The organism is Methanobrevibacter smithii ATCC 35061, from assembly GCF_000016525.1.
GTDB lineage: Archaea > Methanobacteriota > Methanobacteria > Methanobacteriales > Methanobacteriaceae > Methanocatella > Methanocatella smithii.
Genome location: NC_009515.1, coordinates 335001 through 515000 on the forward strand (window position 1 = coordinate 335001; position 180000 = coordinate 515000).

The following is a 180000-nucleotide window of genomic DNA, read 5'->3' on the forward strand; positions in this document are numbered from 1 at the left end:
GAAGTACGCTAAAAAAATATAGACGAGTAAATACACTGATTTGATAACAATAATGTAATCAAATTCACCACATCTACAAAACCAACATCACACTCAAAAAACTCAAGTGCTCATTAAATATGTTTAGCTATATGTGGAAAAGCAGTCATCATAGTCATAATTGTCAATACAATGTAACTTAGACCAACACCATATAACACATAGCACATCTAATAGACAAGGAAATTATATCAACAAATTCAATTAAAAATTATTGCAAAAATAAATCAAATAAAAAAATATTAATGTAACATCTTTAATTTATCAAAAAACAATAGTTAAACTAATGATTCATAAAAATAAAAAATTTAATCAAATAGACATAATGAAAATTTTAAAAGTCACAATGAAAAGCAAAAGTAAAAAATCTCTTTTAAAATAAATAAATTGGAAAAAAAGCAAATATAATATATAAATAAGTAAAATCGATTACTATGTAATATATAAACTTACCTATTTATTTATAAATAAATAAAAAAAATTAAACATTTTTCTTACGAATAACTGAAATTATCCTTGTTAAACTTCTATGCATTTTGATTCCATATTGTTCAACTAATTCAAATCCAACTTCCTCAATCATAGGATTTAAATCAACATAATGAGGACTAGCCATACACAAATAGGCATCATCTTTCATATTATCATAAATTGAATGGAAAAACTCATTGAAAATCTCATCACCCTCAATATCTCCAGTTGAAGTAGATATTCCATAAGGAGGGTCTGTAACTACACTATCTACCTTTTCATACATTTTAAGTTCACGTACATCAACATTGAATGTTCTATAATCAGTTATTCCACAGTAATCCAAATTGATTGCACTTCCATTTTTCATTTTCCAGTTAACATCAGATCCTGCAACTTTACATCCAATTAATCCTGCTTCAATAAGTATTCCCCCAGTTCCACAGAAAGGATCCAATACCAAATCTCCGGAATTAACCCTAGACAGATTAACCATACACCTTGCCAATTTTGGACTCATTGAACCTGGATAGAAAAACGGTCTTTTATGAGGTTTTATTTCTTCAAAATGTTTTTTATTGAGTTTAAATTTTTCAATAGCTATATAAACAGTATTTTCATAAGCAATTAATCTGATTAATGAATCAGGTTTTTTCAGTTTTACTTTTATATTGTCACATTTTGATAAAATTAATGATCCTGTCTTTCGCTCAGCAGCCACAGTATCAATTGGAGAGTTGAATCTTTTTACTCTTACAGCAAAGTTTTTAGAAATATATCTGCTCCAGTCAATAGCTAAAATATCCCTTTCCAAATCATCTATAGAGGATTTAAATATTACCTCATCCACTTCATGGGTGTATCCTAATCTTTTTACAAGTGTCTGATAATATTTGTCTGAGTTTTCATCAGAAATATCCTTTAATAAAATCAAACCTTCAGTTATTTTAGAAATATCCAATTCCATATCCTCACATTCAATAACTGCTTTTAGTTCTGCAAGAGGTAATTTGTCATGTTCCTGAGATTGTATACATAGTAATTCCATTAACTTCACCTGATTTTTTAAAAAAAAATTATTTTTTAAATTTGTCGAAATGTCTTCTGATGATAGTTTCTTTAGAGTCTTTTGTTTGGGTACCTATATCATTTTCTTCAAATTTTGAATCCTGAATGTCCTGATCATTATAATAAAGTTCAGCTTCATTTTCCCCATAGTAATCATCATCACTATAAGAATAATCATCAGTACTTTCATTATAATAGTCATTATCATGAAGTCCATTACCCCTATTGTTAACAGCACCTTCAATATTGTCTTCCAAAGAATCTTTCATGTAAGGTTCATATTCATAATTATGCCTTTTTTCCTCTTCAAAGTTCAATTCTTCAGGATAATATTCATAATCCCTAACAGGTTCTTTTCTGTAATAATCCTGAGGCTCATAATATTCATCTTCACCATAATAACCGCCATCCTCATACTGTCTTCTTTTTGAGCGGTAGTCATTAGATGGTTCATAGTATTCATCATCAGAATAATATTCAGGCTGCTGTCTGTTTATAGAAAAATCATCTCTATAATGTCTGCTTCTTAGATTATTCTGATTGGATATTCTTGAAAATATTATATTTTCAACTTCCTTAACATTTGAAATATTGGCTAATTTCATCTGATTGTTGTCATAAGCACTATAAACCGAAACTGTTCCGACATTCAATATTTTTGCTACAATACTTTGAGATGTGCTTACATCCTGAATTGTTCCGTAAGGCATGTAGTTTTTTTTTAGTGTATAAAACTCCTGATTTAATAATAATTCTTGAGTCAGTTAAAATATACTCCATATAATACCAGTTAATAAGTTGCCAGATTATATACAGAATAATAAAAAGTATAATTACAAAAAGTGCAATAGCAGTATACCTTGTTAAAGACAATTTAACATAAGATATTAAATATACTTGCATTTCACCAATAAATGCAATAATCGGTGATGCAACAGATAAAACAACTACTAATAAAATAACTCCAAAAATAGCTTTTTTACATCCTAAAAAGCATATTCGGTTTGGTTTGATAAATAGTTTTTTCATTAGTTATTTTATCATTTCTATTAAACAACATAATAATGTATTAGAATTTAATTTTAAATAAAGTTTTTTAAAAAATAAGATTTAAAAAGTAAGCCTCAGCTCGCCCATCATTCATCACGTATCAGAGCTCATAGGGTTCATCATTGGCTTACAGATTATTTAAGCAAACATTACGCCTGCTTCTTTTATAAATTCATCATCATGTTCCTTGTCAAGAACTTTTTCTACAGCATCCATGAAATCAGTTACTGTGACTCTGTCTCTTTTTTCACGAATAGCAAACATACCTGCTTCAGTACATACTGCCTTCAAATCAGCACCGGAAAGACCGTCAGTTAAGCTGCTTAGCAAATCCAAGTCAGCTTCCTCATCCAAAGCCATGTTTTTAGTATGTATTTTTAGGATTTGTTTTCTTCCGTCATCATTAGGAAGGGGAACTTCTATAAATCTGTCAAAACGGCCAGGCCTTAATAATGCAGGGTCTAAAATATCCGGACGGTTTGTTGCACCGATAATTCCGATATCTCCCCTGGATTCAAAACCGTCAAGTTCAGCAAGAAGTTGCATTAAAGTTCTTTGAACCTCTCTGTCTCCGCTAGTTGAACTTTTAAGCCTTTTGGCTGCAACAGCATCAAGTTCATCAATGAAAATAATAGCCGGTGCTTTTTCTTTAGCTAATTCAAATACTTCACGAACAAGTCTGGCTCCTTCACCTATATATTTTTTAACGAATTCGGAAGCTACAATTTTAATAAATGTAGCATTTGTTTCATTAGCTACCGCTTTTGCAAGTAAAGTTTTACCGGTTCCCGGAGGTCCGTACAATAAAATTCCTTTAGGCGGATCAATACCTATTTTTTCAAATAATTCCGGCTCTTTTAAAGGAAGTTCAACAGTTTCTTTAACTTCAACTATTTGCTCTTCAAGTCCACCGATTTTATCATATGTAATGTCAGGTTTTGTTTCAATTTCCATTCCTGTAACATTTGCATCTTTTTCTGACGGTAAAACTTCTACAATACCAAAAGTCTGTTGGTTCAATGCAACTCTAGAACCTGGCACCAATAATTTTTCATCTAAGAATTTTGAATAATTTACTAAAAAGCTAGGTCCAGTACTGCTTTTAACAGTCATTCTGTAATCATCTAAAACTTCAGTAATAGTAGCTAAAACTAAAGGAGGTGATCTAAATCTTTCTACTTCGGAACGTAAGGATTTAGTTTCTCTTTCTAATCTGATTTTTTCATTTTCAATTAGAACTTTATCTTTTTCCAATTTCCTAACTTTCCACATTAAATTACTTTTAGCTTTGGAGTTTTCTTCTTTTAATGAATCTATTTCTTCTTGCATTGATTCAACTTTCTCAACTAACTGTTCTTTTGAAGAATTCTCCAAATCATTAATATTATCCATAGGACTCATCTCCAATAATATTGATTGAAAATTTTTATAATTTCGACATCTATGTTACTTTAATAACCATTAGTAACATTAACATATTTAAATTTTATTGTTATGCTATTTACTAAATGATAATATTTAAAATTTATGGGAAATTAATTATATACATTAACTAATAAATACTTAATTAAATTGAATTAGGAAAAACTGATTAATATGGAATGCGAAATTTGTGGTAGACAAGTATCTGACAATCCTAAAAAAGCAAAAATTGAAGGATCTGTCATGATTGTTTGTGATGAATGTGCTAAACTTGGAAAAATACAAAAAGCACCTCCAAAACCAAAATTTAGAAAATCAAACAAACCTAAGAAAAATAAAACAACAAAACAAAATTATTCTAAAGATGAACCTAAAGAAGAATTGGTTGAAGATTTTAATGTTAAAATTAGAAAAGCCAGAGAATCTAAAAACCTATCAAGAGAAGAATTAGGTCAAAAAATCTATGAAAAAGTTTCTGTTATAAATAGAATTGAATCAGGCAAGATGATTCCTGATATAAGATTAACTAAAAAATTAGAAAATGCTTTAAACATTACTTTAATTGAAAATGTAGAAGAACTGGATTTAAGCAAATACACAGGTAACCCTTCACAGGGACGTACTCTTGGTAATGTTGTAAAAATTAAAAAAAGGTAGCTATTTATTTGAATAGCTATTTATTTTCTTATTTTCAATATGTTTTACTTTTCCTTTTAGTTTATAATCTATTTTTCCGCCATTTTTAGCTTTATGAGAATAATATCCTTTAAAATCAGGAGCATTATTTAACTTATTTTTTAATTGATTGAACACATCATATTCATCACTAACAACTACAACATGAGCAGGCGGATGAATTTTTTTAATTTGCATAATACTTAAAGTTATATCTTCTTTAACAAAAAAGGCAGTAGCAACTTTAGAACTTGTTCTGAGTTTAGAATTTAGAATCTTTTCAACTAATGAATCAGCAAATTTTGCATCAATTATTTTTGGTTTAGTTGCTAAATTTAAATTTCCATGTCTTTCCATGTCCGCAATTGCATTTAGTAGTTTTGAATTGTTTTCTCCTCTTATTAAGATTAATGCCATAGTATCACTGTTTTAAAAAAAATAATTAATGGTGAAAAATTTCACCGATTTTGGAACGATTTCAATAATCTACTTCTAAATACTACAAGCAATATTAAAATTACCCCAATTGCAGTTTGTATACTGCCTAAAATATTTAGTAAATTTGCATCAACAGGTAAATCCCAAGATGGAGATGATTTGTCTCCATTTAATGCTGTATAATATACTCCAACTGCTTTAGAGTCTTTTTTAACATTAATATCTTTCGGTTCTACATGATCAACTCCAACTAAAAGACCATTGTTAATACCTTTGTTAATTGAAGTTGCAATAGCTGATGCATCATATCCATATTTAGCAACGGATGCATCTACAATTTGTTTAGTCGTTGATGCAAGTCCTGGTTTTTCACTTCCATAAACTGAAACACTAACCGAATCGGAAGTTACCGTAATCGCATTTCCCAACGCTTCATATGCATAAATTGTTGTTAACTCACCATTACAAACTGGACAGACTTCATAATTTTCAGATGATGGATAACCTACCGACCATCCGCAATCATCACATGATTTTGAATAAACTTCATTCATCGGATAACCAGATTCATTTAAATCCTTAGGCGTGAACATGTCTCCAGTAGATAAACCGGATACAAGATTTACTGCACCTCCACCGTATTTTTCACCAGAATCATTAGCTACTTCACCCATAGCTTCAGAAACAATAGTAGTTGCTGGATATCCATCCCTAATCATTTTTCCAATGTTAATTGCAGTTTCTTTACGAACAGTAGCTGCAGTACCATATAATGGGTTTCCTTCAGAATTCCTTAAGTGAATAATAGCTCCTTTTTGTCCAGGCTGTAAAGTAGCTATTCCACCAGAAGTTGAGGAATAAGGAGTTACAGTGATAGAACCATTACCGTCTACAGTAACAACATATGCATCAAAAGAACCTCCAATTGAAATACCCATTTCAGGACCTCCTACAACCAGACGGGCTCCTTTATATTTAGATGCAATTGATGCTGCAGAAGCTGCAGATGCATTGTTTTCAAGAGATGCAACTGCGTCTACAATGGAATCCAATCTTGAGTCTGAACCACCAGTACCCCCAGAAAGAACCGCAAAATGATGTTCCTTAGACATTAAAAATGTTGACTGGAACATATTATCTGCAAAAGACATACTTCCTGCAGCAGCTCCATTCGGGTCTTTACCAGTAGGATCAGTAATAACCATTACGTTACAAGTAGCAGCTACACTATTTATACACATCATAAATATTATAAATAAAATTATTGGTATATTCCACTTTTTCAAACTATCCCTCTATTAACCCTGATTTGTCGTATTCTTTAATTCAACTGACGAGAAATCTTCAATAACGGTTACTGTAACAATACCTGTGTTTTTATCCACCTGAACATCTGCAGCAGAAATAGGTGCAACTGAGGTTCCCGGAACTGTTGACCGTTTTGCAAACTCTTGAGCCGTTTGTATCGCATCCTGCAGTGAAACTTCTTTTTTAGAAGTTTTTAAAATATCTCCATGAATTACACTACCGTCTCTTAAACCAGATTGCATAACATTAGATCTAATAATATCTACAGGTACAACATCATTACCTTTAACTATGATTCCAGAAATAGGGACACCATCAGTAACTTCATCAGAGGATGCATAAGCAACATATGTTATTAAACGACCGCAAAGAATCAAGATGAATGCTAATAATAAAATTATTAATGTATCTCTTCTTATCTTTATAAACATGTTTTTATCCTCTAAATTTTTCCATCAATAAGCAATAGAAAAATAAATTACATTTATTATATTAAAATTTTGTAATATTTAAATTATTTCCTTAAAATATTTTCCAAAAGACCTTCAGCAGGGTCCATTCCCTGTGCACCAATTAATAAAATAATATCATTTGCATCAGCACACTTGTATGTGTCTTTTAAACAGTCACATAAATTATCAAAATAATTATAATCAATATTGTTCTGATTTAAAACTTCAAAGAAAATTTCACGCTCTTCATCTTCAACAAAATTCAAATGGTCAACAACATCATTACTTGAAGACAGAACTAATTTTATATTATCATCCATAGATTCAGCCAATGCTTCAACATTCAATTTGTTGATTTCTACACCTCTTGAACCCCTGATTGAACATACAACATATAATGTTTGGTTTTCAGCAAGTAATTTACGGGTCTCAGCAATTGTAGCTTTTATACCGTCAGGATTATGTGCAAAATCATCTACAATCAATGGATTTTCATGAAGTTTTGAAAACCTTCTGTTTAATGGGCGGTAAGATTTTACACCTTCAACAATATCTTCTATATCCATATTTAAAGATATGCATGCTGCAACTGCTGATAAAATATTTTGAATAAAGTGATGGGAAGTAAAAGGCAAATCTTTGTTTTCCAAAATCCGTTTACCTTCATAAAAAATTCCATTATCATAATAAACATTAGGATTTTTTGAGTCCATATTATTCATAGAACATAAAAAAGGATGTTTTGGGGTTAATTTCATCACCAAATCATCATCATAATTCAATACTGTTACCCCATCTCCAATAGCATTGGGAACCTGATTTATTTCATCAAAAACTTCATCAATGGAATTTACAAGACCTATATGATCCATAGCTATATTAGTTATAACTCCAACACTTGGTTTAACTGCACTGGCCATCAGATATGCATGATGTTTCATTAAGTTTCCAAGCCAGCCCTGAACTTCTGAAACCTCAATAACCAGATAGTCCAGTTTTCCATTATTTTTAACTTCATCAGAAATTAGTTTAGAAACCATAGGGTCAATTAATGTGTTGAATTCTGATTCGCTGTCAGTATTTGTAAGAACATGTACTCCAGTGTTTTTTAAAATATGATAAATTAAATGAGATGTTGTTGATTTTCCATTGGTTCCAGTTATAATAACATTTTTTGAATCTGGAGAAAACTTTTCAACAGTCCATTTAAGAGCATAAGCAGTAGCCAATTCTATCTTATCTACAACAATCAACGGAAAATTCAATTCTTTTGCCTTATCACATGCCCCATCCTGAGGAGTTTGAGTAATTAAACAGGCTAAATTTTTACCTGCTGCAATTTCTACCCCTTTACCATTAATTTTATGTCTTATTACAATGTCACCTTCTACAGCATCATTTAAAAATGTAAATTTCCCTGTAAATCCCTCATCATCAAAAAAACTATCTTTTCCAACAATATTACCTTCAATAAAACTAGCTAAATCCTGTATAATCATATAAAATCACCAAAAAAAGAAAAAGAAAAATTAGAATATGTATAATTGAGCGAGAATTCCAATTACACATAACCATACAGTAACACCCCAATAGCTAAGTACAATCTTACGTTCAGACATACCATAATGATTTAATGTATGATGTAATGGTTCAACAGGCAATTTAATAATATTTGCTCTGTGTAACAAACTAACAACAACAGATGCTATTGGAACACCTAATGCAAGAACTCCAAAATAGGGAATATCAGATATAAGAACTGCAGCAGCATAACCTGTACCTAATACAAATGATCCAGTATCCCCCATAAATATTGATGCAGGATACTTATTGAATACTAAAAATCCTAAACATAATCCTGTTAAAATTATGAATACAGGCATACCCCCCATATTTCCGCATAAATATAAGTAACAGCAGCATGCAAAGGAAGCAATACCTACAATTCCTGCAGCCAAACCATCCATCCCATCAATTAAGTTCACACAATTAATACAACCTAAAATAGCAATTATAACTACTGGAAATGCTAAAATTCCTAAATTAAATCCGCCGATAGTAGTTATAACACCAGTTAAACCTAATAATACACCTAAAAGAATTTGAAAAACGATTTTTTCAAGTTCTCCAGGTTCAGTTTTGATTGGAACTTCTCCAATAATTTCCACTTTACCTTCTTCTACCAACTTATCAATTTCTTTTTTAGCTTTTGGAGTAGCTACCCTAACTTCTTCATTAGGCTCAACATCAAGTCTGCCCAAAGTAATTACTTCATCACAACAGTTTACAACAACTTTCTGAATTTCTTTAACTTTAAGACCAATTAAATCATCCAATAAACCTACAATTCCCCCTGCAAGCATAATATAAGACATGATTAAAATTGGAGTATTATTATAATAAATAGCAATAATCAACAAAATTACAAATAAAAATGCAATACCACCCATTGTTGGAGTGCCGCTTTTATGTCTGTGTTCACTGACAATCGGATTATCTGCTATTCTTGCATTAAGTAAGATTCTTCTAATGCAATATGTACAAATTATTGCACCAAATAATGTTATTAAAAAAAGAATTAACATATCCCCATTATTCATTTTACCACACATAAATTATGTATCATATTAATTTTATTTCTAATGTTATATAAAATTAATTTAATAGTGTTTAAGTTATTATTAAATCAAATCTTCAACATATCTGTCTAATTGCTCTTTTGAATCTGCCCTGATTGTAATTCTTTGATATCCTTCAGGTCCGTGAACCACCCAATCATTGTTTTTAAAGGATTTTAAAGGTTCGTTTAAATCCGGACCTTTGTAACGCCCAATAGGAATTTCTGTAGCATAATAATATTCCAATTTATCCTGAATATCCTTAATGGAAAATTTGCCTGCAGCCATATTTACCAATTCACATAAAGAATTAACACCACAGGTGGCTGTTGTTAAATATCTGGTTCCATTAGGCCTTGTGTTAACTTCAATAGCATACAGTTGCTGTTCATCTTTTGAAAACATGAAATCCATTTCAAAAATACCGTCAGAACCTAAATTCTTAGCTACTTTATATGCAGTCCTCTGAACAAGATTATTATCCAATCCTTCAACTAAACAGGGAGCTGTTTTAATCTTATTTAAAGGATGAATTCCCTCCAAAGTTGTTTCTCCTTTATAAATTGGAGATAAAGGCACATATTCACCATTATACCCCAATACTTCAATAGAAATTTCAGAACCTTCAATAAATTTTTCACATAAAGCATGGTCAAATTCTTCAAAATACTCTTTAACATCATCTAAAGATTCAGCTACTTTAATATCTTTTCCGCCCTGTCCCTGACCTTGCTTTAAAACAACCGGAAACTCCATTTTCAATTTGCTTTCAAAATCATCCTTAGCCAATATCTGATATTGTGGAGTAGGTACTCCTATTTCATTGTAGAACTCTTTGGTTTTAATTTTATCAGAAGTTAATCTAACTGCACGAACATTAGCTGCAATTACAGGAATATCAGTTTCAGCTTCAAGTTCCTCTTTCATTTTAGCTACTTCTATTAATGGAGGATCAATACCAATCAAAGGTACAACAGCATCTACATTCTGACTGATAGCTATCTGTTTTGGACTGTCCATACCTCTAGGCACGATAAAAACCTGATCAGGCAAATCCAGATTTATGGCATCTTCATTAGATTCAGTAATTATGCTTTCAATACCGTTTTCCCTAACATAATAATCTATATCATCATACAATCTTGAACCGATAAATAAAATTTTCATAAAATCTCCTTCAAAATATTTATAAACTTGTAGGCTCCCTTTTGAACTGCTGGTGTTGGCTTATCTGAATAATCCATGGATTCAGGTTCAATACCAACAAATATTATCTTAAAATCATTATCTCGCTCTAAATATTTAACAAAATATGATAAAGACATTGAATGAGTTGAAATTCCAATATTAACAAAATCATCCTTGTCTACAATTTTAAATTCACCAGGTTTACATCCCATTAAACATGCATCAACAAGAATTACATGTGAAGGCTGTTCTTTTCTAATTTTACCTGTGAAATTCTCAGGAACTGTCTTGCCATCAATGATTATTAAATTAGGATTTTCTAAATCTTTTAATTCATTAATTATAAAAGGCCCTACACCATCATCACATTTAAGCTCGTTTCCAATCCCTAATATAATCAATTTTTCATTATTTTCTAAAAATTCTTCCAGCTGTCTTTTAAATGAAATAAAATCACCTAATAATAATTTGCTTCAATAGTTCCAATTCCTTTTCCCATAATATATTTTAATTTAACATTAATTAAATCATTGCATTTTACATTTTTTTCATCTAAAGGAATTAACAGAGGCGGGTTTAACATAGGTGTAGGTCCGCAAACCAGATTATCATTAAGTTTGGTGATAGTTGTAATTTTCAATCCATTAACTAAAGAATCCTTATTGGCCTTAATGGTTATTACCTTTTCAAAATCAGGATTTATATCATTTAGAAAATTAATTTCATCATAAATAACCGGTTTTGATAAAGTTTTGCAGTTAACATCTTCATCATAATGAATGTAATCCCTCTCCAGGTGTGCAAGCTCTATAGTATTAATAATACCCTGAGGAATTATTTTACCATTCTCTTTCAGATAATTTCTTGCATGATTCAATACTGGAACTTCTTCTTCATCAATAAGGGCAGTATCCAGCATTTCACAAACAATCAAATCACATTTTTTAGAAAAATCATATTTTAAAACATCTTCGTTAACAACTTCAATGTTTTTAAAGCTTTTCAAATTTTCTTTAGCACATCTACTTGCTTTAAAATCCTGTTCAATAGCTATTATTTCTTTAAAATAAGAATTTAGAAAAAAAGATAAAATTCCACTTCCGCATCCCAAATCATAAGCCAATTCCTGACTGGTGGATAACTCCTTAATAGCTTCGTAAAATGCTGAAAGTCTTTCCTCATCTTTTAATAAGTCAAAATGATAAGGAGTTGTTTTAAATTTCATAAAAAAAAATAAGAATTAATGGTGATGATCATGTTCATGATCTCTGTCACTGAATTCTTCACCATTAGCAGTAGTTGTGAGTTTTACGTGTTCTACCCCTTTAAGCCTCATTAATTTATCTGTCAACTCACGAATTTCACTGATATCTCCGTTAACAACAACAATTTCCATACAATATTTTTCAGTCATATGAAGGTGCATATTCATGTTAATTTCATTTCTGAAACTATGTTGAATATCTGCAAGATTTTCCATAACTCCAGTGTAATGATGATCATAAATAATAGTGATAATTCCAATTCTTTCTCCTTCCATCTCATTCATCCATTGATGTCTTACAATGTAATCCTGAAGAGCATCACGAATACCCTTTGAACGAGACTGATAACCTCTCTCTTTTAAAACTTCATCAAAATCAGCCAATAATTTTTTTGGTAATGACATGCTTATTCTCATCATACTAAAACATTCCATAATAATGTAATTTAGATATAATATTAAATTTAAAAATATATAAATGTTATGAAAAAATATCAATTTTATATTACTTCATCACTTATTCAACAAGTAAATAATAATCCCCATCTTCTTTTTTAATAGGTTTCAGAAGGTTTTTATTTTCCAGAGATAAAATAATGTGATACATTTTAAAATTAGAAAGTTTTAAATCACCATAAAGCAAATGGCCTTCCAAAGTATACTTGGAAACTAAATTCTTATCATCAACCAACTCTTTAATTAGATTATAAGATTCCTTTTCTTTAATATTTAATTCAATCTTCTCAACATCTTTTTTAGATTTGACAGCATTAATTTCCTTATCAGAAATAGTTAATTTAACACTGCTTCCATTAAACTCAATCAGGTTCTTTTCTGATAAGGTATTTAAAATTTGAACAAGATCATATTCATGAAACCCCAATTCATCTTTTAAAAATTTAATAGAAACACCGTCAGGATATTCAGGATTGAATATTTCCACTTGATTTAAAACAACTTCCTCTTTTTTTGTAATTGTAATCATAAATAATCTATTTATATTATAATAATTATCATTTTTAAAATTTTTGAAATCAAATTATTTCTAAAAAAACAGAAGCAAAAATCCCTTTAAAATTTATATTAATACTTTTTTAATTTCTAATATTAATTAAGTAATACTTTTTTATAAAAAAGTATTTATAACATGAAGCACAATCTAAATATAGGTTTGAAGTAAAAACATATTCAAAATTATTAAACATATATAACTATTCTGTCTTTTAATTACCCTCCTCTTTTTTACTTCGAACTTCACTTTTTTAAAAAAAAACACTATTTTTTGATTTAAAAAACTGTTGAAGATTTAGGAAAGTAACATATAACTTCAAATGCAAAAAAAGAATTTTCCAAAAAAAATAAAAAAGGATATTTATTCTTTATCAAGATCAATACCCATTTTACCTGCAATTCTTGCAAGCAATACAGTAACAACTACAGCAACAATAGTTACAATGACTGCATATATTAATAATCATGTTACTGCTCCTCCAGCAGTGTAAAATTCTTCAATTAATTTTTGTATTGCTTCATTCCAAGCTAAACCTGCAACAAATGCAAATGCTGTAGTAATTAATGTTAACATAGTTTCCATTATCATTTGCTTATTTCACTAGCCATAATCATCACCTATATAAAATCTGAGAACAATACTAAGATGATAATATTTTTTAAATTTAATGTACAAATCATGTATTAAATAATTTTTGATTATACATCTTACACCATTCAGTACCATATATTGATTTTATTTTATTTAAATGTATTTTAAAATAATCAGTTCAATATTAACCAATGACTGATTACATAACATACAATAACAAAATTAATCACTTTTTCCTAAAAATCCAAAACTAAAAAACTTAAATATTCCAACTATAAAATTAACATATATGAAAGCTGCAAACATATTCCATGACTTACGCAATATTTCATCAAAAGACATTATAACAAAAAACGAATTATTAAAGCTCTTAAAAAAATATTGCAAAATAATTTCACCCTATGATTTAATGCTTGCAACAGCTAGAATGAGAGAAGAAGGAAAATATGTTCAGGCCAATTATCGTGAAAAATACTTGGAAGTTTATGTAAAATACTTCATCATGCGTGTAAAAGAAATACTTGACAATAACAATTATCTAGATGAAGCTATTGATAAAGAAAGTTTTGATGAATCATTTAATTTATTAAAATATCAGTTTGAAAAAGAAAGAAACTACAGCATTGAAGAAGATAAGTTTCCTTTAATTTATATTATTACTGCTCTTTATACAACATTTATTTTAGAAGAGCCAATCCATCCAGTCGGAACTGAATTCCCCGGAAGTTTAAAAGTAGAAGAAAAAAATGGGGAGTTTTACTGTCCAGTTAAAGACAAACAAAAAGACAATGAAAATGCTATCTGCAATTTATGTCTAGCTGAACAAACCCCCAGAATTTAATTTTTTCTGTTTTCAGAACCTGCCATTGGAACACCGGTTAAAGCTGATGCTTCCATTGTTAAGGCCCTTAAGTTTTGTTTTTCCAATTTTGTAATATGGGTGTTTCCTGCCTGTTGAACAAGCATACATGCCTCATCAGTCATTGCATTTATATAATTAGCTACTGCTTTACCCATTTCCTTGTAATCAAGTCTGTGTCTTAAGGACAGATCCTGTGTAGCTATTCCTTTACTACAGTTACCTTTATAACACATTTGACAGACCCTGCAGCCTATAGAAATCAATGCAGCTGTTGCAATATATACTGCATCTGCTCCAAGAGCCAATGCTTTAGCTAAATCTGCTCCAGAACGAATTCCTCCAGCAGCTACCAAACTTACATCTTCTCTTAAATTAATTTCCTTTAATGCCTGATCTGCTTCCACAATAGCTGCAAGTGATGGAATACCTGAATGTTCCATAATAACATCAGGTCCCGCTCCAGTTCCTCCCTGCATACCGTCTACAACAATTATATCTGCTCCACCCTTAGCTGCGATTTTTACATCAGAAGCTACTTTACCTGAAGCAAATTTAACAATGATCGGAACTTTCCAGTCAGTAATTTCACGTAATTGAGAAATCTTCATACTTAAATCTTCAGGACCTACAATATCCATGTGTCTTGCAGGTGATAGAGCATCAGACCCTACAGGAATTTTTCTGATTCTGGAAACTTCTGCAGTTACTTTTTCACCAAGCAAGTGACCACCCATTCCGGATTTTGCCCCCTGACCTATTTTGATTTCAACTGCATCTCCCTGTTTAAGATAATCTGCAGAAACACCAAATCTTCCAGATGCATACTGTGCTATAAGTTTATCAGCCAATTCACGTTCTTCAGGAAGCATTCCCCCTTCCCCAGTGTTTGTTACAGTTCCTGCAAGTGAAGAACCAATAGCTAATGCCATTTTTGCTTCTTTACTTAACGCACCAAAAGACATTGCTCCAATCATTACAGGAGTATCTAATTTTAAAGGATTTTCAGCATATCTATCTCCCAATACAACATCTGTTCCGCATGGTTCCCTATATTTATCAATAGGAGGTCTTGATACCTGTGCAGGTATTACTACCAAATCATCAAAGTCAGGAATTTTTCTTAAAGCTCCAGTACTTCTGATTTTATATGATGCAGACTGAGCTTTTCTTACTATTTCCACAACATCAGGGAATCCCCATGCTTCTCTTGCATCCTGCGGAATTGCATTTACTTCAATAGCCCTATTTGGACACATTTCCAAACAAATTCTGCACCCGACACATTTTTCCTGATTTAATGGGTACGGTTCACCCTGAATAATTTCATAAACTCCGTGAGGACAGTTATTATAACATGAGAAACATCTTCCACAGATTTTTTCATCCCTGTCATCACACAAATACCAACAACAACCAGGCCTTCCAAAGTTTTTCTTACATAAAACCGGATTTCTTTCTACTCTATATGGCATACACTTCCCTCCTATTCAATTAATGACCGTAAAATGGTCTTGCACTTTCCGGAACTATTTTTTTAAATTCTTCGTACTCATCTTCCTTTAAATCAAAATCATATTCTTCCAGTAATTCTTTTAATTCAAGTTTATCTTCCCATGTTAATTCGTCAATTTTAGCATTGTATCCCAAGCTTTTAACTTCGCCCTTAACATAAATCACACCACGAATAATGGATTCTGCCACATCTTCTCCTACATCACCTAAGATAACAATACGGCCACCCATCATGAATATTCCAGTCATGAATCCTGAATTTCCACCAATGACAATAGTACCATTTTTCATGATTTCTCCAGTTCTTGAACCTACTGATTTACGAACAACAACTGTTCCGCCATATATTCCCTGTCCTGCTCCGTCACCAGCTGATCCTTCAACAACCACTTCACCGTCAGTTAAATTATCTCCAACAAACCATCCTGCATTACCATTGATTTTAATTTTTGGTCCGTCACACATGGTTCCTGTAAAATAACCTACAGAACCGTCCAGTTCAATGTTTACTTCATCAGTTACTCCTGCAACCAAATAATGCATTGCATTAGGATTTTTAATAAGTATTTTATCATAATCTTTTGCAGATTCTTTAACCTGTGAATTTAGTTCACGTGGAGAAAGTGATGCTGCATCTAATTCTTTTATTTTCACTAAAACCAACTCCTAAATTTCATACACCATTACTTCACCAGGAGAAATTTGTTCAATATTTTGAGTATCAACAACTTCCCTTAAAGATACCTCTTCAGATGCAATTGCAAAAACATCGTCAGTTTCAGCCATTACTCCCGGACGTAAACCTAATTTATCTTTAGCTATTCCAATACCATTTGGAGTTCCTATAATATAAGAAAAAGGACCATCCATATCTTCTACAGACTGTTCCAGTGCTTCTTCTAAAGAATAACCTGTATCTAATTTATCTGCAATATAATGAACCAAACATTCAGTATCATTAAAAGTTTCAAATACATGACCTTTTCTTTCTAAAGGATCCCTAATATTCCAATAATTTGTAATCTGACCATTATGAACAACAGATACATCTTTAACAATGTAAGTTTCAAATGGGTGTGCATGATATCTGTCCACACCACTTTCTGTTGAAAACCTTGTATGACCTATAGCATGAGTTCCTTTAACCTCACGCACATTGTATCTTTTTGCAATGTCCAATACAGAACCTACATCCTTAATCATTTCAAAATCCTGACTTCCGTTAATTACAATAACATCATCAATTGTATCAACAGTTGAGATAAGCGGTTTAAGTTCTGAAAAGTTATTTAACTGAACTTTACATTTGTAAATAAATGAATCTCCAACAGACGGAAGAACTTCATCACTTTGAATTGGAGTTACAAAGTTTATTGTATCTTTCACGGTTTCAAGTAATCTTGGTTGTTCTTTCACTTGAATTTTTAAGATGTACTCATCATCCTTAAGACCTGTTCCGCCATAAATTGAATAACCTGCAGAATCAGGACCTCTATGCTGAAGTTGATGAAGCATATTGGTCATGTCATTACCTGCACAATGCAATTTTTTATCTTTATAAACTATACCAGCTATTCCACACAATTTAAAACCTCCTCTATAAAATATTCGTGAATTCTAGTATCATCAGTTAATTCCGGATGAAATGCAATAGCTATATTATGTCCTTGCTGAATAGCTATTATTTCATCATCCAATTTTGATAAAACTTTAATATCTTCTTTGGTTTTATCATAATCATCAAGGGATGGTGCTCTAATGAAAACTCCCAAATAATCTTCCCCTAAAATGGAAATTGGACTTTCAAATGAATCTACCTGTCTTCCAAATGCATTCCTTTTAACTGAAATATCCATAATTCCCAATAAAGGCTGATCAAAATCAGTTTTTTTACCAAGCAAAACCATTCCTGCGCAAGTTCCAAAAACAGGAATTCTGTTATCTTTAATAACTTTATCTATCCCTCGTTCTTTGATGATTTTTCCTATCACAGTACTTTCACCACCAGAAATGATTACACCATCACAGTTCGCTACTTCATCAGCATATCTTACAGAAATTGCTTCTGCTTCAATACCCATATTTTCAATAGCTTTCTTTGTAATGTCGTAATGTTCACTTACGGCACCTTGTAAATTTAGTATTCCTATTGTAATCATATAATTCACTAATCATTCTAAACATTATTTTAAAAAAATAGCAGTAATTCTAAAAGTTATAGTAAAAATTATTAAGATATAGAATATTTGCTAATATACTATTATCATCTCATATTATATAAATGTAGTGGAAAACTACTTCCGACTAAAAAATTTTCTGAAAAAAAGCAATGATAATGATATGAATTTAAACAATATTCAAAAAAAAGTGGTAAAAAAAGGGAAAAAATGAAGAAAATAACAAAATTAGTTATTAACTTTTAATGCTATTGATTGCGTTTAAAGCACCGGCCCTAACATAACCGCTTTCATCTTCCAAAAGTGCTTCAAGCGGTTCGATAGCGGCATCATCTTTTAAGTTTCCTAAAGCCCATGCAGCTGCACCTCTTACCCTCCAATCTTCATCATCCAAAATTTCGATTAAAGGATCGACAGCTATTTGGCCCATACGACTTAAAGCAGTAGAAGCTTCTCTTCTAACTAATTTATTGTTATCTCTCAAAGTTAAAATTAAAGCACCAATTGATTTAGGATTAGAGATGGCTCCTAAAATTTTTGCTGCATTTAAACGAATATTTTTCTTCCTATGGGACAATGCAGACATTAAAGCATCTACAGATTCTTCTCCCATCATCTCCAATTCACCAGCAGCAGCTTCAACAACAAATTCGTCTTGGTCATTTAAATCTTCAATTAATTCTTCAACAGATTTTGACATAAACATCCCTCACTATATTTAATATAACTGTAAACATATAATAGTTATATCTAACTATATAAATATATTTCGAAAATATACGAACAAAATTAAATAAGTGAAATAATGTACAGAATTGCAATAATACCCGGAGATGGAATTGGAAAGGAAGTAATGGAATCTGGCGAATATTTACTGGACAAACTTGATTTGAATTTCAGTTTTGAATATGGGGAAGCAGGTTTTGAATGTTATAACAAAAATGGAGTTACATTACCTGAAGAAACCATTAAAATAGCTAAAAAATCAGATGCAACATTATTTGGAGCCAGTACAAGTACCCCCGGCCAGCCAAGTCCAATTATAAATCTTAGAAAAGAACTTGATGTTTATGCAAATTTAAGGCCGATAAAATCCTATAGAGGCGTCAGATCAATAAGTGATAATATTGACTTTTTAATAGTTCGTGAAAATACTGAGGGACTTTACAGCCAGATTGAATATGAACAGGACAATAAAGTAATTGCCCAAAGAGTCATTACAAGAAGAGCCAGTGAAAAAATAGCCAAAGTTGCTTTTGAACAATGTATCGCCAAACAAAAACAAAAGGTAACCTGTGTACATAAAAGCAATGTCCTAAAAAAAACCGACGGAGTCTTTAAAGAAAGTTTTTACAAAATAGCTGAAAATTACCCCAATATTGAAAGCAATGATTTTTATGTTGATGCAACAGCAATGTATCTTATTACACAACCGCAAAACTTTGATGTAATTGTAACCAGCAACCTGTTTGGAGATATACTGTCTGATGAAGGTGCCGGTCTTGTAGGGGGACTTGGACTTGCCCCTTCAGGAAATATTGGAGATGATCATGGATTATTTGAACCTGTTCACGGATCTGCACCAGATATTGCAGGTAAAGGTATAGCTAACCCATGCTCCATGATTTTAACAATAGCTATGATGCTGGATTACTTAAAAGAATATGAAATAAGTAATAAAATAAATAAAGCTGTTGAAAATGTTGTAAGTGCAGGCAAAACACTGACTCCTGATTTAGGAGGAAACAGCACTACATCAGAACTTACCAAATCTATCATAGATGAAATACTTGAAGGTGACTACTAAATGCTTAACATAACTACATTTCTTGACGCAAATGCTTGCAGATTAGATAAAAATGTTTTATACAATCCAAAAACCAATGAAAAATACAATTCACATGAAATATTGGCAATGACTTCAGAAATTGCCCGTGACTTAAAAAATTGCGGTATTAAAAAAGGAGATAGAATTTTAATATATTTGAATAACTCCACTAAGTATTTGTTCTCATTATTTGCAATCTGGAGACTTGGAGCAATAGCTATTCCAACAAACAGAGTATTTACTCCCCACGAACTTGAATATATTATTGATGACTCACAGGCTAAATTAATGATTACTGACGAAGACGCAAAGGATATTGTTGATTTGGATAAGTATATTCCAAAAAATATTGAAAATTATAAAAATGGGGAAATTTTACCTGCAGAACCTACAGACTGGGATGACTTATGCCAATTACAGTACACTTCAGGAACAACAGGTCAGCCAAAAGGAGCTATGCTTACTCATGGAAATTATTTCACTGCAATCCATAATGAATGTGATGTACTAACCATGAAACAGGATGATGTTTACATGGGGATATATCCTATGGCTCATGTAGGACTATCCTGGGCAATAGCTGCACTTAGAGCCGGAGCCTACTATATCATGGTGGAACAATTTAATTTAGAGGAATACCTTGAATTATGTCAAAAAGAAAAAGTTACAGTCCTAACAGGTATGCCCCCAGTAATACATTCCCTGACAAGATTGGAAAATGGTGCTGAAGAACAATTAAAAACTGTACGTGAAATAATAAGCGGCGGAGGACCACTGCACAAGAAAATCTGGAAACAATTCCATGAAAAATACGGTATCCCAATAATCAACGCTTACGGATTATCTGAAACAATCGTAATTGGAACCGGAACTGTTATCAGACCTGAAGATTACAGAACAGCAGACAGATTTGAAAGTGTCGGACATCCAGTCTGTTTTTCAGAAGTTAAAATTGTTGATGAACATGACTACACCAAAGAACTTGAAAAATATGAACATGGAGAAATTGCACTAAGAGGCCCTGCAGTAGCTAAAGGTTATTGGAGACGTGAAGTAGCTACAAAAGAATCATTTTTAGATGACGGATGGTTTTTAACAGGAGATATTGGATATCTTGATGAAGATAACCGTTTGTTCATTACAGACCGTAAAAAAGACATGATTGTAATGAGCGGATGGAAAATTTACCCAACAGAAGTAGAAGAAGTGTTAATTAAATATCCTGAAGTAAAAGAAATAGCTATTTTCAGTATCCCCGACTGTCACCGCGGAGAGTTACCTGTAGCTGCAGTAGTTTGGGAAAATAAAGAAGACAGCGAAGGTCTAATTAGCTATGCCCGTGAAAATCTTTCAAGATACAAAGTACCAAGAAAAATATTCAGTTTAAAAGAGCTTCCAAGAGTTAATGGCTGGAAACTGCTTAGAAGAAAATTAAGAGAAGAATATAATCATTTATAGATTATATTTCATTTTTATTTTCAAAATAAGAACTATTTATAAATCATAGTTCCTATACCATTTTTTGTGAAAATTTCAAGTAAAAGAGAATGTTTTTTACGTCCGTCAATGATATGGCAAGATTTAACACCGTCTTCAATTGCTTTGACACATGTTTCAATTTTTGGAATCATTCCTCCGGAAATAACTCCTTCTTCAATTAAGTCCGGCACTTCATCTATTTTTATCCTTTGGATTAATGAATCAGGGTCATTAGGATCTCTTAAAACTCCCGGAACATCAGTTAAAATTATTAACTTTTCAGCATCAACAGAACTAGCTATTTCACCAGCTGCAGTATCTGCATTTAAATTTAAACTTGATCCATCATCGGCGATACCTACCGGAGATATAACCGGAATATAATTGTTTTTCAGAAACATTTCAAGTAAATCTGTATTGATGCAATCAATTTCACCCACAAGACCTAAATCAATTTCCTCTTCTCCGCCAGATTCGCTGGTAACTTTACTGACAGGTTTTTTATGAGCGAAAATTAATCTGCTGTCTTTACCAGATAAACTTATGCCTTTTCCATCATGATAAGAAATCTGAGAAACAATATCTGTACTTATTTTACCAACTAAAACCATTTCAATAATTTCCATAGTTTCTTCATCAGTAACTCTTAATCCTTTAATGAATTTAGGCTCTTTACCTAACTTGTCCATAGATCTGGATATTTCCGGACCGCCACCATGAACAATAAGTGGTTCCATACCCACATATTTTAAAAGAACAGTATCCCTAACTGTAGAAGACATTGCATCTTCATCTATCATAGCATGTCCTCCGTACTTAATCAGAATCTTTTTTTCATGGAATTTTTTAATATAAGGTAAAGCCTCAACTAAAATATTTACGTCCTTCATTTAATCACTACAATAATTATTTTACTTAATACTTTATTAAATCTTTGGAATTATTCATTTCTTAAAAAAAATATATTATAATGTCAACAAATATCTGAATTTTATCCTTCAAAACATGTAAAAATAAAAAAGTTTTCTACTAAGAGAAAAAATTTCATAGCTAAACTGGAGTTCCGCAGATTGGACAGACTGCGTCTCCTGCATCAATCATCTCACCACAAATCGGACAGATTACAGTAAATTCATCATCTTCTCCACACATTATTTATCCCACACCAGTATTGTTTTTCCGAAGCCTGAAATGTAATCTTTGTCAAAAGCTTCCTTTAAATCATTTAATGATTTGATAGTTACAACTTCACTGATTAACTTATCCAATGAATCAAATAAATTAGGATTGTTTTTAAGCAATTCAACTACTTTTAAGAAGTCTTTACGTTCACTTCTACTTATTCCCTGGATTGTTAATCCTTTTTCTAAAATTAACCTTGTATTGATTGGAATAGGATATTCACTTACTCCAAATAAGATTATTGACCCTTGAGGATTAATTGTATTTATTATTTGGTCAATAGCTGCTTGTGATGCATTTGATCCAACACATTCAAAACCATGGTCAATAGCCAAGTCATCTGGAACCTCATGGAATTTGTATGTCTTATCTGCAAATGAAAATAAGTTCAGATTTTCACCATGCTTTCCAATAACTGTCACTTCACTTTCAGGGTAAAACTCTTTCAGCAGCAGTGCTGTAATATATCCGAGGTTTCCGTCTCCCCAAACACCAAAGCAGTTTTTGTGTTTAATGGCTATTTTTTCAAATCTGTCTATTCCATGGCAGATTACTGAAATTAATTCTATAAATGCAGAAATTTTTAAATTAAAATTATCAGGCAGTTTAACTAGTCTGTCAGGATTTAGCTGAATTAAATCACTTGTAAATCCATCAAAACCACTGCCTCTAAATTTTGATGACGGCAGGTAATTAGCTGATATATATTCATCTTCTTTTGTCGGAGTGTTTGGTATCATTACAACTTTATCCCCAACATCAAAGCTCCCTGTATTGTCAAATACCACTTCCCCGACCCCTTCGTGAATCAGAGCCATAGGTAATTTTTCTTCAAGAACATCACTTGCTCTTTTACCCTGGTAATATCTTTGGTCAGCCTGACAAATTGAGAGATAACTTGGTCTTACAATTACATTATCTATGTTAATTTCCTCTATAGCCTCTTCAAAGAATTTTGGAGCAACTAATCTGTAAATAATATTAATCATTTTTATCATTTAGAATTGTATTAGCTAATTTCAAATCATAAGGATATGTAATTTTAATATTTGTTACATCTCCATCAACAAGAGCTACATCTTTACCTTTTAAAACAAATATTTTAGCAGCATCTGTAAGTATCTCTTTTTCACCATCAGTTAAATCATTGATTAAAGAATTTAATTTATTTATCTTAAAGGTTTGTGGAGTTTGACCCTGATAAAAATAATCCCTAATTGGAATGTTTTTAATTATCTTTCCATCTCTACTTTCCACAATTGTGTCTGTAGCAGGAATTACTGTATCACAGGCCCCATATTTTTTTGCAGCTTTAATATTATCCTGAATAATCCTATGGGTTACAAACGGACGGACAGAATCATGAGTTATAATTATTGAATCATCATCAACACTGTAATTTTCATAAATATAGTCAATACTGTTTTTTAAAGTATCGTTTCTGGTTTTTCCGCCTTCAATCACAACTATCTTATCGTTGTTTAGAGTATACTCTTCGATTAAATGTTTTGTGTGATTTATAAAATTTTGTGGAGTTAAAACTATCACTTCATCAATCTCATCCATAATCACAAATTTTTCAATTGTGTGGATTAAAATAGGTCGATCTCCCAGATTTAAAAATTGTTTAGGAGTGTCTGTATCCCCCATTCTTGATCCAATTCCACCTGCCAAAACAGCTACAAAAATCATTTTTAACTACTCTTTTTCAAATATTATTAAATAATGAGATTTGCCTTCAGGAATGTCTTCACCTATTTCCTCATTTAAATAAGTCATTTTAAGACCATGTGCTGAAAATAATTCCTGCAAATCATCAGGAGAACTTCTGATAGCTGTTGGAGGTCCGTTTTTAACATCCTGTTTTTTATAATCCATAATAGCTATTCTTCCACCATCGGTTTTAATTACCCTAGCCAATTCGTCCACTGCTTCATCCAATGTTCTTGTAGCTTTAAAACCATGGAAAACATTAACCATCAAAACAACATCCAATGTTTCATCATCCAAATCAATATGTTCAGCAATATTGGATACTATTGGGATTAGGTTATCTGCATTGTTTTCCTGTTTGTATTTAAGCATATCTTCAATAGAAGGTTCATACATATCCAAAGCATAAACGCAACCGTCAGTAATGTATTCTTCTAATGCTTTAATAGCTACATGACCATCTCCACAGCCGGCATCCATAAAGTTCTCACTGCCTGTGAGATTCAATTCATCTAAAAATTCTTTAGAATCAAGGAACTTTTCACTAGTCATGCCTTGAATTCTGTGGCCATTTGCAGGCATCATCATTTTCTTTTTACTCATAATACCACATCTTATAGTATATGAGTAATAATCTTTAAAAAATAGTATATATTTTTTTCTAAGTAAAAATAAGCTTAAAATTTAAAAAAAAAGTTATGGAAAAGAGGATTATTTTTTCCAGGTTTGTTTAACTCCTCTACCTCTTTTACTACCAGGTTTGGTATAACTTCTTTTTGCTCTTGTTCTTTTATTGGTTCCTTTAACTTTTGCCATAATCATATCCCCATTAAATTTAATTAATAAATTAAAACCAAATAATGTAACTATCAATAGTTAAAATTTGATTCAATATCATTTTAATCGAAAATCAAAAATAGAATTTCTATAACATAAAAATATTTACTTCTTAAAGTATTTATATCTTTTCTTTAAGTAGTATATTCAGCATTGATTTTCACATAATCATAACTTAAATCACAGCCCCAAGCTGTAGCTTCACCATCACCTTTATTAAGATCAACATTTACAATGACCTCTTCTCCGAGCATGATTTTCTCAGCTCTTAAAAGATTATCAGTTCCTTCAAAAGCAAGAATTTCACCATCTTTTACAAGGTCAACTTCATCTTGTTTATTAGCTATAGCTATTGTTACTGTATCTGCACTTACATCTGCTCCGGAATAACCGATTGCTGAGACTATCCTTCCCCAATTTGGATCACCACCAAATACGGCAGATTTAAATAAAGGAGAAGTTACAATTGCCTTAGCTGCCAATCTGGCTTCATCAATATTTTTAGCTCCATAAATATTTGCTTCAATAACCTTAGATGCACCTTCACCATCTTTAACCATTTTTTTAGCCAAATCAATACAAAGATACTCAAGGGCTTCCTGGAAATTCGGATCAATTTCACCGTCATTGACTATATTGACTCCAGACGCCTTATTTGCCATGAGCAAACAGGTATCATTTGTACTCTCATCACCATCAACAACGATCATGTTAAAACTTTTATTTGCAGCTTTTTTAAGAGCTTTATTAATATATTTACTTTCCATTACTCCATCAGTTACAATAAATGACAGCATGGTTCCCATATTTGGAGCAATCATTCCGCTGCCTTTTGTAATTCCTGCAATTTTTACTTTTTCACCATTAGTTAATGTGACTTCCAATGCACACTGTTTTGGAATTTTATCAGTAGTCATAATGGCATTTGCAGCTGCCAATGAATCTTCCGGTTTGTTTCCAAGACTGGAAAATACTTTAGAAGCCACACCAGTTATAACATCAAGAGGCATTTTACGGCCAATAACCCCAGTTGAAGAAATAGCTATTTCTCCTTTAGGAATATTCAGCTCTTTAGAAACCAGTTCAACTAATGATTCACAATCTTCAATTCCCTGATTGCCTGTAAAACAATTAGCATTTCCACTATTAACAAATACTGCTGAAACTTTTCCTTTTTCAACTACCTTTTTAGTATATATTACAGGAGCAGCCACTATTTTATTTGATGTAAATACTGCTGAAGCATCACTATTTTCACTTACAATAACTGCAACACCATATTTTCCTTCTTTAGCACCTGCCACTTTAAGATTATCAATAACTGACAATCCACCATCAAGTTCTTTAAATATCATATTACTTCCTTACAAAAAATAAATTAATAATCATCCGAATAATCCAAGTTTGATTCACCTTTTTCAAGGTAATTTGATTCATCCTTCTCTGAATCGTAAGCAAGATCATCATTTGTATCGGTTAAGTTTGTAGTCATTTCATGAGTAACATTCTCAATGTGAGTTGTGTTGTTAGCCACATCAGCACCATCATCTGAAATAACCATAGATACACCAATGCCAGCACCTACACAAAATGCAATTAATGCTATAATCATAAACACAACAAGTGTTCCATCGTTTTTAGACGTCACTTTAATCCCTTTCTTTTAATTATTTTTTAATAAACTACTATTATTTAAACATTAAGACAATACTGCATAAATAAGTGCCAATACTATTCCAACAAAACCAAACATTCCTAAACCAAATATGGATAAAACATACACAAATATAAACACAAATGCAAATATTCCAATCAATTTGCCTTTTTGATTTTCAATTAAATCTATAATTGTCCTTGAAAATTCAGAAGGAATATTGTAAGCATATAACCCGTTAGCCAATTCAAATACAACCAGTGATAATGGAGATGATGAATTTAAACTATCTACCAATTGAGCCCTTTCACCAGCTTCCCTTCTACTTCTGCCAATTCCTGCTCTGATTTTTGCACCATTATCTAAAGCAAACCATGCAGAATCAAGCCCTGCACGAATAGCCAAATCTTTTGATGGGAATCTGGCTATAAAATCATCTCCCCCTTCACGATAACCTTCTAATTCTCCTTCACACTCGGTTTCAATGAAATTTTTAATTCCTGTCATCAATTCAACAAGCTTATTTCTACCATTTTTACTGATAAAGCCTGTTGAATCTATTAAATCAATGAACAAATAATTTTGAAATTCTTTAGGTTTGGACTGCATTAGTTTAAACGGTTCGTCAAACACAAGTGCATATTCACCACCAAGTTTGGTAAATGCAACACCTGGGAAATTTCCAACATTCTGAGTGTAATTAATTGACCTCTCAATAGAAGCAGCTCCGGTCATACCTACTGCAGAAATAATTGGAACTCCTTCTTCCAGCCCTATTCCGATAATTTCAATAGCCACCCTTATTGCATCATTTTTACTTAACATTCTTGCAACAAGTTCTGTAGAGCTCTTTTCAACTATCAATCCTTTCTCATTTTCAATGATTTTTACAAGTATATTAATTAAATTAGATGGATGAGGGAGCTCGACATAGAAGTAACGGTCACTACCCATAATAATGTTACTTACAAGTGCATATTCTTCAACTTTATTTTCGGCTGCTTTCAGTTCATAAAAATTATAGTTTTCCGGGAGATTTTCTACACCAACATCCCGCTTAAGATTTTCTAAAATACTTTCAGATGTAATTTCGGCTTTTTCAAGTTCAAAAAGAATAGTTTGAGTATAATTAAATAGCTCAACATACTCTGTTTCAACAGAATTTGTTGGAAAAAACTTAGTTCCAACACTAATTGGATTAAGTTTTGTAGATAGCTTAATAAGTTCTTTAGTTAAGCTATTAACCATCCAAACTTCCTCCTTTTTCTAGCTCAATCTCAAAATCTCCAGGTTTCTCCAAAAGCATATCTGGTTTAACAGAAACAAATGGAAATTTCCAAGATCCGAGCCTTCCGGCTATAGTGCTGGCAATGTTTCTTGAATTTTTCTTAATGAATACTTCATCATGAGTACTTACGCGAACCAAAACATTATAAGGAGCATGTTCTGTAACTTCATCAGCCAGCATTATATTTAACTCAAAAGTGCCAGGTCTGGTAAATAAATCATTACGAACAGCTATCAATGGTTTTTTCTCAAGTCTTAACCTGTCAGCAACAGTAACAGAAATATTACCTGCATTTTTAACAGCTAATTTGTAATCCTTTGGATGGACCAATACGAAAATAACATAAGGAGCAGCCACTTCCACATCATCAACCATGTCCACAATCTTGTTAAACATAGGTATTTTTGAAAAGACCTTTTCTAATTTAGAACTGGTGTCATTATCATTATCTATACGGATAATTGCCTGTTTAGCAATGTTTAATGGTGAAATTTCCAAACCTTCTTTTCCGGTATAAACTTCCCATCTTTTGAAGTTTAATTCTTTGATAATCTCATCAGATATGTGCTGCAAAATGTTTTTATCCTTTTTAGGTGATTTAGGTTTCCCAAATGTAACTCTGCCATTTTCTATTACAAAAGGAATCCTCATAGAATTAATATTTTTAAATTCAGCAGCATAGTCTCTGAATTTGTCATTAGATAAAATTTTAGCTTTTTCATTATGGGCTATATTGAGAATAAAATGATCAGCATCATTACCTGCCGGAACTTCCTCTACATTTTCACTTTCCAACAGTTTTTCAAATTTTTCTTTATCATCAATGTCATGACGTAGTGATGCATCAGCAATTATTACAAATTCATCACCACTTTCTTCTAAAGATTTAACCGCAGCTAAAATATTGGACATTTGAGGCTGTGAATTTTCATTTTTTGTACTATATGCAACATTTGAAGCATCAACAACAACTTTCACATTATCACCTAAAATCTATTTAATTAATATTATATTATTTGTAAATTGTATATTTAAATTTAATTAAGAGTTAACTAAATGCTATTTCTCGGATATTCTCCAAATAAAAACCTTTCTCCATCAACTTTATTAAGAAATATCCTAATTGTATCTTCAGTAATTTCATATACATTATATGAATTTTTATCATCTCCTCTAAGTTTATTAGAAGATAATGATCCCGCATTAACAAACAGAGTATTATTCATTTTCCAGATATTTGGAACATGCTTGTGTCCTGCAAGTACCAAATCAACTTCATGGTCAGTTAATGTTTTAAGAACATCTCCTGCATCAGTTAATACATTACGTTCCCTACCTGTTTTTGGAATAGGAATTACATGATGATGAAGAGCCACAATACTAAATAACTCCTCAATAACACATTGGTCTAACTGATGTTCCATCCAAAGATGCTGTGGCCTACCAACATTTCCACTGGATATGTCTGGAGAACTGCTGTCTAATCCTATAACCACAAATTCATCATCTTTTGTAAGTTTCCAGCTACATTCCCCTATTAACTCTTCAAAAGTTTCATAACCCAAATTACGGGCATCATGGTTTCCAGGTACTGCAAATAATGGTGCATCAAACATCTCCAAATATTTGGTAGCTTGGATAAATTCACTATAATAACCATTATTAGTCAAATCACCTGTTAATATTATCATGTCCGGATTTATGGCATTTATTTCAGCTACAGCCTTTATAAAAACATCTTCTTCAAATCCCAATTCACTAATATGTAAATCAGAAATATGTACAATAAGAGGCATATTATTATCCTATTGATTTAATTTTAAGATAGCTTCTGCAAGATCACCATTAGTATCTTCCAAAGCTGCTTTTGCTTCATCTTCAGATACATTTGCTTGATTAGCTACCATTTCAATATCTTCATCAGGAATAACAAGTTCTTCATCAATTGCTACTTCATGTGCTTTACCGGTTACTTGATAAGTTTCCTGACCCATTACATTCATCAAACTTACTTCAGCATTTGGAATGACTAATTCTTTATCTTCTAAACGGATAATGACTTCTTTGACTCCTTTAAGATCTTTCATATCCATTCCCATCTTTTTCATTTGTCTTTCCATTTTTTTCATCTGCTTTGCATTCATACCAGGTATCATAATACTGTCCTCATTAATTTAATATTAGTAATTAGTTATATCTTTCAATATTATTAAAATTAATTATAGAATTCAAAATTATACAAACATAACCTTTATTTATACCAAGTATATAAGATAAACTGTTTAACGAACATTAAATACTGGGGGATAAATTATGAAAGTTCTGTTTGTTAACCCACCGCAAACGGCCTCAAAATATAAATTTATGGGAGTAATAGCACCACCATTAGGTATTGCATATATGGCTGGAGTACTGCAAGAAAACAATATTGATGTTGAAATACTTGATGCATCTGCAGAAGATATGGATTTTAAAGATGTTGAAAAGGAATTACTTAAAAGAAAACCAGATTTAGTGGCATTGACTGCCCTTACTCCAACAATAGGAAGAGCACTTGAAACTGCACAGGTAGTTAAAGAAACCCTTCCCGACGCAATAGTTGTAATGGGGGGATATCATCCTACATTTAATTTCATAGAAACCCTTGAAGATGAAAATGTAGATATCGTAATCAGAGGTGAAGGAGAATACATCATGTTAAATCTGGTGCAGGCTCTGGAAAATCAAAGCAGTCTGCATGATGTTAAAGGAATTGTATTTGAAGACAAAAACTCAAAAGAAATTGTAGTAAATCCTGAAGCTCCATTGATACAAGATCTAGACGAACTTCCTTTTCCGGCACTAAACTTATTGCCAATGAAAAAATACCGTTTATTGGACATGGATACCCATATGACAACTATGATTACAACCAGAGGATGTCCTATGCAGTGTTCATTTTGCTCATCAGCTGCAATGCACGGAAAAAAAATTAGGGAAAGAAGCGTAGAAAACATTGTTGATGAAATAGAATATCTAAAAACAAATTATGATATTGACACAATTGCATTTATGGATGACACCTTCACTTTGAAAAAACGGAAAGTAATGGCTATTTGTGATGAGATATTAAAAAGAAATATTGAAATCATGTGGGGCTGCACATCACGTGTAGACACTCTAGATGAAAAACTTCTGAAAAAAATGAAAGAAGCAGGCTGCATTACAATATTTATAGGAGTGGAATCAGCAGACCAACAACAACTGGACAATATGTGCAAAAACACTACAATTGCAAAAATTGAAAATGCATTTAAAATTGCACATAAGCTAAAAATAAGAACAATAGCTTCAGTAGCTTTAGGTATGCCTGGAGATACCAAAGAAATCATGAACAAAACAGTTAAATTTGTCCATAAACTTAAACCGAATTATGCAATATACAGTTTAGCAACCCCATATCCAGGAACAAGATTCTATAAAGAAGCTTTTGAAAAAAATCTTATAAAAATAAAAGATTGGTCCAAATATACATTAATAACTCCAATTTTAGAAACAATAGACTGTTCTTTAAATGATATGAGAAAAATTCAAGCAAAAGCATTTATGAAATTTTATTTAAGGCCACATTATATAATAAGACAATTTTTACAAGACGGCCCTTACCTTTTAAAAACAATCTTTGGAGTAATAAAAACTGCACTGTCAAAAACTCCTAAAAATACCGATTACAATAAAAGAGAATTAAAAAATATGTAATTTTTAAAAATAAGTTTTTTGGTGAACATTAACTAAACCAAATTACATATTTTTTATCAATACCAGTAATAAAATAGTTTAAAATAATTTTCAATGGAGATTTAAATTTAAGAAATGTGTTTAAATTTTCTAACCTAATGGTTAATTGGGAGGTAATGTTAATTGTATTTATTGTCAATTGGGGGAAAATAATTAAACTATTTTTTACCAGCATTTAAAATAAGAAATAATTATCAAGACTTTGTTAACTACATTAAACACCATAAAATTGAAATTAATGTTTGAATTAGTTAAGGGGATTTTTCAATTTTTCGTCAGAATGTCGTACAATAATTAATTTTTAGTATTGGCACTAATAATTAGCAGAAACTTTAATAACCGCTTAATATAACCAACAGCCCTGAAATAATTATCACTTACGGAACAATGTAATATATAGTTTACATTGTGTAATATATCCTTTACATCTTATGACATATATATTTTACTATTTTGAAAAAATGAAAAAATAAAAAAAGAGAATGGATATTAATAATCTCTATTCCAATACACAATCCCGTAGACTACGCATAACAAAGTGGATAAAATGATTAATACATAAACACCCCAAATCCAAGGGTCTTCAATTCCTAAAACCATCATTGTACCTCACTTCCTTTGTTGCCAATATTTTCAAATGCCTTATCAATAACCTCTTGAGCAGGAGGTTTTGTAAGTAAACTAACAACCAATGTAAATATAGCAGAAACAGGAACAGCTATTAACATTACATCAATATAAGGCCATGGCATGGCCGGCAATAAAGTTGCACAACCAAATATTGCTTTACACAATCCTAAACCTTTAGCTGTTTTTGCAAATACAAAGAGTAACCAGAATAAACTAACAAATGTTCCGGAAACAATACCTGCAATAGCACCTTTAGCAGTGATTCCTTTCCAATACAATGCTCCCAAGAACACAGGTAAAAATGCAGCCGCACAGATTTCAAAGAACAGACTTGTTCCAAGAGCAACAATACTTCCCGGAAGAGAAAATGCCAATACTAAAGCTAAAATAATAGCTATAAGAATACCAAGTCTTGTAACTGTAATTTGGTCTGATTTCTGCTTAGCTTTATTTCTTAAAGTACCATAGATATCTACACCAAATGCAGTTCCCTGAGTATGAAGCTGGGAACTGATTGTAGACATTGCCGCTGCCAATAATGATAGCAGGAAAATATATACAAACCATTCAGGCAATGCCATCGTAATAAATGTTGGAATAACTTTGTCAACATTTCCGCCAACAACATCTACAGCTATTTTTCCCAATTTATCAAAGAAATACACATTGGAAAGTGAACCTACAATATAAGCTGTAGTAGGCATTATTGCAATAAATAATCCTCCAACAAGAACTGATCTGTTTAATTCCCTGTCAGATTTAACAGTCATAAATCTTACAATCAGTTGAGGTTGAGCCAATACACCAATACCTACACCAATAAGAGTAGATGAAACCAAACTCCACCAAAACGGTGAACCCAACTCAGGGAATGTTGTCCAACCTGTTCCCCCTGTAGCTGTAGCACTAGCCGGATATAATCCCACCATATCTGTTAATGCTGTGTTTGCATGAGTTACACCACCAAGCAACCAGTAAACAAATCCAAGTAAAAATACCATTGCACAAACCATAATTACTCCCTGTAGCGCATCAGTATACATTACTCCCTTAATACCTCCAAAGAATACATAGAATGTAATTATAACTGATAAAATAAATAAGGATATTCCGAAATCAATCATTAAAGAAGATTCTAAGAATCTTGCAGCACCAATAAGAACTACTGCTGCATAAAGCGGCATAGCACAAAATATAACTAAACCTGAGAAATAATGAATAAATTTACTATTAAAACGTTTGCCCAAGAACTCGGGAAACGTTAGGGAACCTAAACTGTGTCCCATTCTACGGGTTCTTTTACCTAAAAATACAAAAGCTATGAATACCCCAATGATTATGTTTAAAAATGCCAACCATAGAACACTCATACCATATTCACTAGCAACTCCACCAAAACCGACAATAGCTGCAGTCGAAATAAAAGTTGCTCCATAACTTAAAGCCATGATCGCAGGATGTGTATCCTTCCCACCAATCATGAAATCCTCTGAGGATTCTGTTCCTTTCCATGCATAATAACCTACCAATACTAAAGCAAAAATGTAGATTATAAATACAATCGCTAAAATCATAATGTCCATAATTTAAACTCCGAATATATTAAAAAAAATTAATATATGATTAAATTTTTAATATGAATAGTTATATATAATTTTATATTAAAAAATTAGAACAAAGAAATATAATTAAGTGATACAATGGTATGGAACAAACAAGCCGAATGTATGAGTAAAGAAGAAAAAGAAAAATTACAGCTGGAAAGATTACAACAGACTGTTAAATTAGCTTATAACAATGTTTCATTTTATAAAGAAAAATTTGATGAAGCTGGTATCACCCCAGAAGACATAAAAACATTGAAAGATATTGAAAAAATCCCTTTTACAACAAAAGATGATTTAAGAGCAGCTTATCCATTTGGTTTATTTGCTGTTCCCTACGAAGAAATTGTAGAAATCCATGCATCCTCAGGAACAAGCGGAAAACCAACAGTTACCGGATATACCAAAGAAGATTTGGATATCTGGTCAGAGTGTATTGCACGCGGTCTTGGAATGGTAGGTGTTGAAAAAGAATATATTCTTCAAAATGCATTCGGATACGGGTTATTTACTGGAGGATTCGGTATTCACCATGGAGCCCAAAAATTTGGAGCAATAACCGTGCCGATTTCTGCAGGAAACACCAAAAGACAACTTGAAACTATGAAAGACTTCCAAAGTGATGTTATAACATGTACCCCTTCATATGCAATGTATCTTGGAGAAAGTCTTGAAAACTCCGATATTAACTTAGAAGACATTAATCTGAAAATAGGAATTCATGGAGCTGAAATGTGGACTGAAGAAATGAGGCATAAAATTGAAGATACATTAAACATCAAAGCATACAATATCTATGGTTTAACTGAAATTATGGGTCCTGGAGTAGCTCAGGAATGTGTTGAACAAAACGGCATGCATATTCAGGATGATCATTTCTATCCGGAAATTATTAATCCGAAAACTGGAGAAACTCTACCAGCAGGTCAAAAAGGAGAACTTGTATTAACTACACTTACCAAAACTGGAATACCAATTTTAAGATTCAGAACAAAAGATTTAACCTCTTTAATTATAGAACAATGTGCATGTGGAAGAACCAGTGTAAGAATGAGCAGAATCACCGGCAGAAGCGATGACATGTTAAAAATCAGAGGAGTTATGGTTTTCCCATCACAAATCGAAAAAGCTTTACTTAAAATTAAGGGAGCAAGTCCAAATTACTTAATCAAGGTAACAAGACCTGATACCTTAGATGAAGTTGAAGTTAAAGTGGAAGCTACCAAAGAACTATTCTCTGATGAAATGAAAGAAATGGAAAAAACTGAAGCAATGATTGTAAAATCCATTAAAAGTGAAACTGGATTAAGGGTTAATGTAACATTATGTGAACCTGAATCATTACCGAGAAGTGAAGGAAAATCTGTAAGAGTTATTGATGAAAGAAATTTTGAATGAGGTGAAAAATATGGTAGTAAAACAAATATCTGTATTTATAGAAAACAAAGAAGGAAGAATGAAAAAAGCTATTAATACACTAGCTCAAGAAAACATAAACATACGCGCACTTTCAATAGCTGATACAACCAAATATGGAATCTTAAGATTAATTGTTTCAGACAATGAAAAAGCTATTGAAGCATTGGAAAAAGACGGGTTTATTGTAAGGGAAGATGACGTTATTATTGTTGCAGTTCCAGATGAACCTAACGGATTAAATACCACATTAGCTATATTTGACGAAAAAGGCATCAATTTGGATTACCTTTATGCATTTGTAAGTTCAAAAACAGAAAAAGCTATTGTAGTAATGAGATTGAAACATATGGATGAAGCAATTGCTCTTTTAAAAGATAGTGATGCACACATCCTAGAAAAAAAAGATATAGAAGATTTATAGAAAAGACTTTCTCTTTTCTTAATCTTCTTCAGTCAAAACAATTTCAATACATTCTTCTACAAAATAATAAGAATCATCCACTTCTTTTAAAGTTTCAGCTTTCTCAGTCAACTCGTTTGATTCCAGTAAATGCATGAAATCGTTGAAAAACAAATTCCACTCGTCTTGTTCATCCTCATCACAATAGCTAGTATTTAACCTAATGTCAGCAGGATTATCAGACCAGTCCACACCATCATAAAACTCCTGAGCTTCAATATTGCCATCTTCATCATAATCAATAGCTATTGAAAGTTCGAACTTTTTGGTTCCTGCTTCTTTAGATAATTTGAATTCCGGCATTTTGAAAACCTCCATTAATAATATATTTAAAATTCTTTTAACAATGATGCAATGTCTGCTTTAGAATAACCTAAACGGACAAATAAACTTTTGACAGGTTCTGTTTCAGGAACCACTCCAAGTTCTGACCATCTTTTAAAATCATTGTGTAATATGCTGTTTATTAAAAGTTGAATAGTGATTAAATCATCACTTTTAATAGCTACAAAAGCATCTTCATCTTTAAAAACATTTTCAGGATCAATTAAAGTAACCCTGCCCGTTTTATCCTTTTTTAATATAGCATTATCAATTTTATAAGGCATATATAACACCCTCTTTTTAGTACTTAATTATTAATTAATTTATAATTATTTAAATATTTAACCTTTAATCCAATTATAACCACTTTCAATAGCTTTTAAATTTAATTCATGAAATTTCGGTTTCAAATTATTTTTCATAGCTGCAATAACAGATTCTTTGGAAAGTGGGAATTTGTCGTCTGCAGTTACAGCACCTAATAAAACCATGTTTAAAGCCAATACATTTCCGGCATCCATAGCCAATTTAGTTCCATCAATCGGAAGGACATGTTTAAAATTTTCTTTTAAAACATCAGTAATGTTACCTACACCAGGATAAGGTTTATCTGATGAAGCTGGAACAATAGGATGAGTATTGAATACTATTTTAGTATCATCATTTACTTTATCCAAACCTCTTACCGTTTCTATAGGTTCAAATGAAAGCAACATATCTGCACCATGTTCCGGAATAATTGAACTGTTATAATCACCTATTTTTAACTCAGTAGAAACAGAACCTCCTCTTTGAGACATTCCATGAATTTCACTCATAACTACATTTAATCCTTGGTTCATTGCAGCTTCTCCAATAATTACAGAGGTTTTAATAATTCCTTGACCTCCAACACCGCAAATATAAATATTATAATGATTATTCATATTTATTCACCTCTTCCAGCTTCTAAGGCACCATATTTACAAACTTGGATACATACACCACATCCATCACACATAGACTGATCAATAGCTATTTTTCCACCATCTTTTGAAATAGCAGGACATGCAAGTTCACTTACACATTTATTACATCCATTACAATTGGAATCAATATAATTTACTGGTGGTTTCCTAGTTTTACCTTTAATTAAAGTACATGGAGCTTTAGCTATAATCACACAAACTTCATCACGTTCTAAAGCTTCTTTATATGTTTTAACTACCTGATCCAAGTTTAACGGATTAATTACACGAACATAATTGCAGCCACAGGCTAAAGCCAGTTTACGTATGGAAATTTCCGGTGCATCATCACCCATTCCATCAACAGGAATTCCAGGGTTTGGCTGACCTCCAGTCATAGCTGTAATCCTATTATCCAATACAGTTAAAATAAAATTGTTTTTATTGTGAACTGCATTTATCAAAGGTGATATTCCGCTATGGAAAAATGTTGAGTCACCAATGAAACTTATTACTTTCTGATTTGTAGCTATTGAAAATCCGCAGCCGTCTCCTACACTTGATCCCATAGACAACAAGTAATCCGCAGCATTATATGGTGGATTTATTCCTAAAGTGTAACATCCGATATCTGATGCAAATACAGCATCTTTAAGAGGAATTCCCAATTCCTCCAATGCTTTATTTACTCCATAATACATTGCTCTGTGAGGGCATCCCGCACAAAGTACCGGAGCTCTGGAAGGAATTTCTTCTTGTAAATTAAGTAAATTATCAGAATAATCATCGGTATTTTCTTCAATGAAGTTTAAATATTTATTGAAACCATTAGCTACAATATCTGAATTAAATTCATGATATACTGGGAAGGTTCCATCTAATTTACCATGAACAACAGTATTTAAATTATTTTTACCAATAGCTACCAATGTATCCTTTTCTATAATCGGATCTACCTCTTCTACAATAAAGACTTCATCATAATCCTTTACAAAATCAGCTACCTTATCATAAGGGAAAGGATATGAAAATCCAAGTTTTAAAACATCAATGTCCAGATTATTATATCTGATTACATCATAAGCATAATTATAAGCACTGCTTGAAGCAATGACACCATATTTTTTATTCTGGCTGAAATAGGATTCAACATTGAAATCTGACTCGTTGGTTATTTTATTAATTTCATCCATTTTTTCCACTAATGCAACATGCATATCCTTTGCAAATGCCGGAACCGGAACAAACTGTGCAGGGTTTTTCTTGAAAAATCCTTTTTTCCAATGGCTTTCACCTTCTGAAGAATTATCTACCACCTCACCAAATTCAACAACACCCCTCATATGAGATACACGAGTGGTTGTTCTTACAATAACTGGCAATTTAAATTGTTCAGATAAATCAAAAGCATATTTAACCATGTCTTTAACTTCCTGACAATTAGAAGGTTCTAAAATAGGCACATTTGCTAAACGTCCGTAATTACGGGTATCCTGTTCATTTTGAGATGAAAAAAGTGACGGGTCATCTGCAGATAAAATAACCATACCACCATTTACTCCACTGTAAGCAGTTGTCATAAATGAATCACTGGCTACATTCATACCCACATGTTTCATGAAAGTAAATGAACGCAGTCCAGATGCCGCAGCAGTAGCTGCAACTTCCATAGCTACTTTTTCATTTGTAGAAAACTCAAAATAAATGTTAGCTTCCTTAGCCAATCCGGATAAAACATTTCCAATTTCTGATGAAGGAGTACCTGGATAAGTAGCTGCAACAGAAACACCAGCTTCTATAACTCCCCTTACAGCTGCCTCATTACCTAACAAAAATTGTTTATCACCAGGTTTCCCTGTTACTAATTCTTTTAAGTTCATTATTTATTTCCTCAAATAATTTAAAAATCTAATAAAATATATAATATAATAGGTTTAGATATAATATAAATATTATACTTATTTTATATTTGATTATGAGTAAAGGGGTAAAGTAATGATTAAAGTATATGTATCAAGGTTTGACAGAGAAGTGGACAGTGAACCTCATTTGGAGTGTTATGAAATAGAACAGACACCTCAAATGAAAGTTTTAGATGCCATCAATGCCATTAATGAAAAATATGATGCCGACATCAGCATTAGAAGCTCATGTAGAGCAGGACAGTGCGGTTCCTGCGGAATATTATTTAATGGAAATGGGGCTCTTGCATGCCAAAAAGATATAAAGGACGGTGCAATAATTGAACCTCAAAATTTCCCAGTAATTAAAGATTTGATTGTTGATAAAAGCCAGATAGAACAGGAAGTAAAAGATTTGCAACTCTCTTTAAATCCTCAAAGACATGATGATAATTTAAATGAAAATCTAACTCCGGAAAATATTAAAAATACCAAAAAAGTTAGAAGCTGTATTGAATGCTATTCCTGTTTTGCAACCTGTCCTGTTATAAAATTCATTAAAACAAAATTTGGCGGACCTTACATAATGAGATATCTTTCCAAATTTGAATCAGACCCAAGAGATGAATTTGACAGGCTCGATGAAAGTTTAAAAGAAGGATTATACAAATGTACCAGTTGTGGAAAGTGTAAGGCTGTTTGTCCTAAAGATATAAACACCTTTGGAGATGCAATTGAACGTTTAAGGGAAATTGCATGCAAAGAAGGTAAAGGACCGCTTCCGGAACATGTTGCATTTAAAGAAAATATAGAAAAAACAGGAAGGTCAATCAAAGCTGAAGGGCCAAGTTTTATTGAAGAAGTTAAAAATGACAACGGTTCAAAAATAGCATTATTTACCGGATGTATGGTAGATAATAAATTACACCACATTGGAGAAGCATTAATTGATGTGCTTGAAGCTAATGGAATAACCATAGATATTCCTGAAGGACAGGTATGCTGCGGTTCACCATTAATAAGAACAGGTCAGACAGACATGGTTCAGGAACTTGTTGATAAAAACAATGAAGTTTTCAGGGATTATGATACTGTACTTACCATTTGTGCAGGATGCGGTTCCACCCTTAAAAATGACCATCCAAAATATGGATCCAATCTAAATGTAATGGACATCAGTGAATTTTTAGTGGATAAATTGGATACTGACAAAATGAAGGAACTGAACACAACAGTAACCTGGCATGACCCTTGTCATTTAGGCAGAGGTCAGGGAATTAAAGGCCAACCTCGTGACATTCTTGAACAGATTCCCGGAGTTACCTTTAAAGAAATGAAATATCCGTGCCAATGCTGTGGAGCAGGAGGTGGAATAAAAGCAGGACATCCTGAAATTGCTATGACTCTTGCAAAAGAAAAAGCAAAAATGATTGAAGACACTGGTGCAGAATCAGTGATTACAATCTGTCCGTTCTGCCAATACAACATTCAAGACGGATTGGATGCAATTGACCGTGAAGACATAAAAGCTATGAACATAATTGAGCTATTACAACTAGCTTATCAGAAAGATTAGATAAATAGGGGTTGATTAAAATAGGAGATGCAGCTGTAAGTGAAGAAAAAATAGTTGAAACCAACTTAAATTCACCAGAAGTCAAAGAAAAAACTAAAAGTGAAAAAAAATCAACCTCTTCGAAAAAATCAAAATCCAAAAAACAGTCCAGAGGAATAAAAATAGCTAAAGGTCCTGAAGATGATGGCGAAAAAGAATTAAGCAATTTTAAAAACAACATTTACATTGTTTTTGTAGAATGTGAAACACCTGGAAATATCGGTTTTCTTGCAAGAACTATGGCGAATTTTGGACTGAAGAATTTGGTTCTTATCAATCCACCTACTTTAACCCCTGAAGCATTTTATCAGGCAACACATGGAAAATACATTGTCGATAATGCTAAAATATATCATACTCTTGATGAATTCTATCAGAGCCAAAGGATAGACTTTAAAGTAGCTTCAACTGGTGTAGCCGGAGGAAGTTACAATCTCTCAAGAATCCCTGTAAGGCCTGAAAATCTTGGAAAAAACATCAATACCAACAATAAAACCGCTATTTTATTTGGAAGGGAAGGAAATGGACTTACAAATGAAGAAATTGAAGACTGCGACATTTGTGTTTCAATTCCAACTGATCCCACATACCCTATTTTAAACATATCTCATGCAGCAGCCATTATTTTCTATGAATTATTTAAAAATATGCATGAATATCCTGTTGAAGGCCTGGAAGAAAGTACAGCTATTGAAAAAGAATATGTGCTGAAAGATATGTATGACTTGATTGATGGTTTAGATATCCCTGAACACAAAAAGAAAAACGGACTCAAATCATTTAAAAATATTATTAATAGAGCCTACATTACAGGCAGAGAAGCCCATACATTAAAAGGAATTTTAAGACGTTTAAAAATGAAAATGGGTAAACAATGAGAAAAATTAGTTTTGCAGACATAAACATATTTATAGTAAACTACATCTTCAACTGGAGATTCAGAATAGCTAAATTAACTAAACAATCCAAAATAATAAGGAAAATCATTGACAAGGGATTATTTGAAGATGATGACGTTACAGTTATTCCAAATACAATAAAAATCAATAAAACAATAGAAGCTGAAAAATCTGAGTTTATTCCAACAGATATCTTGAAAGAAGTTATTGAAAAAATTGACGATATTGTAATAATGAACAGCTGCCTTTGTAGAACATCCAACAATTGTAAGGATTATCCTCAGGACATAGGCTGTATTTTCCTTGGGCCAACATCCAGAAAAATTCCGCAAAACCTTTGCCATAAAGCAAGTAAAAAAGAAGCCCAGGACCATGTTGATAAAGCAGATGCTGCAGGATTAAGCCATATAATCGGCAGGAATAAAATTGACTCTATTTGGATGAATGTAAAACCAAAAGAAGGCCTTTTAACCATATGTCACTGCTGTCCATGCTGTTGCTTGTGGAAAGTAATACCTCAATTAGACGACAAAATAAGCGATAAAATGCACAAATTAGATGGTGTGGAAATAGCTATTGATAACTCAAAATGCATAGACTGCATGAAATGTTTAAATGAAATATGCATGTCTGAGGCTATTAGTTTTAAAGACAATGCCATCCAAATCAATCAAAATAAATGCAGAGGCTGCGGACTCTGTGTTAATATTTGTAAACAAAATGCTATTACTTTAAAATACAACGATAAATCAATTGATTCAATAGTCAACAAATTACAAAATTTAGTTGAACTTTAAAAACCGAATATAAACTATTTTTTACAATGAAAGTTCATTAAAAAGACAAAACCAGGTTAAAATATTGTCACTTTCAAAAACTTGTGTGATTTGAATTTTCACTAGTTTTTGAGTCACGAATTTTTTTCGTTCTATTTTTTCTTTATTTTTAATTTAAAAGCAGTAAAATTAATATATTAAGTGGAGCTAATATATTAATATGTCTAGTATCAAAATAAAAGCTCCATATGAATTTATGGAGTCAAAACAATTTAAACTTTTCGATTTTGTTCCTGAGTTTTCTGAATTCCGTCAATTTGATGATCTTTCTCGATTTGGTTGCGAAAATATTGAGAATAATCTTATCAGATTGGAAAAAAGAGGTAAAATACATTTTGAGAATAGAGTTGCAATTTGTCCATCTTGTAAATCACATAATGCTGTTAAAAATGGTACTTATGAACGTAAACTTATTTTTTTAAGAATTGGAGAACAAATTTGCACTATTCAAAAATATAAGTGCATAAAATGCGGTAAAGTCTTTTATACTGATTTATTATCTCTTGTTTATTCTAATTCAAATATTACATTGCCTGTTATTGAATGTATTGAGAATTTATATCAAATTTATGGAGCAGGGCTCCATAAAATACGATTTGATTTAAAACAACAACATAACATTGAAATCTCACATCAAAGCATTGAAAACATCTTATTGAACTCTAATTATCAATTTAACTATGATAATTGGACTTATTCTGGATATTACTTATTTGATAGTCTTTGGGTTAAAATTAATGGTGAATGGAACTATATTTTAGCCTTATTCGACGTTAAATTGAATACTATCGTTTCCGTCAAATTGGTCGAATCAGAAGATTCTAAGACCATTTATCAATTTTTAAACGAATCTCTAAGAAATCAGAAAAAAATATCAATAGGCACAGACTTAAAACACGAATATCGTGAAGCCATCGATAAATTAAAAGTAAAACACCATTTCTGCAAATTTCACGTGAAACAAGCAGTAAACAAAAGATTTAAAGATTACTTTGACAAAAATCCATTATCTGAAGACGAAAAAGACATATTAAATTGTTTAAAACAGGACATTTATAAAATATTGGATGCAAAAGACTTAAATACTGCTAAAGAACTTAGAAACGAATTAATAAACAAAAAATATACAAAAAACAAGTTCACAAACAAAATTCTTTGGAAATTCATCATTCCTTACTTCAAAAAATTAACGACACACCTGGAAAACACGAACATCCCATCAACAAACAATAAAATCGAAAATATCTTCCAAAAAGTATTCCCAAAACACATAAAAAGAACAATGAAAATAGAACAAGGACTTCTAGCCAGATTCATGCTAAAACTAAATTATTGGAATTTAAACAATGAAAAAGAAAAAAATCACACAAGTTTTTGAAAGAGCCAAAATATTTTAAAAAAATTTTTATAATTGTAATTGAAGAAATATAATTACATAATGAAAATTTATGAATATTATTAAAAATGAAATAAAAAAGATTCTTTTTATTATGAACAAAAATTAAATTAATCGCTTATTCATTCAAAGAAAATAAAATAATCTGGAATTAATGTTAAGTTTAAACAATTATTTTGTCAAAAAAGAGTTTTTTGAAGTTAAAGGAGATAAAATGAGTGAAAATAGTAATATGCTATTAGGCGTTAAAGACAAACCTCCTGCAGTAAATTGGATTTTACTTGCTATACAGCATGTATGTGCTATGTTTGGAGCTACTATTTTAGTACCAATTGTTGTAAATACTACTGTTGGATCAGATGTCTTATCAATACCTGTAGCTCTTGTCACCTCTGGTATAGGTACTCTCATTTACATTGCATGTACTAGAGGAAGAAGTCCTGTTTATCTGGGAAGTTCATTTGCATTTATTGCACCAATGGTAGCAGGATATGCAATAGCTGGAAAAGCCAGTGTTTTTACAGCTATAATGTGTGTAGGAATAGTGTATGCAATTATTTCAACTATAATTAGAGTAGTTGGTAAAGAATGGATTAATAAAATATTGCCTCCTGTTGTTGTTGGGCCTATGATTATGATTATTGGTCTGTCACTTGCACCAACGGCAATCGAAGAAATTGGTTTGAATGCTAGTTCAGTTCCAATCACAAGTTTAATAATAGCTTTTGTTGCATTTTTAAGTACTGCAATTTTAGCAGTCAGAGGAAAAGGAATATTAAGAGTAATCCCATTTTTAATTGGAATTATAATAGGTTATATTGTAGCAGCACTTCTCGGAGTAGTTGACTTCTCCGGAGTTGCAAGTGCCCACATTATTGAAATTCCAAAATTCTACATACCATTTGTTGATTATAATCTTAATTTTGGAGCAATACTGACAATTGTACCAATTGCATTAGTAACTATGGTTGAACATGTTGGAGACCACAAAGTTTTAAGTGAAATTATCGGAAGAGACCTGATTCAGGATCCAGGTCTTGACAGAACTCTTTTAGGTGACGGTATAGCTACTTTTATTGCAGCACTTCTTGGTGGACCTGCAAACACAACCTACGGAGAAAATACATCTGTTGTAGGTATGACTAGAGTTGCATCTGTTTATGTAATTGGACTTGCAGCCATTATAGCTATTATCTTTGCATTTTCAGGACATTTAACTGCACTGTTAACTGCAATCCCTTCACCAGTTCTTGGAGGTATTTCAATCCTTCTTTATGGATTTATCTGTGTAAACGGTCTTAAAATCTTAATCCACAACCATGTTGATTTTACAGACACTAAAAATGTAGTTGTTGCAGCTACAATGTTAGTTTTAGGTTTAGGAGGAGCTACACTATCCATCGCATACGGAAATTTATCATTAGCTATTTCCGGCATGTCTTTAGCAGCAATCATTGGAATCATCCTTAACTTATGTATTCCGGAGGAAAAACATGAATGAAATTGTTCTGAACCATCCATTAATAACACATAAATTAGGTATTTTAAGGGATATCCATACAGGAACTAAAGAATTTCGTGAATTAATTACGGAAATTTCCACACTTCTTTGTTACGAAGCAACTAAAGATGCAAAATTGGAAAAAACAATAATAGAAACTCCTCTTGAAAAAATGGAAACCGGCAAACTAAATGAAGACAATTATGCAATTGTGCCAATTTTAAGAGCGGGAATGGGTATGCTTGATGGAATTATAAATGTAATTCCAAATGCAAAGGTAGGCCACATCGGTCTTTACAGAGATGAGGAAACATTCCAGCCTATTGAATACTATTTTAAAATGCCAGAAAATGTTAGTCAAAGAGAAGTACTGATTATTGATCCTATGCTTGCAACAGGAGGAAGTGCATCTGCAACTATTTCAAGACTTAAAGAAGAAGGAGTTAAAAAAATCAAACTTTTATGTGTTGTTGCAGCTCCTGAAGGAATTAATTTAATTGAAAAAGACCACCCTGATGTTCAAATTTACTGTGCAACAGTAGACAGAACTTTAAATGAAAGCGCATACATTCTACCAGGTCTTGGAGATGCTGGTGACAGAGTATACGGTACAAAATAATACTATGAATTATTCATAGTATTCCTTTTCTTTTTTAAAATACAGAATAGAAAGAGTTTAATTTAATCATATGACTCCTTCAAATACCAAAAATATACCATAACCTATGAAAATTAATACTAAATAAATAACAGATCCTTTTTTATAACCTTGTACAGTTCTAAGATCAAATGGAACAACATTATCCAAAATATCTGGAGACGCTATGAATATTTGAGTTAAAAAAGAAAATAAAAAATACAATATTGCCCAAATTAATGGATAAGTACCATAAATCAAACTAATTAAAATAGTCCTTATTGAAAATTCAAGACCTGCCATTGCATTAAGCTGACCCAGCATGAAATAAAATGGAGGGCAATAATCTAATTGTTTGGGTGTGACAATTATCTTATTTTCATAAGCATCGATCCTTAAAAACATCAAAATAAATGGGATAGGCATGGCAATAAGAAAAGCTGTTGCTACAATTATATTACCATAATGCAAACCCATTACAAAGAAAAGTATAGAAAATAATGGAGCAGCTGTTGTAATTAAAACAATAGCTGCTTTATAAGACATTCCTTCATTTCTTCCAGGAACAATGTAGTATCCATCATAGCCCAAACCATATTTTTCATCAATCCATTCTCTTTTATATATAACCATACTAAATAAAAAAGAAAACACACTATTTGCCAATAAAATCATAATAAGTTCATTGAAGCTCCATTTAAACAATACCTTCATTAAACCAAATAATAAACAACCAATCAATAAACTACCAAAAAAATATAAATTGAATATCCTTTGAGTTCATCATTAGGTATTTTGTCCCAACGACGAAATGCAAATCTAAAAATATTTTTCAAAATAACACTCCTCATTCATTTTTATGAATTATCATTAATAATTTCATGTACAAAACTTGGAAAAACGTCCCATTTAGCAACATCCTTAATTTTTTCTATAAACTGCACATCATATAAATTTTTCAAAATTAAGTCTTTAACTCCAAATTGAATAAATTTCTTTTCAAAGGTTACGCAAACACTTTGAAAAATAGGTTTACACACATAATAAACATCCACTTTTTTAATAGCATATCTAATAATATTTTCACCTAATTTAATATCTCCACCAACAAAAGGTAAACACCAAGCCATAACCGAATCAAATACAAAAAAAGCATAATCAACAGATGACGCATCATCATCAAACAAACCATCTGCATAAGCCAATATACATTCACCAATACCTGCTATAGCTATAGCTAAACATGCTAATTCAGGAGAACTCAATATTACACCTGCAAAAAGCAATATCGCACCTATAGAAATTATTTCACTACCTACAAATCCTATTGCTGTGGATATAATAAAATCTTCCCAATCAAAACCAATACTATTAATTTCATTAGTGATATTATTACTTGTTTCTTTAATCTCATTTATTCCTTGTATAACTCCATTAGTAAAATTACCCACAGAATCTAAATATTTACTCTCCAAAGAACTCATATTTAATAAATTATAACCATATTCCTCGCATCTTCAGTTATATTATCATGATAACAAGGCATAGCACAAATCAAACTATCAGAAAGCATAGCATCTCGAACAATACCAGTAGCTTTATCTAAAATTAAAAACATTCCTTTTTGATCGTTTTTAAAAATCAAATATTTATCATTAGCTAAAATATCCCATGAATTGTTATTTAAAAAATCAACAATCATAGATAATGTAACTGTTCCAATTTCAGTATTATTCCATATAAAAGTTCCAACCATCTGTTCAATAATGCTGTAACTAAAAGAACATGCAAACCTGAAATTCCAAATATTAGAATCATTTCCTTGAACTTTCATGCCCATACCATGATCAGATTCACCAGTAATATATACACTTCTATAATTATTACACATAGAGAAAACTACTGGAGAAACTCTATTCCAAGTTACATTATAATAATTAGCAAATTTATCCGCTAACTTATCATGTTCATAAATTACAAGTAAAGCTGATAAAAATGAACCATATGCTGCCTTCATTTCACCTGCAGACAATAATTCACCATAATCTAACCAATATTTTAATTTAGAATTAGATACATTCGAAGTAACAAAAGCAAAACTACGCAGTCCCTCATAACCAATATTCAAATTATTTTCATCAATTAAATTATCATAATAAATTAAACTAATTCTATGAATAGTATTATCTAAAAACTTTAAGTTATATTTTTCTTTTTCATCCCCAAACATTATATTTGGTGCATCATCAACACTAATTAAATAATCAAAACACTGAAGCAGTTATCAAACAAAATAAAATACATCAAAATAATACTTAAAATATCAAATTTATCCAAAACTTAAAAAATAATAACCCACAAAAATATATTATATTAATTTTGTTTGTGTGAAAAAATGGCTATTTTAAGTGATAAAACCATAAAAGAATATCTCGAAGAAGGCAAAATTGTAATTGATCCTTTGAAGGATGAACAGCAAATCCAACCTTCATCAGTAGATATGCGATTGGGTGATGAGTTTAAAGTCTTTAAGGTAATTAGAAAACCTTATATTGACCCGAAAGACGAAGAAGATATTGCAGAATACATGGAATCCAGTACAGTTCCTGAAGGTGAAGCATTTATAATCCACCCAAATGAATTTGCACTAGCTACAACACAGGAATATGTTAAAGTACCTGATGATTTAGTAGCTAGAGTTGAAGGCCGTTCCAGTATGGGAAGACTTGGTGTTACAATGCATGTTACAGCAGGATATGTTGATCCTGGCTTTGAAGGTAGAATAACCTTAGAAATATCCAATATCGGAGCCATGCCTGTTGCACTCTATCCTGGCCAAAGAGTATGCCAGCTAGTATTTGAAACTATGACTACTCCTGCAGAGTTACCTTATGGTCATCCGAAAAGAAATAGCAAATATATGAAGCAGTTAAAACCTGAATCTAGCAGAGTTAAACTAGATTATGAATTAAAAAAATAATGGAAGTTAATACTTATGAATCATGACAAAATGACAAATATCAGTGCAAAAAGAGGATTTTTATGGCCATCCTTTGAAATATATTCCGGAGTTTCCGGATTTACAGATTATGGACCTCTTGGAGCCAGCTTGAAGAATAATATAATGCAGAAATGGAGAAAACAATATGTTTCTGGAGAAGGGTTTTATGAAATAGAAGGCCCTACTGTAATGCCTAAAGAAGTTTTAAAAGCATCAGGACATGTTGACAACTTTACAGATCCAATGACCAAATGTGAAGAATGCGGAGAAGTATTTAGAGCAGACCACATTATTGAAGAAGTTATTGGTGAAGATGTAGAAAGCCTGGAAAATGAAGAGCTTGACCAGATAGTTATTGACAATGCCATCAAATGTCCGGAATGTGGCGGAAAACTTTCCAATATCTGGAATTACAATTTAATGTTTAAAACCATGATTGGAGCCAAAGGTGACAAAGTAGGTTATATGAGACCTGAAACAGCTCAGGGAATTTTTATATTATTCAAACGTCTTGAAAGATTCTTTAGAGGAAAACTTCCGTTTGGAGTTGTTCAACTTGGAAAAGCATATAGAAATGAAATTTCACCTAGGCAGGGAGTTATTCGTTTAAGGGAATTCACACAAGCAGAAGCTGAAATATTTTTAAATCCTAAAGACAAAAGCACCCCTAAATTTAGCCAGATAGCTGATGAAGTTTTACGCTTAAATTCCCAGGATGTTCAAATAAATAACAGCGAACCTTTAGAGATTACTGCCCGTGAAGCACTTGACAAAGGAATTGTAGCTAATGAAATGTTAGTTTATCAGTTATACTTAGCCAGAAAATTTTTAAATGAAATTGGTATTCCTAATGATGTTTTAAGATTCAGACAACACTTACCTGGAGAAATGGCTCATTATGCTCTTGACTGCTGGGATGTTGAAGTTAAAACCGACAAATATGGCTGGGTTGAAATAATCGGAATTGCTGACAGGGGAGATTATGACTTAACATCACACAGCAAATACAGTAATGATGATTTAAATGTATTTATTGAATATGATGAACCTAAAACAGTGAAAAAAACAGTTGTAAAACCTAATTTGTCCAAATTCGGACCAATATTTAAAGGAGATTCCCCTAAGGTAAAACAGGCAATTGAAGAAGCTGATGTAGATGAAATCAAACAGGCAATTGAAAATGATGGAAAATATGTAGTTAGCCTGGATAAGGATTATGAGCTAACTTCCGATTTACTGCTTTTCGAAGATGTTGAAGAAGAAATCTCCGGTGAAAAAATAGTTCCTCATGTTATTGAGCCTTCATTTGGTATTGACCGTATTGTTTATTCTGTTTTATTACATTCATTTAAAGAAACAGACACAAAAGATTACTTTAAATTTGCACCTTCTGTTGCTCCTGTTCAAGTGGGAATTTATCCTCTTGTAAACAAAGAAGGTCCTCGTGAAATAGCTATTGAAATAACCGACAAATTGAGAGAATCAGGATTTAAAGTTGAATATGATGTAAGTGGAACAATTGGTAAAAGATATGCCAGAGCAGATGAAATTGGTATTCCTCTTGCAATAACTGTTGATTTTGACAGCTTAGAAGATAATAAAGTAACTGTAAGAAACAGAGACAGTGAAGCTCAGGAAAGAATAGCTATTGATGAAATAAAAGATTATTTGGAAGAATATTATAAATGAGTAAAAAATACTCATTTATTAATCTTATTTTTAAAGTTTTCAAATAAATTTTCACCCCATTTAATGCATTCCTCTTTTTTAGAAGTTATTATTCTGTTTTGGTCAAAATTTCCGTCTTCCTTAAAAAGGCCAAGAATCATTACTTTATCAGTTACAACCAATAAGAAAGCATTTTCAATATTAAAAGCAGTTAAATCCACATTGTCATTTTCCAGATTTAAGAAATATTCAAAGTTCTCTTTAATGTTTTTGGGAATTATTAATTCAATATGGCTGCCCTCATCAATTAAATCATTTATATATTTATTAAAATCCCCATAGAAAAAGGGAAGAACACATTTTAAACTGGAAGCTTCATTTAACGCATGTTGAATTATATTATATGTTCTATAAACATCCTTTTCATTAGATTCAACTAAAATAGCTCTACCAAGCAGATATAATTGAGCTACTGATTTTTCAGGAATCAAATCTACAATATGAGCATCCAGAATATTAAAAAACTTATTAAATAGATTTATTGTATCCTTTAATTCCAAAATATTAGACACATATAGTTCAGTTGTATTTGAGATATGATACAAATTTCCGCTTCTATAAATAAATCCTCCCAGTTCCAGTCCAAACATGTTACTGGATATTGAGCTGTAACTTAATCCTGTAGTTCTATTAATGTCTTTCATGTTCAATGGCTGTTCATATAAAGTTGCCAAAATTTTCAACCTTACTAAAGAGTTTGTTATATATTTAATTTCTTCAGATATTGTTTCATAGTTTTCCATGCATTCTTGATTTTCATTCACAGGTATCACCAAAAAAGTATTACTGGCAAAGGTATTTTTAATACTAAAAAAATATAAAAACTCTCAAAGTGAGCAGATGTGTAAAATAACACATAAGAAAAATATAAAAATAATAACTCTGAGGCATTAATTTTTTTAAGATAGACAACCATAATACTAATCACAAAACAGACATTTTATAAGAAAGTGATTGAAATGATTGACACACATATGCATGGAGATTCAAGAAGTAGTGAAGATTTTGGCGAAATGTATTTATCTGGAATAGATACTGCAATAACTTGTGCTTTCTACCCGTACAAGCTAAATAATGAAAGCACCCTTTTAAATCATTTAGAGAGAATTCTCAACTATGACACCAAAAGAGCTAAAAAATATGGGCTTGATTTAAAAGTCGCTTTAGGAATTCACCCTGCAAACACAAGTGTAAATCCCGATTTAATATATGAAAACCTCTACAAATGGATTGAAAACAAACAGATAATAGCTATTGGAGAAATAGGTCTTGAAGATTTAACAGATAGTGAAATAGCCATCTTTAAAAAACAGCTAGATATTGGTGAAGAAACTAAAACAAAAGTTATTGTTCACACACCACGTAAAAATAAAAAAGAAGTTTTAAAAGTAATTCAGGACATTGTACCGCAACATATTGACCCGAAACTAGTCGTTATTGACCATATAAATCAAAATGTAGCTGAAGATGTAATTGACAAAGACTACACATTAGGATTAACAGTACAGCCTCAAAAAATGGACAAAGAAGAAGCAATAGCTATATTGGATGAATACGGATTTGACAAATTCCTCTTAAATAGTGACATCAGCAATAAACCCTCAGATCCTTTGTCCGTTCCAAAAACAGTACGTGAGCTTGAAAAATTAGGATACAAAAAAACAGAAATAGAGAAAGTAGCATTTAAAAATGCTGAAAAATTCTTTAAAATATAAGAATTTTCCTACTTTCTAACTAAACTGACTCCTTTTGGAGCTATAATAATTAAATTTTTATCATTGCAGCGGGAAAGTAAAAGTGCTTCTGCACCATAATTACTTCTCATTTGTTTAATTTTTTCACCGGCAAGTTTGAAATTAGCCGGACTTTCTTTTTCTAAAAAAGATAAATCTAAAATAACAGGATTGCTTTCTTCAAGAACTTGGTCTACAACATAATTAATATCATCAATAGTTTTCGGCCTTATCAGCATTATTTCATAGAAAGACTGTTCCGGAGAAATAGACACATCATCATAATAGCTATGGCTACTTAAATCTGAAGCATTATTATTTGACATTCTAAAGTCACTAGAAGGGGTACTTGGTCTTCTATAATTATTTTGCTGTTTATTATGTAAAGATGTATCTTCTTCAAAACCTAAACTTCTTTTTAAAGCATCAGTGAAACCCATTTAAATTACTCTCCTAAATAATCAAATATCGCATCTAATAATTTTGAAGCACCATTGTTATAAACATCCTCTACAGGCAGGTTATATTTGTGTTCAAAGTATTCAGCATCTAAATCCAATTCAGCATTTTTAAGATTAATTGAAATTCCTACAACTTTTGTAGGTTCAACAGCTTCAATAGCTCTAATTTCTTCTTCAATGCCTCTAGGTTCCCTATATGGATGATTTGGTCTGTGTCCAATAATAACTGCATCAGGAGCAGCACCAATTAAAATAGCGGCAGATAAACCTCTTGGATGAGGATTTCCCTTTTCGGTTAAACTGGACTGACCTTCAATGAAAATAATATCCGGTTTTTTAGTTTCTTCAACATATTTAATTGCAGACAACACTGCTGCAGGAACGTCCATAGCTGATAAACTTCCTGCTCTGAAATTAAATTCTGTAGGTTCCTCAAGACCCATTTCATCAGTAGAGATAACTGCTGAAGTTAAGCCTCTTTGAGTAGCTGCAATTCCCAATTTCTTGGAAGTGGTTCTTTTACCGCATTCCTGAGAAGTTCCTCCAACAAAGATTACTGGAGCTTTAGGTTCATATGAGATTTTCGGTAAAACTTCACATGACTTTTCAGGAGCTATTCCAGCTATTTTTTCAACAACATCTAACCTAGGACCTATTTCTTTGATAATTAAATTTTTTGAATCAGCAAATTTTTTTAAAGAAATATTATCTTCAATAGATAATGACCTAAATGAAGTTATAACATTTAAACCAGCATCAATAGCCTGAACAGCATATTTAATAGCAGATCCTTCAGCACCAATAGGCAACATAATAACAAGGGAATTTGCAGAAGTTCCGCTTAAACATTCTTCCAAACTACCAGAAACAGTTTGACCGCAAAACTGAGTTCCCTGTTTATTAACATCATCATCTATAAATCCAACTGCCTCAATACCTTCAAGATTGGAGAATTTTTCACCGCCTCCACCACAACCAACAACGATGAATGGATTCAAATCTTGAAGTTCTTTAACAGAATTTACTGAATACAAAAATATCACTCCTATAACTTATAATTTATAACAACTGTGTAACAAAATAATCTTAATTTTTTATAAAAACTTTATTAAAAAAAAGGTTTTCAAAAAATTATAATCTATTTATTAAATATTAGTTTTCTTATTATTAAAAGATAATGTTTTTATAAATAAAATATGATAATTATTATATAACTATCAAAAAAGATTAGGAGACTACCAACATGAGAAAACCTTATGTTATATTAATTGGAAGTGCCTCTGGAATTGGTAAATCAACAATAGCTGCAGAATTAGCTAAACAATTAAACATAAAACATTTAATAGAAAGTGATTTTATACGTGCTGTAGTTAGGGGAATTATTGGGAAGGAATATGCTCCTGCACTTCACAATTCATCTTATGAAGCATATAAAAGCTTAAGAAACAAGTCAAAATATGATAACTATGATGAGTTGGTATCAGCAGGATTTGACGAACATGCATCTTATGTTATCCCTGCTTTAGAAAAAGTAATTCAAAGGGCAATTACAGATTATGATGACATCATAATTGAAGGAGTGCATTTGGTTCCGGGATTAATTGATATTGAACAATTCTACGAAGATGCGAATATTTATTTCTTCATATTATCATCAGATGAAGAAGCACATAAAGAAAGATTTGTTAAAAGAGCAATTCAAATACACAGAGGTGGAAAACAGCTAGAATTCTTTACAGAAAACAGAATAATCCACAACCACCTGATATCACAGGCTGAAAAATTTAATGCAACAATAGTGAAAACTGAAAATATTAACAATACATTATCCAAACTGCTTAAAACAATAAAACAAACTTGTAAAACCGTGTGCTTAACAAACAGCGTTGATGAATTAGAAGAAGTGGTTGACATCATCATAAAACAAAATAACAGCAGCATAACAAAAATTGTATACAAACTAGGAGGATTTAAAGATTCCCTAGTTAAAACCACCAATATTTCAGATTCCGATGAAGCAACCAAATTTATTAAAAGTATAAATGAAAACAAAGATAAAAAAGAAGATTTAAATAAATTATACGCTCTGTCAAAATACAGAAAATTTACCATCTGTGCACCTGATGATGACAGTTTAAATAATATAATTGAAGAATTAACAAAAAGAGGATTTGTTTATAATGAATGAAACAGAAATTAACGAAATGAGTATTAAATGTCCTGCATGTAACACTGAAAACACAGCCAAATCCATAATGAAAGAAATTGAAATACCGCATTTTGGAAAGGTTTTAGAAACAACTATCATTTGTGAATCCTGCGGATTTAAACACAGCGACATTATAGCACTTGAACAGAATGACCCTGCAAAATATATTTTAAAAATAAATAAAGATAATTTATCCACCAGAATTGTCAGATCACAGTCAGCAACTGTGTCCATTCCAGAAATTGGTGTTAAAGTGGAACCAGGTCCAAAATCAGAAGGATATGTAACTAATGTTGAAGGTGTAATCACCCGATTTGAAGATGCAGTAAAACAGGCACTTCATTTATTTAATGACAATACTTCTCAAAAAAATGCACAGCTAGTTTTAAATGATTTGAAAAGTATAGTAAATGGAGAAAAAACAGCTACTTTAATCATTGAAGATCCATTCGGTCAAAGTAATGTTGTAAGTGATGATGTTGAAATATTAGATATTCCTGAAGAGGAATTAAAATTATTAAAAACAGGTTTCAGTATTATTGAAGATAATTAAAAAGGAAGAATTTATTCTTCTTCCTCTGTTTCTTCATCATCATGTGCTAAAAAGCTGCTTAAATCATCTTCTTCAGCAACATCTTTTAATTTTAAAGTTCTTTGAACATCCATAGCTAATGCATTACAGTCTGCTTTAATAGCTTCTAAATGTAATAAAATTCTTTCTTTTTCTTGATTAATCCTTGTAATGTTGGTGTATGGGTAAGTAGATTCCTTAAGCATTTCATACTCAATAGTAGTATAAGGATAATCGTTTAATTGTTTACATACGTTTTTAAGAACTTCACCTAAGAATTTGTTCATTTCTACTTTTACTCTTTCCCTAATCATTTTGTCGTCATCAAGATTTTCTTTCATTAAACGAACAACTTCTGCTTTAGCGAAAGGTAATTTTTCTTCATCTTCTTCTATAAATTCTTCGGTTGTTTCTTCAATCATTTCTTCATCAGACATAATTTCACATCATAATGTTTAATATTGAGTAAAAATAGTAATTTTTGATAAAAAATTATCAATACATCAATATCTAAAGATATATTTGTTAAAAGTCCTATTTAAAAGTATTGATAATTTAAGAATTATGAATTATCTTTTTAATACTTTTATTAAAAAACATTAAAATAATTGATGCAAAAATCAATAATTCCTATAGTTTAAAATTTTTAAAAAATCCTTTTAAAAAAATAAAAAATAGTAGCCGAATAGCTACTTTAAATTATCTTTTCTTTGAAATTTTAATAGGTAAAAATCCGATTGATATCATTGAAACTAAAAGCAGCAGCACAATCGGCAAACCTGTTTTTGGCAATTCAATACTTGTTAAAGACTGCGAATGTGTCAAATTTTCTAATTTTGAAACCATAGACTTTTGAAGTGAATTTTTAGCCAATACTAAAAGATAAGTATCATTTACAGGATCTTCTATTTTTTCTGTTGTGTTTTCACTTACAAAAACACTTGTTCCGTCCTGATTATTGGATTTGTCATAATCAAAAGTATCAGATGAAACAGCAACTTTATTTTCAAATTTACCCCAGGCGTTTGCAGCAGCATTAATAGTCAGCCTGACTTTTTCACCATTCACTAATGAATCAATAGTTAAAACATTGTTTGTATTATTGAAATTGCCTTTGGTGCTTTCAAATGAAATTACTTTTAAATTAGGGTTTAATAATTCACTTACCTTAATATTTTCAGCACTGTCAGGACCGTTATTTGTAATTTCAATTACATATTCAATTAAATCATTGATGTTAACTTCCTGTTTTGATACTGATTTTTCAATAGACAAATCTGCAGCCGGTTTAACATGAACTGATTTTTTAAAATGGTTGTTAGTTAAATTACTGTCTTTTTCATTGCCTTTGACATTAACAACATTTGTAATGTCTCCTGTTTTTACAATTTTAGATACAATATTCAATTGCAGCTTTTCACCGGCATTTAAATTACCGACATCCCATATGCCATTTACCGGATTATAAAAACCTTTAGACAGATAAGATGAAATATATTCAACAGACTTTGGAAGCAAATCATTAACTATAACTCCAGTAGCCATATTCGGCCCATTATTTGAAACGATTATTGTCCATTTAATCAAATCATTATAATTGGGATTTGAATTGTTGATTAATTTAATAACTGACAAATCAGCTATTTTAACTGCATTAACCGATTCATTATCATGATTATTTGATTCATTCCAATCATATTGTGTGGAATTGACACTGACAAAGTTTAGAATTTTTCCGATTTTATTAACTTTACAATAAATATTTAAAGTTTCATCAGTTTCAGGTGCTAATGAGTCAATCGTCCATATACCCGATTTAACATCATAATTTCCTTTTGTTGAGCTAGACTTTACAAATATCAGCCCGTCATCCAATAAATCATTAACCTGAACATTTGTAGCTATGTCAGGACCGTTATTTGAAACAACAACTGACCATTTAATTATTTCACCAAAATCCGGAGAAGTATTGTTTACATACTTTTTAACAAAAAGATCAGCACTTTGAGCAACCTCAATACTTTTATTTACAATATTATTAGTCAAATTACAATCATATTCATTTCCTGCAATATCAGCAATATTGACAAGTTTTCCTGTTTTATTAACTAAACAGATTATTGTTAATTCTTTTGTTTGATTATTAATCAATTTGCCAACATTCCATCTTCCATTAAATGATTTATCAATACTGATTAATCCTTCAGGCAAAATATCACAAACAACAACGCCTGTTGCAGTATCAGGACCATTATTAGTAACTCTTAAAGTCCATTCAACCAATGAATTAAATTTAGGATTAGTATCATTGACTAATTTTTCAATAGCTAAGTCAGCACATACCTCAACATCAATGGACTGATTATCATAGTTATTGGTTAAATTCCAATCATATTCCTTTCCAGACACAGAAGCGTCATTTGCTATTTTTCCTGTTTTATTAACCAAAGTCACAATATCTATAGAAACGGATTTGCCCCTTTCCAAAGTTCCAATATTCCACAATCCTGATTTTACATCATAATTTCCGGTGCTTGAAAGATAAATCAAATCTTTAGAAAGCAAATCACAAACAACAACACCAGTAGCTTCATCCGGCCCATTATTAGTAACTCTCAAAGTCCATTTAACTAAAGAGTTAAATTTAGGATTGGTATCATTAACCAATATTTCAACAGCCAAATCTGCTGATGGATTAACATTAATGCCTGCTGAATCATTATTGTTTTTTAAATCCCAGTCATATTCATTTCCGGATACACTGGCTTCATTTATAAAAGTTCCGGTCTTATTAACTAAAGTTTTTATATTAATTATTTTGGATTCACCCATGTTAAGAGAATCAATATTTAAAATACCTGTTTTTTTGTTATAGTTTTCATCATCACAGCTTAAAATAATTAAACCATCAGGAATTAAGTCTTTTAATCTGATTCCAGTACCAACATTAGGACCATTATTTGTAATTTTTAATGTCCATATTATTATATCACCATAATTGGCATTAATCAAGTTGGAACTTTTATTTAGTTGAAGATCTGCTTTAGGAAAAACACTAAAATAAGTAACATTTGCAATATATTTGTAGTAAGTGTCCTCGAAATGAGTTGCACTAATCCTATATCTGCCCGGTTTTAAATTTTTTAAGATATTTGAAACCTGCCCTTTAAAATCAGATTTTAAAGTTTTATTAAATGCTACAGACCCGTCTTCATGAGTTACAGTTAATAAAATATCCATATTGTATTCTCTGCTATCCTGATATAATTTTCCATTATCTACAGCTCCCAAAATAGGAGTTTCACCATTTACTTTAATTTTATCTTGTTTTGCATTATTATAAATTGCATTTGAAACAAACAAATCATCATATTTAGCTATATTATTTCCACCAAATAGAGTAGCTGAAACTTCACAATCTTCACCATAATAAATGCTTTTAGCATAAATAGGCAATGCATAAACCCATGCCTGATTTTCTGCCATTGCATTATCTGAAATAATACAGTTCAAACCGGATTTGTCATAGTAAATAGCACTTCCATTTCTCGCCACATTGTTATTGAATATGTTTTTATTAATGGTAGCTGAAGAACTGTTTATATAAATAGCTCCACCTAACCCGTCATCTAATTTTTTAACATCGGGAATTGCCTCATTAGCCATAAATGAAGAATCTTCAATGACTGTTTTATTTCCATTAATATAAATCGCACCACCGTTTACATGGGCTGTGTTTTTATTGAACTCAGTACCACCAATAGCGACTGTTTTAGCTACAATATTTATTGCCCCTCCATTTACTGTTGCGGTATTTTTATTGAATACGGAATTTTGGATTTCAATATTTTTACCTTTTAATTGCACAGCACCTCCATAAGGAGCATTATTCTGCTCAAAGTTACAATTGATTACTTTTAAATCCATGTCCATGTCCATATAACCTGTACTTAATGCTCCCCCATAAAGTTTTGCAGAGTTGTTTATGAATACACAGTCCTCAATAATGCCTGATGCATGATAAGTTAAGGCTCCTCCCTGATCTGCAGAATTATTAATAAATTTACAATTTTGATAGGTTATTCCGGCTCTAACACATCCAGCACCACCATGAGAATTATTTAAATCATGCGCAATAGCTTCATTACCCATAAAATTACAATTTACAACATATGAACAAAGATTATATTCATCACGACCAATCTGAATTGCACCACCATATGATTTATGGTTAGTGGCCGGTTTGACTTTATTAGACACAAAATTACAGCCAATAACCTGAGTATTATTTCCATAAACACCAATAGCTCCGGCAGCTACCTGTGCAAAGTTATTTGTAAAATTACAGTTTTTTATAATTAAATTTTCTCCTTCTTCAGGATATCTGCCACTATCATTAAAAATTGAAAGGACATAAATTGCTCCTCCTGAATGGTTAGCATAATTATTTTCAAAAACTGAATTTTCAACAACTACATTTTTACCAAGAATAATCATTGCACCTCCGTGAACATCCATCCCATTTACAAATTTTAAATTACTTATCTGACAATTTGAACCTGTTTTTTGAATTGAAAAAATACAGGAAATATTTTTTCCGTCTAAAACAGTATCCAAACCACCTGCAATTCTGATATTTTTATTTACATAAATAACAGAATCATTGTTTTGGGCACTATAATACCCATTTAAATGAATTGTTCCACCATCACCTACATTATCAATTGCTTTTTGAATATCACTGAATTTACCCCCATTTAAAGTTATTTCACTACTTCCTACAACGTCATTTTGAGAATTTTCCAAATTATCTTTGCATACACTTACTTCCGGAACTTCCGAAGTTTCATTTAAATCAGCACTAAAAGCTGTACCTGAAGCTGCTAAAAATAAAATCATTAAAAGCACAGAAATAAGAAAATGCTTCTGTTTGTTTTTAAACATTATAAATCTCCTATTTTGAGGACATTTTTAACCACCATCAATTAACCTGAATCAGCTATTAATTAGCAATTAAACTTTTTATTTTAGCATAGAACTTGAAAATAACACTTTTTAAATATAAAATTTGAAAATAAACCGAAAATTAATATTTAACTATTAGTTTAGTTAACTAAAACCAAATATTTTAAAAACAAATACCCAGCCATAATTTACAAATTTATTTCAATCTGATATTACAAATGTTATTTTTCAAAATAACTGCAATATAGAATTTAAAATAAAAGATAACTGTTTTAAATCCTCAAAAATCTTATTAAACTTCAAATTATTTAAATTTTTTCTAATAAAGAAATAAAAATTAATAAAATCAAAAAATAATCCATTTAAACAATAATTCAATATTGTGCCATGAAAAAATTATTATAGCATAAAAATTGAAATAAAAATATGAAAAAACAAATTGCAATTATCATACTGGCTATTTTATTATTAGCCAGTGTAATTCAGGATATATCTGCAGCCACTACTGTTTTTCTAACGTCAGACAACATAATGGGCACAAATGATGATGCAGATATGCTTAATTCCATAAAAACCTATATTGAAGAAATCAGCAATGGAAAAATCAACGTAATTGTAGACAGCCAATCTCCAGGACCTGGAGAAGGAACAAGAGCTATTGAAGCTGATTCAAATGTTAGTGTAGTGTTTGCTGCTGTAGATCCAGGCAATTTCTTAGTTTTAAGCAAATATTCAACAGCCACCACAGACAAACAGATAATCTTTGTAAATACTGGAGATTATGATTTAGATACTGCTGAATCCTTAAGAAGAGCATGGGACGATAACTACTCAAAAACAATTTTTGCAGGAATCAATAACCCCGGAACATTTCTTAATGATGGTGGAATTAGCTATATCCAGCCATTGAAAGAATATCATGATGCAGGTTCTGACGGCATTATAAATCAAAATAATGATGATGTAAACAAATATATTGCCCAAGAAATTGTTAATAATATAAATAACTACAACAACACCAAACATTATGACAATAATTTAGTAATAACTCATAAATTAGCTCCTTCAAATATGGCTCATGGCAGTCAAAGCCTTTTAGAAAGCAACGACAATGAAATGAATGGAACTTACAACTCTTATTCAGCTCCACAACTGTTATACTTAACCAGCTCTTATTTAAATGGAAACGGATTAGAAAATCCCGGAGATTATAAAGCTCCAGATTCTCCATTGAAATACTCCATTTTAACTAAAGATTCCTATTCAATTTATGATTATATAAAAATGGGTGGAATTGTTAAAAATTATATGGATGAAAACGGACAGGCTCCAAATTACATAAATTACGAGGGTGCATATATTAGTTATTACGATTTACAGTACAATTTTGCTAAAATAACTGCAAATCATACTGACGGATCACATATGGATTTTGATAGAGAATATCATTTTGATAAAGTTAATGACAGTATTTTATTAACTATATTGCCAATTGTATTGATTATTTTAGTTATTATGTTTATTTATATGATTTTTAAAAGACTATTGCACAGATAAGGTTAAATTAACCTTTTTTATTTTTTTATTTTAAAATCAATAATGTTGTAAGCATCAATTATTGTTATTGCAATTGTTGTCACACCAACTGTTTTATATACTATAATAAATATATATTAAAACTGTAAATTTTCAAAAATAAAATTTATAAAAATGATTTTTATGAAATGTGACGTAAACTTGTTTAAAAACGACGATATTAAATTTATTACATTTATTTCCATAATACACAGACAATATATGATATATTTAAATAATTATCTTAAAAAAGAAGGAATAACCGCATCACATGCACCTATACTTAGCTATTTATTATACAAAGACATATCCTATCAAGAAGAAATTGGAAATCATTTTAAAATAGATAAAGGAAGTATAGCTAGATCAATACAAAAACTACAAGAAAAACAATTTATTAACAAGGAAATAGATGAAAATAACAGAAGAAAATACCAATTGTCTTTAACTGAAAAAGGCAGAACAGTTGCTTTAAAAATCATGGATTTAAATAATGAATGGGAAAACCAAATATATTCAACCTGTAATACTGATGAAAAGCAGATAGTTGAACTAATGAGGAAAATAACCATATCATCAATAAACATTCAAAAAAACACACAAAAGGAGGAAAAAAATGGCTGATATGACCAAAGGAAAACATGCAAATATTGAATTAATAACTGGAGACCCTAAAAAAGCTATTAATAAATTAGCTTGGCCTATGATGCTATCAATGCTTCTTATAATGCTTTATAATTTAGCAGATAGTGTATGGGTATCAGGACTTGGAGCAGATGCTCTAGCAGCACTAGGTTTTATAACACCACTATTTATGATTATTATCGGACTTGGAAACGGAATAGGTGCCGGTGCAAACTCATTAATCGCAAGAGCATTTGGGGCTAAAAAAGACGAATTAGCAAATAATGCTGCACTGCACTCTGTTGTATTAACTGTAATCATAGGAATTGTAATACCAATCATATTACTTCCGTTAATACCTGAAATAGTTGTAATTATGGGTGGAGCCAGCGTTACAGAATTATGTATGGATTACAGTAAAGTTACATTTGGATTATTGATTGTATTTTTATTCTCATCAGTACTTTCATCAATATTAAGGTCAGAAGGAGATGTAAACAGAGCTACAATCGCAATAGCTATTACTGCAGTATTAAATATAATCATAGATCCGATTTTTATATATTATTTAAATATGGGGATAGCTGGGGCTGCATGGGCAACCGTAATCTCTGCAGGAATTTCATGTATTGTAATGGCTTACTGGATATGGGTTAAAAAAGACACCTACATGAATTTAAGCTTTGATCAATTCAAAAAAAGCAAAGGAATCGTAATTGAAATTATGAAAGTAGCTATACCTTCCACTGCAGAGCAATTAATTATGTCCGGACTTACAATGGCAATAAATGCAATGCTTGTTATAGTTTCAACAACAACTGCAGTAGCAGTATATACTGCAAGTATGAGAATTGTATCAATGGCAATGATTCCATTAATGGGAATAGCTACTGCACTTTTAACAGTAGCAGGAGCGGCATACGGTGCCCGTAACTATGAAAAATTAAAAACCAGTTTCACATACAGTATCAAATTTGGATTAGTTATTTCATTGATTTTAGGAGCTCTAACATTTATCTTTGCACCACAAATCGCATTGCTGTTCTCATATTCTGCAGCAACAGCATATCTTACACCTCAAATTGCATTTGCACTTAGAATATTCTGTTTCTTCTTAATATTCGTACCGTTCGGTATTGCAGGATCATTTGTATTCCAAGGAGTTGGAAAAGGAACATCTTCATTACTAATAACTATCATAAGGTCATTATTTGCTGAAGTAGTCCTTGCATACTTGTTTGGAATAGTGTTAGGTTACGGAGAAATGGGTATTTTTGCAGGAGTAATTATTGGAAGCTTTATCGGTTCCATGTTTGGTTACAGCTGGGCAAGATTATTCATTAAAAAACTTAAAATTAAATTTGGTCATGCCGACTAAATTTAATTCTTTTTCTTATTTTTTATTTTAATAAAAATAAAATATAGCTATTTTTAAAGCAAAAACCCACAAACTTATATGAAAACTAAAAATCAATTTTTCTTTTTACAGCAAATAATAATTTAAAATTTAAATAATATCATCCAAATAAATAATAGTTAAGGTGAATATATGAAGATAGTTGTAGCAATTGGAGGATCAATTTTATTAAAAGAATATGACTGTAAAAAATTCCAGGAATATAGTGAAATATTAAAATCATTAGCTAGCGAACATGAAATATTCGTTGTTGTAGGTGGAGGAAAACCTGCTAGAGAATATATTGGAGTTGTTCGTGAACTTGGAGCTGGTGAAGCTCAGTGCGATGATATTGGAATTGAAGTTACAAGAATTAATGCTAAATTGTTATTATCTGCACTTGGAGATGCTGCTTATCAGAAAGTACCTCATAACTTCCAGGAAGCTTTGGAATATTCAGCTACCGGAAAAATAATTGTAATGGGTGGAACAGAACCTGCACACAGTACAGATGCAGTTTCCGCTATTTTAGCAGAATACATCCATGCAGATAAACTTATTAACCTAACCTCTGTTGACGGAATGTATGATAAAGATCCGAACAAGTACGAAGATGCTAAGTTAATTAAAGAAATTACAGCTAGTGAAATGATAGAATTCATCAGCGGAAAAGACACCAAAGCCGGAACCTATGAATTCTTTGATATGACTGCAATTCAAATGATTAAAAGATCATCTCTTGAAACTGTAATAGCTAACGGTTATGATTCTGAAAACTTAATTAAAGCTATTAATGGTGAGGAAGTAGGAACCAAAGTTATCAGCAAATAAATAGGTGATTAAGTGGAAAATCTTATTGATATTGGCCTTAATTTAATGCATCCTTCTTTTAGAAAAAATAGAGAAAGTATAATTGAAGATGCCATTGATGAAGGTGTTTCCAAATTTATAATTACAGGAACCAATGTCAAAGCAAGTCAGATAGCTTGTGAATATGCATCCAATTATCCGGGAACTTTATATTCAACTTCCGGTGTTCATCCTCATGATGCAAAAACATGTGATGACAATACTCTTTTGGAACTGGAAAAAATAGCTGAAAATGATTGTGTTATAGCTATTGGAGAATGCGGTCTTGATTATAACCGTGATTTTTCTCCAAGAGATGTTCAAAGAAAATGGTTTGAAAAACAGGTCGAATTAGCTGAAAATTTAGATATGCCTTTATTTTTACATGAAAGAGAGGCTCACAAAGATTTATATGATATTTTAAAAAAGCATGAAGATGTTTGTGAAAAATCAGTAGTTCACTGTTTTACAGGAACCAAGCAGGAAGCTCAAAATTATATTGATTTGGGATGCTGCATTGGTGTTACCGGATGGATTTGTGATATGGAAAGAGGCAGTGACCTGCAGGATGCAGTAAGTATAATTCCAACCAACAAATTAATGATAGAAACAGATGCTCCATTTTTAATACCTAAAAACTTTGATAAAAAACCTAAAAGTAATAAAAATGAACCCAAATATTTACCTCATATCCTAAAAACAATTGCTCATTATAAAAACGATTATGATGTAGAAAAACTTGCAAAAGAAGTTACAAAAACTACTAAAGACTTTTTTAAAATATAAAAATATGGTGATAATATGGCTGTAGAACCACATAAACATTGTCCAATTTGCGGAACCCCTATACCTTTAAATGAACTTGTATGCTCTCCAGACTGTCAAAAAGTTTGGGATCAAAGACTTAATCAACAAAAGAAAAGCAGATATATGTTAACTGGAGTTATCATTCTTTTCTTAGCTATTTGGGCAGTAATGACTTTCATGAAATAAGTGATGAAAATGATATTGACATCTGCAAACACACTGGAAAATAAGGAAATTGTTGAATATAAAGGTTTAGTAACCGGAGAATCCTTAATCGGTGCTAACATTTATAAAGATTTATTTTCCGGTGTTCGGGATGTTGTAGGCGGAAGAACCTCAAGATATGAAGAAGAAATCCAAAAAGCACGTGATATTGCACTGAACAGTATGGAAGAAAAAGCAGAATATTTAGGTGCAAATGCTATTATCGGATTGAAAATTTCTTACGATAACTTAGGCGGTACTATGGGAAATACAATTCTTGTAACAGCTTACGGTACTGCTATAAAATACGAATAATATGAATCTTAAAGAAAGAATAGAAAATGTGGAAAACTTAAAAGAAGCTATTATCTGCATTTCTTTTGGAACATTTGTTGGTATTTTAACTTATTATATTTTTTTATACTTCCATATTGATATTTATGGATGGAATTTTGGACTTATTTTTGCTCCATTAGCTGCAGGATATGCTGAAACCATATTGGCTAAACGAATAATTGGCGAAGATATTGGAGCCATCAGCGCATTTATTTTATTTCTTGTAACTGTAGTTTACGGTTTTATTATAGCCAATCCTACACTTGGAGTAAATGTAATCACTTTCGGATCAATAATTGTAATTTTACAGGCAGCTCTTCCCACACTTATTAACTATTTCTTTTTAGTTGTTATAATTGGAATAATCTCCTATTTCTTTGGGACATTTAAAAAAATTACAGATTATACCTATTCCAAATTATCTGACATGTATTATAAAATAACAGGAAAGCAAAAACCCATAAGAACTATTGATGCGGAAGTTGTTGAAAATGAACTGGAAAGCAATAAACAAATAAATGATTTGGATTTTATATTCATAACCAGCTCACATCCAATCAATAAAAAAATAGAAATCATAGACCACTTTCATGCAACAGTATTTTTGGAAAGAGATAAAAAACTAATCCACATTGACCCTGAAAAATATGAAAAAGACACTTTAAAAATGCTTAAAAAAGCTAAAGACAGTGTCCTAATCCAAATAGCTAATGAAATTAAAGCTCATGGAGGAAATGGAATCCTGGATTTAAAAATAGAATATGGGTTAATCGGTTTAGGTGGAGACAGTTTTCAAATTACTGCAATGGGAATGGGAGTTAAATTTAAAGATTAAGGAACTACTCCCAGCATTTTAAGTGAAATATACAAAACCACCAAACCAAATATCTGTTTTAATCTTTTTTCAGGAACCTTATGAGCTATTTTTGCACCATAATAAGCTAAAGGTACTGAAAACATTGCGATAACTGCAAAATTAACTAAACTTACATAACCCAATGAATACGGAAACGGATTAACTCCCCAGCCAGATATTATATATGATACGGTCCCTCCAATAGCTGTTAGGCTAATAAATACTGATGAAATTCCGATAGCTTCAATCATTGAAAATCCGAATATTACAGTTAAAATTAGAATTATAAATACTCCTCCACCAACACCTAAAAGACCTGAGGAAATTCCAACCAATACCCCTACAACAGCTATGTTTATTAAATTAAATTTGGCTCTAGCTTTTGAAGTCTTTTTATCGGCAGACATCAAGTTACGAATAGCTATAAACAACAATAAACATCCAAATATGATTTTTAATATTTGTGTCGGCAGCATTGATGCAATCAGACCGCCCAATATGCCCCCAACAATACCGAATAACCCCAGTCTTATTCCTGGTTTTAAAATATTGTCCATAACTTTTAAATGCCTGGATGCACCGCTTGTTGCTGTCGGAATAATAATGGCCAGACTGGTTCCAAGAGATATCATCATGGCAAGTGACGGGTCAACTCCAAGATACTCCAACAGGAAATACTGGAATGGAACAATTAAAAATCCCCCTCCAACACCTAAAAGACCTGATGCAAATCCTGCAACAACACCAATTAAAATTAAACCAATGAAATATTCTAATGTAAATATCATAAAAACACATATTCAGTAAATCTTTTAAATCATTAAAAACTTAAATTAATTTTAATGAAAAGGAATAATATTATATTGGCCGGATTCATATTTATATTATTTGCAGGTGTACTTTTTATAACAGACATCTTCAATCCAATAATAAGGCCAATAACTCGAGTATTTCTAATGGGTTCTTCTAAAGGAAAAGATATTTTATTTTTTGGACTTTTTGGACTGTTTTTAATTTTAAGTCAAACATTTACCCTGAAAAATAAAGATATTGACTCTGACAAATACTTAAAAATAGCTATCTGTGTAGGATGTCTTTTGCTAATTTCAGGAATTATTGCCGAAATCCTGTTTAGACAGTCTTTAGGAATTCCATTAAATGTGACTTTTATGAGTGAAAGTTCACAGGCTGCAAGTACCAGTATTTTACATACCCATCTGCTGAAATCCATTTTTGGAGAAGCTGTAACCTCCCTGATCGGACCGTTTATCAGTAGCGGAATCAATACAGGAGTTGGATTATACACCTATGTTCCGAATATTGCTAAAACAGCAATCATATTATTCCCTATTTTATTTATATTGGAAATATTGGCCAATCAAAAACGTTTAGCTCCAACAGCAATCCTTTTAAGTTTCTTTTCAACCTGTTTACTTATTGGAGCATTAGATGGAGGAATGTTTTCCACACCTTCCATGTTAGGTATTTGCGGACTTTTTTTAGTTTACAGAAACCATTATTATTTCGATTATTATATCGGAGGAGTTGTTTTAAAAAATAAGAAAATATTAAATGATTCCAAAAAAGAATATCCCTACTACAAGGATGCAGGGTTAAGTGAAGTGAAATTCCATCTCCACAGACTACTGCCCTACATTATAGCTATTCTTTTTATAACTTTAAGAATTTCAATAGCTATTTTTGGAGCAAATGATGAATATTACACACTTGAAGTCGTAAATCCTGCAGACAATATTGAACTAAATGATTTTCCAGTAGAAAGTATTCATCATAGTGAAAACAAAACAGTTTATACACTTGATTCCAATTATAATGAATTGAATTTAATCAAGGATTTGAAAATACCTCTAAACAATAAATGTGACTACTACACGATTTCATGGAACATTTACTCATATATTTAATAAAAACTTATAAGTTTTAAAAATTAATATTAACATATGATTTTAAGCATTATTATACCTACATATAATGAAGAAGAATACCTTCCCTTACTTCTAGAAAGTATTAAACAGCAGGATTTCAGAGACTATGAAATAATTGTTGCTGATGCTAACTCTAAAGACAATACTGTAAAAATAGCTGAAGAATACGGATGTATTGTTGTTGAAGGCGGAATGCCTGCAGTAGGTAGAAATAATGGTGCGAAAGTAGCTAAAGGTGAGTATTTACTATTTTTAGACTCTGATTTAAAACTTACCGAAGATTATCTTGCAAAAGTTATCTATGAATTTAAAATGGAAAGATTGGGTATTGCAATTACACAAATGAAACCCCTATCCAAAAAAACAGAAGATAAAATCTTACATGATTTGGCCAATTTGTTTATGATAAGCGTTGAAAAAATAAAGCCACACGGTGCCGGATGTTATGGTATAATAACTAAAAGGGAATTGCATGAATGCTGCGGCGGATTTGATGAAGAATTAACTTTCGGTGAAGATACAGAATATATTGAAAGATTGGCCAAAAAAGAAAGATTTAAAGTATTGAGAAATGCTAAAATTGGAGTTTCCACAAGAAGGCTTGAAGAGGAAGGACTTGCAACACTAGCTAAGCAATACGGTAAAAGTACTGTAAATGACTTTTTAGGCATTAGAACAGAAGCTTCAGATTTAAATTATGGTTTTGATCATGGAAAAGAACATATAAGCAAACATAAATTAGATAAAATTGCTCTGGAATCTGAAAAATTGGACCATTTGAAAAACAGCTATGATGAATCCAAACAAAAAATAAACACTGCAAAAGTCTATCTTAAAAAATCCAAAAAAACAAAAATCAGAGATAAAAAAGTAATTTTTTATTGTATCTGTGGAGAGGGAATGGGTCATGCTATCCGAAGCAGCGTAATAATCGACCGTATAAAAGACAAATATGACGTTTACATTTTCAGCAGCGACCGTGCTTACAAATATTTAAATGAAAAATTTGACAATGTCTATAAAATCGGCGGATTCAACACAGTTTATATAAATAACAAAGTCAGCAATACAAAAACATTAATGAATGCCATTAAACGTAATCCTCTAAACATTAAAGAAGGATATGAAGAACTATATAAAAAAGCAAGAAAATTATCTCCTGACGTTATTGTTACTGATTTTGAAATCTATGCAACAATGGTTTCCAAACTTCTCAGCATTCCATTAATAAGTCTGGACAATATCCACATGATTACCCAAACTGCAATTGACTATCCTCCAAAGCATCAGGGAGAAATGCTAAAAGCAAAAGGTGTAATAAAGTCATATGTAATAAAACCGAAAATACATATTTTAACCAGCTTCTTTTATCCGAAAATCAAGCCTAAAAAAAGGGCGGTGCTCTATCCTCCAGTGATTCGTGAAGATATCTTAAAGCTGGAACCTACAATTGAAGATCACATTATTGTCTATCAGACCAGTAAAGAAAGTGTGAAATTAGTCGAGCAATTGAAATCATTAAATGAAAAATTTATTGTTTACGGATTTAATAAGGACAAAACAGACGAAAATCTGACTTACAAATTATTTAATGAAGATGAGTTCTACAATGATTTAGCCAGTGCCAAGGCAGTAATCTGTAATGGTGGATTTACCTTTATATCAGAAGCCATATCCCTTAAAAAACCAATATACAGCGTTCCAGCTATTGGAAACTTTGAACAAACATTAAACGGATTTTATGTTCAGAAATTAGGTTATGGAGAATATCATGAAAAGATGAGTCCTCAAGAAGTGGAAAAATTCTTAAAAAGGCTCTCCAAATATCAGAAAAAACTAGCTAAAGTTAAAAAAACAAATAACGATGGAATTGTCAATGAATTAATATATCGTATTGAAAAATATAGTAAAAAAAGTTAAAATAGGGTGGTTTATAAAGTTACACCCATTTCAAGTTGTTCTGTTAATTCTTTATACCTGTTTCTTATAGTTACTTCAGTAACACCTGCAATATCTGCTACATCTCTTTGGGTTTTTCTCTCACCCAACAATACAGATGCAATATATAATGCAGCTGCAGCTACACCAGTTGGTCCTCTACCAGAAGTCAAACCTTTTTCCATTGCTTTTTCAATAATTTCAATAGCTCTGGATTGTGCTTCACCAGACAAACCTAATTCACTAGCAAATCTAGGCACATAATCGACCGGAGAAGTTGGAGGTAATTTAATGTTTAATTCCCTTGTAAGGAATCTGTAAGTCCTACCTACTTCTTTTTTAGTAACTCTTGAAACTTCAGCTATTTCATCTAAAGTACGGGGAACATTACAACGTCTGCAAGCAGCATATAAAGAAGCAGCAACTACTCCTTCAATACTCCTTCCACGAATAAGTTTGTTGTCCACTGCACTTCTGTATACTACAGATGCAGCTTCCCTCACACTTCTTGGAAGACCTAATCTTGAAGAATCTCTGTCCAGCTCACTTAATGCAAATGCCAAGTTACGTTCTGTAGCACCAGAAATCCTAATTTTTCTTTGCCATTTCCTTAATCTATACCATTGTGCTCTGTTTCTTGCAGGAATATCACGACCATAAATGTCCTTATTCCTCCAGTCAATCATAGTACTTAAACCTTTATCGTGAATGGTGTAAGTGATTGGAGCTCCAACCCTAGTACGTTTATCTCTTTGTTCGTGGTCAAATGCCCTCCATTCAGGACCCATATCCACTAGATTTTCATCAATAACTAATCCACAGTGAGCACAAACTACTTCTGCCCTTTCATAATCACCAATTAATTCTGTGGAACCACATTCCGGACATACGGTTTGTTTATCTTTATCATAAACATCACCTTGCATAATTTCTTTTTCTGTTCTTTTATGTCCGACCTTTTTAGGGATTTCGTTTACTTTTTGTTTCGTGTTTTCACCCTCCTCTTCCTAGGTTTCTTAGATTTTGGTCTTGATACAAATAGTTTTTCACCATAGTTTCTCTTGATTTTATCTAAATTAGCAGATTTAAATAATTTAATTGAAACATACGGACTTTTAGTAGGTCCAAAAACATAGCTAACCTTGCCTATTTTAGTTTTATCGCTATTAAAAACAATACCACCAGGACTAGGTGTTTTAGATGATCTAGCTATTAATTTTCCAGAATTTGCAATATGCAAACTATTTCCTAAAACTTTCATAAAAAATCAATCATAAAATAATCTGTATCAACTATTAATATGCATGTGATAATATATAAATGTATCGATATATTTATATATCAATAAAATTTGCTATTTAAATGTTTTACTATTTAATTGTCCTAAACACTATTTTAACCCAGCAGCCTGAGACAAAGTTTTACCACCATTAATAGCATCAATGATACCTAATTCCTTTACTTTAATAGCTAATGTTTGAGTCATGACCTGTTTAAACAAAGACTGAGGAATAATAACAACGCCGGTTTCATCACCATAGAAAAAGTCACCTGGTTGAATAGTCATATCCCCAACAGAAATATCCACATTGATTTCTCCCAATCCTAAAGCACTTCCTGCATTTGGAGCATAATCACAAGCAAAAATAGGATAATCCATATAATACAGAGCATCCAAATCTCTGACAGACCCATAAATTACAGTAGCTTTAACACCATTAGCTTTAGCACAGGTTGAAGCTAATTCACCCCATACAGACATGTCAGAATTATTGGTTTTAATAAATAATATATCTCCATCATTAGCTTCATCAATAGCTAATGCGGAAGTTCCCCAATCATCACTGTTGGTTTTGCAGGTAGTAATTCTACCCCAAACCCTTAATCTGTTAATAGGTTTCAATTCTTTGATAACACCTGATCTTCTTGAAATTCCGTTATATGCATCGGAAATTTGGCAGGTGGAAACACCTTCAAGTAAAGACTTCAAGTTAATATAATTTTTATAGTTTTTTTTATTGAAAACCAAATCTTCAATGGATATTTCACTTAAATCTATATCTTCCACATCAATTTTCTTATTTAAGTCTTTTTTATTGTGTAATAAATCACTAGGTGTTACTGACATTAAATCACTTCTCTTAATTAATATATAGATATATGTAAGAACCGCTTAAAAAAGATTTTTCAAAAATTTTGACATAACTAACTAATTATATATATTAGTATTTTCAAAATACTTAATGAAGTATAAAAAAATACTCACAATTATACTTAAAGAGTTTATTTACATTCATTATTACAATTTAATTATTATTCAATTTAAAAACAAAACAGGAGCAATTAATATTACTAACTAAATATAATCTTAAAAAATAAAGAAAAATAGCTAATATGTTCTATATAGGCTATAAATGAAATTAGTAATATGCTCAGTAGATTTTAACTCTTTTTAGTGTATAAAAGATATCTTAACTAAAAGATATTAGATATGTTTATCAAGATTATTTCTTAAAATACCCAATTTTTAGAAAGATAAGAAAATAAGCCAATAAAAATAAAAAGGAGGCTTAACAATGGGAAAAGGAGAAGAATTAACTACAACAAAATACTTAATTCATGCACAAATTAATGCAAATGGTATTGTAGAAAAACCAGATGTAGTCGGTGCAGTATTTGGACAAACAGAAGGATTATTAAGTAATGATTTAGATTTAAGAGAACTTCAAAGAACTGGAAGAATCGGCAGGATTCAGGTAATGATCCATTCCAATGGTGGAAGAGCTAAAGGAGAAATTGTAATTCCATCCAGCTTAGACAGAGTTGAAACCGCCATTCTTGCAGCATCACTTGAAACAATTAACCGTGTTGGACCCTGTGAAGCAGAAATTCACACAGTTAAAGTTGAAGATGTAAGAGCAGTTAAAAGAGAACAGGTTGTAAACCGTGCAAAGGAAATCTACAAAAACATGATTGAAAGTGCCAGCCCTGCAAGTATGAGAATGATTGAAGAAGTAAGAGAAGCAATGCGTGTTCATGAAATTTCAGAATATGGTGAAGACAGATTGCCAGCAGGTCCAAGCATACACACTTCCGATGCAATTATTGTGGTAGAAGGTCGTAGCGATGTATTGAACTTACTTAAATACGGCATCAAAAATACTGTGGCTGTTGAAGGAGTCAGTGTTCCACAATCCATAGGAAACCTAAGTAAAAAAAGAACAACAACTGCATTTGTAGATGGAGACCGTGGTGGAGAACTTATTTTAAAAGAACTCCTGCAAATCGGAGATGTTGACTATATTACACGTGCTCCTAAAGGTAAAGAAGTTGAAGACCTTGAAAAAGATGAAGTATTGGTTGCCCTAAGGGACAAAGTTCCTACAGCACAATTTTTAGCTAATCACAATATATTAAGTGAATCTGACAGCAAAAACTCCCATAAAAAACATAACGGCAAACACAACAACAAACATTCAAATAACAAACATCAACAACACGAAACTAAAGTCAAAGAAGAAGTGCAAATTGAAGAAATTCCTATTGAAGATGACGAAACAAAATTAATGAAAGACATGTTAAAAGAATTTGAAGGCAGCGGCTGTGGAGCTATACTGGACGAAGCTTTAAACATGACTCAGGAAGTGGAAGTTGAAAACATTTATGAAGAAATTAAAAATATAGAAACAAGTGCAGACACAGTTATTTTTGATGGAATCATAAGTCAGAGACTTGTTGATGTTGCTTCATTAAAAGGAATTAAAAGATTAGTTGCATTTAGATCCATGAACATAGTTAAAAAACCGGATAACTTAAAAATAATAACCATGGATTAATAAGGTGTCCTAATGGAAACATATGATTTTAAAAATGAGATTATAGACAAAAACGGGAATAAAATAAATATTCTCGACGTTTATAATTTTAATAAAATAAAAGAAAGTTACATAACTTCTTTAAAGAACAACAACTATTCACAAAACACCATCAAAACCTATTCATCAATAATACATAAATTTACTACTTATCTAAAAAATCAAATAGCTATTTATAATGAAAAAGAGTTCATAAAATACTTCAATAGCTATATACTCTATTTAAAACAAGTGAAAAATGTTAGTCAAAATTACATTTACCTGGTTACGGTAGTTGTCAAGAAGTTTCTTGAGTTTAACAATATTCATTTCTTAGATTCAATTACAACACCAAAAAGAATTAAATCACCACCTAATTTTTTAACACAAAAAGAAGTAAAACAACTTCTGGACAGCATTACATGGGATGAAAATTCAGATAGTGATTTTCGCATCATTACCAAACTACGGGACAAACTGATAGTGACCCTATTATATTCATCAGGACTGCGTGTTTCTGAACTTATAAACTTAAGTGTAGACAATGTAAATTTTGAAGGAAAACAGTTATCCATTGTAGGCAAAAACAACAGCAGAGTTATTTTACTTGATGAATCAACCAAACAGTTAATACAAAAATATTTGGAAAAAAGAACACAGAAAAGCAATTATCTGGTAGTTAACAAAAGCGGAAATCCATTAACTCCACGATATGTTCAGCTAATGATAAAAAAATACGGAAATGAAAGCGGCATCGAAAAGAAAATAACACCTCACATTTTACGCCATTCCTATGCAACACATCTATTTGAACAGGGAGTGAATATCAAGATAATTCAGCAACTGCTTGGACACAGCAATTTGTCCACAACCCAAATTTACAGTCAGGACGCCAATAATTAACTCTTTTTTGCAATGTGCTTGTACAAAAAATTAAATAGTAAAAATGATAAACATATTAAAGTATGATGATTTAAAAATCAAGGAGGAATACTATGAATATGAATAATTATTATACTGCTAGAAAAAACATATTCCAAGGAATACGCGAATCTAGCACTGTCGCTAAAATATTAATGTCATTTTTAATGGCTTGTTTTACAGGTTTAATGGCTCAAATTATCATTCCACTCCCATGGACTCCTGTGCCAATAACTGCACAAACATTTGCAGTGTTATGCTCCGGGTTAATACTCGGTAAAAGATACGGCTGTTTAAGTCAAATTTTATATGTTGCTCTTGGTGCAACTTGCGTACCATGGTTTGCTAGTATGAGTGGTGGAATAGATGTTCTTCTTGGATCCAATTGCGGATACTTTATAGGATTTATTCTTGCATCCTACTTTATCGGTACTATAACTGACAAATATGCAGATGCACGTAACTTCACTAAAATGGCAGCAGTTATTGGAGTAGCTAACTTTGCAATAATTTACATTCCAGGACTTGTCGGATTAGCTTTATGGGCTTACATGAGCCAAGGTGCAATGCTTTCAATCTCTGAATTATTAATTATGGGATTCATTCCATTTATTGTTGGAGATATTGTAAAAATATTAGGTGCAGCATCTGTTTCTAAAGTATTTTTACCAAAAGAATAAATAAGGTTTTTTAACCTTTTCTTTTTTTATTTACTGATATTATGAAAATTAAATTAAGAGGACATCACTTGTTATGTCTTCAGGGATTTCAGGGTTATGGATACAACGACAGTTTTGTTAAAAATATGACATATATAAATAACCTGAGAAAATCTGAAAATACAACTATTACCATTACAAATAAAGCTGATGATATCTGCAGATGCTGTCCAAATTTAAAAAATGACCTTTGCGGAAATGAAAAACAGAACGCAGAAATCATAAAGATGGATAATGAAATCCTATCCAAAATAGATAATAGTAAAGAATATGATGCATTAAAGCTATTTAATGAAACTAAACATATTTTTAACAGCAAAAATAGTGTCAAAGATATATGTGAAGACTGCTGTTGGCATGAAAAATGTCTATTTTATAAAAATTTAAAATAAACCGATATATTTATATACTACTTATCAAATAAATATAGAATGTTGTACTACTGGTACAAACAAAATATAGTCCCGTAGGGTAGTGGTAATCCTTCTAGGCTTTGGACCCGGAGACGGCGGTTCGACTCCGCTCGGGACTATTTTTAAAAAAAACTTTTTTTGCTTGATATTTTATGGAAAAATTACTTCTTATTGGAATAAATACTCGAAGTATGATTGAAAGCGGACTAAAACTAAATTATACTATTTATTCAACTAGCTATTTTTCAACATCCGATGTTCCGTCAATTGAAAACCAGAAAATAATATTGGATGAAAGTATTAATCCTGACTGCGGTGTTTTTGAAGATAAATTCAGCAGCAAAAATATTTTAAATGTTTCCAAAGACTATCTTGATGAGGTAGATTATATTATTCCGATTTCAGGAATTTCACCAAATGATTTTGAAAAAAAACATCAAAAAAAGATTCTGGGAAATAAAGACATCAGCAAAGTTGAAGACAAATACCGATTTTATAAAGAAATCCGAAACGAATTTTTAACTCCTGAAACTTTTTATGTGAATGATGTAGATGAAGCTGTTGAAATTCAAAAAAATAATCCTGAAGTTCAATATATTGCAAAACCACTTAAAGGATCAGGAGGATATAACACAAACTTATTAAATAATCAATCACAACTTCAATTAAACTGTGATGAAAAACTGATTGTTCAGGAATATATTGAAGGTATAAATTTAAGTTCTTCAGTATTGGGCAGTGAAAATGAAGCTGAAAACATTGTAAATTCAAGACTGCTAACCCAGCATGACTTTGAAAAAAACAGCCAGTTCAAATATGTTGGAAATATCCTTCCCCTAACCGAAAAATCAATATTGGCACCTGTAAAAAATACTGATGCAATAAACAGAGAAATGGCAGATACTTCTGAAAAACTAATCGGAAAATTTGAATTAATCGGATCAAATGGTGTAGATTTTATTTTAAATAAAAACGGATTATATGTAATTGAAATAAATCCCAGAATTCAGGGAACATTTGAATGTGTCCAGCAAGCTTTAGGAATCAATATGCTTGAAGCACATATCAAAGCCTGCCAAAATGAAATAATATCTATTGACAAAGCGAAATATTACAGCTATAAAAAAATAATATACTCCCCCAAAACAGTAAAGTATGAAAAAATAGATTTAAACAACCTTTATGATATGCCTCATCTCGGATCAATTACACAAAAAGATGAGCCGTTACTTACAATAATAGATAAAGATAAAGATTTTGATAAGTTATATGAAAAAGTAGAATCATCTAGCCAAACTGTAAATAAGCTAGTTAATAACTCCTAATAAGTATAAAATAAATATAATTGTACCTATAGTTATCATAAACGTTACTATTATCATAGATCTAGTTAACCAGATAAATAATTTCGCCTTATTGTCAGGGTCCTTTAAAAATTGGTCTATAGGGTTACGTTGCATAAATACACCTCTTTCTAGAATTTTCCAGTAATTAAAAATTTTTACAATAACTACTAAAAATAACTTTTTTTAAATAAATAAAGCCTAACAAAGTTTAAAATTTAAAATAAATAATAAAAATAGATAGAAAATGAAGAAGTTAAGTAAAACTTAAGCTTCTACTTCAGCAGCTTCTTCTTCAATAGCTGCTTCTTTAGCCTCATTATCTTTCTTCTCGATAGTGGACCTGATCATTTTCAATCTAACAAAGTTTTCCCTTTCCATTTCCTGGAGTCTCATATCAATATATTTTTCAGTGTTTTCGAATCTTGGAATCATAATATGCTCTAACGCATTTACCCTACGTTTAGTAGCCTCAATTTCTTCAGCAAGTAAGAAAATAGTTTTTTCCACTTCACCAAGTTCAATTAAGAATTTAATAGATTCTTCAAATTTCTTAGCAGCTTCATCTAATTGTATAGTGGTGTCAGAAAAGCTGTAACCTCTGTCAATAATGGATCTTTCTTCCATTTTAACATTGGTTACAGGAACTGATACACCCATAACACTTCTAGATTTAATATCTACATCGATAGATTCTTTAACTGATAAAGATGCTTTCCTAACAGCTAAGTCACCCATAGCTATTTGAGCTTCAAGTAAAGCTTCATTAGCTTCTTTTAAGCTTCTTTCAGCAGCTTCACGAACACCTTTGACACGATCCAAAATATCAAAAAACTCTTTGATTAAAGCATCCCTTTTCTCTTTGAGTAAACCATGCCCTTTTACAGCGAGTTTAGTTCTATTTTTAAGAGATAATAATTCCATCCTTGTTGGATTTATTCCATCTATAATATCTTGTGCCATTTAATCACCCGTTATATGAATGAGCTTATTCTTTTGGAAGGTATTGTTCAATAAATTCTTCTTTAACACGTTTAAGTTCAGATTTAGGTAAGATTTTAAGTAAGTCCCAACCAAGATCTAAGGTTTCAATGATAGACCTATCTTCGTCTTTACTTTGAGTAATGAATTTACCTTCGAATTCTTCAGCAAATTCTAAGAATTTTTGATCCCTTTCGGTAAGAGCTTCTTCCCCTACAACAGCAACTAAGTCTCTTAATTCACGACCACCTGCATATGCAGAGTAAAGTTGGTCAGATACACCACTGTGATCATCACGAGTTTTGTCTCCGCCGATACCACCACTCATCAAACGAGAAAGTGATGGAAGTACATCTACAGGAGGATAAATACCTTTCCTGTTGAGTTCTCTGCTTAATACAATTTGTCCTTCAGTAATATAACCAGTTAAATCTGGAATTGGGTGAGTAATATCGTCTTGAGGCATAACTAAGATAGGCATTTGAGTAATAGAACCTTCTTTACCATCAATACGTCCTGCTCTTTCATATATGTTAGCTAAATCAGTATACATGTATCCAGGATATCCTCTTCTTCCAGGTACTTCATCCCTAGCTGCGGAAATTTCCCTTAATGCTTCACAGTAGTTGGTCATATCAGTTAAAATTACCAATACTTGCATACCTAAAGTAAATGCGAAATATTCTGCAGTAGTTAAAGCCATTTTAGGAGTTAAGATTCTTTCAATAGCTGGGTCATCAGCTAAGTTCATGAATACAGTTACTTTTTCAAGAGCTCCGGTACGTTCGAAATCTCTCATAAAGAAGTTAGCTTCTTCGTGAGTAATACCCATAGCAGCGAATATTACTGCAAACTCTGCATCGTCCCCAAGCACTTTAGCTTGTCTTGCGATTTGAGCTGCTAATTCGTTGTGAGGTAAACCAGAACCTGAGAAAATAGGAAGTTTTTGACCTCTTACTAAAGTGTTCATACCGTCAATGGTAGAGATACCAGTTTGAATAAATTCTTCAGGGAATTCACGAGAAGCTGGGTTCATTGGACTTCCATTAATATCTAATTCTTCATCAGGAATTATTTCTGGTCCGCCGTCAATAGGTTTACCGATACCATTGAACATACGACCCATCATATCTCTAGATACACCAATTTTAGCAGTTTGACCGGTGAATCTAGCTTTAGTATTTTTAGTGTTTAAGTCAGTTGTTCCTTCGAACACTTGAATAACTGCAACATCGTCAGTTACTTCAAGAACTTGTCCACTTCTTTTTTCACCATTAGGTGTTTCGATATCTACAATTTCGTTGTAACCTACGCCTTCTACACCTTCAACAACCATTAAAGGACCGGAGACTTCGGAGATTGTAGTATATTCTCTTGTTTTAATATTTGTGTTCATATTTAAGCCTCACTGCATTGTTTAGTAATAGCTGCTTGAATTTCTTCACATTTAGCTGCAAATTCGTCTTGTGGAATGTATTTCATTTTACCAATTTCTTCTTTAACAGGTAATGCTACTATGTTTTGAATAGGAACTCCCCTGCCAACAGCTGCAAGAGCTTCTTTATGGAATAATAAAATAGTTTTTAACATATTGTATTGTTTGACAGGTGGACAATATGTATCAATGTCATCAAATGCATTTTGTTGTAAGAAATCTTCTCTTAACATACGAGTAGTTTCTAAAGTAGCTTGGTCAGCTTCAGGTAATGCATCAGGACCAACTAATTGTACAATTTCTTGAAGTTCTGATTCTTTTTGTAATAAAATCATAGCTTGATCACGAGTTTCTCTCCAATCAGCAGCTACATTTTCAGCCCACCAGCCTTCAATACTGTCTACATATAAAGAATAACTTTGTAACCAGTCAATTGAAGGGAAGTGACGTTTATCTGCAAGAGATGCATCTAAAGCCCAAAATACTTTACAGATACGTAAAGTGTTCTGAGTAACAGGTTCAGATAAGTCCCCACCAGGAGGTGATACAGCACCAACAACAGTAATGGAAGCTACATCAGAAGTAGTACCAATAGTGTTTACTCTTCCTGCTCTTTCATAGAATTGAGCAAGTCTGGATGCTAAGTATGCAGGGTAACCTTCTTCCCCAGGCATTTCTTCAAGTCTTCCGGAAATCTCCCTCATAGCTTCAGCCCATCTTGAGGTTGAATCAGCCATAAGTGCTACATCGTAACCTTGGTCACGGTAATATTCAGCAATAGTAATACCTGTGTATACACATGCTTCACGAGCTGCTACCGGCATGTTTGAAGTGTTTGCAATAAGAACAGTTCTGTCCATTAATGGGTTTCCAGTTTTAGGGTCATCAAGGTATGGGAATTCAGTAAGTACTTCAGTCATTTCGTTACCACGTTCTCCACATCCAATATAAATAACAATATCTGCGTCTGCCCATTTAGCTAATTGCTGTTGGGTAACAGTTTTACCTGATCCGAAAGGACCTGGAATAGCTGCTGCTCCACCTTTAGCTACTGAAAAGAAAGTATCTTGTGCTCTTTGACCAGTTACAAGAGGTACATCAGGGTCCAATTTATCCACATATGGACGTCCTTTCCTTACAGGCCATTTTTGAAGCATTTGGATTTTTTCGTCACCTTTATCAGTTGCAACTTCAGCAATGTCTTCTAATACTGTGTATTCACCTTCAGAAGCAATGCTTGTTAATTCACCTTCAATCATTGGAGGAACTAATATTTTTTGTAAAACTGCAGAAGTTTCTTGTACTTCACCAAGAACATCTCCACCTTTAACTTTGTCTCCAACTTTAGCTACTGGTTTGAATGTCCATTTTTTCTCTTTACTGATAGATTCTGCATCTACTCCCCTAGCAATGAAATCACCAGATTCTTCTCTGATGAGTTCTAAAGGCCTTTGAATACCATCAAAAATGGAACCCATTACACCAGGACCAAGTTCTACAGACAATGGACCTCCAGTACTTTCAACTACTTCACCTGGTTGAATACCAGCTGTTTCTTCATATACTTGAATGGTAGCGGTGTCACCTTCAAGCTCAATAATTTCCCCAATGAGCTTTTGTTCACCTACTCTAACCATTTCATACATCTGAGCTCCTCTCATACCATCCGCGATAATAACAGGCCCAGCAATTTTAATAATTTTTCCTTCGATAATCATTTAACCATCTCTACCCCAATAACTCTTTTGATGAGATCTGCCATTTGATCAGATGATCCTTCAGAGGACCCGTCTTTATCAGGTATCTCAATTATCATTGGTAATACACTAGAACCAATTTTCCTATTAATATGATTTCTAATTTCGTTAGCTAATACTTGAGTAATAATTATAATTGAAATTTCTTCATCTAAAATTTTATCAAAAGCTGCGACAGCTTCTTCAGCAGAATTAGCTACTTCTGCTCTTTTAACTCCACCAAGTCTAAAACCTGATACAACATCAATATCTCCAATAATTGCTACAGAACTCATATTAACATCTCCATAATTTTAGAGTTAGGGAATCCAGCTTCTCTTTTTGCTCTTGCAATAATTTTTAAATTTTTAATTTCAGTTTCTTTTTGACTTACATAACCAATAATTGGACCAATTCCTAATGGTTTTTTCATAGATAAAGATTTTGCACTTTTTGACAAGTAAGCATCTAAAGCTTTTTCAAATACTGCAATGGAAGCATTTTCATTATATTTAGCCATAGCATCAGTTAATACATCAGAGTATTTAGTGCCTTCTAAACCGGATATTACATTTGTAACATCAGGAGATTCCATTAAATCTTTAAGTTTCCATTCACGTAATTGGTAACCGTCTTCTAATATATAAGGAGCAATATCATCATAAGACAAATTGTCTTTTTTTGCCCTTATAATCAATTTAAGATTAGCTATATCTACTTGAGTTCCAACATATGAGAATAAAATTTGTTTATTTTCATCAGCAGGAACATTGGAAGAACGTAATAAACTTTCTAAATAATATTTATCTAAAGCAGATTCTAATGCAAGAACCATACCACTATTTTCGTATTTTGGAAGAGCATCTTCTAATACAGCAGCATATTCTGTGCCGTCCAAACTTGTAACTACATCAGTTACTCCGTCAGCATCAATTAAAGAACGTAAATCTTCATATAAAACTCCACGTGGAATTAATAAATCTTCAGTTTCTTCTTCAGTAAGGCCAACTTCTTTAGCAGTTAAAAGACTTTTAATGTTATTAATATCAGTTTTTTTAGACATTACAACAAAAGAACTTCTAATTTCCTTTGGAGCAATTCTTGCTACAAATTCATAAGTATCAGCACATTGAATATCTAATGCTTTATCAACAGGATATTCTTCTAATACGTCAGCATAATCAGGAACACCTTTAAGATAATTTTCAAATTCGTGAACATTGTTTGTTTCAACAATTTCAGATAATTGTTTTTCATCAAATAATCTTCCTTTTCTTGCACGTACGCTTGCACTAGGAGTAAGATATGGATAAATATCCAAAATTGGTCTAGATGTAATGATTACGACTATTGCACCTATAACGATAACAGCAATTACACATAAAACTAAGAAAGTTTCATTTGTAAGACCTGCTGAACTAATAAGTGTTGCAATTTCATCAGCCATAATTTATCCTCCTAATTTTTAAATAAAACATTAGCAACTTCACTACGTAATAATCCTTTAAATCTATCTAGTCTAGATTCGATAGTGTTATTTACTTCAATGTCACCATTTCTAGTTTTGAGTATAGCTCCACCAATAGCATCAATAGGTTCACCTAATACTAAGGTTGTGCTTACACCAGTTTTAGTTGCAAGGTCTGCAGATAATTTTTTCAAATGACCTTCAACTTTCGCAACATCAGATTCTTTAACTTGAACGATTAAATCTCCACCACCAAGTTCTTCAGTAGCTTCTTCAATCATTTTTATTAAGGATTCTGAATATTCTGCATCATCACTAGAAGCTTTAGCTTTTAAATCTTCAGTAGCTTTAGCAAAAGCTGCTTCAATGACTTCTTCTTTAGCTCCTAATTCTGCTCTACGAGCATTCATCTTAGCTTCGGAAATAATTTGCTGATATTTCATATCAGATTGTTTTTTACCATTATCTAAAATTTTATTCTTTTCTGCTTCAGCAGTTTTTTCAGCATCACTATTAATAGTTGCTATTTCTGCTTGTGCATCTTGAATAATTTTATCAGCTTTCTCCTGGGCTTCAGACTTAATGCTTTCAACAATTTTATTTGTGCCTGAGCTCATACAGATTGCCTCCTTAACCTAATATTCCACCGAATACCATAAGTAAGATTGCAATCAAGAATCCATAAATAGCCTGAGTCTCTGGCAATGCAGAGAAAATAATACCTCTAGCAAACATGTCATTATCTTCAACAATAGCACCTACAGATGAGGATGCTGCGATACCTTGTCCCATACCGGAACCTAAACCTGCGAAACCAATAGCTGCACCTACACCGATAGCTACAACACCTGCTTCAGTAGATAAACCTTCTCCTTGACCTAATAATCCAGAGAATACTAATAATAAGATTGCAATCAAGAATCCATAAATAGCCTGAGTCTCTGGCAATGCAGAGAAAATAATACCTCTAGCAAACATGTCATTATCTTCTGCAACTGCACCTACAGATCCAGCTGCTGCCATACCTTGCCCTAAACCGGAACCTAATCCAGCGAAACCAATTGCTACTCCAGCACCAATAGCTGCTAAAGCAGTACCTAAAGCAATATCCACCATATTTAATTCACCTTTGAATAATAATTAATTTTGATATATTTAAATAAAAAATTTTAATTTTTAAGTTTTGTAAAAGTTCTGTTTGCTTTGAAAGCTTGGAACTTGTTTTTACCTTCCATATAGAACTGTGAAAAGAACTCCACGTAATGAAGACGTAAAGAGTTAATAAATGCACCTAAAATTTGGAACAAGAAGTTTGCAATATGTCCGAATATAAATATGAAAATTGCAAGAACAATACCAATAACTGGAATCATATCATTACATAAGTTAGTTAAGATATTTACAGTCATAGCAATACCTCCTGTAGCTAAACATAATGCTAAAAGACGAGCATAAGACAAGACATCTCCCATAAATCCGAAAACATCCATAACTCCATAAGCTCCATTAGCATATATTAACATAGCAAGACATGCAATTATTAAAACTGCTCCAATTCCGTATCCGATCATACCTATTGCAGGCATCATAAATCCTAATACTAAAAATATAATACCGGCTTCTAAAACAAACCAGCAAAGCTGAGATCCAATAGCTTCTTTTATTTCTCCATATCTGAAATTATTGATAGCTCCAATAACAAAACCAATATTAGTATAAATTATACCAATAGCTATTGCTATTATTAAAATAGTATCTGGATGTACAAAAGCTTCAACAGCAGGCACAACAGTAGGCAACTTATAATTCAACATTCTTTGTGTGAAATCTCCTAACAAACCATTAGTTAGAAGACCCAATATAATTGCCCAAATACCACACGCTGTAAGAATATAACCGAATGATTTCATTGTATCATTGAGTTTACCCATACCCCTTACTAAAACAACACCTATGATAGCTACAATAGCACCATAAAATGCATCAGTTAAACAGTACCCGAATAAGAACGGGAACACAACTGCTACAAAGAATGTTGGATCTATAGCATTATATCTTACTGGAGAATACATATCCACAAGAACCTCATAAGGTTTTACATAACCTTTATTAGTTTGTAAAATAGGTACATCTTCATCATCAGTACCTTCAACATCAATTAATTCAAAGGTACAATGTCCATCAGAACTTTTTTCTACTAATTGCTCAACTTTATCAGTATCTTTAACAGGTACCCATGCTTCTAACATATAGGTATCTTTTGTTTGAACAAAAGCAGCAAGTATTTCATTCTTTTCTTTTTCATTTTCTAATTCTTCTTTAAGAGATAAAATATCGTCATCCCATCTTTCAGCAATAGCTCTTAAATCACTTTTAGCTGAATTACGTTCAGATTCTATTGTTACCAATCTAGAATCAGCACTTGAGATAATTTGCTGTGGAGTTCCCTCAACATTGGAAACTTCAACTCTCTCAAAGTCAAATTTACGAAGTGTTGAATAAACATCTTCGCCGAATTCTTTTAAAGTCACTACGATAATATTTGCAGTTTCTTTATCATCATTAGGGACTATAAAAACATCTAATTCATCAGTCAATTTACTTAAGTTACTTTCAATTTCTGAAGCAGACTCAGCATTAATCCTACCAACAGTTATGGAAGTGTACTTAGAATCTTTTAAAAGAGCCAAGTCCATGTCTAAATTATATAAACGCTTAGCTAAACTTTTATTAGAAGTCAATACACTTGTTTCAGAGTCGAGTGCGGAAAATTTACCTTCAATAACTTTTGTTTCACTTTCAACTTGAGCCAAAAGGTCTTCTGCTTTATTTATTAAAGCTTCAGTATCTAAATCCCCAACTTCTTTTTGAATAGGCATTTCTGGACTAATAAAAGACTTTATTGTGTCTTTGATCCCATGGCCTTCGGATAAAGAATTTCCTAATAGTTCAGAAATAGCACTTGTTTTCATTAAAAGTGAAGATAACTTACCAGTGAAAGCAGATGCTTTTGAAGGAGTTACTAACTCCGCTAATTCAGGATCTTGCTGAATACTATCAGAAATCTCGTTGATTTGTACTAATCCTTGTTCGTGGAGTGCACTAACAGTAGGGGATATGTACTCATCAAGAGTAACGATTCTAATTTTACGCATTCTAGCTGTCTTGAACATTAATCTCACACTATAAAACATTTTTGACAATAATAGAAGCAGCATCATCTACATTTGCCATAGCTTTTTCTTTTAAGGAAGCTACATTAGCTTCTCCATCTTTAGCAATAGATTGTGCTTCTTTTTTAGCTTTGTCTTCTGCATCAAAAACAGTATTTTTAGCTTCTTCTTCTGCTGCTTTTTTTGCCTCATTTATAATATTTTCAGCATTTATTTTTGATTCATTTATCATGTCCACAGATTTGGACTCTGAATCAAGAATAAGTTGTTCAGCATCAGATTCAGCTTTTTTTATCATTGCGATAGCTTCTGATATCTCTGCCATAATTAATCACCATGGTATATTAATCTTTATTGGGAAGCATATATATCTTTTACGATTTATATTTAACATGCCCTAATTCACTGATTTAAGGAAAAATAAAAGAATAATCGAAAAATTAAGACAATAAACAACATAAAGACATTGAAAATTACAATTTGTTCAGAAAATTTTAAATAAATATAGCATATATTGAGCAATGTTTAATTTTAAAAGTAAAATTTTATACAGTCAGATAACGGTGCCATGAACATGTGAAATGTTAAAAAAAAGAGGAGTTACCTATAAAAATATTTTAAAATACTCATAGGTAATTTTTGCAGATATGCCAATACAGCTATTACAACAATAGCAAGACCAATAATACCCAACAAATAGTTATACGGAGTAGCAAGTAAAGTATAACCGCTTATTCCAATAATAATTCCTTCAAAAAAGAAAACTGCCTTAGCCCATTGCGGTTTAGCAACAATAACAATATAAGCAATTCCAATTAAAACTAAAATAATTGCACTAGCTATACTGTCATTAGTTATTGTCTGAGTAAATAAAGGACGAACTCCTAAAAATATTACCAGAACAGCTAACAGAATTCCCAATAATTTAATATTTTTAACTTTAATCATGATTATTTCTTTTAAACTTTATAATATTTATATTATAATAAAATATAATAGTAGATAAAGGTGATGAAAATGGACAGAAGCGTATGGACTATTAACAACAAACATTTTACATTGATCCTAGATGCAAAAACAGAAAGCGGAAAAGTTAGTGACAGAAAATTCAGTCCAGGAGAAGACATCTGGACTAATGAAATACCTCAGCTTAAATTTGAAGATGAAAATACCCAAAAGGAATATGATAATTTCATATCAGATTTGCTGATGTTATTGTCAGAACCTAATGTTGATCATGTCTTTATTGATGCTAAAATAGGTGAAGAATCAGAATATGATACTTCAGCCACTTATGAACCAGTAATAATAAGAAAAATAGAAGATTATGAAGTAGAAAAAATTATAAGTTAATCTTAAAACATGGCATTAGCTTTTTCCAATACTTCATCAATAGTATTAAATTCCAAAGCATCTCCAGATTCGGCTTTGGTTTCGGTTGTTATTAAAACATTCGGACTTGTCCAAAGTAAAGAATATGCCAGATATGCAACATTAACTATAAGCATAGGCATAAACAGGAATAATCCAATGAATAAAAAGAACATATGTGCTGCATAATTTCCATACCTTTTCTTTTTCATTAAAATATAATGATTTTCCTGCTGAGTAATTTTAAATTTCTCTTGAGCCAATTCCTCAGAAATATTATTCATTTCCTTGGAATTATCTGCTTTTAATATAAACAATTTCATTATAATCTAAATATATTCAACAAATTCATCAATTTCTTTTCTTGGAGTGTCTCTTGGTTCTGCATTTCCATATCCCAAAGGAGTAAACAATACAGGAACTTCATTATCATTTAAATTTAAAAATTCTCTGGCCTTATCAGCTTTAAATGCTGCAATGTAACAGGTTCCAAGTCCAACATTAGTAGCTGCCAAAATAATATGGTCCATTACAATAGTTGCATCAATATCAGCTATGTTCTTTCCGTCCCAAGGTCTTGTCCATGCTTCATCAACATTAGCTACAACACATAATACATAAGGAGCTTCCACAAACCATTTAGCCCCATAAATTTCAGACAAAGATTCTTTATTTTTTTTAGTGTCAATTACAAACACTTTAAAAGGCTGGTTATTCACTCCTGTCGGAGCTATTGTAGCTGCTTTCAATACATATTCAAGTTTTTCATCTTCAACTTCCTTGTCCAAATATCCTCTTACACTATACCTTTTATTAATTACATCATCAAAATCCATATTATCTACCTTCCAGGACCGTCATAAACAATGTCGTCAATGTCACAAAAACGTCTAAATTCATCTTCATCAATAGTTTCTTCATGAATATGAGCAATAATGCCCGGAACACGGCCAATAATAAATACCCCCAATCCTAATTTTGGGTCAAAACCTAAATCAGACAAAATTGCTGCATTTGCCCCGTCAACATTTAAACGAATGTTTTTCTTTTGATAAAGCAAATCTTCAATGGCCAATGCCAATTTAGTATGGGGGCCAACACATCCTTCTTTTATAACAAGTTCCATTAATTTATCTGCTCTTGGATCAGCATTATGATATCTGTGTCCAAAACCAGGAATTTTAGTATTTTTAGAGACAATATATTCATTGTATAAATCAATAGCCAAACTAGCTATCTGTTTATTGTCAATATCTGCATCTCCGGTTAACATTAAAGAGTCAATCTTGGACTGGTATAATTCCATGGTTTTTTCAATAGCTCCTGCATGTTTATGTCCAAATGACAATAGCGCACCAGCTACAGCAGCATTTAACGGAGAACCTGAAGAGGCAACAAGTCTTGCTGTTTGTGTACTTGGAGGAGTGGCTCCGTGATCACAAAAAGAAACTAAAACATGATTAAATAATTTTCCCTCTTTTATTGAAGGCAATCTCCCTTTCAGAAGAAGAAAAACCATATCACTATATCTAATTTTTTCAATTAAATCTCTTTGATTGTATCCCCTAGTAACAATTTTATCAGGTTCCACTTTAGAAATAGCTGTTCTTAGTGAATGCTCGTTAATTTTAAAATTATTTTCCGACATTGTTTTAATTTCCTCAATTTAATAATTAAAATATAATTATAATCCATTATAAATGTAATGTTGCAACTCTCGGTTCTACAAAACAGGAAGGTCTGACTGAAACAATTCTAACACCGCTTGCCCTTTGATTACCTACATTAACAAATGAACCTAAAACTGTGGTTTTTCCACCAAAACCCAATGGTCCGATATTTGTTTCGTTTAATTTCTGAGTTACATAATTTTCCAAATCGCTTTGGGAATCTAAATTTCCATAAACAATTGATTTTAACAGTAATGATGATGCCTCATAATGTGTACGGCCAATACCAACAGCAGGAACAGAAGGAGTGCATCCCAACATTTTAAGTGATTCGCTTAACCAGCCGATAGCTGTACCAATTACATTTTCAATTGATCTTTTATGATATACCCTATATGTCTTTGCCCTTATTTCAGGACCTCCTCCTTCCAGTATAAAATGGATGTTTAAAGTGTCCGGAGAAATATTTCTTTTATATGTTGAATCCTCACTGAAAGAATCTATTAAAAAGGATGCTGCTTTCATCTGCCCAGGACGGTTATACAATCCTTTTGATTGTTCAATTCGCTCAACATCATTACCTTTAACAGCCATAGGGCGGGCAGGCAAATTATTTAATCCTCTTTCAATTCCCTCATTAATCTGAGCTATTAACTCCCCTGTGATTTCTCTTTTTTCACCTATTTCAATGATTACATGAGGAATTCCTGTATCATCACATAAAGGGAATTTGGTCTTACTGGCTACTTTATAATTTTCTAAAATTTGATTTAAAGCCCACAAAGCATTTTCATTATCTTCAACAGAAATGGCTTTTTTTAATGCATTGAATTTATCTTCAGAGAGATTTGTACTGGCTTTAATTATTGCATTTGAAACATCTTCTATGATATCCATATAATCACTCAGGAATAGATAAATCATTAGATCCTTTAGGAGAAGATATTGCATCACTATAATATTGGTCAATCATTCTTTTGACCAGTTTAACCTGTTTAATACGAGCAATAGCTTCTTTTTCAGAAGTATCCCAATTATGAGACTGTGCTACTGAACCTCCTGTTTTTAAATATACTGGAGAAGCTACTTTAATAATCTTCGGAACTTCATAATGTCTGATAAATCCGCCAGTTGATTTCGGATTTTCAGTATGCAAATCTAAAGGCATATACACTGCTTTACGAATAGCTGCAATCATAGGAATTTGCAAATCTCTAACTGGATTGAAAGAATTAAGACCGTTTTCTTCAAGTAATTTTGCAGATGCTGGATTTCCATGTCCAGTATGTGCAGACATTTTGAAATGAAGTGATTTCGGAAGTTCACCTGCTTTTCTCATCTGGTTTAAAGTCCAAAGTAAACCCTCATCATATAATAATATTCCACGAACTCCCAAATCGGCAGCTCTTTTAACGTCTTCAATTGCATAAACTAAATTGTCATATCCTCTTAAGCGATATCCTATCCTGCTTCCTTCCTTAGTATGGACAGTTGCACTGGTATCATAGGTAGCTCTTGGACCTACAGATAAAAAAAGTTCACATTCATATTTTTTAGCCAGGTCAACCATTTCTGTAATTTCTTCATCAGTAAGCAGCATTATTCCTTTGGTTTGAGTAATACGATGAATAGTTATTTCATTTTTAGAAGCTTCCTTAAGTAAGGTATCCATTATTTTTGGAGATTGTATTCCTGGAACCTCAAAACGATACTGTCCTCCATCATTAAAACGTTTAAATGATTCAAAATCGCCATAAGCTCTTTTAATTCCAAGCTGTTCCAAGAATTCTTCAGTTTTTTTCATAGTATCTACTCATTTAATGTTTCCATAAGTTGTTTTATAGAATAATCTTCAATATTATCAACAACAAGCAATTTATTTAAATCAAAATCAGGATTCAAACTTTTGAATTTGTCAATTAAATCTTTTAATTGATATGGATTTTCAAAATCACCTTTTGGCAATAATGTAATATTTTGGAAAATTCCCCCTCTGAAAGATTCATCCAACTTAATAATAACATTTGATGGTCTTTTATTTGGATATAGCTCATCCAATCCACTATCAGAAACAATGATTATTTTACTGGCCAGATTCTTAATACTGTTAACTTTATCAACTGTTGAATAGCTATCAAGCAGGCCAAATTCAATTAACTGATTTAAATCATCCAAATCAATTTCACCACAAACAAGCATAATGGCCACTGCATAAGGCAAACTCTGTTTTAATTCTTCGACATTTTTCGGATTATAATTATCATGTTTAGCAGCTACATCATATGTTTTGATAATCACATTTCCAATATGCTCATACTCTTCACCTATACTTGCCTTTAGTTTTAAAACAGTATCTATTGAAGAGTGCAAATGTCTGCAAAACGGATATTTTTTAAAGTAAATGTCCCTGACCCTAACTTTACCCATATTTTTTAGAGCAACATCTAAAGAAAAATCACTATCTGACAAAACCATTGTTTTTAAAAAACCTTCATCCCCATCAAAAATTGTTCCGGCACCAGTGAATCCGTTTAAAGCCAAAAATGCAGATATTAATCCATTATAAACAGCTTTTCCAACATGAAGAACTTTGCCCATACTCCCATTATGGTCAGACTCTAAAAGACCTGCAGCCTGAGTTCCACACAAACCTAAAGCATTTAATGTTTGGTTTTCATCAAGATTAAGCAATTTAGAAGCAACAGCACCTGCAACAAATGTTCCGACAGTTCCTGTTGTATGAAATCCATTGTTTCTATGTTGAGGATTGACAATTTGGCCCAGCATTATTCCGACTTCATAACCTGCAATAACCGCTTCTAAAAAAGATTTGCCGTCCAAATCATAAGCTTCACTAATAGCCAAGGCAGTTGGGAAAATAACTGCACCCAAATGAATTTGTGCGCCTCTATGACCATCATCCAATTCCAAAACATGAGCTGAAATACCATTTAAAAAACCTGCATTCAGCAGATTTGTTTTAAAATTGGGCATACCAATAACAGAAGATTCCAGCTCAAACTCCATATTTCCAAAAAATAGTTCACTAATCGTATTGAAAGCTATTCTAGAAGATTCTTCATTTACTCCCCTATATGTGACTCCAAAAAAATCAATAAATGCTGCTTTTACCACATTAAGGGTTTCTTTTGATGCCTGTTCATAACGATAGTTTGAAATAAATTTGGAAATATTTTGTAAAAACATAAAACACCTTAATAATTAAATTGTAAAAATAGTCTTAAATAGTTAACTTAAATGGTGTTAAAAATTAACACCAAGGTGTACCGCTTAGAACTAAAACTATGTGTGCAATTAATGCAGATCCAAGGTAAGTTCCAGTAATGATACAAATAGTTACTATCATACCTCTCCAACCCATAGCCTTGAACTGATCCCAGTTTTTACCAATACCAATACCAACATATGCCAAAAACACGGTTACAATAGACAATAACTCTACTTGTCCCACATATTTAACTACAAATGGAGAAGTCGGTACCATAGGTATGGAAACTGCAATACCAATAAGACTTATGTAAATAATTGAAGAGACATTAAATGGCAAATATCTCTCAAGCAATAAACCGGCCAAAGTTATAATAGATAAAATCAACATTCCAATAAGGGAATCAGATATCGGATGTTTATAACCTATCCAATTTCCGACAACTGTGATAACTGAAAATATAACCAATAATAAAATCCAATTAATTATACCATGTGTTGAAACTGTTTCTGAACCGTCAATTACATCAACCATTATTTTTCCTCCTCTAAATGAGAAACAGAAGTTTCTCTTCCAATTTTAGGTTCAAGCCAAGCATATAATTTTTGAGCTAATGGAATAGCTAAAAATATACAGAAATAAATTCCAACACAGAAGGAAATTAAATTACTGAATCCTGCAAATGCCTGAATATTTGTACTCATACTTGCCGGGAAAGCATTTAACAATGGAGCTAATGCGGCTGCATTCATACTTGCACTGCCTACCCCTGTTGCCATTGCAAATGCATATGGATGAAGTGGTAAAACTGATACACATAAACATGACAGAAAACTGATGTATAACGTTCCAATAACAGTTCCAATAATAAATACTGTTAAAACTCCCCTAGTTTCTGCAGAATCAAATCCAAATTTATCAATAACAACTGCCACATTGGTTTCACGACCAATAGAATTAGTCATACCAATAGTTTCTTTTTTAAATCCTAAAAGCAATGCCACAGGAAGTGCTAAAAATACAGTTCCCAAATTACCAAACTCCTGTAAAACTAAAGCAGGACCAACATCAAGTAAAATATGGAATGACTGACCACTAGCTACTGCTAATTTTGCAAGCAACGGTCCTATAAATAACAGCATTGCACTTTCTGCAATTTTAGATTGTTTTTTAGTAATCCATTTAACTGGTTTTAATAAGAACAAAGCCAAACCAATAACCATTGCATATAACAACGGCATAATTACAACACAAATGTCTTTTGTAAGATTGAATTCAACAGGTCCTATAAATTCGGAAATAATAACCAAAAAAAGCACAGTAATATGTAATCTATAATCTTTCCATGGTGCTTTCTTTAAAATAGTTTTATCAGTCTTATCACGATATATGTGCTCAGTTCCCTTAACTTTTTCGTTTTTATCGCTAATCTGTGCCCACCCCAACCTAATTTTATAAATATTATATTAAAATACCTATTACTTAATACATAATTCGACCTATTATATAAATTAATACTATTCCAAGCTCAAAAATTCCTTTAATAGGAACAAAAACCCTTAAAAATTAAAATAAAATTCACAAAATAAGAACGATTAAATAAAGAATCAGAGCTGATAAAAATAAAAAATAAAAATATATGGTGGTTAATTTCTATAAATCCATCCTACAAATAGGTTTTGACAAATGACGCCTAGCAGAAACTGGTGTTTCATAAAACTGACCATTTTTTAATTTTCTGAAAATTTTAATAGGAACTTTTTTATTATCATTAATTTTATTTCCGCATTTTTTACATTTAAATCCCTTATTTTTTCCAGCAGAAGTCATTCTTTTTCCACATTCACAAATAGGGTTTTTATATTCAACATCATTTAATTTAACAACTTGAAACTTTTCAATATTAAATGTATTTTGTTCTCCAATTCCCCCGAAGAGTTTAACAATATCCCCCGGTCTTAAATCAGATACAAGTTTTCTAAAATTTTTTGTTGGTTCATATGCTCCGCATTCAATCTCACCAGAATCATCAAAAATGTAAAAAAACATATGGCCACCATCAATAATTGTTGGTTTGTTTTTTACAGTTCCCACAACTTCATAGCATCCAAACTGTTTCATACTAGCTATATCATCCGTTTTTTGAATGTGCATATCAGTGTGTTGATTAGTCTTGAAAATGCAATAATTTTCCACAGGTTCTTCAACCAGAACTATTTTTTTAGCTCTCTCAAGAGCCTCAACAGTGTTTGATCTGATACCATACAAAACAGGACATGGAGTTTTAGGTTCTATAGCTATATAATCTTCACTATAATCAACATTTTCAAAAGTTTCAGGATAAGTTTCCCTATCCATCAAATAAACGGAATCATAATCAATGTGTCTTTTAGTACCATAATTTTCAGGCACCCTATACGCCAACAGTTCATAAGTGAAATCCTCCAAAGGCAGCCCAATAGCTGCAATAGATCCAATAATTCCCCTTCCTTTCTTAAACTTATGAAGTTCACAGCCGATAGAATTTCCAAATTCTTCAGCTTCCTTAATTGTGATAAATGAATAAATAGCCTTAAATGAATATTCAACCATTTCATCAGTTATTTCACCACCATAAAATACAACACCAGGATTTGTATTATCACAGTCAAACATAGCTAATTTTTCCACTTCATCCAAAACTATTTTCTTAGCTAAATCAGATTTATCATCATTTAATATTTTAAAAGCAACACCGCCGTTTCCCCGTGTTTTGAATCTTGCAAATGGATTTAATCTAATTAAACGAGGACAACCAACAATTTCAATACCTACTTCCTTTAATTTATCAATAATATGGCAGGCCAAATAAGTAGTACACATACCGTCTGGAGAGTCAGTATCATCAATCCCAATATGCAAATATTTAATTAAAATCACCTATTATTAATATTATAAAAAACTATAATATAAACATATATTTACATAGAGGGATTAAATTATGTTAAATCGAAGTAAAATGTTACAAGAAATAGATAATTTATTAACCTCTGAAGGTTATAAAACATCTAACATTTACGATCAAGGATCATTTGACCTTGTAGCACGTAAAAACTTATTAATTTTACTTTTAAAAACTTTTTTAAATATAGACAGTATTAATGAAGCCAATGCTCATGAAATGAAACAATTAGCTAATATATTCCTTGCTTCCCCGATTATAATTGGTGAAAAATCAAGAAACGGCATTCTGGAAGAAGGAGTAATCTATGAAAGATATGATATTCCTGCTATAAGTTTTGAAACCTTAAAAAATATGATACTTTACAAGGAATATCCTGAAATCCTTGCAGACAGAGGAGGATACTTTGTTAAAGTTGACGGTAATGTTATAAAGCAATACAGAGAAGAATATTCATTATCATTGAAAGATTTGGCTGATTTGGCTCATGTATCAAGAGCAACAATGTACAAATATGAAAATGAAATTGTCAGAGCCAATACAGAAACAGCTATGATTCTCGAAGAAATACTAAATACAAAAGTAACATTGGATATTGATTTATTAAAACCGACCATAAGCGAAGATATTGAATACAGTAATGTTGAAGGAGCAGATGATTTATCCAAACTTGGTTACGGTATTTTATCTACAAATAAAAGTCCTTTTGATGCTGTAGCAAAAATGAAAAGCTCAAAAGACAAATCATCATTATTAACTAATGTTGAGAAAAACAGAAGTGAAAAAACTTTAAAAAGAATGGCTATCCCATTAAAAGATTTGTCAATGATTACATCTTCGGAACCTGTTTTTATAATAAATAATGACAAAATAAAAGATTCGCTTGGAACCATTCCTGTGATTAAATCCTGGGAATTGAAAGAATTTGAAAATCCTTCTGAATTATTGAAAATTATTAGAGAAAGAAAAGACAACATGTGATAATATGGTAGAAAACTTAAAAATTGAAGGAATAAAAGATTATCCTATTAAATGGATTTGTAACTTTAGAGGGCAAAAAGCTATTGGAATTTGCGGATATTCTCAAAAAATAGCTATGTTTGCAGCAGATTCAAGAGTCTCAAAGATTCTTGAAGATATTGTAATCGGAACAAAAGAAGAACTTGAAGGCTACGGCTGCGAAGAAAAAGACAGATGCTGCAACTTTGAATGTGAATTTTGTGAAATTAATCCAAGACAATACCTGCAAATTACTGGCAAAAAACCTTCAAATAAAAACATTAAAGAATTAGAGCAAGGTTTGGAAAGTTTAAACCTTGAAATCAAACAAAAAAATCTAGTCCCATTTGACAACTATGAAATAGTAGATTTTAAGGAAGATTAAATATTTTTCAATATTGTAACATCTTCCACAACTTCTTTTTTACTAGCTACACCAAAAGTCACCAAATCAACATAATCCAAAGTATTTAAAAAATCAAATGCTTCAGCAGGCTTTAAAATCCCTGCTGCCAAAATACGAGTCGCTATTATTTTTTTATCCAATTTTTCAATTTTAACTTTGAATTCCTGTCTTTCTTTTGGTAAAAATGAAGGAATATCCATCATATAAGCCAGTTTATTTATAGGAATCATATAATAATCAAACAAATCCAAAACAGGATTATCCATAAGCAAATCAGTAGTTTTATTTGGAAAAGCAGTTATTAATCCGGAGGCAGCAGATGTATCATTAATCTGAGACAAAATATTTGAAGTCAGATTCCAGTCATAACCGTCAACAATAAACTCGTCAACAAGCATTAAAGGACAATCATAATTATCAAATAATTCAATATCATCTTCCCAATCCACCTCTTTAGCTACATCATAATTGGGATTCATATAATCAACATCAGACTTTCCGACAGTAGCTACAACCTTCATGTCACAGCCCTCATCTAAAGCCATATCAAATCCTTTAATTAATGCATCATCATTAACTAAGTTAATAGACCTAACTCCATGATTATAAGACTCAATGATAATATCAGCTATTGCATCAGGATTTCTATGCAAATCCAAATCATACAATCTAGATCTATGGCCAAAATAAGGTTCAGCTATAAAAGGAGCATTACCTAAAATCATTCTGGGAACTGATTTGTTTTTAAATTCAAAATCATCTTGAAAAATGAAATCACAACCAGATTATTCTTCTTTTTCAACTACAACAGCAGTTCCATAAGCAAGAATCTCCTGCATAACATTAGAAATATCATTAGAATCAAAACGTACTGCAACAATAGCATTTCCACCTAATTGTTTGGCATGTTCAATTAATCTTTCCAATGCTTCATCTCTTGAATCTTCCATCATGGAAACATATTCTTTAATTTCACCACCAACTAAAGAGCGTAAACCGGCAGATACCTGACCTCCTACACCTCTACTTCTAACAGTCAAACCATAGACAAAACCTTTTGTTTCAATAATTTTAAAACCTGGTATTTCATTTGCAGTTGCTATTGGAAATTCATTTACAGATACCATAATAAAAACCTCATAAATATATGCAAAATAATTAAAATTTTAAATATTAAGAAATATAAAATTTTAATCAGTATTTATTTTATTAATTTATAAATTTAATAAATTTTTCTAATAAATAAAAACAAATAAAAATGGTGAAATAATGAAAGTACTTATTGCAGATGCAATTAATGAAAAAGGTATTGAAAATTTAAAGGAGGCTGCAGAAGTCGTTGTAGACACTACAATCACTCCTGAAGAATTAGCAAATACAATTCATGAATATGAAGGTATTATCGTAAGAAGTAGAACAAAACTTACTAAAGAAGTTATTGACAAAGCAGACAATCTTAAAATAATCGCAAGAGCAGGTGTTGGAGTAGACAATATTGATTTAAATGCTGCTACCGAAAAAGGTATTATGGTAGTTAACTCTCCAGAATCAACCTCCATTACTGTAGCAGAACACACTATGGGATTATTACTCAGTCTTGCTCGTAAATCAGCAATTGCAGACAAATCTGTAAAAGAAGGTAAATGGGAAAAGAAAAAATTCATGGGTGTTGAACTCAGAAACAAAACCCTCGGTGTAATCGGAATGGGTAGAATCGGTTCACAGGTTGTAAACAGATGTAAAGCATTTGAAATGGATGCTGTAGCATACGACCCATACTTGCCTGAAGAAGTAGCTGCTCAAATGGGAGTGGAATTAACTGATTTGGAAACTGTCCTTAAAAAAGCTGATTTCATTACAATTCACGTACCTCTTACTCCAGAAACAAAACATTTAATCTCTACAAAAGAGTTCGAAATAATGAAAGACACAGCATTTATTGCAAACTGTGCACGTGGTGGAATCATAGATGAAGATGCATTATATGAAGCATTGTCCAATGATAAAATTGGAGGAGCGGCTTTAGATGTATATGAAGAAGAACCTCCAGCTAAAGACTGCAAATTATTCGAACTTGACAATATTGTATTAACTCCACATATTGCAGCTTCAACTAAAGAAGCACAAAGAGATGCTGCAATCATTGTAGCTGATGAAATTATCGATTTAATCAACGGAGGAACACCTCAAAATGTATTAAACCTCCCACGTATCGACAGAAACACCTATCAGGAAGTAACTCCTTACTTAGAATTATGTGAAAAATTAGGTAGTTTCATCTCACAAGCAGTAAACGGAAAAATTAAAGAAATTGAAGTTATTTACTCCGGAGAATTATCCAAAATCGACAATCTTGAAATGTTAACCAGAACTGTACTTCAGGGAGCAGTAAATCCATTTTTAAGCTCACCAGTTACTGCAGTAAATGCTTCCATTGTAGCTAAAAACAGAGGAATCATTGTAACTGAAGGCAAAACTGAAAATTCAAAAGGATATGATTCCTTAATTAAAGTAACTGCAAAAAGTGAAGATGATGAATTCTCTGCAGAAGGAACTACCTTACACGACCCTAAAATCTTAAAAGTAAATGACTACTGGGTAGATGTAAAACCTGAAGGCCATATGTTCATAGCTAAATATGAAGATGTGCCTGGAAGCATCGGTAAAATTGGCACCGCATTAGGTGAATACGGAATAAACATCGGAATTATGCAAGTGGGAAGAGATGAAAAAGGCGGAAGAGCTATTATGATCTTAACTCTTGATAAAGAAATTCCAAAAGAAGTAATAAAAGGAATCCAAGACTTAGACAATGTCTATGACGCTATTGGATTAGAATTATAATAAAAAACAATTATTTCACCATATTGTTTTTTATTTTTTTATTCTTTAAATTATCACTTAAAAAACACCACAATGAAAAAATAAAGATATCTAAAAATTTTCAATTTATAAAATAAACTTCATCATTTAAACTATAAAATCAATTCTTAACTATCATATGAGTTAAATCCTTCCTGGAAAATCTCATCAACTTCTCAAGCTCATCAGGAATATTTTAAGAAACTCTTTTAGGAGAACTATAATTAAAATTAGAAAACTCACAATAAGAAAAATATTTATCATTACTGAAATCTAAATGCTTACCCCACTTTTCACAGCAGTTTAATTATATATGATTTTGGAATTGCATTCATTTTAACTTCTTATTGTATAGCTTTACCTAATAATATTCCAATATAAGTAACCAGTTAGAATTTTAGAATGATTATAGTTACTAACCAAACTTTTATTATAGATGTGTGATAGATTATAAAATATGTCAGGAAAATCTAAAATTAATGTTTTTAACAAAATGACAAAAACTGCTTTGGATGAAGAAATAAGTACTTATGTGGCATATCATAGATACTATCAGCGGTTAATTGCAGTTAAAATAGTTAGTGAAGGAAATACAATTGCAGATGCGGCAAATATATTGGGAAAATCTTATCAAACAGTTCATAGATGGATAAAAACTTGTGAATCTGAAGGATTAGAAGGTTTAAAACCATCATTTGGTGGTGGAAGGCCATCAAAATTAACTTATGATCAATTGATTGAATTAGATAAAATCATTGAAAAAACACCAAATATGTCAATGAAAGATGTACATCTTCTTGTTAATGAAAAATTCAATGTAGATTATAGTTTAAAGCAAATAGGAAAAATTGTGAGAAAATTAGGATACAATTACAGCAAAGCATATCCTAAATTTTCAAAATCACCTGAAGATGCAGAAGAACAATTAAAAAAAACTTAGAAGAACATAATATATCATCTAACGATATTATAGTCTTGTTTGATGAAGCATCCTTTCAAAATGAACCATATACTCAAAAATCATTATATAAAAGAGGAACAAAACACACTCAAACTGTAAATCCTTTACAAATTCAAAATCAATGCCACAGGATCATTATCAATAAATGGAAAATCAACCACCACAATCACAAATTCTTCAACAGCACCAGAAATAGCAATAGCACTCCTAAAATTAAGATGTATTAATACAAAAAATAAAAATGCCGTAAAATTATTAAATAAAATAATTGAAGAAGTTAAATTAACTGATGAAGAAATAGATGAAATTTTAATGGAAAACAATGAAAATAACAAAGTTTTTCACAGAAAAAATAATAAAAACAATTGAAAAATATAAAGACGATACAACCTCAACAATTGCCAGAATCATTGGAAAACACTGCAATCGAGAATCACACAATAATGTAAAAAAAAGAAGAGAAATAAAAAGAAAAATAACCTTAAATCTATTAGAAAAAGAAGACCTGATAACAAAAATGCAAAACGAACAAAGAATATGTTTAATCTTAGATAATTACAGCATTCATAAGTCTGCATTCATCAAAAAAATAGCACTACCTCCCAATATTACATTAATATACCTTCCACCGTACTCTCCACATCTAAATCCAATAGAACAAATATGGAGACAAATGAAACGAGAAATTAAACATCATTACCTAGAATCAAGAGAATTTTTACAAGAATTAACAATAAAAACCTACAAAAAATCGATTTATAAAACAAAAGTTCATGACAAATGGCTCGAAACATTTATAACAAAAGTTTGGCAACTAACTATATTTAGTAAAATAATGGCAAATTCACATAGACATAACTTGAAAATGAAAAAATAACTTCTACCAACATCATCAAAAAACAAAAAAAAACTAGCAAGAATTATTATTTAATATTAAAACAATCATAACTGAATGTTTATTTAATTTTGTAAATAAATTTAGAAAAACACCACCTTATTTTCATGATGCTTTTATAACTTCGAAATAATACTTTTCAAAGATGAGTAATATGTGTTTAAATAGTATAAAAAAGAAATAAAAATAATGTATATTTCTTAATATAAATATACTATTAAAATTCAACTCTAAAGGAGATATTGAAAAAGATGTTTAAAGATAAGTTTCTTATTTTTATAATATTAATAATTGCACTACTATCAATTAGTGTAGCTAGTGCTGAAGATGTATCATCAAATGCTACTGACACACAAGAAAGTGTTATATTAACACATGATGATTTAAGTACAAAAACAACTACTTCCACATATGATGAAAACACATCTTTAGAGTATGATAATTCACAAAGTGAAAATATACTTGAAACATACAAAGAGGATGTAAATTTTTCTAATGAAAACACACTAGGTGACGTGGAATCTAGTGATGATACTGCTTTTTTTAATAATGATTTAATTTCTTCAAACGAACCTACTACTCAAAATAATATAATACATAATGAAAAACTGGTTAGCAAATCATTCACTCAATTGAAAGAGGAAATAGAATTAGCTAGTGATACTTTAACACTTGATTCCAATTATAAAATGACTGCAAATGAAGAAAATAGTTTTAAAAATGGAATTTCCATCTTTAAAAACATTAATATTGATGGAAATGGATTTACTATTGATGCAAATAACTTAAAAATGATTTTCAAAATAGGTAACAGATTCAGTGTTAGTTTATCTATTACTATAAGTAATTGTAATCTTGTTAATTGTGCATTTTATAATTATGGTTCTGATTCTAGTTTAACTGTAAATAATTGTAATTTTATTAATAGTTTGGATTATGCAATTTATAATGCTGGTTCTGATTCTAGTTTAAGTATAAGTAATTGTAATCTTGTTAACAGCAAAATTAGTAATTCTGATTCTAGTTTGACTGTAAATAATTGTAATTTTATTAATGGTTCAATTGAAAGTTCTGATTCTAGTTTAATCGTACGTAATTGTAATTTTGTTAACAGCCGAATTTATAATGGAGGTTATGATTCTAGTTTAATCGTACGTAATTGTAGTTTTATTAACAACACTGCATACAATGGAGGTTGTGCAATTTATAATTCTGGTTCTGGTTTGACTGTAAATAATTGTAGTTTTATTAACAACACCGCAACAAATGATTGGGGAAGTGCAATTTATAATTCTGGTTCTGGTTTGACTGTAAATAATTGTAGTTTTATTAACAACACCGCAAACAATGGAGCTGGTGCAATTTATAATACTGAATCTGGTTTGACTGTAAGTAATTGTAGTTTTATTAACAACACCGCAAACAATGGAGCTGGTGCAATTTATAATTCTGGTTCTGGTTTGACTGTAAGTAATTGTAGTTTTATTAACAACACTGCAAACAATGGAGGTGCAATTCATAGTTCTTGTTCTAATTCTACAATAGTGAACTGCAATTTTATTAACAACATTGCAAACAATGGAGCTGGTGCAATTCATAGTTCTTGTTCTAATTCCACTATAAGTAGCTGCAATTTTATTAACAACACTGCAAATCATGCTGGTGCAATTTATAATGCGGGTTCTGATTCTACAATGATGAACTGTAATTTTATTAACAATATTGCAAACAATGGAGGTGCAATTCATAGTTCTTGTTCTAATTCTACAATAGTGAACTGTAATTTTATTAACAACACTGCAAACAATGGAGGTGCAATTCATAATTTTGGTTCTATTACTGTAAGTAATTCTAAATTTAAAGATAATAATGCAAGTAAAGGTGTTGCTATTTATAATGATGTTTATTCTCAAATTAGTATAGGTACTATTAACTTAAATAACAATACGTATTCTGGAATTAATAACGGTAAAACATATATTTACAATATAGGCACTATTCTCACACCCGTAACAATTACTGTTTTAGAAAACAAAACTGTCAATTGCAGATATAACAATGAAATAACATTATTTGCCACTATTACTACTAGTTTTGATGGAGCTAGTGTTGCTGGCGGAACATTAAACTTCATTATAGGTAGAAGCACTATATCAACTGTAGCAACAAGCAATGATAATGGAACTTATAATTATACTTACAAGGTACCTTTCAGAAATATTTCTGAAATCATTAGTGCATCTTACAATAATGCCAGTAATGCATATGTTTATAGTGGTATTTTAGATTCTAGAAATGTTACTAGTGTGAATATAATAGTTAATAATGTTGTAATGATTTACAAGGATGGGTCACGCTTATATGCAACTTTACTGGATGCTAAAGGCAACCCCCTAATTAATACTGCACTTTCATTTACAATTAATGGTGCAACATACAATAAAACTACAGACTTAAAAGGTATTGCTTCAATAGCTCTTAACTTAGAACATGGAATATACAATGCAGTTATTTCTTATGCTGGAAACAAAATGTATAAACCATCTAGTGTAAACAGCACTGTAACTATTAAATCATCAATTACTGGTCAAAACATTGTTAAAATGTATCAAAACGATACAAGATTCTATGCTAAATTCATTGACAGTACTGGAAAAGCACTAACTAACACCGAAGTTAAATTTAACATTCATGGTGTTTTCTACACCAAAAAAACTGATAAAGATGGTGTAGCTGATATGGGTATTATGTTAAGACCTGGAACTTACATTTTAACTGCTTACAACCCAGTAACTGGTGAAGAAAAAGGATTTAACATAACTATAAGGTCATTAATTGTGCAAAACGATTTAACCAAATACTACTCAAATGCTTCCAAATTCCAAGCAACTATCTACAACAAAGATGGATCTTTAGCAGTGGGTAAAAATATAACATTCAATATCAACGGTGTATTCTATACTAAAACAACTGATTCAAATGGTGTTGCAAGCTTAGGAATTGCTTTGAGACCCGAAAACTATACTATTACAACAATGTATGATGGATTAGACATTGGAAACAAAGTCAAGGTCATACCAACTTTAGTAACTAAAGATTTAAACATGAAACACTTAGACGGTAGCAACTTCACCGCTTTAACTTTAGACGGTCAAGGAAAACCATTGGCTAACCAAAATATATCATTTAATGTAAATGGTGTATTCTATCACAAAGTTACCAATAAAGATGGTATAGCAAGCTTAGGAATCAGACTAATGAGTGGAGAATACATTATAACTTCTTATTGGAATAACTTCCAAACAGGTAACACAATAAAAATCAACCCTTAAAGAGAATTCCTAATTCTCTTAACTTTTTTTAATAGAAAATACAAAAATCAGCACCCTAAAAGAAAAAATAAGTAACTCTCAAATTTTTCACAAAAATCAAGAGCTATATAAAATAAAAATTAAAGATTATTTCTAAATATCTCCAGCATCCATGCGATGAAATGAAAATAATTCCAGATAATGAAAATTCAAGCCCCCCATAATAATAGTTAAAGGAAAAAAGATTATAAACTACCATTATTTGTTTTTTAATGAAAAATACACTTAAAATTCAACATTAACTACAGAATTAAGATTTTAAAAATAAATAAAAAATTAGAGAATTATTCATCTTTTGGAAGCTTATAAATACGTTTAATATTTCCGTTTTCATCTAATTCAATTTGAATATTATCTCCATCACAAAGAGGAGGCAATTCTATATTGGAAATTATTGTAGGATTACTGTTTTGAGTTTTCATCTCGTATTCCCTGTAATCCTGATCTATATCTTCGTCTTCCAAGTCAAAATCATCTTCATCATCAAAAAATCCCGGTTTTAACTCTTCACCATCTTTTAAAACATCGTCTTCATCAAAAAATTCGCTAATGTCTCCGTCAATTTCATCAGCATATTCCCCTACAGTATAATCCATAGGTTCTCCATACTTGTCATATGCCATAAATGTTTCCAAGCTATAGGGCAAACAGACAATCATGTGAAATAAACCATTTTTAGAAAATGTTTTTAAATCTGCACCGGAAGGATGTGCACTTGGTCCCGGATGGGAATGAACTGATCCCCAGTATTTTAAAGTAGGCGGCAGCATCTCAGTATGGACAACAGCTCCAACATCACAGGTTTCACCAGGTAAAAAAATCAGACTAGTAATATAAAGTATTTTATCTTTGATTTTACCGTCAAAAAAAGCTAAAAATTCATTAGGATACGCTTTTTTAGCATAATAAATTACAGATTCAAGGACTTCCCTATCAACTCTAACTTCCTTGAATTCATCACTATCTGTATTAAATAATTTTGAAATAAAACCCATAATATCACAATTAAATTATATTTATATCCTTAAAAAAGTTTTCGCTGAAAATTGGAATTTCAAAATCCTCAAATAAAAAGCTACGGTAAGATACCTGATTTTTATTTTCCTTTTTATTGTAACCTACGATTTCTTTATTTTGTTTATAAATAGCTATTCCCCGTTTTTTCCAATTATCAACATTGTTTAAATTTATCCCTTCATTAAATAAGAGTTCATGGATATCTGAAGACTTCAATCCTTTTATTTTTTCATTAGCTGTTTTATCACTATATTTTGATTTTAAAATATGAATTCCATAAGCATTTATGCAGTTTCTCCAGGCCTCGTCCTGTCTCCATTTAAAATATTTAGGAATATCCTTATCATTTATCGGAATAATTCTGCTGTCAAATGCAACCGGCTTGGCAATTTCCTTATTTAAATTGTATGTAAATGAACTGGCTGCAAAACTGGCTACTACTGAATTTATTTTTTCAATTCTGCCATTAAATGGAATATTATCCAAAAGAATGCTTATTTCATCTGAAAATGTGTAAATAAATACTGGAGCAAACTCATTGAATAAATCTTTAGACACTTTAACCATCAATCCTGCAAAATCTTCATCATAGGGTTTTTCAAGGTTTAAATTTTTAGCTAATGAATGGAAACTTCTCCCATCCAGTCTTAAGATAATTCTTGAGTTTACAGGAACTTTCAAATCCCCGTAAACTTCATATTCCTTCATTGCCTACAATCCTACAGTAATGGATTCATTGAAACTTTTAAGCAATTTAATTGCGGAAAGTGCAGCCAGCATACTGGTTTTCGGATTTGCACTGCATGGGAAATTTTTAGTAGTTGTTTTAAACTCTCCAAAATCTCCTTTTGCAGTAATTTCATGGACATTTCTGTCTACATTCGGATCTACAATAATTTTTACATTAATGTCCTGATTACAGGCCAAACTTATAGTTGCAGCTACGTTAATATTAAGTGGAAACTCTTTTACTGCTTCTGATGCCTTACCTTCAAATAAAACTTCCTCTTCATCAATATCTTTACCTAAAGATTTAGGAGATTTACGAGTAACCAGGTTAACTTCTTCCAAATTAAAATCAGCTACAGCTTTAATACCGTCCAGTCCTACAACTGCTCCTGAAGGAAGGTGTATTCTTGTACCTTTCTTTTTACAAATATCATTTACTTTACTGTAGAATTCCTTATCCATAAACGCACCAATACTCATAATAATCATATCTATACCATGAGACAATACATTTGGAGCATGTTCTTTAACAGAATCCGGAGAAGCACATTCCAAAACCAAATCCACTTTGTCCAACATGTCATTTAAATCTAAAACAGCTACACCATTAGCAAAAGATGCCAAGTTTTCTGCTCTTTCAACATCATTATCATAAAAATATTCAATATCTATATTATTATCTTCCGGAACAATAGTACTAGCTATAATATTAGCAATAGCACCACAGCCTATAATTCCCACTTTCATAAAATCACAACAAAAAAAATAATTTAATTAAAAATACAAGAATAAATAAAAAAAATAAATAAAAAAAGATGAAAAATTAACCTTAGAATTTTTCAAATTCTGTTTGTGCTTTAGGCTCACTTTGTTTTGGAATTTGAGATTGTTGATTAGGAGAAATGGCTTCAGACACTGGTGGTTCATGTCTTACTTTTTTCATATCTCTTGGATTAATCAACATTATATCGCCAATAGCTTGAACTTTATCAAAATCAATAGTTAATAAATCATTTTTAAAAGATCTTACATCATGTTCTTCTTCTGGAGCAACCTGAAAACTTCTTTTCATAAGGTCTCTGAAACCTACTTGTTTTTTTTCAGGTTCAATAGCCCTTACTTGCAATTTAGAAATTGTACCTAATCTAATATTAAGAATTACATCAGCCACTCTTCCGACATAGTGTCCTGTTACTGTATAAATATCTAATTCTTTTAAACTTGAAACTTCCACCATTTGATACACCACAATATGTAATCTAATTCGTGTTATACTTAAAGTAAATTAATAACTTTAACTTATTTTAAATTTATTTACTTGTTAATATAAATAGTTTATGATGTAACAAATTTTTAAGCAAAATAAGGCCTAAAACAAGGAAAAATATAAGAATATATTAAAATAAATATTTTAAAGAGAATACAAAGGAGACTATAAATTGTGGGACACAAGTAAAGATTATAGAATTTTAGTAGCAAACCATGCAAGAGAACAATATTTGAATATTATCCAAACTGCATCATTTAGAGGAAACTGGAATAAAAAATTAGCTATTGAAACAGCAAAAAACATGAACAGTGATTTCCAATCATTGAGTTACTCTTATCTTGAAGGAGATGATTTAGTTAACTCTCCAGATGTTGCAGCAATAATTGAAAAAGGAGAAAAAATTGTTGAATGTTTAGGTGGAGACGGATGGAACAAATCTTTTATAAGCAATGCTCCTAAAGAGGATAAGGAAAAAACAATTGAAAATGTAGCTAAAGTAAGATTCTTTATAGACTCTGTTTTAGGCCTTAAAGACCGTTTAGCCCTAGGTCCCATCAATGATCCGATTATTGGAATTGATATAAAAGTTGGAGAAATAATGAGTGTTACAAAACATCCAAATGCAGATTCCTTAATGATATGTAATGTTAATTTAGGAAAAAGGGCCATAACTGTAGTTACAAATGATTTAAATGTAAAAGAAGGAAACAGTGTTGGCGTGTCATTACTTCCGCCACAGTCATTTATGGAAACAACCAGTGAAGGAATGTTTCTTGGAATGGACGGAAATATCTTAAAAGAAGTTGAAGGAAATCTCGGAGAAATGCCAAAAGGAATTCCTATGGATTCCCTTAATGAAACACGTAATCTGGTAGAAGCCTTTCTAAAATAGGCTACCTTAAATTTAATCCTATTAATTTTTCCTTAGTCATTTCTTCTACTGCATATTTTACTCCTTCTTTTCCTGTTCCACTATTTTTAAATCCTCCGAAAGGCATGTTATCAGTTCTGAATGTAGATTGTTTATTTACAAAAACCGTACCTGCCTCAATTTCATTTGCACACCTTAATCCATCTCTAAAGTTTTCAGTAAATACTCCTGCCTGAAGACCATATTCTGTATCATTAGCTACTTTAATAGCTTCATCAGTTGATTTTACTTTTATAATCGGTGCAACTGGACCGAATGTTTCATTTACAACAACATCCATATCCGGAGTGACATTATCCAGTACTGTAGCTTCGTAAAATGCACCGTCTCTTTTTCCACCAGTCAGTATTTTGGCACCTGCCTTAACTGCATTATTAACTGTTTCTTCAACCATGCGAGCAGCATCTTCATCAATAAGTGTTCCCAATACTGTGTTTTTATCCATAGGATCACCCATTTTGATTTTTTTAGTTTCCCTAACCAATTTTTGCGTAAACTCATCAGCTATTGACTCATCAACAATAATCCTTTTAACGCCCATACATACCTGTCCGGCATTTAAATAAGCACCATTCATTACTCCGTTAACTGCCCTGTCAATATCCGCATCCTTTAGAACAACAAGAGGATCATTACCTCCCAATTCCAAAGTAACTTTTTTCATTCCCGCTCTTGAAGCTATAAGCAGTCCGGTAGCTACACTTCCAGTAAATGAAATTTTATCTACTTTAGGAGATGTTACCAGTGCATCACCTACTTCTGAACCATATCCTGTTACAGTATTGATAACGCCATCTGGAAACTCCTCATTTACAAGTTCTGCAAATTTCATAACTGTCAATGGTGCATTTATTGGAGGTTTTATAATTACAGTATTTTTACATGCAATAGCAGGAGCTATTTTATGAATTGATAAATTTAGGGGATAATTAAATGGAGTTATAGCTGCTACAACACCTAATGGAACCCTTTGAGTAAATGCAAAAAAACCTTTACCGTTTATCCCACCATCCAGCGGAACTGTTTCACCATAAATTCTTTTAGCTTCTTCTGCTGAAAGTTTTAATGTTTCAATTGAACGGTTAACTTCAACAACAGACTCATTAATAGGTTTACCTACCTCTTTTGTAAGCAATTCAGCCAATTCATCTTTGTTATCTTTTAATTTTTCGTAAACTGCATATAATTTATTTGAAATTTTAAATGCAGACATTTCCTGAATAGAATCTTTAGCATTAACTGCAGCATCAATAGCCAAATCCACATTATTTAAATGGGAAACAGGAACTGTATCTATAACTTCCCCATTGTATGGATTTTTAACTTCCGCCAAATCATCAGCTGAAATATGTTTACCATTTATTAACATATCCATTTTATCACCTTATTTAATTATATTAAAAAAACATATATTTAAAGTAATTAACTGAACAAATATTAATATTATGGAAACTGCTAGATTTGAAACATTTGCTGATGCAATAATTGCAATAGCTATGACTGTACTTGTTCTAAAACTGCCCCAACCAGAAAGTGCAACAATTGCTGCTTTTTGGGCGTTGAAAACTTATTATCTTGCTTATTTCATCAGTTTTTTAACATTGTTCAACATATGGTACAGCAACCACAACCTATTCCAGATTGTAGAAAATATTGACAATACTGCAGTAATACTGAATGGAATCCTGATTTTTGAAATAACATTGATCCCCTATTTTACATTATGGTTAACACAGGATGCATATTCAATAGCTAGTGAAACCAGCTTTGGATTACTGTTTATTGGAATAAATATTGCATGTAACTTATCAGTTAGGGCTGTTCATAAAAGCGACCCCTATAATGACAAATTAATAAAAGCAGATTATGACAATCTATATGCATTAATCCCATTAACTGTAATTCTGATTGGTTTTGTATTAACTTACAGTGTTTTTATTCCAGGAATTTATATCAGCTGTTTAATTGCAGTTATAATGTGGATAGCTATAGCCAGAATACATAGAAAAGGTGTTGAAAAATGGAAAGTGAAAGATTTGAAGCATTAATTGATGCAATTCTTGCAATCATAATAACAATAATTGTTTTAGAAATTCCAACACCTGCAAACGGCAGCTGGCAAGCTTTAGGAGAACTGCATCTGGAATTTATTGTTTATTTAATCAGTTTCATAGTTTGTTTTAACTACTGGAACTATCACAACAACTTATTCAGCATCGTAAACTATATTGATTATAAAGTCATCTGGTCAAGTGGACTTTCAATATTTATATTGTCCCTGCTTCCTTATCTGACAAGTTTTGTAGCTAATAACTTCCATTCATTCTTTGCTCAGTCAATATATGGACTGGATTTCCTATTAGTTAATTTAATTTACATCTATACTTCAGAAAGTCTAAAAAATGCAGATAAAGGAAATATTGCTCTGCAAGTAGCACTAGATAAGAATTATGAATTTATAGCAACAATAGTTACCATCATAATCGGATATGTAATTGGTTATTTCTTCTATCCTCCAGCAATAATTGCTTCCTGTTTAGTTGCAATAATTATCATATGGTCCATGCCATACATAACTAAGTAAAATATTTTGATAAAGAATCTAACTTATTATTAAAGTTAGAAACTTCTTCACCTTTAATTTCACCAGACAGGCCAGTGATATAATTCCTGTAAAACATTAAAGTCAATAAAACAACCACTATAATCCCGCCAATCAATAAAATAAATTCTGCTGAAGTCTGACCTTTATTATCCAACATATTATCACCTAACTTAAAAACATAGCACCTGCAAAATTGGAAATCAGATAAAATATCCCATAAGAAACCAGAGCCAACGGTACAGAAAACTTGATTCCCTTTTTAACATTCCCATACATTATTATGCTTACTATCAAACCAACCAAAACCGAATGAATTACCAGATAAATCTGTCCTGCAAATGGCGCTGCCAAAATTAACTGTGTCTGCTTCCCAAAGCTTTGCATAAACTGGGAGTAAACACTAACCATCCCTAAAGCAAAAGGACTGGCTATTACTGCAGAAATTATTAAAAACATAACTGCCATCATAACAGAAGATTTTCTTTCGCGTTTTAGAGCCAGCATATCCCTTAAATTATTTGAAACATCAAAAATGACATTGGCAATACTTGATCCGCTTTTACGGCTTCCCAATATTATTGTAAAAATCCTCTCAAGTTCTTTTGACTTTAATCTTTGAGCCATAGCCATCCATGCATCATCAAAGTTTCGCCCAACTTTAATCTCAGCAATTGCCCGTCTTGTTTCATCATATAAAGGCCCTTCACCATATTTGGACATATCTTCCATTGCATTTTCAAAACTTAAACCAACTTTTAACATAGCTGAAAGCTGTCTTAAAAAGTCAGGAGCTGATTTTTCAATTTCTGCTGCCCTTTTTTCCTGTTTTATAAAAACATAAGTGGCAACAAAAGGAATTATTAACAAAGGTAAAAATAAAGACAAATCAGAAATTTTAAAAAATACAATAAATATTCCAATTACAATATCTGCAAATAAAATAAAAAATATTAAAATAGCTAAAAATTTAGATGCAACTATCCCAATGTCTCCGCTTAGCAAAAATTCCTGGACTTTGGATAATTGCTCTTCAGAAAGTTTATTTTCTAAAAATAAAGATAATGAATAAATAATTTTAGATTCCATAGATTAAAATACAACTTTAAAATATATAAAATCTCAGTTGTAAATTAAATCAATTTTTGAAAACTTATTCAATAATTAAAGGTAAATCACCAATTATTCTTCCTTTATTTTTTTCAATAGCTATTGTATCTTCAAGTCTGACACCAAAATTATCTTCCAGATAAATTCCTGGTTCAACTGTAATAACCATGCCCTTCTCAATTACTGTTTTGTCCTTAGTTGAAAATGTAGGTATTTCATGAATATCCAAACCTACACTATGGCCTGTTGAGTGAATGTAATTATCACCATAACCATATTCACTTATAATATCACGAGCCACCTTATCAATTTCACAGCATTTAAGACCTGGTTTAATTGCTTTTATAGCCTTATCATGAGCTTCTGCTACAATATCACAAATTTCATTTTGTTTTTCTGTATACACAATAGTTCTTGTATTATCTGAACAGTACCCATGATATTTTGCTCCCCAGTCAATCAATATTGGTTTTTCCAACTGTTTATCCTGAGGTGTTGCATGAGGCAGACTTGAATTTGAACCGCTTGTTACAATAGTATCAAAAGAACTGCCATTCGCACCATATTTTCTCATTAAGTTGTCCAATTCCAGAGCAACAATATTTTCAGGATTTGTATTGTTTAAAATATCCAAATCAACAAATGCTTTTTGAGCAATCTGTGTTGCTTTTTGGATTTTATCTATTTCATCAGCTGTTTTAATTTGTCTTTGAGCATCAATAAATGTTTCAGATTTTATATTGAAAGAATCTTTGAATTTTTCATATGTACTGTAAACCAAACTCGGTTCAATAGCCAAATTGGAAATTCCTTCCTTTTTAAGCTCTCCAAGCATGTCTGAAAATGAAGTAAATTCTTTAACTTCAATTGTTGATGTTTTATTAGCTATCTCCATATCCATTTTTGATGCATAAATAATTGGATCTTCTTTTATAACACAAAAAGCAAAACTAGTAGGTCTGTAATTTGAAATATAGTGAATATTTGTAAATTGTGCAAGCAAATAACCCTGATACTCCTTTTTTTCCATGTCTTTTAAAATATTGTTAATATGAAATTCATTTATTTCCATTTTTACACCTTTCATCAATAAACATTATATTTTTCTGGTTTTAATATCTTTCAAAATATTGGAACAACAGTCATATATAATTTTTATTTTAAAATTATTAAATAGCATTTAATCTAAACACAGGATAAAAATACTTAATGAAAAAGAAGACTGTTTTTATTTCAAATGCTTCAGTTAATAAGATTAGCAAAACTGCGGCAATATTTGACTTGAGCAGGCAATAACTAATAATAACAAATGACAGGTCCAGTTTTACAGGAGTTCCTTTACCCTAGGTGATTCTATGTTAAAATTATTTAATTTATTTAATATTGATGAGAAATATTTTGCAGATAAAAAAACCGTGAAAAAAAGATTTATAAAATTATTCGGAGGATTTTTATTAATAGCAATTCTAATATCACCATTTACATGGATTGGATTTTTATTTTTCTTGTTATTATTATTTGCATTAGGAGGAATATTCTTAATAGAATATTATAGTGATGAATTAGATGAAAAATATCACTTATACAATTTTAACAATTTTAGAAGATATTCTTATCAAATATTTGCGTTTACTATTTTAGGATTTTCAACCACATCTTTATCTGTGCTTATGATGTGTTTGTGTGCTGAAGTAAATATTATAAAATCCATTTTAATAGCAATAATATTTGCACTGCCCTTTTTAGGAATCGGCCTTAAATTTAAAACATTTAACGATTCCAGCCTAGAAGAAAATGGAGAAATTGTTTATGATGCAGGCTACGAACCTAACTACTATTGGCCAGTACTGACTATCTGCTGCTATTTAGGATACACACAATGCCTCTACGAAACATCCCCAATAAACATAATAGGACTACTAATATCCACAACAGCATGCTTCATATGGCTAATATACCCAAACAAAATCAACAAATACCTGCCATTTGAAAACAGGACAAAAAAAGGAGAAGCAATATATTTAGCAATAGCATTAATCATATTCTTCATATTACTCCACCAATTTACTACAATCCCATTTACAGAAATTACAGGAATTACTAATTAAAAAAAATAACTAGTAATCAACAAATCATGTTAAAAATAGGAAAATATTCAAAATAATAACAATCAAATAACAACTATTTATTATAACTCGTTGAAAATTTAGATAAAAATTATATATATTTATTTAAAATTATTATATATAGTACATTATTTGAAAAAACTGAGAAAATAAATACCGGAATATTAATTGATGCACAAGCAGGATTTAACACAATACAGACCTGCATAATGAATGAAAAATGAGTTAAACTGTTTCAACAGTTATCGCAGTGAGTTTTGGTCTAATGGGTCTTGGTTTAAACTGTCTATCAACAGATACTCTCCGACATCCAATATGGAGTAATTTTAATAAAGCAGTGAAAAAAACTACTGCCAATTATTTATTTGAAATTGCAGAAGTTCCAGTTTATTAAGAAGGGTGTTAATATGAATAAATTTAATAAAATGTTAGATGACAATATGTTTTTTAGAAAATCATTTCTTAAAAAAGCAGCATTTTGGATGTATGCATTATTTTTTATGGCAATGCTCTTAATTTTTAAATGGCATTGGTTAACCGCATACTTCATGATAATATATATTTCATTAACCATTGGTCCAGTGTTATTTTTCTATTATCAAAGAGAAATTTACAAAAAACATGATTGGAAACAGTATATAACATTCTATCCAATAGAACGCTTTATGACTTTATGTTTTACTCCATCAACATTAGGAGTGTTTTTAATTGCATATTTATGTTGTTTCAATAAAATAAATGCATTTGTTTTAGCAATTATCTTTGTTTTACCTATGCTGGGAATCGGCTTAAGACCAAATTGTTTCAATGACAAAAGCAGAAATAACAACTCATTAGGTTATAGGCCATTTATCTATCTTGGATTAAGTATGTTACTATGTTATATTGGTTTTCCACAAGTAATTTTCGAACACAATGTTATTAATCAAACAATATTATGTGCAATAACCTGTTTGGGATTTTTAGCTTTAATTTTCCCAGATAAAGGAAGTAATTTATTAAGATTTAATAATAAAACCGAAAAAGGATTCTTATTATATATTATACTAATATTTATTGTATTTTTCATTGTGTTCCATTTTACAAATTCAGGATTTTACTTAAAAATTTATTTAAACACATGGTGAATTAATATGAACAAAAATTTTAAAAATTACATTACAATAGGAGTGCCATTTGTAATTTTTGTAGTGCATAGCTTTTTAAACACTTATCTATGGATTATTTTTTCAATGATTGGATTAATAATAACTTATGCTTATTACAAGCAATCAAAAGAAAACAAATACTTAAAATATGCTATGAGATTATACATGCTAAATTTTGTTTTTATAATCCTCAGATTACTAATCAGGTATTTAATGACTTAAAATAACGATAGAGGAATAAATAATGACAAACCTATTTAGTTTATTCAAATTAGATCCCAATAGAAAGTATTTTCCAAAAAAAGAAGATATTAAAAAAAGAGCAATCAAAAGTTATGGAATAATCCTATTCTTAGCAATAGCTACATCTAGCATCACATGGTTAGGATTTTTCTGTTTTCTTTTTTTTGTATTTGGAACATGTGGAGTATGGATTGTGGAGTATTATGGTGACGAATTAGATGAAAAATATGGATTGTACAACTTCGCTAATTTCAGAGGATTTTCTCTCCAAATTTTCTCATTCATGCTTCTAGGAGCATCAACCACCTCTTTATCTGTGCTTATGATATGTTTGTGTGCTGGAGTAAATATTATAAAATCAATTTTATTAGCAATAATATTTGCACTGCCTTTTTTAGGAATAGGGCTTAAATTTAAAACATTTAACGATTCCAGTTTAGAAGAAAATGGAGAAATTGTTTATGAAGCTGGCTACGAACCTAACTACTATTGGCCAGTACTGACTATCTGCTGCTATTTAGGATACACACAATGCCTCTACGAAACATCCATAATAAACATGGCAGGATTACTAATATCCACAACAGCATGCTTCATATGGCTAACATTCCCTGACAAAATCAACAAATGTCTGCCATTTGAAAACAGAAGCAAAAAAGGAGAAGCAATATATTTAGCAATAGCATTAATCATATTCTTCATATTACTTTACCAATTTACTACAATCCCATTTACAGAACTTACAGGAATTACTAATTAAAAAAGGAGAATTAAAAAATGAATGCAAAACAAACAATAGCTATCATTATCCCAATAGCTATTTTCATTATTAAAAAATATATCAGTCTTTATATAACTATTCCAGTTTTAATAGCCGGATGTATCATAACATATTATTTATACGCAAAATCTGATGAAGATAAATACTTAAGAGGTGCTCTTTCACTGTACGGGTTAAATTTCTTCTTTATCATACTTGGTATTGTGCTATATTATATACTATAAAAAGCAATTTACTGAAAAAATTTTTATATATAAAATTAGATATGTAAAAACCATGTTTAAATTTACAAGCAATGAAGTGAGGGACTTAATAATTTCATTTTTCGTTATCTCACTTTCTTTTTCAATATTGTATACAGGTAGAGATTTCTCTGCAATGTACTTTATATTACCTATTGTAATGGTAGGTGTAGGTTTAGGATTTATTCTCCATGAACTTGGACATAAATTCAGTGCAATGCATTTTGGTTACTGGTCTGAATATCAGCTCTGGCCAGTTGGTTTGATTATTGCTTTAGCCAGTTCCTTTTGCGGAATTGTATTTGCAGCTCCAGGAGCAGTTTATACTTATGCAAATTTCTTAGATGACAGAACCAATGGTATAATATCTATAGCTGGACCGGTAGTTAATATAGTACTTGCTATTATATTCCTATTAATAGCTGCTGCAGTTTATCCAATGGCATTTTTCAGTCAAACAATGCAAATCATATTCCTTGTCTGTTCACTTGGATTTACTATTAACAGCTATTTAGCTACATTTAACTTGATTCCTATTTGGAATTTAGACGGCAGTAAAGTACTTAGATGGAATGGATTAATCTGGATTGTTACAATTGCTATTTCAGGAATTATGACTTATCTTTCTATGACAGTAGGTGTTGAAGGCATAATAAAGATTTTAATAGGATAATGGACAATGGAAAATCAAGAAATAACATTTTTTAAAGGGACACACAGGGTAATACCTCCTTCAAAAACAATCGAAAACAATGAAAGCAAAACAAAAATAGCCGGAATAACTCGTATAACTGAAATAACCCATTTGGACAGAATTGGAATTCCTGTTTTTTCAGCTATCAGACCTACTGCTCAGGATGGTGGAATAAGCATATATGGAGGTAAAGGAATTACCCCAGACCATGCTAAAGCTTCAGCTATGATGGAGGGTTTTGAAAGATACTCTGCTGAAAAGCAGGAAAGTGATGAAACTTTTATTGCAACTTTAAATGAAATAGACGGAAATTATATTGATCCTATTTCTCTAAATTTACCGAAAGATTTCAGCAAAGATTTGCTTGACACAATGAATTTGGAATGGAGCATGTCAAGAGATCTGATTTCTGGAGAAGATTACTATATTCCATCTAATGCTATATACCACCCTTATGTTCCTGAAAATAATGTTCAGGGTTTATTTAAAGGAAATACCAATGGATTAGCTTCCGGAAATATTTTAGAAGAAGCTATTTTACACGGGATTTTCGAAGTTATTGAAAGAGATGCATGGAGTATTTTTGAACTTACCCATAAAAATTCAAAACAAATCGACCTTGAAAGTATTGACAGTGACAGTATTAATCAAATTCTTAATAAATACAAAGAAAATGGAATTAACATTAAGCTAATGGATTTAACTGCAGATGTGGGCGTTCCTACAATAGCTTCATCTGCAGACGATACTGTTTTAAAAGATGCTGGATTATTGTCTTTAGGTATTGGAACTCATCTCAATCCCGAAATAGCTGTTTTACGTGCCCTTACTGAAGTAGCTCAAAGCAGAGCAACACAAATTCAGGGTGCTCGTGAAGATACTGTAAGAGCTGATTTTGCACGTAAAGCTGGTTATGAGCGTATGAAAAGAATCAATAGCCAATATTTTGAAGACGAAGAAAATAAAATATCTTTTAGTGATATTGAAGATAAAAGCACCAATTCCATAAATCAGGACATTGAAATTGTTAAAGATGAATTAGCAAAAAACGGATTAGATAAAATATTATATGCTGATTTAACACGTCCTGAACTTGGAGTAAGCGTAGTTCGTGTTGTGATTCCTACAATGGAACTCTATTCCCTAGACAATACCCGTGCAGGAGACCGCTGTTTAAAATTTTAGATTCATATGGTTAAAATAATAATTTATACGGGTTTATCACTTTCATTTGATGAAGCAAAAGAAATATTGGATAATCACGACGATGTTGAAGTTATTTATAAAAAACCCATCAAACGTGGAGATCTTGGATTGGCCATTAAAGAACATCCTGACATTATTGGAATAATTGACGGTGTTTTTCATCAGAATTCTGCAGTTGCCCATAGAGAAATCCTAAAAGCAATTGATGAAGGAATAACTGTTGTTGGATCATCCAGTATGGGTGCCCTAAGAGCTTCAGAACTGGATACTTTAGGTATGAAAGGAATCGGTTATGTTTATGAACAGTATGCAACTGGAAAAGTAACTTCTGATGATGATGTTGCAGTTATGCTTGACAGTGAAACTTTAGAGCAGTTATCCGAGCCTTTAATCAATATGGAGTATACATTTACAAAAGCCGTAAAAGAAAATATCATTACTGAAGATGAAAAGAATGAATTGCTTTCCATTGCCAAATCCACATTCTATCCAAAAAGAAATTATGCACAAACATTAAACAGTTCAAAATTAGATGATGATACAAAGAATCGATTAGTTACCTTTATTCGTTTTTGCGAGGATATTAAAAAAGAGGATGCAAAATCTTTAATAAGGTATATAACACGTGTGATAGAATGAATCTAGATGAAAAAGTTGAAAAAGTAAAAAACACACTTAAAAATCGTAAAGTTGCAATAGCTTTTTCCGGAGGTGCAGACAGTACATTACTTGCATATCTTGCATCTGAAGTTAGTGATGACCCAATAGCTATAACTATTGATAATCACATATTTCCTACAGGTTTTATCAAACACTGTAAAAAAACAGCTAAAGAATTTGGAATCAGACATCAGATTATTGATTTGAATTTCTACGAACATGAAAATTTACTGGCCAATAAATCAGACAGATGTTTTGTATGCAGAGATTTAATGTATGGGAATATTAAAAAGTATGCTGAAAAAAACGGTTATGAATCTGTTTTAGACGGAAATAATATAAGCGATTTGGTTTTAGATAGACCAGGAATACTAATTACATATAAAAACAATATTGAAAGTCCTTTTATTCATGCCAAATTAACTTCTAAAGAGATTCATGAATACTTAAACAGACACAGTATTCCATTTTCAAGATCAACTACCTGTCTTGGAACCCGACTGCCTACCAACACCAGAATGACCAGAGAAAATATTAAACAGATCAGTGACAGTGAAGATTACATCTATAAAAAAACAGAGTGTGAAATCGTCAAAGTTCGAAATAATAATGGGCTTGCCCTATGTGAAGTTGACAATTTAAATAAAATATCAAATGAAAATACATTAAAAGAAATAAACGCTAAATTAAAATCAATAGGTTTTAAAAAAGTAGCTTTAAATTTATCAAAAATTGATGATGATGAAAGCATTGCTGTTGACTATTCAGAGGGTAGTTTCGAATACCAGCTCCCATATACAATAAATATTGAAAATACAAAAAATCAGCTAAAAGATAAAGTAATTTCAAGCGATTCTAAAAAAATAGCTGTCAAAAATCAGATAATCTATGAAAACGGATTAATTAAAGGTAATAACTTCCAGTCAGAAGAAGAATGTTTAAATAAGTTTATGGAATTATTGCCAGATATAAGAAGAAATGTATAAAACTTATTTGTTTTTCATTTCTTCATATTTTTTTAAAACAATATCAGGCGTTTCTATATTTTTATCAAAACTTTCAGCGAATGTGTAATTTTTTTCTTCAGGATTATCAGTGTTTCTAAAGCCCTGAAGAACTAATTGTTTTCCGTCAATTTTAAAGCCAACACCATCAGCTTCAACTTCAATCAAATTAATTTCTATTTCAGATGCATCTTCAAGTTTTGCATCTGCCTTAACTTCATATTTTAAATTTAAGTTTTTATGAGGCATTAGCTCATTAATGGTTCTTTTTATAACAGATTCAAAAAGTTCTAAAAATTTTACAACAGGAGGGAAATCATTGGCCCAGTAATAAGCAAGTACTGAATTCAAGACAATTTCATGTTCAACATAATCATCTTTAAGTCTTGCTCTAACACCAACAGAATTCCCATCCATAACTTTTATTACCAAAACTGGATTAAGAGCCATATACACCACACTTAATCCACTAAAGCTTTAATTAAATCACTAGCTCTTACAAGCCCTATTAACTCTCCTTCCACACCAATAACTGGAATTTGTTCAATATTTAATGTTTTCATTTTTTTAGCACAGTCAGATGCTTTAGTTTTAGAATTAACTACTTCAACTTTATGTGTACCAACATCTTCAACAAGCTTGTCAGTGAATTTTAAACAATTTTTCTCAATATATAAAACAGAAGTACTGTCCCAGGACCATTTATCTCCTTCGGTTCCTACTGTAGAACTGTGTTCACTACGTTCTGAGATAATTTCTGATTCTTCAATAAAATCAGTTTCAGTTAAAATACCCACTAATTTAGCAGAATCATTTAAAGCTAAAACAGATTTAAGACCGAACTGTTTCATAGTTTCAAATGCAACATTTAGAGGAGTTTTATACCATGTTGTTGGAACTGTAGTAATCATGAAATTTTCAACAGGATCATCACTTTCAAGTTTAATTAATGCATTGGATACCAAATCAAAGGAAGTGATAATACCTACCAAATCACCATTATCATCAACAACAGGAACTCTCCTAACATTATTATCAATCATTTTTTTAGCTACATCCTTAACATCGTCATCAGGACTTGCAGTAACCAAATCAGTACTCATTAAAATAGCTATTTGTTCTTCATCAGGATTGACAATTAAATCTGAACGAGTTATTAATCCCACTAGCTGTTTAGTGTCACCTTTAACAACAGGAAGAACCGCTTTATCTTCTTTCCTCATTAAGTCTAAAACTTTTTCACGGTTTCCAGGAACTGAAACACTAACAACATTTTTAGACATAGCTCTTTTTACTAACATGATAAACACCTTAAAATAGTTTATTAAAAATATAAAAAAAGGGAATGTTGAAAAATTAGTGAATAACCAACACCGCACATTTAGCAGCGTTAACTACTTTTTCAGCAACACTACCCATTATAAATCTGTCAAATCCGGATTTACCAGAACTACCAATAACAATCAAATCAATGTCTTCTTCTTTAGCTACTTCCAAGATAGTTTTAGCTGGTGAACCTTCCCTAATAATTCCATGGAATTTTATACCTGAAGTTTCATCCATTTCTTCAAATTCTTTTATATTATCTTCAGAACGTTGCTTGAGTAATTGGTTTAATTGATATACCTCATCATCCAATGGAAGCCCGTTAACAAAATTATTTTCAGTAACACTAAGCGCATAAATATCAGCACCAGTAGTTTTAGCTAAAAATAATGCATGTTTTTCAGCTTTTTGAGCAAATTCTGACCCATCAGTTGGGACTAATATTTTTTTGTACATGTTTCCATCTCCCAAGTAATTTGACTTTATGTTTTATTTATATCAAACATTTTTAATATGAATATCTCTGTTCATAATATATAATATATCTTTCGTTCCACAACGATTTATAATATTTAAATAAGGATTTTTTGAATATTTTTTAGAAATAAATAAGTTTGCTTCCTGATTAACATCAATAACCTGCTTTTCAATATATCGGTTAATCTCAAAATTACAGATATTGGTTGTTGCAGTTTTCAATAAATCTTTAGGATTCAAGTAATTTTTGTAATAAACAGACATTATCTTTAAGCTGAATTCCAATTCCCTAAACAAATTAGGTGAATTCAACATTAAATTGTCGCTGCCCAGCAGGGGTTTGATTCCTTTAGAAAACATCTCATTTAAAGGAGCCACACCAACATTTAAAGTGGCATTAGCTCTTGGACAAACAACAACATTTGAATTTTTAATCAATTCCAAATCATTATTTCTCGGATTTGTACAGTGAACCAGCTGATTAAAATCAGCATCCACTCCCCTTTGAATTTCAGTTTTATTGAAATCCCTTAAGGAATCGTCCTGAAGATGCATTGATTCAGCTACATGAATTGAAGATATTTTACCTGCTTTCCTACATTCAGAAGTTATTAAACTAGCTACTTCATCACTAATCTCACCAAATCCGCTTAATGCAATACCGTCAGCCAATTTTAAAAGTTTGCGAATAGCTATTTTAACTTTTCTCAAATCAGGATTTTGCCCATAGAAACTATCGTCACGGCCAAGAATAACAGGAGTTACAGGTAAATTTTTAGAAGCCTTTCTTAAAAGCTCAACACCTTTAATTCCGCCTTCCCGATAATCAATAAAATGAGTTGTCCCTGATTCGAACATATCCCACATTGACTTTTTCATAGCATCAATTATTTCGCCGTCTTCAGCATTAGCCAGTGCTTTATGTTTAACGCCATTTGGAGGTTTGACCATTTCCCCCAATGATAATCCGTAACCTTCATCCTTAATTATGGAATCTCCAATATGAGTGTGGCCATTTAAGAAAGTTGGGCAGACAATTGAATCTGTGGCATCTATAATTTTACCTTCACAGACATCTTTAGCCATTTCTATAATTTTGCCATCATCAATGACAATGTTTTCACGAACTGGAGTTAAATCCTCTCCCTTTAATACAATCCCATCTTTAATTGTTAACATTAAAAAAAAGTTTTCTAATTTGTTTTATATATAGATTACCTATTGAATGGAAAGTTTTATAAAAATATAAGAAAATATATTATTCTGGTGAAGGGCTATATTTTAATTAATATAAATACAACCTCAATTAACTTCAAAAAAGAAATTAGAACACTTTTTATACCTCCCAAAATATGGCCTTTACGCCTTTCTTTAAGCATAATAGGAATGATTACTATTAACTCACAAGAAATAAGATATCTTTACAGAAATATTGTAAAATCCGGAAATGTGTATCGGATAAAATATAATAATAAAGACTATGGTGAGTTTAAAAAGTTATCTGATGCTTTATATGAAAGAGACGCTCTTTTTTACTGTAATTTTGATTATGATTTGCTTGTTGAATCAGATTTAGAAAATAAATACGAAAATATGAAATTACCTCCTTTTCCTGAAAAAAGACCCAAAGGCCGAATCAAAGGAAGCAAAATAAATAAAGAGGAAAGAGAAGGTAAAATTCATTTTGACCATAAAAAACGGGAATTTTTTGTACAGAAAGGAGAAACTATTTTTGGATACTATAAAAGTATGACTGAAGCTTATTACTATAAAAAAAAGCTGATGGATAATAACTGGGATATGAATGCTCTAAAAACAATGATTAGCTTAAGAATAGACATTGATAAAAAATTAGACTTAAATAAGGAATATCCTGTTAAATTAAATTATTGTCCTAAATGTAGGCGTAAATTAAAAAATAAAGAAAAAGAATGTCCATATTGTGGAATAGACATTAAAGATTATTTATATAATAATTAACCTTATTCTCCATCAATATGTTCATTTAAAGATTTTACTGTAATTTCATTATTTTGAACAGCTTCAATAGCATTTAAAGCAGCTCTAGCTCCAGACAAGGTAGTAACATAAGGTATACCAAGTTCAATAGCTAAACGTCTGATTATATATCCGTCCTGAGCAGACTGTTTACCTTCTGAAGTGTTGATAATCAGATCAATTTCCTTGTTTAAAATTGCATCCCTGATGTTTGGAGATCCTTGAGATACTTTTTTAATTTTTTCAATGTCAACACCCTTTGCCGCATCAGCAGTTCCGCTAGTTGCTGCAAGTTCAAAACCTAAATTAGCTGCTTTTTCAGCAATTGGACGGATTTTCTTTTTATCCTGTTCTTTTACGCTGATAAAGATTTTACCTTCTTTTGGTAAATCCATACCTGCAGCAAGCTGGGATTTGTAAAATGCCATTCCAAAGTTTTCATCTACACCAATACTTTCACCAGTGGATTTCATTTCAGGTCCAAGTACTGTATCGGATTCCGGAAGTTTTAAGAATGGGAAAACAGATTCTTTTACAGCAACATGATCTATTTTTATTTCTTTAGTTAAATTAAAGTCTTTTAATTTAGCTCCAGTCATAATCCATGTAGCTACTTTAGCTAATGGCACTCCAATAGCTTTACTTACAAATGGAACTGTCCTACTTGCACGAGGATTAGCTTCAATAATGTAAACCATTTCCTCATCAAGTTTAACTGCATACTGAATATTCATTAAACCTTTAACATCCAATTCCAAAGCTAATTTAGTACTGTATTCACGAATAGTGTTGAGAATGTGTTCAGGAATAGTTTGCGGTGGAATTACACAAGCAGAATCTCCGGAGTGAACACCCGCTTCCTCAATATGTTCCATAATTCCTGCTATAAATACTTCCTCACCGTCACACAATACATCCACATCCAATTCAATAGCATCTTCAAGGAACTTGTCTACTAAAATCGGATGTTCAGGTGAGACTTTTACAGCTTCTTTCATATATTTTTCAAGCTCATTATTGTCATAAACAATTTCCATAGCCCTTCCACCAATAACATATGACGGACGTACTAAAACAGGGAAAGTAATTCTCTCTGCAATTTCACGAGCTTCTTCAAAGGAATTAGCTGTTCCATATGGTGCCTGATGAATATGCAATTTATTTAATAATTTTGCAAATAATTCCCTGTCTTCAACACCATCAATACTTTCATATGGAGTTCCCAATATTTTAACTCCAGCATTAGCTAATGGTACTGCCAAATTAATTGAAGTTTGACCACCAAATTGAACAATAACTCCATCAGGTTTTTCCTGATCAATAATACCCATCACATCTTCAAAAGTGATAGGTTCAAAGAACAGTTTATCAGAAATATCATAATCAGTACTTACAGTTTCCGGATTGTTGTTGATTAAAATAGTTTCAATTCCCTCATCTTTTAGAGCAAGTGAGGAATGTACACAACAGTAATCAAACTCAATACCCTGACCTATTCTGATAGGACCCGCACCTAAAATAACGATTTTCTTTTTATTGGATGATTTGAGCTCGTTACCTGAATCATATGTACTGTAATAATATGGTGTTTTAGCTTCAAATTCTGCAGCACAGGTATCAACCATTTTATAGGACTGTTTTATATTGAATCTGTTAAGTAAGTTTCTAATGTATTCTTCAGTCTGATTAGATAGGGCGGCTAATCTTTTGTTTGAACATCCCATCTGTTTAGCTTTTCTCAGGAAGTCAGCATCGTTTAATTTTTCTTCTGTAACTTCATTTTCAAAATTAACAATGTTTCTGATTTTGTATAGGAAAAATTTGTCAATATTGGTTAATTTCTGAATCTTATCCAAATCCATTCCGTCTTTAATGGCTGAATATAACTGGAATAATCGCTCATCAGTCGGATTGGCCAAATCATCTTCAGTGTATTCAACATATTCAAATCCGTCATGACCCATATCAAGTGATCTGATAGCTTTTTGAATTGCTTCTTCAAATGTTCTACCGATTGCCATTACTTCACCGGTAGCTTTCATTTGAACTCCTATTTCACGGTTGATTCCTCTGAATTTATCAAATGGCCATCTTGGGATTTTTACAACTACATAATCAATAGCCGGTTCAAAGGAAGCAGGTGTTTCTTTAGTAATATCATTTTTAATTTCATCTAAAGTCATTCCCAAAGCTATTTTAGAAGAAATTTTAGCTATAGGATAACCTGTTGCTTTAGATGCAAGTGCACTACTTCTACTTACCCTTGGATTTACTTCAATTACCTTGTATTCTCCGGTTTCCGGATTAACTGCAAATTGAATATTACATCCTCCCTGAATACCTAAAGCTCTGATAATTTTAATGGAAGCATCTCTTAATGCCTGTGAATCCCTATCATTTAAATTTTGAGCAGGAGCTACAACAACACTTTCACCAGTGTGGATTCCCATAGGGTCTATGTTTTCCATGTTACATACAATGATACAAGTGTCTTCTTTATCCCTCATTACTTCATATTCGAATTCTTTCCAACCTAAAACAGATTCGTCAATAAGAACCTGGTTAATGAAACTCATATCCAATCCATGAGTAGCTATTTCAATTAATTCTTCTTCATTGTAAGCTACTCCACCACCGGTTCCTCCAAGTGTAAATGCAGGTCTTACAATTACTGGATAACCAATGTCTTTTACTGCTTCTATAGCTTCTTCAACACTTTCTACAGCATGACATTTTGGAATAGGTTCGTTAAGTTTATCCATGAAATGACCGAACAAATCACGGTCTTCCACATCTTTAATTGTCTGAATATCAGAACCTAAAACTTTAATTCCGTCAAGTAAACCTAAATCTCCAAGTCCTGTAGCTATATTTAATCCTGTTTGTCCACCCATAGTCGGTAAAATTGCATCGACATTTTCTTTTTTAATAATTTCTGAGACAATTTCAGGAGTTAATGGTTCGGTATAAACAGTATCTGCCATATCCATATCAGTTTGAATAGTAGCAGGATTACTGTTAACAAGGACAGTTTCAATTCCCTCTTCTCTTAGTGATTTACATGCTTGTGAACCAGAATAATCAAATTCTGCTGCTTGACCAATTTGAATAGGTCCAGAACCGATTATTAATACTTTTTTAATATCCTTATCAATAGGCATTTTGTAATCCTCATTAATTTTTATTATAAAATGGTAATCTTAATATTCATCCATCATTTGACTAAATTTATCAAAAACATATCTTGTATCATTTGGACCAGGTCCTGCTTCAGGATGGTACTGAATACAGTGAACAGGCAATTCCTTATGTGAAAAACCTTCAGGAGTTCCATCATTAAGATTTACTTGAGTTAAAACTAAGTCAGTCTCATTAATAGACTCTTTATCAATAGTAAATCCGTGATTTTGAGAAGTGATATATACTTTACCTGTCTTCAAATCTTTTACCGGCTGATTTGCCCCTCTGTGTCCAAATTTCATTTTGTAAGATCTGGCTCCAAAAGATTTAGCTACTAACTGCTGACCCATACAAATTCCAAAAATAGGTAATCTTTCAGATAATTTTTGAACTGTGCTGATAGTTTCATGTACCCTATCAGGATTTCCTGGTCCTGAAGTAATCATCAAACCGTCAGGAGAGTAATTCAAAATAGTTTTATAATCAGTATCATATGGGAACAAAACAACTCCTATTCCACGTTCCAAAAAGTTGTTTATAATATTTTTCTTAACACCGCAGTCAATTAAAGCTACTTTTTTGTTGGCATCCTCATTGAAAACTTTAATTTCTTTAGTAGATACCTGCGGCACAACGTCAATATCAATAATGCTTTGTTGAGCACGTGCAAGTTCTATTAATTCACTGTCAGGAATGTCTTCAGTTGAAATAGCTGCTTTCATTGAACCTTCTTCACGAATTTTAAGAGTTAAATCACGTGTGTCGATTCCACTAATTCCAGGAGTTTCAAATTCATTTAAAAAATCATCTAAAGTTTTTTGTGATGAAAAATTAGAAACTTCTCTGCAAACTTCCCTTACAACAAAACCTTCAGCTTGAATTTTATCTGACTGATACCATTCTTCACTTACCCCATAATTTCCCTCTAAAGGATAAGTAGACATTAATATTTCTCCTTTAAAAGAAGGATCAGTTAAAGATTCAGTATAACCAACCATACCAGTTGAAAAAACAAGTTCCCCTACCTTAGTAGTTTCATAACCGAAACCATCACCTTTTAAAACTGTACCATCTTCCAAAGCTAATTTAGCCATTTTTACCATTAAATCACCATTGTAAAAAAAATAATAATCATCTATCTTTAATAATTATGATTTTTATATATTATTAAATTTATCATTTTTTAGCCCAAAATACTGCAAAAACATAATATTTATAAGGAATTCCAACACGGTCAAAACCTGCATTTTTTAAACATTCCAACTGAAAATCCACAGAGCTGGGTTTATCATAAGTTCTCCTAATTTTAGCCTCTCCATAAGCTTTCTCACTAATTTCACCAGTATGTTCATCAAGTTTTGATTTAAAATAATCTTCAACACCTTTATTAGGATTTAAAACCTGATCTGCATTGACAAAGTTTCCACCATCATTTAATAAATCATAATACTTTTCAATTAAAACTTTCTTTTCCGTTCCAGTCAAATGATGAATGGAAAGAGAAGATATGATTATATCAAACTTTGTGTTGAATTCATGAGTTATATAATCGTCACATATAAATGAAATATTATCATTTCCTTCAAATCTTTTTTCGGCCTCTTTTAGCATTTTCTCAGCCAGGTCAATAAGGACAATTTCTGCATTTGGATATTTTTCAAGCAAAAATTGAGATAAAATACCAGTTCCAGCACCTAAATCTAAAACTTTCGGATTATCTCCTTTAAAATCAATACAATCAATAGCTATTCCATAAAAATCATCAAAACATGGTATTAAAGCTCTTCTTTCACTATCATATTCTTTAGCTTTTTGGTTGAACTTATTTACAACAGACATTCTTTAATCCTCTAGTATTCTTAAAGAAAAGTTTAAACTTCTGCTTGAATGAGTCAGAGCACCAAGAGAAATTATATCAATTCCCAATTTAGCATAATCCACAATATTTTCAGCAGTGATTCCTCCAGAAACTTCAATTAAAGAATTGTCACGAATATTTAATTTGATTAACTCTTCTAAAACTTCTTCAACTTCTTTAGGAGACATGTTATCCAACATTACAATATCTGCTTTATTTTCAACACAATCAACCGCATCTTTTAGGGATTCAACTTCTATTTCAATTTTTTTAGAAAAGCTAACATTTTCTTTAGCTTTTAAAAGTGTTTCCAAAGGAGTTCCAACACTGGCTATGTGATTATCCTTAATCAACACCATATCATCAAGGGAGAATCTGTGTGTATCTACACCGCCTATTTTTAATGCCTGTTTATCGAATTTTCCAATAGCTGGCAGTGTTTTACGTGTTCCTGCAATTATTACATCATAATCATTTACCAAATTAACATAATAGTCAGCGGCACTGGCTACACCACTCATTCTCATGAGCAGATTTAGTGCAGAACGTTCAAGCAACAATATTGTCCTTGCATCACCTTTTAAACACATTAACAAATCATTTTTAGCTATTTTAGTTCCATCTTTTAAGTTAAAAATTACTTGGACATTTTTAGACTCAAACATTTCCTTAATGATATCAATACCTGCCAAAATACCTTCATCTTTAGAAATAATATGAGCAGTTACAGTTTTATCTTCATCAACTACTGCTTCAGATGTAATATCTCCAAAACCTTCATCTTCTTCAAGCATGTATTCAATTATTCTATCCAAAAAATCACCAAAATTTTAAATTATATGTTGATATATATTTTTATTATAATTAATATAAGTGATTAAATGGAAATTACATTTTTAGGAACATCTTCAGCAGTTCATTCATATACAAGAAACCACCCGGGGATAATTTTAAAAGCCTTTGGTGAAGTTATGTTGTTTGATTGCGGAGAATCCACCCAAAGACAGCTGATATATGCAAAGATAAGTCCGATGAAAATATCCAAGATTTTCATTAGCCATTATCATGGAGATCATATATTGGGCCTTCCAGGACTTCTGCAATCCCTGAATTTCAGAGGAAGAGAAAAACCATTAACAATATATGGGCCAAAAGGTCTTAAAAAAGTTGAAAATGCAATATATTCATTAGGTTATTGCAAATTTGATTTTCCGATTGAATTTATAGAAATCAGCAGCGGAACAATACTTGAAACTGATGAATATATCCTTAAATCCCAGGAAGTTATGCATAATGTAACCAACCTTGCATATTCAATAGAAGAAAAGAAAAAACCAAGATTTTTGAGAAATAAAGCTATTGAACTTGGTGTTCCCGTAGGCCCTCTTTTTGGAAAATTGCACAATGGTGAAGAAGTTGAAGTAAACGGAAAAATCATAAAGCCCGAACAAGTTCTTGGAGATGCCCGAAAAGGAATAAAAATCACATACTCCGGAGATACCAGACCATGTGAAGAAATGATTGAATTTGCAAAAAACAGTACTTTGCTAATCCATGAGTCAACATACACGCTTGAAGATGATGATAAAGCTAGAGAAAATTTCCATTCAACATCACAGGATGCTGCTACAATAGCCAAATGTTCCAACACTAAACGATTAGTATTAACTCACATCAGTACCAGATATACTGACACAGAGGATTTATTAAAGGAAGCTAAAAAAGTTTTTGAAAATGTTGAAGTTGCAGACGATTTAATGACAATAGAAATTTTAAGTGCATAATATGAATATTATAGATATGTTAGAAGACCCTATTTCAAAAATAATCATTATTTTATTAATTATAATTACTACAAGCATTATTGTAAGACTTGTAGCTTATTTAATGAATAAAATGAAGAGATTTAAAAAAGACATTACTTTGATTTATCTTATCAGAGACATTATAAATTATATAATTTATTTCATAGCATTAATGTCCATATTGCAAATATTTGATATAAATCTGGCAGGAACATTATTAAGTTTAGGAATTGTAGGTATTGCTGTGAGTTTTGCAGCTAAAGATCTCATATCCAATTTCTTTTCAGGAATCTTGTTAATAATGGGCAGAAGTGTCAAAGTCGGAGATACTCTTGAAATCAAAGAAATGAAAGGAACTGTAGAAACAATAAGCCTCAGGTCAACAACTATCAGAGATGACAATGGAGTGTTAAGTAATATTCCAAATTCCATACTAACCAACAATACTTATTTACAATATAACAAAAAAGAAAGACACAGAGTAAATCTGATTGTTGGAATAGATTTAAATATAGACATTGAAGAATTTAAAATACATATTTTAGATTTTATAAACGGACAGGAAGGTATTTTAAAAAATCCAAAAGCTCAAGTTTTTTCAAAAGGCATTAATTTTGAAGAAAGCACACTGAAAATATCCTTTTGGATAAAAGACTTTAATAAAAAAGAAAAATATAAGTTAATTATTACTAATGAAATTAGAAAGTATGTTAACAACAGGTGAAATAATGAGTGGGTCTTTACAAGATGAAATTAAACAATTGAAAGATGAAAAAAATGCAATAATTCTTGCACATAATTATCAGCCTAAAGAAATTCAAGAAATAGCTGATTTCCTTGGAGATTCATTAGAATTATGTATGAAAGCTGCCGAAATAGAAGATAAAGACTTAGTTATTTTCTGTGGAGTAGACTTTATGGCTGAAACAGCTTATATCTTAAATCCGGATAAAAAAATCGTAATTCCAGATTTGGAGGCAGAATGTCCTATGGCACATATGTTACCGGAAGACGAATTATTAAAAGCAAAAGAAGAACATCCTGATGCAGGAGTAATTCTTTATGTAAACAGTATTGCTGAAGCCAAACAACACGCAGACACATTATGTACTTCAGCTAATGCACTAAAAGTTACTGAAAGTTTACCTCAAGATGAAATACTCTTTGGACCGGATAACAATTTAGGCAACAATGTAGCTAAACAAACTTCCAAAGAAATTATACCTGTTCCAAAAGGCGGACACTGTTATGTTCATAAACTATTCCATATTGAAGATGTTGAATTAAAAAGAAAACAGCACCCAGATGCGGAAATAATTTGCCATCCAGAATGTAATATGGATGTTCAGGAAGCATGTGACAAAGTCCTTTCAACTGGCGGAATGTTAAAATATATTGCTCAAAGCGACAAAAGGGAATTTGTAATTGGTACTGAAATTGATATGATTACCAGACTTGAAAGTGAAATTCCAGGTAAAAAATTATATCCTTTACTTGAAGGAGCTATCTGCAGCACTATGAAATTACATACTTTAGAAAAAGTAAGAAATGCACTTAAAAACGAAGAACCTCAAGTAACTGTTCCAAAAGAAATAGCTGAAAAATCCTTAAAAGCTACCCAACACATGTTAAAAGTATCAAAATAGCTGGAATAACTCTAGCTACTTGAAAACTTTTTTTAATCCATATCTTCTAAAAAACTAGATAAAAATATTGCCATTTCAATTTCTTCTCTTGAAATAAAATCTTCAACTTTGATTTTGGATTCTCTGCTTTGAAATGGGAAAAACTCTTTTTTAAATTTTGTTTTTAATATCAAATTATCATTTGTGATTTGTGTTTCGTCATCAAGATTATTATTTAAAAATTCCAATTGATTTTGGGATAATCCACTTATGTTATAGCTAATAAATCCCCCATCAGCATTTTCTCCATAATCTACAATCCTAACATCCATACCATCACCTGAAATTTTTCATAAATTCGGACAATTCTTCTTCAATTGTTTCAAGTTCTCGAAATCCGATATGACCCAAATTAGAATCATAAATAATCAATTCAGAATCTTCAATTAAATTATGCATTGGAATTGCATCTAAATTTGGAGGGAAATACTGGTCCTGATTTATTCCAATTATTAAAACTTTAGATCTTATTTTATTCAAATCCTTTTCAATATCATAATCCAGAGTTGCGTCATTACAATATTTAACATCAAAAATGCTGTCAAGCAATCCTTCATCTCCAAATTCATCAAATTCCACATCCAATTGACTATTCGGAATTTTATGAAGAGCTTCCTTTGAAATTCCGAAACTGTAAACCGCCTGAGTAGCCAGTCTTAGGGTTCTAACTAATGAAGAAGTATTTTTTCCAGAATCATAATCCCCGTCAGTTGAAATAATCTCATCAACTAATTTTGATAAAATATAATTGCGTCCCGCTACTTTATAACCGCTTGCTCCGGAAATAATGAAATCCGCATAGTCAGGATATAGAACTGCACATGTCAAAGCTACAAAACCCCCCATGGAGTTCCCAATAATCCCCCTAACATGAGTTATTCCGAATTTGTCTTTTAAGAACTTATTTTGAAAATTAACCATATCTTCAATACTATACTTTGGAAATGAATTATTTAAATTAGTTGTTGATGGGCTACATGAACCTGGAGCACCTAATTCAGAAAGCGAAATAATAAAGAATTCATTTTTATCAAAAGGACCTCCAGTATAAGATAAAGGACATAATTTGCTAACTGAAGCATAATTTCCCAAAGAACCATGACAGTATACAATAGCATTATTAATACAACCGTTATCATCATATTTTGGAGTTCCAAAGGTCATATACTCTACAGAAACATTATTTAATACATCTCCACTTTGGAATTTGAAAGAATCCATAATATATTCTTCACGCTTTGAAATAAAATAATCATCTAAATCCATGATAATAATTTCCATAATAAAATATTTAAACTAAACTACAGTAATCTTATTTTAATGAAATATAAAATACTAGAGAACCCAAATTGTGAAGATGCTTACGGTTTAATAGAAGAAGCATTAAGAAAAAGAGCTACAATTACAATATATGCCTGCTGTAAAGTCAATTATGAGGGAAGAGCATTAAGTGAATTGAATTGGGGAGAACGTATAATCCTAATAAAACCAGACGGTTCATTTTTAATACATCAGGAAAAAAAAGTAGAGCCTGTAAATTGGCAACCTCCAAAATCCAAAACAAGAGGATATATCCAGGACAATAACTTAATTTTAGAAAGCCACAGAAGAACACCTAAAGAATTATTAACTGTTGAAATTAGAAAAGTCCAATACATAACTTATGCAAACATTGAAGACTTTGAAGAACTTGAACAGGCAGGTTATGAAAAAGATATGGGAGACATGATTATGGAAAAACCCCATATGATTGAAGAAGGCTTCAAGCCAACAGCAAGAGAATACAGTGTTGAACACGGTTTTATAGACATTTTAGGAAAAGATTGTGATAACAACCTGATGATTTTGGAATTAAAAGCACGTAAAGCAGGAGTAAGTGCTGTAAAACAACTGAAAAGATATCTTACTGATTTTGAAGATGATGACAATGATTATTTAAAAGAATGTCTTGTCCAAAAAAAGAAAATCAGAGGTTTGCTTGTAGCACCATCACTTGGAGAAGATGCTAAAGAATTAATAGAAAAAGAAGGCATTGAGTTTGTAGCGGTAAATCCTCCAAAAGAATTAAAAAGAGATAAAAAAGTAACATTGGATGCTTTTTAACTTAAAGACTTTTCAATTCTTTTTAATTCATCAACATAATATTTTTTAGTATGCAAATTAGCAGGAATTGAATTGGTTACATGACACTCTTTTTCCAATTTGAAAATAAGATAATCTTCAGTATCTAAAGAAACAGAACCATCATCACTTAATAATTCTAAATTATCCAATTCTTCAAGAATACTTTCATATTCTTTTTGTTCTAAAGCAATAACATCATCCAAATCCATTTTTTGTATTTTAGGATTTAGCTGTAAAGCAATAGCTACAAATCCGTTAACAGTTTTATTATCAATGTCAAATTCAGATTTTCTAATTTCCTCCATACTTAGTTTAACATGATGTAATGTAGCATTAGTAACAGGAATTTCTCTAGACAATCCAATTTGATTTATTTCATAATGATTTTTCCAAGTACCAACTTTATAAATTGCATAATTTATGTTATCAAAGTTTATAATTTCAGGTTTTGCCATACTATCACACTTACATATTATTTATATCCACTGATTAAAAAACATTTAGTTTTAAATATTATAAATAATAAAAGTTAAATTTAATGGAGGTTAGGCTGTGAAAAAATGTCCCGAATGTGGAAATCCTAGTTACGATGGTGCACCTGCATGTGGGAACTGTGGATATAAATTTCCAAAAATGAAACCCTCAGCTCCTAAAAAGGAAATATTTGATAAAGCTCCTGAAAAAAAGAAAAAACAATTTAGCGACGAAGAAAGTACAATTGAAATCATTAAAGAAAACAAAATTCTCATTGGAGCAATTATACTTATTACAATAATCGTCATCTGCGGAATTGTCATCACAGGACCAAACAATAATAACCAAACTGCACAAAGTGGAGATATGGTTAAATTTTCTGAAGCAGGATTTTCTTTCAGCTATCCAAGCAGTTGGAATGAAGTAAATGGAACTGACAGCGACCATGAAGGTTCCGTCTTCTTTAAAAACGAAAATGGCACTATTATCCAATATTATAATGTATCTAATGATTCCACATCATTAAAAGATATAACTCAAGATAGAATTAGTTATGCTCAGGAAAATGGAAATTATATAGATACAGTTCAGACAATAACATTAGATGGTAGAAACGCTTCAGACGTAATTTTAGAACAATCAAATGGAAATTACACCAGATATGTATCATTATTCAGCAATGGAGAATTATATGTATTTAAAATAAGTGGCGATTCATTAAATTCCATTAATTCTAGTGATATTAATACTGTACTTCAAACCGCAGATATTGCATAAGTATGAATTATTTCATACTTTTTTCTATTTTTTAAAGTGTTTAATATGAAAATTAAAATTGCACTATGTCAGATTAATGTAGTTGACAATAAAGAAAAAAACATTGAAAATGCCACATCTATGATTTTAAAAGCAGTTAAACAGAATGCTGATTTTATTGTTCTTCCCGAAATGTTTAATTGCCCATATTCCAATGAAAAGTTCATAGAATACTGTGAAGAAGAAACACATAGCCCAACATTATCCAAAATAGCCAAATTAGCTAATGAAAATAATACATATATTTTAGCAGGATCCATTCCTGAAAAGGAAGGCTCAAAAATCTTTAACACCAGCTATTTATTTGATAAAAACGGTGAAATAATAGCCAAACATCAAAAAATGCACCTATTTGATATTGATGTTAAAGGAAAAATTTATTTTAAGGAATCAGACACATTAAGTTCCGGAAATAAAGTTACAATAGCCAAAACAGACTTTGGAAAAGTAGGTATCGGAATCTGTTATGATATTCGTTTTCCTGAACTGGCTAAACTAATGGCAGAAGCCGGAGCTCAAATTCTGTTTTATCCCGGAGCATTTAACATGACAACAGGTCCTGCCCATTGGGAACTTACATTCAGATCCAGAGCTTTGGATAATCAGGTTTATTGTGTTGGTGTTGCACCTGCACTAAATAAAGATGCAAGCTATCACAGTTACGGCCATTCAATTATTGCAAATCCATGGGGTGAAGTGATTGTCCAGCTGGATGAACAGGAAAACATGGAAATAGCAGAAATAGATTTAGAGGAAATAAAAAAAGTAAGAACAGAACTTCCTCTTTTAAAAAACAAAAGAAGTGATTTATATAAGATTAACTTAATTTAGCTAATCTTTTTTCAAACCAATCTTCTTTTCCCGGTTTTTTCTTAGATAAAACTTCAATAGCCTTATTTAAAATTCTGATTTCATTTTCCAAATCATTGTTCTTTCTATAAAGAATACATAATCTTTTATAAGGAGCATCTTTTGGCTGTTCTTCAGTTACATACTGTTCATATTCTTTAATAGCTTTTTGAACATTGGTTTTTTCCATTTCCTTAATTGTACTCATTGGTTTTACTTTTGATAAAGTTTTACCAGATGCTTTTGCTTTTTTAGCCTTATCTGCTTTTTTAAGAGCCTTGTTACATGATTTTTTAAAGTCTTTATCTTTTTCCTTACGTCTTGCATCTTTAATTAAATCAATGGATTCGTCAGAAGCTAAATCCCCCAATGCATAAATAGTAGCTAAACGGACACCCCAGTCTTCATCTTCAAGTCCTTTAGCTATTGTATATAATTCATCATGTGCCTGAAGCTCCCCTAAAGCCCTTATTGCTGTTTTTCTTACTCCAAAATCATCATCCTCTACAGCACCTGCAAAATAAGGAATAACTTTTTCATCCTTAGTTTCTTTAAGAGCAAATGTTAAAAAACGTTTATTTTTACCTTCTGATGCCTCAAATTTTTCAATTAATTTATCCCTGGCAACTTCCCCCATGTTACCTAAAATTTCAGCTGCTTTAAATCTTATTTGAGCATTATCATCAGTAGTTGCTTCAATTAATGGATCAATAGCTTCAATGTCAGTTACACCAATCAAAGCATTGACCGCTTCCTTTCTTACACTTACATCATCATCTGAGAGATTATCAATAGCTTCCTTTAAAATTAAATCAGACATTTTATATCTCCTAAAAGTTTAAAACTTATATTAATAATAAATTAGTTTTAGTAAATATATAATCTTTAAGATAAAAGTTGAGATAAAAATGATAACTGAGCAAACAAAAAGCTATTCAAAAAAACAAATATACAAAACCCTACATCCATGGGTTAGACAATGGTTCGATGAAACTTTCGAAGATTTTACTCCAGCTCAGAAAAAGTCAATTGTAGACATTCACAAAGGAAACAATATTTTGGTTTCATCACCTACAGGATCAGGAAAAACATTAACTGCTTTTTTATCAATACTTAGTGAACTAACAACTCTTTCCCAGAAAGGTGAACTTGAAGATAAAGTTTATTGCATTTATATTTCACCACTGAAAGCTTTGGATAATGATATTGAAAAAAATCTGGAGGAACCTCTTAAAGGCATTGAAAAAATTGCAGGAAAGGATTTGGGAATCAGAAAGGCCGTCCGAACAGGTGACACTACCCAATATCAAAGACAGAAAATGCTTAAAAAGCCCCCACACATCCTAATTACCACCCCTGAAACTTTATCCATTTTACTGGTAGCACCAAAGTTTAGGGAAAAATTAAGCAATGTGAAATATGTTATAATTGATGAAATACATTCACTTGCTGAAAATAAACGTGGTGTACATCTAAGTTTATCACTTGAGCGTTTACAACATTTAATTGGACAATATACAAGAATTGGACTTTCAGCTACTGTCAGCCCTCTTGAAGAAGTCGCCAAATTCCTTGTAGGTTATGAATACGGAGTTGAGCGGGATTGTAAAATCATCAATATAAATTACCTTAAAGACCTGGATATAAAAGTTCTATGTCCTGTTAGTGACATTATGCTGGCAGATAGTGAGGATACCCGACTTGGAACATATAACTTATTGGATGACCTGATTCAGGAAAATAAAACCACCCTTGTCTTTACAAATACAAGAAGTGGAACTGAACGTTTTGTCTACAATCTTAAAAAAATGTTTCCAAAAAACTATAATGATGAAAATATAATGGCCCATCACTCTTCACTTTCAAAAGAGGTTCGTCTAGCAACTGAAAACAAATTAAAAGAAGGAAAACTTAAAGTCGTAGTTTCATCAACATCACTGGAATTGGGAATAGATATAGGATATATTGATTTGGTTGTTCTTATTAACTCTCCAAAATCCGTTTCAAGAGCTCTTCAAAGAATCGGAAGAAGCGGACACAAATTAAATGAAAAATCCACCGGAAGAATTATTGTAACAAATCGTGATGATCTGGTTGAATGTTCTGTTTTGTTAAAAGATGCCAAAGAAGGTAAAATTGATAAAATAAACATTCCTCAAAATTGTTTAGATGTTCTGGCCCAGCACATTTATGGAATGAGTATTGAAAATCCCTGGGACATCGATTACGCATATGATGTAATCAGAAAAAGCTATTGCTACAAAAATTTAACCAGAGATGATTATGAAGATGTTTTAAGCTATATGGCTGGAGAATATGAAGAGCTTGAAGAGAGATATGTTTATGCTAAAATCTGGATAGATTATAAGGAAAACACCTTCGGCAAACGTGGAAAACTAGCCAGAATGTTATATTCAACAAATATCGGAACAATTCCCGACAGCTCAGGAGTTTTAGTTAAATGTGACGGTGAAACTGTCGGAAAAATAGAAGAGGACTTTATGGAAAGACTGAAAAAAGGAGACACTTTTGTTTTAGGCGGACAGACATACCGTTTCAATTATGGAAAAGGAATGACAATAAATGTTTCACCGGCTAATGGCCCTCCAACAATTCCTTCCTGGTTTTCACAGCAATTACCATTATCTTTTGACTTGGCTATGGATATTCAAAGATTCAGAGCACATATGGATGCCAAATTCAGATACGGCAAAAGCAAACAGGAAATTATGGAGTTCATATACGATTACTTATATGTAGATGACTTTGCAGCCAATTCAATTTATGAATACTTTGTAGAACAGTACACATATGCAAAAATACCTAGCAATCAGAGGTTATTGATTGAATACTATAAGGGATTTGGTGACAGGCGTTTTGTAATATTCCACAGCTTATTTGGGAGAAAGGTAAATGATGCACTTTCAAGAGCAGTAGCTTACATTGTTGCAAGACAGTACAATACAAATGTTACAATATCCATCTCAGACAACGGATTTTACTTAAGTGCAGAAGGAACCCTTGGAGGGCTGGAAGCATTTAAACAGCTAACTCCAGAAAACTTTAAAAATATCCTAACACAATCATTAAATAAAACCGAAACATTAGCCAGCAGATTCAGACATTGTGCCGGCAGATCACTAATGACCCTTAGACACTATAAAGGAGAGGCAAAATCTGTTGGTCGCCAACAGGTGAGAGGAAAAATATTGCTTAAATTTGTTCAGGAAATGGATAATGACTTTTCAATCCTAAAAGAAGCTAGAAGAGAAGCATTGGAAGATTATATGGATGTCAATAATGCTCTTAAAGTTATTGAACTAATAGCTAACGGGCAAATGGAAATTAAAACGATAAATACAATTATCCCAACCCCATTTGCATTTAATTTAGTTTCACAAGGGTATTTGGATGTATTAAACCAGAATGATAAAGCGGAATTTACAAAAAGAATGCACAAAGCTGTTTTAGAGCAGATAAAAGAAAAATTAAAAGAAAGTGATTTATAAAAAGTGGTAATATGAAAACATTATTAGTATATTATTCCAGAACACAAATAACCGAAAAAATAGCTAAAACCATTCAAAAAGACCTGGATTGTGATATTGAAGAAATCACAGTTGGAGACAAATATGACGGAACTATAGGATACATAAAAGGAGGATTTGATGCAAGTGCAAACAGAGTCTGTGAAATTAACAAGGTAACTAAAAATCCCAAAGATTACGATTTAGTTATAATTGGAACTCCTGTCTGGGCAGCTACAATGGCAACACCAATATACAGCTATTTAAAAGAATATGGCAATCAAATCAAAAATCTGGCCAGTTTTTGTACATGCGGAGGCAGCGGATATGAAAAAACCTTAAAGAAAATAGCTAAAATAACCGGCAAAACTCCAATAGCTACAATGTATCTGACAAAAAATGAAATTGAAAATCCTGAAGAAAACATAAATAACTTTGAAAACAAAATTAATAACAGGTGATAAAAATGACTAAATGGGGACCAGTATTTCTTGGTTTTATCCTTGCAGTAATTGTAAAATCATTCTTTGCACATTATGAATTTATAGGATTACTCCTTGTTGGATTTATAGTAGGATATTTATGCCGTGACGGAGCAATAAGCGGAATGTGGAATGCAGCAGTTGCCGGTGCATTCGGAACCATAGTATCTGCAATATTATTTGTTATAATTGCTACCTTTGGAGGAGCTCTATTTGGAATCTTCGGAGGTTTAGTTGGATTTACAGTATCCGGAATTACAACAGTCTTTATAGTTTTAGGATATTTAATATACTATGCAATAGTCATGGGTATTGCTGGCGGTGTTGGAGGATTAATTTCTTCTAAAAAATAAGGGGAAAAATATATGGATTTTAAAAATTTTATTGATTGGAAATCATTTATAATGGGAGCCGCATTTGCTTCATTTATCTGTGTTGTTGCATCACAGTACCAATTAGATTGGTTATATGCATTTGCAGCTATTGGTTTACTTTATGTTGGTTATAAAGCTAAAAATATGAAATGGGGAGCTATTTTAGGTGCAATAGCAGCAACTCCATTATTTGTACTTGCAGCATATGGTGTTTTCGGACCTCTTTCAGACAGTTCTTTTGATCCGCAAGTAAGTATGTTTGTTACACTTATTGCTGTTCTCATGGTTGGAGCATTAGTTGGTTTTGTTGGAGCATACACTTACAGAAATAGGCAAAGAGCAATTGCTGCAAAGGAAAAACAAGCAAAAACAGGTAAAAATAAAAAAGGAAAAAAATAATTTTAAGTTATTATTTTTTCCAATTCTTCTTTTTTAATTGCATTTTTAATTTCAAGGGCAATTCTTCTACCCATACTCATAGGTTTTCCATAAGTTAAATAGCTGTAAGGTGAACCTCCCATAAAAGTATTAGTTCCACCATCGGTTCTAGCACTTATTTCAAAACAGATTACTTCTAAATTATCATTTACTAAAGTTTGCATACAGAACGGGCCGTTTAATCCAGGAGCAACAAGTTTTTTAGCACTTTCCACTAATTTATCCGCCATTTCAAATACTTGAGGAAGTAAAGATTCTCTGATAACTGCAGGATGATTACCTGTAACCACATAAGATGGGCTTAAATCAATATCTAACTGGTCTTTAGCAGGCATTCTTACAAAACCGTCAATACTGGATTCATATCTTGTATCCATACCTAACAATTCAACTTCATCTTCCAAAGCGGAATAGAAATAATGTATACAGTAATTACATCCGGAAACATATTCTTCAATATGTGCATTAGCTACATCTGAGTCTTCCAGCCATCCGCGAGCTTTCATGGCATCTATTTTTTTATTGAATTCTTCAGGAGATGATGCTACAAAATAACCTCTTCCTCCCCTTGCACCAGGGAATTTAACCATAACCGGACGGTCAATTTCTGAAGGATTATCATATTTGTAAGGTATTCTTACTTCACCTTCAACAAGAAGTGCTCTTTCTTTGTCTCTTTCAGCTTCCCATCTTAAAATATCCCTATTACCAAACATAGGAACATTAAATTTATCTTCAACATTGTCAAGACCTGCATATGCTACAAATGAACCGTGAGGTATAACAATAGCATTCATGTCTCTTAGCTTTTGCTGAACATCCTCATTGACAATGTCTTTAAATTTGTCAACGATTATATATTCATCTGCAACATCAAAACGTTGATATGGTACTTCTCTTCCTTTTTCACAAACAATAGCTGTTCTAAAACCTTCTTCTTTTGCACCTTGTAGAATATGCAAGGAAGTGTGGCTTCCAAGAGTAGCTATGGTTATATTGTCTTTGTCGTAATTGTCTAATATCTCAAAAATATCTTCAAGTTTAACTTCTCCCATTTTAATATCTCCTCAAAGAATTGATGTATAATAATATATATTTAAGATATTATAACCCTTTTTGTTTTTAAAAAAAAGATTGAACAGAACAGTTAATTTTTAAAAAAACAATTAACAAAAATTCAATCAAATGTTAAAAACAAATATTAAAAAGGATAACTGATAAAATAATAAATTAGAAATTTTTAAATCATGAGATGAACTTTATGCTAATCGGATTAATATCAGATACACATATTCCAGACAGAGCTAGAGAACTTCCTAAAAATGTAATATCCTCATTTGAAAATGTTGATTTGATATTGCATGCAGGAGATTTAACTTCCACAAAAGTAATTGATGAATTGAAAAAAATAGCTCCAACAATAGCTATTCAGGGAAATATGGATAGGGCAGCTGGAATAATGTTGCCTAATGCAAAAGTTATCGAAGCTGAAGGATTGAAAATCGGAATTGCTCATGGAGAAGTATATCCAAGAGCAGATACACAACAATTACTTTATTTGGCAAAACAGTTAGACGCAGATATTTTAGTTACAGGACATTCCCACCAGCCAAAAATAGAACAGATTGACGGAGTTTTATTATTGAATCCTGGAAGTCCTGTTGTTCCAAGACTTGCAGACAGAACTGTAATGTTACTTGAAATTAATAATAAAGAGGTTGATGTGGAAGTTATTAAAATTGGAAATCCTGTGTGCAGTACATTAGATTTAGACAAATTTAAAGGAGAATGAAAAATGGGCAGTCGTTGGCAAATGGAAAAAAAACATGATCCATATTACAAAAAAGCTAAAAAAGAAGATTATCGTTCAAGAGCATCATATAAAATCAAACAGTTAGACAAAAAATTCAAACTTATTAAAGAAGGAGATACCGTTGTAGATCTTGGAGCAGCTCCAGGAGGATGGTCCCAGGTAGCTTTAGAAAAAGTTGGAGAAGAAGGTCTTGTAATCGGAGTGGATTTAAACAGAATAAAACCTTTCCCTGAAGAAAATTTCCATGGAATCAGAGGAGATTTTACAACTACAGAAGTTCAGGAAAAAGTTATGAATTTAATTGGAGGAAAAGCTAAAGTCGTAATTTCTGATGCGTCACCATCATTATGCGGAATTAAAAATATTGACCAGTTAAGATCAATTGATTTGACAAACACAGTTATTGGAATTGCTGATAATATTTTAGAGCCTAAAGGAAACTTAGTTATGAAAGTATTTCAAGGTCCCGAATATAAAGACATGCTAACCAGACTTAAAAAGAAATACAGGCAAGTAAAAACAACAAAACCTCCATCATCCCGTAAAAAAAGCTCAGAAATGTATGTTGTGGGATTAGACTTTAAACCTAAAAAAAATAAAAAAAGTAAAGATTAAAGATTATTGTATGCTACAGTAGCATTCTGTAATTTTTCCTTAGCAAAATCTATTCTACTATCAACTTCGTTTGATGACTTGCCTGAATCCAGTGCACTTTGAACATTTTGAATAGCGGAATCAGCTTTTGTTAATTCCAATCTTGCATCATTATATTTTTGAACCTGAGCTGTGTCCCCATTATCATAATACAAAGATTTTACACCATCAAATTGTGATTCCAAATCACTATATGAAGATTTTAGCTCCGCAAGTTCATCATATTGATTACCAGAAGAAATTTCATTAGTAATTCCTGATGAAACAATACTAAATCCAACATATGCCACAACAACAATTGTTGAAATAATCATTATAATTCCAACAACAGAAATAAGCATGGATGTGGATTTAAATAAATTTAATCTAGATTTTCTCATATTATCCTCATTTTATTAAATAAAAAAACTATCTAATAATTTAATAATATTTTTACTTGTTTTTAGTATATAATATTTTACTTGCCAAATGCTCAATACAATATTTTTTAAAGTATGAAAAATTAATAATATTTTAATGAATGCTAGTACAAAATCACGAACATCTGTTGCAAAATTTGAGGAATTTTTCGCTACAACATACAAAGATGATGTATTTGAAATCCTTGAAAAATATCCTGATGAAAGGTCACTTACTGTAGATTACAATGATTTAGAAATGTTTGACCCTGATTTGGCAGATTTATTAATTGAAAAACCTGAAGAAGTTATTGAAGCATCCAAAAGTGCAATAAAAAATATTGACCCTTTAGTAAAAGATGCTGATATCAATATTCGTTTTGAAAATCTTTCTAATATAATTCCTTTAAAAACCCTATTAAGTAAGTACATTGGGACATTTGTCGCTGCAGATGGAATTGTAAGAAAAACAGATGAAATAAGACCTAGAATTGAAACTGGTGTCTTTGAATGTAGAGGATGTATGAGACTGCATGAAGTAGAGCAACGTTCCGACAGCAGAATTATAGAGCCTTCTTTATGTAGTGAATGTGGTGGAAGATCATTTAGATTGCTGCAGGAGGAATCAAAATACATTGATACTCAAACAGCAAGAATGCAGGAACCATTGGAGAATTTATCTGGAGGAACTGAACCTAAACAGATGTTAATGGTTTTGGAAGATGATTTAGTAGACCAATTAAATCCCGGAGATAAAGTAAGAATTACAGGAACTTTAAAAACATTCAGAGAAGAGCGCAGCGGCAAATTCAAAAACTACATTTATGTAAATCATATCGAACCTTTAGAGCAGGAATTTGAAGAATTGCAGCTTACAGAAGAAGACGAGGCAAAAATCATTGAACTTTCTAAAGACCCGGACATTTATGAAAAAATCATCAAATCAACTGCCCCATCAATCAGAGGTTATAGAGATGTAAAAGAAGCTATTGCTCTTCAATTATTTGGTGGTGCTGCAAAAGAGCTTGAAGATGAAACTAGATTAAGAGGAGATATTCATATTTTAATCGTCGGGGACCCAGGTATCGGTAAATCCCAAATGCTTAAATACGTTTCAAAATTAGCTCCAAGAAGTATTTACACCAGTGGTAAAGGTACAACAGGAGCAGGGTTAACTGCAGCAGCAGTTAGAGATGAATTAGGCGGATGGTCTCTTGAAGCAGGTGCATTAGTACTTGGGGACCAGGGTAATGTATGTGTTGACGAACTGGACAAAATGAGGTCAGAAGACCGTTCAGCACTTCACGAGGCACTGGAACAACAAACTGTAAGTATTGCTAAAGCAGGAATCATGGCTACTTTAAATTCAAGATGTTCAGTTCTCGCAGCAGCTAACCCTAAATTCGGAAGATTTGACAGATTCAAAATACTTGCAGAACAAATTGATTTGCCTTCCCCAATTTTATCTCGTTTCGATTTAATATTTGTTGTTGAAGATAAACCAAGTGTAAAAGGAGATTCAGAACTTGCACAGCACATTCTCCAAATACACCAGCAAAATACTGTAAATTATGAAATTGAACCTGAATTACTCAGGAAATATATTGCATATGCCCGTAAAAATGTAAATCCGAAACTTACTGATGAAGCAAACATGGTTTTAAAAGAGTTTTATGTAAGTACAAGAAACAGTTCAGGTGATGAAGAATCCCCAGTTCCAATTACTGCAAGGCAATTAGAAGCTATCATTCGTTTAGCTGAAGCTAGTGCTAAAATAAGACTAAAAGACACAGTAGATAAAGAAGATGCACAAAAAGCCGTGAGACTGCAATTAGCTTGTCTTAAAGAAGTCGGTGTTGATCCAGAAACCGGAGAAATAGACATTGATAAAGTAGAAGGAAGAACACCTAAATCAGACAGAGACAAATTGCAAAGAATCATTTCTGAAATTGAAATACTTGAAGAAGAATATGCCGGACAAGCTCCAATGAATGTTTTAGTATCCAATATGAGTGATAAATACGACATGAGTGAAGAAAAAGTAGATGAAATGGTTAGAAACTTAAAACACAAAGGAGTAATCTACGAACCAACAAACGGTTATCTCAAAAGAGCATAACCTTCTTTTTTTATTTTATATTTTTTAATCAAATAGGATAACTTAATAAATGATTAAAATCAAAATTAATATATTATATTTATACTAATTTTACGGAGCGATAATATGGAAGAATACGAAAATTTATTAAATAGAGCAATAGACCAATTACCTCCTGAAGTATTTGAACACAAAAGATTTAAAATTCCTAAAGCTTATTCAGATATACAAGGTAACAGAACTTTTATAAAAAACTTTAAAGATGTTGCTGAAGATTTAAACAGAGATCCACAACATGTATTAAAATTTTTATTAAGAGAATTAGGTACTGCAGGTAATTTAGAAGGATCAAGAGCAATTTTACAAGGTAAATTTACACATTACTTAATCAACGAAAGATTAGAAGATTATGTTGAAAAATATGTTATTTGCCATGAATGTAACAGGCCAGATACTAAAATTATCAGAGAAGATAGGATATTCATATTAAAATGTGCTGCATGTGGTGCTAAAGCTCCATTAAAACCATTATAATCCTATTTAACTTATTTTTAATGATTTTTATGTTTTGTGTAGAATGTGGAAGTACTGATAAAAAAATGGTTGGAGATATTTGCATTGACTGCTTTTTAAAAGACTTTCAAATGATTGAAATCCCAGAAAATATTAAAGTAGAAATCTGCAGCCACTGTAACAGTAGAATCGAAGAAGGAAAATGGACAGATTCATTTTTACCTGAAGATGAAATAATTTATCGTGCTTTAGAGCGAAACATTAAAATCAGCAATCTTGTTGAAAATGAAATTATCAATCTTGAAATCGACCAAATAAAAGGAACAATAGCCAATTGTTATGTGGAAGTTGTTGGAGAAGTTTACGGAGTTCAGCTTGATGAAACTCATGACACTTCAGTAAGAATAATGAAAACAGTTTGTCCAACATGCAGTAAACTTCAGGCAGGCTATTACGAATCGGTTGTTCAGTTTAGAGCAAACAACAGAGATATAAAAGCAGAAGAATATGATAAAGCTGATGAAGTTGTTAAAAGAACTTTAAATAAGCAAAGCAAAAGCGACAAGCTTGCTTACTGCCCACAAATAGCTAAACTAAAAGAAGGTTACGATTATTATATTGGATCATTAAAATCCGGCAGAAAAGTAGCTGAAAGCTTAAAAGAAGAATTTGGAGGAATTATTAAAGAATCTCCAAGACTTATCAGTGAAGACAAATCTACTGGAAAAGGTCTTTATAGAATTTGGATTTCAATTAGAATTCCGGAATTTGAAATAAATGATTTTATCAAACATGAGGGCAAAATACTGCAGGTAAAAGATATTGATAAAAATAGAGTTGTTGGAATAGATATCACTGACCATAAAAGACACACAATACCTTTAAAAGAAAGTGAAGATATAACACTTCTTAAAAAGGCTGATGAAATTGAAACAACAACAATAATATCAAAATCCCCAAGCAACATTCAAATTTTAGACCCTGCAGATTATTCTGCTGTTGATTTGGATATGATGGATGAATTTAAAGATTCCAATATTGGTGACGAAGTTAAAATTATTAAAATTAACAATTACATTTATTTGATTAAGTGATTAAGATGAGCATTGAAGAAAAAATTCAATTAATTGAAAAAGGAACATTAGAAGTTATAGATACTGAAGAATTAAAAGAAGTTCTTAAAAAAGAACAACCTATAGCTTACACAGGATATGAACCTTCAGGTAAAATTCATTTAGGCCATGCAGTAACAGTACAAAAACTTAAAACCCTTCAAAAATTAGGTTTTAAAATTAAAATACTTCTTGCAGATTTCCATGCTTTTTTAAATGGAAAAGGAAGCATTGAAGAAATTGCTGAAACTGCAGAGTACAACATGAAATGTTTCAAAGCATTAGGTTTAGATGAAACTACTGAATTCATATTAGGTTCAAGTTTCCAATTAAACGAAGATTATGCATCTAAAGTTTATAAATTAGCTACCCTGACTACTTTGAAAAGAGCTAGAAGAAGTATGGATCAAGTAAGCCGTCATGATGAAAATCCGAAAGTGGCTAGTGTAGTTTATCCAATTATGCAAACTGTAGATATGGTTGCTTTAGATGTAGATGTTGCTCTTGGAGGAATGGAGCAAAGGAAAATTCAAATGCTCGCACGTGAAAACTTAGAGAAAATTGATGAAAAAGTTCCTGTCTGTATTCACACTCCATTGTTACATGGTCTTGACGGAGATGCTAAAATGTCTTCAAGTAAAGGAAATTACATTGCTGTTGACGATTCAGTTGAAGAAATTACTAAAAAAATCAAAAAAAGCTATTGTCCTCAGGGAGAAACTGAAGGAAATCCGATGATTGAAATAGCTGAAACATTCGTATATCCAAACCAGGAAACTTTACTTATTAAAAGGCCTGAAAAATTCGGAGGAGACATTGAACTTACACATGAACAGTTAATTAATGATTTCTCAAATGGAGACTTACATCCAATGGATTTGAAAAACGGAATTAAAGATTTCTTAATTGAACACTTTGCTCCTGTAAGAGAATATATGGAGGAATAAACAATGGATGAAAAACAGGAATTTGAAATGGGTTTACTTAATGGTGTAGGAGAACAGATGCTTGCTCATACTATCGAAAAGTTCGATGTAAAATTAGAACATACTGAATTCGGACCTAAACTTATAGGAACTTATGAAGAACTTGAAAAAGCTAAAGTTTTCTTATACGAAGCTATTGAAGCCAGATTAAATCAATTAGAAGGTAAAAAATAAAATTTACCTTTTAATTAAAATTTAATTAAAAAAATATAAATAACATTTTATTTTATAAAAGCCAAATAAAAGCACATAATTAATAAAACTCTCATTTTTCAAATAAAAGAAAAATAAGCTACTAATTTTAACTATTTTTAATAAACACCTGCTCTAATTAAAATATATTAATTTTAAAACAAATAATTTCATTTAATTTAAAAACAAATCCAATATATTAAATTAAATTAAAAAATCAAGCCAATTAATTTATATACTTTTAATGATTATTATTAACCATCTGAGGTGATACTATGAAAAGGTATACAAAAATGGAGTACGAAAATCCTGATGAAATGACCTTTGGATTTTCAAAACATCCTGTTAAAACAAAAAATGGATTAGAAATCGGAGCAGGTTATGTTAATCCGATAATCAAAGTTGCTCCAAAAGAAGGAAGTGAAAATTCAAAAGACACCATGGTATCAGAATGTAGAAATATTGCAATAAGTGCTTGTCAAAGAGCAGTGAATATTGGACTGCCTTCATTTATCTTAGAACAGGAACATATTGCACAACAAACTGCAAATCCTGATTGGGCAGGAGAGTGTACTCAGGCACAAGTAGAAGTTCTTGAAAAATTTCAAGACGAATATGGAATTAAAACTGCACTTAAAGCTACTCCTGCAGATATCAGAGATGAAGCAAAAGGAGAAAATTATAGAACTTCCTCCCAGTATCAGCAAGTAATGGAAAGTATAGAACAATGCTGTGAAAATGGAGCATCAATAATCTGCATTGAAACAACAGGAGGAAAATCTGTTTCAGATTACGGAATATCCCGAGGAGACCCAAGAGCAATATTATTTGGAATTGGAGTTTTAGGCAGCATAGATATGGAATTCATGTGGACAAAAATTGTAAAAATCTGCAGCAAACACAATGTAATTCCAGGAGGAGACACTAACTGTTCACAATCAAATACTGCAATGTTTCTAGCAGGAGGATTGTTAGATAAAGACTGTTCCCATACATTAGCAGCAATAGCCAGAGCTATTGGAGCATGTAACAGTTTGGTTGCTGTAGAATGTGGTGCAAAAGGACCTCTTAAAGACTGCGGTTATGAAAACCCTATTGTAAAATCAATAAGTGGAGTTCCTATTGCAACAGAAGGTAAAAATGCTGTTTGTGCACACTCTGATTTAATGGGAAATTTAATAGCTGGAATAACTGACTGCTGGAGTAATGAATCGGTTTATCATAGAGAAGAAATGGGTGGAACAACACCTGAAGTCTGGTTACAGGCAACAGGATACGAAGCTGCATTAATGAATACTGCTATTGAAACCGAAAATGATAAAATATTAAGAGACCTGTATACATTAGCAGACAAATACAGAGACCCTCAAGCATTAATTCTCGCATATGACAATGCACATAGAATTGGCCGTGCTATTGTAGAATATGGTGATGACCCATATCAAAGAAGCATAGCAGGAGCTCTTGAAGCTGGCACCATTATAAGAGAAGCTGTTGAAGACAAAAAAATGCAATTAACCAGATTCGAACAGGACAGCCTTGATGGAGCTATGAAAATCTATGAGAAATTACCAGAAGATTCCGGCAAATTTATCAAACAATCATCCAAACGATACGGACGTAAAGTAGAGGACTTTGATCCTAAAAATTATGAATTATAATAAAAAGAAGGGATTAAAATGACTTATAAAGATTTAGAAAATAAAATAAATCAAAATAAGATAGCTATTAGATACAATATAGTTGTAGAAGGTGCAGCTATAAAACCTGAAGAATATCCTGAAGTAAAAGAAGGATTGCCAACAGAAGAACCCTTTAAATCAATAGCTTTAGGAGTGCTCTATGAAGATAAAGCAAAAGTATTAAGCGATGTTAAAGAATCTCTTGAAAATGAGATTTCACCATTGGACATCATAAACAAAGGACTTATGAAAGGTATTGATGCAGTGAGCTTACTTTATACAAAAGGAGTTTATTTCTTACCTGATTTAATGCTTGCAGGAGATGCAATGATGGAAAGTGTAAAAGAATGTGAAAAAGTTCTTGGACACAAAAGTGAAACAAAAGGAACTATTGTTTGTTTTGTTGCTGAAGGAGATCCACATGACATCGGTAAAAACTTAATCTTGATGTTTTTAAGAGCCGGAGGATATGAAGCTATCGATTTAGGAAGAGATGTTCCTACCGAGAAAGTTGTTGAAGCTGTTAAAAAGTATCATCCATTATTTATGACCGGTACTGCACTTATGACAACTACAATGACTGCATTTCCAAAAGTTGTAGATGCTCTTGAAAAAGAAGGTCTTGAAGTGCCTGCAATAGGCTGTGGTGGAGGAGCTGTAAGAAAAGACTATGTTGAAAGTATGCCTATGACAGTATACGGCGTAGAAGCTTACCACACACCAAAATTAGCTGATGCAATCCTGAAAAACCATAAAACATGGGAAGATTTAAGAAAAGAGTACAGCGACATTGTAGGGGAATTCGTACCGGAATATTCAAACTAGATAACCATGGCAGAACATTATGCAATAGCTATAGATATTGGAACTAGCGGTATTAGAGCTCAAAGCTACAATCTAACTACCCATAAAACAATATCTACAGCTATAACTTTAAGACATCCATTGCCTGGAGCTAATGTAGTAGATCATCTTCACTTTGCATTAAATATAGGTCTCGAAACTGCACATAACATTCTTATAACTACAATAAACAGAGTTATAGCTAATTTAAATATTGATTTAAATAAAGTAGAAAGATTGGCAGTTTGCGGAAATCCAATACAGTTATCCTTATTTAACAATATTGAAATAAGAGATTTGGCTTTTTGGGGAGAAAATGCTTTAAAAGAAAAAAATATAACTCCTCCGTCCAGACGTGGAAAAATATTAAATCCTCAAGCAATCGGCTTAGATATTAATCCTGATGCTAAGATTTACATTCCTCCAGCCATTAAACATGAAATTGGAGCAGATGCATTAGCTATGCTTTACAAATCCAAAGCTTTAGAAAAAGATGAATATTCACTTATTATAGATTTTGGAACAAATGCTGAAATGGCCCTGATTGCAGACGGAGAAATTTATACTGCATCGGCTGCTGCAGGACCTGCTATTGAAGGGCAAAATATTGAAAAAGGCAGACTAGCTTCTCCAGGAGTAATCTGCGATATTAATGAAGAGGAAATGTTCTGGAGAATGAAAATTCTTAATGACAATTTAATAGTTGAAGACGGAGATTTAATTGATCCTGTTAATGGAAATGTCATTAAAAAATCAGACATACAAGCAAAAGGAATTACCGGAACCGGTGTAATAGCTGCATTTAGTTTAGGTAGTGATGATAAAATCATAAAAGACGGCAAAATTAAAGATACAATTTATCTGCAGGATGATGTTTATCTCAAAGAAAAAGATATTTCAAATATTGGAAAGGCATTAGGTGCTTTTAGAGCCGGACAGTTAACACTAGCTGAAAGTGCAGATATCCTTTTAGATGAAATTGAAAGTGTATATATGGCCGGAGCTTCCGGATTTTATGTTGATGCTAAAAAATCATTAAACATAGGACAAATTCCACCAGGCCCCCAACAAGTTTATCAAATTGGAAATACATCATTAGCTATGGCTAAAGATATTGTATTAAACCCCGAATTATTAGATGAATTGCAGAAATTGGCTGATAAAATTGAAAGCAATCATATAATGCTTGCTACTTCTGAAATATTTGAAAAAATATATTCCCTGGAACTGGCTATTTATGAACAAGGAATGCCATTTTGGATGTATAATCAATGGCTGCAAAAATACGGCATTCAGGAAATCCCAAATATTGAAACAGAACCTGAAATAACTAAATTATACCCAAGAGATATTTCAGATTTGGGAGAAAATGATTTAAACACAGTTGATATTGAAAATATATTATCTGCAAAATTTGACAGATGTATTTACTGTATGGACTGTGTTAATTCATGTCCTGAAAATGCTCTGTCTTTTGAGAAAGATGAATTTAAATTAAGAACAGACTTATGTTCAGGCCTTGGCTGTTTAAGGTGTGCTGGAAATTGCAAAGAACATGCTTTTAAATATGAAGAATTTTACAAAGATATATAGTGATTAATATGAATCTAAAAGAAAATCTTGAAAATGCACTTTCAGGTGAAGATGTGGAAGTTAAACCTGTTATAAGTGTAACACAAGCAGGAATTATCGAAGCAATGGAACAGACTAATGCTTCCTGGCCGGAAGCACATACAAATCCTGAGCAAATGGCAATTTTAGGAAGTTCCCTACATGAACTTGCAGGCCTTGAATGTGCAAGAATACCTTTTGGACTTACAGTTGAAGCGCAATCTATGGGAGCTGAAGTAAATCTCGGAAACAATGAACGAACTCCGGAAGTAACTGGAACTCCTTTTGAATCTGCAGATGATATTGAAGCACCAGATGATTTTTTAGAAAATGGACGTATTCCAGTAGTTCTTGAAGCTATTGATATTTTAAAAGAAAAATATGAAGATTTGCCGATAATCGTTGGAATTACAGGGCCATTTACATTAACAGGACATTTGCTTGGAATTGAAAATGTCGTAAGATATATGAAAACTGATCCTGATGAAATAGAAATAGCTATGGAAAACTGTCTTGATGCAAGTATGGATTACATTGAATCAATTCAGAAACATGATGCAGATGTTATTTGTGTAAACGAACCTACAGCATCCCCAGAATTAATTGACCCTCTTCAATTTAAATCAATGATTAAACCTAATCTTGAAGATTTGGCGGATTTTATTGATGTGCAAAAAGTATTGCATATCTGCGGGTCAACACAACCTATTATAAGTGACATGTCCTCTGTTGGCTTTGACGGAATAAGTATAGAAGAAGCCGTTGACATCCCAAAAGCCAAGGAAAGCATCGAAGATGAATGTGTCATTGTAGGAAACATCTCAACATCCAAAACATTATTGAGCGGAACACCTGAAGATGTAAAAGAAGATGTAAAAAAAGTATTAAGTGAAGATATTGATATTATAGCTCCAAGTTGTGGATTAGCTCCAAAAACACCACTAGCTAATGTTAAAGCACTAGTTGAAGCTAGAAATGAATATTTTAATATTTAAATATTAAATGAAACAATAATTGTAGCTATTGAAGAATCATCACCATAACTATACTTATTTTTTAAATATTCGTCAGATTTAGTTGACGGACTTGATGAAACAACACCATCTAACTTAAAAGGATCCAATTCCGGAAATGGAACGGGAGGTAAAACAAAATATTCATTGCCTTTTTCCAAATTGTAATTATTTAATACATCTTTAAAAATTACAAAATCATCACTTAAAAACATGATATCTTCATCATCCCTAAATTTTTTCTTATCTTCAGGATCAAAAACATCATGACCCAATATTTCTCCGTCAAATGTCAGTAAAACAGTGGGAGTTGGGGGAACTCTGAAATATCCTTTTTTAAAAATTACAAAACATACATCCCTTTTGAAACATTCCTGAACTCCTTCATTGAATACCGGAACTATATCCTTTGAGCGCTGTGCTTCCATATCAATTATCTTTAAAATATCATCATTGGAAAGTTGCCTTACTTCCAAAACACCATCCAAACCACTTATTACATTTACTACATTGTTTAAGACTTCGCTCATAATATCACCTAATACAATCAGGACAAATACCCATATACGGAGCTACAGCTTTTTTAATATCTGTTGATACTTTATTTACTCCAGTACTTGCATCAATTATTTCATGATTGAAATTGCTGATTAAATCCAAATAATTAGCTTTGACTTTACTTAAAAATTCCTCATTTTCAAATTCGTCTTCTTTAGAGCATCGATTTACAGAAGTTTTAACATCCACATCTAAAAGTAAAACCAGATCAGGTTCTTTAGCATATTTATTAATCTGTTCAATCCATTCTGCAGGTTCCTGATAAGCTAAACTAGAAATAAAAGAGCGGTCACTTAAAATAACTTTAGAATCATCATTAAGTTTATCCATAATAAGCATCCTGTCTGCTGCAAATAGTAGACCTAATGTTTTTTGAATTCTGTCAGTTGTTGCATCCGGTCTTTGCAGTATTTTTCTAATTAACTTACCGACTTCAGAATCTGTCGGTTCCACAACTGTTTCAACATCAAAACCATTCTGATCCAGCCAATCTTTTAACAGGTTAATCTGAGTAGATTTACCTGCACCATCAATTCCCTCAAAAACAATGTACATAATTTTAAATTTGAATTAAACTATATTAAACTTTAACTATTTTTTCAATGTTTCATTAAAACAAAAAGCAAAACAGCTATTTAATAAATACCTATTTTACATATGAATGACCTATGAAAATCCCCACAAACATGAACTATAAATTTATTAAGCATTATTTATAAAAAAATGATACAATATGATACAAATAAATGATAAAAAATACATACTCACTTATTTAATCGGGTTTATATTGCTTGCAACCTTTTTATTTTCATGTAACACCCATAATCATCCAAAAGCACAGATAATATTAAGTATTTTAACTGTAATAGGTGGAATAATTTGTATAAGATATTCTATAAAAAATAAAGATGCATTACACAAAACAGCTTTTTTAATAATCATCATATTTGGATTACTAACAGTATTTGCTTCACCACTTCTTGTAGCTCCTGATGAAGTAGAACATTTTGCAAGATCTGATTTAACCTCAGAAGGAGGACTTATACCAAATTACCATGAAAATCAGGGATATTTCATAAACAACTATTTTCATCAAATGACATATTCACAAGGTAGTACCCTACTAGACAATACTTCCTTTATGCATCAAGATATTACGCACTGCAAATCATTTTTTACATCAGTATTTTCTCAAAATCTATTTTACGTCTATTTAGCTCAAGGATTTGGGATATTTATTGCAAAAATGTTGGAATTACCAGTAATATTCGCATTATGGTTAGGTAGACTTTGTAACTTATTATTATACTCAGGAATTGTATATTTTGCAATTAAAAAGACGCCTGCTTTTAAAAAAGAGTTACTTGTATTATCATGTCTTCCAATAGCTGTTTTTCAAGCTGCATCAATGAGCAGTGATGGAATTATTTTTGCTCTGGCAATATTAAATATTTCTTACTTCATACAGATGTATAAATCAGAAATAATCCCAAATAAAAATATAATCATTTATTTGGCAACAGGAGTATTGATTGGACTTATTAAATTTCCATATATCTTTTTATTACTAATGTTATTTTTAATACCTGCAAACAAATTTAAAACAAAAAAAATAGCTATTATATCTAAAATGACAGCTTTACTCTTAATAGTCATAGCTGGAGCATATAGTAATTTTTATGCTTCAAAAGAATTGTTAAAAGGTGGAAGAATAGACTATTACATCCAAAATAATGTTAACCCAACCAATCAAATAAATTATATAATTCACAACCCTACATCCGCAGTTATAACCTTTGTAAAATCATTAATCTTTTTACCATACTTGATTTTTATTAAAGATTGTTCTTTTTTCCATTTAATACTTTTTCCAGGGCTAGATATATACAATGCATTGTGTTTAATCTTCTTTATTGTATTTTTATTCTTATCTGAAGATTTAAAAATGGCTAAAAGGAAAAAATTAGAATTGATAATATTATTTTTAATAATTTATACAAGCATATTTTTTATCCAATATTTAAGTTGGACTCCAGTAGGTTATGATGGTATTTTAGGCGTTGGAGCCCGTTACTTCATTCCAATATTAGCAATACTGCCATTAGTATTTGGACATAAGTCTAACAGTGAAAAATTAACAAAATATTTCATAGTATTTACAACAATATTCTTATCTGGAATGTTACTTATAATAATTGCAGGATTTTATTAAAAGAATAAGACATGAGCCTGTCTCTTCTTAAATTTCTTATTTTTTCTTTTACTTGATTTATATTATTATTTTGAATTTAAAATACATCATATCCTTTTAAAATAATATATAAAATAAAAACTAAACAGTAAACTACAACCCCAACAATACATTATCAGCGATATTTTAAAATTTATTTATATTACAAAAAACATATTTTTAAATGATTAAATCTTAGGGTGTAATAATAAAATGGTTTTATCAGAATTATTAGCTCCAGCTGGATCTTATGATGTGCTTGTAATTGCAGTTAATGCAGGTGCTGATGCTGTTTATATAGCTGGACAACAATATGGAGCAAGAGCATTTGCTAAAAACTTCACAATGGAAGAGATAGAAAAAGCTGTCGAATATGCTCATTTAAATGGAGTTAAAGTCCATGTTACTGTAAATACATCAATAAACAATTTTGAAATAGCTGATGTAATGAACTACCTGTTTAAATTATATCAAATAGGAATAGATGCAGTTATTGTTCAGGATTTTGGAATATGCTGGCTTTTAAAAACTCTGATTCCTGATTTGGAAGTTCATGGATCAACACAGATGGCATTAAGCAATTACAGTTCCATAAAATGGGCTGCTAAAAACAATATTAAAAGAGTTGTTCTTCCACGTGAAATTAATGTAAACCAGATAGCTAAAACACATGAACAGCTAAAAAAAGACAATATCAATATGGAAATTGAAGTATTCGGACATGGAGCTTTATGCTATAGTGTCTCCGGAAACTGTTATATGTCTTCATACAACAGCGGACGCAGCGGAAACAGGGGCGCATGTGCACAGCCATGCAGACGAGAATACCGTTTAAAATACAGAGGATACAATATCGGGAACGGATATCTTTTATCAACCCATGATCTGGCCACATACAATAATCTGGACGCAATTTCAGATGCTGGAGTAACTTCATTAAAATTAGAAGGCCGTATGAAATCCGGAGACTATATAGGAACCATCGTAAACAGCTACCGCAATATATTGGACGGAAATACCGGAGATTATGCCAAAAATTTACATCTTGTATTCAACAGGAAATTTACAAACGGATACATAATGGGAGATAAACCCGGTGAAGTAATGGGCAGAGGCAGTTCAGGCCACGAAGGTTTATACATAGGAGACATTGTAAAAATAGATGGAACTGAAGTTACAATTGAAATCAAAAATAAAGACAATTACATCACACTAAAAAAAGGTGACGGAATAGCTTTTAAATACAACGGCAAAATCAAAGGAATTTATTTAGAAGACATTGTTAAACAGGACGAAAATGAAATTGTAATTAATACAACACGTTTGGTTAAGGAAGGCACAGAGGTATTTATCAGTTTTTCCAAGTCAATTCATGAAAATCTTAAAAAATTCCAAAAAGAAGTCATTAAAAACAATATCCCACTTTCATTAACCCTAAGCTGGAATGAAGACTTAACAGGATTTGTTAATGTTGAATATTATTTAGATGACGAATTAATCAATTTCAGACATAAAGTCATAGGCAAATTTGAAAAAGCTAAAAACAAACCTATTACAAAAGAAAAAATTGAAAAGCAGTTATCAAAAACCGGAGGAACACCATTCTACATAGATGAAATCAAATTCCACAATATGCCGGACAATTTATTTATTCCAATCAGTGAACTTAACCAGATTAGAAGGGAAGTTCTATCTCAAGCACAGGACCTGCTGTTAAATCACTACACTCCAACCAAAAAGTCCGTTAAAGCTACAAGGAAAAAATTGAATGAGTTTTATGAAGATTATGAATCTTTCAATAACATCAGCAAAAAGAAAAATCCTAAAATATCATTATTTATTGATAACTTAGACCAGTTAAAATCAATTTCCGGATTTGACCTTAAACGGATTTACTTTGATGGAAACTGTTTATACAATAACCCTGAAGATTATTATGAAAATATTCCAAAGCTTTTAGAAGAAGCCAGTCTTATGACTCCTGATGCAGAACTTGTTTGGGTATTGTCCTCATTCATCAATGAAAAAGAAGCATCCAAATGCAATGAAATAGTTAAAGAACTTGAATCAAAAGGAATTATTATTTCAGTTATGGGAGATTTCCCGGGAATGGGTGAGATTTTTGACTGTCCTGTTTATGGAAACCATAATCTGAATGTTTGGAACTCATTTACAGTTAAAAATCTTAAAGAAGCAGGATTCAATGGTTTAATTTTATCTTCAGAACTTTCAGGTAATGAAATTAAACATCTGATTTCTAAAAATAACACCGAAGACATTGATTTGGAACTAATTGTAAACGGAAATTTAGAGGTTATTGTAAGTAAGGATGATTTCAGTAACTTAAATGACGGTAAAGATTTCATAATACATAACAATGCAGATTATGCCATTTTAGAAGATAAAAAAAGGAAAAAATTCAAGTACAAAGTATTATTTGACTATAATAAACAAAGCCACATTATAAACAAAGACTGCCTATGTTTAATTGAAGAAATGAATGAAATTAAACACTTAGGTCTTGATTCCATAATCCTGGATTGCAGATATTCCAATGAAAAGTACACAACAAACATATTATCCATTTACAATGATTCCCTGAAAGACAGAGATGATGAAGAGCTTTCCAAATACAAATATCAGATAATGGATTTCTCACAGTCATATATCAACAAGGGAAATTATATTGAAGGCAGATTACACGAGGACAAACATGAGAATTCCTGAATTACTTGCACCTGTAGGTTCCATGGACCACCTTAAAGTAGCTATTAATGCAGGAGCCAGTTCAATATATTTATCTGGAAAAGAATATGGTGCCCGCAGGTTTGCTGAAAACTTTACTTTAAATGAAATAGCCGAAGCAGTTAACACTGCTCATCTGCACAATGTCAAGGTTTATGTAACTGTAAACACATTAATTAAAGAAGATGAACTTCAAGATGTAATGAATTATTTGTCCCATCTATATTCAATAGGTGTAGATGCAGTTTTAGTTCAGGATTTAGGTCTGGTTGAGCTGATAAACAAACACCTGCCAAAACTAAAAGTCCACGGTTCAACACAGATGACTGCAGAAAACCAACTTAAATTAGATTATCTTGAAAGCAAAGGAATTAAAAGAATAGTTCTTCCCCGTGAAATGAGAAAAGATGAAATTAAAAATTTGAAAACAAATATGGAACTTGAGATATTTGTTCATGGAGCTCTGTGCTATTCCTATTCAGGACAATGTCTAATGAGCAGTTTTAAAGGAGGTCGAAGCGGAAACAGAGGAAGTTGTGCACAGCCCTGCCGCCAAAAATACAGATTATCCTGTTTGAACAGTGAAGATTATTACCTCTCACCTAAAGATTTGTCATTATACGATCATTTAAAAGAAATTGCAGAGCTAAACATCAGCTGCATCAAAATAGAAGGGAGAATGAGAAGCAAGGAATATTTGGCTATTGCAGTGAGCAATTATAGGAAAGCCTTAAACAAATTGAAAAGCAATAAAATCAGCAAAAGTGAAGAAATAAGCCTTGCATTTAATAGAGGATTTAGCGAAGGGCAATTTAACTATGCATCTTCAAGAAGTATCCGTTCAGGACATGTCGGTTTAAAATTAGGTAAAGTCTGCAATAGTGAAAACAGCCAAATAGTCATTAAATTAGATGACGGTTTAAAAACAATTCCCCAAAAAGGTGACGGATTATTATTAATAAAAGCAAAAGATGACTACGGATTTGAAATTTCACAAAACCCTCTTTTAACAACATTCAACCATTATAAAAAAGGCAGAAATAAAGAAATTAAAGACATTAACAGAAAAGACAGAGTTTTAATCATTAAAAAAGTAAAGCAGAATAAAAAACACCATTTCAATTTAAACGATTCAACAGCATATCTTACAAAAAGAAACAGATTAACTTCAAAAGTTAAAGAGATTGAAAATAAGGGCAGCAGTTTTATCAAATCCAAATTAATACTTACATTTTCAATTAAAAACAAATATCCTCACTTGAAAGGCAGGTTAACTCTTGCAAATAAAAAAGAAATTGAAAGTGAAGTTAAAGGAGAAGTTCCCTTTGAAAAGCCTCTTAAAAGAAGTGTAGATACAAAAACAATAAAAAAACAGTTACTGAAAGTTGACAAATACCCATTTGACATTGTTGGAGTCAATATCAACTATGACGGAACATTATTTATCCCAATAAGTGAAATCAATAAAATCAGAAGGGAACTTTTCAAAAAATTAGAAAAAGAAGTGTATTCCTTATACTCCAATAAAAAGGTAAAAATAAATCTTGAAAATGAAGGCAATGCCCTAAAAACTGACCAATACAGTTTATCCTATTATACAAATAACCTAACTGATTTAGATAAAATAAATAATGTAAAAAGGGTTTATTTGGAGATACCTCCTGAAGACCCGTCAGTAATAAATCAAAGCAGGGAAGAATACAATATAAATTATATGGTCAGCTATCTGCAAAAGGCTATTGACATTTCCAGAAACAGAGACTATGAATTAATCTGGAAATGGCCGGACATTGCTCATGACAATTTAATAAAAGTTTTAGGAAAAGTAAGAGGCATATTAAACAAACTGCACTACCCTATTGAAATAATGTCTCCCGATTTTACAGGCCAATACGGACCATACTCCATGAACGTGACAAATACACAAACAATAAAGAGTCTTGAAAACTACAAAATAATTACATTGTCACCGGAACTGAAAAAAGAAGATTTAAAAAATATTTTAGACAATTGTAGTGACAATTCCAAATTGGAAATTATTGTTCAGGGATCTGTTGAGCTAATGAAAAGCAGAAACAGATTATTTACCAAAAAAGAATCTAAAAAGTTAAAGAACAACACAGACGACATCTTCCTGATTGATAAGAAAAACAAAAGATATCCTATTCATAAAAGCTTATCTAATGAAGAAATTATAATTTCAAATAGCGAAGATATTTCACTTTTAAATGACATTACCTACTTAAAATCAATAGGGCTTGTTAATTTTGCTATTGACGGTCGATGGAGAGATGAAAACTATTTAAATAAAATACAGGAATATAACACAGCTATTGACAAATAAAAAATAATACTTCCCAAATGCTCTAGGGAATTTTGGATATATATTTAAATAAAAATGTATAGAAAAAAGGGTTTGGTTAAAATGCAAGGAGAGAAAGTAACATTGCAAAACATAAAAGGTATTGGAGATAAAATCTCTGAAAAAATATTAAATAGTGTTGGAGGAGAAGAAAATCTTCAAAAAATAGTTGAAAATGTGGATGTTGAAAAAATAGCAAATATTGATGGAATCAGCCAAAGGAAAGCTATTGAAATAATGAACCAGCTATTAAATAATCCTACATATGAGTTTATTAAAAGCGACAGGGCAATGGAGATTTATGAAGACATCATAAACAAAATATTAGCATATTCAAACACTTCATATTCAAAAAATAGGATTTTGCTGCTTTCCCCTTCAAAAGATATTGAAAAAATAGAAAAACAAATCAGTTTTGTGATGGATGCAAAAAAACAGGTTTCACAGCTTCCAATAATCAAGTTAAGAGGATTGATGAAAAACTTAAAGGAAGTTGAAAATCCGAAAGCCGAATATGATGCAAGTAAAGTTATTTTAGTGGAAACAGAAGAAGATAATTCATATCTTACTGATTTAGGTCTGAATCAGTATTATCCAATAATTACAGCCACTGATTCCCCGTTACTGCAGGAGGAATTAATGAATTATGACCTTATCTTTTATGTATATTCACAGGGAATACTTGATTTTGAAGGAATGCCAAACCTTGTAATGATTAATATTGAAGAAAATGATTATGAAATAGTTCCTGAAAAAATAATAAACTTCTTTACACATAACCAGGATCTTTTTAACAGAGTTTATGAAATACAAAAAATCAGAGGCCGGGAAACAATTTTGGGAGAAATTATCCCAATTATTGATGAACTTAATGTTATTGATAAAAGAGAAGTAGACATTGAAGAATTAGTCAATTCTTTAAAAAAGGATATGGATGAAGAACTAGAAAATGCCATACAAAATGTTGATCTTGAAGGAGATGAAATTCTCAACCTATTAAACAAGAATCTCCCTCCAAAGATTAATAAAATATTTGATGAAATTATAAATGAAAGGAAGAAAATCATCAGAGAAAAAACAGGATTTGATTTTGATCCGTATCTCAGAAAATATCCTATTGAAATTGACGACAGCGAAATCCAAAGAATCCAACTGGAACAGTCATCCAAAAAAGAAAATGATATTTTTGATGTTAAAAAAAGTGCTGCCATTGAATTGAACTCCATAAAAGAACAGGCAATCAAAGAAGTTGAAGAAGTAATTAAATTTGACTATGAATTTAGCTTAGGCAGCTTTGCATATGAATATGATTTAAATGCACCTGAATTTGGCGATGAAATAAATTTAAAAGAGGCACTGCATCTGGAACTGGCCCTTAGAAAAGATGATAAAAACACACAGACAATTGATTACAAACTTACAAATGACGAAAACATAGCCCTGCTTACCGGGGCAAACAGCGGAGGTAAAACAACCCTTCTTGAAACACTAACCCAAATTTCCATAATGGCGCAAATGGGGCTTCCTGTAAGTGCCGGTGAAGCCAAAATCAAATTGTTTGATGAAATATATCATTTTTCAAAGAAAAGATCACTGGATGCCGGAGCTTTTGAATCTTTTTTAAATGTATTTATTCCAATTGTAACAACAGACAGCGAAAAATTAGTATTGCTTGACGAACTTGAAGGAATAACAGAACTGGAAGCTGCAGTTAAAATTATTTCAACATTTATAGATATGATTAAAGAATCCAATTCCTACGGAATAATTGTAACACATATGGCCAGGGAACTGATGAATTACACAGATATTCGTGTAGACGGTATTGAAGCAAAAGGATTAGATGAAAATTATAATCTGATAGTGGACAGAACTCCGAAAATGAATTTCCTTGCAAAAAGTACTCCTGAACTTATCTTAAAAAGGATTTATGAAAAATCAGACGATAATCTAAAACAGGTATATGCAAGAATCCTGGAGAAATTTTAAGATATTAATATATAGAAGTTTTAACTAATTACAAAAATATGAAAATAATTTCCAACACAAAAAATGATTCTATAAAAAGGGTAGAAGAAATATATAAAGTTCTTAAAAAAAATGATTTCGGTTACCTTATCGAAGAAAATACCTTCTTTAAGAATTTTCCTTTTTTAAAAGATACTAAAAGAGGCAAATATAAAGAATTACCTGATGAATCTATTCCAAAAAGAATAAAAGATGTGCTGGAAGAATTAGGACCAACATATATTAAATTAGGTCAGATGTTAAGTACCAGACCTGATTTAATTGGAGTGGAAATAGCAAAGGAACTGGAATCCTTAAGAGACAACACTCCCACCACACCATTTAATGAAATAAAAGAAGTTATTGAAAAAGAACTTGGAAAGCCAATAAATGAAATCTACAAAGAAATTGACGAAAAGCCTTTAGGTTCAGCTTCAATCGGGCAGGTCCATAAAGGAATACTTCTTGAAAACAACAAAGAAGTAGCCATTAAAGTTCAAAAACCTCATGTTCGTGAAACTATTGAATCAGATTTAAAGATTATGAAATTTTTATCTGATAAAATCGGAAAATACATAAACCAGACTAAAGTTTATAATATTCCATCTATTTTAACAGAATTTGAACGCTCAATATTCAAAGAAATTGATTACCATGAAGAACTAATCAATATGAAAAATTTGGCGCATAATTTCAGAGCCGTGCACTACATCCATATACCTGCTGCTTATTCGGAGTACTGCAGTGAAAAAATCATTACAATGGAATTAATAAAAGGAAAAGAAGTTTCTGAAGTAATGGTTCACGATTATCCGGAATATAATAAAAAATTAATTGCTAAAAGAGGAGTGAAATCTTATTTTAAACAAATAATGATTGACGGATTTTTCCATGCCGACCCCCATCCTGGAAATATGATGATAATGGAAAACAATGTCTTATGTTACATTGATGAAGGAATGATGGGTATTTTAGATGATGATTTCAGAGAAGAACTTGCAGAGTTAATATTATTGCTATTAAGCAGAAATGTAGACAATATTATCAACCAGCTAATTTACATGGACATATTAACACCTGCACAAAACACTCCTGAATTAAAAGCCGATGTAAATGACATAATGAACAAATATTACGGTGCAGACCTGAAAGACATGCACGGAGGAGTACAGCAACTTCTAAAGGTAATGATTAAACATAACATCCAATTACCAAGAGAATTTGTAATGATTGGGCGTGGAATGGCTTTAATTGAAGATACAGGAATGAAATTGGACCCTGAATTTAATGCCATGACTGAACTGAAAAAATTATCCAGAAAAATAATGTTTCAAAAATACAGCCCTAACAGATTAGCAAAAGTAAGCTCCAATTACATGCTGCAAATAGAACACTTAGCTAAAGATTTGCCAACAACACTTAACAATATGCTTTCAAAACTTGAAGAAGGTAATTTAAGCGTGAAACTTAAGCACGAATCAATCAGTGAAATCATGAACCAGCTGTCAATTTCACTTATTTTATCTGCACTAATTATCGGGTCATCACTGGCCATCATTTCAGATAAGGGACCTAAACTATTTGATGTTTCAATATTGGGACTGATAGGATTTGTATTCAGTGCAGCTTTAGGAATCTATTTAGTAATTCAATTTATGTTAAAAGAGAAATAACTGAAATTAAAAAAATATTTGTTAATTAACTCGTAACCAATAAAGAAATACATAAACTAAAAATGATTTTATCAAAACTAAAACCTTTGAAACTGTGACTGTGTGAAAAAAAAGGATAGTAAAAAAAGTTAAAAAGTCTTAAAAAAATTTAATTAATAATTTGAATATTTTGAATTACAGAGAATATCAATGGCATTATACCCAATATAATTACTTACTGTACTTCTTCAACTGTTTTTACTTTAATTCAATGAATAAAATTTAAGTGGAATCATTATTCAAATGTTCTTTAACCATTTTTACATAATTTTCATAATTTTCTTCAGATAATTTTTCATCAATTGATAGTATATTTCCAGAAGTTAAATCTATATACACTTCATAATTCAATATTTTAAGAATTATTCTATTCAATAATGTTCTATATGCATCAGTTAAATACATTAACTTAAATAAACCTTCATCATCTAATAAATGGCCATGTGCAGGTTTATTTCTATAGAATCTTGCATCTTTTTCAACATCCCCAGTTTCCAATTCTAATTCTTCTAGGAAAAAATCAACTTTTTGTTTACCACTTGCTTGAAATGCATTTTCAATTTTTATAAAAACTTTGGGATAATCTTTAAATGAATTTTTAAGATTATCAACATATTCTTCGATTAATTCATCAAATTTTTTCTTTTCTATTAATTCACCATTACTCTTTGATTTTGATGATTTAAACCAAATTTCAGATAATTTATCTAAACAAGCTCCAATCATGACAATTTCTGCTTCAACAGGCACAATCATTGATAATAATAATTGATGAATCACATATGATAAATCTATTTTATCTTCATTTAAATAATTGTTAATAATATAACAAATTCTCTTCTCCACTATAGGTAATGGAAAACCCTCATAAAAATCAATACAACTCCGATCACTTTTTTTACAAATTTGTTTTAAATCAATTTGAATAGGAATCAGTGGGGATTGACATGAATCATTAATTATATTCCAATCTTTGTCATAATGTGTTTCACCTATTTTAATTAAAAACCTTCCCAATAAAAATGAGATTATTTCAACAATTTTTTTCCTAATATCTTGCGGGGGAATGTTTAACTCTTTTTGATATTCAATTCCTAAATTTTTAGACCAATCCGGACCAAACTTTTGAGGAACTTCCTGTAATAAAATAGAATAGTCATTCAATTCTAAAAATAAGGAATCTAAAATAGAATCTGGCATTGATTCCTCTAAAATATTTAATTCAGAATTTTTAGAAATATCTCTTGTTTTAATAAACTCTTTTTTTATATTGAAACTAGTGCCTCTTTTAAAAATAAGACTATCCTGTGTGCTATTAAGATACCATTCTTTAATAAAATATTCTTCATTATCAGAATATTTATTAATGTTTCTTTCAACATTTTGAACTTTAAAAACAACATTATATTCATTTTGAGGATAAGTCATAGTATCTTTAATTATATGGCATGAAAAAAGATTATATGTATGAAATTTTGTTTTAATATGTATATCTACTGGTTGATTAAGCTTTTTTATTTCTTCAGAGTCATGTTGGTTTACTTTACCTATGATACCCAATAAGATTTCATATTTTTCGTTTCTTTTTAAATAGATTTTGGTGACTTCAAACAAATCCAAATTTGTTTCTTCAATAAAACTGATTTCTTTTTCTTCTTGAAGGAATTCCCATTCTATTTTTGACAAATATTTCATTTTTCCACCTTAACTCCTATTCTAAAACAAATAATAACTATCCTTGATTGAAAATTCAAATTAGATATGTTTAATTAAAAGTATTTTGTAAATAATATTATTAAATTTTTATTTATTTTTCTATATCTATTTCTCAAAATATTGTTATAATTAAATGGAGTCTGTAAAATTTTATAGGTGTATTTGATTTTTATGTGTTTTTCTGTCCAATTTTCCATTTGGTAGTCTAAAAATGTTAGAATTCCGTTTTTAGTTTTGTATATTTTCTTTATTTTTTCTGGGTTGGTTTGTCTGTAGTAATTTTCGATTTTGTTCGATGTTTTTTCAATATTTTCATCATCTAAGTGTTGTACGTATCTGTAAAAGTGATTAATGATATGTTTTCTTATAAAATCTTTTAATACTACTGGTATGGCCATGTAATTTTGTAAATATTGTTTGAATTGCCCTATTGCTTCTTTTGTTGAATTTTGTCTGAAACAGTTTTTTAATTCTTGCGCATTTTCATAGATATGTTCTCTTTGTTTTTTGTTAATCTTGTTTCTTCTGCAGTAGCCTTTTAATTTGTAATTTATTGTTTGAAATAAATGAAATATGCATAATTGATGATTTACACCCATTTCATCGACTACATTGCGATAAATTGGAAATAAATCTGTTGTTAAGCAAATAAATGGTTTATTTTTCGTTGAATCTAAGATAAATTTTTTAGTATTTTTTAGTATTCTGCGACGTACTATTCGTTCTGAGACTGGAACATTAAGTATAGCATCAAATAATGTTAATCTGTAATGTTTGACTCCATTAAGTCTTAAAAATTGCTCATCATATACATAATAGCCAGAATATTCAAATTCTTCGTTGTTGATTGTTTCCTTGTGATTTTTATTGGACCAATTCTTGATTGTTTGATGAGATACACGGATTCCAAGGAATATTTCAAAGTATTTACTTATTTTACGAAGTGATTGATATCCAATTTTTATTATTCCAGGTATTTTATCCATTATTTCTTGTAAAAATTGTTTATTTTTTCCAATTAATGGATTATTGTATATTCCGAATTTTTTTTTCCACATTTTTTGCATTGATATTGCTGTTCTTTGAATTCTGTAGTTTTTCCATTGATATTTTGTTTGTTTTTTGTTATTGTGCCTTTTTTGATAATTTTATGAGCTCCACAAACTTGACAAATTGGATTAACATATGAAAATATATTATTTTCGTCTAAAAATAGTTTTTGATTAGTATTTTCAATATTTGGGCTTTTATTAAGCCTTTCTGAAATGATTTTTTCATAATCAATTTTTTTCTTCAGAAAAATCAAAAAGTTTAAGTTGTATGAAGTTTAAATTACCATTGGGGGCAAATTTGTTTTGTTTGGTCATAAAACATTATTTGTCCTCACTTATTTAAGTAATTTACTATTTTTAAATCAATATTTTCTAAATTAAAGCAAAATTAGAACGAATTTTTCATCAAGGTGAAGTTTCAACTGTAAAAAAAAATTAATTTGAAAAAAGCCTATAAAATTTTACAGACTCAAAAAAAGAAGATTATACAGATTAACTGAAAAAGGAAATGAATTATTTAAAAATTTAGATTAATAATTAATTCCACTTTCTATAATCATTAATTTAACATACAGGTCTTCTCGGAGTTTTAAAATCCTATTGAATCTTTCATTTTCAATATAATTTATCTTTTCGTTTGGTTTAAACTGGTCACTTTCTAAAATGTCTTGACTAAGTTTGGATATGAACTCTTCTATATGAACAAGGTTTCCCCAACCATTTAATTCATATATGGAATATGCTTCATCATAAGTAAGTTTCTCGGGAAGAGTTTCATCAATTCTTTTAAAGTCACATTCCAGTTTCTCATCAGTGTAATTTTTAGATGATATGCATTTAATAATACGGCCTACTGCAAAATGAGGATTTGATAAATAAACACATTTGTCATATACCAATGCCTTTTCACCATTCCAGTCAACAGTAACGGAGTTGTCTTTTTCAATATCAAATGGTATGGTTTCTTTTTTTAATTTTTCCGAACATAATGGGCAGAAATTATATTCTTTGTCAAATTCTTCACCACAATTTTCACATATGCTTTTACCCAGATTATTTAAAGAATCTATAAGTCCATCTAAATTATATTGATACATATCATTTTTTAAAACTTTGCCACAGTTCGGACAGAAAAGAAAATCAGGTTTATCACAATATTCAAAATTTAAATCACAGTCTTCACAGTACCAGTTTTCATCCACGGCAGGAAAATCCATATTTTATCACCATACTCACTATCTTATTTATTCCCTTATTAAAGTTTCTTATAGGTATTTTATATTTTGTGTATATAACCTATTTAATAACAATGTATAATTATGATGATGAATATATTATAAACTGTTTGGGATAACCAAAGTTTGATGAAATATCTATGGATGTGATTAAATATGGGGATTTGTCCGAATTGTGGAAGTTGGGTTGATGAAGGAGACATATGTCATGGCTGTGGTGCCAGTGGTAGTTACATTACTTCAGAAGATGAAGATGAAACATATAATCCTCCTGTTGAAAGCAGGGCAGACAGATTAGGTAAACAAGCATGGGATTTATATCTTGATGAAAACTATGATGATGCAATTTACAAAATCAATCAGGCATTAGATTTTGATGATAGACATGCTGAAAACTGGAATAAGAAAGCTATTATTCTTGAAGGCTTGAAAATGTATGCAACATCAGAAAATTGCTACAATAAATCACTGGAATTATCCAAAAGAAATATGGTTTATGACAACAAGGCAAGAATGTTATTTAGATGGGCACATAAATTACTTGAAGAGTCAAAAGATATTCCCGACGGATCCAATAAACTTGAAGAAGCAAAACAAAAATGCATTAAAGCAATGAAAGCACTTCCCGGAGAAAATAGTGAAGAAGATATTAATCAATATCTACGATTATGGGACTCAATAAATTTCTATATTGGCTATGAAAGAAAATTCAAAAGAAACATTGAAACATTAAAAAAATATGATAAATCAGAACTATTTACAATAACTGGAATAAACTATTATAAAAATGATGTGCAATTTAATCCAGGTTTACCTTTGAAACTTGTCAAGGAACCTGATAATGAATTTGATAAGGATGCAATTGCAGTATATGTTGAAGATAAAAAAATAGGGTATGTTGCAAACAGTGATTATACTAAATATAAATTAACTTCATCTGCATCAGAACTGCAGAATAAAATTCCAGATACTGCTAAAGGAAGCTATTTATTTTATTTAGAAAGATATGTGAAAATACAGTTTCCTATTGGAAGAATAATTAAATGAACTGGAAATAAAATTAATATTTTGAATGAAAATTTAGTCCATTAGATTAAACGTGTTTGTCCTTTTTTTTGAGATTTTTTTCCAGTTATCAATACTTTTTTAATATTCTTTGCAATTTTTTGCATTATTATAGTTGGAACAGCTTCCCCAATACATTCTCTTATATTTGCTTCATTTTCCTTTAAAAATTGTTGTTTTTCTTCTAATGGTAAATTATTTAATTCTTCTTCACTTATTTCAGACCATTTAAAATTATTAGGAATATTCATTAATAATAATAATTCATGTATTGAAAATGCTCTATCATCAACTGGATGGACTGTATTTTGACTCGCTAGATTAGCCATATAAGTATGCACACAAGGACCAACTTTATCCCAACATTGTCTTGTATATTTATCACCATGTTTGTTATTATGAACAACAATTTCTCCATCAACAATTTTATGGGGTCTTTTATTAATGTCTTCATTATCAAATGCAGATTCACCTTCGGAAATATCATGAATCCATGCTCTCATATCTTCTCTATAGGGCTTAAAATGATGATATATGTCAGAAGGATCAATTTCTCCCATTTCATTCAGACTAGATAAATTACCAATGACTTCAATAAGAGTTTTGGGTTCTTCTTTATCTGGAAATAAATCTAAAGGATGTACTTTATCAATTAAATCTCTTCTAACACCAATTGTAACTGAACGGGTACGACTGCTGTTCGCTCCATAATCCTTGAAATTTATTATTTGATTTTCATGAGTCTGTAAAATTTTATAGGCTTTTTTCAAATTAATTTTTTTTACAATTGAAACTTCACCTCGATGAAAATTCGTTCTAATTTTGCTTTAATTTAAAAAATATTGATTTAAAAATAGTAAATTACTTAAATAAGTGAGAACAAATAATGTTTTATGACCAAACAAAACAAATTTGTCCTCAATAGTAATTTAACCTTCATACAACTTAAACTTTTTGATTTTTCTGAAGAAAAAATTGATCATGAAAAAATCATTTCAGAAAGGCTTAACAAAAGCCCAAATATTGAAAATACTAATCAAAAACTATTTTTAGACGAAAATAATATATTTTCACATGTTAATCCAATTTGTCCAGTTTGTGGAGCTCATAAAATTATCAAAAAAGGCACAATAACAAAAAACAAACAAAATATCAATGGAAAAACTACAGAATTCAAAGAACAGCAATATTAATGCAAAAAATGTGGAAAAAAATTCGGAATATACAATAATCCATTAATTGGAAAAAATAAACAATTTTTACAAGAAATAATGGATAAAATACCTGAAATAATGAAAATTAGATATCAATCACTTCGTAAAATAAGTAAATACTTTGAAATATTCCTTGGAATCCGTGTATCTCATCAAACAATCAAGAATTGGTCCAATAAAAATCACAAGGAAACAATCAACAACGAAGAATTTGAATATTCTGGCTATTATGTATATGATGAGCAATTTTTAAGACTTAATGGAGTCAGACATTACAGATTAACATTATTTGATACTATACTTAATGTTCCAATCTTAGAACGAATAGTATGTCGCAGAATACTAAAAAATACTAAAAAATTTATCTTAGATTCAACGAAAAATAAACCATTTATTTGCTTAACAACAGATTTATTTCCAATGTATAGCAATTTAGCCGATGAAATAGGAGTAAATCATCAATTATGCACATTACATTTATTTTAAACAATAAATCACAAATTAAAAGTCTACTGCAGAAGAAACAAGATTAACACAAAACAAAGAGAACATATCTATGAAAATACGTAAGAATTAAAAAACTGTTTCAGACAAAACTCAACAAAAGAAGCAATAGGACAATTTAAACAATACTTACAAAATTACATGGCCATACCAGAAGTATTAAAAGATTCCATAAGAAAACACATCATTAATCACTTCCACAGACACATACAACACTTAGATGATGAAAATATTGAAAAAAACATTGAACAAAGTCGAAAATTACTACAGACAAACCAACCCAGAAAAAATAAAAAAATTATACAAAACTAAAAACGGAATCCTGACATTTTTAGACTACCAAATGGAAAATTGGACAGAAAAAACACATAAAAATCAAATAAGCCTATAAAATTTTACAGACTCCATTTTCAGAGTATTTTTCCAATAATTCATCACAATATTTAATCAATTCCACATATTTTCTTGATTTAAATAATAATTTACATATTGTTAAAGAATCTTCAATTCTTTCCATTGAAATCACATTTTCAAAGTTTTATCTTAATTTTTTATTAATCTCAAGTTATAATCCATACTAAAATTTTATTATTTATGGCATCATCCATTTATTCATTTAATATTTCATCCCCATATTTTTTATATAATTTAAAATCTTTTTCATCGATAGAATTTACATTTAAAATATCTTTTCCTGTTAAATCAATGATCTCCTGAGCTAAATGCGTGAAAATATCTGGATAATCATTACCATTAAAAATCCGCAAATATTTATCTCTTTCAAAGACTAGATAAAGACTCCATTCATATCCATCAAAATACGATGACGAATGATAAGTTAATTTTTTCCAATATTTTCCACTATTTAATTGATAAATATGATATTTTTCAAGTAATTCAAATACTATTTCAATATCTTTATTCGTCATATTTTTATTTATACAGCCTTCCATTATCTTTTTTTCAAAATCAATGTTAATATTATGTCTTGAAAAACCAAAATTCATTGATAGTCCCTGATTATATTCAAGAAATTTTAATTTTAACTTTTTTGAAGTTTTTTTATCATATATTCCATCTTGTCTAAATTCATAATTTAACTTTGTAATTTCTTCTTTTCCCCATGTATTTATCATTCATATATTCCCTCCAGATATTTTTTTTATATGTGGAATATTTCTTGAAATATCCATATTAGCTTTTAAACATTTCTGGATTCAATATTATTGATTCGGATGCGGGATTTATTACAATATTTTCATTTGCAACATTTACCAGGTCTTTAAATTGATATGCTTGGGGATAAATATCTCTTTCATAATTATTAAAAATCTTTTTAAACTCATCAATGTCTGTGAATAAAGGCAAATGCGATTTATTATCGTCATCCCATATTAAAACAAAATTTGTACCATCAGCATCAACACAACCAGTAATCATTATTGAAGTTAATAATTTTTCACCAAATTCATTTAATTTGTCTTCTGATAAAGAATCTTGACGTAACAATTCTCTTATTTCATCATTTCTTATATCAATAACTTCATTTTCGTCATTAAATAAACTTAAAAAAGTTTCCATAGGCACATTAATATTATAATCTGTAAATGGATTAATTGCAATTAAAGAATATCTATCAGTTTGTTTTAACATATCTGCCAAATCACCCATATATAATACATATGTTGAACTTCTAAAATCTGCAGCTTCCATCATTTCATCACTAGTAAATAAAGGAACTGCTTTATTTCCTTTATCATCAGTTAAAAATTCAATATTAAACACAATTTGGACAGTAGGTCCAATCACATCACCTACTTTTGCACTTTCAATACCCTCAAACATATTTTTACTATAACTAACCGGCATATATAATCTGGACTCTTTTAACATGTTTAAAAATTCAATTTGCATTATTGGAGTTATTTCTTCTTTTGTTAATTCCTCTAATCGTGAATTATCAACCCCCATTTCATTTTTTAATTCAACCACATTTTGTTCATCTATTTCATCATCAACAAGATGATTTAAATAATTATTAAATTTAGAAACTTCATCTAAAATATTTTTAAAGTATCCTGAACTGCTTAACATATTATTTTGGCTGTAAAGTGCTATTAAATACATTAATAGTTGAATTATTTTAGGATTAACACCAACTTGAATATTATTTTGTCTAAAGTATATAATATCCTCTTTAACGGGTTTTTGTTCTTCACCAGATTTTAAGAATACGAAGAAATTAAACAGATGATTATATAATTCCATATTCTGATTTGTGTGATATAAATAATCTGCAAGCTTGAAATAACTTGAAGTTAATATGTCAACATCATAAGTATATTTGAAAATATCACAGCATAAATCTTTTAACTTTTATTCTTCATGTTTGGATTGATAGAATTCACATAGTCTAATTAATATTGGGGCAGATACTGGATTAATTTGATTAGCTATTTTTAAATACTTTTCTGCTTCATTTATTTGTCCCAAATTCATATATGCTATTGAATATATAGTATAAATATCTTCTAATGGTTTATCTAAGTCCAGTGTTTTAATTGATTCAAAATTTCCAAGATAATTATCAAATAACATTTCTTCAAGAGGATTTGCAAAATGATGATAATCTATAGTTTTATATGCTGGATTTTCATCTAAAAAATCACCAATACTATCTATTATTTTTTGAAATTCACCCGAATTTAATAAATCTATTATTTCATCTAAAAATTCCATTTGAATCACCTTTAATAAAATATTTATAATAACAAATTAATAACAATTACCATATATAGTTGCAGATAAAACTTTGTGATTAAAATGAAAGAAAAAGAAAAATGCGATTTATTAAATGGACTCAGACAAAAAATCGCAGATGAGAATAATATTGATTTTCATATTGAAAAATAGACTTTTGAAGGAGAATGCTTAGGAACTTGTCCTAAATGTGAAGCAGAACTAGAGTATCTTGAAAATGAACTAATTAAAAAACACGAATCTGGTGAAAAAATTAATATTAAAAATATCTTCACATTAAAAGAAAATGATAATTATGCATAATGTTAATATTTCAAAAATCTCAAGATTAAGAATAAACTCTGAATGTGATGGAGTTTCAACGTTAATTGGTTGTATGGGATGCCCTTTAAGATGCGCTTATTGTTTTAATCCATTCACATGGGATGGTTCAGTTGAACCTAAAAAATATTCTATTGATGAATTATATGAAGAAGTAAAACTTGATAATCTTTATTTTCTTGCAACTGAAGGGGACTTAGTTTTCGGTGGTGGTGAACCATTGTTATATTCTACTTTTATCAAGGAGTTTATTAAAATATACGAAAACTGGTTGGAAATTCACACTTGAAACATCACTCAATGTTAAAAAAGAATCTATAGAAAATATAATTCATTGTATTGATTATTTTATAGTGGATACAAAGGATATGGATAAAACAAGGTATGAATTATACACTAAAGGGAGTTATGATTTATTTTTATCTAATTTAAAATATTTGCTTGAAACTGTTGGAGCAGATAAAATTAGAGTAAGGGTACCCAAAATCCCTAAATTAAACACATATGCAGATGTCAGATTAAATTATGAACTCCTTAAAAACATGGGATTCACTGAAATCGAAATTTTTGACTATATTGAAATCGACAAACATAAAAGAATATCTGATGTCACTTTAAAAAATAAAAATGACTTTGTTGATGTTGCAAATAATAATTTTATCAAAGATTACATCATATCTGAAATTATTATCAAAATTGCTCCATTACTTGATTATCATATAAAAAATTTTCCAGAAGAATTGTGGAAAGACATAGAATTCATATTTGAATATGATTCAACTTATGAAAATAATCTGTACAGTTTAAAAGAATTAATAGTTTCCAAATTAAGAGAATGTTATGATTATTTAGGTTTGAAATATAGCTTTTATGTTATTTTAAAACCAGTAGATTATTTAAAAACTACTTCAAATATTGATTTTGATAAAAAAATAAATTATTTCCTTGATTTGAATGAAAAAAATAAAAAAGAATTAATGTTAGAATCATGGAAAGAAAATAAGTATGAATATCTTGAATTTAAAGATTTTTGCTATAAAACAAACCAATTAAGTGAATATTATACTAATTACACATATAAACCTCATGCAAAGTATATTTTATCAAAGTCTTACAAAGTGGATCAATCTGAATTAAGAATTTACATTAATCTTTCAGGCAATAAGTATAATATTGTGGAATATGATGATGCTACACATGTTTTAGTTCAAAAATTTGATGATGTGATGGAGTTGACTTTTCAAGAAATTCATGTTTTAAAAAAATAATATTTTGTTTAGATACAATAATCTCTTTTAACAATAACACAATAAAGATTTGTAGAAAACTTACATTGGATGAATAAAGTCCATCAAAGTCAGTTAACTACCAATTATATTAAAAATACAATCTATTAAATGAGAATGATTGTAAAAACTATAGTAAATAATTAATTGATTCTTTGATCAAAAAGTCCATCAAAAAGTCCATCAAAAATTGATGAAGTCCATCATATTTTAATAATCTGGTGATGAGAATTGAACTTTCCTATTCACTATACTCTTTTTAACCAGATTGAGTTTAGCCAATTTTCTAAAATCTCTCTCAGCAGTTGGTTTTGATGTATTGAACATCTTAATATGATCATCATATGTCATGGAAACATTATTGTTTATAATTTCAGTTAAGATAACAATTTGACGTTGATTTAATCCCAAATCTTTTAAATTAATAACATTTTCATTATTTTCATAATGAGATATCTTTCCACCATTTCCTTTAAACATTACTTTAAATGAATCATTTCCTTCACTAAATTCTGGTTCTTCCAAACCAGATTTCTTCATCTCACCAATCATTTGAGAAATTCCTCTACCAATATGTTCCATATAATTAGTCTTATATAATATGTCACATATTCTCTCATTTCTATGACCAATTCCTTCATCATTTTTTATGTCTTCAATAGTTAATGGATATTTTAACTTTCCGGGATTTATTATTTCAATGCGGTCATCGAATATGTAGAATTCTATAAAACTTGATGACCTTTCATAGTTTCTGTGTGCAAGGGCATTGATGAAACCTTCACGAATTGCTTTTATTGGATATTCGTCAATATTAATACGATTCATTCCATCAATGATAAATCCAGAATTTGTATTTTTTTTAAAAAATCTTTCAAATTCTTTGATTCCCATTAGAAGCGAACCTTTAAAATTTAACCGATCAATTGCATCGAATTTAGTGATTCCTTTAAATCTCACCATCTTGATTTCATGAGATAAAAATTTGTTGACATCCTCGGCGAAGAATAATGCTCCAGCAATGTTTAAATGAAAAACACCATTAACTATTTCACCTGCACCTATCCTTTCCAACAGATATGCTTTATTATCTATATCTTTTAGTTTAGTGAATGAATCAT

General features: G+C 31.0%; 183 protein-coding genes, 1 tRNA gene and 5 pseudogenes (1 of these 189 cut by a window edge). 86 read left to right on the forward strand and 103 right to left on the reverse strand.

Annotated features, from left to right (window positions below):
- Positions 1–520: 520 nt before the first annotated feature.
- From MSM_RS01740 to MSM_RS01750, 3 genes and pseudogenes are all read right to left on the reverse strand, one after another.
- Entirely contained in the window at positions 521–1558 is a 1038-nt protein-coding gene (locus tag MSM_RS01740) for a TIGR01177 family methyltransferase (protein WP_011953840.1), read from the reverse strand.
- A gap of 28 nt (positions 1559–1586) precedes the next feature.
- Positions 1587–2638 (reverse strand): annotated as a pseudogene (locus MSM_RS01745) (PH domain-containing protein).
- Positions 2639–2766: 128 nt separating this feature from the next.
- Positions 2767–3957 carry a proteasome-activating nucleotidase gene (locus MSM_RS01750; protein ID WP_371416326.1) on the reverse strand — a complete coding sequence of 397 codons (1191 nt, stop codon included), beginning with the start codon at positions 3955–3957 and terminating at the stop codon, positions 2767–2769.
- Positions 3958–4224: 267 nt separating this feature from the next.
- On the opposite strand from MSM_RS01750, the gene MSM_RS01755 reads away from it, so the two are divergent.
- Positions 4225–4707 carry a multiprotein bridging factor aMBF1 gene (locus MSM_RS01755; RefSeq protein WP_004032096.1) on the forward strand — a complete coding sequence of 161 codons (483 nt, stop codon included), beginning with the start codon at positions 4225–4227 and terminating at the stop codon, positions 4705–4707.
- Here MSM_RS01755 and MSM_RS01760 read toward each other — a convergent pair whose 3' ends face one another.
- The 10 genes from MSM_RS01760 to MSM_RS01805 form a co-directional block, all read right to left on the reverse strand.
- Positions 4708–5142: a DUF356 domain-containing protein gene (locus MSM_RS01760; protein WP_004032097.1), complete on the reverse strand. Its 435-nt coding sequence runs from the start codon at positions 5140–5142 to the stop codon at positions 4708–4710.
- Positions 5143–5183: 41 nt separating this feature from the next.
- Positions 5184–6407: a hypothetical protein gene (locus tag MSM_RS01765; RefSeq protein ID WP_011953842.1), complete on the reverse strand. Its 1224-nt coding sequence runs from the start codon at positions 6405–6407 to the stop codon at positions 5184–5186.
- 54 nt (positions 6408–6461) lie between these two features.
- Positions 6462–6902 (reverse strand): hypothetical protein, encoded by a 441-nt coding sequence (locus MSM_RS01770; RefSeq protein ID WP_004036888.1) that lies wholly within the window; start codon positions 6900–6902, stop codon positions 6462–6464.
- An 83-nt stretch (positions 6903–6985) separates the two neighbouring features.
- A complete protein-coding gene (locus tag MSM_RS01775; protein WP_011953843.1) occupies positions 6986–8422 on the reverse strand; it encodes a Mur ligase family protein in 1437 nt (478 codons plus the stop codon).
- A gap of 30 nt (positions 8423–8452) precedes the next feature.
- Positions 8453–9535: a glycosyltransferase family 4 protein gene (locus tag MSM_RS01780; protein WP_011953844.1), complete on the reverse strand. Its 1083-nt coding sequence runs from the start codon at positions 9533–9535 to the stop codon at positions 8453–8455.
- A gap of 69 nt (positions 9536–9604) precedes the next feature.
- Positions 9605–10708 (reverse strand): carbamoyl-phosphate synthase, encoded by a 1104-nt coding sequence (locus MSM_RS01785; RefSeq protein WP_011953845.1) that lies wholly within the window; start codon positions 10706–10708, stop codon positions 9605–9607.
- Positions 10705–11130: a hydrogenase maturation peptidase HycI gene (gene hycI / locus MSM_RS01790; protein ID WP_011953846.1), complete on the reverse strand. Its 426-nt coding sequence runs from the start codon at positions 11128–11130 to the stop codon at positions 10705–10707. The genes MSM_RS01785 and hycI overlap by 4 nt, the downstream gene beginning before the upstream one ends.
- Positions 11131–11186: 56 nt before the next feature.
- Entirely contained in the window at positions 11187–11954 is a 768-nt protein-coding gene (locus MSM_RS01795) for a methyltransferase domain-containing protein (RefSeq protein ID WP_011953847.1), read from the reverse strand.
- Between the two features lie 15 nt (positions 11955–11969).
- Entirely contained in the window at positions 11970–12428 is a 459-nt protein-coding gene (gene nikR, locus MSM_RS01800; RefSeq protein WP_004032105.1) for a nickel-responsive transcriptional regulator NikR, read from the reverse strand.
- Between the two features lie 82 nt (positions 12429–12510).
- Positions 12511–12978: a hypothetical protein gene (locus MSM_RS01805; RefSeq protein WP_011953848.1), complete on the reverse strand. Its 468-nt coding sequence runs from the start codon at positions 12976–12978 to the stop codon at positions 12511–12513.
- 346 nt (positions 12979–13324) lie between these two features.
- On the opposite strand from MSM_RS01805, the gene MSM_RS09445 reads away from it, so the two are divergent.
- A complete protein-coding gene (locus MSM_RS09445; protein WP_233417978.1) occupies positions 13325–13495 on the forward strand; it encodes a hypothetical protein in 171 nt (56 codons plus the stop codon).
- On the opposite strand, the gene MSM_RS09450 is transcribed toward MSM_RS09445, so the two are convergent.
- Positions 13468–13587: a DUF5654 family protein gene (locus tag MSM_RS09450; protein ID WP_233144494.1), complete on the reverse strand. Its 120-nt coding sequence runs from the start codon at positions 13585–13587 to the stop codon at positions 13468–13470. The genes MSM_RS09445 and MSM_RS09450 overlap by 28 nt on opposite strands.
- A 298-nt stretch (positions 13588–13885) precedes the next feature.
- On the opposite strand from MSM_RS09450, the gene MSM_RS01815 reads away from it, so the two are divergent.
- Positions 13886–14437: a DUF2115 domain-containing protein gene (locus MSM_RS01815; protein ID WP_011953850.1), complete on the forward strand. Its 552-nt coding sequence runs from the start codon at positions 13886–13888 to the stop codon at positions 14435–14437.
- Here MSM_RS01815 and MSM_RS01820 read toward each other — a convergent pair.
- From MSM_RS01820 to MSM_RS01840, 5 genes are all read right to left on the reverse strand, one after another.
- A complete protein-coding gene (locus MSM_RS01820; protein WP_004036879.1) occupies positions 14434–15930 on the reverse strand; it encodes a glutamate synthase-related protein in 1497 nt (498 codons plus the stop codon). The genes MSM_RS01815 and MSM_RS01820 overlap by 4 nt on opposite strands.
- A 19-nt stretch (positions 15931–15949) precedes the next feature.
- A complete protein-coding gene (locus tag MSM_RS01825) occupies positions 15950–16624 on the reverse strand; it encodes a GltB/FmdC/FwdC-like GXGXG domain-containing protein (RefSeq protein WP_004032110.1) in 675 nt (224 codons plus the stop codon).
- A gap of 12 nt (positions 16625–16636) precedes the next feature.
- The gene (locus tag MSM_RS01830) at positions 16637–17554 is read right to left on the reverse strand and encodes a class II glutamine amidotransferase (protein ID WP_004032111.1); all 918 of its coding nucleotides are present in this window, start codon (positions 17552–17554) and stop codon (positions 16637–16639) included.
- Complete coding sequence (gene pdxT / locus MSM_RS01835; protein ID WP_004036878.1) at positions 17542–18129, reverse strand: pyridoxal 5'-phosphate synthase glutaminase subunit PdxT; 588 nt, start codon at positions 18127–18129, stop codon at positions 17542–17544. Before pdxT ends, MSM_RS01830 begins: the two co-directional genes overlap by 13 nt.
- A 253-nt stretch (positions 18130–18382) precedes the next feature.
- A complete protein-coding gene (locus MSM_RS01840; RefSeq protein ID WP_011953851.1) occupies positions 18383–18847 on the reverse strand; it encodes a HEAT repeat domain-containing protein in 465 nt (154 codons plus the stop codon).
- 105 nt (positions 18848–18952) lie between these two features.
- Here MSM_RS01840 and aksF point away from each other — a divergent pair, with 105 nt between their 5' ends.
- Both aksF and MSM_RS01850 read left to right on the forward strand, forming a co-directional pair.
- The gene (aksF, locus tag MSM_RS01845) at positions 18953–19954 is read left to right on the forward strand and encodes a homoisocitrate dehydrogenase (protein WP_011953852.1); all 1002 of its coding nucleotides are present in this window, start codon (positions 18953–18955) and stop codon (positions 19952–19954) included.
- Positions 19955–21433, forward strand: coding sequence for a class I adenylate-forming enzyme family protein (locus tag MSM_RS01850; RefSeq protein WP_004032115.1), 1479 nt, complete (start codon positions 19955–19957; stop codon positions 21431–21433). It abuts the gene before it with no gap.
- A gap of 32 nt (positions 21434–21465) precedes the next feature.
- Here MSM_RS01850 and argB read toward each other — a convergent pair whose 3' ends face one another.
- From argB to MSM_RS01900, 11 genes are all read right to left on the reverse strand, one after another.
- The gene (argB, locus tag MSM_RS01855) at positions 21466–22344 is read right to left on the reverse strand and encodes an acetylglutamate kinase (RefSeq protein WP_004032116.1); all 879 of its coding nucleotides are present in this window, start codon (positions 22342–22344) and stop codon (positions 21466–21468) included.
- A gap of 160 nt (positions 22345–22504) precedes the next feature.
- Complete coding sequence (locus MSM_RS09035; RefSeq protein WP_080513219.1) at positions 22505–22606, reverse strand: zinc ribbon domain-containing protein; 102 nt, start codon at positions 22604–22606, stop codon at positions 22505–22507.
- Positions 22606–23634, reverse strand: a complete 1029-nt coding sequence (locus MSM_RS01860) for a ribitol-5-phosphate dehydrogenase (protein WP_011953853.1) — start codon at positions 23632–23634, stop codon at positions 22606–22608. The genes MSM_RS09035 and MSM_RS01860 overlap by 1 nt, the downstream gene beginning before the upstream one ends.
- The gene (locus MSM_RS01865) at positions 23618–24328 is read right to left on the reverse strand and encodes an IspD/TarI family cytidylyltransferase (protein ID WP_011953854.1); all 711 of its coding nucleotides are present in this window, start codon (positions 24326–24328) and stop codon (positions 23618–23620) included. The genes MSM_RS01860 and MSM_RS01865 overlap by 17 nt, the downstream gene beginning before the upstream one ends.
- Positions 24329–24334: 6 nt before the next feature.
- On the reverse strand, positions 24335–24952 hold the full coding sequence (locus tag MSM_RS01870) for a class I SAM-dependent methyltransferase (protein ID WP_004036863.1): 618 nt from the start codon (positions 24950–24952) through the stop codon (positions 24335–24337).
- Positions 24953–25320: 368 nt separating this feature from the next.
- Positions 25321–26541, reverse strand: a complete 1221-nt coding sequence (argJ, locus tag MSM_RS01875; RefSeq protein WP_004032122.1) for a bifunctional ornithine acetyltransferase/N-acetylglutamate synthase — start codon at positions 26539–26541, stop codon at positions 25321–25323.
- Between the two features lie 23 nt (positions 26542–26564).
- Positions 26565–26834 carry a hypothetical protein gene (locus tag MSM_RS01880; protein WP_048058605.1) on the reverse strand — a complete coding sequence of 90 codons (270 nt, stop codon included), beginning with the start codon at positions 26832–26834 and terminating at the stop codon, positions 26565–26567.
- Positions 26835–26885: 51 nt separating this feature from the next.
- The gene (locus MSM_RS01885; RefSeq protein ID WP_004032124.1) at positions 26886–28088 is read right to left on the reverse strand and encodes a hypothetical protein; all 1203 of its coding nucleotides are present in this window, start codon (positions 28086–28088) and stop codon (positions 26886–26888) included.
- The gene (locus MSM_RS01890) at positions 28081–29106 is read right to left on the reverse strand and encodes an NYN domain-containing protein (RefSeq protein WP_004032125.1); all 1026 of its coding nucleotides are present in this window, start codon (positions 29104–29106) and stop codon (positions 28081–28083) included. Before MSM_RS01890 ends, MSM_RS01885 begins: the two co-directional genes overlap by 8 nt.
- Before the next feature lie 74 nt (positions 29107–29180).
- Positions 29181–29924, reverse strand: a complete 744-nt coding sequence (locus tag MSM_RS01895; RefSeq protein WP_004032126.1) for a metallophosphoesterase family protein — start codon at positions 29922–29924, stop codon at positions 29181–29183.
- A 9-nt stretch (positions 29925–29933) separates the two neighbouring features.
- Positions 29934–30284, reverse strand: coding sequence for a nascent polypeptide-associated complex protein (locus MSM_RS01900; protein WP_004032127.1), 351 nt, complete (start codon positions 30282–30284; stop codon positions 29934–29936).
- Between the two features lie 157 nt (positions 30285–30441).
- Here MSM_RS01900 and MSM_RS01905 point away from each other — a divergent pair, with 157 nt between their 5' ends.
- Complete coding sequence (locus MSM_RS01905) at positions 30442–31866, forward strand: B12-binding domain-containing radical SAM protein (protein ID WP_011953856.1); 1425 nt, start codon at positions 30442–30444, stop codon at positions 31864–31866.
- 528 nt (positions 31867–32394) lie between these two features.
- Here MSM_RS01905 and MSM_RS09425 read toward each other — a convergent pair.
- Entirely contained in the window at positions 32395–32508 is a 114-nt protein-coding gene (locus MSM_RS09425; RefSeq protein WP_019262296.1) for a symporter small accessory protein, read from the reverse strand.
- Positions 32505–34118 carry a sodium:solute symporter family protein gene (locus MSM_RS01910; RefSeq protein WP_004032129.1) on the reverse strand — a complete coding sequence of 538 codons (1614 nt, stop codon included), beginning with the start codon at positions 34116–34118 and terminating at the stop codon, positions 32505–32507. The genes MSM_RS09425 and MSM_RS01910 overlap by 4 nt, the downstream gene beginning before the upstream one ends.
- Before the next feature lie 117 nt (positions 34119–34235).
- On the opposite strand from MSM_RS01910, the gene MSM_RS01915 reads away from it, so the two are divergent.
- Positions 34236–35537: a phenylacetate--CoA ligase family protein gene (locus MSM_RS01915; RefSeq protein WP_011953857.1), complete on the forward strand. Its 1302-nt coding sequence runs from the start codon at positions 34236–34238 to the stop codon at positions 35535–35537.
- A 10-nt stretch (positions 35538–35547) separates the two neighbouring features.
- Positions 35548–35979, forward strand: coding sequence for an amino acid-binding protein (locus MSM_RS01920; protein ID WP_011953858.1), 432 nt, complete (start codon positions 35548–35550; stop codon positions 35977–35979).
- An 18-nt stretch (positions 35980–35997) separates the two neighbouring features.
- On the opposite strand, the gene MSM_RS01925 is transcribed toward MSM_RS01920, so the two are convergent.
- The 4 genes from MSM_RS01925 to iorA are packed head-to-tail and all read right to left on the reverse strand — an operon-like array spanning position 35998 to position 39169.
- Entirely contained in the window at positions 35998–36321 is a 324-nt protein-coding gene (locus MSM_RS01925) for a hypothetical protein (protein WP_011953859.1), read from the reverse strand.
- Between the two features lie 26 nt (positions 36322–36347).
- The gene (locus MSM_RS01930; protein ID WP_004032133.1) at positions 36348–36626 is read right to left on the reverse strand and encodes a hypothetical protein; all 279 of its coding nucleotides are present in this window, start codon (positions 36624–36626) and stop codon (positions 36348–36350) included.
- Positions 36627–36683: 57 nt separating this feature from the next.
- Positions 36684–37268, reverse strand: a complete 585-nt coding sequence (locus tag MSM_RS01935; protein WP_011953860.1) for an indolepyruvate oxidoreductase subunit beta — start codon at positions 37266–37268, stop codon at positions 36684–36686.
- A gap of 2 nt (positions 37269–37270) precedes the next feature.
- Positions 37271–39169: an indolepyruvate ferredoxin oxidoreductase subunit alpha gene (iorA, locus tag MSM_RS01940; protein ID WP_004032135.1), complete on the reverse strand. Its 1899-nt coding sequence runs from the start codon at positions 39167–39169 to the stop codon at positions 37271–37273.
- Between the two features lie 115 nt (positions 39170–39284).
- Between iorA and tfrB the strand changes: the two genes are divergently transcribed.
- The 6 genes from tfrB to upp all read left to right on the forward strand — a co-directional run bounded on the left by tfrB (position 39285) and on the right by upp (position 46056).
- Positions 39285–40766: a fumarate reductase (CoM/CoB) subunit TfrB gene (gene tfrB / locus MSM_RS01945; RefSeq protein WP_011953861.1), complete on the forward strand. Its 1482-nt coding sequence runs from the start codon at positions 39285–39287 to the stop codon at positions 40764–40766.
- 11 nt (positions 40767–40777) lie between these two features.
- The gene (locus MSM_RS01950; RefSeq protein WP_011953862.1) at positions 40778–41683 is read left to right on the forward strand and encodes an RNA methyltransferase; all 906 of its coding nucleotides are present in this window, start codon (positions 40778–40780) and stop codon (positions 41681–41683) included.
- Entirely contained in the window at positions 41680–42501 is an 822-nt protein-coding gene (locus MSM_RS01955; protein WP_011953863.1) for an indolepyruvate ferredoxin oxidoreductase subunit alpha, read from the forward strand. The genes MSM_RS01950 and MSM_RS01955 overlap by 4 nt, the downstream gene beginning before the upstream one ends.
- A gap of 199 nt (positions 42502–42700) precedes the next feature.
- Positions 42701–43918, forward strand: coding sequence for a DDE-type integrase/transposase/recombinase (locus MSM_RS01960; RefSeq protein ID WP_011953864.1), 1218 nt, complete (start codon positions 42701–42703; stop codon positions 43916–43918).
- A gap of 232 nt (positions 43919–44150) precedes the next feature.
- A complete protein-coding gene (locus tag MSM_RS01965) occupies positions 44151–45437 on the forward strand; it encodes a uracil-xanthine permease family protein (protein WP_048058666.1) in 1287 nt (428 codons plus the stop codon).
- Entirely contained in the window at positions 45430–46056 is a 627-nt protein-coding gene (upp, locus tag MSM_RS01970; protein ID WP_004036837.1) for a uracil phosphoribosyltransferase, read from the forward strand. The genes MSM_RS01965 and upp overlap by 8 nt, the downstream gene beginning before the upstream one ends.
- Positions 46057–46122: 66 nt before the next feature.
- On the opposite strand, the gene MSM_RS01975 is transcribed toward upp, so the two are convergent.
- From MSM_RS01975 to MSM_RS01985, 3 genes are all read right to left on the reverse strand, one after another.
- Positions 46123–46707: a hypothetical protein gene (locus tag MSM_RS01975; RefSeq protein WP_233144485.1), complete on the reverse strand. Its 585-nt coding sequence runs from the start codon at positions 46705–46707 to the stop codon at positions 46123–46125.
- Positions 46708–46931: 224 nt separating this feature from the next.
- Entirely contained in the window at positions 46932–47558 is a 627-nt protein-coding gene (locus MSM_RS09345; RefSeq protein WP_011953866.1) for a hypothetical protein, read from the reverse strand.
- 2 nt (positions 47559–47560) lie between these two features.
- On the reverse strand, positions 47561–48304 hold the full coding sequence (locus MSM_RS01985; protein ID WP_011953867.1) for a hypothetical protein: 744 nt from the start codon (positions 48302–48304) through the stop codon (positions 47561–47563).
- Positions 48305–48469: 165 nt separating this feature from the next.
- On the opposite strand from MSM_RS01985, the gene dcd reads away from it, so the two are divergent.
- Positions 48470–49054, forward strand: coding sequence for a dCTP deaminase (gene dcd / locus MSM_RS01990; protein ID WP_011953868.1), 585 nt, complete (start codon positions 48470–48472; stop codon positions 49052–49054).
- Positions 49055–49069: 15 nt separating this feature from the next.
- Positions 49070–50764, forward strand: a complete 1695-nt coding sequence (glyS, locus tag MSM_RS01995) for a glycine--tRNA ligase (protein ID WP_004032145.1) — start codon at positions 49070–49072, stop codon at positions 50762–50764.
- Between the two features lie 11 nt (positions 50765–50775).
- Here glyS and MSM_RS02000 read toward each other — a convergent pair whose 3' ends face one another.
- Positions 50776–51567, reverse strand: a complete 792-nt coding sequence (locus MSM_RS02000) for a helix-turn-helix transcriptional regulator (RefSeq protein ID WP_011953869.1) — start codon at positions 51565–51567, stop codon at positions 50776–50778.
- Between the two features lie 195 nt (positions 51568–51762).
- Here MSM_RS02000 and MSM_RS02005 point away from each other — a divergent pair, with 195 nt between their 5' ends.
- Positions 51763–52518: a TatD family hydrolase gene (locus tag MSM_RS02005; protein WP_011953870.1), complete on the forward strand. Its 756-nt coding sequence runs from the start codon at positions 51763–51765 to the stop codon at positions 52516–52518.
- A gap of 8 nt (positions 52519–52526) precedes the next feature.
- Here the strand turns inward: MSM_RS02005 and MSM_RS02010 are convergent, their stop codons facing one another.
- Both MSM_RS02010 and MSM_RS02015 read right to left on the reverse strand, forming a co-directional pair.
- Positions 52527–52976, reverse strand: a complete 450-nt coding sequence (locus tag MSM_RS02010) for a cell division protein SepF (RefSeq protein ID WP_004032150.1) — start codon at positions 52974–52976, stop codon at positions 52527–52529.
- A gap of 5 nt (positions 52977–52981) precedes the next feature.
- On the reverse strand, positions 52982–54031 hold the full coding sequence (locus tag MSM_RS02015; RefSeq protein ID WP_011953871.1) for a DUF1611 domain-containing protein: 1050 nt from the start codon (positions 54029–54031) through the stop codon (positions 52982–52984).
- A 209-nt stretch (positions 54032–54240) separates the two neighbouring features.
- On the opposite strand from MSM_RS02015, the gene MSM_RS02020 reads away from it, so the two are divergent.
- Both MSM_RS02020 and MSM_RS02025 read left to right on the forward strand, forming a co-directional pair.
- Complete coding sequence (locus MSM_RS02020; RefSeq protein WP_004032153.1) at positions 54241–55185, forward strand: 3H domain-containing protein; 945 nt, start codon at positions 54241–54243, stop codon at positions 55183–55185.
- Entirely contained in the window at positions 55178–55759 is a 582-nt protein-coding gene (locus MSM_RS02025; protein WP_004032154.1) for a ZPR1 zinc finger domain-containing protein, read from the forward strand. The genes MSM_RS02020 and MSM_RS02025 overlap by 8 nt, the downstream gene beginning before the upstream one ends.
- Positions 55760–55770: 11 nt before the next feature.
- Here MSM_RS02025 and MSM_RS02030 read toward each other — a convergent pair whose 3' ends face one another.
- A complete protein-coding gene (locus MSM_RS02030) occupies positions 55771–56214 on the reverse strand; it encodes a hypothetical protein (protein WP_004032155.1) in 444 nt (147 codons plus the stop codon).
- Between the two features lie 262 nt (positions 56215–56476).
- Positions 56477–60721 carry a DUF11 domain-containing protein gene (locus MSM_RS02035; protein WP_011953873.1) on the reverse strand — a complete coding sequence of 1415 codons (4245 nt, stop codon included), beginning with the start codon at positions 60719–60721 and terminating at the stop codon, positions 56477–56479.
- 447 nt (positions 60722–61168) lie between these two features.
- On the opposite strand from MSM_RS02035, the gene MSM_RS02040 reads away from it, so the two are divergent.
- From MSM_RS02040 to MSM_RS02075, 8 genes are all read left to right on the forward strand, one after another.
- The gene (locus MSM_RS02040) at positions 61169–62299 is read left to right on the forward strand and encodes a hypothetical protein (protein ID WP_011953874.1); all 1131 of its coding nucleotides are present in this window, start codon (positions 61169–61171) and stop codon (positions 62297–62299) included.
- A gap of 162 nt (positions 62300–62461) precedes the next feature.
- Positions 62462–62941, forward strand: a complete 480-nt coding sequence (locus MSM_RS02045) for a MarR family winged helix-turn-helix transcriptional regulator (RefSeq protein ID WP_048058606.1) — start codon at positions 62462–62464, stop codon at positions 62939–62941.
- The gene (locus tag MSM_RS02050) at positions 62934–64319 is read left to right on the forward strand and encodes an MATE family efflux transporter (protein ID WP_048058607.1); all 1386 of its coding nucleotides are present in this window, start codon (positions 62934–62936) and stop codon (positions 64317–64319) included. Before MSM_RS02045 ends, MSM_RS02050 begins: the two co-directional genes overlap by 8 nt.
- Before the next feature lie 171 nt (positions 64320–64490).
- Complete coding sequence (gene pyrH, locus MSM_RS02055; RefSeq protein ID WP_004032165.1) at positions 64491–65168, forward strand: UMP kinase; 678 nt, start codon at positions 64491–64493, stop codon at positions 65166–65168.
- A gap of 12 nt (positions 65169–65180) precedes the next feature.
- On the forward strand, positions 65181–65972 hold the full coding sequence (locus MSM_RS02060; RefSeq protein WP_011953877.1) for a TatD family hydrolase: 792 nt from the start codon (positions 65181–65183) through the stop codon (positions 65970–65972).
- Between the two features lie 15 nt (positions 65973–65987).
- Positions 65988–66179 (forward strand): DUF2116 family Zn-ribbon domain-containing protein, encoded by a 192-nt coding sequence (locus tag MSM_RS02065; RefSeq protein WP_004036811.1) that lies wholly within the window; start codon positions 65988–65990, stop codon positions 66177–66179.
- A 9-nt stretch (positions 66180–66188) separates the two neighbouring features.
- Positions 66189–66512, forward strand: coding sequence for a YbjQ family protein (locus MSM_RS02070; protein WP_011953878.1), 324 nt, complete (start codon positions 66189–66191; stop codon positions 66510–66512).
- Between the two features lies 1 nt (position 66513).
- Complete coding sequence (locus tag MSM_RS02075) at positions 66514–67368, forward strand: MFS transporter (protein WP_004032169.1); 855 nt, start codon at positions 66514–66516, stop codon at positions 67366–67368.
- Here MSM_RS02075 and MSM_RS02080 read toward each other — a convergent pair.
- Positions 67365–68177: a sulfite exporter TauE/SafE family protein gene (locus MSM_RS02080; RefSeq protein ID WP_022531708.1), complete on the reverse strand. Its 813-nt coding sequence runs from the start codon at positions 68175–68177 to the stop codon at positions 67365–67367. The genes MSM_RS02075 and MSM_RS02080 overlap by 4 nt on opposite strands.
- A 168-nt stretch (positions 68178–68345) precedes the next feature.
- On the opposite strand from MSM_RS02080, the gene MSM_RS02085 reads away from it, so the two are divergent.
- Together MSM_RS02085 and MSM_RS02090 are read left to right on the forward strand one after the other, a co-directional pair.
- Complete coding sequence (locus tag MSM_RS02085) at positions 68346–69314, forward strand: hypothetical protein (protein WP_048058608.1); 969 nt, start codon at positions 68346–68348, stop codon at positions 69312–69314.
- A gap of 36 nt (positions 69315–69350) precedes the next feature.
- Positions 69351–71255 (forward strand): MJ1255/VC2487 family glycosyltransferase, encoded by a 1905-nt coding sequence (locus tag MSM_RS02090; protein WP_011953882.1) that lies wholly within the window; start codon positions 69351–69353, stop codon positions 71253–71255.
- Between the two features lie 11 nt (positions 71256–71266).
- Here MSM_RS02090 and MSM_RS02095 read toward each other — a convergent pair whose 3' ends face one another.
- From MSM_RS02095 to MSM_RS02105, 3 genes are all read right to left on the reverse strand, one after another.
- On the reverse strand, positions 71267–72199 hold the full coding sequence (locus MSM_RS02095; protein ID WP_004032173.1) for a transcription initiation factor IIB: 933 nt from the start codon (positions 72197–72199) through the stop codon (positions 71267–71269).
- A 47-nt stretch (positions 72200–72246) separates the two neighbouring features.
- The gene (locus MSM_RS02100) at positions 72247–72534 is read right to left on the reverse strand and encodes a Gar1/Naf1 family protein (RefSeq protein WP_004032174.1); all 288 of its coding nucleotides are present in this window, start codon (positions 72532–72534) and stop codon (positions 72247–72249) included.
- Positions 72535–72663: 129 nt separating this feature from the next.
- The gene (locus tag MSM_RS02105) at positions 72664–73401 is read right to left on the reverse strand and encodes an RraA family protein (RefSeq protein WP_004032175.1); all 738 of its coding nucleotides are present in this window, start codon (positions 73399–73401) and stop codon (positions 72664–72666) included.
- A gap of 448 nt (positions 73402–73849) precedes the next feature.
- Between MSM_RS02105 and dnaG the strand changes: the two genes are divergently transcribed.
- The 6 genes from dnaG to MSM_RS02135 all read left to right on the forward strand — a co-directional run bounded on the left by dnaG (position 73850) and on the right by MSM_RS02135 (position 78505).
- Positions 73850–75109, forward strand: a complete 1260-nt coding sequence (dnaG, locus tag MSM_RS02110; RefSeq protein WP_004036806.1) for a DNA primase DnaG — start codon at positions 73850–73852, stop codon at positions 75107–75109.
- Positions 75110–75121: 12 nt separating this feature from the next.
- Positions 75122–76030 carry a site-specific tyrosine recombinase/integron integrase gene (xerA, locus tag MSM_RS02115; RefSeq protein WP_011953883.1) on the forward strand — a complete coding sequence of 303 codons (909 nt, stop codon included), beginning with the start codon at positions 75122–75124 and terminating at the stop codon, positions 76028–76030.
- Positions 76031–76122: 92 nt separating this feature from the next.
- On the forward strand, positions 76123–76728 hold the full coding sequence (locus MSM_RS02120) for a biotin transporter BioY (RefSeq protein ID WP_011953884.1): 606 nt from the start codon (positions 76123–76125) through the stop codon (positions 76726–76728).
- Positions 76729–76769: 41 nt separating this feature from the next.
- Positions 76770–77159 carry a DUF1284 domain-containing protein gene (locus tag MSM_RS02125; protein ID WP_004036804.1) on the forward strand — a complete coding sequence of 130 codons (390 nt, stop codon included), beginning with the start codon at positions 76770–76772 and terminating at the stop codon, positions 77157–77159.
- 68 nt (positions 77160–77227) lie between these two features.
- A tRNA-Gln gene (locus tag MSM_RS02130) sits at positions 77228–77299 on the forward strand.
- Positions 77300–77332: 33 nt separating this feature from the next.
- Entirely contained in the window at positions 77333–78505 is a 1173-nt protein-coding gene (locus tag MSM_RS02135) for an ATP-grasp domain-containing protein (protein WP_011953885.1), read from the forward strand.
- 285 nt (positions 78506–78790) lie between these two features.
- Here MSM_RS02135 and MSM_RS02140 read toward each other — a convergent pair whose 3' ends face one another.
- The 10 genes from MSM_RS02140 to MSM_RS02185 all read right to left on the reverse strand — a co-directional run bounded on the left by MSM_RS02140 (position 78791) and on the right by MSM_RS02185 (position 88264).
- Entirely contained in the window at positions 78791–79486 is a 696-nt protein-coding gene (locus MSM_RS02140; RefSeq protein ID WP_004032181.1) for a V-type ATP synthase subunit D, read from the reverse strand.
- 25 nt (positions 79487–79511) lie between these two features.
- On the reverse strand, positions 79512–80900 hold the full coding sequence (locus MSM_RS02145; protein ID WP_004032182.1) for a V-type ATP synthase subunit B: 1389 nt from the start codon (positions 80898–80900) through the stop codon (positions 79512–79514).
- Positions 80901–80902: 2 nt separating this feature from the next.
- Positions 80903–82657: an ATP synthase subunit A gene (locus MSM_RS02150; protein ID WP_011953887.1), complete on the reverse strand. Its 1755-nt coding sequence runs from the start codon at positions 82655–82657 to the stop codon at positions 80903–80905.
- Positions 82654–82971: a V-type ATP synthase subunit F gene (locus MSM_RS02155; protein ID WP_004032184.1), complete on the reverse strand. Its 318-nt coding sequence runs from the start codon at positions 82969–82971 to the stop codon at positions 82654–82656. Before MSM_RS02155 ends, MSM_RS02150 begins: the two co-directional genes overlap by 4 nt.
- Positions 82968–84122, reverse strand: a complete 1155-nt coding sequence (locus MSM_RS02160; RefSeq protein ID WP_004032185.1) for a V-type ATP synthase subunit C — start codon at positions 84120–84122, stop codon at positions 82968–82970. Before MSM_RS02160 ends, MSM_RS02155 begins: the two co-directional genes overlap by 4 nt.
- 11 nt (positions 84123–84133) lie before the next feature.
- On the reverse strand, positions 84134–84760 hold the full coding sequence (locus MSM_RS02165) for a V-type proton ATPase subunit E (protein ID WP_004032186.1): 627 nt from the start codon (positions 84758–84760) through the stop codon (positions 84134–84136).
- 13 nt (positions 84761–84773) lie between these two features.
- Entirely contained in the window at positions 84774–85259 is a 486-nt protein-coding gene (locus tag MSM_RS02170) for an ATP synthase subunit K (RefSeq protein WP_011953888.1), read from the reverse strand.
- Between the two features lie 53 nt (positions 85260–85312).
- Positions 85313–87316: a V-type ATP synthase subunit I gene (locus MSM_RS02175; RefSeq protein ID WP_011953889.1), complete on the reverse strand. Its 2004-nt coding sequence runs from the start codon at positions 87314–87316 to the stop codon at positions 85313–85315.
- A gap of 10 nt (positions 87317–87326) precedes the next feature.
- Entirely contained in the window at positions 87327–87641 is a 315-nt protein-coding gene (locus MSM_RS02180; protein WP_004032190.1) for a V-type ATP synthase subunit H, read from the reverse strand.
- 275 nt (positions 87642–87916) lie between these two features.
- Positions 87917–88264 (reverse strand): hypothetical protein, encoded by a 348-nt coding sequence (locus MSM_RS02185; protein ID WP_004032191.1) that lies wholly within the window; start codon positions 88262–88264, stop codon positions 87917–87919.
- 69 nt (positions 88265–88333) lie between these two features.
- Here MSM_RS02185 and MSM_RS02190 point away from each other — a divergent pair, with 69 nt between their 5' ends.
- The gene (locus MSM_RS02190) at positions 88334–88669 is read left to right on the forward strand and encodes a hypothetical protein (protein ID WP_011953890.1); all 336 of its coding nucleotides are present in this window, start codon (positions 88334–88336) and stop codon (positions 88667–88669) included.
- Between the two features lie 2 nt (positions 88670–88671).
- Here MSM_RS02190 and MSM_RS02195 read toward each other — a convergent pair whose 3' ends face one another.
- The 9 genes from MSM_RS02195 to MSM_RS02235 form a co-directional block, all read right to left on the reverse strand.
- Complete coding sequence (locus MSM_RS02195) at positions 88672–89010, reverse strand: hypothetical protein (protein WP_011953891.1); 339 nt, start codon at positions 89008–89010, stop codon at positions 88672–88674.
- A 6-nt stretch (positions 89011–89016) separates the two neighbouring features.
- On the reverse strand, positions 89017–89523 hold the full coding sequence (locus tag MSM_RS02200) for a nitroreductase family protein (protein WP_004032194.1): 507 nt from the start codon (positions 89521–89523) through the stop codon (positions 89017–89019).
- Between the two features lie 5 nt (positions 89524–89528).
- Positions 89529–90335, reverse strand: a complete 807-nt coding sequence (locus MSM_RS02205; RefSeq protein WP_004032195.1) for a citryl-CoA lyase — start codon at positions 90333–90335, stop codon at positions 89529–89531.
- Positions 90336–90381: 46 nt separating this feature from the next.
- On the reverse strand, positions 90382–91254 hold the full coding sequence (locus tag MSM_RS02210; RefSeq protein WP_011953892.1) for a fumarate hydratase: 873 nt from the start codon (positions 91252–91254) through the stop codon (positions 90382–90384).
- Positions 91255–91258: 4 nt separating this feature from the next.
- The gene (locus MSM_RS02215; protein ID WP_004032197.1) at positions 91259–92161 is read right to left on the reverse strand and encodes a hypothetical protein; all 903 of its coding nucleotides are present in this window, start codon (positions 92159–92161) and stop codon (positions 91259–91261) included.
- A gap of 5 nt (positions 92162–92166) precedes the next feature.
- Positions 92167–93564 carry an MmgE/PrpD family protein gene (locus MSM_RS02220; RefSeq protein ID WP_004032198.1) on the reverse strand — a complete coding sequence of 466 codons (1398 nt, stop codon included), beginning with the start codon at positions 93562–93564 and terminating at the stop codon, positions 92167–92169.
- A gap of 64 nt (positions 93565–93628) precedes the next feature.
- Entirely contained in the window at positions 93629–94120 is a 492-nt protein-coding gene (locus tag MSM_RS02225; protein WP_011953893.1) for a hypothetical protein, read from the reverse strand.
- The gene (locus MSM_RS02230) at positions 94120–95031 is read right to left on the reverse strand and encodes a DUF3100 domain-containing protein (protein ID WP_011953894.1); all 912 of its coding nucleotides are present in this window, start codon (positions 95029–95031) and stop codon (positions 94120–94122) included. Before MSM_RS02230 ends, MSM_RS02225 begins: the two co-directional genes overlap by 1 nt.
- A gap of 208 nt (positions 95032–95239) precedes the next feature.
- Positions 95240–96505, reverse strand: coding sequence for a tRNA(Ile)(2)-agmatinylcytidine synthase (locus MSM_RS02235; protein ID WP_011953895.1), 1266 nt, complete (start codon positions 96503–96505; stop codon positions 95240–95242).
- 61 nt (positions 96506–96566) lie between these two features.
- Here MSM_RS02235 and MSM_RS02240 point away from each other — a divergent pair, with 61 nt between their 5' ends.
- Positions 96567–97508: a transcriptional regulator gene (locus MSM_RS02240; RefSeq protein ID WP_011953896.1), complete on the forward strand. Its 942-nt coding sequence runs from the start codon at positions 96567–96569 to the stop codon at positions 97506–97508.
- 4 nt (positions 97509–97512) lie between these two features.
- Complete coding sequence (locus MSM_RS02245; protein ID WP_004032205.1) at positions 97513–97911, forward strand: hypothetical protein; 399 nt, start codon at positions 97513–97515, stop codon at positions 97909–97911.
- Here MSM_RS02245 and MSM_RS02250 read toward each other — a convergent pair.
- Both MSM_RS02250 and MSM_RS02255 read right to left on the reverse strand, forming a co-directional pair.
- On the reverse strand, positions 97908–98657 hold the full coding sequence (locus MSM_RS02250; protein WP_011953897.1) for a hypothetical protein: 750 nt from the start codon (positions 98655–98657) through the stop codon (positions 97908–97910). The two genes, MSM_RS02245 and MSM_RS02250, sit on opposite strands and share 4 nt — an antisense overlap.
- Positions 98658–98717: 60 nt before the next feature.
- A complete protein-coding gene (locus tag MSM_RS02255) occupies positions 98718–99059 on the reverse strand; it encodes a heavy metal-binding domain-containing protein (RefSeq protein WP_004032207.1) in 342 nt (113 codons plus the stop codon).
- Positions 99060–99201: 142 nt separating this feature from the next.
- Here MSM_RS02255 and serA point away from each other — a divergent pair, with 142 nt between their 5' ends.
- Both serA and MSM_RS02265 read left to right on the forward strand, forming a co-directional pair.
- On the forward strand, positions 99202–100776 hold the full coding sequence (serA, locus tag MSM_RS02260; protein ID WP_011953898.1) for a phosphoglycerate dehydrogenase: 1575 nt from the start codon (positions 99202–99204) through the stop codon (positions 100774–100776).
- A gap of 475 nt (positions 100777–101251) precedes the next feature.
- A complete protein-coding gene (locus tag MSM_RS02265) occupies positions 101252–101734 on the forward strand; it encodes a helix-turn-helix domain-containing protein (protein ID WP_011953899.1) in 483 nt (160 codons plus the stop codon).
- A 125-nt stretch (positions 101735–101859) separates the two neighbouring features.
- On the opposite strand, the gene MSM_RS02270 is transcribed toward MSM_RS02265, so the two are convergent.
- Positions 101860–102078: a hypothetical protein gene (locus tag MSM_RS02270; RefSeq protein WP_011953900.1), complete on the reverse strand. Its 219-nt coding sequence runs from the start codon at positions 102076–102078 to the stop codon at positions 101860–101862.
- On the opposite strand from MSM_RS02270, the gene MSM_RS02275 reads away from it, so the two are divergent.
- From MSM_RS02275 to MSM_RS09460, 3 genes and pseudogenes are all read left to right on the forward strand, one after another.
- On the forward strand, positions 102078–102632 hold the full coding sequence (locus MSM_RS02275) for a transposase (protein ID WP_011953901.1): 555 nt from the start codon (positions 102078–102080) through the stop codon (positions 102630–102632). The genes MSM_RS02270 and MSM_RS02275 overlap by 1 nt on opposite strands.
- An 809-nt stretch (positions 102633–103441) precedes the next feature.
- A pseudogene (locus MSM_RS09455) lies at positions 103442–104491 on the forward strand (right-handed parallel beta-helix repeat-containing protein); the annotation flags it as partial.
- Between the two features lie 486 nt (positions 104492–104977).
- Positions 104978–105982, forward strand: a pseudogene (locus tag MSM_RS09460) (right-handed parallel beta-helix repeat-containing protein); the annotation flags it as partial.
- A gap of 323 nt (positions 105983–106305) precedes the next feature.
- Here MSM_RS09460 and MSM_RS02285 read toward each other — a convergent pair.
- From MSM_RS02285 to MSM_RS02300, 4 genes are all read right to left on the reverse strand, one after another.
- Positions 106306–107016 carry a Mov34/MPN/PAD-1 family protein gene (locus MSM_RS02285; protein ID WP_011953903.1) on the reverse strand — a complete coding sequence of 237 codons (711 nt, stop codon included), beginning with the start codon at positions 107014–107016 and terminating at the stop codon, positions 106306–106308.
- Positions 107017–107026: 10 nt separating this feature from the next.
- Positions 107027–107746, reverse strand: coding sequence for a tRNA(His) guanylyltransferase Thg1 family protein (locus MSM_RS02290; protein ID WP_011953904.1), 720 nt, complete (start codon positions 107744–107746; stop codon positions 107027–107029).
- Between the two features lie 3 nt (positions 107747–107749).
- Complete coding sequence (locus MSM_RS02295) at positions 107750–108514, reverse strand: aspartate dehydrogenase (protein ID WP_011953905.1); 765 nt, start codon at positions 108512–108514, stop codon at positions 107750–107752.
- 82 nt (positions 108515–108596) lie between these two features.
- Positions 108597–109004 (reverse strand): PRC-barrel domain-containing protein, encoded by a 408-nt coding sequence (locus tag MSM_RS02300; protein WP_011953906.1) that lies wholly within the window; start codon positions 109002–109004, stop codon positions 108597–108599.
- Between the two features lie 202 nt (positions 109005–109206).
- Here MSM_RS02300 and MSM_RS02305 point away from each other — a divergent pair, with 202 nt between their 5' ends.
- On the forward strand, positions 109207–109929 hold the full coding sequence (locus tag MSM_RS02305) for a tRNA-binding protein (RefSeq protein WP_011953907.1): 723 nt from the start codon (positions 109207–109209) through the stop codon (positions 109927–109929).
- A gap of 1 nt (position 109930) precedes the next feature.
- Here the strand turns inward: MSM_RS02305 and MSM_RS02310 are convergent, their stop codons facing one another.
- Complete coding sequence (locus tag MSM_RS02310; RefSeq protein WP_011953908.1) at positions 109931–111343, reverse strand: lactaldehyde dehydrogenase; 1413 nt, start codon at positions 111341–111343, stop codon at positions 109931–109933.
- Positions 111344–111413: 70 nt separating this feature from the next.
- Here MSM_RS02310 and MSM_RS02315 point away from each other — a divergent pair, with 70 nt between their 5' ends.
- Both MSM_RS02315 and MSM_RS02320 read left to right on the forward strand, forming a co-directional pair.
- Positions 111414–112016, forward strand: coding sequence for a TMEM175 family protein (locus MSM_RS02315; RefSeq protein ID WP_004032222.1), 603 nt, complete (start codon positions 111414–111416; stop codon positions 112014–112016).
- Positions 111989–112552 carry a TMEM175 family protein gene (locus MSM_RS02320; RefSeq protein ID WP_004036768.1) on the forward strand — a complete coding sequence of 188 codons (564 nt, stop codon included), beginning with the start codon at positions 111989–111991 and terminating at the stop codon, positions 112550–112552. The genes MSM_RS02315 and MSM_RS02320 overlap by 28 nt, the downstream gene beginning before the upstream one ends.
- Here MSM_RS02320 and MSM_RS02325 read toward each other — a convergent pair.
- The 3 genes from MSM_RS02325 to MSM_RS02335 all read right to left on the reverse strand — a co-directional run bounded on the left by MSM_RS02325 (position 112545) and on the right by MSM_RS02335 (position 114752).
- The gene (locus MSM_RS02325) at positions 112545–112730 is read right to left on the reverse strand and encodes a class III signal peptide-containing protein (RefSeq protein WP_004032224.1); all 186 of its coding nucleotides are present in this window, start codon (positions 112728–112730) and stop codon (positions 112545–112547) included. The two genes, MSM_RS02320 and MSM_RS02325, sit on opposite strands and share 8 nt — an antisense overlap.
- An 8-nt stretch (positions 112731–112738) precedes the next feature.
- On the reverse strand, positions 112739–113659 hold the full coding sequence (locus MSM_RS02330; RefSeq protein ID WP_011953909.1) for a type II secretion system F family protein: 921 nt from the start codon (positions 113657–113659) through the stop codon (positions 112739–112741).
- 64 nt (positions 113660–113723) lie between these two features.
- On the reverse strand, positions 113724–114752 hold the full coding sequence (locus MSM_RS02335; RefSeq protein ID WP_048058609.1) for a M24 family metallopeptidase: 1029 nt from the start codon (positions 114750–114752) through the stop codon (positions 113724–113726).
- Between the two features lie 283 nt (positions 114753–115035).
- Between MSM_RS02335 and MSM_RS02340 the strand changes: the two genes are divergently transcribed.
- From MSM_RS02340 to larE, 9 genes are all read left to right on the forward strand, one after another.
- Positions 115036–115788, forward strand: a complete 753-nt coding sequence (locus tag MSM_RS02340) for a hypothetical protein (protein ID WP_011953911.1) — start codon at positions 115036–115038, stop codon at positions 115786–115788.
- A gap of 268 nt (positions 115789–116056) precedes the next feature.
- Positions 116057–116200 carry a hypothetical protein gene (locus MSM_RS09195; protein WP_158005528.1) on the forward strand — a complete coding sequence of 48 codons (144 nt, stop codon included), beginning with the start codon at positions 116057–116059 and terminating at the stop codon, positions 116198–116200.
- A gap of 13 nt (positions 116201–116213) precedes the next feature.
- Positions 116214–116933: a hypothetical protein gene (locus MSM_RS02345; RefSeq protein WP_011953913.1), complete on the forward strand. Its 720-nt coding sequence runs from the start codon at positions 116214–116216 to the stop codon at positions 116931–116933.
- A gap of 265 nt (positions 116934–117198) precedes the next feature.
- Entirely contained in the window at positions 117199–117957 is a 759-nt protein-coding gene (locus MSM_RS02355; RefSeq protein WP_011953915.1) for a hypothetical protein, read from the forward strand.
- Positions 117958–117974: 17 nt separating this feature from the next.
- A complete protein-coding gene (locus MSM_RS02360) occupies positions 117975–118202 on the forward strand; it encodes a hypothetical protein (protein ID WP_011953916.1) in 228 nt (75 codons plus the stop codon).
- Between the two features lie 52 nt (positions 118203–118254).
- Entirely contained in the window at positions 118255–118893 is a 639-nt protein-coding gene (locus MSM_RS02365) for a site-2 protease family protein (protein ID WP_019266350.1), read from the forward strand.
- A gap of 6 nt (positions 118894–118899) precedes the next feature.
- Complete coding sequence (locus tag MSM_RS02370; RefSeq protein ID WP_011953918.1) at positions 118900–120099, forward strand: YcaO-related McrA-glycine thioamidation protein; 1200 nt, start codon at positions 118900–118902, stop codon at positions 120097–120099.
- Positions 120100–120105: 6 nt separating this feature from the next.
- Positions 120106–120759, forward strand: coding sequence for a TfuA-related McrA-glycine thioamidation protein (locus MSM_RS02375; RefSeq protein ID WP_011953919.1), 654 nt, complete (start codon positions 120106–120108; stop codon positions 120757–120759).
- A complete protein-coding gene (gene larE / locus MSM_RS02380; protein ID WP_011953920.1) occupies positions 120756–121766 on the forward strand; it encodes an ATP-dependent sacrificial sulfur transferase LarE in 1011 nt (336 codons plus the stop codon). Before MSM_RS02375 ends, larE begins: the two co-directional genes overlap by 4 nt.
- A gap of 3 nt (positions 121767–121769) precedes the next feature.
- Here larE and MSM_RS02385 read toward each other — a convergent pair whose 3' ends face one another.
- The 4 genes from MSM_RS02385 to MSM_RS02400 are packed head-to-tail and all read right to left on the reverse strand — an operon-like array spanning position 121770 to position 124766.
- The gene (locus MSM_RS02385) at positions 121770–122234 is read right to left on the reverse strand and encodes a hypothetical protein (protein WP_011953921.1); all 465 of its coding nucleotides are present in this window, start codon (positions 122232–122234) and stop codon (positions 121770–121772) included.
- An 11-nt stretch (positions 122235–122245) separates the two neighbouring features.
- The gene (locus MSM_RS02390; protein WP_004032234.1) at positions 122246–123085 is read right to left on the reverse strand and encodes a CBS domain-containing protein; all 840 of its coding nucleotides are present in this window, start codon (positions 123083–123085) and stop codon (positions 122246–122248) included.
- Between the two features lie 55 nt (positions 123086–123140).
- Positions 123141–123566, reverse strand: coding sequence for a universal stress protein (locus MSM_RS02395; protein WP_004032235.1), 426 nt, complete (start codon positions 123564–123566; stop codon positions 123141–123143).
- Positions 123567–123608: 42 nt separating this feature from the next.
- Complete coding sequence (locus MSM_RS02400; RefSeq protein WP_011953922.1) at positions 123609–124766, reverse strand: amidohydrolase family protein; 1158 nt, start codon at positions 124764–124766, stop codon at positions 123609–123611.
- Between the two features lie 84 nt (positions 124767–124850).
- Here MSM_RS02400 and MSM_RS02405 point away from each other — a divergent pair, with 84 nt between their 5' ends.
- Positions 124851–125567 (forward strand): zinc ribbon domain-containing protein, encoded by a 717-nt coding sequence (locus MSM_RS02405; RefSeq protein WP_048058668.1) that lies wholly within the window; start codon positions 124851–124853, stop codon positions 125565–125567.
- A gap of 2 nt (positions 125568–125569) precedes the next feature.
- Here the strand turns inward: MSM_RS02405 and carB are convergent, their stop codons facing one another.
- From carB to nadC, 4 genes are all read right to left on the reverse strand, one after another.
- Positions 125570–128746 (reverse strand): carbamoyl-phosphate synthase large subunit, encoded by a 3177-nt coding sequence (gene carB, locus MSM_RS02410; protein ID WP_004032238.1) that lies wholly within the window; start codon positions 128744–128746, stop codon positions 125570–125572.
- 39 nt (positions 128747–128785) lie between these two features.
- Positions 128786–129868 carry a glutamine-hydrolyzing carbamoyl-phosphate synthase small subunit gene (gene carA, locus MSM_RS02415; protein WP_011953924.1) on the reverse strand — a complete coding sequence of 361 codons (1083 nt, stop codon included), beginning with the start codon at positions 129866–129868 and terminating at the stop codon, positions 128786–128788.
- 73 nt (positions 129869–129941) lie between these two features.
- Positions 129942–130604: a class I SAM-dependent methyltransferase gene (locus MSM_RS02420; protein ID WP_011953925.1), complete on the reverse strand. Its 663-nt coding sequence runs from the start codon at positions 130602–130604 to the stop codon at positions 129942–129944.
- A 3-nt stretch (positions 130605–130607) separates the two neighbouring features.
- Positions 130608–131438 carry a carboxylating nicotinate-nucleotide diphosphorylase gene (nadC, locus tag MSM_RS02425; RefSeq protein WP_011953926.1) on the reverse strand — a complete coding sequence of 277 codons (831 nt, stop codon included), beginning with the start codon at positions 131436–131438 and terminating at the stop codon, positions 130608–130610.
- 66 nt (positions 131439–131504) lie between these two features.
- On the opposite strand from nadC, the gene rnz reads away from it, so the two are divergent.
- The 3 genes from rnz to nadA are packed head-to-tail and all read left to right on the forward strand — an operon-like array spanning position 131505 to position 134074.
- A complete protein-coding gene (gene rnz / locus MSM_RS02430; RefSeq protein ID WP_011953927.1) occupies positions 131505–132407 on the forward strand; it encodes a ribonuclease Z in 903 nt (300 codons plus the stop codon).
- A 1-nt stretch (position 132408) separates the two neighbouring features.
- Positions 132409–133152, forward strand: coding sequence for a mechanosensitive ion channel family protein (locus tag MSM_RS02435; RefSeq protein WP_011953928.1), 744 nt, complete (start codon positions 132409–132411; stop codon positions 133150–133152).
- Between the two features lie 4 nt (positions 133153–133156).
- Positions 133157–134074 carry a quinolinate synthase NadA gene (gene nadA / locus MSM_RS02440; protein ID WP_011953929.1) on the forward strand — a complete coding sequence of 306 codons (918 nt, stop codon included), beginning with the start codon at positions 133157–133159 and terminating at the stop codon, positions 134072–134074.
- 32 nt (positions 134075–134106) lie between these two features.
- On the opposite strand, the gene MSM_RS02445 is transcribed toward nadA, so the two are convergent.
- Entirely contained in the window at positions 134107–134385 is a 279-nt protein-coding gene (locus MSM_RS02445; protein ID WP_011953930.1) for a DUF5750 family protein, read from the reverse strand.
- A gap of 4 nt (positions 134386–134389) precedes the next feature.
- A complete protein-coding gene (locus MSM_RS02450; protein WP_011953931.1) occupies positions 134390–135394 on the reverse strand; it encodes an alpha/beta fold hydrolase in 1005 nt (334 codons plus the stop codon).
- Positions 135395–135433: 39 nt separating this feature from the next.
- Here MSM_RS02450 and nucS point away from each other — a divergent pair, with 39 nt between their 5' ends.
- Positions 135434–136216: an endonuclease NucS gene (gene nucS, locus MSM_RS02455; RefSeq protein ID WP_004032247.1), complete on the forward strand. Its 783-nt coding sequence runs from the start codon at positions 135434–135436 to the stop codon at positions 136214–136216.
- Here nucS and MSM_RS02460 read toward each other — a convergent pair.
- Positions 136213–136692 (reverse strand): hypothetical protein, encoded by a 480-nt coding sequence (locus MSM_RS02460; protein ID WP_004032248.1) that lies wholly within the window; start codon positions 136690–136692, stop codon positions 136213–136215. The two genes, nucS and MSM_RS02460, sit on opposite strands and share 4 nt — an antisense overlap.
- Positions 136693–136789: 97 nt before the next feature.
- On the opposite strand from MSM_RS02460, the gene MSM_RS02465 reads away from it, so the two are divergent.
- Together MSM_RS02465 and MSM_RS02470 are read left to right on the forward strand one after the other, a co-directional pair.
- Positions 136790–137488 (forward strand): PsbP-related protein, encoded by a 699-nt coding sequence (locus MSM_RS02465; protein WP_011953932.1) that lies wholly within the window; start codon positions 136790–136792, stop codon positions 137486–137488.
- A 45-nt stretch (positions 137489–137533) separates the two neighbouring features.
- Positions 137534–138358: a carbon-nitrogen hydrolase family protein gene (locus MSM_RS02470; protein WP_004032250.1), complete on the forward strand. Its 825-nt coding sequence runs from the start codon at positions 137534–137536 to the stop codon at positions 138356–138358.
- Here MSM_RS02470 and MSM_RS02475 read toward each other — a convergent pair.
- A complete protein-coding gene (locus MSM_RS02475; RefSeq protein ID WP_011953933.1) occupies positions 138345–139196 on the reverse strand; it encodes a HEAT repeat domain-containing protein in 852 nt (283 codons plus the stop codon). The genes MSM_RS02470 and MSM_RS02475 overlap by 14 nt on opposite strands.
- Before the next feature lie 88 nt (positions 139197–139284).
- On the opposite strand from MSM_RS02475, the gene MSM_RS02480 reads away from it, so the two are divergent.
- From MSM_RS02480 to MSM_RS02495, 4 genes are read left to right on the forward strand one after another with little or no spacing between them, the layout of a single operon-like run.
- Positions 139285–141885 (forward strand): ATP-dependent helicase, encoded by a 2601-nt coding sequence (locus tag MSM_RS02480; RefSeq protein ID WP_011953934.1) that lies wholly within the window; start codon positions 139285–139287, stop codon positions 141883–141885.
- 11 nt (positions 141886–141896) lie between these two features.
- On the forward strand, positions 141897–142364 hold the full coding sequence (locus MSM_RS02485) for a flavodoxin family protein (protein WP_004032253.1): 468 nt from the start codon (positions 141897–141899) through the stop codon (positions 142362–142364).
- Between the two features lie 5 nt (positions 142365–142369).
- A complete protein-coding gene (locus MSM_RS02490; RefSeq protein ID WP_011953935.1) occupies positions 142370–142738 on the forward strand; it encodes a DUF5518 domain-containing protein in 369 nt (122 codons plus the stop codon).
- A gap of 12 nt (positions 142739–142750) precedes the next feature.
- A complete protein-coding gene (locus MSM_RS02495) occupies positions 142751–143158 on the forward strand; it encodes a hypothetical protein (RefSeq protein ID WP_004032255.1) in 408 nt (135 codons plus the stop codon).
- A gap of 2 nt (positions 143159–143160) precedes the next feature.
- Here the strand turns inward: MSM_RS02495 and MSM_RS02500 are convergent, their stop codons facing one another.
- Positions 143161–144252 carry a formate--phosphoribosylaminoimidazolecarboxamide ligase gene (locus tag MSM_RS02500; protein ID WP_004036716.1) on the reverse strand — a complete coding sequence of 364 codons (1092 nt, stop codon included), beginning with the start codon at positions 144250–144252 and terminating at the stop codon, positions 143161–143163.
- 197 nt (positions 144253–144449) lie between these two features.
- Between MSM_RS02500 and MSM_RS02505 the strand changes: the two genes are divergently transcribed.
- Both MSM_RS02505 and MSM_RS02510 read left to right on the forward strand, forming a co-directional pair.
- On the forward strand, positions 144450–144989 hold the full coding sequence (locus tag MSM_RS02505; protein ID WP_011953936.1) for a metallophosphoesterase: 540 nt from the start codon (positions 144450–144452) through the stop codon (positions 144987–144989).
- 3 nt (positions 144990–144992) lie between these two features.
- Positions 144993–145625 (forward strand): RlmE family RNA methyltransferase, encoded by a 633-nt coding sequence (locus tag MSM_RS02510; RefSeq protein ID WP_011953937.1) that lies wholly within the window; start codon positions 144993–144995, stop codon positions 145623–145625.
- Here the strand turns inward: MSM_RS02510 and MSM_RS02515 are convergent.
- On the reverse strand, positions 145622–146044 hold the full coding sequence (locus tag MSM_RS02515; protein ID WP_011953938.1) for a hypothetical protein: 423 nt from the start codon (positions 146042–146044) through the stop codon (positions 145622–145624). The genes MSM_RS02510 and MSM_RS02515 overlap by 4 nt on opposite strands.
- Before the next feature lie 136 nt (positions 146045–146180).
- Here MSM_RS02515 and mcm point away from each other — a divergent pair, with 136 nt between their 5' ends.
- The 9 genes from mcm to mtaA all read left to right on the forward strand — a co-directional run bounded on the left by mcm (position 146181) and on the right by mtaA (position 156094).
- Positions 146181–148181, forward strand: coding sequence for a minichromosome maintenance protein MCM (gene mcm, locus MSM_RS02520; protein WP_004032260.1), 2001 nt, complete (start codon positions 146181–146183; stop codon positions 148179–148181).
- A gap of 105 nt (positions 148182–148286) precedes the next feature.
- The gene (locus MSM_RS02525; RefSeq protein WP_004032261.1) at positions 148287–148694 is read left to right on the forward strand and encodes a translation initiation factor IF-2 subunit beta; all 408 of its coding nucleotides are present in this window, start codon (positions 148287–148289) and stop codon (positions 148692–148694) included.
- A gap of 20 nt (positions 148695–148714) precedes the next feature.
- Positions 148715–149767, forward strand: a complete 1053-nt coding sequence (locus MSM_RS02530) for a 60S ribosomal export protein NMD3 (RefSeq protein ID WP_011953939.1) — start codon at positions 148715–148717, stop codon at positions 149765–149767.
- A 5-nt stretch (positions 149768–149772) separates the two neighbouring features.
- Positions 149773–150732 (forward strand): tyrosine--tRNA ligase, encoded by a 960-nt coding sequence (locus tag MSM_RS02535; protein ID WP_004036710.1) that lies wholly within the window; start codon positions 149773–149775, stop codon positions 150730–150732.
- 3 nt (positions 150733–150735) lie between these two features.
- The gene (locus MSM_RS02540; protein WP_011953940.1) at positions 150736–150945 is read left to right on the forward strand and encodes a hypothetical protein; all 210 of its coding nucleotides are present in this window, start codon (positions 150736–150738) and stop codon (positions 150943–150945) included.
- A 293-nt stretch (positions 150946–151238) separates the two neighbouring features.
- Complete coding sequence (gene mtaB, locus MSM_RS02545; protein WP_011953941.1) at positions 151239–152624, forward strand: methanol--corrinoid protein co-methyltransferase MtaB; 1386 nt, start codon at positions 151239–151241, stop codon at positions 152622–152624.
- An 18-nt stretch (positions 152625–152642) separates the two neighbouring features.
- Entirely contained in the window at positions 152643–153470 is an 828-nt protein-coding gene (gene mtaC, locus MSM_RS02550) for a methanol--corrinoid protein MtaC (protein ID WP_011953942.1), read from the forward strand.
- Between the two features lie 6 nt (positions 153471–153476).
- Entirely contained in the window at positions 153477–155081 is a 1605-nt protein-coding gene (locus MSM_RS02555; RefSeq protein WP_011953943.1) for a methylamine methyltransferase corrinoid protein reductive activase, read from the forward strand.
- 8 nt (positions 155082–155089) lie between these two features.
- The gene (mtaA, locus tag MSM_RS02560) at positions 155090–156094 is read left to right on the forward strand and encodes a methylcobamide:CoM methyltransferase MtaA (RefSeq protein WP_004036704.1); all 1005 of its coding nucleotides are present in this window, start codon (positions 155090–155092) and stop codon (positions 156092–156094) included.
- Here mtaA and MSM_RS02565 read toward each other — a convergent pair.
- Positions 156091–156642 carry a hypothetical protein gene (locus tag MSM_RS02565; protein WP_011953944.1) on the reverse strand — a complete coding sequence of 184 codons (552 nt, stop codon included), beginning with the start codon at positions 156640–156642 and terminating at the stop codon, positions 156091–156093. The two genes, mtaA and MSM_RS02565, sit on opposite strands and share 4 nt — an antisense overlap.
- A 4-nt stretch (positions 156643–156646) precedes the next feature.
- Entirely contained in the window at positions 156647–157225 is a 579-nt protein-coding gene (gene tmk, locus MSM_RS02570) for a dTMP kinase (protein ID WP_011953945.1), read from the reverse strand.
- Between the two features lie 178 nt (positions 157226–157403).
- On the opposite strand from tmk, the gene MSM_RS02575 reads away from it, so the two are divergent.
- The 5 genes from MSM_RS02575 to MSM_RS02595 all read left to right on the forward strand — a co-directional run bounded on the left by MSM_RS02575 (position 157404) and on the right by MSM_RS02595 (position 167687).
- Positions 157404–158882 carry a DUF2142 domain-containing protein gene (locus tag MSM_RS02575; RefSeq protein ID WP_011953946.1) on the forward strand — a complete coding sequence of 493 codons (1479 nt, stop codon included), beginning with the start codon at positions 157404–157406 and terminating at the stop codon, positions 158880–158882.
- A 231-nt stretch (positions 158883–159113) separates the two neighbouring features.
- On the forward strand, positions 159114–161627 hold the full coding sequence (locus MSM_RS02580; protein WP_011953947.1) for a U32 family peptidase: 2514 nt from the start codon (positions 159114–159116) through the stop codon (positions 161625–161627).
- Positions 161614–163989 (forward strand): U32 family peptidase, encoded by a 2376-nt coding sequence (locus tag MSM_RS02585; RefSeq protein WP_011953948.1) that lies wholly within the window; start codon positions 161614–161616, stop codon positions 163987–163989. Before MSM_RS02580 ends, MSM_RS02585 begins: the two co-directional genes overlap by 14 nt.
- A gap of 54 nt (positions 163990–164043) precedes the next feature.
- Positions 164044–165996, forward strand: coding sequence for a MutS-related protein (locus MSM_RS02590; protein WP_011953949.1), 1953 nt, complete (start codon positions 164044–164046; stop codon positions 165994–165996).
- A 38-nt stretch (positions 165997–166034) separates the two neighbouring features.
- Complete coding sequence (locus tag MSM_RS02595; protein WP_011953950.1) at positions 166035–167687, forward strand: ABC1 kinase family protein; 1653 nt, start codon at positions 166035–166037, stop codon at positions 167685–167687.
- A 261-nt stretch (positions 167688–167948) separates the two neighbouring features.
- Here MSM_RS02595 and MSM_RS02600 read toward each other — a convergent pair whose 3' ends face one another.
- The 3 genes and pseudogenes from MSM_RS02600 to MSM_RS02620 form a co-directional block, all read right to left on the reverse strand.
- Entirely contained in the window at positions 167949–169421 is a 1473-nt protein-coding gene (locus MSM_RS02600; protein ID WP_011953951.1) for a hypothetical protein, read from the reverse strand.
- A 194-nt stretch (positions 169422–169615) separates the two neighbouring features.
- Positions 169616–170809, reverse strand: a pseudogene (locus MSM_RS09040) (ISNCY-like element ISM1 family transposase); the annotation flags it as partial.
- Positions 170810–171024: 215 nt separating this feature from the next.
- Positions 171025–171711 (reverse strand): zinc ribbon domain-containing protein, encoded by a 687-nt coding sequence (locus MSM_RS02620; RefSeq protein ID WP_011953954.1) that lies wholly within the window; start codon positions 171709–171711, stop codon positions 171025–171027.
- Positions 171712–171885: 174 nt separating this feature from the next.
- Between MSM_RS02620 and MSM_RS02625 the strand changes: the two genes are divergently transcribed.
- The gene (locus MSM_RS02625) at positions 171886–172776 is read left to right on the forward strand and encodes an HIRAN domain-containing protein (protein ID WP_011953955.1); all 891 of its coding nucleotides are present in this window, start codon (positions 171886–171888) and stop codon (positions 172774–172776) included.
- Between the two features lie 41 nt (positions 172777–172817).
- Here MSM_RS02625 and MSM_RS02630 read toward each other — a convergent pair whose 3' ends face one another.
- Complete coding sequence (locus MSM_RS02630; RefSeq protein ID WP_011953956.1) at positions 172818–173564, reverse strand: DNA cytosine methyltransferase; 747 nt, start codon at positions 173562–173564, stop codon at positions 172818–172820.
- 123 nt (positions 173565–173687) lie between these two features.
- Between MSM_RS02630 and MSM_RS09045 the strand changes: the two are divergent.
- Positions 173688–174903: pseudogene (locus tag MSM_RS09045) on the forward strand (transposase).
- Here MSM_RS09045 and MSM_RS09390 read toward each other — a convergent pair.
- From MSM_RS09390 to MSM_RS02660, 4 genes are all read right to left on the reverse strand, one after another.
- Positions 174898–175029 (reverse strand): hypothetical protein, encoded by a 132-nt coding sequence (locus tag MSM_RS09390; RefSeq protein WP_019264462.1) that lies wholly within the window; start codon positions 175027–175029, stop codon positions 174898–174900. The pseudogene MSM_RS09045 and the gene MSM_RS09390 sit on opposite strands and share 6 nt — an antisense overlap.
- 91 nt (positions 175030–175120) lie before the next feature.
- Positions 175121–175648 carry a hypothetical protein gene (locus tag MSM_RS02650; RefSeq protein WP_004036675.1) on the reverse strand — a complete coding sequence of 176 codons (528 nt, stop codon included), beginning with the start codon at positions 175646–175648 and terminating at the stop codon, positions 175121–175123.
- A gap of 58 nt (positions 175649–175706) precedes the next feature.
- Positions 175707–176780: an SseB family protein gene (locus MSM_RS02655; protein ID WP_011953960.1), complete on the reverse strand. Its 1074-nt coding sequence runs from the start codon at positions 176778–176780 to the stop codon at positions 175707–175709.
- Positions 176781–176888: 108 nt separating this feature from the next.
- Positions 176889–177251, reverse strand: coding sequence for a hypothetical protein (locus tag MSM_RS02660; RefSeq protein ID WP_011953961.1), 363 nt, complete (start codon positions 177249–177251; stop codon positions 176889–176891).
- Positions 177252–177567: 316 nt separating this feature from the next.
- On the opposite strand from MSM_RS02660, the gene MSM_RS02670 reads away from it, so the two are divergent.
- Positions 177568–177882 carry a radical SAM protein gene (locus tag MSM_RS02670; RefSeq protein WP_011953962.1) on the forward strand — a complete coding sequence of 105 codons (315 nt, stop codon included), beginning with the start codon at positions 177568–177570 and terminating at the stop codon, positions 177880–177882.
- Between the two features lie 79 nt (positions 177883–177961).
- The gene (locus MSM_RS09350) at positions 177962–178861 is read left to right on the forward strand and encodes a hypothetical protein (RefSeq protein ID WP_011953963.1); all 900 of its coding nucleotides are present in this window, start codon (positions 177962–177964) and stop codon (positions 178859–178861) included.
- 228 nt (positions 178862–179089) lie between these two features.
- On the opposite strand, the gene MSM_RS02685 is transcribed toward MSM_RS09350, so the two are convergent.
- On the reverse strand, positions 179090–180000 hold the 3' portion of the coding sequence (locus tag MSM_RS02685) for an ATP-binding protein (RefSeq protein WP_011953964.1). 544 nt of this gene lie beyond the right edge of the window; the window shows 911 of its 1455 coding nt (coding positions 545–1455); the start codon falls outside the window, past its right edge; it ends in the stop codon at positions 179090–179092.

What these genes read in the sequence shown, in the direction of transcription:
- upp (WP_004036837.1), top strand. Translation starts at nt 45,430, where the DNA reads ATGAATGAAATTGTTCTGAACCATCCATTAATAACACATAAATTAGGT.
- MSM_RS02105 (WP_004032175.1), bottom strand. Translation starts at nt 73,401, where the DNA reads ATGTCAGTAACACCTAGTGATTTATTACACAATAAAAAAGACTTAAAT.
- MSM_RS02035 (WP_011953873.1), bottom strand. Translation starts at nt 60,721, where the DNA reads ATGTTTAAAAACAAACAGAAGCATTTTCTTATTTCTGTGCTTTTAATG.
- MSM_RS02475 (WP_011953933.1), bottom strand. Translation starts at nt 139,196, where the DNA reads ATGTCTGATTTAATTTTAAAGGAAGCTATTGATAATCTCTCAGATGAT.
- MSM_RS02290 (WP_011953904.1), bottom strand. Translation starts at nt 107,746, where the DNA reads ATGAAGGAATATGAAGTTTACGGGGATTTGAAAGTTCCTGTAAACTCA.
- rnz (WP_011953927.1), top strand. Translation starts at nt 131,505, where the DNA reads ATGGAAATTACATTTTTAGGAACATCTTCAGCAGTTCATTCATATACA.
- MSM_RS02490 (WP_011953935.1), top strand. Translation starts at nt 142,370, where the DNA reads ATGACTAAATGGGGACCAGTATTTCTTGGTTTTATCCTTGCAGTAATT.
- MSM_RS02205 (WP_004032195.1), bottom strand. Translation starts at nt 90,335, where the DNA reads ATGTCGGAAAATAATTTTAAAATTAACGAGCATTCACTAAGAACAGCT.
- MSM_RS02120 (WP_011953884.1), top strand. Translation starts at nt 76,123, where the DNA reads ATGAATATGAATAATTATTATACTGCTAGAAAAAACATATTCCAAGGA.
- MSM_RS09035 (WP_080513219.1), bottom strand. Translation starts at nt 22,606, where the DNA reads ATGTGTGGAGAAGATGATGAATTTACTGTAATCTGTCCGATTTGTGGT.
- MSM_RS02005 (WP_011953870.1), top strand. Translation starts at nt 51,763, where the DNA reads ATGATTGACACACATATGCATGGAGATTCAAGAAGTAGTGAAGATTTT.
- MSM_RS01895 (WP_004032126.1), bottom strand. Translation starts at nt 29,924, where the DNA reads ATGCCTCTTATTGTACATATTTCTGATTTACATATTAGTGAATTGGGA.
- MSM_RS02195 (WP_011953891.1), bottom strand. Translation starts at nt 89,010, where the DNA reads ATGAAATTGTTTATATTAAAAGCAGATAATTCCAAGGAAATGAATAAT.
- MSM_RS09450 (WP_233144494.1), bottom strand. Translation starts at nt 13,587, where the DNA reads ATGGAAACTATGTTAACATTAATTACTACAGCATTTGCATTTGTTGCA.
- MSM_RS01785 (WP_011953845.1), bottom strand. Translation starts at nt 10,708, where the DNA reads ATGAAAATTTTATTTATCGGTTCAAGATTGTATGATGATATAGATTAT.
- dcd (WP_011953868.1), top strand. Translation starts at nt 48,470, where the DNA reads ATGGCTATTTTAAGTGATAAAACCATAAAAGAATATCTCGAAGAAGGC.
- argJ (WP_004032122.1), bottom strand. Translation starts at nt 26,541, where the DNA reads ATGATATTTAAAGAACTTGATGGTGGATTGTCAGTTATTGATAATCTT.
- MSM_RS02315 (WP_004032222.1), top strand. Translation starts at nt 111,414, where the DNA reads ATGGAAACTGCTAGATTTGAAACATTTGCTGATGCAATAATTGCAATA.
- MSM_RS01795 (WP_011953847.1), bottom strand. Translation starts at nt 11,954, where the DNA reads ATGAAATTTAAAACAACTCCTTATCATTTTGACTTATTAAAAGATGAG.
- MSM_RS02530 (WP_011953939.1), top strand. Translation starts at nt 148,715, where the DNA reads ATGATTTTTATGTTTTGTGTAGAATGTGGAAGTACTGATAAAAAAATG.
- dnaG (WP_004036806.1), top strand. Translation starts at nt 73,850, where the DNA reads ATGGGAAAAGGAGAAGAATTAACTACAACAAAATACTTAATTCATGCA.
- MSM_RS02355 (WP_011953915.1), top strand. Translation starts at nt 117,199, where the DNA reads ATGACAAACCTATTTAGTTTATTCAAATTAGATCCCAATAGAAAGTAT.
- MSM_RS02025 (WP_004032154.1), top strand. Translation starts at nt 55,178, where the DNA reads ATGAATGAAACAGAAATTAACGAAATGAGTATTAAATGTCCTGCATGT.
- MSM_RS02555 (WP_011953943.1), top strand. Translation starts at nt 153,477, where the DNA reads ATGGCAGAACATTATGCAATAGCTATAGATATTGGAACTAGCGGTATT.
- MSM_RS02140 (WP_004032181.1), bottom strand. Translation starts at nt 79,486, where the DNA reads ATGGCACAAGATATTATAGATGGAATAAATCCAACAAGGATGGAATTA.
- glyS (WP_004032145.1), top strand. Translation starts at nt 49,070, where the DNA reads ATGAATCATGACAAAATGACAAATATCAGTGCAAAAAGAGGATTTTTA.
- MSM_RS02435 (WP_011953928.1), top strand. Translation starts at nt 132,409, where the DNA reads ATGAATATTATAGATATGTTAGAAGACCCTATTTCAAAAATAATCATT.
- MSM_RS02385 (WP_011953921.1), bottom strand. Translation starts at nt 122,234, where the DNA reads ATGGCTCTTAATCCAGTTTTGGTAATAAAAGTTATGGATGGGAATTCT.
- serA (WP_011953898.1), top strand. Translation starts at nt 99,202, where the DNA reads ATGAAAGTACTTATTGCAGATGCAATTAATGAAAAAGGTATTGAAAAT.
- MSM_RS02505 (WP_011953936.1), top strand. Translation starts at nt 144,450, where the DNA reads ATGAACTTTATGCTAATCGGATTAATATCAGATACACATATTCCAGAC.
- MSM_RS02170 (WP_011953888.1), bottom strand. Translation starts at nt 85,259, where the DNA reads ATGGTGGATATTGCTTTAGGTACTGCTTTAGCAGCTATTGGTGCTGGA.
- MSM_RS02485 (WP_004032253.1), top strand. Translation starts at nt 141,897, where the DNA reads ATGAAAACATTATTAGTATATTATTCCAGAACACAAATAACCGAAAAA.
- pdxT (WP_004036878.1), bottom strand. Translation starts at nt 18,129, where the DNA reads ATGATTACAATAGGAATACTAAATTTACAAGGTGCCGTAAGTGAACAT.
- MSM_RS02040 (WP_011953874.1), top strand. Translation starts at nt 61,169, where the DNA reads ATGAAAAAACAAATTGCAATTATCATACTGGCTATTTTATTATTAGCC.
- MSM_RS02285 (WP_011953903.1), bottom strand. Translation starts at nt 107,016, where the DNA reads ATGGGTTTTATTTCAAAATTATTTAATACAGATAGTGATGAATTCAAG.
- MSM_RS09425 (WP_019262296.1), bottom strand. Translation starts at nt 32,508, where the DNA reads ATGATGGTTTTAGGAATTGAAGACCCTTGGATTTGGGGTGTTTATGTA.
- MSM_RS02090 (WP_011953882.1), top strand. Translation starts at nt 69,351, where the DNA reads ATGATTTTAAGCATTATTATACCTACATATAATGAAGAAGAATACCTT.
- MSM_RS02320 (WP_004036768.1), top strand. Translation starts at nt 111,989, where the DNA reads ATGGAAAGTGAAAGATTTGAAGCATTAATTGATGCAATTCTTGCAATC.
- MSM_RS02590 (WP_011953949.1), top strand. Translation starts at nt 164,044, where the DNA reads ATGTATAGAAAAAAGGGTTTGGTTAAAATGCAAGGAGAGAAAGTAACA.
- MSM_RS01910 (WP_004032129.1), bottom strand. Translation starts at nt 34,118, where the DNA reads ATGGACATTATGATTTTAGCGATTGTATTTATAATCTACATTTTTGCT.
- MSM_RS02300 (WP_011953906.1), bottom strand. Translation starts at nt 109,004, where the DNA reads ATGGTGGAAGTTTCAAGTTTAAAAGAATTAGATATTTATACAGTAACA.
- MSM_RS01885 (WP_004032124.1), bottom strand. Translation starts at nt 28,088, where the DNA reads ATGGTTAATAGCTTAACTAAAGAACTTATTAAGCTATCTACAAAACTT.
- MSM_RS02335 (WP_048058609.1), bottom strand. Translation starts at nt 114,752, where the DNA reads ATGGAAATAAATGAATTTCATATTAACAATATTTTAAAAGACATGGAA.
- MSM_RS02045 (WP_048058606.1), top strand. Translation starts at nt 62,462, where the DNA reads ATGAAATGTGACGTAAACTTGTTTAAAAACGACGATATTAAATTTATT.
- MSM_RS02070 (WP_011953878.1), top strand. Translation starts at nt 66,189, where the DNA reads ATGATATTGACATCTGCAAACACACTGGAAAATAAGGAAATTGTTGAA.
- MSM_RS02295 (WP_011953905.1), bottom strand. Translation starts at nt 108,514, where the DNA reads ATGAAAGTGGGAATTATAGGCTGTGGTGCTATTGCTAATATTATAGCT.
- MSM_RS01925 (WP_011953859.1), bottom strand. Translation starts at nt 36,321, where the DNA reads ATGCCGGAATTCAAATTATCTAAAGAAGCAGGAACCAAAAAGTTCGAA.
- MSM_RS02365 (WP_019266350.1), top strand. Translation starts at nt 118,255, where the DNA reads ATGTTTAAATTTACAAGCAATGAAGTGAGGGACTTAATAATTTCATTT.
- MSM_RS01965 (WP_048058666.1), top strand. Translation starts at nt 44,151, where the DNA reads ATGAGTGAAAATAGTAATATGCTATTAGGCGTTAAAGACAAACCTCCT.
- MSM_RS02370 (WP_011953918.1), top strand. Translation starts at nt 118,900, where the DNA reads ATGGAAAATCAAGAAATAACATTTTTTAAAGGGACACACAGGGTAATA.
- MSM_RS02125 (WP_004036804.1), top strand. Translation starts at nt 76,770, where the DNA reads ATGAAAATTAAATTAAGAGGACATCACTTGTTATGTCTTCAGGGATTT.
- MSM_RS01865 (WP_011953854.1), bottom strand. Translation starts at nt 24,328, where the DNA reads ATGATTTTTGTAGCTGTTTTGGCAGGTGGAATTGGATCAAGAATGGGG.
- MSM_RS02660 (WP_011953961.1), bottom strand. Translation starts at nt 177,251, where the DNA reads ATGGAATTTTTAGATGAAATAATAGATTTATTAAATTCGGGTGAATTT.
- MSM_RS01740 (WP_011953840.1), bottom strand. Translation starts at nt 1,558, where the DNA reads ATGGAATTACTATGTATACAATCTCAGGAACATGACAAATTACCTCTT.
- MSM_RS02225 (WP_011953893.1), bottom strand. Translation starts at nt 94,120, where the DNA reads ATGGTTGATGTAATTGACGGTTCAGAAACAGTTTCAACACATGGTATA.
- MSM_RS02470 (WP_004032250.1), top strand. Translation starts at nt 137,534, where the DNA reads ATGAAAATTAAAATTGCACTATGTCAGATTAATGTAGTTGACAATAAA.
- MSM_RS01960 (WP_011953864.1), top strand. Translation starts at nt 42,701, where the DNA reads ATGTCTAGTATCAAAATAAAAGCTCCATATGAATTTATGGAGTCAAAA.
- MSM_RS02075 (WP_004032169.1), top strand. Translation starts at nt 66,514, where the DNA reads ATGAATCTTAAAGAAAGAATAGAAAATGTGGAAAACTTAAAAGAAGCT.
- MSM_RS01755 (WP_004032096.1), top strand. Translation starts at nt 4,225, where the DNA reads ATGGAATGCGAAATTTGTGGTAGACAAGTATCTGACAATCCTAAAAAA.
- MSM_RS02620 (WP_011953954.1), bottom strand. Translation starts at nt 171,711, where the DNA reads ATGGATTTTCCTGCCGTGGATGAAAACTGGTACTGTGAAGACTGTGAT.
- MSM_RS01930 (WP_004032133.1), bottom strand. Translation starts at nt 36,626, where the DNA reads ATGCCTTATAAAATTGATAATGCTATATTAAAAAAGGATAAAACGGGC.
- MSM_RS01765 (WP_011953842.1), bottom strand. Translation starts at nt 6,407, where the DNA reads ATGATGTGTATAAATAGTGTAGCTGCTACTTGTAACGTAATGGTTATT.
- MSM_RS02535 (WP_004036710.1), top strand. Translation starts at nt 149,773, where the DNA reads ATGAGCATTGAAGAAAAAATTCAATTAATTGAAAAAGGAACATTAGAA.
- MSM_RS02575 (WP_011953946.1), top strand. Translation starts at nt 157,404, where the DNA reads ATGATACAAATAAATGATAAAAAATACATACTCACTTATTTAATCGGG.
- tmk (WP_011953945.1), bottom strand. Translation starts at nt 157,225, where the DNA reads ATGTACATTGTTTTTGAGGGAATTGATGGTGCAGGTAAATCTACTCAG.
- MSM_RS02180 (WP_004032190.1), bottom strand. Translation starts at nt 87,641, where the DNA reads ATGGCAGAGATATCAGAAGCTATCGCAATGATAAAAAAAGCTGAATCT.
- MSM_RS09350 (WP_011953963.1), top strand. Translation starts at nt 177,962, where the DNA reads ATGGATAAAACAAGGTATGAATTATACACTAAAGGGAGTTATGATTTA.
- MSM_RS02625 (WP_011953955.1), top strand. Translation starts at nt 171,886, where the DNA reads ATGGGGATTTGTCCGAATTGTGGAAGTTGGGTTGATGAAGGAGACATA.
- MSM_RS02445 (WP_011953930.1), bottom strand. Translation starts at nt 134,385, where the DNA reads ATGGATGTTAGGATTGTAGATTATGGAGAAAATGCTGATGGGGGATTT.
- MSM_RS02245 (WP_004032205.1), top strand. Translation starts at nt 97,513, where the DNA reads ATGGTAGAAAACTTAAAAATTGAAGGAATAAAAGATTATCCTATTAAA.
- MSM_RS02155 (WP_004032184.1), bottom strand. Translation starts at nt 82,971, where the DNA reads ATGAGTTCTGTAGCAATTATTGGAGATATTGATGTTGTATCAGGTTTT.
- MSM_RS02310 (WP_011953908.1), bottom strand. Translation starts at nt 111,343, where the DNA reads ATGGATATGTTAATAAATGGTAAACATATTTCAGCTGATGATTTGGCG.
- MSM_RS02190 (WP_011953890.1), top strand. Translation starts at nt 88,334, where the DNA reads ATGGACAGAAGCGTATGGACTATTAACAACAAACATTTTACATTGATC.
- MSM_RS02500 (WP_004036716.1), bottom strand. Translation starts at nt 144,252, where the DNA reads ATGGGAGAAGTTAAACTTGAAGATATTTTTGAGATATTAGACAATTAC.
- MSM_RS02495 (WP_004032255.1), top strand. Translation starts at nt 142,751, where the DNA reads ATGGATTTTAAAAATTTTATTGATTGGAAATCATTTATAATGGGAGCC.
- MSM_RS02390 (WP_004032234.1), bottom strand. Translation starts at nt 123,085, where the DNA reads ATGTTAGTAAAAAGAGCTATGTCTAAAAATGTTGTTAGTGTTTCAGTT.
- MSM_RS02650 (WP_004036675.1), bottom strand. Translation starts at nt 175,648, where the DNA reads ATGATAAATACATGGGGAAAAGAAGAAATTACAAAGTTAAATTATGAA.
- mtaB (WP_011953941.1), top strand. Translation starts at nt 151,239, where the DNA reads ATGAAAAGGTATACAAAAATGGAGTACGAAAATCCTGATGAAATGACC.
- MSM_RS02460 (WP_004032248.1), bottom strand. Translation starts at nt 136,692, where the DNA reads ATGGCAAAACCTGAAATTATAAACTTTGATAACATAAATTATGCAATT.
- MSM_RS02135 (WP_011953885.1), top strand. Translation starts at nt 77,333, where the DNA reads ATGGAAAAATTACTTCTTATTGGAATAAATACTCGAAGTATGATTGAA.
- MSM_RS02100 (WP_004032174.1), bottom strand. Translation starts at nt 72,534, where the DNA reads ATGAAAGTTTTAGGAAATAGTTTGCATATTGCAAATTCTGGAAAATTA.
- MSM_RS02250 (WP_011953897.1), bottom strand. Translation starts at nt 98,657, where the DNA reads ATGATTTTAGGTAATGCTCCTTTTATAGCTGAACCTTATTTTGGCCAT.
- MSM_RS02510 (WP_011953937.1), top strand. Translation starts at nt 144,993, where the DNA reads ATGGGCAGTCGTTGGCAAATGGAAAAAAAACATGATCCATATTACAAA.
- MSM_RS02600 (WP_011953951.1), bottom strand. Translation starts at nt 169,421, where the DNA reads ATGAAATATTTGTCAAAAATAGAATGGGAATTCCTTCAAGAAGAAAAA.
- MSM_RS02050 (WP_048058607.1), top strand. Translation starts at nt 62,934, where the DNA reads ATGGCTGATATGACCAAAGGAAAACATGCAAATATTGAATTAATAACT.
- MSM_RS02185 (WP_004032191.1), bottom strand. Translation starts at nt 88,264, where the DNA reads ATGATTAAAGTTAAAAATATTAAATTATTGGGAATTCTGTTAGCTGTT.
- MSM_RS02325 (WP_004032224.1), bottom strand. Translation starts at nt 112,730, where the DNA reads ATGTTGGATAATAAAGGTCAGACTTCAGCAGAATTTATTTTATTGATT.
- MSM_RS02670 (WP_011953962.1), top strand. Translation starts at nt 177,568, where the DNA reads ATGCATAATGTTAATATTTCAAAAATCTCAAGATTAAGAATAAACTCT.
- MSM_RS02200 (WP_004032194.1), bottom strand. Translation starts at nt 89,523, where the DNA reads ATGGATTTTGATGATGTAATTAATAAAAGGTATAGTGTAAGAGGATAT.
- MSM_RS01955 (WP_011953863.1), top strand. Translation starts at nt 41,680, where the DNA reads ATGAGAAAAATTAGTTTTGCAGACATAAACATATTTATAGTAAACTAC.
- MSM_RS02525 (WP_004032261.1), top strand. Translation starts at nt 148,287, where the DNA reads ATGGAAGAATACGAAAATTTATTAAATAGAGCAATAGACCAATTACCT.
- mcm (WP_004032260.1), top strand. Translation starts at nt 146,181, where the DNA reads ATGAATGCTAGTACAAAATCACGAACATCTGTTGCAAAATTTGAGGAA.
- nadA (WP_011953929.1), top strand. Translation starts at nt 133,157, where the DNA reads ATGAGTGGGTCTTTACAAGATGAAATTAAACAATTGAAAGATGAAAAA.
- MSM_RS02345 (WP_011953913.1), top strand. Translation starts at nt 116,214, where the DNA reads ATGAATAAATTTAATAAAATGTTAGATGACAATATGTTTTTTAGAAAA.
- aksF (WP_011953852.1), top strand. Translation starts at nt 18,953, where the DNA reads ATGTACAGAATTGCAATAATACCCGGAGATGGAATTGGAAAGGAAGTA.
- MSM_RS02375 (WP_011953919.1), top strand. Translation starts at nt 120,106, where the DNA reads ATGGTTAAAATAATAATTTATACGGGTTTATCACTTTCATTTGATGAA.
- tfrB (WP_011953861.1), top strand. Translation starts at nt 39,285, where the DNA reads ATGATTAAAGTATATGTATCAAGGTTTGACAGAGAAGTGGACAGTGAA.
- MSM_RS02540 (WP_011953940.1), top strand. Translation starts at nt 150,736, where the DNA reads ATGGATGAAAAACAGGAATTTGAAATGGGTTTACTTAATGGTGTAGGA.
- MSM_RS02165 (WP_004032186.1), bottom strand. Translation starts at nt 84,760, where the DNA reads ATGAGCTCAGGCACAAATAAAATTGTTGAAAGCATTAAGTCTGAAGCC.
- MSM_RS02360 (WP_011953916.1), top strand. Translation starts at nt 117,975, where the DNA reads ATGAATGCAAAACAAACAATAGCTATCATTATCCCAATAGCTATTTTC.
- MSM_RS01975 (WP_233144485.1), bottom strand. Translation starts at nt 46,707, where the DNA reads ATGGTTATATATAAAAGAGAATGGATTGATGAAAAATATGGTTTGGGC.
- MSM_RS01900 (WP_004032127.1), bottom strand. Translation starts at nt 30,284, where the DNA reads ATGATACCTGGTATGAATGCAAAGCAGATGAAAAAAATGGAAAGACAA.
- nucS (WP_004032247.1), top strand. Translation starts at nt 135,434, where the DNA reads ATGAAATATAAAATACTAGAGAACCCAAATTGTGAAGATGCTTACGGT.
- MSM_RS02095 (WP_004032173.1), bottom strand. Translation starts at nt 72,199, where the DNA reads ATGCAAGGTGATGTTTATGATAAAGATAAACAAACCGTATGTCCGGAA.
- MSM_RS02145 (WP_004032182.1), bottom strand. Translation starts at nt 80,900, where the DNA reads ATGAACACAAATATTAAAACAAGAGAATATACTACAATCTCCGAAGTC.
- MSM_RS02565 (WP_011953944.1), bottom strand. Translation starts at nt 156,642, where the DNA reads ATGAGCGAAGTCTTAAACAATGTAGTAAATGTAATAAGTGGTTTGGAT.
- MSM_RS02160 (WP_004032185.1), bottom strand. Translation starts at nt 84,122, where the DNA reads ATGGCTGATGAAATTGCAACACTTATTAGTTCAGCAGGTCTTACAAAT.
- MSM_RS01905 (WP_011953856.1), top strand. Translation starts at nt 30,442, where the DNA reads ATGAAAGTTCTGTTTGTTAACCCACCGCAAACGGCCTCAAAATATAAA.
- MSM_RS01985 (WP_011953867.1), bottom strand. Translation starts at nt 48,304, where the DNA reads ATGTTTGGGGATGAAAAAGAAAAATATAACTTAAAGTTTTTAGATAAT.
- MSM_RS01860 (WP_011953853.1), bottom strand. Translation starts at nt 23,634, where the DNA reads ATGATAAAAATGATTAATATTATTTACAGATTAGTTGCTCCAAAATTC.
- MSM_RS02065 (WP_004036811.1), top strand. Translation starts at nt 65,988, where the DNA reads ATGGCTGTAGAACCACATAAACATTGTCCAATTTGCGGAACCCCTATA.
- MSM_RS02275 (WP_011953901.1), top strand. Translation starts at nt 102,078, where the DNA reads ATGAAAATAACAAAGTTTTTCACAGAAAAAATAATAAAAACAATTGAA.
- MSM_RS02085 (WP_048058608.1), top strand. Translation starts at nt 68,346, where the DNA reads ATGGGTTCTTCTAAAGGAAAAGATATTTTATTTTTTGGACTTTTTGGA.
- MSM_RS02400 (WP_011953922.1), bottom strand. Translation starts at nt 124,766, where the DNA reads ATGTTAACAATTAAAGATGGGATTGTATTAAAGGGAGAGGATTTAACT.
- MSM_RS02020 (WP_004032153.1), top strand. Translation starts at nt 54,241, where the DNA reads ATGAGAAAACCTTATGTTATATTAATTGGAAGTGCCTCTGGAATTGGT.
- MSM_RS09390 (WP_019264462.1), bottom strand. Translation starts at nt 175,029, where the DNA reads ATGGAAAGAATTGAAGATTCTTTAACAATATGTAAATTATTATTTAAA.
- MSM_RS02330 (WP_011953909.1), bottom strand. Translation starts at nt 113,659, where the DNA reads ATGGAATCTAAAATTATTTATTCATTATCTTTATTTTTAGAAAATAAA.
- MSM_RS02655 (WP_011953960.1), bottom strand. Translation starts at nt 176,780, where the DNA reads ATGGAATTATATAATCATCTGTTTAATTTCTTCGTATTCTTAAAATCT.
- MSM_RS02150 (WP_011953887.1), bottom strand. Translation starts at nt 82,657, where the DNA reads ATGATTATCGAAGGAAAAATTATTAAAATTGCTGGGCCTGTTATTATC.
- MSM_RS02220 (WP_004032198.1), bottom strand. Translation starts at nt 93,564, where the DNA reads ATGTTTTTACAAAATATTTCCAAATTTATTTCAAACTATCGTTATGAA.
- xerA (WP_011953883.1), top strand. Translation starts at nt 75,122, where the DNA reads ATGGAAACATATGATTTTAAAAATGAGATTATAGACAAAAACGGGAAT.
- MSM_RS01840 (WP_011953851.1), bottom strand. Translation starts at nt 18,847, where the DNA reads ATGTCAAAATCTGTTGAAGAATTAATTGAAGATTTAAATGACCAAGAC.
- MSM_RS02450 (WP_011953931.1), bottom strand. Translation starts at nt 135,394, where the DNA reads ATGGAAATTATTATCATGGATTTAGATGATTATTTTATTTCAAAGCGT.
- MSM_RS01850 (WP_004032115.1), top strand. Translation starts at nt 19,955, where the DNA reads ATGCTTAACATAACTACATTTCTTGACGCAAATGCTTGCAGATTAGAT.
- carA (WP_011953924.1), bottom strand. Translation starts at nt 129,868, where the DNA reads ATGGTAAAAATGGCTAAATTAGCTTTGGAAGATGGTACAGTTTTAAAA.
- MSM_RS02515 (WP_011953938.1), bottom strand. Translation starts at nt 146,044, where the DNA reads ATGAGAAAATCTAGATTAAATTTATTTAAATCCACATCCATGCTTATT.
- MSM_RS01750 (WP_371416326.1), bottom strand. Translation starts at nt 3,957, where the DNA reads ATGCAAGAAGAAATAGATTCATTAAAAGAAGAAAACTCCAAAGCTAAA.
- MSM_RS02010 (WP_004032150.1), bottom strand. Translation starts at nt 52,976, where the DNA reads ATGGGTTTCACTGATGCTTTAAAAAGAAGTTTAGGTTTTGAAGAAGAT.
- pyrH (WP_004032165.1), top strand. Translation starts at nt 64,491, where the DNA reads ATGAAGATAGTTGTAGCAATTGGAGGATCAATTTTATTAAAAGAATAT.
- MSM_RS02080 (WP_022531708.1), bottom strand. Translation starts at nt 68,177, where the DNA reads ATGATATTTACATTAGAATATTTCATTGGTTTAATTTTAATTGGTGTT.
- MSM_RS02480 (WP_011953934.1), top strand. Translation starts at nt 139,285, where the DNA reads ATGATAACTGAGCAAACAAAAAGCTATTCAAAAAAACAAATATACAAA.
- MSM_RS02340 (WP_011953911.1), top strand. Translation starts at nt 115,036, where the DNA reads ATGTTAAAATTATTTAATTTATTTAATATTGATGAGAAATATTTTGCA.
- MSM_RS01760 (WP_004032097.1), bottom strand. Translation starts at nt 5,142, where the DNA reads ATGGCATTAATCTTAATAAGAGGAGAAAACAATTCAAAACTACTAAAT.
- MSM_RS09445 (WP_233417978.1), top strand. Translation starts at nt 13,325, where the DNA reads ATGCAAAAAAAGAATTTTCCAAAAAAAATAAAAAAGGATATTTATTCT.
- MSM_RS02210 (WP_011953892.1), bottom strand. Translation starts at nt 91,254, where the DNA reads ATGGATATCATAGAAGATGTTTCAAATGCAATAATTAAAGCCAGTACA.
- MSM_RS01775 (WP_011953843.1), bottom strand. Translation starts at nt 8,422, where the DNA reads ATGATTATACAGGATTTAGCTAGTTTTATTGAAGGTAATATTGTTGGA.
- MSM_RS01920 (WP_011953858.1), top strand. Translation starts at nt 35,548, where the DNA reads ATGGTAGTAAAACAAATATCTGTATTTATAGAAAACAAAGAAGGAAGA.
- carB (WP_004032238.1), bottom strand. Translation starts at nt 128,746, where the DNA reads ATGCCTATTGATAAGGATATTAAAAAAGTATTAATAATCGGTTCTGGA.
- MSM_RS02395 (WP_004032235.1), bottom strand. Translation starts at nt 123,566, where the DNA reads ATGTACAAAAAAATATTAGTCCCAACTGATGGGTCAGAATTTGCTCAA.
- MSM_RS01820 (WP_004036879.1), bottom strand. Translation starts at nt 15,930, where the DNA reads ATGCCATATAGAGTAGAAAGAAATCCGGTTTTATGTAAGAAAAACTTT.
- MSM_RS02585 (WP_011953948.1), top strand. Translation starts at nt 161,614, where the DNA reads ATGAGAATTCCTGAATTACTTGCACCTGTAGGTTCCATGGACCACCTT.
- nikR (WP_004032105.1), bottom strand. Translation starts at nt 12,428, where the DNA reads ATGGAATGTTTTAGTATGATGAGAATAAGCATGTCATTACCAAAAAAA.
- MSM_RS01935 (WP_011953860.1), bottom strand. Translation starts at nt 37,268, where the DNA reads ATGAATAATCATTATAATATTTATATTTGCGGTGTTGGAGGTCAAGGA.
- mtaA (WP_004036704.1), top strand. Translation starts at nt 155,090, where the DNA reads ATGAATCTAAAAGAAAATCTTGAAAATGCACTTTCAGGTGAAGATGTG.
- MSM_RS09345 (WP_011953866.1), bottom strand. Translation starts at nt 47,558, where the DNA reads ATGAGTTCTTTGGAGAGTAAATATTTAGATTCTGTGGGTAATTTTACT.
- MSM_RS02175 (WP_011953889.1), bottom strand. Translation starts at nt 87,316, where the DNA reads ATGTTCAAGACAGCTAGAATGCGTAAAATTAGAATCGTTACTCTTGAT.
- larE (WP_011953920.1), top strand. Translation starts at nt 120,756, where the DNA reads ATGAATCTAGATGAAAAAGTTGAAAAAGTAAAAAACACACTTAAAAAT.
- MSM_RS01870 (WP_004036863.1), bottom strand. Translation starts at nt 24,952, where the DNA reads ATGAGTAAAAAGAAAATGATGATGCCTGCAAATGGCCACAGAATTCAA.
- MSM_RS02240 (WP_011953896.1), top strand. Translation starts at nt 96,567, where the DNA reads ATGTTAAATCGAAGTAAAATGTTACAAGAAATAGATAATTTATTAACC.
- MSM_RS02255 (WP_004032207.1), bottom strand. Translation starts at nt 99,059, where the DNA reads ATGGTATCTGTAAATGAATTTCCAATAGCAACTGCAAATGAAATACCA.
- MSM_RS02595 (WP_011953950.1), top strand. Translation starts at nt 166,035, where the DNA reads ATGAAAATAATTTCCAACACAAAAAATGATTCTATAAAAAGGGTAGAA.
- MSM_RS01915 (WP_011953857.1), top strand. Translation starts at nt 34,236, where the DNA reads ATGGTATGGAACAAACAAGCCGAATGTATGAGTAAAGAAGAAAAAGAA.
- MSM_RS01770 (WP_004036888.1), bottom strand. Translation starts at nt 6,902, where the DNA reads ATGTTTATAAAGATAAGAAGAGATACATTAATAATTTTATTATTAGCA.
- MSM_RS01805 (WP_011953848.1), bottom strand. Translation starts at nt 12,978, where the DNA reads ATGATTACAATTACAAAAAAAGAGGAAGTTGTTTTAAATCAAGTGGAA.
- iorA (WP_004032135.1), bottom strand. Translation starts at nt 39,169, where the DNA reads ATGAACTTAAAAGAATTAGTAACAGGGAAACCTGGTGATAAACAATTT.
- mtaC (WP_011953942.1), top strand. Translation starts at nt 152,643, where the DNA reads ATGACTTATAAAGATTTAGAAAATAAAATAAATCAAAATAAGATAGCT.
- MSM_RS01815 (WP_011953850.1), top strand. Translation starts at nt 13,886, where the DNA reads ATGAAAGCTGCAAACATATTCCATGACTTACGCAATATTTCATCAAAA.
- MSM_RS01780 (WP_011953844.1), bottom strand. Translation starts at nt 9,535, where the DNA reads ATGTGTGGTAAAATGAATAATGGGGATATGTTAATTCTTTTTTTAATA.
- argB (WP_004032116.1), bottom strand. Translation starts at nt 22,344, where the DNA reads ATGAAGGACGTAAATATTTTAGTTGAGGCTTTACCTTATATTAAAAAA.
- MSM_RS02030 (WP_004032155.1), bottom strand. Translation starts at nt 56,214, where the DNA reads ATGTCTGATGAAGAAATGATTGAAGAAACAACCGAAGAATTTATAGAA.
- MSM_RS02580 (WP_011953947.1), top strand. Translation starts at nt 159,114, where the DNA reads ATGGTTTTATCAGAATTATTAGCTCCAGCTGGATCTTATGATGTGCTT.
- MSM_RS02265 (WP_011953899.1), top strand. Translation starts at nt 101,252, where the DNA reads ATGTCAGGAAAATCTAAAATTAATGTTTTTAACAAAATGACAAAAACT.
- MSM_RS02420 (WP_011953925.1), bottom strand. Translation starts at nt 130,604, where the DNA reads ATGTCTGTTGTAAATAAGTTCAACCAAAAAGCTAAAGAATATGATAGT.
- MSM_RS02215 (WP_004032197.1), bottom strand. Translation starts at nt 92,161, where the DNA reads ATGAAAAAAACTGAAGAATTCTTGGAACAGCTTGGAATTAAAAGAGCT.